We start from the raw sequence: 230,686 nt of genomic DNA, 5'->3' as shown, positions 1-230,686 counted from the left end.
TATAACTTTTGCTGCCGGTATTATACTGTGACCTGGAAGCTGAAGCAGTCGCACGGTCTATCGTGTTCTTGGCAGCGAAGATACCATTACGGGAATTATCCAGGGTCACACCGAAATTAGAACGGAAAGACAATCCTTTGAAAGGCGTCAGTTCCACATAAGCATTTACAAATGTGCGGGTAACACGGGTATTGTTCTCATATGCGTTGGGTTGCTCGTCCACCAGCGGATTGATCATAACACCCTGGTTAGGAAAGATAACCAGGTTACCTGCCTCATCATAAGGTTTGCCCAGGGGAATGATCTTGTTAGCCTGGTTAAGCGGGTCCCGGCGACTGTCCTGGTCATAATACGTCACCTGGCTTTGCATACCCACTTTCAGATAGTTGCTCACTATCTGATCTATATTCAGTCTGCCGGAATAACGGCGAAGACGGTCCAGCTTAAAAAGACCTTTTTCATCAAAATAATCCAGCGAGAGATAGATCTTCGTTTTCTCAGAACCACCAGACACACCAACCTGGTAATCCTGCTGCAAACCGTCATGAATAAGCAGGTCTGCATAGTTTGTCCAGAGATTATTTTGGATAGCCGCTACTTCAGAAGCATTGAAGATCAATGGGTCATCTGCCACACTGCTCCAACGGCCCGTAGTACGGTTAGCTTCCCTCTTCAGGGCAACATATTGCGGACCAGTGGCCATTTCCGGGTAACCCGCCACCTGCGATACGCCAACATATGAGTTAACGAAAACACGGGGCTTGCCGGCAACACCCTTTTTGGTAGTGATGATGATCACCCCGTTAGCGCCACGGGAACCATATACAGCAGTAGAGGAAGCATCTTTCAATACCTCCATGGATTGGATATCATTGGGGTTGATATCCTGTATATTCTCATACTGTACCCCATCCACAATGTAAAGAGGTCCGTTATCTGCGCGGATAGAACGGTTTCCCCTCACAGTCACATTTACTTTTGCTCCGGAAGCACCGCTGCTTTTGGTGATGTCAACACCAGGCAGTTTTCCCTGCACAGATTCAATGACGTTGGTAGAAGGAACTTTCTTCAGCTCATCTCCTTTTACAGAAGTAACAGCCCCTGTAAGGTCACGTTTTTTCACTTCACCATAACCAACAACAACAACTTCATCCAGTTGTTTATTATCTTTTGCCAGTTGTACAGAGATGTTTGTGTTACCATTGATGTTCTGGGTGAATGCCTGGTATCCCAGATAACTGAATGTAAGCACTCCGGCTTGAAGATCGGGAACGGTAAGGGAGAAATTGCCTGCGGCGTCTGTCCTTGCGCCTGTTGTAGTTCCTTTCAGCTGTACATTGACCATTACCAAAGGTTCGCCGGTGGAGGCATCTGTAACCTTCCCTTTAACAACATGGCTCTGTGCCAGTGTGGTGACTGCACAACCTAGCAACAGCCAGTAAAATAACAGCAATTTTTTCATAACGTATGTCTTGTATTTTCTAAACTTGGGCCAATGCTCAATTCTACAGCTATATTCCTTAATACGGAAGGGAATGAAAGGATTTATTTACGCAAACGTTTGCGAAAAAGAAGGTAGAACAGGAAAATTATTCTAATTATTTTTTCACTTGTACCAGTCTGAAAATCTAATAACAAAAAACGCCTTAGCCTGAGGCTAAAGCGCTTTTTTCAATGCTTTTTCTTTGCACTGATTATTCAATCCGGAACCAATCGTAATCCGCAAAGCCCGAGTCGTTGATCTTTTCAGCACGCGTACAGAAGATGCCGGCTTTTGCACCTACCCAACGTCCCGGCTCCGCAGTAAATGGCGTACCGGCATTAATGAATGTATTCCCATCAGTACTGTAAGCAAAATGGCAGATAGCGCCTGGACTTACTCTCACACGAAACCAGCAGGTATTCCCCTGGATGTTGGTCAGCACCTGTTGTTCCTCTTTATTGCCTTTGTCAGCATTCTTACAGCTGGCATACACCAGTTGCAGGTTAGTGCCATTTTTTACGAGTGATAGCGAAGCATAACTTGCCCCGAGAATGATCAGCCCTGTGCGCTCTCCCTCCAGTGAAGGATTAGGTGAGAAAGAACACTTGGTCGTTATCGTGAAACTGTCTGCCGGGAACTTCTGCATCAGGATATTAGGCACATCCCAGGAGTTGCGGAAAGAGTCCGGCAGCTGCGCAGAGAACAATCTCAGGAATCCCCTGGCAGGATAGGTCATGCTCCAGGTAGCTTTCGGGTTGGCCTGCCATTGCCATTGCAATCCCAGGGCGTTTCCCTCAAATTCATCGGATTCCTGCGGAGTACTCTTCTTCTCTCCTGCCAATGGCTTTTTATATGTAAGCACAGGCTCCCCCTTCCCATCTCCGTCTTTATCTGTCCCTATCACTGGCCAGTTGTTGACCCATTGCATAGGCTGCAGATGTACTACCCGGCCATAAGCACCCTTGTCCTGGAAATGCAGGAACCATTGACTATTATCCGGCATCTCCACCCACGCTCCCTGGTGAGGACCATTCACTGGAGACTTACCCTGATCCATCACTATCTTCTCTTCATATGGGCCATAAATATTTTTGGATCTCAATACCAGCTGCCAGCCAGTGCTTACACCACCCGCCGGAGCGAAAATGTAATAATAGCCGTTCCGCTTGTATAATTTCGGTCCCTCCAGCGTCGGATGAGCATTATGACCATCAAATACCAGCACACCTTCATCTGTTACAGCCGAACCTTCTTTATTCATACGGTTAAGGGTGAGAATGCTTTTAATACCCGCACGACTACCAGCCCACGCATGCACCAGGTACACACTACCATCATCATCCCACAACGGACAGGGATCAATAAGCCCTTTCCCCTCCTTAACCATTACCGGGTCAGACCACGGCCCTGCCGCATTCTTTGCTTTGATCATATAGATACCGAAATCCGGGTCCGGATAATAAATATAGAACTCCCCACCATGATATCTGATAGATGGTGCCCATACACCATTGCCATGACGGGGCTTGCTGAAATGCTCAAAAGGAGGTTGCCTTTTAAGCGCATGTCCTATTATCGTCCAGTTCACCAGGTCCTTTGAATGCAGTATGGGCAGGCCCGGCGCTGCATTAAAGCTGGAAGAAACAAGATAAAAATCATTTCCTGCACGGCACACGTCAGGGTCCGAATAATCAGCATTGATAACAGGATTCTTATAACTACCATTACCCAGGTCTGGAACCCAGGACTTCGATACAGATTGTGCAGATGATGCCAGGCTAAAAAGCAGTACAGCTGCCGGGAATAAGATATTTTTCATTTTTAGTGGAATCCGGTATTAAAGTGTTAGACGGACACTAATATAGAGTAAAATAAATATAATGCAAATAAAGGCGTTCATTCTATTTCTCTCCGTTCTCCCGGTTCACTGAAATAAATCCCGACTTTGCTTATATTTACATGAGTGAAACGTTATGAAATTCGAAGCTGCTACTATCAAAGACATTGCCATCGCCCTGGGGTTATCCACCTCAACAGTTTCCCGCGCACTGCGGGATAGCCATGAGATCAGCGTGGCAACCAAACAACTGGTACTGGAATACGCCACCCGCATCAACTACCATCCAAACCCCATCGCCCTCAGCCTGAAAGAAAAACGAAGCCGCTCCATCGGCGTCATCGTAGCAGAAATCGCCAATAGCTTCTTCTCCCAGGCCATCAACGGAATAGAATCCGTTGCCAAAGACAAAGGATACAATGTAATGATCTCCCAGACCCATGAATCCTTCGACAAAGAAGTAATGACCTTACAATATCTCGCCTCCCGTTCCATCGACGGTCTGCTCATCTCCGTATCCAGCGGAACAGAGAACCTGGAACACCTCAAAGCATTACACGACAGAGGATTTCCCATCGTATTCTTTGACAGGATTGTAGAAGATATACAGACACATAAAGTGATGGTAGATAATTTCCGCGGAGCATACAACGCCACACTCCATCTCATCAACAAAGGATATAAACACATCGCCGTCATAGCCGGTCCGGAAAATCTCTCCATCAGCCGGGAACGTGTGGCAGGATACAGGGAAGCACTGGCACAGACAAGGGTCAAACCTGGCAAGGCGCTGATCAAATACAGCCGGTATGCCGGCCTTCACCTCCAGGAAGTAGAACTGGCCGTAAGCCAGCTCCTGAAACTACGCCCCAGGCCAGACGCTATCTTTACAGCTTCAGATAAGCTTACTACCAACTGCATGCGCGTACTCAAAAGCAAAGGTATCCGTATACCGGAAGATATCGCCCTGGTAGGATTCTCCAATTCAGACCTCATCGAATTACTGCACCCACCGTTAACGGTAGTACGCCAGCCGGCATTTGAAATGGGACAAATAGCAACCAGCCTGCTCTTACAACTGATTGAAAGTAAGAAGCCCGTGAAAGAATTTGAACGGAAAATACTGGCAACTAACCTGATCGTACAATCTTCAAGCTGATAATCTTCCGGACAATTTTTCCGCTTTCAGAAAATCTTTTTCCCGAATGTTAAAACCATCCATCTTTCTCTAAGATACTTTTGCACTATTCTTTTTGCAATAGTATATGAAATCTTTACTGTACTCCATCATTTTATTACTCCCCCTGTTCGCTTTTGCAGGGATACCAGACAACGACTTAGGGACAATTAAAGGTAGAATTACCACCAGTGACAATAGAAATGCCGCTTCCGTAACCGTAATAGTGAAAGGCACTAACAAAAACGCCATTACCGCTGAAGACGGTACTTTCACTATCCATCGCATCGCTGCCGGCACCTATCAGCTGGAGGTCTCCCTGATAGGCTACCAGACTCAATCTCAAAGTGTTACCGTAGAAAAAGGTAAAACCACCACCGTCTCCCTGCAACTCCAGCTTTCCGATACACAACTCCGGGAAGTCGAGATCACGAAGAACAAAAACAAATTTGCCGATAAAACGACCGAACAGGTAGCACGCCTTCCCCTGAAAAACCTGGAAAATCCACAGGTATATCAGTCAGTAGGCAAAGCATTGATGCAGGAACAACTGATCACCGAACGTACCGACATTTACCGGAACATCCCCGGCGCCGTTCCCAACTTTGCCGTAGGCGGCTCCCAGGGCATGACCATTCGTGGCTTCTCCAACGCCACAGGTATGCGTAACGGTATGGTCACCAGCGCCATCGTTCCCCTGAACCCAGCCATACTGGAACGGGTAGAAGTGATAAAAGGCCCCTCCGGCACCCTCTTCGGCAGTAACAGGAACATCACCTTCGGAGGCGTTTACAACTACGTCACCAAGAAACCTTACGAACAATTTGGCGGAAATGTAAGCTTTGCAGGAGGTAGTTTCGAATTTGCCCGGTTTACAGCAGATATCAATACTCCCTTAAACCAGGACGGCTCCCTGCTCTTCAGACTGAATACAGCGGCTCAGACAGAAGGCTCTTTCCAGGACCAGGGATACGCTAAAAACTATACGCTCGCTCCCAGCTTCTCCTACCAGGTGACCGACAGGCTGAAATTCCTCGTTGATATTGATTTGACCAGAGGCGATTTTGCTACCGGTACCTATGCAGTCACAGACTTCACCAATGTAAAAGCAAGAAGCTTTAAAGACCTTAACATCGGCTACAAACGCTCCTACATTAACAACGGTGTCGATATCAGCAATGGTATCAACAATATTCAGGCCCGCGTAGAATATAAAATATCCAATGCCTGGACCTCCCAGACCAACTACCTGTTTTCCGAAGGCTTCTATAAACACTTCTACTGGACCAACCTGACCCTGCTCACTGACTCTACCATAGCACGCAGCGTTCGTAACCAGAAACCGGAAACTTTCGGCAATATCCAGCTGCAACAGAATTTTGTGGGCGACTTCCACATCGGCTCATTGAGGAACAGACTGGTTATCGGCATAGACTATAATCATAATTATAATAAGCTGAACAGGGTAACAGTGAACTATGATGTTGTTAACATCAATCAGCCACTGAAAGATCTGAATGCAGATAAGATAGACGCATTATCCTACGAGAAAGGATTTTCCGCTACCCGGACCAAATCAGACAGTTATAGCGTATACGCATCTGATGTACTGAACATCACGCCAACATTAATGGCCATGCTAAGCCTCCGTGCAGACCGTTTCACTACCAGCGGCACTTATACCGTAGCCACCGGTAAAAGCGCGGGCGATTATTCCCAGAACTCCCTGTCGCCCAAACTGGGCCTGATATATCAGGTATGGAAAGATAAAGTATCATTGTTCGCAAACTATATGAACGGATTTATCAACCTGGCGCCATTGGTACAGCCTGATAATACCATCTTAAAACTGAAATCCCAGCAGGGCAACCAATGGGAAGGCGGCGTAAAGGTAGATATCCTGGATAATAAGCTGAGTGGTACTATCAGCTACTATAACATCGATGTTACCAATGCTACCCGCAACGAAATTATCGATGGCAAAACCTTCACCTTCCAGGATGGCGAACAGCAAAGCAAAGGATATGAACTGGAACTGATTGCCAACCCCGTAACAGGTCTTAACATAGTTGCCGGATACGCCCGTAACGAGAATAAATACACGAAGGCTTCTCCGGCTCTGCAGGGTAAACTGGCAACAGGTGCTCCTAAAGATGTTGCCAATATCTGGGCCAGCTATACCCTCACCCGCGGCCGCACAAAAGGCCTGGGCTTTGGCGCCGGCGGGAACTATGTTGGCGATTCCTGGTTTGAAGCTACCAATACTTTCAAACTGCCGGCTTATACCTTACTCAGCGCTACTGTCTTCTATGATCAACCTAAATTCAGACTGGCAATAAAAGGCAATAACCTGCTGGACCAGAAATACTGGGATACAAATGGCATTCCGCAAAAGCCGCTTAATTTCCTCGGCAGTGTAACTTTTAAACTTTAAAAGATAAAGGCTGGCCAAATGGCCAGCCTTTATCTTTCCGGGAACAGATCTCAGGCAGAAACACTATGGGCAACCGCCATCTCTTCCGCCAGTTCTGCAATACGGTTCGAGATCCCCACTTCATTATCATACCAGGACACTACCTTCACCAGGTTCCCGATACAACGGGTCAATGTACCATCTACAACAGAGGAATGCGTATTCCCCAGGATATCTGCAGATACCAGCGGCTCTTCCGTATACTCCAGGATACCCTTCAATGAATTATCCGCATACTCTCTGAACAGGGCATTTATTTCCGCTGCCGATGCAGCCTTCACCAGGTTCAGAGACATGTCCGCAATACTGCCATCAATCACCGGTACCCTGTAAGAGAACCCGTCCATTTTCCCTTTCAGACCAGGCAACACATCTCCGATAGCTTTAGCAGCACCGGTGGTGGTAGGAATGATAGACTGGGTTGCGGCTCTGGCCCTTCTGTAGTCTTTATGCGGACCATCCTGCAGCATCTGGTCCATTGTAAAGGCATGAACAGTGCTCATAAATCCGGAAGCTATGCCATATTCCTTATCAAGCAGGTATAACAGCGGAGCAATACAATTGGTAGTACAGGAAGCAGTAGAAAGAATAGTATCTTCCTCACTGATCTGGTCATTATTAACACCAGCTACGATCGTTTTTACATTACCGGTAGCAGGAGCTGTGATCAGTACCCTCCTGGCGCCGGCATCCAGATGCAGCTGCGCCTTCTCTCTTTGTGTAAAGCGGCCGGTAGATTCTATCACCACATCTACGTCCAGCGCCGCCCATGGCAGCTTCTCCGGAGCTTTTTCACTGAGTAACAGAATAGGATGCCCATTTACTATGATGTAATTGTCTTTCGTTTGTACGGTTCCGGGAAACTTACCGTGAGATGAATCATATTTCAGGAGGTGAGCCAGAAGCTGGATATCTGTAAGATCGTTTACAGCCACCACTTCTACTCCCTTTTTACCCTGGAGTGCCCTTAATGTCATTCTTCCGATACGGCCGAACCCGTTAATAGCTACTTTCATATTGATCAGTTTTAAGTATTATTCATCGTATGTAGTGATGTTCTGAAAGCGCGTCTGTAATCACTGGGCGATACCATCATATGCCGCAGGAACGTACGCCGCATAGACACCAGCCCCCCAAGACCACATTTCTCTGCTATCTGCTCTATACTGAGATCACTGTCTTCCAGGTATTTTCGCGCAATTTCTACACGCATTTTCTCAATAAATTTGGCAGGCGTAACGCCTGTTTCCTTCAGGAACACACGGGCAAAATTACGCGTGCTCATATTGCTTTGCTCCGCCAGGTGCTCAATACTGAGATCGTCTGCCAGGTGATGCATCAGCCACGGATGCAGCTTCCCTGCAATAGAATTTTCCAGGCTATGCATCTGCAACAGAGAGCTGAACTGCGATTGGTGCCCCGGACGCCTCAGGTGCAATACCAGCTTACGCGCAGCCTGCACAGCTATGTCACGCCCATGATCTTCTTCCACCAACGCCAGCGCCAGGTCAGTACCGGAAGATACTCCTCCGGAAGTATATACATTACCATCCTTTGTATAGAACGGATTGGTATCTACCGTCACCTGCGGATAACGTTGCTGGAACTCCAGCGTATATTCCCAATGAGTAGTGGCCTGTTTACCATCCAGTAACCCCGCTTCCGCCAGGGCATAAGCGCCTACGCAAACAGATCCTACCCGGCGGAGCTGCGGATAAATATCCCTCAGCCACTGGAAGAATGGATGCCCTGCAGGCAACTGATGACGGGCAAAACCCGCAATTATCAGCGTATCCACGGGCCGCGCAATGTCCTCGCATAAAACATCACAGTTCAGTTCCAGTCCGCTTTTGGTAGGGATCTTTTTGCTGGCGAAAGGAGACGCAAAGATGATTTCATATCCCTGCCGGTCAAGCAGCATGTCTGCCGCCATAAAAACATCTACCGGTCCGGCAATATCCAGCAGGAATGTACCTGGCATAGGCACCACTACCACTGTCCTTTTCTTTAGCCTTAACATGTTACAAATGTATATAGGATGATTGATGGCGAAAATGCCATATTTTATACAATTTCTGCCACACATTAGTTATATTTATCGTATGAAAAAACTGCTGATCGCTGTAGCTGCAATCTGCCTTTCCTTTACCACAGGCGCAGATAACGAATATTGCAACGCCCGTTTCCAGTACTGTGTAAAATACCCGGCAGGCTTTACCGGCCAGGGAGAATCTGCCAACGGGGACGGACAGACATTCCTTTCGGCAGATAAAGAAGCAAGGATGGCAGCCTGGGGCCGCCTGGTTGTTGAAGAGAAAGAAACCATACAATCACAGTATAATCTCTACACTACCGGGCTGCAGATAACCTATAAGGTCATTAAACCAACCTGGCTGATCATTTCCGGTAAAGACCGGGAAGGAAACATTGTCTATATGAAAATAGTGAAGAAAACCATAGACTACCTGGATTCAGGTAAAAAGGATACAGAAGTGTTCCAGGGCCTGACTATTCACTATCCACCCTCTCAACAGGCAAAATACAAGGACTATTGCGCATATATTGCCAAAAGCCTGCAATAAATCAGCAACCCGTATTACTGCCTGATTTTCATCTCGGGAACAGCGCAAAGTTTTTATTAACTTTAGCGCCTAACAGCAACTCAACTCTTAATTGGACAATACGGAATTAAATAGTGAGCGGGAATTATTAGCGCAGGTAGCCGCCGGAGATGAAGCCGCCTTCCGTACTGTTGTCAGATTCTATCATCCCAGGGTATTCTCTCACGCCCTGGCCTTTACAAAATCCTACCCCGAAGCAGAAGAGATCACACAGGACATCTTTCTAAAAGTATGGCAGCAAAGAGATAAACTCCCTGCCATTGAAAGCTTCAGGAATTTCCTCTATATATCCGGACGCAACCAGATCATCTCCTCTATGCGTAAACAGGTCATGCAAACCGGCCAGACCACTGAAGACCCGCTGGAAGAAAACCTCCTGCCTGACCAGCAATACCAGTACAAGGAAATGTATCACCTCATCCTCAAAGCCATAGAACAACTCCCCCCCCAGCAAAAAGCTGTATTTACCCTCAGCCGGCTGGAACATCTCAGCCACGAACAGATAGCAGAAAAGCTGAATATTTCAAAACATGCAGTCAACTGGCATATCGTACAGGCCTTAGGCAACCTGAGAAACTATCTTGCCAATTACCCGGAAGTCCTCATCCTCCTTATTACCATCGCCCCAATGTATTAGCAAAATAAATATCTGACTTTTTTTTCTTCCCAACCTATTATTCCTCTTTCCGGAAGGCGTCTTTATGCATGATGGAGCATCCGACATTTGAAATATTACTGGAAAAATACCTCACAGGTGGTCTGACTCAGGAAGAGAAAGGTCTTTTTCTGCAGCTGGCTGAAGAACCAGCTAACAGGACAATTCTGGAAGAAGCCCTGAAAGAGGCTATGCTGACAGACAAGTACCTGTTCCCCGTACCTGCCGTCCAGACAGAACGCTTCATAGAACAGTTAACATCGGCCCTGCACGAACAGCAGGCAACCAGGGTGGTTCCCTTCTACCGTCGCTGGCAAACAGCTGCTGCCATAGTCCTTTTGCTGGGAGTTGGAGCTTATTTCTATAGCAGATATAGCTCGCCTTCCCGTCCCTTGAAGGTCGTACAGACCACCCGCCCTGCTCATGACGCTCCCCCCGGACAGAACGGCGCGGTGCTCACCCTGGACGATGGCAGCCAGGTAGTGCTGGACAGTACAGGCAACGGTGTAGTAGCTACCCAGAATGGCGCCAAAGTAATATTGAACAATGGACAATTAAGCTACAACCAGGGAGCCGCCCGCAATGAACGTTCTTATAATACAATGACCACTCCAAAGGGCCGCCAGTTTAAACTGGTACTCCCTGATGGTACCAAAGTATGGCTGAATGCAGCCTCCTCCCTCCGGTATCCCACCGCCTTCAGCGGCAATGAAAGGAAAGTGGAAATTACAGGGGAAGCCTATCTCGAAGTAGCACCGATGGCCAATATGCCTTTTAAGGTTACAGTCAACAACCAGCTCGATGTACTGGTGCTGGGCACCAGCTTCAATATCAACGCCTACCAGGATGAAAAAATGGTCCGGACCACATTATTGTCCGGCAGCGTACAGGTATCCGCACCTGGCGCCAGAACTCCTGTAGTGCTGCAGCCCGGTCATCAGGCCAGCCTCCATCCATCAGGTAAACTGACCGTCAGTTCCGCAGATGAAGAACAGGTACTGGCGTGGAAGAATGGCAACTTTCATTTCGACAGAGCAGATATACAGACCATTATGCGGCAGATAGCCCGCTGGTACGACGTAGAAGTTATATATGAAGATATTCCGGAAAAGAATTTTAGTGGTACCATACCACGTAATGTGAATGTTTCAAAAGTCTTTAAAATACTTGAATTAACAGGGAATGTACATTTCAGCATAGACGGTAACAAAGTAACAGTCAGATCATAAGATCAGAAACCAACCAATTTCTTTTTTTAAATCAGCCACCACAACAGCTTAATTGTTCACTTTTAAAACGATGATTATAGGAGAATTACCAGCACACACCTTAAAAGATTCCCATTAAAAAGTAAACCGGCGATGCGCTAACATCCCGGTTTGTTGGGCGACGAATGTAACGTTGAATCACAATTCCTTCAACCAAAACAAATTTATGTATTTAACTGCTTTGTGCAAAAACAAAGAGCAGGGCAGCGCCTTGCTAACCAAAATCAAGAGGGTCATGAAATTGTCCTTTATTCTAATACTGGCCGGCACCCTGCACGTCTGTGCATCGGTCCATGCACAAAATGTAACGCTGCATGGGAAAAGTATAACACTGGAGAAAGCATTTTCCGAGATCAGGAAACAAACAGGGTATAATTTCTTCTATACCGCCGAAGATCTTGACAAAGCCGGAAAAGTAGATGCCAGCATCAGCAGCCTTCCGCTCAATGATGCAATGACAACATTGCTGAAAGGTAAAGCGCTCAGCTTCTCCATTGTAGATGGTGTGATCATCATCAAACGAAAAGAAATTACCAATACTCCTCTCCCACCCGCAGATATTACCGGTAAAGTGGTGAACGAAAAAGGAGAGCCCATACCAGGTGCTACCGTAATGATAGAAGGTACCAAAATAGGCACACTCACCAACTCTGCCGGGGTATTTACCCTGCACATGGACAACAAGGAGGGCACCCTGGTCATAACAGCCATCGGCTTCAAACGCCAGGCCATGAAGGTAAAGGGAGAAGACGCCATACAGATAGTGCTGCAGCAGGAACCCACTAAACTGAACGACGTAGTGATCTCCACCGGTATGTTCAACCGCAGGAAAGAAAGCTTTACAGGCGCTGTATCCACTTTCACTGCAGAACAGATCAAGACCGTTTCCAACCAGAACGTAGTGAAAGCACTGGCCATACTGGACCCCTCTTTCCAGGTAGTAGAAAACCTGGACATAGGCTCCAACCCAAACCGCCTGCCGGATATACAGCTGCGCGGACAAACAGGCTTCCCTGACATAAGAGGTGTCTATACCACCAATCCCAACCTGCCCCTGTTCATCCTGGACGGCTTCGAAACCACACTGGAAAAAGTGACCGACCTGAACATGAACCTGGTGCAAAGCATCACCATCCTGAAAGACGCTTCTGCAAAAGCTATCTACGGATCAAGAGCTGGTAACGGTGTTGTAGTGATAGAAACCAAACCTCCTACCGCCGGCAAAATGCGACTCTCCTACAATGGAAGCATGGACATCACAGCGCCTGACCTGAGCAGCTATAAGCTGACCAACTCCATGCAGAAAATAGATGCAGAAGTATTATCCGGTAAATATACATCTGCAGATCCCGCCACACAGGCCAGCCTGTTACGCGAGTACAGCACCAACCTCCAGGCAGCACTGGAAGGTGTCAATACATACTGGCTGTCACAACCTTTACGCAACGGCATAGGCCAGCGCCACGCCATTAACCTCGATGGCGGCGACGACGTGCTCCGTTATTCCGTAAACCTGAACTATAACAACATCGCCGGTGTAATGAAAGGCTCCGACAGGAACACCATTTCCGGAGTGATCAACCTCATCTACCGTAAAAACAATTTCCAGTTCAGGAACAACCTGACCATAGACAGAAACAGGTCAAACAACTCTCCCTACGGTAGCTTTGCCAACGTAGCAAGGTTAAATCCTTACTGGAGAATGAAAGATGCAAACGGTAACTATGTCAAAACGTTCAATAACGGCGCTATAGGTAACCCAATGTATGACGGGACGCTCAACTCAAAAGACTTCACAACCTATACCAACATCATAGAAAATTTCTATACCGACTGGGACGCTGCACGTAACCTGCGTTTAACCGCCCGCGTTGGTATCAACGCTCAGAAGAACGATCTGCAGCAATTTACTCCCGCCAATCATTCCTCCTATGCCAATGTATTGCCGGGATCTGATGCTTACCTTGACCGTGGCGAGTATACCATACAAAATGGTAAGATCAGTAATCTCAATGCAGACCTCCTTGCCAACTATTCCTTCCAGTTAAGTAAACACCACTTCTACGTCAACGGTGCATACTCTGTTACACAGAATATCTCCACTACAAACGGCATGACAATGGTAGGTTTCCCTAACGACAAAATGGACGATATTTCCTTTGGTTACAGGTACAAGCCGGGCACCAAAGCAGTAGGTACAGAGAACACCAGCCGCACAATAGCGCTGACCTCTGCCCTGAACTACTCTTATGATGACAGGCTTCTGGCTGATCTCTCCTACAGAGGCAACGCCAGCTCTCAATTTGGTGCTGACAACCGCTGGGGACTGTTCTGGTCCGCAGGTCTGGGCTGGAACCTTCATCGCGAACAATTCATGCGCAGCCTGAGCTTCATCAACCTCTTTAAATTAAGGGCCAGCGTAGGTACCACCGGTACACAGAACTTCAACTCCTACCAGTCCCTCGCTTCCTATAATTATATTACTGACAGGACCTACAATGGCGATATGGGGCTCGACCTCATTGCCCTGCCTAATCCCCGCCTTCAATGGCAACAAGTACAGGACAATAACATAGGCGTAGACCTGACGGTGTTCAACAGGCTGAGCATCCGCTTTGATTATTACATCCGCGATACCAAGAACCTGCTGAGCGATATGATCATAGCTCCCTCCAACGGATTTGATACTTATAAAGAGAACATCGGTGAATCCCGCAACAAAGGCTTCCAGCTGGCCGCCAGCCTCAGGGTATATGAACGCCCTGAATCCCGTACCAATGTAAACGTATTTGTAAACGTAGCAAGAAACACCAACAGGATCAGGAAAGTATCGAACTCGCTTATACAACTGAACAAAGATGCAGATGACGATAAAGGCGATGTTACCACCGGCAACAGCGATAGCCGCAGACCAGCTACCCGCTTTGAACCTGGTCAGTCCATGACAGCTATATGGGTAGTGCCTTCCCTGGGTATCGATCCTGCAAACGGTAGAGAGATCTATGTAAAGAAAGACGGATCATTAACATATGACTGGTCAGCCGCTGATTATGTAGTAGATGGCGATAGCAATCCTGAATACAACGGCACCTTTGGCGCCAACGTACAACACAGGGGGCTCAGCGCCAACTTCGCATTCACATTCAGGTACGGCGGACAACAGTACAATACCACACTGGTGAACAGAGTAGAGAATGCAGACTTCAACTACAACGTTGATATCAGGGCATTGGAACAAAGATGGAGACAACCGGGCGATAGGACCCTGTACAAGAACATTGCAGATAAAACAGATACAAGGCCCAGCTCCCGCTTTGTACAGGACCTGCATGAACTGCTGTTCTCTTCCGTAAGCCTGGGTTATGACTTCAGCCAGTCCCGCTGGTTCAGAAAAGTGAACATGAACCGCATCTACCTGGCAATGAACCTGAATGACCTGGCAAGGATCAGTTCAGTGAAAACAGAAAGAGGTCTGGATTATCCGTTTGCACGGACCATATCTACTTCTTTATCGATCACCTTTTAACTGAGCAATTATGAAACTGAGAAATATCTTCCTGCTGACAGTAATGGTAACGATGGGCAGCTCCTGCAGCAAGTTCCTCGATGTAAAGCCTAAAACACAGATAGATGCAGATGTGGCGTTTGATGATGAACAGGGCTTTATGGACGCGCTGACAGGCGTTTACCTGAAAATGAACGTGAATGCCCTGTACGGTCAGGAATTGAACTTTGGTCTCACCGACGTACTGGGTAAACAGCATACACGCTTTAACAGTACCTTCCATGAGTACTACCAGGCATCTTTATATAACTATACCAACGCTGCTGTCCGTACTAAAATAGATGGTATCTACAAAGGCATGTACAATGCCATCGCCAATGATAACAACCTGATAGCACACCTGAATACTGTAGATCAAAGGATCTTCAGAGACGTGAACTATAGCATTATCAGGGGCGAAGCATATGGCCTCAGGGCATTCCTGCACTTCGACCTGCTGCGTCTCTTCGGCCCTGCCCCGGCTTCCACCGGTGGGAATGCAGCTACTGCCATTCCCTACATGGACCAGCTGACCGTAAATGCACTGCCACGCCTCAAAGTACAGGACGTGATCACACGTATCCTTGCTGACTGCACCACAGCAGAAGAAGCACTGAAAGCGGTAGACCCGATCATACCGGGCAGCACCACTCCTGCTACTACAACCGGCTACCTGAGAGACCGTTACTACAAGTTCAATTACTATGCAGTAAAAGCACTGGAAGCCAGGGTATACCTGTATGCAGGAGATAAAGCCAAAGCACTGGCAGCAGCCGAGGAAGTGATCAATGCGGCGAACACTGTATTTCCATGGACAAGCCAGTCAGCCATAACCGGCGGCAACCACGTATTTACAACAGAGCTGATATTTGCTATGTACAAATCAGATATGCTGCCCTTTACAGACGCATACTTCATTCCTGCCAGCACCAACCTGCTCACCAAAACCAATGACGATGAGTTCCTGAGCATTTATGAAACCACGGCCGATGTTCGCTATACACTCATCACAGAGCTGGATAATACATCTTCCAACATCCGCTACTCTACCAAATACGCACAGCCTGCCGGTACTCTCGCTGTCTACCTGAACAGAATGCCTGTCATCCGTATCTCCGAGATGTATTATATCGCCGCAGAAGCGCTGAAAGAAACAGACCAGGTAAGGGCAACAGAATACCTCAACATAGTCAGAAGGGCCAGGAACGTAACTAACGACCTTTCAGCCACTTTAACTGCAGACCAGTTCCAGAACGAGATCTTTAAAGAATACCAGAAAGAGTTTTTCTGTGAAGGACAATTGTTCTATTACTACAAACGTCTGAACCTGCCTTCCATAGCCTATGCCAACGTAACCGCAGACAACACTATCTACGTACTGCCTCTCCCTGACAATGAGGTAGAATACGGAAACGGTAACTAAGGTTCAATCTAAAAAGACTATTATGAAACACATTATAATATTTGCGTTACTGGGACTTCTCTTCACATCCTGTGAAAAAGATATCAGCGAATATAAGAACGATCCAAGGGTATACTTCTTTGAACGGGCTACTGACCTTACACAGTCCCGCATTACATTCAGATCATTCTCTTTCCTGCTGCTGCCTCTTGAGGTAACCAAAGACACCTTCCTGATCAAAGTAAAGATCATGGGCGAAACAGCACCGTATGACAGGATAGTGCGCGGCCAGCGGATAGACAGCGGCAGCACAGCAAAAGCGGGCCAACACTATGAGTTCATAGACGGTATTATTCCTGCAGATTCCATTACAGGCTACCTGCCCGTAGTACTGTACAGAACAGAAGATATCAAAGATTCTTCCGTTACCCTCAACCTGTCCATCGCAGAAACAAAAGACTTCAAAGTAGGAGTAACTACAGATAATTTCTTTACCCTTTCCTGGAGCGATAACGTTGTAAAGCCCGGCAACTGGGATGGCTTTATCAGCCTTTCTGCCTACTTCGGTACTTATAGTACAGTGAAATGGAGATTCATTATTTCAGTAACAGGTGTAGATAACTTCCCGTTACAGCAAAGTGGCAGGGTACCGCCCAAAGATGGCGAATACACCTTTGCAGCCATGAACGATATCAAAGCAATGGTAAAGGATGCACTGGCAACATACAACAGTACACATGATCCTGACCTGACAGATGAATTCGGACAACTGGTAACCTTTCCATGATCACAAACAATGAACTAACATGCAATCTCCTTTCAGATATATATTAACCGCCCTGGCAGCGCTGACCTTAGGCAGCTCCTGCAAAAAAGACCTGGGCAACTACGATTATAAAACAGTAGGTATGCCCGTGATCGACACTTCCGGCATAGGCAACCCATATTATATTGAACGGTATTCCAACCTGCAGATAGATCCTGCCATCCGTTATGACGGAGGCGATACTAAAGCGCTGAAATATCAATGGCTGCTATATCCATATGTAGTAGGCTCTGTCAGCACTCCCATAGAAGTAAAAACGATCTCTACTCAAAAAACACTGGATATCCCTGTAATTGAAAAAGTAGGCGAATACAGGGTAGAGATGATTGCCACAGATACTACCAACCAGCTCAAGGTAAATATGGTCTTCACCGTAGTGGTCTCTGTAGGTATAGAATATGGCGTACTGGTGCTGCATTCTCAGGCCGATTCTGCTGACGTCGATTTCATTACTACCGCTAATGCTGTACCCGTAGCAGGCATCACTCCCAAATGGCTGAAGAATATTTACTCCTCTTCCACCGGTAGCAGGATGTCCGGCACACCACGGTTCATCGGACAGGAAAGACGTTCCAACACCATACAGAACTGGCTCATGATAGGCAGTAGTGAACACATAGCACGTATGAACGGGACCGATTTCTCATTGATACGTGAAGACAGATCAATGTTCCGCCGCGCTGATGCCGTGATGGATCCGCAGACCTTCATGCTCATGGGCAGCGGCTATTCAGCATTGATCAACAACAAAAAGCTTCATGTCTACACAACTACATATGAAGTAGATGCCCTGTTCAGCGCACCTGTTCCAGGCGATTATGAACTGGCGCCCTACCTGGCCTACGGCACCTCTTCTTCCTTTGTAGCTGCTGTATATGATCAGAAGTATGGCAAGTTTATCCGCCCGGCATCAATAACCGGCTCCATGATCGACTTCCAGGCTCCTGCGGCCGGCACCACACCGGCATTCGATCTCCGCAACATAGGCAAGGACATGCTGTACATGGACCGTGGCTTCACCAGCTACACACATGCCTTCTTCAAAGACAGGACAGGCAGCGGCCACTGGCTGTACATCGCCAACTTCAACACCTTTACAGACGACGGAAGACTGGCCATCAGCGCAAAAGACATGAGTACACTGCCTGAAATAGCTTCAGCGAAATTCTTCCAGTCCAGCGAACTGGGATATATGGACCTCTATGCTACTGACAGGACCATCTATGCGTACGACTACCAGGGCACAAACACCGCTTCTGTAGCATTTAACGGTTTCCCCGCCGGAGAAACCATCACCTGCATGAAGATCTATAAACCCAGACCCAACTTCAACCTCTCTGCTGTAGACGGTACTATTCTGTACGTTGGCACCTGGAACGGCACACAGGGTAAAGTCTATGAGCTTAGCCTGAACGGCATCAGCGGAGCGATAGGCGCAACACCACTAAATGTGTTTGAAGGATTAGGCAGGATCACTGACATAAGCGCTAAAGCAAGAGGCGCCGGAACATACTAAACGGAAACGACGAACAAAACAATTTTATGATGAAACTACTTAAAGTCACAACACTGCTGTTGCTGACTACAAGCTTTGCTTTTGCCCAGAAAGCTTTTCAGGTGCAACCACTACGCCCGGTGGCAGGAGAAACACTGACCGTAGCCTACAATCCCGACAGCACTATACTGAAAGGACTGGCGCCGGTAACCGGTATCATTTACCTCTATAGGAACTTCGACTGGGAAGCACATGACCTGAACATGAAAATGACAGATACCGGATGGACAGCCAGTTACCTGCTGCCTGAAGGCACGATGCTCATATCATGTACATTCAGCGCTGCCGGCCAGACAGACAGAGGCGGCAAAATGACCTATGCCTGGATGCTGACAGCCAAAGATGGCAGGCAACCCGCCGGCGCCTTTGCCGGATGGGCCTTTTTAAGAGCATCTACCATTCATAGCACTGTTCCCGATGTAGCAGACAGCTCAGCCTTTATCTCAGACGATATAGCGCTCTTCTGGATAAACAATGAGCTGAGAGATCACCCTGAAAGCCGCCGCAGGATCTTTTACAATGCAGTTGCTCTCCGCAAACATACAGGTAGTGAAAATGCAGACACCATTGTCAACAGGCAGATTGCCTTCATGATGTCCCTCCCCGATGCAACGGAAGAAGAACTGATGGATGTAGCTAAAGCCTATAGGCACCTGCTGAAAGACTGGAAACAGGCAGACTCTGTAGAAAATATCATAGTACAGCGCTTCCCCAACGGCATCACTTCAAGAGATAAATGGATCTACAAAATGTTCCGTGCAGGACAGGCAGCAGACACCATGTGGAAAGAATTTGTAGTTCGTTTCCCGCTGAAAAAGTTCAGCAACGTGGAAACCGAGACAACAAACATGTATTATGAGAAAGTATACAGGGCCAGGGTATACAGCCACGTCATGAAGAAAAACTACAATATTCTCAATGAAATGCTGGAAGATGCCCCCCTCATCAGCCTGACAGAATTTGAAAGACAACTGGTGGTAAATCAGCTGGGACATAACGCCGTTACTCCTGAGTTCATCCTTCCTTATTCAAAGAAGATCATGGACCAGATAGAAAAGCTGTCACGCCAGAAAACAGGTCCGGAAAGTAAATTCCTCTCTTCCTCCCAATGGGAAGGGTATGTATTGCAAGTGGCAAAAGATGCTTATTTAGGCCATGCTGCACTGCTGAATACCGTAGGGCAGTATAAAGAAGCACTTGTATTTGCAGAGAAAGTGAAAAACATTCACGGCATCAAAAACACCGAATTTAACGGCCTTTACACTGAATTACTTGAAAAGAACGGTCGTCATACAGAAGCTATACAGCTGATAGAAAATGGTGTGAGAGAGAATAAAGTAACTCCTGAGATGATCGCCATGTTAAAAAAAGAGTATATCGCCAAACATAAGAACGACAAAGGCTTTGAGGCTTATTTCGAAAGCATGAAAAGCCGCGAGGTCCTGGCTGCACAGCAGGAACACCTGAGAAGCCAGTTAATAAAACTGCCGGCGCCGGCCTTTAAACTGGAACAGATGAAAGGAGGCTTTGCAGATCTTTCCAGAATGAAAGGTAAAATAGTAGTACTGGACTTCTGGGCCACCTGGTGCGGACCATGTAAAGCAGCATTACCAGGTATGCAGATGGCGGTAGATAAATATAAAACTGATGATAAAGTAGCATTCTGCTTCATTGCCACACAGGAAACCAAACCTGATTACCGCAACGAGATAAAAGCTTTCATTAAAGAAAAGCAGTATAATATCAATGTGCTGTACGATGGCAAAAATCCGCAGACCAGATACCTGGACGATACCTATAGCAAATACGCGAGACTACTGCATATTTCCGGTATCCCCCAGAAACTTATCATAGACCAGAATGGATACATCAGATGGCAGTCTACCGGCTACATGGGCAGCCCCAGCGCATTGGTAGACGAGATCTCTTATGTGATTGAATTACTGAAGAAAGAAAACTGATATGAAGAAATTGATTGCAGCTGTCCTGACTATCCCTATGCTGTTGCCTGGCCTCTTATTTGGCCAGGCAGCGGCCTACCGGAGCGATTCCGTTCATTTCAGCAATGCTGATAAAAGCATCCGCTTCGGAGCTACCCTGACCATCCCCGCAAACAAAAAACGCTTCCCTGCCATTGTACTTGTATCGGGTACAGGAAAACAGGACAGGGACGGTAACATGGCCGGACATCCCATGTTCAAAGTACTGGCAGATTCCCTGACCCGCAGCGGAATTGCCGTATTAAGAATAGATGACAGAGGTACAGGAGAAACAAACGGAACATACGAAACAGCTACTACTAAAGACTTTGCTGACGATGCACTTGCCGCGGTAGCCTTTCTCAAAACAATTCCCGGTATCAGTAAGGTTGGACTGGCCGGACATAGTGAAGGCGGGGCCGCAGCTATAATCGCCGCCGCCTCCTCAAAAGATGTAGCATTCGTGATCACACTCGCAGGACTGGCAGTACGTGGCATTGATGCACTGAAACTACAGAACTATGCTATCACCCGTTCTGCTAAGATCAGTGAATATGACAGGAAAAGGCATGATACCATCAATACACGGATGTTTGATACCGCATATAGATATGCCTTCACACCCGAACTGGAAAGCAGGCTACGCAACACTTACGCAGAATGGAAGAAAGCAGATGACAGCGCCTATAAAAAAGATTTCCCCGACGGCTACGATCACATGCGGTTCTTTATCGAATCTTATGTCAGAAATGCCACAGGCGCCTGGTACCAGTATCATATCACGTTTGACCCTGTACCCTTCCTGCAGAAGGTCCGGGTACCCTTCCTGGCCTTGAATGGCGATAAAGATATTATGGTGACGTACAAAGAGAACCTGGATATGATAGCAAATACACTGAAGCAGGCTGGGAACAAACAGGTAACTACACAGGTATTACCGGGAATTAACCACCTGTTTCAGCACTGTGTCACATGTACCAGGGAAGAGAGCGCTACGCTGAAAGAAGATTTCTCTCCGGAAGCCATAGCCGTAATACGTAAGTGGCTAAAAGAAGTAATACTATAAAGATTGTCTTTTTTGTTAAGATTGATGAATGACAGGCACGGCTACTATTAGCTGTGCCTTCTTTTTAAAAAAACAGGGCCGGTTCAAAGAATTGAGCCGGCCATTATTCATTTTAGCATTCCATCCAGTCTACATCAGGCTTATGGATAACTTAAGGTAATTTCAATGACTCAAAGGTAGCAGAGCCAGTAAGTGTAGGAAATGACAGGCATCACTCCACAAAATGATATACATCAGAACGCCCGGCATACATATGCCGGGCGCTACAGAAAACAGCTATTGATTTAATCACTTTTCAGGCGGACATACCTGCATCAGCTCCACCGCACTACTAGCCTCGTACGATTGCACTATACCTGTAGGACAGGGTATCTTATAATTCCTGTGCATAATGCCCCTTGCAGGATCTCTGTTCCCCCATGCAGTATTGACGTTTTTCCTGATCCAGGGAAGATATTGCTGCTGGTTGGCATCCTTTATCAACGTCATGATATAATGCCCGAAAATCGCCTTTAACACACCTTGCTCATTCCAGTCACCCTCAGCAGGCAGGATACCATCGGCATCGCACATGCTTTGTTTGGTATAATCTGCCGCCTGTCTGGCATCATCCAGGTAAGCCTGCTCACCTGTCTCCTTATAGAGCATAACAGCAGCTCCTATAAACGTCCCCTGGTTATAGGTATAATCTGAGAACCCTTTATTGCCCTTAATGTTATTATCCGCCACGCGGCCCTTCGTATTATCATATAGGTTAGTCCGTCCCCAGCTGTAAAGGTCCTTTGCTTTATTGAGATAAGCAGTATCTTTTGTAATGTTGTACAACGTCATTGCCGCAATGATAGTTGGGAAGTGAATGCAGGAGTTCTTACCTGTATGCTTGAAATCCCACCACATACCACCATTAACAGGGTCGTAAGACTCCTTATACACATACTGAAACCCTTCCATGGCCCTGCTGAGATATTCCGTATTGCCGGTTATCTGGTGTGCGCGGGCCAGAGAAATGATCCACCACATCATGTCGTCATAAATGAACCAGACCACCTTATTGCTCCAGTTATACTTATCATAACGGTTATACCCGCCCTGGTAGAGATCATCTATCATAGCCCGGTGCGCCGCATTGCCAGTGCGCTTATAAGTGTCCATGATCAGGTCCCAGTATACGGCCTGTGTCCAGATAGCCCCGATATCCTTCTTTTCTGTATTGGAATAGTAAAGTTTATCGGCCTTACTATAAAAGTATTCGTTAAACGTATTAAAGGCCGTAGTAGCGTCTTTATCTGTGAAAGACACTCCGGGTAGCACAGGTGGCTCTTCTGGCGTTACCTCCCTGTCTTTGCTTTTGCCGCACGCTGTACCCAGCAGGAGTATGGCAATCGTGAATATGCTACGTAATCTTATCATAATACAGGTATTTCTTGTTATCGATCATTTACCATCCGGGGTTCTGCACCAGTTCTCTGTCATTATTTACATCGTTGGATGGCAGCGGGAAGAAGTAATGACGTTTGTTGAATACCCGCGTTTCTACAGTTACCACTTTCAGGAAATCAGGCAGGTTAGCGCCAATGTTCAGTCCATAAACAGGTCCGCTCTCTGTCTGTTCTGCAATCTTCCACCGGCGCACATCAAAGAACCGGTTATTCTCAAAAGCCAGTTCCACACGGCGTTCCTTACGGATGGCTTCCCGCATTTCATCCTGGCTGGCAGGAGCCGGCAGGTTCTCAGAGCCATACAATGGAATACCTGCTCTTTCGCGGATGAGGTTCAGGTATCTCAACGCATCCGGGTTAGATGGGTCAGCTTCATTTATACATTCAGCATAGCTGAGATATACTTCCGCCAGGCGCAGCAGGACAAGAGTTCTTCCATCAGTATCCCAGCGCCCCAGTCCCATCGCTTTGCGAACAATATAGCCGGTAGTGGAATAATCTCCCCCACCCGTTTGCTTACCGGAATTCCCGGTATTATACAGGCGGGTAATAATATCTCCGAAAGAAGTATTCAGCCACCTGCTGCCATCAAAGGTAATATTTACATAAAAACGCGGCTCACGGTTTACCCACTGATTATAGATATTCCTGGGCTGATTATCATACGGTGTCTGGAAATCTGAATAACCCGTATTTACATAGCCTGACAGCGGATCATTAATGCTTCTGCCATTAGCCATAAAGAACGCATCAACCATATTCTGGGTAGCTCCCAGCCCACCGCTGCCTCTCACATCCCTGGAGCTGGCCCCGTTATGATAAGGGCACAATTCATACTGACGGGGCCCAAGTGAGTTACCCGTACGGGCCAGTATCACTTCCCTGTTCCAGTCTGCCAGAAGCACATCCCTGCAGGATAAATAAGGATCAAAATTACCGCTGGCATTATTCTTCTTAAACAGATCGTAAGTACCGGGAACAAACTCTGCCAGGAAAGCCCTGTACGCTTCAGCCGCCCTCTGCCATTTACCGGCATCATAGGTCTGGCTGATAAGATGTTTACCATCTTTATTGGCAAGCGTTGCCAGCTCTGTATTACCGTTGTACAACGGACTGGCGGCATACATCAACGCATTGGCCCTGAAAGCCATGGCAATACCTTTGGTAATATGACCATTCTCCTGGTCATTGCGTGGTAGTACAGGCAGGTCTTTAGCGGCAGTTTCCAGCTCTGAGACCACATAATCCACACATTCATCGAATGAACTGCGGGGCAGCTGGAGATTGGCATCCACAGCAGGTGTAGTTTCTCCCAGCAGTACCACGGGACCGTATATACGCATCAGGTAGAAATAATACATGGCCCTCAGCGCACGCGCCTCCGCCTTATACTGTGTGATAAGCTGTTCTGAAAGATCTGTGATCTTACCGGCATTCTCCATAAATACACTGGCAGCACGTATACCACGATAGTAATTTCTCCAATAATCCCCCACTACGCCAGAGTTGGCATCCCAGTTACCAATGTTAACGTCATTGGATCTTACAAAGCTCCAAACATAATCCGCTTCATCACAACCACCGGTCCAGAGACCGGCACAGTTATCACCACCGGGATTACGCTGACCAAATTCATCAGGTACACGACGGTAAACATCTGCCAGGAATTTCTGGGCAGTGCCCCAGGTACGGAAAGTCTCTTCTATGGTAAGCCTGTCATCCGGCACCTGGTCCAGGTATTTGGAGCAGGCAGAAAAGCTGATAAGGGCCAGTAATGTATATAGTAATTTCTTCATGATCATTTTCTGTTAAAATTTCAGGTTCATACCCAGTGAAACGGTCCTGATATTAGGATATGCGGAACCATTGTTGGTAGCCAGTTCCGGGTCCCATAACTTGAATTTACTGAACGTGAACAGGTTGATACCCTGCAGATAGATAGCCGCATTACGTATACCGGCCCTATTCAAAAAAGTGGACGGCAGGTTGTATGAAAGCTGTGCTGATTTAAGGCGCAGGAAACTCATGTCTTTGATCCACCAGGAACTTTGCTGGGTATTGTTCTTATTCTCCGCTTCACCATATGCCAGGCGGGGATAGAATACATCCTGGGAGGGGTTCTCTTCCGTCCATCTGTCTGTGGCAATACTATAGGCATTGGTCAATCCGCCGCCGCCATTGAAAGGAATAATGGCAGATCCGCCCAGGTGACGGTCAAAGTCTGACGCACCCTGGAAAAGCACTCCGATATTAAAGCCTTTATAACCCAGGTTGAGCCCAAAACCATAAACAGTAGAAGGAATATCTCCACGGCCTATCCTCGTAATGTCATTACTGTTAATAAGCCCATCATTGTTAAGGTCGCGGTATTTAATATCTCCGGGTTTTACCTGCGATCTGTCGCCCGGTACCGCACTTTTACTGATCTCATCATCACTCGCAAATAAACCATCTGCTACATAACCATATATAGCTCTTACATTATTACCACGGTGCTCCATCCACGGATAGTTCTGCGGCGGACGGTCGTCTTCTATCAGCCTGTCTTTCGTATACGTGATGTTACCACGCACAGCCACATCTACGCTACCTATACGGGTACTGTATTCCAGCGTAGCGTCAAATCCTTTGTTATCTACTATACCCAGGTTGGCATACTGCTGGTTCTGCAATCCCATGAAGTCCACGTTGGAAGCTCTTTGCAGGAAGATGCCTGTACGATGCTCTTTAAAGAGGTCCAGGATAACGGAAAGCTTATCATTCAGTGTCCTGAACTCTATACCCAGGTCCTGCTTGTTGGATTTGGACCAGCGTACGTCTGTTGCATACCTGCTGATGTTGATACCCTGCAGGTCCGTAAAACCTGCCCCGAACTTGTAGGCATGATCATAGGTACTGAGGTTGGTAATATAAAGGAACCTTTCATTGGCGCTGCCAAGACCTGTGTTACCATTAGAGTAACGGAGCTTCAGGAAGTTGATGGCATTTTTCAGCGGAGCAAAGAAAGGTTCCTCAGACACGATCCAGCCTATACCTGCTGCGGGGAAGAAGCCGAAGCGATGCCCGGGTGCAAACAGTTCAGATCCGTTATAACCGAAGTTCAACTCAACGAAATAACGGTCTGTATAAGAGTAAGTCGCCCTTCCTGCATACCCAAGTGATCTTTCAGGGATAGAGCTGATAAAGTCGCCGGCCAGCGCATTGGTCTTGTCACTTGAATAGAACAGGGCCAGTCCGCCCACACGGTGTTTACCAAAACTCCTGTCATAATTGAGAGAAGCCTCAGTATAGAACTTGCGGGATATCTCCCTCTGATTGGCATTGTTGTCAAACCCGAGGTAATCATTTCCGGTGAAGGTCTTTACCAGGTTGAGCGTACCGTCATCATTATAGGGCTTACTCTGGTCAGGAAAATACGTGTCTTCCCTTTTGGAGCGGGTTATATAGTTCTGCGTATAGGTGTCGAATGCAAACATCACAGATGCTTTCAACCCTTTTGTGAGCGCATCCAGGTCCTGGGTACCACGTAGATTGGAATATAGCTGATTTCTGAATTCATTACGGTATCCCCTCCGGGTAAGATCTGCATAAGGGTTCCTGAACCCTCCGTTAGATGACTGCCCGGGCACAAATCCGCCGGGATACATGATCGGGTATGCAACCGGCGCAGCATCCATTGCGCTCTGGAAAATATCTCCCGTCTTGATGCCGGGATAGTTGCCGTTAGAGAAATATCCCTGCAAACCCACATCCAGCTTAGTCGTTTTGGTAACGCGCAGATTCAGGTTACTGGTGAAGTTATAACGATTGTATTTCAGGGAAGAATTATACTTTGCAAGATCATCGGTTTTAAGAAAACCCGTTTCGTTGAAATAGCCCAGTGATACATAATACTGTGCATTCTCCACACCTCCGCTGGCATTGAGATTAGCGCTGCGCGTATGACCGTATTTGTTGAACACCGCATCCATCCAGTCTACATTCGGGTACAACAGCGGATCAGTTCCATTCTTTGTGTTCTCTATATATTCCTGTGTATATTTAGGGTTCTGGTTACGGGTAGTAAGCGCCTCGTTAACCAGGTTCATATACGTAACGCCGTCCAGTAGTTCTGGCCTGCGCACAAAAGTATTCACGCCTTCATTATAATCGAAATAGACCTGCGGCTTACCCACCTTTCCTGATTTCGTCTTCAGTAATATCACCCCGTTGGCGCCACGCACACCATATACAGCAGTACCTGCAGCATCTTTCAGTACTGTGAAAGATTCTATGTCCTCAGGAGAGATATTGTTGATAGAACGCTCCACTCCATCTACCAGTATCAGCGGAGAAGCGCTGTTACCATCCCCGAAAGTGGATATACCGCGTATCCAGATATCGGCCGCGCCCTTACCTGGCTCGCCGGAACGCTGCACACCAACTATGCCGGCAATACGTCCGGCCAGCATAGTAGTAATATCTGCGGCAGGTTGTTTGAACTCGGCAGGTTTAATAGCCGTCTGTGCACCCACAAGGCTCACTTTACGCTGAGTACCGAAACCTACTACCGCCACCTCTCCGAGCGATTTGCTGGCGGGCCTCATGCGGATGTTCAGGCTGCTTTGCGTGCCCACAGGCATCTCTATAGTTTCATAACCAATAAAGCTGAATGCCAGCACCGCCTGTTGCGATTGCACAATAAGCTTAAAATGCCCTGCATCGTCTGTTACGGTCATAGTGCTCATGCCCCGCACAGCAACGCTTACACCCGGCATAGGATTGCCCGCCTCATCCAGTACTATGCCCGATACAACCATGTCTTCACGGACAGTGGTGAGAGCTGTCTGTTGACTTCCATTCGTCTGCCGGCTTATCACAACAACATTGTTAACTTCCGCAAAGCTCAGCTGCTTATATTGCAGAAGCTTCTGCAACACAACATCTAATCTTTCATTAGAGAAAGAACAGTTCTGCACAGGAAATGAACGAAGTAACTGTTTGTCATAGGCAAAAATAACTTTGGTGGACTGATGCAACGCCTGGATAGCCTCTTCCAGGGAGCCGCTTTTTAGATTGATAGTAACGGAGATCTCTTTCAGTATCTGCCCCTTTCCTGCATAGGCGGGCAGGATAAGAGATGCCCCCAACAGGAGGAACAGGATGACTGTTAATCTCCGTCTGAAAGTTCTGGTCAATTTTTTCATACGTAGTTCAGGCGTTAAGAATTTACACCTCAGCAGTACAGTTGCGGTGCTAGTTGATTTTAAAGGTTTGGTTTGTCAGTTTTCTATTTATAGAGCAGCACGTGGCGGCCGTTCGTTCTTATTTTCAAATGGTGGATGGCGGCAAGTATCTCCGCAGCATTGACAGGGTCCATAGTAACAGGCAATTCCGTGGTGTATCTTGTCTCCCTGACATCAGGTTGATCAGCCGTAATGGCGACGCCGAAATTCTTCTGCATCAGTATCACCATTTCACCAAAAGAGGCATCATTCAGTACAAGGTTACCATTCTGCCACTCCAACAGGCTTTCATCCAGCGGATTGACCTTCCCCTTCCCGGTTTTCCTGTCATATACCAGCTCCTGTCCCTTTGTAAGAATGCTGGTATTTACACTGACCTTCCCCGACACAACGCCAACATGAAGACGCTGTACATCTTTATAGGCGATGATATTAAAAGAAGTACCCAGCACCGTAGTAGTAAGCGGACCGCTTTCCACGATAAAGGGCTTGTCCGGACCTTGCTTCACATCGAAAAATACTTCCCCATCATCTATGCTCAGCCTTCTTTCATGACTGAGATCCTTATAGATACGCACTGTTGAACCAGCGTTCATTACCAGCCTGGTGCCATCTTCCATATTGACCGTTTTTCTCTGACCGGTGGCTGTTGTAATTACAGTGAAGGCCGGTGCGGCCGATCGCTGTACAAGGAACCAGGCAAGCCCTGCAGCAGCCAGTAATACGGCGGCAGCAGCGCCTGTCAGTACCGGCCGGAGGAAGAATGTCCTCCGTTCCCGCAACTGCAGACTGATCCTGCCCCAGATCTCCTGCCGGATCATTTCCTCCTCATCCCGGCTAAGCTCAGGTACAGACATGCCGTCAAAAGAACTGTACCAATGGTCTACAGTTCCCGATTCCTTCTCTCCTGCATGACCTAACAGGTATTGCCGGAAAATGCGCTTCAGTTTTTTAGTTTCCACCAGGCATGGTTTTACTACCTTATCCTGGAAAAAAGGATTTGGTACTAGTCAATAGAAAAAAAAATTTCAGCCTTTGCTGATGTGGCAGAAAAGATAGGCAAGCAGGAGCGCCCATTCGCCTGTAGCGTTGGATCGCAATGAGTTACGCAAGCGGCGCAGCGCTTCCGTCAACTGGTTCTTTACGGTTTGTTCGGAGACATTTAACTTCCTGGCAATATCTGCAATAGAGAGATCGTCCTCCCTGCTCATTCTGAAAACCCGTTGCATGCGGGCAGGTAACTGGCTCACGGCTGACTCTATCCGGGCATTGAGTTCCTTGGTTTCCAGCATATTGATGTGCTCCTCGCTGTCCAGTACTTCAAATAGGGCGGCATTCTTAACTTCTGCCGCACTGAAGGCATAATGGCTGATCACCCTGTACTTTATAGCAGTGAACAGGTAACGTACAAACTCCCCCTCTTTAAATGACGGTAGCTCCTGCCTTCTGCGCCAGAGGCTCATCATAACCTCCTGTACCAGGTCTTTGGCATCATCCTTATCTACCCGCTGACAGGCCTTCAGATAAAGGGATTTCCAATAACGGTTGTACAGCATTTCGAAAGCAACAGTATCATCTCTTTTTAAAGATGCCAGTAAGTCCTCGTCGCTGATCTGCTTTTCGAACATTTTAAGATGCGTGTGGCCGTAAAATAAAAGCGAATTAGTTAAGAAAGCAAACAAACAATAAATAAAGTTTGTCCTGCACTACCCGTTGAATAATAATTCCTCCCCTATCTTCAGGATTTTCAATTCCGGGTTTATCTTATGCGCTGCCTCCAGCTGCGCTAATATTCTCAGGGGCTCTCCCATCGGCTCATCTGCAAGATCGAAAGTACCATAGTGCATGGGGATAAACACCCGGGCATTCAGGTCATTAGCAGCCTTTACAGCATGCTGTGGAGAAGAGTGACTCTGTGCCATAAAGAATTCCGGCTTATAGGCCCCAACACCTATCATACAGTAGTCTATCTGCGGAAAAATACGGGCTACATCTTTAAAATGACCACCATAACCGGAATCCCCTCCAAAATAAATAGTCTTACCCGCTCCCTGTATCACAAAGGCGCCCCAGAGTTCTTCATTGAAATCTGTCAGTCCCCGTTTTGCCCAATGCCTGGAAGGGAGATAAAAAACCTTGATGGCAGATGCAGTACCATATTGCTGATACCACCCCGCTACCTGTATCTTGCTGCTGCCCGTAAATTTACGGATCAGCTTATCCATTTTCAACCCTGTAAGATAAGTTGCCTGAGGGTTACCGGCGGCCAGGAGCCTGAGGCTTTTTTCATCACAATGGTCACGATGATTATGAGAGACAAGGATATAGTCCAGCCCCTGAAATTTTGCAGGGTCTACCGGCAAAGGTGTATGTCGTTTGATCACCGCGATGTTAAAAAAGACCGGGTCAATAAGCAATGTCTGCCCCGCCAGGCGTATAAAAAAGGAGGCATGCCCCAGCCATACAATACAATCCTCACCCGAAAAAAGAAAATGGTCCTCCGGTATGATCTCCGGAGTCCAGCGCTCATTTTTCTTCTCCTCCCCCTGCGGATTTTCCTGCAGCCTCCATTTCAGGAAGTCAAGAAAAGAATTGTTATGTACCAGCTCATGGTTCACAAAACGCCCGCGACTATCTACCGGCGTACCTTTCCATTCAAATGGCAGGTCCATATCTTTCAGGCCCGGATTGGAGGTATATTGCATATCCTTCAAAGATAAGTCCTGATCAGCAAACAGGAAGGAGCAGTGACTTTTATTTCTGTACCGGTTTTAGTTAACAGTCCTGTTCTGGCATCCCTCCTGAAAACAACAATATTATTTCCTATCTGGTTGGCCACCAGCAGGAACTTCCCGCTGGGATCTATTGTAAAATTACGGGGATGTTCCCCACCGGTATCCTGGAATCCCTCCGGCTTTAATCTCCCCGTCTTACCGTTAACAGAAAAGATGGCAATATTATTTTCCTCCCCCCTGTTGGAGACATACAGGAAACGGCCATCCGGAGAGAAATGTATATCTGCACTGCTATAAAAAGACAGAGGCTTGCCATCATGTGCCATAATACGCTGAATGCTGTCCAGCTGCCCGTTATGATAACGATAAACAGACACAGCGCCTGCCAGCTCCTCTACATTGTACACAAATTTCCCGTTAGGATGGAAAGCCATATGCCGGGGACCGCTACCGGGAACAGTACTAACGAAACCAGTTATTTTCAACGGTTCGCCATGCTCTGTATCGAAAGCATAAGCCCGTATTTTATCAGCGCCAAGGTCTGGCGAAAAGATATAATCCTGCTGCGGAGAAAAGTTCACAGAATGAATATGCGCACTCTTCTGCTGCACCCTGATGCTGCTGTCTTTAAAAGGTATCACCTGGACTGCAGGCGCTATACTGCCATCGTCAGAAAGATGGTAAACTGAAATACTGCCACCGGTATAATTCCCATTGATCAGCCACTTGCCGCTCCTGTGCACCGTTACATAAACAGGGTTCTCTCCACCGCTATCCTGCTTACTGATAAACCTGACATTTCCTGTTTTGCTGTCAAACGCAAAACTGCTCACACTGCCCATACCGGGAGTACGGGTTTCCGTACAGGCATAAATGTATTTTCCGTCAGGGGAAAGCGTCAGGAACGATGGGTTGAAAACATGATAGGCGCTTACCTTCGAAAGGCTCCCTGTCTCTGTGTCAAACCGGTAAACATAAAGCCCTTCTTTGTCCTTATCGCCATTATAAGAGCCAATAAAAAGATAGGTGCTCTGGGCAAGTGAACAATAGCTGCTCAGCAGAGCAAGGGTCAGCAGGAAGTAGTATTTCTTCAACAACGTAGTAATGGATTGAGGAATAAATATACGGCAATCATTCCGTTTTCAGGTTCTTCACCGGGTTGGTCATCGCAGCTTTGATTGCCTGAAAGCTGATAGTGGCAATTGTGATCAGTACAATAGCTGCAATAGCCAGCAGGAATACACCCGCATCTACAGCAATACGATAGGCAAAATTATCCAGCCACTGCTGCATCAGCCACCACGCCAGCGGCAACGCAATACAAGCAGCAATGAGCACCAGCTGCAGAAAATCCTTTGACAACATAAACACCACATTGGCTGCAGTAGCACCAAGTATCTTACGGATGCTGATCTCCTTACGGCGGCGCTCGGCAGTAAAAGCACTCAGTCCGAACAGTCCCAGGCAGGAGATCAGTATAGCCAGTATGGTAAACCATTCAGACAAGGAAGCCACCAGGTTCTCGGCAGCATACTGCACCTGGTAGTCTCTATCAAGGAAGCTGTAATCAAGCGCGTAACCAGGGTTAAACCGCCTGTAGAAGTCTGCTATCCTGCTGATCGTTGCACTCTCTCCCTCTCTCTCCAGCCTGATCATGACCATCATTGTTTCCGGTGGAGAAAGCCTGAAAATAAACGGCTTTATTTCCTCATGCAGGGAGTTAAAATGGAAATTCTTCGTCACTCCCAGCACATGATAACGGGCAGGCCCTACCTGCACCTCTTTACCTACCGGCGCTGTAAAACCCATTGCTTTTACAGCCGCTTCATTCAGCAAAATACCCATACTGTCTGTTCCATAAGCACGGGAAAAAGAACGGCCCGCTGCCATATGGATATTCAGCGTTTCTATCAGGTCATAATTGACAGGCATCTGGTAAAAACGGATAAGGTCATCTGCATTCTTCCCTTCCCATCTTACACCTCCATAAGGCAGGAAAGCCGGCAGAATAATGTTCTGCTGTATGCTGGAAGCATTAACAACACCCGGAATATTCTTTAGTCCGGTTATAAAGGCTGCACTGCTTGAAGCTACTTTGCCCTGCATCTCAAAATAGATAACATGATCTTTTGTATACCCCGGCTGCCGGGTCTGTACATACCTGACCTGTCTATTAACCACAATTACTGATATAATAAAGATCACCGATACCGTGAACTGGAACACTACCAGCCCCTTTCTTGCCCATAGCACACCACCCATGCCATTGCTGTCCCCTTTGAATAGCATTATCGGGTTAAAACGGGAAAGGTATAACGCCGGGTAACTACCGGCAATAATACCGGTAAAGATGGTGATAGCCAGCAGCGGCAATATAAGTTGCATATTGAATGTCAGCTCAAGCTGCTTGTTCGTGAGATCATTAAATGCCGGCAACAGCAGCTGTATCAGCAATAACGCAATACCCAGGGATAAACCGCTCATCAGCATGGATTCCCCAAGAAACTGCATGATCAGTGTACGGCGGCCTGCACCCAATGTCTTCTTTACCCCCACTTCTTTTATCCTGCCCGTTACCCGGGCAGTGCTCAGGTTCATAAAATTGATACAGGCTATCAGCAGGATAAAGATGGCAATGATAGAGAACAGCTCTATATATTCAATCCTGCCGCCATCCTGCACACCATTCTCATACCTGCCATAGAGATAGTTTTCTCCGTACGGACGGGCAAACAATACCAGGTTATCGATCTTCAGTGCATTATGCAGGTAAACCGAGAGCTTGCGGTTAAACCTGTCCAGGTCCGTTCCTCTCTTCAGCACAAGATAATTGTTGAAAGGCCCGCCGCCGGTGGTGAGCTGTCCTGCCGCAGGCACAATATCATTCCAGGCGTCCAATGAAAGCAGGAAATCGAACTGCTCTGTAGACCCCGCAGGTACATTCTCAAATACCCCGGTCACAATGCATTGCCGGGTAAAGGCATTCCATTTCCACTCCAGCGTTTTACCTACAGCCAGTTCCGTACTGTTAAACAGGCGCCTTGCCAGGGCTTCAGAAATAACGATGCCATGTTTATCAGAAAGCACGCTTTCTTTAGCGCCCTGTATCAATTTATAAGAGAAAACAGTAAAGAAGTCCCTGCTGGCAAAATTACCCTTCGCTCCTACAGTATTATTGCCATAGGTAACGCTGAACTGCCGGAACCAGGTAGACGGAGTTGTAGTGGCAGCATACTCCACTTCAGGCATTTCCCTGAGCAGGGACTGCCCCAGCATGATATCTGTGCCATTGGAAGTATTAAGTACATCGCCATTACGCTCGTTGATCATTACACGAAGAAGGCGGTTGCTATATTGATGGAACCTGTCTGTCTGCCATTCATCATGTATCCAGAGATAGATCAGGATAGTACAGGTCAGGCCGGCGGAGAGACCCAGTAGGTTAAGTGCTGTAAACAGGCGGTCTTTTACCAGATGCCGCCACGCAATCTTTATGTTGTTCGCAAGCATATACAGATGGATGTAATAATCGATCCACCAATAAAATACCAGATCATAATACCATTATTAATCAACTACTTACATTTTATAAGATGTCCGGTTTCGGCACAACGCACGTCCGGTTACAGATCATTGTATCAACCGTATCTCTGCCAGTATATTCACATCGGGATCTGCATTCAGTATAGCCCCGTTATGCAGGCCAAATGTGGCTGTTTTACCTTTCACATCTATCCCGTATACCTTCTTGTTATCCCTGGTATTATACTCCAGTAAAAAATCAAACAGTGGCTCCTGCTGCTGTTCAACCGTTACCTGCTGATCCTCCTTGCCTGTCATAGGCTCAACCCTGATATCAAGTACAGGTATCCCTGCCGTTTGCAGCCATTGCTTAAAAAATCCTTTCAGGTCCTGCCCGCTTACCTGTTCCATCACTTCCCTGAAATTATCGGTGTTGGCATTCTTACCGTTATATGTCGCAAAATACTGCCGGATGCCTTTCCAGAAGATAACGTCAGATAAACGGCGTCTCAGCATATGCAACACCCACGAGCCCTTCTGATAGCTGTTTACATTCAGCAGCTGCATATAATGGTCATTAACGGTAGTATCAACAACAGGCGTATTCCTCTTCTTCCCAAAAGCGATGATCTCCTGCCGGTCCGCTGCCATCCCCTTCTTCAGCGTATCGCTGCCGTACCTGCTCTCCAGGTAAACCCAGGCCATATAGGTAGCAAATCCTTCACTCAGCCAGAGATGCTGCCAGTCTGTTTCTGTAACAGCATCTCCAAACCACTGATGAGCTATTTCATGAGCCATCAGCTCTTCTATTGTCCTTGAACCGACTGACCTCTCCGCATAGAATATAGCCCCGGCATTCTCCATTCCTCCAAAGATGGTTTTAGACTGAATGTTTGCCAGTTTCTCATATGGGTACGGCCCTATCTTCTTTATAAAAAAACGGAGTATATCTGCAGCTTTGGCAAAATCACGGAAGCCCCTGTCCTTGTTCTCCGGGAAAACATAAGTATACACCGGTATCCCTGATACGTCTGCAGGATGATCTATCGCAAAATCGGCTACCCCTATTGCTATTACCTTCGAAGGCAACGGAACTTTCTCCCGATAGCGCGTCCTTTTCAATCGCCCCGGCAGGGACGTTTCCTCCGTTTTAAGACCGTTGGCAACCACCTGGTAATGGTCCGGGGCGATAATGGCAAAACTCACAGCAGCCTTATCCCCGGGGTGATCTATACAGGGAAACCAGTTATGAGCCCTGTTGGGCCAGTTATCAGTAAAGAAAGTACGATTGCCGAACCTGTTGGTAGAAATGATAAGACCATCCGGGGGGATGCCTGCATATGAAATAATATAGGTCCTTACAGCTCCCTCACGGGCATTTACTGAGAGATTGATTCCTGCACTGTCCTGTGTAAATGGAACGGCTACCCCATTCTGTTGTACAGCTGTAACGATCATCCCTGTATCATTGACTGAAGGCCCGGTAAGATCCAGGCGGAAAGAAGCCACATCTTTCAGATAACGTACCGTTATCCCGGTAGTACCGGCAATCCTGTTGGTAGTATCGTTCAGGGTCAGGGAAAGATCATATTGTTGCACATCTGCATCCTGTGCTTTGACAGTTGTGCCTGCCACCAGGATGAACAGAAGCTGGAGTTGATACCATTTCATAAGCAAAAGATGTTTTTATTCTCCCCATGCTGTTAAGATCAGGCTTCGGGGGCCACCATGATCACGATGCTCGCAAAGATAGATGCCTTGCCAGGTGCCCAGCGCCAGCTTCCCGTTACGGATGGGAATCATCACAGAGCTTCCCAGTATAGCAGCTTTCAGATGGGCAGGCATATCGTCCGGACCTTCATCGTCATGCAGGTAGTCCGGGTCATTCTCCGGGACCGCTTTGCTGAAAAACATTTCAAAGTCCTGGCGTACGGTCGGATCCGCATTTTCATTGATAGTAAGAGAAGCAGATGTATGCTGTATAAAAACCTGGCACATACCTGTCTTCAATTCACGTATCTGGGGCAGCGCCTGTTGAACAGCTGCTGTAATAATATGAAATCCTCTTTTCAGCTCTCTCAGCTGTACAGCTTCCTGGAATATTTTCATGCATCTAAAGTATCCAATTTCGCCAATATACAATTCCACCCATTCAAAAAATACTTCATTTATAGATTATTTTACTACCTTATACGCCGTAAAAGGTACAAATACAGGTCTCATGCAAAAAAGAGTGTTTGTTAATAAAAGTAGTTCCCTTACTGATAAACTGCTTGGAGAAGAAGAGAACTTCCCTTTTGAGCATCGTATATTCAATATGATATGCGTTATTACATTGGTCATTCTTCTTGCTTTCCTCTGCATTAATGTATTTATCAGCTCCTGGTCATCCGCTGTACTGCTATCAGTATTGTTCCTGCTCCAGCTGGGGTTCTATGGCTTATCCAGGGTCATGTACCAATATGAAAACATCCTCCCTGCGTATATACTTACCATTTATACAGGCCTGATCGCCAATTACTTTTTCAACGCCGGCATAAACGGGCCTACATTGTTATTCTTCTTCACAACACTACAGCTGGTACTAACTCTCTCTGTCAGGAACAGGTATATCTTCTGGATGACCATCAGCGCTACACTACCCGCCACCCTGATAATTATCGACTACTATTATCCCCACATCATAACCGGGCACTATACAGGTAAAATTCCAAAGATCATTGACCATTTCGGCTGCTATATACTTTCTATCATCTACATTTTCTGCGCAACTGCCAGCTTTAAAAAACATTTGCAGCAACAACGGGAAAAAGAAAGAGACAGCCAGCAGGCGCTGATCCAGTATGGTTTCCGCTTACGCGCTTTCTTTGAAAGCCTGCATGATAGTTTTATACTGCTGGATAAAGAGATGAACATCCTGCATTTTAACAAAAGTGCAGAAGAGCTTTCCGTAAACTTTTATGGCAAGAGAATGCAGGAACAGCAAAATCTGAAAGAGTTCATGCATCACAGCACCAGGGACCGGGTCATGATCTGTTTCAATAAAGCGCTTATGGGAGAAAAAGTGCAGGAGGATTTTAAACGGGACTATGATGGGCATGTAATATGGTGGCAGCTCACCTTTAACCCCGCCAGAGATGACAGTGGAAAAGTCATAGGCGTAACCGTTATCATGAAAGATATTACGGAAGCGCTGCTGTATAAACTGAAAATTGAGAAGAAAAATGCCCAGCTGGAACGTATAGCATTCATACAGGCACATGAGCTGCGCGGCCCCCTTACATCCGTACAAAGTCTGCTGACACTCATCAGGGAAGAATATCGTGATATGGATCTCATTTATACAGCGAAACTGGAAGAAGGACTACTAAAGCTGGATAACAAGATCAAAGAGATAGTAGCCCTTTCTTCTGAACATAATAAGGAATTATAACTACCTGGATGTACAGCTATCGTCCTCTATTATAATTTCTCCGCCAGTGCCCGTAAATAGTTCCCCGTGCTTTCTTCATTATAAGACAGGTACAACATCGGCTCTATCAGCTCCAGTTCCATCAGCGCCAGCTTACCATTCACCATTACACCATCCACACGTGTATACAACGCATCCGGTGCAAAACGCGCTATAAGCGCCTCTCCTTCCCGTATATGCTCAGCAGAAGGGATGACAGCATGAATAGTACTGCCATATTGAGGCTGTACCCGGAAATCCCCTTCCTTAGGTTTTTTAATAATAGCATGACTGAAATGCCCGCCAAAGAAAATAAGCGACCACTCTCCTTCATGTATCTCCGGCATGAAAGGCTGTGCAATAAACGCCTCTTCCTTTAAAAAATCATTCAGGGGATGTTTCCCCAGGTTTGCATCGTTACTATGCAGGATGAACGTGTTCTTGGAACCACCGCTTACACATGGCTTAACAATGATCTTATCTGTTTCAAACTGGTTGAACAGGCCATTCAGCGTAGCTCCCTTTTCCAGGAACACAGAAGGTATGATCCTGAAACCAGCCGCTTCTATCTCCTTCAGGTAATGTTTATCAGCATTCCACACTACCGTCTCATAGCCGTTAAGTAAACGTACGCCCATATCCGATAGCCTTTTCAGCCAGGCTTTAAATTCATCCAGCCGGTTGTGATAATCGTAGGGCGACTTCAGGATCACCGCCTCGTAAGCGGTCCAGTCGGTCTGCGGGTCCTTCCAGTCTTTTACTTCTATTGCCCGGCCGTTGGCAGATAGCTGGGACTGCAGATGTTTATCTTCCTCCCGGGCCATTTCAAAAAGGTTGCCGGGTTGCTCACAGATCAGTGCTATCATAATTTATTCGCTTGTAAGAGTATATGTACCGCCGGCCTTTGTTTTAAGCGCATAAGGATATCCCATGTCAGGGTTCTTAGGTTTTACAGGCCCCAGTTGCGCGTTGCCGCTGGCTTTTAACCGCTGTTTGGATAACAGGAAGCAGGTGCCGTCTTTAGTGGCATGAATAGTAACAGTAGTAAGCTTGCCGTCTTTCCAGCTCATATCTATAGTATGACCGCCATAAGCCAGCAAACCTTTCACCTGGCCATTGGCCCAGGCATCAGGAATAGCAGGCAGCAGGCGTATCATATCTGTCTGGCCGTTCAGCAGCATCTGGGCAATGCCGGAAGTGCCGCCAAAGTTACCATCTATCTGGAATGGCGGGTGAGCGCAGAACAGGTTAGCATAGGTACCACCTGCATTATGCATATCAACACCACCCTGACCGGTAAGCGTCAGCAGCTCACGAAGCAGTTTATACGCATGATTGCCGTCTTCCAGTCTTGCCCAGGTATTGATCTTCCAGGCTTTACTCCAGCCGGTACCGCCATCTCCACGTATCTCCAGCGTGCGTTTCACAGCCTGGGCCAGCTCCGGAGTGGCCGACGGAGATATTTCATTACCGGGAAAAAGCGCATACAGATGCGAAATATGCCTGTGCTGCGGGTCTTCACTGTTCCAGTCCTTATACCATTCCTGCAGGTTACCTTCCTTACCTACCTTATATGGATAAAGACGTTCTATCGTCTTCTTCAGTGTATCATTAAATGCAGCATTCACTCCCAGTACTTCTCCTGCTTTGATGGTATTCCCCAGCACTTCACGGATAATGCTCATATCCATTGTACTGGCAATAGCAACAGATTCCTTCTGCCCGTTTTCTGTTATAAACTTATTCTCCGGCGATGTTGCAGGCGCCGTTACCAGGTAATGTGATTCCGGATCTTCCACCAGCCAGTCCAGGCAGAAAGTAGCGGCAGAACGTAGTATGGGATAAGCCGTATCACGCAGAAATTTCTCATTGCCTGTATACTTATAATGCTGCCAGAGGAACTGGCATAACCAGTTGCCTCCCATCATCCAGTTAGCCCATTGAGGGTCCCCTTTACCCAGGTCTCCCACCGGGTTGGAAATAGCCCATATATCTGTGTTATGATGGGCAACCCATCCACGGGCATTATAAAAGTTCCGTGCAGTATAAGCACCTGTAACACTCAGTTCTTTGATCAGCTGATAAAGCGGTTGCTGCATTTCCATCAGGTTACACACCTCTGCCGGCCAGTAGTTCATCTGGGTATTGATGTTGATGGTATAGTTGGAGCTCCAGGGGGCCCTCAGCTCCTTATTCCAGATACCCTGCAGGTTTGCAGGCGCACCAGGGGTACGGGAACAGGAGATCAGCAGGTAGCGGCCATACTGGAAGTACAATGTCTCCAGCGCAGGGTCCTGCTCTCCGGCAGTATAACGGCGCAGACGTTCATCTGTAGGCAAAGCCTCATTGGCAGCAGGTCCTTTTAATGTGAAGGATACCCGGTTAAAGAACGACTGGTAATCCTGCTTATGCCTTTGCAGCAGGCTTGTATAAGGCAGCTTTGCAGCCTTATTAATATAACCGTTCACCAGGGCGGTTTCATCCTTCCCTTCAGCGTCCGGGCATTTATCAAAACCATTAAAACTGGTGGCGGCGGTGAGCAGTAAGGTTACTTCTGTAGCATTCTTTACTGTAATACCGCTGGTATCCGTCTTTACTATGCCATCCGGGGTAATAGCCCGCAGCCGCACCTCATAACGCATGCCCTTACAGCTGCCTGGCGCTTCGTATTTAACAGGCTCCCTGTTATAGTTCACATAACTGGGGTCTGCCTGTGAAGGGGCTTTCCCCTTCATGGCCAGCTCCTTTGAGCTGATGACAGCATTGCGGTAATGCAGCTGGCTGGAGGTACCGGCAGTGAAATTCAGCTGTCCCTTCTGACTGGCCTTCAGACGTATTACAATCACCTGATCCGGTGCGGAAGCAAAGATCTCCCTGGTATAGGTCACTCCTCCGCTGGTAAAACGTGTAGTAGCAGTGGCAGTGGCAATGTCCAGGTCCCGTGAATATTGACCAGCAGCGGCATCCTTCAGCTGCTGACTGATACGAAGGTCCCCCAGGGGCAGGAAAGACTGCGAATAAGCACCCTGCATTTTACGCGTCAGGCTGTCCGCCTGATGGTAGTTATGCCGGAAAAGCGCTTCCCTGACAGCAGGCAGGTATTTAACCGCTTCAGGATTGATGTTGTTGTTCACTGGTCCGCCAGACCATAATGTAGCTTCATTCAATTGCAGCAGTTCTTCATTCACTCCGCCAAAGACCATAGCGCCAAGACGACCATTACCAACAGGCAGGGCCTGTGTCCATTCCCGGGCGGGTTCTTTGTACCAGAGCTTTTGTGGATTGCCGGGAAGCTGCGCCCGGAGTTGACCTGTAACTAAAGTGAGCAATAAAAGGATTGTTGAGCGCATGTTTCTCATAATTAATGGGAGCCAAAAATAAAAGTAATTATGTTTGGTAGGGAGCTTTTAACCTTCAATCCTTGTAAAAGATTACTCCTCCCTTAATATATAACCCGTACTTCTCCCGCCGGCAGGCTCTTTTATCAGCAAGCCCCGCTCTATCAGGTCCTGTATATCACGGCTCGCAGTATCCTGCGATGTCTTTGTAATAACAGCCCATTTTGAAGAAGTTAATTTACCCCGGAATCCATCCAGCAGTTTATTCAACATCAGCTTCTGCCTGTCATTAACCGTTTGCGACGCAGGATTTTCCCAGAATTTCGCTTTCCTCATAACGGCTGCAAGAGTATAGTCCGTGACAGTTATAGAGCGATTAAGGCATCTTAAAAACCATTCCAGCCACGCTGTTATATCCAGTTCATCTTTTTGCGTTTTCTCCAATATGTCATAGTAATCATTTCTTTCGTTCCTTATCTGCGCAGACATACTGTAAAAACGCCGCTGGCTCTCATCTGCACGTGACAGCTGCATATCTGTGATGGCACGCGCAATACGTCCGTTACCATCATCAAAAGGGTGAATGGTCACAAACCAGAGATGCGCAATAGCCGCCTTTATAATAGGATCTATCTTTTCCTCTGAATTAAACCAGCTCAGAAATTTCTTCATTTCCTTATCAACAACATCAGAATCAGGAGCCTGAAAATGCACCTCCTCACGTCCCATAGCACCAGATACCACCTGCATAGGGTCATCTTTACTGTTATTACGCCAGGCCCCGGTAACTATTTTGTGCATACCGCTACGCCCCGCAGGAAATAATGAAGCATGCCACCCAAAAAGACGTTCATCAGTCAGAGATGCAGTATATCGCTGTGTTGCATCAAGCATCATTTCAACAACACCATCAACATCACGGTCAGACGGCACCAGCCCCGCAATATCCATCCCCAGGCGCCTGGCAATCGAAGAACGTACCTGCTCAGGATTTAATATCTCACCTTCAATTTCACTGGATTTTAAAACATCCATCGTCAGGGTTTGAAGACTGGCTTCTTCCTGTAAAGAAAAACCCAACCCCTCCATACGACCTAATAACCGCCCCTGACGGTGACGTACCTCAGCCAGAAGAAAGCTGAGCTCCTCACTATCCCAATAAAAATCCGGCCAATCCTTTAACTGATGAATATACATCCTGCACAATTTACAACCCGAATATAACTATTCTCCGCAACAAATGCGGAGAATAACCTAATTATTCTCCGCACTCGCTACACACACAATACCAACCACTTATCACCTAAACCAACTTCACTCCCTAAAAGTTTCATTTTTTGCAATCGATTGCCTATCTTAGTCATGATTCCATGTTATGAAAACGATAGTGATAACCCAAGGTCTACCCCCACAGTTAAATAAAGTGCCAATAGTACATATAACAGGACTCATCTTTTGTTTATCAGTGTAGCATTCATAAACATAAAACTATGAGACTCATACTTTTCAGTGCAATCCTTATCGGCATGTCCATAAGACTGCAGGCACAAGCCCCTTCCTCCACGGCCGACAAAGGAGACGAACAGGGACTTTTAATGCAAAAAGGCGCCGAACGCGACCAGGCTGCCATCAATGAAGCCCTGAACGGCTGGTGGAAACACAGCATGGAAAACCATGATACCCGCATAGCCTGGTGGCGGGAAGATAAATTCGGCTGCTTCATCCACTGGGGCGTTTATTCCGCCGCCGGCGGAGAATGGAACGGTCAAAAAGTAGACGGCTACGCAGAACACCTCATGCGCAAAGAAAAAATATCCCGCGCCGTCTACCAGGAAAAATTACTACAACCCTTCAACCCCGAACAGTTCAACGCAGACGCCTGGGTACGGCTAATAAAAGCTGCCGGCATGCGCTACCTCATCATCACTTCAAAACACCACGACGGCGTAGCCATGTATCCCTCCAAAGTCAGCGATCTGAATATCTCAGCCTCCACTTTCAAACGGGACCCCATGCAGGAACTATCCGCGGCCTGCAAAAAATATGGCATCCGGTTCGGGTTCTATTACTCTCACGCCTACGACTGGGAACATCCCGACGCCCCCGGCAACGACTGGGATTATGACAATCCCGGTGGCGACAAACGCCTCTACGGCGGCCTCGATTGGTTTAACGTTCATCCGGAACAACTGCCCAAAGCAATAAAATATGTGAACGAAAAAGCCATCCCGCAAATAGTGGAACTGATCCGCAAATACCACCCGGATATACTATGGTTCGATACCCCCAGCAAATTACCACTAAGCGAAAATATCCGCATCTTAAAAGCCATCCGCGAAGTAGATAACAACGTAGTAGTGAACGGCCGCCTGGCCCGCAATGCCAATATCTCCTTCGGCGATTATAAGAATACATCAGATCGGCCCGCAGAATTTTACCCCGTTACGGGCGACTGGGAAGCCATCCCCACCACAAACGAATCCTACGGCTATTCAAAATATGATAACAGCCACAAACCCGCTGGCTTCTTCATAAAACTACTGGCCAAAGCCGCCTCCAGAGGCGGCAACCTGCTCATGAACATAGGTCCCATGGGTAACGGACTGGTAGACCCGCGCGATACTGTTATACTCCACAGCATCGGCGCCTGGATGCATACAAACGGCGAAAGCATTTACGGCACTACCACTTCCCCATTACCGCTGCAGCCCTGGGGAGAAAGCACACTTAAAGGCAAACGCCTGTACCTGCACGTATTCAACTGGCCGGAAAAAACGCCGTTGTATGTAGGCGGACTAAAAAGCAACATCCGCAAAGCCTGGCTACTGGCAGATCCCCAACAAAAAGACCTTCCCGTAAAACGGGTCAGCAATAAAGATGTAACTATCACCTTACCCGCCACAGCGCCAGATTCCATGAACAGCGTAATAGTACTGGATATGCAGGAAGTAGCGACCGATACAGTACGCGTACTGGATACCCACTCCCTTACCAACGTACTACGGGCCTTTGACGGTGCCCTGCATGGAAATGGTTTTAAATATGGCGATGGAAAAGCGCCCAGGTATTATGTGTTCGACTGGACACAACCCAATCAGTACATCAGCTGGACATTCCGGCTAACCCAGCCAGGACGCTTCCACACAAATATCAAATACGCAGCAGATGCCACTACCGGAGAAAATACTTTTTCAATTGACGTGAACGGGAAAACTCTCAGCGGAAAAACACAGGCCGTATCCTCAAAAGACGAGAAGATTCTGACCCAGCCCTTAAATGACCTGGCATTACCGGCAGGCATACATACGCTGAACATTAAACCGGGAACAATAACCGGTAAAGAATTGATGAAACTATTTGAGATCAACTTAATACCCTACGAATGATATTCAGGAACGTGTAGTAGAATTAAGAGAGTAATACACCCTGGTGATGGCTCCAGAGCATTGCATACACACCATTACGCAACATCAGTTCATCATGCGTGCCCTCCTCCGCCAGCGTACCGTTACGTAACACGGCAATTTTATCCGCATTTACAACCGTACTAAGGCGATGGGCAATCACAATGATGGTCTTCCCGATATTACGAAGCTGCTGCATCAGTTGCTGGATATGCTGGTCAGAGACCGGGTCCAGCGACGATGTAGCTTCATCCATGATGATCACCTGCGGGTCCCGGTAAAGCGCACGGGCAATAGCCAGCCGCTGCCGCTGGCCACCCGAAAGATTAAAGCCATGCTCGCCCAGCATAGTGTTAAAACCATCCGGCAACTGCTCTATAAAACCTATAATATCCAGCAGCCTGGCAATGTGAAGCACTTTCTGCATATCCGGCTCAAACTCCCCTACCGCAATGTTAGACGCTATCGTACCTGCAAACAGATCTATATGCTGCGGCACTACACCAATAAAACGGCGCAGGCTTTCAGGAAGGATATATTTCGTGTCCGTATGACCAATAATAATACTGCCCTCCCTCAGCGGATAGATATTCTGCAAAAGCGCCATAAGCGTAGACTTCCCGGAACCGCTCTCCCCTACTATGGCAGTGATCCTGCCATTCTCTATCTGCAGGTTGAAATGCCTGAATACTTCCACACGGCTCCCATAACTGAAGGAAACATTATTAAAATGAATATCCCCTGTCATAGCCGGCGTCAGCTCCACTTTATTACTTGTATCCTCCTGCTCCAGGTCCATGATCTCAAACAGGCGGTCAGCCGCTATCAACGCATCCTGTACGCTCCTGTTAGCCCCAATAAGGCTCATGGCCGGACCGGTAAAATAACCGATAAGTGCATAGAAAGATAAAAGTCCCCCGGGACTAAGCTGCCGGTCCAGCACCAGTGAAGCGCCCGTCCACAACAATATCACCACAAAAATGCTGGTAATAAGACTGGAAGCGCTGCCCAGGTACATATTGCTGATAGCAGATTCATAAGTGGTTTTCAGCACCTGTATAAACCTGTTCTCAGTTTTCATATTGGCATATTCCTCCAGCGCAAATCTTTTGATAGTCGCCACAGTGTTGAGAGATTCCACCATCTGGCTGCCCAGCTCCGCACTGTCTTCCATCAGCCTGCGCTGCAACCGTTTATTCATATAATTGCTGATCCGGTAGATGACGAAGTATATCGGAAGTATAGCCAGCATGATCAGCGCCAGCTTCCAGTTATAGCTGAACATCAGCGCAAAGGAAAAAATAATGATAAACGCGTTCACGATAAGTGTAATACCTACATCGTTGATGAACGTACGGATCTTAACAGCATCATTGATACGTGAAGTGATCTCGCCCACACGCATGGTATCAAAGAATTGTTGCGGCAGCAGCAGCAGATGCTTATAATATCCGAGAATCAGACGGGCATCCATCTGCTGACCGGTTTTCACCACAAAAATGCTTTTCAGGTTACCTATGAACAGCTGCAGGAAGAGGATGACCAGCATAATAATACTGAGCATATTGAGAAGGTTCCTGTTACCTTCCACCAATACATTATCCACTATTTTCTGTACATAGATAGAGGTCGATAATCCCAGAACAGTAAAGATCATAGCACCGAACATAGCCTGTATAAGCACGCTCCTGTGGGGTCGTAGCAGGTACCAGAAACGTTGCAGATGCGATACTTTACCATTGCCGGGATGAAACTCCTCTCCCGGCAACAGGAGAATAAGCACGCCCGTCCAGATCTTTTTAAAAGCATCATGCGTCATTCTGCGGCAGGCGCCCTCCGCCGGGTCCATCACCTCCACTTCAGTAGCTGTCACTTTGCAGAGCACCATAAAATGTTGCAATGCGCCGTTCACAACCACATGAACAATTGCTGGCTTGGGCACATTACGCAGTGCATCGAACGGGCCTTTTACTCCCTTGGCCTGGAAACCCAGCTTCTGAGCGGCAGTGAGAAGTCCCATAACGTTAGTGCCCAGTTTATCCGTACCTGCATACTGACGAATAAGGGCTACCGGCATCTGCAACCGGTAATAGGCTGCTACAGAAGCCAGGCATGCAGCGCCGCAATCTGTTATATCCCGTTGTTTAACACGGGCACTGCGTTTCAGAGAGGCTGATAAGGATGCGTTCATTGAAAATAGAAAAGATTAATAATTGTTTACAGCCGGGAAATGTATGGGGCCGGACCGTTACGCCTTTTTCCTGTTGGGATTCACCCAGTCGTCTGCTTTATCATACAACAACTGGAAAAGACTACGCCTGGTCAGGATAAACCGGGATTGCAGGGTCATTCCTTTCTTTAGTGAAGCTTTTATTCCTTTAGGCGTTGAGAGCTCAGTACTGACAAAGCTGCATTTCACTTTAAAAACAGGCTCGTTGTTCACCAGGGTAAAATCATTATCAACAGATAATACCTTCCCTTTTACAATCCCCCATTCATTATAATTGAAAGCATCTACCTGGAAGCTGACAGGCATCCCTTTTTCCAGGTAACCAATATCCCGCGGAGAAACATAACATTCCGCCAGTAGACTGGAATCCGGCGATATAACGCCCAGCAGCTCTCCCGCACGTACAAAACCACCCGGGTATTTACCCGTGAACTGCTGCAGCGTACCGCTGACAGGCGCCTTAATAAGGTTCCATTCCTTTTCCTTGGAAAGCTGGTGATTTTCTGCCCGCAGACGATTATCCTCCAACCTGAGCTGGTTCAGCTCATTAGACCATACACTGCGTTGCTGCTGGATGGCAGATTGATAGGCTGCCCTGCTTTTCTCATACTCATATTTCCTGTCCAGGTATTCCTGCCTGGCAACCACCTTTTCGTGAAAAAGCTTTTCGTAAGTATTCATATCTGCCCTCAGCTTATCTACAGTAGCTGCCTGCTCACTCAGGGAAGATATGTATTGAGAATACTGCTGACGGTATTGAGCTGACCGGAGACTGGCGCCCCCACTGCCCGCCGCCAGTAACGAGAGATCATGTATCTGCAGTTCCCGCTGGGATATCTCGAAAGAGTTCTGCACCATTTTACTGTCATTGATATCCTGCCGTAACCGCATCAGTACCTGCCCGCTGCGAATGCTGGCGCCATCAGTGACCAGCACCTCTTCTATCGTACCCGCTACCAGGTTATACAACTCTGTTTTCTCCGCTATCGGTCTTACAAGACCGGAAGCAGAAACCGATACGTCCACATAAATAAACGGCAGGGCTGCCAATGCAATAAGCACAACCAATAGTACAATGATATAGATGACCTGGGTACCGGTTTTAACCCTGGGTAACCAGGTAAACACAGAACGCTCCATGATAGCGGCCGGGAATAACGATGGCATTTATGTCAGATTTAGGCGATAAACACATAAAAAGTTAATGATTCCGGCATAGTACAATCTGTTCATTTTCTGTTGTCGCCCTAAATAAACAGAATGAACGAAACAACTGAAAATGAACAGTAATGGAAGGATGATATATGATAAGGATAGATTAATTTTTACATAGACAGTACTTATGAAGTCGCGTATATACCTATTATCGATTGCATGAATACAGAACAGTAGCATATAAAGTAACCTTGTTATACACCACTTACAATTTCATCACTAATAAAAACCAACAAAATGGAAAATTTCAACCAGTTTGATCAATTCACCCCATTGACTGATACCGAAGCGCTCGCTATTAACGGAGGACTGCTCGACGGTTTACTCGGTAGTCTCGGCATTGGCAACCTGACTGCCGGAGTAGGTTCCGCTGTAGCCAACGTAGGCGCCGGCGCCGCTGTCAGCCTCACTACCCTTTCTTCCAGCGTTGGCGGCTCCGTATTTGCACTGACCCCGGGAGTAAATAGCGTACTGCAGGGCGTAGGTGGCCTGTTATCAGGTCTCGGTAACATTACCGGCCTGCTGGGCGGTCTTACCGGCCGTTAATATCATTAACCCCGGAATTTGCCAAAGCAGTTGTAACTGCATAAAAACGCTTTCCCCCATACCGGCGAAAGCGTTTTTTTGTCACCCGGACACTAACCCGCAAATTGCCTGAACCTTAAAATCCACGCCAGTCGTGTCATCCAGACAATTATGCAAACGATTGCGCAAAAAAAGATGTTAAACCTTTGGTTATCACTCCGGGGGGTATTACATTTGCTTTGTAATTATATTACCTTTAATAGGTGCAGTTGGCTCCAGGCAGAACAGTGACGAAAGATACTATAAGGTAAAATAACCAACAGACAGCATGTAAGAAATCATTATAACTGATCTCATTCATATTTACATAACTTATTATGGGCTAACGCCTTAACTCTTTATGGACCTGAGTACCATAACGTGGAATTTTAGCACAAAGGTCGAATTCTTTCGACCTTTCTCTTTTTTAATCCGATCAGCAGGCCTATATTGTAGCATTAACATTAAAAACCGGCCCGCGTTAATATAAGTGAAGAAGCGTTTTTTTATTCTACTCCTGTTATATTGCCTGCCTGCATTACTGAAGGCACAATCATCACAACCACAGTACCAGTTAACCAGGGTAGACATCTCTCAGGGACTCTCCGCAAACCAGGTAAACTGTATACTCAAAGACAGCCGCGGCTTCATGTGGTTCGGCACCATGTCCGGATTGAACCGTTATGACGGATATAACTTCCGCATCTTCCGGCAGGACCTCCGGGACTCTTCCACCCTCTCAGACAACTTTATCACTAAACTCATGGAAGGCCCGGACGGATTGATCTGGATCACCCACCACAACGGCCAGAACATCTATAACCCGGAAAAAGGCAATTTCTACCGCCACCCGGGCCCAGTATTACAACAATATGGCGTCCCGGCAGACTCCATCGGCAATATCCTCAAAGATAAACAGGGACGATTCTGGTTCATCGTCCCCCGCCAGGGAGCTTACGCCTACCTACCGTCAAATAAAAAACAATTCCGCATCTGTCACACCACAGATAAAGAAAGCCCGGCAGATAACAATATCTCCACCATGGCAGAAGACCCGGCCGGCAATCACTGGCTCCTGCATGGCAACGGACTGCTGGAAAAAATGGACGGCCACAGCCTGAAAATAACTTACCGCTACCAACTACCCGGCGCCACCGCCGATACCAGCCTCCAGAACTATGAAATGCTGGCAGACAGGGACGGAGACCTCTGGATCTTCAACACCAGCAACGTACAGGGCGTCTACTGCTATAAACCTTCCACATCCTCACTGGTCCACTACGATCAGAACAGCACCCCCCTCCGGCTCAATAATAACATCGTCCGGGGAGTGGTACAGGATAACCAGGGCCGCATCTGGATAGGTACCGATCACGGAGGCATCAACATCATCGACAAAAAACAATCTTCCATCAATTACCTCCTGAATAACAGCGAAGACCCCAAAAGCCTGAGCCAGAATAGTATCAATGCCCTGTATTGTGATAATACCGGCATTATATGGATAGGCACATACAAAAAAGGATTCTGCTATTACCATGAGAATATTGTAAAATTTCCCCTGTACCAGCACCTGCCCTTTGCAAAGAACAGCCTGCCCTATGACGACGTAAACCGCTTTGCAGAAGACGCGAACGGCAATCTCTGGATAGGCACCAACGGCGGCGGACTGATCTACTTCGACAGGACAAAGAACACCTATAAACAATACCTCCATGATCCGCATAATCCCAACTCGCCCAGCGGGAATGTAGTAGTAAGCCTGTGGATAGACCACGCACAGAAACTGTGGATAGGTACTTATTACGGCGGACTGGATTGCTTTGACGGAAGACAGTTCACCCATTACCGCCATGACCCGGCCTATTCACAAAGCCTGAGCGACAATAGCGTATGGGAGATATTCGAAGACAGCCGGCAACGGCTCTGGGTAGGTACGCTCAGCGGAGGCCTGAATCAACTGGACCGCAGCACCGGCAAATTTCAACGTTATGTTCCCGGAGCGCCTAACTCTGTGGTCTCTAAATACATCTCAGCCATCCTGGAAGATAAACAGGGAAACGTATGGGTAGGTACTTCAGATGGAGTTGACATCATCAGCAACCAGGGAAAATTCACCCACTACGGAGAATCCGGTATCAGCAACAGGAACGTAGTCTGCATGTTTGAAGACAGCCGCGGGCTCATATGGGTAGGCACCAGGGAAGGCCTGAACCTCTACGATCCCCGCACCAGGAAATTCCGCATCTTCAGAAGAGAAGACGGCCTGGCAGATAATACCGTCCTGAATATCCTGGAAGATAACAGCCACACCCTCTGGTTCAGCACAACCAACGGCTTGTCCAACCTGACCATCAGGAACGGGAAATACCTCTTCAGGAATTACGATGAATCCGATGGCTTGCAGGGCCGTGAATTCAATGAGAACGCCGCCCTGAAAACACGTAAAGGAGAACTGATCTTTGGTGGCGGAAATGGCTTCAACCTCTTTTACCCGCATACCATTGCCGGCAATAACACCGTTCCTCCCATTGTGCTCACAGACTTCCAGATCTTTAACCAGAGCATACTGCCGGGACAAAACGTAAACGGGCGCGTATTGCTGGAACAATCCATTACCCAGACCAGACACATTACCCTTAAATACCGGGAAAACGTATTCTCCATAGACTTTTCCGCCCTGAATTACTTTCACCCGGAAAAGAACCAGTACGCATATATGCTGGAAGGGTTCAACAACGAGTGGCTTACAACAGACGGAAGCCAGCGCAAAGCCACCTATACCAACCTTGACCCGGGCCAGTATACCTTCCGTCTCAAGGCATCCAACAACGACGGCATATGGACCCCGGAACCACTGGAACTGCACATCACCATACTGCCTCCCTTCTGGAGAACTCCTCTGGCCTTTTTCATTTATGTGCTGCTTATTATCGGCGCCCTCATCCTGGCCAGGAAGATCACCCTCGAAAGAGAAAGACTGCGTTCACGTATTGAACAGGAAAGACAGGAAGCACAACGCATGCACGAGCTGGATGCCCTGAAGATCCGTTTCTTCACCAATATCAGCCATGAATTCCGTACACCGCTTAGTCTCATTATCACTCCCCTGGAAAAGATACTCCGCAAAGGCACGGAAAATAACATACAACAGCAACTGGTACTGGTACAACGCAACGCCCGCCGCCTGCTCAACCTGGTAAACCAGCTGCTGGACTTCCGTAAAATGGAAGTCCAGGAGATCCGGCTATATACAGCAGAAGGAGATCTTGTTTCCTACATCCGCGAACTGACCTTCTCCTTCTCCGATCTCTCTGAGAAGAAACAGATCCATCTCGATTTCCACAGCAACATCAGCGAACTGACCATGCTGTACGATCCGGATAAGATAGAAAAGATCATCTTCAACCTGTTGAGTAACGCCTTCAAATTCACACCTGAACAAGGTAATATCTCTGTCGATCTGCAACTGCTCGAAGGCGGCCAGCTGGCCATCATGGTAAAAGATACCGGTATTGGTATCCCGGCAGAACAACAGGAAAAAATATTCGAACGCTTCTTCCAGCATGACATTCCCGGATCGCTGGTCAACCAGGGAAGCGGCATAGGCCTCAGCATCACAAGGGAATTTGTCAAGCTGCACGGAGGCTCCATCAGCGTAGACAGCTCTCCCGGCATGGGCAGCTGCTTTACCATCATCCTCCCCGTAAAAGGCGTCATTACAAAACCGCAGATAACAGATACCATAAAGACTTCCGTAATGGCAGCCTTACCGGCCCCGGAATCGCCGGCTGCTTACAACGGCAAAAAGCCCGTATTGCTGCTGATAGAAGATAGCGAAGATTTCAGGTTCTACCTGAAAGATAACCTGAGTGCTCATTTCCATATCGTTGATGCTCCCAATGGCAGGATCGGCTGGGATATACTACAGCAAACTATGCCCAACCTGGTGGTGAGCGATGTAAATATGCCTGAAATGGATGGACTGGAACTATGCAGAAGAATACGTCAGCAGCCTAAAACGGCTCATCTCCCGGTAATACTGCTCACAGCCAGGGCTTCTGAAGAAGATCAGCTGGAAGCGCTGGATAACGGCGCTACAGATTACATCACAAAGCCGTTCAACTATGAAGTATTGCTCTCACGTATCCGCAACATCATATCCCAGCAGGACTCCCTGAAAAAAACCTTCCGGCAGCATATAGAAGCGCACCCTGAAGAAATTGCCATCTCCTCCCAGGATGAACAGTTTATACAGAGTGCCTTACAGATAGTGGAGAAGAATATCTCCAATCCTGATTTCTCTGTAGAAGAATTAAGCCGTGAACTGCACATGAGCAGGGTTTCCGCTTACAAAAAATTATTGTCCCTCACAGGAAAAACACCTATAGAATTTATCCGGTCCATCCGCCTGAAACGGGCAGCGCAACTGCTTGGTAAAAGTCAGCTGACGGTAGCTGAGGTGGCGTATGAAGTTGGGTTCAATAACCCCAAGTATTTCGCTAAATACTTTAAACTGGAATACGGCGTACTGCCATCAGCCTACAAAAACACTTAAACTGTTTATTCTGATCTCAGGCTTTTAACCGGGTTCATTAATGCTGCTTTGACACTTTGAAAACTGATGGTAAGCAGGGTAATAACAAGTATGCCCATACCGGCTACGCCAAATATCCACCACGAAATAGAAGAGCGGTATTCATAGTTCTGCAGCCAGCTGTGCATGAAATAACTTGCCAGTGGGACCGCTATAAGCAGGGAGATAAATACCAGTACCACAAAATCCTTCGATAACATCTGCCAGATATTGAATACAGATGCCCCCATTACCTTGCGCACTCCTATCTCCTTTGTACGCCGCTCTGCCATATAAGACGCCATACCAAACAGCCCCAGACAACTGATGAAAATAGCAAGGATAGCAAAGAAACCGGCCAGCTTACCAATACGCTCTTCATTCCCGAACTTCTTCGCATATTCTGTATCAACAAAAGTATAATCAAACAACTGGTTGGGATTATACTTTTTAAACACCGGCTCTATCCGTGTCAGCGCTTCCCTGCTGCTGATAGCAGGATTCATCCGCATATTGACAATTGTCATACTATTACTGCTCAGGTGGAAAAGCTGCGGACGAACAGGCTGATAGGGAGATTCCACGATCATGTCTTTAATCACACCAATAATCTCCCTGGCCTTACCATCCCATCTGATAAACTTCCCAACAGGATCTTTCAGCCCCATAAATTTCACCGCTGCTTCATTTATAATGAAGGTATTTGAATCTGAAGCAAGTGCTTTCGAGAAGTCACGCCCTTCTTTAAATTGCCAGCCTACCGTTTTTCCATAGTCTCTGGACACTCCCGTATTAGGGAAATCTACCGCCTGGTCCGGGTCTTTCCCTTCCCATTCAATTCCTCCGTTTGTTCTCCATACTGCTGTAGCCGGAGCATTGGCTTCAGCCATAGCAACTATTGCCCCGTTCCTTATCAGTTCATCCCGCACCGCATCAAAATGGTCCTGAATATTTGATGAAGACATTTCCATGCTGACCAGCCCCTCACGTGAATATCCCACAGGGCGGCTACGTGCAAACTGTATCTGCCGGAAAACCACAATAGTACCTATAATGAGTGTAACAGAAACAGTAAACTGCATTACTACCAGTACCTTACGTGGAAGGGCTGCATTACTGCCTAACCTGAAAGTGCCTTTAAGCACCTTTACAGGCTGGAAAGAAGAGAGATAAAACGCAGGATAGCTGCCCGCAAGCAATCCGGTAAAAAGACTGACACCAATACCTATCAGCCAGAAGATAGGACTGGCCCAGAGGATAGACATCTTTTTATCTGCCACCGTATTGAAGAACGGAAGTATAAGCTGTACCAGGAGAACAGAGGCAATAAACCCGAACAGTACTACCAGCATAGATTCACTGAAGAACTGCCCTATAAGCTGGCTGCGCAATGAACCAATAGCTTTACGTATACCTACCTCCCTGGCCCTCTTTTCAGAACGCGCTGTACTTAGGTTCATAAAATTGATACAGGCCAGTAAAAGCACAAAAAAACCTATCACCCCAAACAACCATACAAAGCTGACACGCCCGCCTGTGTTCACACCATTCTTAAATGACTCATACAAATGCCATTTGCTCATAGGATGCAGGAAGAGTACCGGGTTAAACTTCCTGTCCCCGGCAGGAATATTATTATACTTGACCTTACTGATCTTTGCCGCTACCTTATCCATATCAGCATGTTCCGCCAGCTGCACATAGACAAGGAACGCGTTCATTCCCCATACATCATCCAGTGTTTTGATCCATGCAAAATTGGTATTAATATATGCCTGCCATGGAGCAATAAAACCTACATTCCCAAAAGCCGAATTGTAGGGAAGGTCTTTATAAACCCCTCTGACAATATAGTTTTCCTTATTGTCTATATTCAGGCTTTTCCCGACAGGGTCTTCATCACCGAAAAATGCCTTTGCCACAGATGCTGACAGAAGAATAGTAGAAAGATCATTCAGGTTTCCGCTGCTGCCTTTAATGATCTTTACGTCCATCAGCTCAGCCCCACCCTGCTCCATATACTTACCTATCTTCTTGATCTTTTTATCTCCCACTGAAATAACCCTGTTGAAATCCCAGGAAGACATGACCACATGCTCAAAATCTCCACCATAACCATGACGCAAAGCATCTCCTACAGGATACGGCATCGTCTGCCAGGTATCTTTCTGATTGCCAAAAGTCTGCGTTTGCATGATCTGTGCAATACGGTCATAATTCCTGTTATACTTATTGAATGACAGCTCATCCCATACCCAGAGACCAATAAGCATTGCCACGGCCATCCCTATGGCCAGTCCGCCGATATTAATAAAGGAATAGCCCTTGCTTTTTGTAAGATTGCGCCAGGCAATTTTGAAATAGCTTGAGATCATAGTTGGTGTGGATTATGTCTGGTGCTGCAAGGAAAAACATGCCAGAGAACCAATATAATAATAATCAGTTATTTATGAAATACAAGATTAAGGAGAGTGTCCGGTTTTGATACAGGAAGTTGTCCGGAATAGTTCAGATTTCCGTGTGTATTAAAATTCGTATCGCCTTAAATTATTCAGCATCTCTAATTTTATTCTGTATAAATTAACTTCGAATTAACTCCAATTAAAGAAAACATTTCTTTACTTCGCCAGCCTATCAGCTATACAAACTAATATAGTTTTATTTATCGGGGACTGGAACTACACTTCTTTAGGAGTAATTCACTAATGAAATTCGAACAGTGTTTTTCCTAATCAAAAGAAATATTTAACACCACAATCTTACAATTAGTTCTAATCTAATACTATCTATTAGTGTCCCATATTTGATAACCTCAAATTATATCTACATGACTAAAAGAAATTTGTCTCGTCCAAGTGGTACGACCACCACCATGGTTATGGAAGTTAGCAAAAGTGACCTGGGCTATAAGCCGGTAGTCAAGTCCCTTAATCAAACCGGAGAAGAGCTACTTCTACCAATGGACCACAAGCTGCAGCAAGCCATCTTACAACAACAAAATGGGATGAGTAAGATTGCCACCAGTTCCACCAGCGAGGATGAATTAGCTATTGTCGCTCGCGTAAACGATGAAGAAGCCTGGAATCGCCTTACAGAAGTACGATTACCGACACTAATTACCAGAATCAACCCGGAAGAAACAATAGTTACAGGACGAATACCGATCAAGCGAATTGAATATATTCGTAACCTTCCATTTGTAAAAAGCCTAAAGGCTGCCCGAAAGCTAAATCCAACCGTTCATATTACAGTTCCCGATATCGGTGCCAATAAACACTCAGTAATACTTCCCGATCATAAAGGAGGAGAAAATGTCTTGATTGGTATTATAGATTTCGGGTGTGATTATGCTCACGAAAATTTTCTGACATCAGACGGCAATACAAGACTTATACAGTTCTGGGATCAAACAGCCCAATCAACTAACTCTATGGTTCCGTATGGACGACTTTATCTGTCTGACGAGATCAACAGTGCATTGAAAAGCATTGATCCATATGTTGCACTTTCCTATAAATTAGAAGCTAATGCACATGGAACACATGTTATGGACATTGCAGCAGGAAATGGAAGAGGCTCCGGGGTACCAGGTGTGGCACCAAATTCGGATATTATTTTTGTACAACCCAGTACAAGTTCTATACCATGGCAAGGTCCACAAACTCTGGGAAAAAGCTTTGGAGATTCAGTCACCCTACTTGAAGCAGTGCGTTATATCTTTGATAAAGCTGGTAAAAAACCTTGCGTTATCAATATCAGTCTTGGTACTAATGGCGGTCCTCATGACGGTTCAACGCTTGTTGAAAAAGGAATAGATGGTATGTTACAAGAAGAACCTAATAGAGCCGTCGTTATCGCAGCCTCTAACTCTTATGATGATGGGATCCATGCTTCTGGCCAAATCCTGCCAGGAGGCCATTATGATCTTAGCTGGCTTGCTGCAGACCTTACCGAAAATGAGATCGAAATATGGTATGAAGGGGCTACTGGTCTTGATGTCGAAATTTTCGATCCAATGGGAATCAGCCTTGGTACTGTTCTTCCATCAGAAACAGGCCAGATAAAGAATAAGCAAAATGAATTGCAGCTTGTTATCAGCAACAGATTGGACGATCCCAATAATAATTCCAATGTTATTGGAATATGGCTGAAAGAAGGTAACGCTGGCAAATGGCAGCTGAGATTAAGCAATAAAGGGAGAAAATCTATTAATTTTCATGGGTGGATTGAAAGAGATGACAGGGCGCAATCAAAATTTATTGGCAAACCGGACAATACACATACTTTGGGCTCCATTTCATGTAGTCATAAAGCTATAACGGTTGGAGCTTACGATGCAACAAAACCAGATTTCCCTATCGCCTGGTTCTCCAGCTCAGGCCCTACAAGAGACGGCCGCCATAAACCTGAGATATCGGCGCCAGGCACCAATGTACTTGCAGCTGCATCAAGAACTCAAAAAGATCGCATCTTGAAGTCGGGAACAAGCATGGCTGCTCCAGCTGTTACTGGCGCAATTGCCCTGATATTTTCCGTTGCTTCATCAACAGGCAAATTACTTTCCATAGATCAACTTCGAGACATTATTATACAAAAGGGACGTCTGCATCCACCGGTGGGTGTTTGGGATGCCAGATTTGGATATGGTAGAATTTTTCTTCCTGATATGCTTTCCTTACTGGATTCACTAACAACTACCGGTACTATAGTTCAACGAAATTAATATTTATAATTTAATGTATTAATATGCTTTTCTATATATTACATTTATTCTCATATTTTGATTCAAATTCAAAGTTTTGTATCTTTAAGTATGGAAAAGAGTAAAATAATAAGCTCCAAGATATCAGGAGCTATTAACTCCCAGGATAAGAATACGTTGATGTCTGTCATTATAAACGTAAAGGAAGCTAATTATGTCCCTGATTGGCTTAAAATCCGGAATAAAATCACTTCCTTTATTTTCACATCAGAAGTAAAAAAGGCAGACTTGATCAAGCTTGAAAAAGATCAGCAGATTATCTCTGTTTCTTTGAATCAACGTCTGAATATGATTAAATAAAAAATTATTATAATAATAAAATTATAAAGAAGCTGCTTCAAAATATGAAGCAGCTTCTCTTTTTGCAGGAATTTTTTTTCCTCTCGCCTTAAGCAGACGATACTATTCAATTATTCACAAAACAAAGGATTAAGGGGAGTGTCCGGTTTTGAGACAGGGGGTTGTCCGGAATAGTTCATGTCTCATATGAAGAGAAAGGGCAAAATTTAAGGGATTACTACAATCGTAAAATTGCGGCCGAAGTTAAGCCTCAAAAAATAAAAAAAAGTTAAGACGTTGTTAATGAACCACTTTCCCAGAAGATATTGAATAGTTTATTATCAAATGACAATGTTACCAGTATTCATCTATTTGCAACTTTAGAGATAAAATAGAACCATAGTAGTGACGTGCCAACTATAAGCTCAACTACCTGCCTCATCAAACCGTGCATGCCGATTTACAACACACGACTTTCCTATCAATCTTCTTCAGCGGTTTATATGATTGTGCCGGCTAGCGATACTTTCCAATACGTACTTCGAAGTCTGAGTACACATCCTATATTGATCACAGTGCTAATTGGAAGAGTAACTTACAAACAGTATTAATTTAAAACATACAGAATTATAAAAAGATGAATCTGGATATTTCTTTCACTTTTGGATATATATTACACCAATGGTTCGATAATTTTTCACGATGAACACATAGAAGACAAATGCAGATAAATAGACTGGCATTGCTGTTAAAAGTATTTATTAAGGGGGGCGCCGGCAACTTTCCTATCAGGCTGTTCTGGGCCTGCATCTTTATGATTACTGCTATTATAAGCAGTAAAACAAGGGGCAACATTCTCATAGTTACCAGGGGAAATAGTTAGGAATATAGGTCTTTAGACTCCTGGCAAAATAAGTCTTTAAAAAAGAGGAATAGTTAACCCTTTGTTAACGAAGGAAAATTTCCCGGATCATGCCCTTGTATAAGCCAGATATTTCCCGTAAACTTGTTCTTACACTACGGCTGTTTCCCCTTTAAATCCTTATACCAGATCTTATGTCCCATGAAAATATAAATGTTCAACCTGACAATAGTCTTTCCCGCGCAACCGCACAAAATCAACATTCTTCCGGGCTTTCCCACGCAGCAGTTCAACCATTGCAACGGGAAATCAAAGATGAAAAACCGGACGAAGAAGCTGACTTACCACATAGAGAAGTATCAGCAGAAATACCTCCTTTCCAGTTAAAACTGACTAAATATAAGGATATTGAACAAAGCACCAAGAAAGGGAAATTCAGCTGGGAGAAGCTGAAAACCAGTATGGACGATGACGATGAAACAAATCCGGCAACTGCTGAGGGACTTGGAGTAAAATCATCAGATGGAACGCAGGATTTTACAACCGACATTAAATGGAAGCCCGTTCATGATAGTGCCGGCGAAGGAACCGAAATGGAAGCCAACCTGGGGCCGGATCATATGCTTGGTACAGAACCTCTGAGCGGCGCTGCAAAGCATTGGAATATCAGGACCAGTCTTATGAAAAAGATCTCCGGACAGCCGTACATTGCAGGGCACCTGCTAAATCATAACCTGGGAGGCCCGGGCAATGACGAACGTAACCTGACCGCCATTCCCGGTACAATTAATTCCCTGCAGTCTGCCAATATTGAGGAGGTCCTGAAAAAGAAAGTGAACGACCAGCACCAGTTTTATTATTATAAAGTAGCAGTTACCTATACTGACGATACTTCCGCAAAAGCGAAAAAGGCAAATGGTCAGGACCCAGTGCCATATGCCAGTAAGATTACTTCTTCCTGGAGCCCCATCAGGGCTGACAAAACTAAAATTGGCGCTGTACAGTCAGTCGATATTAATATCCCCTCTCCCTCCTCTTATGATAAAGAGGTAAATACTAATCCCGGGCTCACGCCAATTGTTGCTGGTGATGGCCAACAGGCATTGGTAGATACAACTAACGATGTTATACTCAACAATTCCGGATTTTTAGGTATTGCAACAAAGGCTACTGCTGTAATCAGGAAAGATATGAACGAGCTCAAAGCTAAATACGAAAAAGTGCTGAAAGAGCTGGCTGTACTTAAAGATGATCCTCAGAACCAGGAGAAAATAGATGAGTTGATGGCCGAAGTAACAGTACTGCGAGCCAAAAACGAGGAACTGGAAAAACAGAACTTAAAACTCGCTGAAGAGGTGGCTGCCTTGTCGGAAATCAGTGCAGAACAAAGAGAACAGATTGAAAAATTAAAGGCTGAACTGGAAGTCGAACGTGAAACGATCGGGAAATTAAATGCAGAGATAAAGAATCGGGATGAACAGATCCAGGAACTTAAGAAAGCAATCGTAGACCTTAATGCAGAACATAATAAGCTCAAGGCGGAAAGGAGAAAAAGCCATGACAGGCATGTGCTTGAAGTGGAAGGATTACGGTTAAAGTATACAGCGGCACAGGAAACTATTGAAAGGCTGGAAGCACAAATAGCCGCAATTATAGAAAGGTCTGGCGTTAGAGTTCCGGAAGCAGTAACAGAAGAGGTAGAGGCAGAAGCAGAGGAAAAGAAAAAACAGGATGAGGATAGCGAACCGGAAGCACCTGTACTGACTGAAGAAGAAAAGACACATCATCAGGATGTGTTAGACAGTGAACTACCTTTCAAAGAATATCAAACCTACTATTATAAAACTGAGCTTTATGCCCTGTATAAGAAATTAACCGGAGATAACACGGACATAAAGGATCTGACAATGAATCTCATGTGGAAACGGATAAGGGGCCTTTAAACATTTATGTTACCTTCATGGCTTACAACAACAAATGACACGCACGATCAAAATAAAAACCATCCTGCCATATCCTCCTGAAAAGGTCTGGCGGGCTTTGACAGATGCAGAATTGCTGGGGGGCTGGTTCATGAAAAATGACATTGAACCCGTACCCGGCCATTATTTCACCTTCCGCATGGCCCCACAGAAAGGCTGGGATGGTATAACACATTGCCAGGTAATAGCCCTTGAGCCACAAAAACATATCGCTTACACATATCGTGGCGAAGCTACCGGGGAAAAAGCATTAGCCTGTGCAGGCATCCACTCAGACACGGCAGATAAAATGACGAAAGGCATCTTCACCAGGCTGGACACTGTATTAAGCTTCACTTTAGAACCCACCTGCGGCGGAACGATCCTTTCTATGGAACATTCCGGTTACCGCGGACTGAAACTCGTACTCATCAGCTTCATAATGCAAATGGGCTGGAAAAAACAACTGAAAAAGAAATTACCGAAATTACTGGAACAACTATCACATAAATGAAATGGATTACCCGGGAGCGTCCCAAAATAGATCGTATTGCCTGCCCCTGGCTCATCAGGCGCTTTATTGACCCTGATGCAGAGATCATTTTCGCCCCTGCAGCAGAGGTCTTGCCACAGGCAAAGACGCTGGATGCCATTCCGTTTGACATGCCCGGAGTTGAATACTCCCACTATGACGACCGCTGCACTTTCGATTACTTCCTGAAGAAACACCAGCTGAAAGACGCAGCATTGGAAAGAATAGCCGTTATCGTTCGCGGAGCAGATACCGATCGCCATGATTTCTCCGCACAATCAGCCGGACTGGAAGCCATCTTCTCCGGCCTGGCCTACAATATCAAAAACGATCATGAGCTCCTGGAATTAGGCATGACCATTTACGATGGCCTGTACAGCTGGGCCAGGCACCTGTATCATTTAAAGCATACACAGGCCGGACCGGTTGAACAGATGTTGCTGGAAGTCTTCCATAAATACATACAGAAGAAAGATTCACAACAGGTGCCTGACTGGGCCAATGAACTGAAAGAGATCATCCAGGACCAGATGGATACTAACTTTACTCTTAGCCTGAAAGACATCTCCAAAGATCTGGACATCAACCCTACTTATCTCTCCCGCGAATTCTCCAAATATTTCGACAATCTTTCATATGGTGAGTATATACGTAAAATGAGGATCGAAAAAGCTATTGACCTGCTTAAAAACACTGGATACAGCTTAACAGAGATAGCTTACCTCACCGGGTTCTCAGACCAAAGCCACTTCACACGTGTCTTCAGGCAACAGATGGGTACAACACCCTCTTCCTATAAAAAACAGCTTCTAAAAGGTAAAGAAAATACCAAAAGATAATTATGTTCTATTTCCGGCAGGCATAACCAGCTAGCATTGCAGTAAAAAGCCTCATGGAAAGGAAAATATTACTTCGACTGCTTACATTATTATCTGCAATACTGTTCTTTGTACATACCGCCACCGCACAAACTCCTGCCATTACCTATCCCAGGATAACCGGCTACGTCGCCATTCTGCACCCTATTGTCACTTTCGGAAACGGCGGGGCACATGTCAATTTTAACGGCGCTTACACAGCTGGCTTACCTACCGGCATCAATATATGGAAAAGTCCAACTATTGGGTTTTCAATGGAAATAGTTCCTTTCATACGTGCCGCTGATGGGACCAGTAAAATGAATAACCTCCTCATCCACCCCGGTCTTCTGTTGGGCCTGGGAAAAGGCTTTACCCTCATAAATCGCGCGGCCTTCGAAACCAATGGCAGGTATGGCATTACAACCGTTATTAATAAAGTGATCGTAAAGAAAAAGGATCATAGCTATTTTATTTCAATGCCCATTCCTGCCCGTTTCGGGAATGATCATCCATCTACCATAGGTATTGGCCTTCAATTCGGCATTAGTTTCTAAAGTGTTTATCTTTACACCCACGAATCAAAAACGAAATGAGAGGCAGACCTACCATTTACGACAATAAAGACATTTTAGAAAAAGCCCAGAAAGTATTCTGGACCAAAGGATATACTGCAACTTCCCTGGATGACCTTCTTGTAGCCATGGGTATTGGCAGTGGCAGCTTTTACAATGCCTTCAGAGGAGGGAAAAAAGAATTGTTCACCAAAGCCATTCAACAGCGCAGGGAAGCATTCAACGAGTTTAAAAAAGAACTCAGCAAAACTGATACCCCGGTTGAACTCATAAAAGACTTCTTCCGCAGTATAGCAAAAGCTGATAAAGAAACCCACCTCCAGGGCTGTATCATTGTCAATACCGTGGTAGAGATGACCTTCCTGGATGAAGAACTCCAGCAGGATGCCGTGGCTATATTAAAAGAAGTAGAAAAGATGTTCTCCGGCGCCATCGAAAAAGAACAAAAGAAAGGTACAATTAAAAACCAGGCTGATCCCGTAATACTGGGCCGTTACCTGGTCACACTGTGGGGCGGTATAAATATCTTAAGACGCATGTACCCCGAAAAAAAAGTATTGCTTAAACAGATAGAAATGCAACTGGATATTATCAGTTAAATTTTTTTATCTATTTTTGTACCAATCACTACAAAATATACAATTCAGGATGAACCCCTTCATCCTGTTGCTTTCTCTATTATTGTACTGATCATTACAAAAATAACTATAAACACAACTATGGATCTGCAACTAAGATCAAAGACCGCATTTATAAGCGGGTCAACACAAGGTATCGGGTTTGCTATTGCCAGGGCCTTATTGCTTGAAGGAGCAAAGGTCATTATTAACGGCAGAACAAGGGAGAAGATCAACGATGCCATACAACGGCTCAGACAGGAGGTCCCCACAGCAGAAGTAACCGGTATTGCTGCTAATTTTGCAAAGGTAGACGAGGTAAACAACCTGTTGACTGAACTGCCGGACATAGATATCCTGGTCAATAATATTGGCATTTTTGACCTGAAACAATTCTCAGATATCCGGGACGAAGAATGGCTGCAATTCTTTGAAATCAACGTTTTAAGCGGCATACGCTTATCCAGGGCCTTACTCCCCAAAATGCTGGAGAAAAAACAGGGCAGGATCATCTTCATTAGCAGTGAATCTGGTGTGAACATTCCCGGAAACATGATCCACTACGGAATGACCAAAACGGCCATGTTATCTCTTAGTCGCGGTCTGGCAGAGCTGACCAAAGGCACCAGCGTAACAGTTAATACTATACTGGGCGGCCCCACCTATTCCGAAGGAGTAGCAGCTGCTGTTGAATATCTCTCATCAACCCAGCAACTCAGCGTAAATGAGGTAAAGAAAAACCTGATGACTGTAATAAGCCCTACCTCTCTCTTGCAACGTTTCATCGATCCCTCAGAAATAGCCAGCCTGGCAGTTTACCTTGCCAGCCCATTATCTATAGCTACCAACGGTTCAGCCCTCCGTGCTGATGGGGGGAAACTAAATACCATTCTATAAAGACCAACGCCGTTAACTATAGTTAACGGCGCTTTCTTTTATATTATCAGCTTTCAATCTACTATGGATTTCCGCTCTTAACAATATCCAGTATTTCAACACCAAACACCAATGGTGTATACGGCGGAAAAACCGCATTTCCGTCCCCACCATATGCCAGCGCAGAAGGAAGGATCAGCGTCACCTTTGTACCCTGGGGAAAGTGTAATAACGCTTCATCCACCCCCGGAACAGTTACCTTCTGCCCTGCTACCGCTACAGTAGGAGTATAAGGACGCCTCAGATCAAATATGCCCGCTTTCATGGCAGTATCCTTCATACTGCTGTCAAATATTCTGCCAGTAATATACCTTCCTGTATGGTCGAATTTCACAGTATCTCCCGGCTTAGCCAGCGGCCCGCTCCCCTGCCTGTCAACTATATAATACAAACCCGAAGAAGTTTGCTGCGGAGATAGCTTATGCTCCGCAATATAACGGCTTATCTTACCGGCTTCCGCAGCCTTGCTTCCGGCGGCATCTTCTGCAAGAAAAGCGCGCACCTCCTTATTAAAAACAGAATCGGGTTTGGCTCCTTTGGGTATCACCCTTTCAATCTTAACGGTGAAAAGCAGGTATTTACCTTTTACAGATGGGGGCTTCGGAACATTCAGGATGATCTGCATGGAATCAAAGTTCAGTTTGAATGTAGCGCTGTCGCCCTCACTCAGTAAAGCCAGGCCTGTAAAGATATCTCCTCTGAAAGCAGGCTTACGTTGCGGGAAGATCACAGCATGGTCAAAGTCATAGGAACTGGCCAGTAGTGAGTCATTCTCTGTGCGGTGAATATAATGAAGGCACAGGTAGTCGCCCGGCTTTATCGCAGCCCCGGGCTCATCATGATGAATAAGGTATTGCATATCTGCCGGGCCTTTTTTATAGCCATCATTACAGGCAGCGAATAGGAGAAAGAAGAAGATCAGGTTGTTTTTCATACAGTAACAGGATTAAATAACTAAAACCATCTGCACGGAGATGGTTTTAATCAGAATATACCAGCGGTCAGTTCTTATACGCCATCCCTTTGCATTTCTCCGACAAGGATAGCGTTTCTCTGACCGTTAAGGGTAGTCCATTCACTGTTATAGTTAAGACCATAAGGCCAGAAAGAATGTCCGTCAGCACTCAGCGTTGCATTAGGACCATCTTCAGGAAAAGTACGCAGCATAGCAAGTGTATAAGCGCCGGTGAATTTACCGGAAACAACCAGCTGTGACCAGCGTGTGGTAGTACCTACTCCCTGCGTATGCGCAATCTCATGCTGGGCAGTACATTGGGTCATATAAGTCCGGTTGGAACCAAAACGGATAGTACCGTTCACATTACCATCGGCAGTGGCTACACTGGTATTATATTCCACCCGTAATGTACCACTACAGTAAGGTGTCTGGGCATTGTACATAGCTACAGCAGCATTCATAGCGGCAGTGATCCTGTTATAGGCATCCTGCTGATCGGCAGTGGGATTGGCAACAGTAACAAGATACCAGGTTAGTGTGCCCTGGACCTGGGCTGAAACATCAGCAATTTTCTCTGGTTCAGGAAGTGTCTCCTGTTCTTTCTGGCAACTGAGGATAGCGAAGAATAGGAACAGACCAGCAATACGGGTTGATAGCGCATAAAAGTTCATAAGATTAATTAAGTTTTTCGTGGTTAAGAAGGCTTTTTCACGGGTTACGACAGATTTTGGTAAACAAACTTACTTCTGGTTATTCTGTATGGTAAATCTCAGATTAAAATTCTGTGAAGGTTACTTAAATTTTGGCTGATGCTTAGCGGTTTTTATCCAAATATTATTACCGGAGGCAAAAGCTTTGCCTCCGGTAACCTTGATTACTCCTCTTCTTCTACGTTCCTCAGCTTGGCAAAAAGGAAATAGGCTCCCTTCACCACCACCTTCGTACCCGCAATATCAAACCCCTGCGGCAGGATCACCTCCGTATACCCCAGCTCACTATTCCCCTTTTCTATTGGCACCATTTCATACTGGTATTTACTCTTCGCAATGAAGATACAGGGCTTATCCTCAAACTGGATAATAGCATCATCAGGCAGAGCGTTCACCATGGCATTGCCCGTTTCTATCCATGCAGTAAGATACATGCCAGGCAACAACTCCCTGTCCTCCCTGTCCAGGTGACAATGCACCCTTACCGTACGCTCATCACTGATCTGCCTTCCTATCAGATGTACACTGGCAGTACGCTGCTTTGTTTCATTCGCTAATGTAAAACGCACCCGTTGTTCCAGCTTCAGCTTGGGAATATCCTTTTCAAATACTGTCAGCTCTGCATGCAGATGCTCCGTATTAACGATCTCAAAAAGCTTGTCGCTCGGATTAACGTATGCGCCTATATTCGTATTCACAGCTGTTACATAACCGGTGATAGGGCTGTAAAGATTGATAGTGCTCTGGATATTGCCTGCATCCAGCGCTTTCATATCTATATTCAGCAGTTTCAGCTTCTCCTGCAACCCTTTGATCCTGGCAAGGGCAGTCTGGTAATTGGCTTTAGCCTGCTGGAATACCTTCTGCGCATTCACATTTTCTTTTGCCAGCTCTTCCTGCCGTTTGTATTCTGCTTGCAGGTATTCCTGCTGACTTTTATTCTCCAGGTAATCCTGTTGTAACTGTATCAGGTCAGGATGCTGCAGCGATACCACTATCTGCCCCTTCCTTACAAAAGAGCCCTGCAGCAGTTCTGTGTTTTTGATAAAAGCGCCAAAAGGTGCAGAAACAGATATCAGGCTCTGCGGAGGAACGTCCAGTTTACCATTAGCTTTGATATTACTGCTGATCTGCTTCTTTTCAACATTGCCCAGCACAATGCCGGCCGTCTGGAATTGCGCAGGTGTAAGTGTGGCTATTGTCGACGTCTCAGCCTCCGGTTCCGCTTCTTTAACAGGTTCTTTTTCCGCTTTGCTGCCGCATGAAAATAAAAATAGTATAAGCGCACTATATATGAGATACTTCATAAAATACTTTGTTTAGTGTGTACTGAGCAGTTGAAGCAGCAGTACCGCATTGTTATATTCCCGGATGGTCTGTAAATATGCCTGGCGAATGCTGAATACTTCCTGCAGGCTCAGGATATAAGCCGTATAACTGATATCGCCCTTCTCATATCCCAGCTGCGCCTGTTTCTCTATCAGAACAGCATTAGGCATAGCCGTTTCCGTATAATAATCCAGGCTGCTCTTATAACGGGCAAACTGGGCGCGCGCCTGCTGCCAGCGGCTATTCAACATCACTCCTGCCTGCTGCCAGCTAAGGTCCGCCTGTTTACGCTTTTGCTCTGCCGCCTTTACCCGGGCATTAAAAGGCCCGAACCAGAGAGGCACAGATACACCAACATGCCAGCCCTGGAAGCGATCGTCCGTTTTCGCCAGGGGAGTTCCGCTACTGTTCAGCGCCGTACCCGTCAACGACTGGTTAAAATATCCGATAGAAAGATCAGGCAACAGGCTGCTGGCTTCCAGCTTCTTCTGTTTCTCCTGGATCACTACCTGCTGCCGCTGCCATTGCAAGGCCGGGAATTGCTGAAGTGCCGAAGAATCTATCAGCACAGGAGCATCCAGGGGTAATAACGGCTCTTTCATGACCTGGACAGGGGTCCCCGTCAGGCTTTGCAGCCCGGCCAGCAATACCTGCTCTTCCGATCCGCTCTGCCGGTAAAGATGCTGTATCTCCGCCAGCCGCGTAGCAGCGGAGGTCTTCTCCAGCAATCCCGTTTCCCCGGTGCGGAACTTCAGGTCCGCCGCCTTTGAGAACCGCTGGTAGATACTGTCCTGCTCTAATAACAGCTGCTGATAGGCATAAAGGTACTGCAACTGGTACCAATGCTGCTTCACCTCATATACCAGCTCATGTTTCGTTACAGCCTGTTGCAAACGGCTCCCCTCCAGCTGCGCATCATAAAGAGAAGCCCGCGTACCGAACACCGTAGGAAAAGGTATTTTCTGTGTAACGGTAAGATTATTATCGTTCTTTACATAACTGTTGTATTGCCCGTACATCAGGCTGAGATCTGTCTTGGGCAACTCACCCGCCGTTCTTCTCAGCTGACGGTAATAATCCACCTCCGCTCCTGCCGCCTGCACACTTTTATTCTGCTGCAGGGCCTGTTGTATAACACCTTCCAGCGATAGCGGCTGCTGGGCATAACTACTCATAGAAACGCCTGCCAGCAGAATTGTAATGATCAGTGTTTTAGACATACGATTCCTGAAAGTGATCTTTTCTGAAAGAATATAGATACAGGGCAGTACCAGCAGGGTCAGTAAAGTGGCCGTGATCAGTCCGCCTATCACTACTGTAGCCAGTGGCTTCTGCACTTCCGCCCCGCTGCCCTGCGAAAGCGCCATAGGCAGGAAGCCCAGGGATGCCACAGTAGCCGTCATAATAACAGGGCGCAAACGGGTATAAGTACCTTTCAGCACTATCTCCGTCAGATCGGTCAACCCTTCTTCTTTCCGTAAACGGTTAAATTCCGCTATCAGCACTATACCATTTAACACTGCTACTCCAAATAGGGCAATAAACCCTACTGCCGCCGAAATACTGAAAGGCATTCCTCTTAACCACAATGCAACAATACCTCCCACAGCAGATAGCGGGATGGCGGTATAGATGATAAGCCCCTGCTTAACAGAGCCGAATGAGAAATATAATAATACAAAGATGAGCAGTAAAGCTACAGGAACAGCTATCTTCAACCTTGACCTGGCCTCCTGCAGGTTCTGGAAAGCACCACCATAGGTAACATGATACCCGGGGGCCATCTTCATCTTACGGTCAATCTTCTGCTGCAATTCATTGACCATACTTTCCACATCCCGCCCACGCACGTTAAAGCCAATGGTAATACGGCGTTTGGCATCATCCCGCTGTATCTGGTTAGGGCCCGTCTTCAGGCTCACATCTGCCACCTGTGTAAGCGGCACCTGGTTGCCATTAGGCGCGGTGATATATAACCCTTCCACATCCTCTACCTGCTGCCGGTGCTGCTGGTCCAGCCGTACTACCAGGTCAAAGCGCTTCTCTCCTTCGTATACTATACCTGCCTGCTGACCGGCAAACGCCGTATTGATCACAGTATTGATGTCTTCTATATTCAGGCCGAATTTCGCGATCTGGTCACGGTGATATTGTACAATGATCTGCGGCAAACCTGTCATCTGCTCAATGTACAGGTCACTCGCCCCCTTGATAGTACCAACTATCCCGCCTATACGGTGAGCGTACTCCGCCAGTTTGTCCAGGTCTTCCCCATACACCTTTACCACTACGTCCTGGCGCGCACCTGTCATCAGCTCATTAAAACGCATCTGTATAGGTTGCTGGAAGCCGAAAGTAACCCCGGGAATATCCTCCAGCGCCTTTGTCATCTTCTCCGCCAGTTCATCTTTGTCTGTCGCCTTTGTCCATTCCGAGCGGTCTTTCAGGCTGACAATAAGATCACAGGCTTCTACCGGCATAGGGTCTGTAGGTATCTCACCACTACCTATCTTTCCTACTACTTCCTTTACTTCATCAGGAAACTCCTTCAGCATTATTCCCGCGGCCTTATTGGCAATATCTATCGTTTCACTCAGGCTGCTGCCGGTAAGAAGGCGTGTTTCAACGGCAAAGTCGCCTTCATCGAGCGATGGAATGAACTCCGCTCCCAATGTAGAAAAGAGAAATAACCCACCCGCCAGCAATAATACAGACCCCAGCACCACTGTCCTTTTAAACCGCAAAGCAACATTCAATGCCCTGGCATATATACGGTGTAATACATCCATGATCCTGTCAGACCATGTACGCCGGTGACTCATCTGCTTACTCAGGAACAATGCACTCATCATCGGTACATAAGTAAGCGAAAGAATAAATGCCCCTGAGATGGCAAATGCCACGGTCTGCGCCATCGGGCGGAACATCTTGCCTTCTACCCCGGCAAGGGCCAGAATGGGCAGATAAACGATCAATATGATCATTTCCCCGAAGGCAGCTGAAGTTCTTATACGGCTGGCAGAGGTATATACTTCTTCATCCATTTCTGCCTGTGTAAGCCTGTTACCCGGATTGCGCAACCCCAGGTGATGCATGGTGGCTTCCACAATAATAACGGCGCCATCCACGATCAGGCCAAAGTCAATGGCTCCAAGGCTCATCAGGTTACCTGATACATTGAACAGCCGCATCATACAAACAGCAAAAAGCATGGCCAGCGGAATAACGGAAGCCACTATCAGGCCCGCGCGAAGGTTGCCTAACAATAACACCAGTACAAAGATCACTATCAGCGCACCCTCTGCCAGGTTACGGGTTACCGTCTCCACAGCATTCTTAACCAGCTTGGTCCTGTCCAGGAAAGGCTCTATCAGTACCCCTTCCGGCAACATCCCCTCTATCTGCCGGATACGTTCCTTTACATTCCTTATCACGGCAGATGAATTAGCGCCTTTCAGCATCATCACAATAGCTCCTACCCTTTCCCCTTCTGTATTACGGGTCATTGCACCATAGCGGATAGCATTGCCGAAACCCACTTTACCAATATTGCTGATCAGTACCGGAATGCCATTACTGCCTGTCCTGACAACAATGTTGCCTATATCATCCAGGCTGTTTATAAGCCCCTCACTACGTATAAACCATGCGTTAGGCCTTCTGTCTATATAAGCTCCGCCGGTGTTCTGGTTATTCTTCTCCAGCGCCGTAAATACCTCTGTGATGCTGAGGTTCATACTACGCAGCTTTTCCGGGTCCAGCGCTATTTCATATTGCTTGAGATATCCCCCAAAACTGCTTACATCTGCTACCCCCTCCACTCCCAGTAACTGCCGGCGGATAATCCAGTCCTGGATGCTTCTCAGCTCCATGGCATTGTATTTCTTCTCGTAGCCGGGTTTGGTATGTACCACATACTGGTAGATCTCCCCCAGGCCGGTAGTGACAGGCGCCAGCTCCGGGCCGCCAATACCCGGAGGTATCTGGCCCTTTACGAGTAACAACCGTTCGTTGACCTGCTGCCGGGCCCAGTAAACATCTGTTTCTTCACTGAATACAACAGTGACCACACTCAATCCGAAACGGGAAAAAGAGCGCACCTCAGTGATGCCCGGAATAGTAGCAACAGATTGCTCTACCGGGAAAGTTACCAGCCGCTCTATATCCTGTGCGGCCTGGGATGGTGCAGTAGTAACGATCTGCACCTGGTTGTTCGTGATATCGGGCAACGCGTCTATAGGAAGCCGGGTAACAGACCAGGCCCCCCATCCGATCAGCCCGATGACAAATAAGACTATAATCAGTTTATTCCGGATGGAAAAACGGATAATTTTATCGAGCATGCGGTTGAATTAAATTTAAAATAAAGATTTTCTGATGCCGGATCAGGCTTTGGGAGGGTTCCAGCACGTAGCAGTGTAGCCGGGAAGGTAGGTCTCTATATATTCCCTGTATCGCGGAGATGTTGTTTCTGTCGCTGGCTCTACCTGCACCGTTTTCTCCAGCACCACAGGCACAGAGCAGTTATGACAACTGAAAAACGGAGAGCAGACGCCCTTAGGCTCTTCATGCCTGGATACAGGCTGATCTGCCGCACAGTTATCAAAGCTGCAGCAGGGAATGACTGTTATAAGCAGTACGTAAATGGATAGTATGAAAGTGAATATTTTCATTTACCGGCGTAAAGGTAAAGGATTATGCTTTTTTTTCGAAGGGAAAAGATTGCAACTATGTTCCGGAAAAAATATTTGGTAAATAATACCAATCGGTATATTTTTGTTCTGTCTTAATGAAAGTGTTATGAGCAAGGCAGAAAAGACAAGGCAGTTTATTATAGAGAAGACGGCGCCTATCTTTAATACGAAAGGATACGCCGGCACTTCCCTCACAGACATGACAGAGGCTACCGGCCTGACCAAAGGCAGCATCTACGGTAATTTCAGCAATAAAGATGAAGTGGCGCTGGCCTGTTTTGACTATAACCTGGCCAAACTCAATGCAATAAAGAAGGAACAAATGGATAAGCTCTCTTCCATAAAAGAGAAGCTGAAAGTACGCACCTACATTTTCGACCAGGCAATACTGGCCAAAATGCCCATAGGAGGATGCCCCATTCTCAACACAGCAACAGAAGCAGACGATACCCATCCCCGGTTAAAAGAACGGGTGGCCGATGCTATCGAAAACTGGAAGAAAAAAGTAACAGAGCTCCTGAAAGAAGGCATCCATAACAAAGAGATCTCCGCCAATACTGATCCTGAACAGGTAGCCCTCACACTCATCTCCATGACAGAAGGCGCCATCATGGTCAGCATGGTCACAGGAAAATTCAGCTATGGCAGAAGCGTAATGGAAGCAGCAAGAAAATATATAGACGCATTATAACTATTTTTTTGACCATAAATATACCGATCGGTATAATAATTAAAAACAGAAATAAAATGAAAACAAGTAACAATACTGTCCTGGTAACAGGCGGCAGCGCAGGTATCGGCTACGAAATAGCAAAACAACTCACAGAAAAAGGTAATCATGTCATCATTACCGGCAGGAACACTGAACGTTTACAAAAAGCAGCAGCACAACTGAAAAATGTAACCGCTATAGTATCCGATGTTTCAAAAGAAGAAGATGTACGCTCCCTCGTAGCAACGCTGAATAAAGACTTTCCTTCACTGAATCTGGTCATCAACAACGCAGGGGCCGCAGCCATTCACAACCTGGCAGAAAGGACCGGCGCATTTGAAAAAGCAGCCGGAGAAATACATACAAACTATCTTTCCATCATCAGGCTGAATGAGCTTCTCCTTCCCCTGCTGGAAAAACAGCAGGAAGCCGCTATCGTGAATGTTTCCTCTATCGTATCTTTTGTTCCAAACCACGTACTGCCAGGTTATTCCGCCAGCAAAGCGGCATTACACTCCTACACACAGGCATTACGCTTTACACTCTCCAACACATCCGTGAAAGTATTTGAACTGATGCCCCCACTGGTGAACACAGATTTCTCCCAGGCAATAGGCGGCAGCAAAGGCATCCCGCCATCCGCAGTAGCCGATGAGTTAGTAAACGCTCTGGAAAAAGACCATTACGAAATACATGTAGGAGACACCGCAGCATTCTATCAACTCTTCCTCTCCTCCCCTGCAGACGCCCTGAAAGTTCTTAACACCAACGAATAAGAAGCACTATTTTTTCGATCATTATTATACCGGTCGGTATAATAATGATCGCCTTTTATTTCTCTGTCATGAAAAGAACACTCTTGCTGATAACCGTTATTGCTGCCGCAATAATGGAACTGATCGATACTTCCATCGTCAACGTAGCTCTGTCGCACATGAGCGGTAACCTCGGCGCTACACTGGAAGATACCTCCTGGGTCATCACAGCCTATGCCATTGCCAACGTGATCATCATCCCGCTTACCAGCTTCCTGGCCAATAAACTGGGCCGCCGTAACTACTATATCGGCTCCGTCGTGGCATTCACCTTCTTTTCACTGATGTGCGGACAAGCCACAAACATCTGGACACTGGTAGTCTTCCGCTTCCTGCAGGGCATTGGCGGAGGAGCATTGCTCTCCATCTCCCAGGTCATAGTATTTGAATTATTCCCTAAAGAAAAACAGGCGGCCGCCAGCGCCCTTTTCGGTATTGGCGTATTTGTCGGTCCCACAATAGGCCCCACATTAGGCGGCTTCATCACAGAGAACTACTCCTGGCCCTGGATCTTTTACATCAACGTACCCATCGGCATCATTGTAGCCTTTCTCTGTTACATATTGTTACCGGAACCGGCAGATAAACCAAAGAGCGCCCGGATAGACTGGCCAGGCATCTTCCTGCTGGCAATAGGCATCGGATCCCTGCAAACAGTACTGGAAAGAGGGGAAGCTGACGACTGGTTCGAGGCCGGATACATCGTAGCACTCAGTGTAACAGCCTTCTTTGGCTTACTGCTCTTCATCTGGTGGGAACTGACCACCTCCACCCCGGCCGTAAACCTCCGGGTACTGAAAAACCGGAACCTCAGCCTCGCAGCCATACTTACCTTCGTTTCCGGCGTAGGCCTCTTCAGCTCCGTTTTCCTCACGCCCGTATTTGCACAAAGACTGCTGAACTTCACTCCCACCCAGACAGGATTACTGCTACTACCAGGGGCCATACTGGCCATCGGTGGCCTGATCATCTCCGCCCGCCTCCTGCAACGGGGAGTATCGCCGGTAGTGATCATTACCACAGGTATGCTGCTGTTTGTGCTCTTCAGCTGGCAAATGTCCGGGTACAATCTCGACGCCGGCGCCTCAGACCTGACCACTTCACTGATCTGGAGAGGCGTAGGACTGGCAATGGTAACAGTGCCGCTGACAGCCCTCGGAGTATCCTCCCTCTCTCCCCAGGACATCCCCCAGGGGGCAGCCCTCAACAATATGATGCGGCAGCTGGGTGGCTCTTTCGGCGTAGCTATCGTAAATACCTACCTCGCCCAGCGGAACGCCGTCCACCGCTCAGACCTCGTAGCCAATATCACCCCGGATAATCCCATAGCCACCCGGCGACTGGCAGACTATACCCAGTACTTTGCCGCCAAAGGCGCCACAATACTGGACGCAAAGAAAAAAGCCCTGGGATTGATAGATGCAGGGATAACCCGGCAGTCCAACCTGCTCAGCTTTGACGATGCCTACCTGCTGATAGGGCTTGTCTTCCTCTGCTCCCTCCCCTTACTGCTGCTGGCCTCAAAGGGAAAAGCCGGGAAAGTCCAGGTTATCCTGTCCGACCACTAAAACCGACTTTCTGACCAATGTTGCCGACTTATCAACCTTTGGTATTAACCATAATCAGCTGATCTTTACATTTGTAATCAATCAGGATCAACACTTTAACGCTATATTCAATAAATCTGCTGATCCCGCAAATGATTGTAAGTATGTCTGCGAGAAAAACACAGGGAAAATATTTTAAGCATGAAGATTTCATGCTGATGAAGGAGGTTGATTTGAAACCATCCTTCGAAGGGTTTGCCGTAGGCACAAACATCCAGGTCCTGGAATCCGATGACCTGAAAGACAACTTCCGTAGTGACTTTCTCTGTATTTTACTTGTCATGGAAGGGAATATGGAATTCAGGCTGAATCTGAAAGATTATAACCTCGTAACAAACGACCTCTTATTCATCACAGCACATACACTTAAACAATTTATTTCTGCCAAACCATCCTCCCGTATAGCAGCACTGACCTTCACACCAGATTTCCTGTCCAAACAACGTTTTCCGGACAATTTTATGGAGATCATGGATTATTTCTCCAGCAAGCACTCACCATTATGGTCGCTGAGCCAGAAAGATGCGAAGATGATGGTACAGCTTTTTGCAGAACTGGAAAACAGAACAGATGCAGCAATCGCTCACCCCTTCGGGAAAGAACTTGTTTATCATTCCTTTTACATAGTAATGTATGAACTGGCAGCATTGGCACAACGCTATACAAAACAGGACACACAGCTGTCACCACGTAAGGAATCACTGGTCATCAGTTTCACCAACCTGGTACAACTGCAGTTTACGCACCAACGAAATGTAACCCAGTATGCAGAACAGCTATATGTATCACCCAAATACCTTACAGAAACTGTAAAAGAGATAACAGGAAAAAGCGCCGGTGAAATGATAGATAGCTTTGTCATAGTTGAAGCAAAGCTGCTGCTGGACAATCCCAGGCTAAGCATTGCACAGGTAGCGGAATCCCTGAATTTCAGCGACCAGTCTTTTTTCGGAAAATTCTTTAAAAGACATACAGGACTTTCTCCTAAAGACTACAGGATAAATAATAAGATCATTCCTTAATAATCCATATTCTATAAAAACATTTGTTACTTAACAGTGTAACAGTTGTAGGTTTAACCAATGGGCCGGGCATTCTTGTCGTGGCCTTTTCCCTTTTCATCAAACCGACTTTCTGACCAATTATACCGATTTATCAACCTTCTCCCGCTGCTCAGATACAACCATCTTTGCGCTACCATTTTATGCATTCATTTATTGACAATTTAAATCCTACAAACTTTAAGCTTATGTCAGTGATTTTGAGACCAGCTTCACTTATTTTTCTGATCGCCTTCTGTAGTAGTTGCGGCCATAAAGAAGAAAAGCAAACATCACAGGTCCCCGTAAAAGTCAGCATTTCCACCATACAGCGTAATGACATGCCGCAGATATTCAGTTACTCCGGCACTATCGAACCAGACAACACCGCACAGGTTGGGTTTGCAGTATCCGGCATCATTAACGGAATATATGTTCAGGAAGGACAACTTGTAAAACAAGGTCAACTGCTGGCAACCATAGACGCTACTGAATACAGCAACGCACTGGCTATCGCCAACGCCGGGCTGGAACAGGCGGAAGACCTCTATGCACGCCTCAACGGACTATATGAAAAAGGAAGCCTGCCCGCAAAAGACTATATAGATATAAAGACTAAACTGGCACAGGCAAAGGCCAACAAAAGCATCAACGCAAAACATATTGCAGACAGCCGCCTGTATGCTCCCATTACCGGCATCATCACCGAAAAAAAGATAGAGAAAGGCAGCACAGCCGCTCCCGGTATACCAGCCTTCACCATCATTAAAACAGATCTGGTATATGCACGTATGTCCGTTCCGGAAAGTGAGATCGGCGCATTACAGCCAGGCACTGTGGCCAAAGTATTTGTACCTACCCTCAACGATACTATCACAGGTAAAGTATCTATCATCAACCCACAGGCCGATGCCGTTTCCCGCACATACATCGTAAAAATAAAACTGGATAACAGTACTAACCGCTTGCTGCCAGGTATGCTGACAGATATCAGCATTGTCACCGGCCGCCAGCAGGCAGCCATCGCCATTCCGGCAACTGCCGTAGTAAGAGACGCTGACGATCTCACCTATGTATTTGTAGCCAACGGAGAAAATAAAGCTATACGCAAACGTATCAGCACCGGCAGACTGACAGGCGCCAGCCAGGTAGTGATCACAGAAGGACTGAACGAAGGAGATAAACTGATCACCGCAGGACAGACCCAACTAAAGGACGGCAGCGCCATCAGCTTCTAACTTATTACCTCCACACAACATTGCAATAATGAAAAAAAGAAAAATAAGCTTCATCGAAGCTGCCATGAAGTATAAGCAGGTCACCATTGTTGTTGTGCTGCTGCTCATGCTGCTGGGCTATTACTCGCTACGCAACATGCCCCGGGCAGAGAACCCGAAGATAGATATGCCGGTAGCCATGGTCTATGCCTTCTACCCCGGCGCCGACGAAGTGCAGATGGAAAAACAGGTAACAAATAAAATAGAACAATACCTGTTCTCCTTCGAAGAAGTAGATAAAAAAAAGACCCGCTCGCAAACAAAAGACGGACAGGTATTCATCACCGTTGAACTGCACACCGAAGTAAAAGACCGTAAAAAATTCTGGGCTACCCTGCAGCACGGCCTGAACGCCACCCTGCGCCAGAACATCCCATCAGATGTAATAGGCCCCATCGTGAACAGCAACTTCGGCGACGTAACAGCACAGATCATCACCGTCTCTTCTCCCCAACGCAGCTACGCAGAAATAGAGAAGTACCTGGATAAACTGGAAGACGGACTGAAAGTAATACCGGAGGTATCGAAGATCAACCGCTCCGGCGGACAAAAACAACAGCTCTACGTTACTGTCGACGATCAGAAAATACAACAGTACGGCTTTGATCTCTCCACCATTATACGCACGCTGAAAGCACAGAACATCACCGCCTACTCCGGCGAAATGACCATCAGCTCCAATACCATTCCCGTATTCACCAGCAGCCAGTATAAAACAGAAGCGGAAATAGCATCGCAGATCATCTACACCCGTCCTGACGGTACAGTGGTCAGGCTGAAAGATGTAGCCACTCTCCAGCGCCGCTATGAAGAACCATCGTCCTTCATCCGCATAGGAGAAGACAAAGTAATGATGCTGGGTATCGAAATGCAGCCGGGCAACAACATTGTACACTTCGGCGAGATAGTGGAAAAGAAACTGAAAGAAATAGAAAAAGACTTCCCGGACGATGTAAAGGTGAATATTATCGTAAATCAACCGGAAGTAGTAGATGAAAGCATCCGCCACTTCATGAAGGAATTCGGCCTTGCCATTGCCTCTGTAGTGGTGGTAGTAATGCTGCTCCTCCCCTTCCGCGTAGCAGCCGTAGCATCTGTAGCGGCTCCTATCTCCATCATGATCACCTTTGGCATCATCAATATCATGGGCATAGAACTGCACCAGGTAACACTGGCAGCCCTGATCATCGTGTTAGGTATGGTAGTGGATAATGCCATCGTGGTAGTAGACAACTATATAGAAAAGCTGGATGAAGACATCACTCCGTGGACAGCCGCATGGCAGGCAGCCAAACAGTTATCCCTCCCCATCTTCACCGCTACGCTGGCTATCATCTTTGCCTTTGCACCACTGGCGTTCTTTATGGACGGTATCGCAAAAGACTTTATAGCCGCACTCCCCGTAACCGTAGCCGTAGCGCTTACCGCTTCCATGCTGGTAGCGCTCCTGCTCACACCTTATACCTGTTACCTGTTCATCAAACAGGGACTTAAACATAAGATCAGTGAACGCGGTCAGCGTAAAAGCCTGCTGGACAGGTTACAGAACGTCTTCAACGCAGGTATAGAACTGGCATTCCGTTTTCCTAAAATAACTATAAGCATAGCAGTAGCCGCCATCATACTGGCCGTAGTACTGGCAGGTAAAGTAAGCCAGGAGTTCTTCCCGCTCAGCGAAAGCAAACAGTTCAATGCAGAAGTATGGATGCCTAACGGAACATCACTGGAAGAAACAGAGAAAGTGGTAAAACGCGTGGAAGAAGAGCTGAGAAAGGATAAACGCGTAGTAAATATAGCCAGCTTTGTAGGCACCAGCTCCCCCCGCTTCAATATTACCTACGCACCTGAAATGCCCAGGCGCAATTACGCCCAGATCTTTATCATTACTACCGGCAGCGATGCAACGAATGAACTGGTGGAAAAATACCTGCCCGTCTTCGAACACTTCATCCCCGACGGAAAGATCCGCCTTCGCCAGCTCAGTATGCAGGAAGGCTCTCCTATAGCTATTCGTATAGTAGGAGAAGACCTCAACGCACAGAAAAAAGTAGCAGAACAGATCAGGACCATCCTGCAGAATGCAAAAGGGCCTAACTGGGTACGCACAGACTATGAAGATGATTACCTCGGCGTATCCCTGAAAATAAAAGAAGATGTAGCCGCAAGACTGGGAGTTTCCAACCAGGCCATTACCCAGACACTGGGTGCAGGCCTGAAAGGCTTCTCTGTATCCCAGCTCTGGGAAGGCGATAAACCGGTAGATATCTTCCTCCGTTTCGATACTGCCAGTCGCCGGGACTTCAACGACCTTGGCAACCTCCACCTTAGCAATATGTATGGTGGCAAAGTACAGCTGAAAGAAGTGGCAGATATCGTTCCTTCCTGGCATACCGGGGTAATAGCACACAGGAACGGCCTCCGTACGCTGACCGTACTGTCTGAGGCCCAGATGGGCAGAAGAGCGTCAGAGATCCTGAAAGACGTAAAACCTCAGATCGAAAAGCTCCGGCTGCCACCCGGCATCAGCATCAGTTACGGTGGCGATGAAGAATCATCCAACGATAATGCTCCGGGCATGGGCATAGCACTGGGCACCAGCCTTATACTGATCCTGCTCACATTACTGTTCCAGTTCAGGACATTCGGTAAAACGCTTATCGTACTGTCTACATTCCCGCTTAGTTTGCTGGGCGCTTTCCTCGGCCTTTACCTCACAGGTAACCCAATGGGCATGACTGCGTTCATGGGCATCATCAGCCTGATAGGTATTGTGGTCCGGAACGGTATCATCCTGGTAGACTATGCAGATGAACTTGTGCGTGACCATCATTACACCATCAAGGCAGCAGGACTGGCGGCAGCCAAACGCCGTATGCGTCCGATATTCCTGACCTCAGCAGCAGCAGCTATAGGCGTCGTGCCTATGATCCTGGGCAAATCCCCCCTGTGGGCGCCCCTCGGTAGTGTGCTGGCTTCCGGACTGATCGTGTCTATGATCTTAACACTGTTTGTAGTACCGGTGCTTTACTTCCTGTTTGTACGCCCTGCTCCTCCGGATGTAGTACCGGAAGATGCAGATACCGAGATCCAGTACAAACCGGCTCACGCACATTAGTGCCTCAGACCACCCGATTCTCATTAATAAAGAAAGTATAATGATCGTCAGAAAATATATAACAGCGTTTTTTGTTCTTGCAGCCCTGGTGCTGCAGGGCGCCGCAAAAGCGCAGTCGCCCGTGCTCACCCTGGCGGAATGCCGCCGGCTGGCACTGGAACAGAACAAGAAAATGAAAGCGGCCCAATACAGGATAGATGCTTCCAGAGCTGCATTACAAGCCGCTAACGCCAACGCCTATCCATCTATAGACGCCTCCCTCCTGGGCATTTACCTGGGAAAACCAATAGGCGGCGCATTCAATGGTATGATACCCGATGCTGTGGCCAGTGGCACAGTAACAGCCTCCCAGCCCATCTATGCAGGCGGTAAGATCCGTACAGGCAAAGAAGCTGCCGGAAAAGGAGTAGAGATCCGGGAAGAACAGAAACAGCTCACTGCATCTGAAGTACTGCTCAACGTAGAAAAGGCTTACTGGCAGATAGTACAGGTCAATGAAAAGATCATCCTGGCTAATAAGTACAGGGATATGCTGCAGGCATTGCAACAGGACCTCCAGAATTCCTTTGACGCGGGTATGATCTACAAAAACGATCTCCTGCGCGTGGAAGTTAGCCTGAATGAAGCTAAGCTGAATATCATCAAAGCACAGGACGGACTGGTAATGGCCAGATTAAACCTCGCACAGATCATCGGCAATGCCAATAACACCACATTTGAGCTGGCAGATTCCGTGACCGGCAGCTTCAGCGAGGTACAGGCAGGCAACCTGGCAGAAGCGGCCGAAAAACGCCCGGAAATACGATTGCTGCAAAAGTCTGTCGAAGCAGAAGAACTGCAACGTAAGCTACTTAAAGCAGACAGACTGCCAACAATAGGCCTCAGCGCCAGCGGACTGGCTGCTGCCGGCAAAGGCGCCAATTTCACCAACGGCAAGGACTTCCTGGGCTCCTGGTATGGACTGGCCAGCATATCCGTACCCATCTTCGACTGGGGAAAACGTAACGCAAAAGTACGTGAGCAATCACTTAAAATAGCAGCACAGCAACAACAGCTGGATGAAACAAAAGAAATGATAGGACTGGAAGTACAACAGGCATACCTGCTACTGAACCAGTCCGTCAAAAACATAGAGCTCTCACAGTTATCCCTGCAACAGGCTGATGAAAACCTCAGACTGGCGAACGACAGGTTTAAAGCAGGTACCATCACAGGGAAAGACGTACAGGAAGCTCAGGCAATATGGCAGCAGGCGTATAGCGGGGTAATAGACGCAAAGGTAGCTTATAAGGTGAACGAGGCTGGATATAAGAAGGCGATGGGTAGCTTGTAACAACCTGCCATAGGGGGAACTTCGGTTCCCCCTTTAATTTCATTACTTTAGCGCCAGGTAATGAAAAACAACTACGATAAGATAGCGCCTTATTACGACCGCATGAGCAGGTTGGTGTTCGGCCGTGCCCAGGTCAACGCACAACTGAGCCTGCTGGAACATATAAAACCAGGTAGCACCATACTCATTGCCGGTGGCGGCACAGGATGGATACTGGAAGCACTCGCTGAAAAATACCCGGAAGGTCTGCACATCACCTATATCGAAATATCCGGCGCTATGCTGGACATTTCCCGCAAAAAGAACTACGGCCGTAATAAAGTAGAGTTTATTCACCTGGCCATTGAAGACTTTACTGCCCAACAACTATACAACACCATCATCACTCCCTTCCTCTTTGACAATTTCTCTGCAGAAAGGGCCGCCCAAACCTTTACACTGCTGGATCACCTGTTGCGTAACGGCGGTAACTGGCTGTTCACAGACTTCACATACAACAAAACCGCTCCCTTATGGCAACGGTTATTACTACGGATGATGTACCTCTTCTTCCACGCAGTAAGCCATGTAGAAGCCAGCTCCCTTCCTGATATGGAAACGCTCTTTATAAAACACAGATATATTCCTGCTGCACGGTCTTCCTGGTACGGAGGCTTTATCCAGGCAATAGCATATTATAAAGAGAGCAGGCGCTAACGCCCGCTCTCATCTAAATCCCCTGAATCATGGCCAATAGCATCACGCTCTTTTCTCGACGCGTCATGCTCTGGATAAAAACGGCCCTCGTCAGATGTTGAGGGTTCCATCTTCTTCTTCATGTTCTTCGCATTTGCACTGTCACTCATTAGATTGGCCATATATACATGTTGCTTTGTTTTCCCTCCTGAAATGATCCGGCTCTCACCGCTCATTAAAGCATCGTAGCCATCACGTGCTACTTCTTCAGGGGTTTGCAATTCTTCTTCCCGGTAGGTAACAGTATTTTCTGCATTGGCCTTATGGAAGAAATCAGTATCTGCTGCTCCTGGCAATAATACGGTAACTGTTACCCCACAGTCCTTCAATTCTTCACTAAGTGCTGTACTGAAAGAAAGTACAAAAGCTTTGGTGGCAGCATAGACAGATAACAAAGGCATCGGCACCTTACCCGCCTCGGAGCTCAGCTGCAGTATACGCCCTTCTCCTCTTGCTGCCATCTCTGTTGCAAAGAGCTTGGTAAGCGCTACAAGTGAGCAGATGTTCAACTGGATAATATCCAGGCTGCGTTTCAGGTCTATATCAATAAATCTCCCCCATTCCCCCTGGCCTGCATCATTTACAAGGTAGTTAACAATAATTCCCCTCGCCTTTACTTCATCGTAAATTAACTGGGGAGAAGCCGGGTCAAAAAGATCGCAGGAAACAGGAGTGACTTCAACGCTGTACCGCTGCTTGATCTCGTTCGTCACCTCCTGCAAACGATCTTCCGATCTCGCTACCAGCACAAGACTATAACTATCTGCCGCAAATAATTTTGCCAGCTCATAGCCAAAGCCACTGGTAGCACCGGTGATCAGTGCATACTTATTACGGTTATCTATATTTACAACCGGCATAATAACAGCTTTTATTTATTTTGAATTCTTCAGGCTTTCCGGCGCTTCTTTCAACCCTTCTTTCTCTTTTGTAAGCTCAGGATGTACTTCCTCTACGCCCTTATTGTCCCTTTCCCGCTCTGTCTGTTCTATCGCAGCTTCTGACTGCTCAGCCTTACCTGTCAGATCTTCCTTATGAAATGAGGTCTTACTTTTATTTTCCTTTTCCATGATCACATATTTTAGTTCACAGTTAAAAGAACAAAGAATAAGCCATGCCTGAATACCATTCAAAAAAACAGGGTCAGCAACATTATTGTATCATTACCGGTACAACAGTGTAGAATTAAATGCATTGAACAGACTGGTGAAAAATTCCCAAAAAAAAATTTGGTGAAATTTTCCCTCCCCCCTAACTTTGCAACTATAATTCAGTTGCACTCATTAATATTTTGCTCATTAAGAGGTTATGTGTTAATATCGCAGCCATTAAATGTTAACCAACCTGTCATGAGTAAAATTGAGAAGCTGCTCTCAAGGTTCCAGGATATTCCACGGGACTTTGAATGGAGCGAATTGTTAACCATTCTGAACTATTTCAATTATGAGGAAACTAAAAACGGGAAAACGGGAGGGTCCCGCAGAAAATTCTACAATGAGGAAAACAACAATGTTATCATCTTACACGAGCCTCATCCCAAAAAGGTCATGAAAGAATATGCAATTAAAGAAGTACTCGATCATTTAAAACGTAAAGGACTTATAAGCGATGAATGATATTCTTGAATACAAAGGTTATTATGCAACAGTACGCTTAAGTGCTGCAGACGATGTATTCCACGGCAGGCTCGTGGGCATCAATGATCTCATCACATTTGAAGGCGTATCTGTAAAAGAATTAAAACAAGCTTTCATAGAAGCTGTTGAAGATTATCTCGAAACCTGCAAACAATTGAACAAGGCTCCGGATAAAACTTACAAAGGCAGCTTTAATGTTCGCATTCCAACTTCACTGCACAGGGAAGCAGCTATATTCGCCGCTTCCAGGAAGATCTCTCTCAATGATTTTGTGAAGTTCTCAATTGATTACACACTCAGGCATCGTGAGCATCTGAATATTGAAGATGATGCTATTCTGCCGGTAGGGTAAATAAAAAGAGAAGCCCTCCGGCACAATACCGGAAGGCTTCTCTTTTTTATAACTATACATCTAGCTCATGCTATACACCGGCATCTCCTTTTCCGATTTTTTATTCTCCCTGTCCTTCACATACAATACAGCAATTGCAGCCGCCAGCATAAACCCGCCTCCCATTACAAGCGCATAAATAGCTTTTTCATGGAACAGATGCTTCACTATCAGCCCGCCAAAAATACCATTCACAATCTGCGGAAAAGTGATAAAGAAATTGAAGATCCCCATATATACACCTGTTTTATGCGAAGGGATCACGCTGGACAATATAGCATACGGCGTAGAAAGAATACTTCCCCAGGCCAGCCCTATCCCTATCATCGGCAGGAACAGCAGTTCCGGCGTACGGATAAAATAAATGGAGATAAGTGACAACCCACCTGCGGCCAGGGAAAAGGCATGAGCCGCCTTCCGGCTCGTCTTCCTGGCAATAACAGGCAGTATCAGCGCATATATTGCCGACACAGCACTGTAAATACTAAAGAGAAACCCTACCCTGTTACCTGCATCAGCAAACGTAGCAGAAGAGGTATCGCCCGGCAATACCTTATAAATATGCTGCGCCACTGCAGGTGTGGTGAACACCCACATAGAAAAAAGCGCAAACCATGAACAGAACTGCACTACCCCCAGCTGTTTCATGGCGGCAGGCATAGAAGAAAAGTCCTTCACAATAGCTGCCAGTCCGGCAGAAGACGCTTGCTCAGTATGCTCAGGATTGAAGCGTTCAAATTCCTCCGGAGTATATTCACTGCTTGTAAAAATAGACCAGAGAATAGTAGCCAGTAATACAACAGCTCCTATATAAAAGGAATAGATCACATTGTCAGGCACCACACCAGGGGCCGCCGTTTTGGATACACCACCATAAGTAGCCAGCAGGTAAGGCAGCGAAGAGCCCAGCACCGCCCCTGCTCCTATCAGGAATGTCTGTGCTGAAAAACCCTGGCTGCGCTGCTCATCCGGCAGGTTATCTGCCACCAGCGCACGGAAAGGTTCCATCGCAACATTGATAGAAGCATCCATCAGCGTAAGCATGCCCGCGCCTATCAGCATAGGCGGAAGCAGGTAAGCCAGCATAGATGAATTAGGCAGCAGTATCAGCGCCAGCGCAGTAGCCAGCGCACCGAACAGGAAATAAGGCCTCCTGCGGCCCAGCCGGTTCCACGTACGGTCACTGTAATGCCCTATAACAGGCTGTACTATCATACCCGTCAGCGGGGCCGCCAGCCAGAAGAGTGACAGATGTTCCACCTCCGCACCATAGGTCTGCAGGATACGGGAAGCATTCCCATTCTGCAACGCAAACCCGAATTGTATACCAAAAAAGCCCATGCTCATGTTCCAGATCCTGGCGACTGATAACCGCGGCTTTGCCATTCCTTTCATGGGATAAATATTTTAATTGACCAGATTTCCATGTTTTAACTGCACTGTAGCACCTGCGGCAACCTCACAGGGCTCTCCGTAAATAAGCACCGTAATATCTCCGCCGGAATGATTCTCAATGTTCACTCCATGCTTTCCTGCCTTTACTTTCAGCACATTGCCCCTGAAACGGATGTTAAATGCAAACGACTGCCATTTGCCCGGCAGGAAAGGAGAGAACTGCAATTGCCCTCCACGCACACGCATCCCTGCAAACCCTTCCACAACACTCATCCAGGTACCTGCCATCGAAGTAATATGCAACCCGTCCTCCGTATCATTATTGTAATCATCCAGGTCAAGCCGCGACGTCCGCAGGTAAAACTCATATGCCCGCTGCTCATCCCCCAGCCTGGCGGCAAGAATGGCGTGTACACAGGGCGATAATGAACTTTCATGAACAGTACGTGGTTCATAGAAATCAAAGTTCCTGCGGATAGTATCCTGGTCATAACGGTCTTCCAGGAAATACAACCCCTGCAACACATCTGCCTGTTTAATATAACAGGAACGCAGTATACGGTCCCAGCTCCATTTTTGATTCAGCGGACGCTGTGCCGGGTCCAGGTCTTTCACCAGCGTCTGGTCCTTATCCATATAACCATCCTGCTGCAGGAATATACCCAGCTGCTCATCCTCGGGGTAATACATGTGTTTGATAACATGCTGCCATTGCCCGGTTTCCTTCTTTACATCCAGGGCCGTCTTTTGCAGGATAGCCTCATATCTTTCAGGATTGGTGGCCACCACCTGCTGCAACGCCTCTGTAGCATATTGCAGACACCAGGCGGCCATAGTGTTCGTATACCAGTTATTATTCACATTATTCTCATATTCATTGGGACCCGTTACCCCCAGCATCACATACTGCTCACGTGCATGGCTCCAGTTCACCCGCTGCGCCCAGAAACGGGCTATACCTATCAGCACTTCCAGTCCATATTCAGCAAGATATGCCTCATCTCCGGTATAGCGAATATAATTGAAAATGGCAAAGGCAATGGCAGCATTACGGTGTATCTCTTCAAAGGTTATCTCCCACTCATTATGACATTCCTCACCGTTGATGGTCACCATCGGGTAAAGCGCTGCACCATTGCTAAAGCCCAGTTTAACAGCATTCTCAATTGCCTTTTCAAGATGTTTATAACGGTACACAAGAAGGTTACGCGCCACCTGCTGCCCGGCGGTAGCCAGGTAGAACGGTAAACAGTATGCCTCCGTATCCCAATAGGTAGAACCGCCATACTTCTCACCGGTAAAGCCTTTGGGGCCTATATTCAGACGTGCGTCTTCTCCCGTATAGGTCTGGTTTAGCTGGAAAATGTTAAACCGGATAGCCTGTTGCGCAGCAGCATCTCCCTCAATCACAATATCGCTCTCCTCCCACTTCCTTGCCCAGGCTGCTGCCTGTTCCTTCAGCATGCTCTCAAAACCTTTGGCTGCAGCTCTTTCCAGTACCAGCCGGCAATTACCGGCCAGCGCTTCACGCGCATGATTCTCTGAAGAAAGATTGGCAGCGTATTTAAAGATGATAGTTTCCTGGTTACGGGACAGGACCGCAACAGCGCTGCCCCCCACATACTTCTCCCGTTGTACAGGTTGTATTGACACAGGTTGTCCGTCCTGGAGTATAAACAACTGCTGCCCCGTACAAACATCAAATCCCGTTTTCCTGGTACGCAGTACAAGGTAAGCGCTGTTCCCTTCCGCATGGCTGTAAACACTCTCCCAGAACTTCTCATCGTAGTTGGCATCCTGATTCCTGATATCACCGTCAATATAACCCGTTATCACTGCCTCACTGTCAAAGTTGAGCGGCGTAATACTGTAGCGAATAGCACAGGCCTCATCATCAGCAATACTGCAGAAACGGGTAGCAGTTACACGCACCTCTTTCCCGCTCTTCATTGTCGCGGTAAAAGAACGTTGCAGATATCCCTCTTTCATATTCAGCACCCGGCTAAAGCTGCTTACTTTTGCATGATGCAGGTCCAGTACCTCATCGCCAATACGTATATCAATACCTATCCAGTTGGCGGCATTCAGCACTTTGGCAAAGTACTCCGGGTAACCGTTCTTCCACCAGCCTACACGGGTTTTATCAGGATAGTAAACACCTGCCACATAGTTTCCCTGTAACGTCTCTCCTGAGTAAGCCTCTTCAAAATTGGCCCGCTGTCCCATACGGCCGTTACCCAGGCTGAAAATACTTTCCGATATCTTATTGTAATGTGGTACAAATCCTTCCTCGATAATGTTCCACTCATCTGTCTTTATATATTGCTTCATAATTGCTGTAATGTTTGTATGTTAATCTCTTCCAGGCTGCCAACAACAAGGTCAGCTCCCTGTAATACGGCCTGCTCTCCTACTCCCACCACTTTCATACCTCCTGCTTTTGCGGCCTCTATACCTGCAATGGCATCTTCAAACACTATACATTTTGCCGGAGCAGCATGCAGCGCGGCTGCGCCTTTCAGGAATACTTCAGGATCAGGTTTTGAAGAAGAGACGGAATTACCGTCTACCAGCACATCAAATAAAGGCAGCAATCCTACTTTCTCCAGTATCACGGCCGCATTCTTGCTGGCAGATCCCAGGGCCGTCTTAATACCGGCTGCCCGGATAGATTCCAGCAGCTCTCTGGCGCCGGGAAGGATCTCGTCCGGCGTCATCCGGTTGATCATATCAACATACCAGTCGTTTTTACGGGTGGCCAGTACAGCCTGCTCATCAGCAGTCTTGCTGATCCCACCCCATTCCAGGATCAGCTCCAGTGAACGTACACGGCTGATACCCTTCAGCTTTTCATTCTGCGTTTCCGTAAAGTCAGCGCCCAGCTCATTGGCCAGCCGTTTCCAGGCTTTGTAATGATAAATAGCGGTATCTACGATCACCCCATCCAGGTCAAAAATACATGCTTCAATTCCTTGCATATCGGCGGCTTGTTATTTATTCAGCTCCATAACCTGTGTAGTAACTGCAGGAATATGCAGGCTGTCAGACAGACTATAGGTCTTATTGGTAATAATATCTTGTGCGTTGGCATAACCGTTCGTCCTCTCCGTAAAACGGGCAGGATCTATTACTGCTTCCTGCTCATTCGGGTTAAGGACTATCATAACGGTCTTATCTGCGTTATACCTGAAGTATACATACACATTATTCTGTGGCACATACTGCATCATCTTACCCGTCTGCAGCACCGGGTTGCTTTTCCGGTAAAGGGCCAGCGTGCGTATGTAATTGAATAACTCGTTCTCTTCTTCATTACGGCCGGCAGCAGTGAATTTATCCTGCTTATCGCCAGGCCATCCACCCTTAAAATCTTCCCTTACCAATCCATCCGGAGCACTGAAATTCTTCATCCCAATTTCCGCACCATAGTACAGCTGCGGAATACCACGGGTAGTCAGCAACCAGGCCAGCGCAGCTTTGTACTTCTGCTTGTTCTCATTCACTACAGAATAAAAACGGCTCAGATCATGGTTGTCCAGGAACACCACATTGCGCGTAGGGTCCTGGTACTGGTAGTCTGATGCGAAATTGGCATAGAGCTTCACAGCACCCTCATCCCATCCCGGCTTCTCATTCAGGGCGGCAGTAATAGCCCAGAGCGATTGAAAATCTGTCGTACCGGGTAGTTCTGTATCCAGATGCTGGTTTACAGTCCTTCCCTGCGTAAAGAACACCTGGTCTGGCACTCCTTTCACCCATACTTCCCCGAAGAAGGTAAACCCGGGATAAGCGGCCTTGATGGCTTTTCCCCATTCCGCCATAAAGCCGGTATCATTGTAGGGATAGGTATCCAGGCGGAAAGCATCTACTCCTGCATATTCTATCCACCACAGGTGGCTTTGCGTAAAGTAATTGCGCACATATGGATTAGACTGGTCCATATCAGGCATATGATTGTCAAACCAGCCATCATTCATGATCTTTTTATCTGCCGCTGATCCGTAAGGGTCAAACAACGGCTGGGCACGGAAGCTCGACCGTGTGAAGACCGGCCACTGATGCACCCAGTTCTTCATAGGAAGGTCTTTCATAGTCCAGTGCTGGCTGCCAATATGATTGTGCACCAGGTCCTGTATCAGCTTCATGCCACGCTTATGCAGACTATCTGCCAGCGCCTTATACAACTCATTACTGCCAAAACGCGGATCAATGCGGTAGTTCTCCGTAGCCGCATAACCGTGATAGGAAGCCTGCGGCTGATCGTTGGTAACCAACGGGGTCATCCACAGCGCCGTTACGCCCATATCCTGCAGGTAACCCAGGTGATTGATAATACCCTGTATATCTCCTCCATGACGCTTGTACATAGAGTCCCTGTTCAGGGAAGTTTCCTGCATGCCCTGTATCAGGTCATTACGCACATCTCCATTGGAAAAACGGTCCGGCATAATTAGGTACACAAGATCTCCGGTGTTCACGCCCTGGGCTTTAATACCCGTGTTACGCGGCTTCAGCTCATATTCGAAACGTATCTCTTTCTTCCCTTTCAGCAGGAAACGGATGGGAAATTTCCCGGGGCTGGCTGATGCCGAAATGTTCAGATCAAGAAACAGATAATTGGGATTCTCTGCTTTGTTCACCTTTAACAGGGTCACACCCGGATAGTCCAGCGCTACTTCACGTTCTGATATCTTATCACCATGCACGATAAGCTGCAGGAACAGTTGCTGCATACCCGTCCACCAGAACGCAGGTTCCACCCTTTCCAGCGCAGGCACCTGCGCCATGGCAGGCAGCAGTGATATAAGTAACAGTAGGGTAATTGCCAATCTCTGTTTCATTGATCTTTTGTTTAGATTTAGATATATATTCCCTCAGCCTATAATGCTGTTAATGTATAAACATAGTTACCTGCATTACCCAGGTTCATGGTAACGGTATAAGTACCCGCAGTAGTTATGCTGATTGTACCGGCACTACCGGCTGTCAGTACCCCGTTATTATCATCATCACTCAGTGCAATGGCGTCTGCATTGTTAGCCCTGAAATAGAAGCTGCCGGCGGCAAGGCTCACTGTTGCGCTCCACTCGCCCGTGGTACTGTTATAGGTCATCGCCTTATCAGTACCGGCGGCGCTTCCTGCAATACTCCAGGTAGTAGCTGTGATAGTCCAGGTAAGCGTATTCAGGTTCGCAGTTATCCTGTAGTAACCTGCTGCCGCAGCCTTCATATTGCCGCCACCGGAGGAAAGCGCACCACCTCCGCCATCACCATAGTTCACATCCCAGCTCTTGGCAGTAGTGACCTTAAACTCAGTATTGGCATCAGGGAAATAAACATATCCTTCATAGGTCTTGTCATTGTTAACAGAAGCGAGAGAACCCAGCCTCGGATCATCGAACGACCATCCCTCATACCCCCCCGGCAGGTACACAGAGTTGTACACTTTAGGAACGTAATAAGGAGTAACAGTGAGAGATATGCTGTCTGAGAAGATCTCATCCCCGACAGTATCTACAGCAGCCTTTACACGGATCACCAGCTCATGCTGACGGCCTGCGGCCAACCCCATGTTATTCACGATCTGGTTCAGGGCGGCAACCGTATATTCCTTCTTTAATGTTCCTGCTCCTATGCTTACCTCGGTAGCCCGGGTAAAGCCATTTCCCTTCTCATCTATCTGCAGGGAGTAATTAACCACGGCCTTGTATCCCCAGTCTTCCGATGCTGTCCATGAATAGGTAACAGCGGTTTTTGCTGCATCGGCAGACGTAAAGGCGAATACAGAGTCCGTAGCGCTGAAAGCAGGCTTGGTTCCTGTTTTCACCTGTGTAAAACTGCCCTCTTTCTTACAGGCAAAGAAGCCTGCCATACAAAGGCAAATGATCAGTATTTTATTGAGACCGGCGTTCATGACGGTATAGTATTTTGATTAATAATCGTCGTTCTGTTCCAGGTTAGGATTGGCTACCAGGGCGCTGGTAGGGATGGGATAGATATCGCGGAAAGCTGCCACTGAAGCGCCTGCTGCTACTCCCCCTTTCCAGGGCCACAGGTAAGTACCGCCGGTAAAGCGTCCGTAACGCACCAGGTCCGTTCTGCGATGTCCTTCCCAGTACAGTTCCCTTCCTCTTTCATCCAGAATAAAATCCAGCGTCAGGTTAGCAGCTGTAATATTCCCGCTGGTATTGCCGTATGCCCTTTCACGCAGGGTATTGATATAAGATAAAGCAGTACTTGCATCTCCGCCGGTACCGCCGCGTAACACGGCTTCTGCATAGTTGAGATACATCTCTGCCAGGCGGAATAAGGGGTAGTCTGTATCTACAAAAGTAGAGTTGGAACCATCCGCCCCTGCAGATGTTTTGTTTGTCCATTTGGTGATAGCATAACCATCGGTGAATGTAGCCAGGTCTGCTATCTCGCGGTTTTGTCCGCTGGTATGGAACATAGCGCGCTTGTCAGTTGCCCCCGTAATATCAGTAAAGAGGTCAACGAATGCACTGGTAGTACGTAAACCACCCCAGCCGCTGTTCACACCAAATGCCGCGGCGCTCATATTACCACCAACAGCGGCATGCACCAGGTAAGTAGTTCCCCCATACGTTTGCGTACGGGTACCGTCAAAGTTGGCGGTAAGCAGCAGCTCAGACCTGGAAGTAGCATTATTGTCAGCCATGAACATCCTGGCATATTGTGGCACAAGTGAATAACCTGCGTTGATCACTTTCAGGCTGTAAGTAATAGCGTCTGTATTACGTTCTGTACCGGTATAGGTTTTCGCATTGAGGTAAAGCCTTGATAGCAACGCCCAGGCGCAGGCCTTATCAGCGCGGCCATATTCATTGGCACGTGCATCCATCAGCAACGGATCGATCTCCTTCAGCTCCTTTTCAATATATGCAAACAGGTCCGCACGGGATATCTGGTTAGGATAATAGTAAGCAACCGTATTGGTATCTGTTACAAAAGGCACGTTGCCGAAAAGGTCCATTGCATGATAGTAAGTCAGCGCACGCAGGAAACGGGCCTCTGCCCTGAAGTACTTTGCATCAGTGAGATTATCACCGGTAATACCGTTGCCGCTCAGCTTCTCATCTGTGGTCTGGCGGATAAACTCATTACACTGTGCTATCTGGTAGAACAGGCGGGAGAACATGGCATTGATAAAGTTATCGTCTGCCGTCCAGTCCATCTGGTGAAAGTCCTGCAGGGTACCATCATTCCAGCCTATCACCGCCTCATCTGTAGGCAGCTCCTGCATCTGGAAATATCCGCGGATGTAGCTGGACGTACCTTCATCAATACCACTGATATCCGCACTGCCGGTAGGGCCTACCTGGCCTGTAGTGGAAAATCCTGCATACAGCTTTGCCAGTATGCCTTTATAGTTGCTGAAGTCTTTATATACGCTGGCGGAAGTAGCTTCTGTAATAGGTGTACGGTCCAGGTCTTTGGTACAGGATGCAAGCCCCCATGTAAAAGCTCCCGCCAGTACAACATTATATATGAATTGCTTGGTCATAACGTTTCCTCTTTGTTAATTAAAAATCAAGATTCAAACCCAGGGAATATACACGTGGACGTGGGTAGAACTTATCATCTATACCACTGAACACCTCAGGGTCCTGGCCACTGTATTTAGTGATCACAAATACATTCTGTACGTTCAGGTTCATACGCAGGGCTACTTTATTTCTCAGCAGCCTGCCAAAGTCATATCCCAGGTTGATATAATCCATGCGCAGGAAAGAGCCGTTCTCAACATAGTAATCAGACCAGTACTGCTGCGTGGTAAACCCTGTTTTCAATATACTGGAAGAAAGATTGGCCAGGTAGTTACTGTTCTGGAATGTTTTATACGCGCCGTTATTGGACGCCTGGTTATTATAGATATAATTACCTATGTTGCTGCGTACACTGAAGCCCAGGTTCCATTTCTTATAGTTGAACTGTGAGTTGAAGCTCAGGTATACCACCGGGTTGGAAGATTTATAACGGTATTTATCGCTCGCATTAACAACGCCATCGCCGTTAGTATCTTCATACAACCCTTCAATAGGCTTACCATCCTTATCATAGATCTGCTTGTAAACATAGAAGGAATTGATCTGGTGATCAACAGAATTGATCTGGACATTGTTGCCGGTCCCTCCTGAAATATTACCGGTAGCAATGCCCACAGCTGTATCGTTCTTCGCTTTGGAGAGTGACAGTATCTTGTTCTTGTTATAAGTGATGTTGAACCCTGCATCCCAGCGGAAGTCTTTTGTCTGTACCGGTGTAGCGTTGATAATAAACTCTACGCCCCTGTTTTCCAGGCTGCCTATGTTTGTATAAAGCGTATTGGTCAGGTTGGTACCGGCCGGTGTGGTAACGTCTGCCAGCAGGTCTGTTGTTTTCTTGTAGTAGAAATCTATACTACCGGATATCCTGTTATCCAGGAAACCATAGTCCAGCGCCAGGTTGTAGGTAGCTGTCTGCTCCCACTTGATGTTCTCATCATAACCTGCAGCACGCAGTGTTTTGTAGAAATCATCTCCCAGCATATAGGAAGAGGTAGCGTCACCATAAGTGTAACGGGAAAGTGCAGCATACTCTTTACCTGTGCCGATGTTTTCCTGGCCGGTAACACCATAGCCCAGCCTCAGCTTCAGATCAGAGAAAGTATTGCTGCTCTTCAGGAAAGGTTCTTCCTTCATTCTCCATGCAAAAGCGACGGATGGAAAATTACCCCAGTGCTTACGAAAGCGGGAAGTACCATCGCGGCGCATAGTGAAAGTAAGGAGGTATTTATCGTTGTAGGTATAGTTAAAGCGGCCAAAGAAAGATACCAGCGTATGCTGTGCTTCAGCATAGTTACCGGCGGCAGTGGTGGTATCGCCCGCTTCATCCAGCACGGCAAATGCCGGGGTAGCGGTAATGAAGTCCTGGTAAGAATATCCACCCATTACTTCAACACGGCTGCGTATGTTTTTAAGCTCCTTGTTATAGTTCAGGTAGAAGTCCATCAGTTTGTTCTTCATTTCCTGGGAGTAATGTTTATAGGAACCGCCTTTGCCATTGTAATAAGCCAGGGCTGCATATGCGGGAATATTCACGTCTCCTTCCCCTTTGGAATAGTCATATCCCAGGTTCAGGTTAGCATGCAGCTCCGGCAGAAAATGGAATTTATAGTCGAACTGCACGTTGCCTATGCTTCTCTTAACGGTTGAATTATCATGTTTCTGCTCCAGCATAGCCACCGGGTTTTTCGTACCCAGGTCATAGAGAGAGCCGTTGTAAAGCCATTCATAGTAACCGCCAAATGTTTTATCATCTCCTGAACGTACCGGTTGGGTAGGATCAAATGCAATAGCTGCATTGATAGCTCCCTGGTCTGCAAAACGGTTGTCTGCAATAGAGCCTTTTACGTTCATGTTTATTTTCAGGTGATCGTCAAACAGGCTTGGAGAAAGATTCACAGACGCTGATTTTCTTTCCAGCTTAGACGTTTTGAGGATGCCCTCCTGGTTCAGATAACCCACAGAAATGCGGTAAGGCAGTTTCTTCCACGAGCCGCTCAGGCTAAGGTTATTGTCTGTGCTTAACGCTGACTGGTAGATCTGTTTCTGCCAGTCTGTATTGGCAGTTCCCAGCAATGCCTTCTGTGCGGCAGTGCCATGGTCGTTCACTACCTGGGTGAACTCCGCAGCAGAAAGCACAGGTGAATAACCGGTTACTTTGGAAACGGAATTATTAGTGCTGAAAGAAACATGCAGCTGATCTCCCAGCCTGCCCTTTTTGGTAGTGATGATGATCACACCATTGGAAGCGCGGGAACCATAGATAGCGGTTGCAGATGCGTCTTTCAGTACGTTGAAGGTCTCAATATCGTTCGGGTTGATCAGGCTCAGTGCATTGGAAGTACCGCTTACACTGTTGTTATCTACAGGTACCCCGTCAATGATAATAAGCGGATCGTTGGTAGCATTAAGGGATGCACCACCGCGTACGCGGATAGTACTACCGCTACCCGGAGCGCCTCCATTGGAAGTGATCTGCACCCCAGGCACTTTACCGGTTATCAGCTGTTCCGGAGAAGATAAAGGCCCCTTGTTAAAGTCTTTTGCTGACACAATAGCAATAGAACCGGTAAGGTCACTTTTCTTCTGCGTACCATAACCTACCACCACTACTTCATTCAGCCCCTTTGCATCAGCTTTCAGCTGAAAGGTCACAGTTGCGGCATCATTCCCAACAGTAACCGGCAGCTCCAGGGTTTCATAACCTACTATCCTGGCCACTACGGTAACAGCACCGGGACTGATCCCCTTAATACTGAAATTACCGGCATCATCCGCAACAGCGTTTTTCTGAGTGCCCTTTACAAAAACCGTAGTTCCCGGCAGCGGATCGCCGGCGTCGTCCATTACTTTTCCATTGATACTGCCTGATTGCGCATAGGTGAATAAGGACATGAACACACAACACAGCAGCATCGCTAACCGGGCAAGGCGTGTTTTTTTCATTTAACGTTCAATTAAATTGATAAGGAATTTGTTACGTTTCCAGCCATTACAGATTTTTAAGACAAAAGAGTCCCTGCAGGACCCCCTCCGGGATCCATGGCTAATGACAGTGGTCGCGGACTACTTTACGGGAATAAGTTCAATAGTTGTCCCCCCGTAGGTCCAAAATCAATAATGTTAAGTCGGATTCATGCTTTAGCGTTTGTTTTTCTGTTTCCGGGAACGTTCCCGGAACGTGGAACAAGAAATAGAATGTACCGCTAAAGTAGCGGATTTTTCATTTCGTGAAACATTTTGAAACAATTTTTTTTGAGAAAAAGTTAAAAGACAATCCTTTCAAATGAATCAACTAGCTGAATATCAGTTATTTAAAAACAATACAAACGCTTTCATTTTATTTTTTTTCCTTTCAGCCCTGCAAAAGCTAAACAACAACAGATGACTTCCTCGGAATAAGCTTCGAACTGAGCACAATATGGTCCTTCACCTCCGTCTTCCCCTCCAAAGTCTTAAAAAGCAACTCTGCAGCATTAGTTCCCAGATCATACGCCGGCTGGGTAATAGTAGACAAAGCCGGATTGAGCAGAGAAGCTATCTCCAGGCTGGAAAAGCTAACTATCTTAATATCTTCCGGTATCCTGATCCCCAGATCATGACACACATAGTAACTGGAAATAGCCAGGCGTTCTACAGAAGCAAACAACCCATCCGGCCGCTGCTCCCGCAGCATTTCAGTAAGTATGCCATAGTTCTTGCTATAATCATTACTGCAATCTATCACCAGCCTTTCATCAAAAGGAATTCCCGCATCCTTCAGCGCATCACGATATCCCTGCATACGGATGTTACCTATAGAAAGACTTTTATTTACCACCAGGAAAGCTATCTTCTTACATCCCCCCTCAATAAGGTGAAGCGTTCCGTCAAAGCTGCTTGTATAGTCATCTGTAGTCACTTTCGGTACATCAATATCATCGTATACCCTGTCAAAGAATACCAGGGGAATACTTTTAGCGCCACGCTTATTCAGATAAGCATGATCATTCGCCTCACCGGAAACAGACATGATAATACCATCTACCCTGCCGTTGTACAGCTTCTCAATGAACATGACTTCCTTTTCATATTCATCGTCTGTTACATAGATGAGTGTATAATATCCCTTCTCCCGCGCTACACGCTCAATACCATGAATGGCCTGGGAAAAGAAGTTGTTAGCAAGCTCAGGCACTATAATAGCAATCGTATTGCTCTTCTTATCCCTGAGATTGCTGGCATAATGATTTGGCTGATAGTTAAACTCTTTTGCCATGGAAAGTATCCTGGCCTTTGTTTCGGGATTAATGTCACTATTCCCCCTGAATGCCCTTGAAACAGTAGAGGTAGATAAGTTTAGCTTTTCTGCCAGTCTTTTGATATCAACGCGGTCCATATCTAAAGTTGATTGGGACCAAATTAGAGAAAATAGATGAAACGGACGAAAAATCACTTACCTGTAAACCACTTTAACCCCCGGAACTGACAGGTCTTTCTGCCCCAGCTCCTTGCGGGCCGGCTCCAGCTCTCCTAAAGTAGGAACGCCATTCATAAAATGCTGTACATAATAATTCCCCCTGTAATTCACTGACTGAAGATAATGCACCATAGCTACAAAATCCTTCTCAGGGATCAGCCCTGAATGCACTGTTGTACGCACTTCAAAAGCTACGCCCGAAGAAACAAGATGCAACAGGCTCTCTTCAAATTTTAAAAAAAGATCTGATCGCGTAACCTCCCGGAAACGGGCCTGCAGCGCTTTAAAATCCAGCGCTATATAATCAACCAGCCTGCCCTGTGTCAGCTGTTTTAACAGAACAGGATCTGAGCCATTGGTATCTATCTTCACAGAAAAACCCATAGCCTTTATCTTTTCAATAAAGGGCAAAAGCCCCTTATGCATAGTACATTCTCCCCCACTCAGTACCACACCGTCCAGCAATCCCTTCCTGGAAGACAGGAACTGAAGGGCATCTTCAAAACTCAAACGTCCCTTACCCAGAACGATCTCCGTATTGTAACAATACAGGCAACGCATATTACAGCCTGCAAACCAGAGTATGCAGGCTGTTTTGTCCGGGTAATCCAGTAACGTGAACGGCGTAATACTATAAAGCGACTTTACTGATCTTACATTCATTGAAATACGTCCGTTGACGGTGTTCACTTTTCTTCCCGATGTTAAAACTTTCTACAGGCCTGTGATAGCCCATTACCCTTGTGTAAACGAGGCATTTGCTTCGCTTGTCCTTCAGCTGTTGCAGGACCTCATTCTGCTGTTGCGTGTTCATGATGTATTGTGTTTAGGTGATCTTCATTCAGTAATAACTCATCGCATTTAGGACAGTATTCATGTTCCCCGTTCAGGTAACCGTGAACCGGACATATACTGAACACAGGCGTAACCGTTATATACGGCAGCTTAAAATAAGTGAGCACTTTCCTTACAAAGTTCTTACATGCTTCCGGAGTACTGATCTTCTCCCGCATATACAGGTGCAACACCGTTCCTCCTGTATATTTGCACTGCAGCTCATCCTGCAGCAGCAACGCTTCAAAAGGATCTTCCGTATGATTTACCGGTATCTGTGAACTGTTGGTATAATAGATATCATCTCCTCTCCCGGCCTGGAAAATACCCCTGAACCGCTTCTTATCCTCTTTGGCAAAACGGTACGTAGTCCCCTCTGCCGGCGTAGCTTCCAGGTTATAAAGATTACCTGTCTCCTCCTGGAACTCCTTCATCCGGGAACGGATATGCTCCAGTATCTCCGATGCAAAACGGATCCCCGCAGGCCCTGTAATATCTTCTTTCTTATCAGTAAAGTTCATCAGCATCTCATTCATACCATTTACACCAATAGTGGAAAAATGGTTCCTGTAATGCTTCAGGAACTTCTGCGTATAAGGGTATAATCCCCTGTCATACATTTCCTGTATAAAAGCCCTTTTCTTTTCCAGCGTTGATTTAGCAACCAGCAACAGCTGGTCCAGCCGCTCGTACAGCTTCTCCTTATTTCCTTTATAAAGAAATCCCAGCCTGGCCATGTTGATGGTCACCACACCTATACTTCCCGTCATTTCCGCACTTCCAAACAAACCATTCCCACGTTTGAGCAGCTCCCGAAGGTCCAGCTGCAGGCGGCAGCACATACTACGCACTGCATTAGGTTTGTAGGCATCCGGGTTCTCTATCCTGTTGCCATCTGCATCAAGAATGTACTGGCTGCCTATAAAGTTCTGGAAATAGGATGATCCTATCTTCGCTGTATTCTCAAATAAAAGATCTACGTTCTCACCATTCCAGTCAAAGTCTTCTGTAATGTTCACAGTAGGGATAGGGAAAGTAAATGGCTGTCCGTTGGCATCTCCTTCCGTCATCACCGTATAGTACGCCTTGTTGATAATGTTCATTTCCTTCTGGAAATGCTCATACCTGAGATCTGTCAGTCTCTTCACTCCTCTTTCCTTTGCCAGCAGCAACAGGTAATCATCTTCAATATTGGCAAACAGGTGAGAACTGTTCTTCGTAGGTATCTGCTCTTTCAGATCGGCAGGAACTACCCAGTCAAGTGTAATATTGGTAAAAGGTGATTGTCCCCAGCGGGCCGGTACATTAAGATTATATACAAAGCTGCGCACTGCCTTCAGCACCTCCTTAAAGGTCAGCTGATCTTTAAACACATACGGCGCCAGGTAAGTATCAAAAGAACTGAATGCCTGCGCGCCGGCCCATTCACTCTGAAGAATGCCCAGGAAGTTAGCCATTTGTCCCAGGGCCTCCCTGAAGTGTGAAGGGGCTTTACTTTCCACTCTGCCCCGCACACCGTTAAATCCTTCATCCAGCAATATTCTCAGGCTCCAGCCGGCACAATAGCCTGTCAGACAGTCCAGGTCATGAATATGTATATCCCCGTTCCTGTGCGCATATCCCTCTTCTTTGGAATAGATCTTATCCAGCCAGTAGTTGGCAATGATCTTACCTGCAGTGTTATTCACCAATCCCGCATTGGAATAGGAAGTATTGGCGTTGGCATTGATGCGCCAGTCCGTTTCCCTGATATACTCCTCAATAGTCTGGGTACTGTCTACATAGGTCGTGTCCTCATTAAGATGATTAATATGCTCCCTCTGCAGCTTACGTGTATGACGGTAAATAATAAAAGAACGCATCACCTCAAAATACCCTTTGAAGTACAGCTTCTTCTCTATAAGGTCCTGTATCTCTTCCACCGCCCACACTTCCTTTGTTGAGAGGTCCAGCATCACCCATTCGTATACGCTGGGGTCAAACTTCTCGCTGACACTCTGAAAGGCCCTGGTGATGGCGTCCAGTATCTTGAACTCCTCAAATGGCTTATACTCTCCATTCCGTTTAATAACATAGTTTCCCATACATTAAGGGGTTTTAAGTTGACAAATTAACAGGTTGTACAACAGGGAAACCATGATGCGCGTTAGTAAAGTGACTAATTTCGGTCAGCCTCTCTCTTTTTTAATAGTAAACCATTATTCACAGAAAGTTAGTTGCTTTGTTATCATGAAACCGTACATCATTTGTCATATGCTCTCTTCCATTGACGGAAGAATAAAAACGCAGCACTGGGGCCAGCTCAAAGGGGTTGAATATTACGAAAAGACCGGCAAACAGGAAAAGGCAGACGCCTGGATGTGTGGCCGGGTCACCATGCAGCAGCATTATGCCGTTGAACTGCCGGAACTGACATATACAGGCCCTGCCATAAACAGGGAAGATCATATTGCCGACAATACCGCCCCGTCCTACTCCATTACTATCGATCCCGCCGGAAAACTGGGATGGGAGAAAGCATATATTGACAACGATCATATCATTATCGTACTGGCTGAATCAGTGCCGGACGCTTACCTTGCCTACCTGCAGGAAAAAGGCGTATCCTATATATTTGGCGGTAAAGATGAGCTGGACTTTGCATTGGTGCTGGATAAACTGGGGCAACATTTTAACATCAAAAAAGTGCTGCTGGAAGGTGGTGGTGGTATTAACGGTTCTTTCCATGCCGCCGGGCTGATAGATGAATACAGTATCCTTGTTTTCCCGGTAGCAGATGGCACCAATGGCCCTACCCTGCTGGATACAAATAAAGAAGACGGCAGCATTCCTCCCAGCCAGCTTTCACTCGTACATTACGAACTGCTGGAAGGTAATATCATCTGGGTAAGATATAAAGTGATACGCTAGCAGGTAATATCTCAGCTTTTTTAGCCGGCCGTAGGCCAAATCTCCCAGGGATTGCCCCAAAAGCCGACCTCTACTTTTTCAAATAAACCTGTCAGACCATCTTTACCAATGTCATTGCCCGGAAGAGGTAGTTTCCGTTAACACCCTTCAGCCAGCCTTGCAACGTATAAGAATAGTCAAGACCATACACTAACTGAGCATTACCCAATTCTATTCTTGCCCGCGGACCATGGAGATAATACTGATAGACTATAGATAATCTGTTCCTTGGGATCAATAATAAGCACATCGATGTCCAGGCGATAAACTTGGCTTTATTTAATATAATAAACTTAGGAGCTCTGTCTAGAAGTATTAAGAATTTCACTTATTCTGGATTCACTATAGAAACTACTTTACCTGGACTTATTATTGATGGATTAGCCTGAATTTTATTTCATAAGCTATTTCGACTTCTCATTTTGTATTTTAATATCATTAGATTTCATCAATACATCTCCAATTCTTTTCAGTATTCTTCTTAGATATTTGAGAAACAATGATATTAGGATTTGTAGACTTGGGTGCATATACATTATACCTCTGCTGATATTCTGGAATTAAAGAATTAGCTTTTTAATATCATCTGGCATAAACTTATGTTCAAGAAATTCAGAAATCAGCTTAGTAGACAATTTTGCTTCTTCCAAATTAGTGAATAACAGGGATGCTTGCGCATAGAGGTAAAAGAAGTGACAGTGGATATGGCAGGCAGCTTGAATCGTGTTGTAGATAAGTGTTTTCCACGAGCTTCAAAAGTAATAGTATCGCCAGGGATATAGGTGATGAGGGAAGTAGCCGCTGATATTGCTGCAGCATCCAGGGATGTAACTCTTTTAGTATTGGGACAGATTCTTTTTGACGAATATCTTTGATCTGATTTGTAAGTCTCTCCTAAATCATAACATAGGTGTTGTCTACCGGGACCTTACTTCGAAATGGCATGGTTCGGTAAGAATATCATTAAAAACCAGTTTTGCCTATGAATCACTGCAGGTTTAAATGTCTAACAATTTGTTTAGAGCATTTTCAAGTTGTGCCTTGTTCGGTAGATATAGCTGATATTTAGCCAGCAACACTTTATTCGTTATGCTACTGGTAGCATATTCAACCAATATATGATCCTTATAAGCTCCTAGTAAAATCCCAACCGGTTCGTTGTCTCCTTCAGTAGCTTCCTCTTTCTTGAAATAGTTAAGATACAAATTCATTTGTCCGATGTCACTGTGATCTAGCTCACCCCGTTTTAAATCTATCAGGACAAAACACTTCAATATCCTGTGATAAAACAATAAGTCCAACCGGAAATGTTTTCCGCCAATGCTCATTCGATACTGCCGAGCGATAAAAGCGAATCCCTTTCCCAGTTCCAACAAAAATTGTTGGAGGTTGCTGATTAGCCTTTCCTCCAATTCGCCTTCCAAATATTGATATTTTTCAGGTATATTCAGGAATTCCAAAACAAAAGGGTCCTTCAATAAATCTTCTGGCTGCTGCACCTCATGGCCTTCAGTTGCAAGTTTCAATACCCCCTCCTTATCGGTACTTAACGCCAGCCTATGAAATAGCATACTTTTCATTTGCCGTTTCAATTCCCTCACGCTCCATTTCTCTTTCTCAGACTGCTTAGTATAAAAGCTGATTTCAAGATCAGAATCAGCTTTTAAAATCTCATAATAATGGCTCCAGGTCAATTTGTGGGACAATGTCCCACTGTTTTGAAAGGAAAGATATAATTTCCTCATATAGAACAAGTTAGATCTCCCAAAGCCTTTTCCGTAGGCTTGGGTCAGGTCTGTTGAAAGCCGATCAAATAGCTGGCTTCCGTATTCAGCCTTTTCCTTACCACGCTGCTCAAACTCCACTATATACCTTCCTATTTCCCAATAGGTTTGAACCAAGATACTATTTACCTCCTGGGCAGCTCTTTCCCGGCCAGCTATCAATAATTGCCCAATGCCTTGAATCAGCTTGTTATACTCCTGTTGCTGCAGTTTCATTGAAGAAAATGTTTTGATTTATGATCACAAGCAAAAATAAAACCCGGATTCCTGCGGCTATGCAGAAAACCGGGAACAACGGGGTAAATATAAATTAAAGCATTCGTGCCAGCAAATCTAAACCCTTGTCCAATTGGTTCGACTCATGTACGATACGTTCACTTAGAGAAAAAGCCTTGAAAGTCTTATTGGCTAATGGTCTCTGGTTTCGTTTTTATATATGAGAAATCAAAAACTCAAAAGGGAGAATCAGCATTACCAACTTTGAAGGAATAGTTTAGGTTCATTAACATCTGTAACGTTTACCGATGTGTCATTAACTACCTACAATTTACGATCATAATAAGCAAGCGGAAGATTCGAAAGACTTTTTTAATTCTATTAGGCAAAATATTATATTTGCTTCGACAGGCAGAAACTGTTAAAAGTGTGCGAAACAGGCACACTAACGGGCACGTAAATAGGCTCTTTATTTTTTTGTGACACATTTAAAGAATTAGCTTTTTAATATCATCTGGCATAAACTTATGTTCAAGAAATTCAGAAATCAGCTTAGTAGACAATTTTGCTTCTTCCAAATTAGTGAATAACAGAGATGACTCCCAATATTTAGTAAATTCTAGTGTTTGCAAATAACCATGTTCACAACTTACCGCCATGTCATTAAATATTTTTGTCTCTATATCCAAATAATTGCCTCCGAAATGATATTTCTCAGAATTCAAATCAGAATCAAGTACTATTAACGTTTTAAACTTTTCGATAAATACACTTAAAAACGATACGTTAATTAGTACTATATAACAATAATCAAAAAAAAACATTGTGTCATCCTTCTTGTCAAAATAATGCCCAGGCACTCCAATATTTATATATGGAATAATAAGATTATTATTTCGAAAAATCACATTTTTATACTGAGCTTCAAAGGAATCAATCTCACTTGGTATCACATTAAAAGTATTCATAGTACTATTTTTTCTGTAAAATAATTTCATTGATTTGTCCTGCAACTGGCTTAATTCCATCTGTTTGTTTATATCCAATGTTAGGAACATTTTCAGTCTTTTTTATAATCTCAAATGCCTTCATCCCTGCTGCCTTTTCATTAAAAATAATATTGAAATGACTATTAGACATCCCTCCCCGAATTATTAAGGTGCCACCTTTCATTATTGATGGTGTAACGTCTTCTAAGAACGATGCCCTCGGATTATCAACGATCATTTGTTTAACAGAACTAGGCCCAAAATATAAGCGAAAATCCTTGACAGTTGCTTTAACTCCTTCTTTAGCATTAATATCATAATTAATCCATTCTTTTCCATATCTCGATTTTTCCCCGCCCATCAAATCAACCTTATAAGATGGTGGAACCTGTTTATCACTAGATGATACTAATCCCGCTCGTCTGACTGCCCAGGCAGTTACAAATCCATCTGTAATGATTTGCTCGCGCTGCTTAGCTGCTTCTGCTTGATTTCTTGCGTGTACCTCCTGCCTTGTAGGGACCCCTGCAAAGTACTGATCAAGACTTTGTTCATTCTTTCCTCTTAATTCGTCAACAATAGCTGCTGTTTGTGAAAATCCACTGAATTTTTTCAGCCACTTAGGTTGTTCACTACCAAAATAGTATTCTTTCCCTTTGTAAATCCAATATGGGTTTTCTCCAAACCACGTGTCTTCTTCCTTAATCAAAGCAAACTGGGCTTTGCCAGTTTTTTGACTTATTGATATTAGATAGTATTTATTCTCTCCACCATCTAAGTCTATTGCCTGAATAGGTGTATTGTTTGCAAACTGATACGGCGTTAATTCTGGATATGATTTTGTCAATGGATCTATGCTCTGGAACTTTCCTAACCTCGGATCATACACCCTCATTCCATAGTCCTGCTGGTTCCCATTACCCTTAACCTCTGTATCATTTTCCTTATTGTTGAATCCATAACGATAATTTGCCAATCTCCATTGCCTATCCGGCTGCAACATTCCAAACGGATAATAATCCTGAGCAAGGAACATTTCCGCCTCATAATGATCTACAACACCACCTATCACAGAATCCTTCGCCTTATCTGTAATAACAGCAAGTACATTTCCCAGGTGGTTACTCAGTTCAAACTGCTTATTACCTTTCTGTAACCAACGGCTGCTGATGGTTGCTGCTGAAGATGTGCTTAACAGGTCTGCATTCCAGATGCCCAGACGGCTGGAACCGTAGAGATGTTGTTCTTTCCAGTACAACTGGCTGCCGCCGCTCTTGTTCCCGTATACAGTCAGCACGTTGCCTTGTGCATCTCTGACATACCAGGTGCGGTCATTGATACCATCATGGTTATGCTGCTTGTAAACACGGTTACCGGAAGGGTCATAACGGTATTCAATGCTACTTCCATTGGAGAACTGGATCAGTTTGATCTTACCATATACAGTCCACTGGATACGGGTGATATTGGCCTGCTTATCTTCTGCAAGATTACCAATCTTATCGTAAATATAATTGTTATCTGCCTGATTATGAAGATCTGATACATATTCTTCTGAAGAGATATTGTCTTTTACCTGTAACAGCTTGTTATTTAACAGATTTCCGGAAGCATCCTTCTGATAGCCATAGGTCAGCTGGTCCATAGCCGTTTGCTTGCCGTTGATACCACTGCCGTTACGGAGGTAGGTCAGGATATTACCGTTACCATCGTAGGTGACGTCTTCTTTATAAGCAGTACCTGCCGTAGTAGCATTCCAGCCAGTGGCTCCTACCGTCAACGGATGCTGGCGCATGCCCTTCATTCGGTTCAACTGGTCGTAGCGATATGTGTAGCCAACAGGGCTATCTTCTTTAAGGCGTTTGACAGCCAGGGTACTACGGCTGATATTGCCATTGTACAAGTCTCGTCCGGGTTCTGTACTCTGACCTGAAGTCCAGGACAGGGTAAAGGCATTAACACCGCTGGCAATGGGTTTATAGTCTCCCTTGTAATAGTCCAGCGTATAGCCGTAAGCATCCCGGGCGATGGCGGCACGGGAAGAACCCGTCAGACCATCTTTACCAATATCATTTCCAGGAAGCAGGTAGTTGCCGTTAACACCTTTCAGCCAGCCTTGCAGTGTATAGGCATAGTCCAGACCCTGTACTAATTGAGTATTACCCAGTTCTGTTCTTGCCAGCGGACCGTGGAGATAGTATTGATACGCCGCATCCGTTTGAGGGTTTTCTATCTCCCAACCATCTGAGGACAGGGCATTGACACCACTGACAGCCTTTATAAGACGGTTCTCTGCATCATACTGATAACCATAGAAGAATTTATCTGTCTGGTTGGGTTGATAACGGACTTTATTTACCTTACCACTCACCAGGTCATATTGATAATCTACCTGCTTTATGTCCAGTGACTGTATCTGCTGCCATAATGTTTTCACATTGCCTAACTGGTCATAACTATAGTAGGTTGCCTGCTGAAGGCTATCTGTAGCCGCTTCCCGATATATCACCGCAGATACACGCTTACGGAGATTCTCCTGTGCTAATGGGATCTTCGAGGTAGTGCCCGTAAACGGTGCATCATAGTAAGTACGGGTGATCTGCGCATTTGTACCCCCTGCCAGGAAGCTGTTCACCTCTGTAGAAGAAAGGAACGGTACTGTAGCCGGAGATGTTGCCCCGGTCTTCTCTCCCACCTCTGTAATACGTCCCTGCTCATCATACCTGGTATAACTGTACCTGTTAGACACAAATCCTGCATAATAAGGCGCCAGTTGCTCCGCATTCTGCGAAGTGACCATCCTGCCTAACCTGTCATACCAGAAACGGCTCTTACCTGCATCCGGCGTATTCTGAACAGTTATGCCATTCAGCGACTGGTAAGCATAAGATGTAGCCAGGCCATGTTCTGGATAAACCGGCACCACAGTGGTTTCAGCGGTTGAACCGCTGCCATCCGGAACAGGCGTATTGAAACGGCCCCAATGCTCTAAGGAGCTTTGCAGACCAGTTGCATACACAGGACTGATCGACATACAGATCTCATCAGCATTTGCAGCGATCTCATCTCCCGTCAGCAGCCTGTTGTAAATACGTAACTGCTTCAGGTAGCTGAGGTTCTCAGGATATACCGGGCTGCCGGACATTGCAGAAATATCCCATCCGCAACCACCGGATGCAAAGACTGATGACAATGGCAGTAAAACGCCATTTACATAAACAGCCATATTATCCCTGCTCACACCATTCTTTAAGATAGCTACATGCGTCCATTGCTTTAACGGCAACACAGACTGCATATCAGCTGTTGTATGCCAGCTGGTATCTGCCTCTACACCTTTACCATCGGCTGTTGGTACCAGGGAATAGATATCAATATTTACATAATGGCGGGACAGGCATACATTCAGCAGGTATTTCCTGTTAGCTGTAGTAGCCAGTACCTGGCTGGCAGTCTTATTAGGATCAGCATTATTGATCCACATCTCCAGCGTACTCTTACCCGGTGGATTCAAGGCAGCTGTAATGTATTTAAAGGCGGTATCTTTTGATGTATTATTTGCAGGACCTGTATATGTACAGGAAGCATTCGCCTCATCACGCGCCAGGCCTACCTGCGGCAGCCAGCTGGTATCCAGCAGATGGACGCCCTCCGGAGGAACTGTTCTTGTCAGGTTGCCCGCCTGATCATAATAATACAGCGTATAATGATATTTCTGATAAGGTACTGTCAGTGTAGCTGAGGGCTTATTGGCAGAACAATAAGCAATGTAATCTTTCCGGAAATTCTTTCTCACCTCTTCTATATACTCATTATACAGTACATGGCCGGAAGCAACAGCATCATCTACTACTTCCAGCATACAACCATATGGGTCCTGCTTTACAGCAGAGAAGGCAGGACGGTTACATAACATCAGCGATGCCGACGGGTTCTTTGTAATGGTGTCATTGAACGTTGCGTAATCGTCATAAGCAAGTGTAAAGCCCCAGCGATGGTTCAGGTAAGTTTTGAATACTGTTTCATAATTGGCATCTATAGTATTAAGATTGCCACCCATCTCCTGCTGCAAAGCAGTTACGCCCTGCTGGAACATAGCGGGAGTAACACATCCGTCACCGCCCTGTTGCAGGAAAGAGGGTAACTGTATCTCTTTCGCCAACAAATAACGGCAATTTCCACAACCACTTTCCAGCATAGTTAGTTCTGCTTCGGATAGCGTCATAGCATCCTTATACCTGCCTTTCAGGTAATTATAGAATGTAACTCCCTGTGGCATTGCATTACGCTCACGTGTCAGGATATTGCATATAGCTGCGTTAGTAGAAGAGATGAACACGGATGCTGAAAGCGCCGGTTTCCTGTACTCATAGGGTGCATCCAGCAACCAGGGATTGCAGGTCATGGTGAACTGGCTGATACCTAATACCCGTTTGATGACCTGACGGAATGAAGTGTCACCATCAGCGGTCATTTTGCCTGGAGCGGCGGTACTGGAACCGTTAGGATGGTTCAGATCACCACCCAGTTTACATAATTCGATCAGTTTGGTTCTCAGTTGATTTCTGATGGTTGCATTACCATTAATGCAAGGCTCCAGCTGTGCTATCCAGTTGTCTGCCTGTGCAGTACAGTTGGCAGCAACTTCCGTAGCCAACTGAGTATCTGACATATTTTTTAATACTACAGTATCAGTAGATACAGCAGGCATTGAATAAGAAATATTCCCGGTACGGGACTGCTTGTAACGATAGGCAATATCACAGCCTGGCCGTACATTGATTTCCGGAGCAACTACCGTTTCATTACTGGTTATTCCCGTACAACGGATACCTCCATTTATACCCTGAGGGTCGATATCCCAGTCATGGATCTGTGCACTTGCTGAGAATGAATTACTGAGCGTGGTGCTGTTGAAAATAAAACTTACTGGTGTAGTCGGGGCGCCGGGAGTATTACTATATACGTATTTGATATCCACGTAGATATTAACTCCCGCAGGAATTGGCTCTCCTGTGACCTGGTACACCAGTCTATAGTTATAAGTAGTGCCTGTAACACCTGCCAGCTCAATTCCAAATGAGCCTCTATTAAGCGAGCTACATGAGTAATTGGGTTCTGTGCTGGTATATTCACAGCTACTCCATGCAATGCCTATTGCATTAATATCGATTCCGGCAGGAACACAAATATTGGCTTTCTGTTGTCCGGGCAGAAATGTTACCTGCATGGGCGCGCCCAATGAGAGATATTCATCCGGATAATATAACTGCAGCGTTACTTTCTTTTCTACCCCGGAGCCGGCATATACAATTTGCACCGGTTGTGCACCTGAAGCGGAGCAAGTACTATCTCCCGGCCGGATGTAGAAAGAAGTACGCGCAGGGCAGTTAGCGGGAGTATAAGAAAGAGTATCGCCTGCCACACAGGCGTTATTACAATAGTTGGCGGCACGCAACTGCTGATAATACTTCTCTTTCAGCTCCAGGTACTTATCCCTGTACAATTGCCATTCCTTATCCGGGATACGGCATGCTGCCACCGGGTTACAACTATTCCAGTTACTTGCATTTGCAGCCGTTCTGTTTGTACTGTTTGTCGTAGCAGTTTTATCATTGCAATACAACATATAATCCACGTAGCCGGAAAGGCTTTTGGCAGGAAGACTGTCGCCGGTAATACCCAGGAACTGACGGGTATAATTACCCAGGTCTGACAGGAATGCTGATTTATAAGCTGCACCGGAATTACTAAAGAACGGGTCCTTATCCGCCAGCCAGGCTAAAGTAGTCCTGGAATAAACTGCGCCTCCACTAGCTGCCGGTATTTCACTGACAGTCTGTGCCACCTGACTAAGCCGCTGGTCCCAGCCAAGATAGGCGCTGTTGCCTTGACAGAACTGCAATGCACAATACTCCGGATGATATTTTACAAAACTATCCGCCCATTCCTTCTGCCAGTATTTTACGAGATCGGTAATAGTAAAATCTGCATCATATGGAGATCTTTTAATGCCTTCATGATCTATAAACTGCGCAGCAGTATACTCCGGATCAGAAACCTGCTTTACCGGAAATACATTCCGCCAGTTCAGATACAATACGTTTATGCTTTTCTCAAGGGCAGAGTCACCGTCGAATAAAGCATACTGCCCCCCCGGACTAACATCCGCCTTTAAAGCATTTTCGAGATCTGCACAGGGAGAACCGAGGCAGGAAGCCCTGAGCTGGGCGCAGTTAGCAGCCGCATGATCATAGAGGGAGTCAGCAAAAGCAGTGATCGACGTATTATTGGTAACTACATCCACTCCTCTTGTTGCCAGCCGCTCTTTAAAACGGGCGGTGAAATTTGCTTTGGTGCCCAAGGCATCCTGGCAGGTAGTACATTCATCAAAACAGGCGGTAAAGTCTTTACCATATAATTCATCCAGCACAAAACGCCATTCTGTTTTCAGATTGGTATTGCGCTGAACGAAATCGTTGGTATAATTCCTGATCGCTTCCTCCGTCAGTCCAAGCTCAACATAAATGTGATACTCCCCAATCTGGGAAAACGTAACGTTTGCCGTAACAGGTGTATACCCGTTATCTCCGCAATTGCTGGTGGCACTACCTATAGAAACAGGTGCATCATCTTTAAGCCGGTTGTTACAGTTGTCTGTAATGGTATACTTCAGCTGATAAACACAATTGCTGCAGATAGTAACGTTATTTTCTGTGTATGTCTTTATCAGCTTGCTTACGTTAAATGATAATATGGCAGGGCCGGTTGTTTCCGCCAGGTAAGTAGCCGTTGCCGTGAGCTTCAGCTTTGCAGCATCGAAGGTATAATCTCTTGCCGTAAGTAAATCTAACGCCTGGATTTCAGCTGCCGGTTTGGAAGATAAGCTATCTACGTTAGCCGGCGATGCACCTGCCAGCGCTGTAGCAATGGTTTTGCCGGAGGCATTCTGGTAACTGATACTGATCTGCCCATTACCATCTACCACCATATTCTTAAGATAATGGTTAGCATATCCTACATCATTTCCAAACATCCGGTCCAGCTCTCTCTGGGTAGGCTTACCATAGAAATAACGGGTAGCTTTGCTGGAATCAGTGCCGGGCTGAAACAAGGAACCAACACCGCCCTGTACCAGGACACGACCGGTATTATCCGGTGTATACCGTGTTACGCTGAAGGGGTAACCTTCTGCATCTGGTATATATTTGTTGTGAGGTTTTGTCTCATCAGTTAAAAATGTATTTGCCGGGGAATAGTATTTTGATGCACCTGCCGTAGTAGCTAATAGTGAAGGTTTATTAATGCAGTCAGTACCTGTGCCATAAGCATCTGCATATGTGTACAGCTGGCCATTGGCTTTCAAATGCAACCCGCCATAATAAGTAAGTGAAGAAGCCTCCAAAGGCGCCGGTAGTATACTGATTGCAGGCCGGCCAAATTCATCATATAGACTTTCCTGTGTAATGGCTTTATTGTCTGAGTTATTGACAGTCACCACCTGCCTGTTACGCAAGGTTCCATCAAAGTAAGTCACTACCTCTTTCTTCTTGCCATCTTCTGCATATGTAGCACTGTATTGCCAGTTCATTCCCGGCTGATGCCATGTATTAGTCAGTGTAATAACACCGGGCCCCGTTGTTCCGCCCTGGTCTAACTGGTAATCCCATGGTTGTTCTGTACGGAAACCATTACTATCATAATAGACAACGCGCATACGTACCAACAGGTACTTCGATAAATGCACCAGCGAAATGTCATAATATTCCTGTTGCACCGTTACCCGGGTGGAGTTATTACGGAACATTTTCTTCAGCTGCGCTTCCGTAACTGAAGAACCTTGCTGAGCAAGAAGGCGGCCATTATCTGATTCTTCGTCAATGAAAGTCCACTCAAGGTCATACTCTTCCGCACCAGTGATCTTATTCCATGAAAGCGTTATTTTATTTGCTGTTTGTTCTAATATATTTGGAGCAAGCTGTACGCCTCCATCAAACTCATATGAACGTTCCACAACAACCTGCCCTGTGAGACGAAATGCGGCTGGCAAAGATGTTCCCAGATCTGCACTGGCAATGTCATTTACGGTGATCTTTATCTTATAGCCATTCATAAAACTATAAGAAGCCGCATCCTGGTATGAAACTCCGGCTGCAGGATCATAGGTGATCTTTAGCTTAACATTATCTACAATTACAGGATCTGCCTGGTCAGGTTGAGACCAGTATTCTATCTTAAGCGTCACTTCACAGTTGAATGCCTGTGTAATAACCGCTCCTGAGTCCCTGTAGAGGCCAAACGTGACAATATTGTTCACCGTCTTATTGTGGATCTTTGTCCAGTCAAACGCGTTGTTCAGGAACTTCTCATCCTTTACGATCAGGGTATCTCCTTTCTTTATCTTTCCCTGCAACTGGTTCTGGTAAGATTCGATAGTATTAAAGGCCATTGTGTATGGTATGCCATACAATAATGCCGCGATAACCAATAGTATCTTTAACATTCTGTGCATAGTCCATCAATCTTTTGAGGTTAAAAGTCCTTCAGCCCAATTATCGGCTGCAGTAGTAGATCTCCGGAAAACAAGCCGCTCAAAAGAAAGTAAATCAATACCGGCAACAGGGCTGTTCGCTACTTCCCTGCTGATAGCATCTACTACTGCATTCTTCACTGTCGGCCGGCTGGCAGGTGATTGAACAGACCAATTATGGGGTAAACTGTCAGGTACAGGCTGCTGTATATTCCGCGGGGAAAAAACCGAAGTATATACCCATATTAACAGGCATAATACGACCAGCAGCACCCTCTCGCATATATTTCTCATAGAAACAAAGTTCAGCGTATAAGGATACTCTATAAATAAGAGCACGTTGTTGGGAAGAACTCAAATAAGTATATAGTATTGTCCCGGATTAACGGTTACGTTATGAGTTCTTCGGGAACAGTTGTTGAACATTAATTCATGTAGTAGCGAGGTACAAACAGGAAAAACGGTTATCATTTCAGGGACTCTCAAAAACAGACAACAGATATAAGGTCTTATCCAGATAACAAACGTTTGACTAGTTTTCATTCACTATAGGTATTCTTCGAACAACATAAAGCAAAGAAAAGATATTTTTTTAGAAATGAAGTAGCTTTTTCCTAATGATTAAATTTCATGAAACTTTCCATTTATAAATGAACACTGTGTTGCCATTTCTGTCATGGCATTATCAAGTCAGGTCAGCCCCGTTCCTGCTCACTTATCTGCTAATAAGCAGCAAAAGCCTCCAGGTATTTACTGATAAACTCTTCTTTACGCTTCGCCCTGTATTGCATCACAAACCGCGGATGCTCCAGCGGTATCACCGTTTCAAAGAAACGCTCCTTTTCATTCAGCTGTTTCAGGAAAGCCGCATTCTTCCCTGTACCAAAACAATAACAAACACGGGTATCTATACCAAACTCCAGCTGCTGCCTGATGCTTTTAACCATAAAATCATAAACCGCATTGGTCAGCGTTTTGCTGTCATAATAGTTGTAATTGATCTCCGAACCATCCGGCTGCACAGAAGTAAATCCCAGCGGAGAAACAGACGCAAAATAGAAATCCCTGTAAAACGCCTCAGCTCCGCCATAGGCACCGATCACATCGTATACGAACACAGACGAAGGCTCATGCGTCTTCAATCCCTCAATACTGATCCCCACTACTTCCGTCAGCCTTTTCGTATCTGTAAAAGGAATACCGGTAGCGCCGGAGCCTAAACGCCCGGGATTGATCCCCATGATCATTCGCCGCTGGTGGTGATCGTTATAGTACTTCCTGTAAAACTGCTGCATAATATCCATTACCTGCGGCTGTTCCCGGAAAGGGTTCATGATCCTGATACCCGGAGGCAGGGAACCTGTATAGTGAAGATGACTGTTAAACTCAATAACGTGATCGGCGAATGTCTTTTTCTTCATAATAAAATTTGGCCTATAAAAATACTATCTTACTGCCGACTAATCAATTTAAATGATACAACGTCAAGAAAAAACAGCCACTATCCTGCTGATCTCCTTCCTTATACTGAAGATAGTATTAAGCTATGCCCTGGTAAACGACATGTATGAGCTGCACCGGGATGAGTTCCTCCATCTTGACCAGGCTAATCACCTGGCAGGCGGATATGCATCAGTTCCTCCCCTTACTTCCATTGTCTCCCTCATCATAAAATTCCTGGGTAATACCGAATTCTGGGTAAGGTTCTTTCCCGCTTTATTCGGAGCAGGCGCCATTCTATTTTGCTGGCGGATAGTAGAACTACTGGAAGGCAACCTGTTTGCAAAATGCCTGGTAGCAATAACCTGCCTTTGCTCTGCTTACCTGCGACTGAACACCCTCTATCAACCCAACTCTTTTGACGTACTTTCCTGGGCTGCCGTATTTTATTTCCTGCTGCGGTATTTTAAAACCGGAAAGCCAGGAACGCTTTACTGGATGGCCGTCTGGGCCGGACTGGGCTTCCTGAACAAATACAATATCCTTTTCCTCTTCCTGGGATTATTACCCGCATTGATCATTACTTCAAAACGGAAAATATTTGCTGACAGGCACTTCTATTTTGCCCTGCTGCTTGCTGTTGTCATTATATTACCCAACCTCATCTGGCAGATCAGTCACCATTTTCCTGTATTCAGACATATGAAAGAGCTCCGGGAAACACAACTGGTACATGTAAACCGGCTGGATTTCTTTGTAGAACAACTGCTCTTCTTCATATGTGGCATCTTTGTATTACTGGCCGGTATCACTGGTCTGATCTTCAATAAGCAATTCAGACAGCACCAATGGGTATTATTTACCTACATCGCTACCATCCTGATCTTCAGTTATTTCAATGCCAAAGGATATTATGCACTGGGCCTGTACCCTCCGCTCCTGGCCTTTGGCAGCACATACCTGGCGCAGGTATTGCAACGGCCCCTATTCCGGGCATTACTGCTGATTTTCATTACTGGCACATTTACATATCTTTTACCATTGGTAATGCCGTTATATACGCCTGTACAGATCATTGCCCATCACAATAAATTCCGGAAAGCAGGTTTGCTGAAATGGAACGACGGGAAAGACCATGAATTACCGCAGGATTATGCAGATATGCTGGGCTGGAAAGAGCTGGCAACTATCGTCGATTCTGCCTACCGGATAGTGCCTGATAAAGAACATCTGCTCATTTTATGCGATAACTACGGGCAAGCCGGCGCTATTAATTATTACTCCGCTTTTGGCAATATTCACGCATCATCATTCAACGCTGACTACATGCATTGGATGGACCTGGAAAAACCCATCAGGACTAAAATAAGGATCAGAGAATACTATCCACGGGACGCAGCAGCCAAAGACTCACTGGACTTTGGCAGCATGCAGAAAATAGGGATGGTACAAAACCCATGGTGCCTTGAATATGGCACCACAGTCTATTTATTGAAGGACCCTAAAATCGATGTGAACGCTGAACTGAAAAGCTATATAAAAGAAGACTAAACACCTGTTCCGTTCTCAGGCTTTTGAAAAGTAATACTTCCTTTTAGAAAGTATTGTGGCGCTAAAGTGATACCGCAATACATACACTAAACATGCTTAAGACATGCTTAAGACATGCTTCAAACATGCTTTATCCATACACTATCCATACATCATCCATACTTCAAATGTGGACCTGAGCAGATCTATCCTCAAAAAAAAATCGCTCCTGCCAAAGCCGAAGCGATTCTTTTAACGGGATGTTCCTGGCCTGCGGGCCGGCCAGAAACTTATTCAGCAGGGATTACTGACATTTCTGTCTCAACATTTTCCTTACCCATAGCATTCTGCTCACCCAGGGTAAGATTATCAGTCCGGGTGGTTTCCAGCCAACCGGTCCGGGTACGGCGGAATACCTGTACATACAGTCCAAGGTCCCGGCAAAAATCCGTCTCCACTTCCTCCACTGTCCTGTTATCACTGACATCTACCCAGCCAAAGCTGTGCACCATACGGATCACCTCCACCGGTGTTTCCGGCGATACCCGCGCCCCCAGATCTGAAGGGCCCTGTACCGGATGCGGATACAGGAAAAATTCCAGTTTCAGGTAAGGGTATACTTCCCGGAACCTATCCTGTATGTTACCCAGGATATCTTCTTCACTTATATAAATTTCCATGGCAGTTTAAGTTTATGGGATGAGAGAATATTCATCGTTATTCAGGCCATGCTTCTTTCGTATACTACTAATACAAATACAGAAGAATTATGTTTCAGAAATCCGGTACCGGGGCAGGTGAGTTCCTCCCTGCCCCTGCTATTACCGGAGCGTTCATCACTCAATATCTCAATCATTTAATATAAATAAATGATAATCAATCTGATTTGTACCAGGCGCAGCCATTTAAATCCGTTCCTGTAATGTAAAAGTAGAACAGGTGTTCTCCTTTTTTTATGACAGAAATAAGCACATCGCCTGTTTGATATCACCCCCCGTTTTTCTTAACCTACATTAACAGATTAATCCCCCCACCCGCCGTATATTTGTTGCAACATATAAACAATAACATATCATGGCACGGAGCATATTACATAAAGCAAACACCCGCGGACACGCAGATCACGGATGGCTTGACAGTAGCCATACCTTCAGTTTCGCGAACTACTACAATCCCGAAAGAATGCAGTTCGGCGCACTGAGGGTGTTTAACGACGATACCGTTGCCGCAGGCAGAGGATTTGACAGCCACCCGCATGATAATATGGAGATCATAAGTATTCCGCTGTCCGGAGCACTTGAACATAAAGACAACCTGGGTAACAGGGTCATCACAAAAGCCGGTGAGATCCAGGTAATGAGCACAGGAACAGGCGTATTCCACAGTGAATACAATGCCAGTAAAGAAGAACCAGCCAGCTTCCTCCAGATCTGGATCTATCCGAACAAGCTCAATGTTCCCCCCCGGTATGACCAGGTAAAACTCTCAACCGGAAAGAACCATCTCCAGCAGATCATCTCTCCCTCCACGGAAGATGCAGGCACATGGATCTACCAGGACGCCTGGCTCCACCTGGGCCGCTTTGACAAAGGCGTTCAGACAACCTATCAGCTGAAGAAAGAAGGAAACGGACTATATATTTTTGTGATCAGGGGAAGTTTCAGGATAAACGATGTGCAACTGGAAGAAAGAGATGGCCTCGGACTGGAAGGAAGCACTGAAACAGTACTGACCCCGCTCACAGATGATGCTGAGGTCCTGCTCATAGAAGTACCTTTATTAATACGGTGATTATTACTACGATTAAGATGAAATCGACAACAAAACCGTGATCTATACAATTAACTTTGCTTTACTTAAAAATATAAACTTTACATCATGTCACCGATAAAAATAGCGAGCACACAGCACCCTGTTATTGATCTGATTAAAAACCGCTGGAGCCCGCGCTCTTTTTCAACACAAACTATATCACAGGAAAGCCTGCAAACCATACTGGAAGCCGGTTCATGGGCGCCCAGCGCCAACAACCAGCAACCCTGGCGTTTCATTTACGGTTACCGCGGCACTCCCGGGTTTGACAAGATAGTAGCTGCGCTGGCCCCCGGCAATCAACCCTGGGCAAAGAACGCAGCCGTGCTGGTAGCAGCCGTTGGCGTAAAGGAACTGCCTGACACACAACAGAAGAACCATTACTATATGTACGATACCGGCCTGGCCACCTCTTTCATACTGCTCCAGGCACAAAGCATGGGCATCTATGCTCACGTAATGGGAGGATTCAATAAACAGCATCTGGCAGAAGAAGCAGCCATCCCCTCCAATGAGGAACCTGTAGTAGTAATAGCACTGGGCTATGCAGACGATGCTGAAAAACTGGAAGAGCCTTACAAAACAAGAGAACTGACACCAAGGAACAGGAAACCGCTGGATGTCATCTCTGCCGAACTGGTTTAAACAATATTCAACATGGAAACTACTCAACTGCATATACTGGCAATAGGCCGCAACGAAGAGATCATGGTGGTGATGAACAGGCTGCTGAACGCTCCCAACAATTGGACAGGCGTAACCGTTACTACAGATGACGCAGCCATTGCTGCATTTGAGAAAGAGCATTTTGACATAGTGCTGCTCTGTGCAGGCATTACTCCTGAAGAAGAAGCTGCCTTGACCGCCCGCTTCCGGACAGGCAATCCGCAGCTGATCATCAGACGGCATTACGGAGGCGGCAGCGGCCTGCTGAAGAATGAGATCCTGTACGCGCTGGACAACAGACCAAACCCTTCAAACTGAGCTACTATGAAAAAGAACATCGCGCATATTCTTGCAGGAAAAGAAAAGCATATCACCCCTGAACAAACAGTGTTACAACCACTGCCGCATGCTGATTTCAGGTTTGCCAGCCCGTTTATTGTGCTGCATCACGGCGGACCGGACGCCATCGCTCCGGGCTCTGAGAACCGTATCCACCCGCATCCGCACAGAGGCTTTGCCCCCGTTACCTTCCAGTTACAGGGACAGGCACATCATAAAGACAACACAGGGAATGATCAGCTGCTGAACCCGGGAGATACGCAATGGATGTTTGCCGGCAAAGGAATACTGCACAGTGAAGGGCCCTCTGCTCAATTACACCGTGACGGCGGACAGATAGAGATCATCCAGCTCTGGATCAACGTGCCGGCAGCAAATAAATGGGACGATCCCCGCTACCAGTACATACCAAAAGCTGAAATGCCACATATACTGGAACAGGAAGGCGTTAACCTGCGCCTGATGAGCGGTGAGTTTGACGGTAAAAAAGGGCCGCTCACAATCTCCTATACCCCGGTTATCAGCGCCATAGGCGAGATATCCAAAGGAAAGAGAACAGACTTTACCGTAACAGAAGATTACTGGACATTACTCTATATAGCTCACGGAGGAGTAACTATAGATGATACCCCGGTGCCTGAACACCACCTGGTGGTATTTAACCGGGAAGGCAACACCTTCTCTGTAACAGCAAACGAAGACAGCCAGGTACTTTTCCTCTCCGGCCAGGCAATAGACGAACCGGTAGCAGCAAAAGACAACTTCGTTATGAACACAAAAGAAGAGACGGAACAGGCCATAGAAGACTATAAGAACGGCCTCTTCGGCACACTTGACTATTAAAAAAACTCACGTACTGCTCCGGTCTGTCCGCCGCCGGCGGACAGATAAAAGCGCTGACTGACAAATTAAAAAACTCACATCATGGAAAATAGAATACAGGGCATTCATCACATCACCGCGATAGCTGATAATGCCAAAAGGAACCTCCATTTCTATACGGAAGTACTGGGTGTACGCTTTGTAAAAAAGACCGTCAACTTTGACGATCCCGGCACCTACCACTTCTACTTCGGCAATGAAACCGGCACACCCGGCACCATCCTCACTTTCTTCCCCTGGGAAGGAATTGGCAGAGGCGCCACAGGTACCGGCATGGCCACAGAGATAGGCTATTCCGTTCCCGCCGGCAGCCTGGAATTCTGGAAAGACCGCTTCGCAGCTACCAATACCGTACACGGTGAAATAGCTGAAAGGTTCGGAGAACTGTACCTGCCCTTCGAAGATCCCGACGGACTTAAACTGAACCTGATAGTACCTAAGAATGCAGACGACCGCACTCCATGGGAAACAGCAGAAGTAAAGGCAGCACAGGCCACCAAAGGATTTCACAGCATAGTCCTGAACCTGCGCAGTATCAATCCTACCGCCAACATCCTCACAGAAGTGCTGGGATATAAATTCCTGGAACAGGAAGGCAACCGTCACCGTTTTATCACAGACGCTGTACCCAATGCCTCCATCGTAGACCTGATAGAGTCTCCTAAAGAAGCAGCCGGCAAAGGCGGCGGCGGTACCAACCACCACGTGGCTTTCCGTGTGGCAGATGACAATGTGCTGATGGAATTCAGGGAAAAAGTGCTGAAAAAAGGCTTAAATATCACACCAAAAATTAACCGCGATTATTTCTTCTCCTTATATTTCAGGGAACCAGGCGGTGTACTGTTTGAACTGGCTACAGATAACCCTGGCTTTACCGTGGATGAACCACTGGCTGAACTGGGTCAGCATCTGAAACTGCCTAAACAATACGAAGGCATGCGCGGAGATATTGAAAAAGTTTTACCTCAATTGTAAGATCATGGATGAAGTAGTATTAAGACTCAATCCCAAAAACCACGGCGCATTCTACATCATGCACGATGGTGAGCAGATGGGAGAAATGGTGATAAGCATCGTAGATAATGTACTTACAGCCTATCACACAGAAATAGAGCCCAAAGCAGAAGGCCAGGGGCTGGCAAAAAAACTGCTGGAAGGCATGGTGGCATATGCACGTGAACACCAGCTCAAAGTGCTGCCGCTCTGCGCATATGTACATGCACAGTTCAAAAGGCATCCGGAACAGTATGCCGATATATGGATCAGGCAAAAAGAAGAGGAGTAATTATGCATCACAAAGAGATCGTCAGCGCAGGAAAGGCTGTAACAGCCGCCAGGAAAGCGCTGATCATGATACACGGCCGGGGCGGCAGTGCGGAAGACATTCTGTCCCTGGCTAATTACCTGAACGTCAAAGACTATGCGCTCATAGCGCCACAGGCAACAGGTAATACCTGGTATCCTTATTCATTCATGGCGCCGCCGGCTCAGAATGAACCCTGGCTGTCATCCGCCCTGGATGTGCTCAATGAGACGGTAAACGAGATCATTGCAGGAGGTATCTCCAGGAACAACATCTATTTCCTGGGCTTTTCCCAGGGCGCCTGCCTCACACTGGAATTCGTAACACGCAACGCAGCGCGCTACGGCGGTGTGGCTGCTTTCACCGGCGGCCTGATAGGTGACAGGATATACCAGGAAAACTATAAAGGAACATTTGACGGAACTCCCGTGTTCATCGGCACCAGTAATCCTGACCCGCATGTACCGGTAGAAAGGGTAAAGGCTACAGAGAAGGTCCTGGGCGAAGCAGGTGCAGATATCACTGTGAATATTTACAATAACATGGGTCACACCATCAGCCAGGACGAGATCAACCTCGCCAATAAACTGATATTTATTTAAGCTGCGACAGGCGGCAGGCCTGCTCCCTCAAAAAGCGCAGGCCCACCCTCGAAAAAATGGCTTTCACCAAAGGTGAAAACCATTTTTTCGAGCAATTCCCGCCGCCCCCAAAAAGCCGCTCCCCAAAAAACTACCCCTTCCTATACATCGAACTCCTCACCTTACTCAAAAACTCAGGAGACACCCCTATATACCTCGCAATCTGATGCTGAGGTACCCGCTGCACAACATCCGGATACTTCTCCAGGAAAGCCACATACCTCTCCTCCGCCGTCTGCGTCACCGCTGCGTAGAATCGTTGCTGTAAGGTGATCAGCGCCCGCTGTATCAAATGCCTGAACAACTTCTCAAACTTGGGTATCTTCTCAAAAAGAGCGATCTTATCCTGGTAACTGATAGTCAGCAGTTCACAATCCTCCAGCGTCTCAATGAACATACGCGCCGGTTTCTGCTCGGTAAAACTATCCAGGTCCCCCACCCACCATCCTTCCACAGCAAAAGTCAGTATAGTTTCCGTTCCTTGTTTATCTTCGTAATAGGTACGCACACAGCCCTTCAGTATGTAGGCCTCAAATTCGCAGACCTCCCCTTCTTTCAGCAGGAAATTTTTTTTCTTTACCTTTCTGAACTGTAGCAGGGAATGGAACAGCTCCTGCTCTTCAGGGCTAAGTGTGATATACCTGGATACAAACTGGTCAATCTGTTCAAACATAGTGATGGACGGTGATCTTAATTATTCCTTAAACCTTTATTTTGTCACGCAAAATAAGTAAAGCGCATATTTTTTGAAACTATCTTGCAATAAATCGTTCAGCATGGAGTCTTCATCATTGAAAAAGTATACCCGGATAAAGTGGCTTATTCCAATTCTTGCAGCTGGTGTCATCAGTGCGTTTACCTTTCCCCCGCCGGACGACTGGCAGGACAGGGTACTGAAAGCGCTCGCTACATTCGGCAAAAATTATCCGCAGGAAAAAGTATACCTGCACCTGGACAAGGATTATTACGCAGCCGGGGAAACCATCTGGTACAAAGCATATGTCATGATGCAAAGCCAGCCCTCCCTCACAGCGATGGACGTGTATGTGGAGCTGCTTGACAAAAACGGTATCGTAGTTATGAAAAAACACCTGCCCGCAGGCGGCGCCTCGGCAGCAGGTAACTTCGAACTGCCGGAAACTACCAAACCCGGCCAATACCAGCTCAGGGCCTATACCGCCTGGATGCTGAACTTCGATCCCGCTTTCCTCTGCTACAGGAACATAGAGATCTTTGACCCGGCAAAAAGGAACAACCTTCCGCCAAGAGATACTGTGGCCGTTAAAGACTATGCAGTCCAGTTCTTCCCCGAAGGCGGCAACCTGCTGGAAAACACGGCCAATACCGTTGCCTTCAAAGCTATAGACCAGAATGGCTATCCCATTGCCGTGATCGGCGATGTAAAGGACAGCAAAGGCAAAACCGTAGCCAGCATAAAAACAGTACACGACGGTATGGGGTCTTTCGAACTGACGCCCCTGCCGGGATATAAATACTTCGCAGATGTACAGATAGCCGGCGGGCAACGTAAATCCGTTACCCTTCCTGCCGCTGTTAACACCGGCGCTACCCTGAAACTCTTCAACCGTGGCAGCAGGATCTTCTACCAGGCTACCCTGGCTAACCCGGACGATACCTCCTTCCATGAAATGATGGTGGTAGGGCAGATCCAGCAGCAGCTGGTATATAAAGCCAGCCTGAACGTGGCGGAAGGCAGGATCAGCGGATTCATTCCCACACAATACCTGCCCTCCGGCATTATACAGGTCACCCTGTTCAGTAAAGAAGGGCTTCCTCTCTCCGAAAGACTGGCCTTCATCAAAAAGAATGACCAGCTGGCCATGTACTTCGAAAACCCGGTGATCAGCACCGAGGAAAGAGATAAGAACACTATAGAACTGATCATCCCCGATACATTAAAGACCAGCCTGTCCGTAGCAGTGACCGATGCCGACCAGGTAGTCCAGAGCGATGACCAGGACAATATAGTATCCCACCTGCTGCTCACCTCAGACCTGAAAGGATATATCCATAACCCGGCCTGGTACTTCCGCGACAGCTCACAGGCTGCCACAGACGCGCTGGAACTGGTGATGCTCACCAATGGATGGAGAAGGTTCAGCTGGCAGAAGATCCTCAAAGACTCCATGCCCCAGATCAGGTATCCTTATGAACAGGGCCTGAGCCTGAAAGGTAAGGCCTATACCAAAGGCAGGTTCCCGCTGGCTAATGGCAAGGTAGACCTGATCTTCAAACAGCTGATAGACAGTTCTACCGCATTTACCTCGGTACCTACCAACTCAAAGGGAGAATTTGACCTCGGCCAGGTACAGTTCCTCGATACCGTCCTGGTTTACTATAAAGGGAATGACAAGGAGAAAGCCTGGAAAGATGTGGATGTAGAATTTGACAGCCACTTCTTTGAGAAGAGCGCGCCCGTTACCTTCCCTTACCCGATGCGCCCTCCGGCCCTGCTGGACAACAACGCCCTGCAAAAGTTCCTGACCACCGCCTGGGAAGGCAACAGGGTGAACAGGTCTATTGCCAGCAGGTCTATCCTGCTGAAAGAAGTGAACATCCGTGAAAGACGTATCGCCCCGGCAGAAACGACAGAGAAAAGATATGTTTCCGGCATGTTTGCCACAAGTGACGGGTACACCTTCGACCTGACCAAAGAAACACCTACCTCCTTCAACGTATTCCAGTACCTGCAATCCAAAGTGGCAGGCCTGCAGATCACGGGCGACTACAACAACCCTTCCCTCTCCTGGAGAGGCGGCAGGCCAACATTGTACCTCAATGAAATGCCTGTGGATGTAAGCATGCTCACCACGGTGAACATCAACGATATAGCCATCGTGAAAGTTATGCGTCCTCCCTTCATGGGCGGCTTTGGCGGCGGCGCCAATGGCGCTATTGCAGTTTATACCAAGAAAGGAGGCGATAATGCAGGAGATTCCCAGGTACGTGGTTTTGTGATGAATAAAAAAGTTGGTTACAGCGTCGTGAAACAGTTCTACTCACCTGATTATTCTGTACACAAGGAAACACACTCCCTGCCCGATAAACGCCTGACATTATACTGGAACCCGCATCTGCAGGTAGATTCTGCCTCACATACAGCCAAAATCCAGTTCTATAATAATGACTTCTCAAAACATTTCAGGGTAGTAGTGGAAGGAATAGCGGAAGATGGAAGAATGGGAAGGGTTGAAAAAGTATTCTGAAATTTTAAATAAGTCTGCAACCGCTCTCAGAAAAGGCAGGCCTGCAGCCTGCTCCCTTAAAAAAAGCGCCGCAGGCCCACTCATAGCAAAACGGCTTTCACCAAGGTGAAAGCCGTTTTGCTATGCAATTCCCTCTCTTACATATTAAAAAATAACCTCCCCGATAAAAAGATTACTTTTACACCGTTATGGACTCTCCGAGAACGGCACGCATTTCAATCACAGTCTTCTTCTTCCTCTCCGGCTTCGGCTACGCCACCTGGGCATCCAGGATAGCCGATTTACAACACAGGTTAAACCTGAACGAAGCCCAACTGGGTAGTACCCTGTTTGCTTTGCCCCTTGGCCTCATCCTCACGCTCCCCGTCACCGGGTATTTATTACAACGCTTCAGCAGCCGCAGTATCATGATGGTAGGCGCTTTGGCATTTAATGTGATGCTGGGATGTTTAGGATTTGTCACACAAACCTGGCAACTGGTACTGGTACTTTTCTGCTTCGGATCATCCCGCAACCTGCTCAATATTTCCATAAACGCACAGGCAGTAGCTATTCAGGCATTGTATACCCGGTCAATTATTACTACTTTTCATGGCGTCTGGAGCCTGGCAGGAGCAGCAGGATCAGGATTGGGTTGGCTGATGGTATATCTGAACATATTGCCGGACTGGCACTTCCTGGTGGTAGGCATATTCCTGGTCATAGCCGGTACCCTGGCTTACCCGACCAGCCTTCATCAGAAACCGGCCCCACAGGGGAATGCAAGGAAATTCATATTGCCGGACAGACATCTGCTGAAATTCGGGCTGATCTCCTTCGCCGTAATGGCTTGCGAGGGCACAATGATAGACTGGACCATCGTATATTTTAACAAAGCTGTAAGAGCGCCTGAAAGCATTATAAATGCGGGTTATGTTGCCTATATGGCCGCAATGGCGGCCGGCCGTTTTGCAGGAGATAAAGTAGTGCATAAACTTGGCATCGCCACAATGATCAAATATAGCGGACTGCTTGTTTTCTGTGGATTAATGCTCTCTGCCCTGCTGCCTTATACCATTACAGCCGGATTAGGATTTATGATGACAGGCGTAGGCGTCTCCTGCGTAGTACCACTGGTATTCAGCATGGCAGGAAAAACAAAGAGCATGAGCAGCAGCAGCGCAGTAGCCGCCATATCTACCGTAGGTTATATGGGTTTCCTGATAGTACCTCCCGTAGTTGGTTATATAGCGCAGGTGGCAGGACTGAGATGGGCCTTCGGACTAATGGCCGGATTCGGGCTGCTCATCGTGAATATGATCCTGCGCGCACAAAAAGAAGAACATAATCACATTTAATATGACCCGACCTGGATGTATCATTTTTGATTGCGACGGCGTACTGGTAGACAGTGAAGTGATAGGCGTACGGGTACTCCTGGACATGGTTTCACACTATGGCGTGAACATGGACCTGCAGGAGGCCGTGGAAGAATTCAGTGGCATCCGGCTCAAAGAAGGTATCAAACGGCTGCAGCAGATGACCGCTACTCCATTCCCGGAAGATTTTGAACAACTGTTCCGCGCCCGCTCCTATGAAGTGTTCAAAACAGAAATGCGCCCTGTACATGGCATAGAGCCCCTGCTGGATATGCTGACCATCCCCTATTGCGTAGCTTCCAGCGGACCGTTGGAAAAAATAAAGCTCAACCTCACTATAACAGGATTATTAAAATACTTCGATGATAACCGCATCTTCAGCGGTTACCAGATCAACAGCTGGAAACCAGAGCCGGATATTTTCCTGCATGCAGCTAAACAGATGGGATTCCAGCCTGCTGACTGCGTAGTGATAGAAGATAGCAAAGCCGGCGTGATAGCTGCCCGCAGAGGCGGTTTTAAAGTGTACGGATATGCAAAGCCATTTAATGGGGAGGAACTGGAAAAAGAAGGTGCAATCGTATTTTATAATATGAAAGACCTGCCCGCATTATTGTCTCTCAGCTAACTTATGTACATAAAGCAACACTTCTATGTAAGTACCTCCCCATCTTTTATCAGATCAGTCATGCCCTTCCTGTTTCACAAGCTTGTTATAAATACCAAAGAGAAGGAAAGGAGCCGCCCATTGACCAATGAACAGGCTTACATGCTTTTGTTTCAGGCATTGTAATGCCAGCGAAACCCCCATTGCACCTACAGCAGCCCATAAATAAGCATCCGAGGGGATCTTTGCGGTCTGGTTCTCTATTGTCCTGGCTATTGAGCCTTCTTCATATTCAGGATTTAGTGATGTGTTGTCCATAAAACATTGTTTTAATAAAAAAATGTGGTTTACCATATACAAAGAGCAGGAAAATTATGCCAGCCCCGGGATGGTATTTTTTTTGAACACACTTAATAAAACATTATCCATGAAACAACATACATTCTTAGCCTTCTCAGCTACCATACTCATGGCATGCGGACAATCCAACCAACCGAAGAGCCAGGAAGAAGCCAGCCAGGACAGCACAGCTGCCATGGCGTCAAGCATGGATTATATAGATAACTCTTCGGTAAACTTTGTAACCTCCGTTGCGAATGCCAATCTGAAGGAAATAGAGCTTGGAAAAGTAGCACTGCAGCATGCAGACTACCTCCGTATCAGGAATTACGCACAGAAAATGATAGATACACACACCAAAGCTAACAGGGAATTACAGCAGGCCGGGTATTCTACCGGCATAACATTGCCAACGGCACTTGACAGGTCTGATATGGACGATGTAAAGAAACTTGCTGAAAAGGACGGCAAAGCGTTTGACAGGGCTTACATAAAGGCAATGGTACAATTACATCAACGCAATATGGAACGACTGGATGCGGCAGTAAGCGATATGAAAGACACTGCCTTGCTGCGTTATGCAAAAAATACCTTACCGGTTGTTGAAGCCCACCTGAAAGAAGCCAGGGGGATCCAGGAAGACGTACGTAAAATGTACGATCCCCTGCAGGGAGACGATATTTCTGACTCCCACTGATAAAAATCGTTTATCATAATAAACCGGGCAAGATACGTGATATGCTATTACTGCCATGCAGATACTAATACCATCACTATACCAAACTCACCATATACTTACTTCCCAAGGCTTACCTGCGCGTAATACCTGCCATGATGACTAATAGAAACGGGGATTGTGGAAAATGAGGAGCTGAGCAGATAAGGGATACCGTCCTGGCTTTTCTGTATACCGGCAAAAGCAGTTTCTTCAGTATATACGGTAAGATGCTCAAAAAAGCTGTCGTATTTAACAGCTATGGTATGAATACTATTTTCTGTAAGATGGGAAATGAAAGAATGACGCTGTCCTTCATACCAACAGGTACCGGCAGCTGTAGCGTTATTATATTCCAGTGTAAGACAAACAAATTGTTGCGGGGCATAAAAGCGTGTCAGCGTACGCCTGTTCACTATCTTATATACTGCTTCTTTACAGCTCCACAACAGCCATACCATTGTTTCCGGTACGGCCGCCTGCAGGATCATCTCCCGCTCCTGAACAGTGAAAAGCTTATTGAGGAACCCCTTTCTTTGCCAGCGGGATTCCTGCCCTGCCAGCTGCAGATCTATGATATCATTACCTATCATCCCTGCGCCAGCTTGGCTTCAATGATCTCTATAGCAGACTTTACATTCAGCATACGTTCCATAGATTCATTATCGATCACGATATTGAACTTTTCTTCCACGTCCAGTATCACATCTACCAGGTTGGCAGAGTTGATCTTCAGGTCATTGATGAAATCAGTGTTCTCATCAATATTTGCCAGTGCTTCCTCGTTTTTTGCGTAAGGTTTAATGATCTCTTTTAATTGTGCGATCAGCGTTTCTTTATCCATTATGCTTGTTTATACTTCTTTATAACTACACAGGCGTTCACATCCCCAAAACCAAAACTGGCTTTTGCTATCAAATTTAAATCTTTATAAAGCAACCGCTGCGGTATTTTTTGTGGATCTGCAATAGCTTCAATGTCAGGGTGCAGGTCTTCGCAATTGATGTTGGGAAAGAGAAATCCTTCATACAACTGTATAACAGCTGCCACCAGCTCTATACTGCCGGAACCGCTCAGGCAATGTCCTACCAGGCCTTTCAGGGCATTCAGATAAGGAAAGTCTTTCCCCTTCCGCTGCAGGGCTATGCTCCAGTTCTCCACTTCCAGCGCATCTTTACCGGTAGCCGTGAGATGCCCGTTAATAGCATCTATCTCTTCTGCCCGCACACCGGCATGCTGCAAAGCAGTGCGGATACAGCGTTGCACAGCCTCGCTGTTGGGAGCCGTCATGGTGCCGTCACCCCGTTGTCCGCCGGAATTAATATTTCCTCCCAGTATTTCCGCATAGATCCTGGCTCCCCGTTCCTGCGCGCTCTCTAACGATTCCAGGAGCAACGCCCCCGCTCCGCTGCCCGGAACAAAACCGCTGGCAGAAACGCTCATGGGGCGGGAACCGGCCGTGGGATTATCATTATGCCTGAATGTACATACTTTCAGGCCATCAAAACCACCCCATATATAAGGTCCGCTATCACTCGTACTGCCGGCCAGCATACGTTTTGCCTGCCCGGAACGGATACGCTCAAAGGCCATCAGCACACTTTCCGCGCCAGTGGTACAGGCAGAAGAATTGGTGGTGACCATATTACCCAGTCCCAGCTTCCCGCCAAGCCAGGCGCTGATACCGCTGGCCATGGTCTGCGGCACCACAGTACTGCCTAACCGGCGTACTTCAAGTGCATCTACCTTATAGATAGCCTCCCGCAATTTATCCACTCCGGCAGAACCGGCGCCAAATACAGTACCACTGTCCCAGTCGGGGGCCGCTCCGGGAGCAACAGGCAAACCTGCATCCTTCCAGGCGTCTATACCCGCCACCAGGCCATAGAGTATGCCATTGCTATTGAAATTCCGCAACTCCAGCGGATCAAGGTATTGCAGCTGCAGGCTTTCAGGAATATCCGGCTTACCTGCTATCTGGCAGGAGAAACGCAGATCTGCCAGCTGCTGGTCATAACGTATGCCGGAAACACCAGCTTTCAGCGCCGCCGTAAAAGCGGGAATGCCCGTCCCATTGGGAGCAGCTACGCCTATACCTGTCACAACAACTCTGTTATGCATGATTATTTCCTTATGATCATTCCGGCAATAGTGCCGTTACAAACTTCTTTACCTGCTTCATTGAGCAGGCTGACATTGCATTTAAGCTTTCCGAAACGAAAATAGACCTTTTGGGAAAATACTGTCACCTTCTCTCCCGGAAAAACAGGCAGCAGAAAAGATATATCGGTCTCCGTTAGACCGAATCCCATACCCTGCTCCGGCAGCTCATCCTTCACCAGGTAAATGCCCAGGCAAACAAGCCCTATCTGCGCCATTACCTCTGTTAACAGTACGCCGGGAGTTACCGGATAGCCTTTGAAGTGGCCTTTGTAACAATCCATGTCTTCCCGGAAGGTAAAATGCCCTCTTACAGTCTCACTGTCAATGTGGTCCAGTCCATCCACAAACAGGAAAGGATGGGCGTATGGTAGTTTTTCAAGGATCTCCTGTATAGTCATATACTCCTAGCTGATATGTTCTCCCCCGTTTACCGGTATCACAGCTCCGTTGATCCATGCCGCTTCGTCTTTGCAGAGCAGGTATACGACATTGGCTACATCCTCAGGAGTGGTAAGCCTTTGAAAGGGGTTTCGTTTTTTAGTATGTTCAATCAGTTGCTCACTGCCCGGTATCATCTGCAGGGAACGGGTATCTGTAACGCCGGCCTGTATACAGTTGGCCCTGATACCCGCAGGGGCAAACTCCAGGGCAATACTCCGGCTGATGGCTTCCAGCGCAGCTTTGGCGGCAGATACGGCCGCGTAGTTCTTCCACGCTTTACTGCTGCCTTCACTGGTGAACGATAGTACACGGGCATCGGGGGTAAAAATCCTCTGGCGGTACAGCGCCTGTGTCCAGTCATAAAGACTGATGGCCATATAATCCAGCGTAATATTAAAATCATCTGCCTCCAGGGTATTATCTCCCGTCATTGACTTCAGGTTCCCTTTGGCAATACTGTGCACCAGGCATCTCACTTTTACCTGCTGTGCTTTCAGGGCTTCCAGTACTTCATTCCGCTTCTCACTGTTGCCGGCATCTGCATTGAAGGTTATCAGCTGTACGCCCGTAGCACGAATACCTTCAAAAGCACTGTTCACGGCATCCATGGCGATCCTGGGGTCCCGGTGAATGATACAGATATTCATACCATGCAATGCCAGCTTGCGCGCAGTAGCCAGTCCCAGGCCGCTGCTACCGCCCAGTATGACAGCCCAGTAATTATGTGAAGCAAATTCCTTTACCATTGCAATAATATTCTTTGGGCGGAAAAACCGGGACCAAAACTTAGCATAAGCCCCTTCTGACCTGCCGGTATATCCCTGTCCATAAAACGCTCCAGTACATACAACACCGTAGCGCTGGACATGTTGCCATACAAACGTAAAACTTCTTTGGTATCATCAATATTCTTTCCCATTTCCCCAAACAGCCCCTCTACTGTCTGGATAATCTTTTTACCTCCCGGGTGAAAGATAAAATGATCCAGCTCTTCAACTTTCAGCCCATACTTTGCCAGGAAAGGATGAATGATAGCCGGGAAATGCTCCGCTATCTTTTCCGGCACTTCCACATCCAGCACCATCTGCAACCCGGGATTGGTGAGCCGGAAGCCCATCAGGTGCTCTGCATTGTAGAAGTGGTACATCTCTTCTGCCACTACCTGCGGCCCCTTGTCTGCTTCATGGGAAGAAAGGATCACACAGGCCGCACCATCCCCGAAAATGGCAGCGCTCACAATATTGGCCATAGAATAATCGTCCAGCTGAAAAGTAGCCGTAGGCGATTCTACCGCAATAACGGCCGCCCTTTTGCCCGGATGGGCCTCCAGGAATTTTTTGGCGTAGATCATGCCCGAAACACCTGCAGCACATCCCATCTCGGTAACGGGTAAACGGACAATATCCTGGCGTAACTGCAAGGCATTGATCAGGTATGCGTCCAGCGATGGGATCATAATACCCGTACAGCTGACAGTGATAATATAATCCAGGTCCTGCGGCTGCAGCCCGGCCTTATTCAAGGCATCTGCCAGGCAACGCTCTCCCAGTTTTATCACCTCTCTGACATAGATATCGTTCTTCTCTTCAAAAGATGTTTTAGTAAAGACCTCTTCAGGGCTCATGATAGAATATCTCCTGTCTACTGCTGCATTCTCAAAGATCTTCTTCACCTTCCGGGCAAAACGCTCTTCCTGCCCCGAAAGCCACAGGTCCAGGAAAGGCATGATCTCATCTGTAGTTCTCGTATATTCCGGTAATGCTTTGGCTACGGCCTGAATTCTGATGCTCATACTGTTGAAATGACCCATTGGTAACGGAAAGCCCATTTCCATTTTAGGGTATACTGATTGATATTGAGTTTTTGTGACAGTTGTTCTATTTCTCTTTTCTTAAACCCTCTCAGGATAGATACAGCGCCATCATAACGTGCCATGCTGTTCAGGCCCGCTATCCTTCCAAACAGGTGGAACAGCCTGTAGGCAATTGCATTCCGGTGCAGGTCGTTGACCACAACGCCAATGCCGGCATTCCGGCAAAAGATCTCCATCAGCTGCAATATCCCCTCCTCTTCAAAATGATGCAATGTAAGCGTACAGAGTGCAATATCATATTTAAGCTGCCCGAACACAGGAGACAGGATATCCATGCAATGGTAAGTGATTTCCGGGTACTCTGCTGATAATTCTTTTGCATAGCTGATGGTAAAAGCATTGGCATCTATACCTATGAACCTGAGCCGGCGGCCGGCGCTTCGGGCCTCATCTGCCAGGGCCCGGAGCATATCTCCGTTACCACAGCCTATATCGGCTATCAGCGCCTCCTGCTGCAACGGTATCTTTTTCAACAACGTACGCACCCCGCCGGAGGTAATGCTGTTACCTCCCAGTACCCTGTTGATGCCTGCAATCTGGTTAAGGGTCTCTTTCAGCAGTTCCCCTTCCATCTGCAGATCGTCCATAATCTCCGGGGTTATAGTGCGCCGGCTGGTATCCACGAACATCCGTTATTGCATTTTTAAAGGTTTACCATGTGTTTGCCGGATAATGACCGGTAATAAAGGCGGGAACAACGTAAGGCCGTTCATCACGGCCGTTGCCAGCCGCCGCTGATGGAATACGGCAGACAATAGCCTGCCGGCCTGCATCCTGCCCGCAAAATGCCGCTGCCAGGCCTTTGTATATCCCTTCTCCAGCTGTGGCCGGGATATCTGCCCTGCATTACATGCTATAATATGCTCTGCCGCTATCCGGGCGCTGTGAATAGCCATAGCCATACCATTGCCGCAAAGCGGATGTATCAGCCCGGCGGTATCTCCCGTCATCAGCACATGCTCCTCCACTTTCTTCTTATCAGAAAATGAGATCTGGCTGATGCTGAGCGGCCTTTCAAATAACAGGCGGCTATTCTCAAACACCTGCTTCAGATGCCTGTTCTTATACAACACCTCCTGCTGATGAGCAGTAATATTCTTATACTTTTTGAAACTCTCTGCATTGACCAGGTAACAGATATTGATAATGTCCTTTTCTATTTTTGATACCCCGCAATACCCCCCGTCAAAATTATGCAACGCCACCAGCCCATCAGGAAAATCTCCCTCATAATGCCCCTTCACCGCCATCCACGGAGAACGCTGCCACGCAAAATCCCTGGACAGCTCCAGGTCCAGCGCAGAACGCTTACCATATGCCCCGATTACAAAACGGGCTGTCAGCGGACCATTAGCCACTGTATTGACCCTAAAAATACCGTTACTGCAGGAGATATTGCTCACTGCATCCTGCAATAAGGTACAACCTGCCGCTATGGCCTTCTGCATCAGGAAATTATCCAGGGCGTAACGGCTTATACCAAAACCTCCCAGGGGCAGGACGGCCTCTATTGTCCTTCCGGATATGGCTGAGATACAGACACGGTCAATGGAAGCAGGATGCAAAACGGCCGGATCTGCGTCCAGCCACTGTAAATATGGAAGTACTTCGTTGGAAATATATTCACCGCAGACTTTATGCCTGGGATAAGGGTGCTTTTCTATCACCGTAACGTGCAGACCTGCACGTAAAAGGTGAAGCGCTGCGGTCAGGCCGGCCAGCCCCCCGCCTGCAATAATTACGTCCCTTACCGCATGCATATGTGACAGTATTAGTAAAATTTAAATGTTCACTGTTAAGAGAACAAGTGTACACAATTTCCATAATATGTACAAATAATCTGCCATTTGACCATAGCAGTTCACTCTTTAACTTAATAAATAAAACGGGTTCTGCCAAAGGCAAAACCCGTTTTGGTCCACGTTCGCTCTCTGCATCAAACTATCTTCCATGCCCATTCTCACTTTCTGCATACGAATTCCATTGCGTCTTCCCCTTAGAAGTTGCTGCATTCACTTCCGTACTCCGCAATTCACTAAGTTCCGCATCCAGCTCCTTTACACTCTTCAGCGTTCTTTCCGTGCCCTCCGGCTTCACATCACACAAACCCTGCGTTTCATGCACACACTGCTCCGGGTTATCAATATATTGCCATTCCTCCTGCAACTGTGTGCTCAACCCTTCATTCCACGGGCCACGTACTTTATTCGTATCAGACATGTTAAAGTATTTATTACTGTAGCGCGGATCTCCCTGCAGCACACCCGGCGGGAAGTTAGGCTGAATAGTGGCCAGCGCAGCTTCAAACATCTGGTAGTGCGCTATTTCCCGGGTCATCAGGAATGTCAGCGTCTCCTTTACATAAGGATCGTCCGTAAATTTCATCAGGTATTCATATGTGATCTTTGCTCTCGACTCAGCAGCAATGTCTGAACGAAGATCGACAGACAGATCATTGTTCGCATTAACATAAGCCCCCGTCCACGGCACACCCTGGCAATTGGTCAGCATAGGTCCGCCACCACTGTGCACCAGGAACTCAGGATGCATCATAGCATGATGAATATAATCTTCTTTTGCTGCCTTGCCTTTCAGTGTTTCCATCAGCTCGGAATTATCCGCCGCATTCTTCAGTTCGCCATTAATACCCTGTAATAACAACTGGATAGTGGCGCCTACTATTTCCAGGTGACTGAACTCTTCCGTGGCAATATCCATCAACAGATCATACTTATCAGGATAAGGCCTCCTTGCGCCAAATGCCTGTACAAAATATTGCATAGCCGCTTTCAATTCTCCGTTACCACCGCCAAACTGTTCAAGTAATAATGCCGCAAAACGGGGATCAGGTTCAGATACACGTACATTAAACTGTAGCTCTTTTACGTGATGAAACATAGGATGATTTTTAAATGGTGAATAATCTGGTACGTGAAGAGCGCGCCAATAAATATGCCTGTAAATATTGTTCTCTGAGTACCTGCTGATGTTGTTTCTCTCTGTACATACCAGTGTGGACAATCATTCCCCAAACATGGACAGGTTCAAATAGTATCTCCGGTATAAGCAGGTGGCGTAATCTTTGCGCCCCCAACCTGTAATCATTATCATTCATTACAACTTAAATCAAACGTTATGCAGAAAACCAAAATGAAAGAGAAGGAAACTGCACGGAAGAATGATCCAAGACAGGAAGACATACCGGGACAGGGAGGTCAGTCATCAGAAGATCTGAATGAAAATGAAGAAGACGAAGAAGACGATACAGAAGAAATAGATAATACCCCCGAACTGGACGAAGAAGACCTGGAAGAAAATAACCTGTCTGAAGAAGATGCAGATAAAATCGATTGGGAGCCTCCGAAAACAGGACTGTAAGATGTATAATTCAACAGGATGTGCCTCAGTCGCAGAAATCGCTTTAACCTCCGGCTAAAGCGATTTTTGCGATCTGCTCCCACGAAACTTTTACCTCAAAAAATTCATAGCTCATGTATACACTCGGTATCAATGCCGCTTTTCACGATTCAGCAGCCTGCCTGGTTAAAGACGGACAACTCATTGCGGCAGCAGAAGATGAACGCTTCACCCATATCAAACATGGTAAAAGACCGATCCCCTTCTCCGCTTATGAACTGCCCTTTCATGCAATCGATTATTGCCTGAAAGCAGCCAACATCCATCTCAATGATGTAGACCATATCTCTTACTCCTTCGATCCTTACATACTGCTGGACCCGGAAGACGCCGCCAGGGACCTGATAGATATTCCGCTCAAATGCCCCGATCAGATCAGGGTGCCTGAGAAATGGGTATCCCCCTGGGACCCGCTGTTCCTCTCTTCTATCATCAACGCTCCCGGGCAGCTCACAGATGGCTACCCCCATCACCTGCAGCAACGCTTCCGCGGAGCGAAGTTCAGCAACGAACAATGGCACTTCGTAGAACATCACCTCTGCCATGCCGCCAGTGCATTCCTGCCCTCCCCATATACAGAGGCCGCTGTTATGACTATAGACGGCCGTGGTGAAAAAGCCACCACCACCTTCAGTATCGGATCAGGCAATGATCTCAGGAGGATCAGCCAGGTAAACATGCCGGACTCACTGGGATTACTGTATGAGAAAATAACTACCCACCTCGGATTCCTTCATTCATCAGACGAGTATAAGGTAATGGCGCTGGCATCCTATGGCAAACCAGTGTTTGTAAACGCATTCCGTTCCATGATACACCTCTCCGGCAACGGGCAATACAGCATCAATGATGAAAAGATCACTGACCTTTTAGGCCCCGCCCGTAAAAAAGGAGAAGCATTCACCGCTCATCATTTTAACATCGCACATTCCTTACAGGCTGTACTACAGGAATCCGTACTCCAGCTGAGCGAATGGCTCCATAAGATCACCGACGCTGAAAACCTCTGCTTTGCAGGGGGCGTAGCATTGAACTGCGTACTGAACGCCAGGATCAGGGACGCAGGTATATTCAGGAATATCTGGGTACAACCAGCCTCCGGCGATTCAGGTACTGCCCTCGGCGCAGCCATGTGGACAGACGCTACCATCAGGAACAGCCAGGAAAAGACCTTTAAAATGGATCACGCTTACTGGGGGCCTGAATACAGTGACGATGAAATAAAAGCATTCCTCGACTGGACCAAAACACCCTATCGCCAAATGGAGAACATAGCAGAAGAAACTGCTGCATTGCTGGCCGCCAACAAGGTCATTGGCTGGTTCCAAGGCAGAATGGAATTTGGCCCACGGGCGCTGGGTAGTCGCTCCATACTCGCCTCTCCCATTTCCGGCAGCATGCAGGCAAAACTCAATGAAGTGAAAGACAGGGAAGACTTCCGCCCCGTAGCGCCCGTAGTACTGGAAGAAGTAGCTGCAGAATGGTTTGAAGGCGCTCACTTCTCTCCTTTCATGCTGTTCGTATACGACGTAAAACCTGACAAGAAAGATAAGATCCCCGCAGTAACACATGTGGACGGCACCGCGCGCATACAGACAATAAACCATGAACAGCACAGCCGCTATTATGACCTGCTCCAGGCATTTTACAAAAAGACAGGCGTACCTGTGCTGATCAACACTTCCTTTAATACCCTGGGAAAACCCATCGTATGTACCCCCCGCGATGCAATTGAATGTTTCTGGTCATCCCCGTTCGATGCACTGGTAATAGGCTCTTTTCTGATCGAAAAAAAGTAACGCCCATGAAAAAGAAAATATCTGTTGTTATACCCACTTACCGCCGGCCGGAACTGCTGCCCGGCTGCTTATATGCGCTGGAAGAACAGCTGTTTGACAAAACAGACTTTGAAGTGATAATAGTAAGTGACGGGCCCGATCAGTTCACCCGGCAGGTAGCATGCAGCTGGAAATATGCAGGGCTCATCAACGTAAGATATATCTGCCTGGCCGAAAAAAAAGGACCGGCAGCAGCCCGCAATGCCGGATGGAGAGCAGCTGAAGCCGAACTGATAGCCTTTACAGATGATGATTGTCTTCCCTCTCCGCAATGGCTCCAGGCTATCTGGAACGCCTGGCAGGAAGAACCATACATTGCCTATACAGGACGGGTGACAGTACCTCTTGCAGGTAAACGGCCAACAGACTACGAATGGAATACCGCGCAGCTGGAAAAAGCTGAATTCATTACAGCCAACTGCGCATGTACTAAAAAAGCGCTGGAAATTGTAAATGGTTTTGATGAAGCCTTTGAAACAGCATGGCGGGAAGACAGCGATCTCGAGTTCAGGCTCATACAGGCCGGAGTACCCATACATCATTTACCACAGGCAGAAGTAATACATCCCGCACGCCGTGCCCGCTGGGGAGTGAGTATCAAAGAGCAGCGAAAGAACATATTCAATGCCCTGCTATACAAGAAATTCCCAAAACTTTACAGGACCAGGATCCAGCAACGGCCGGCATGGAACTATTACGTAATGATCATCTGCTTCATTACAGGTATCGGCTGCCTGGCAGCACAACAACCTGTGGCGGCATCTGTTTTGCTGGGCATATGGTTGATGCTGACATTGCTGTTTGCCTGGAAACGCCTGATGCACACAGCACGTACAGCATCACATATCAGCGAAATGATCATTACATCCGCCGCCATCCCGTTTGCAGCTACTTACTGGAGCCTCTACGGTGCATGGCGCTATAAAGTGCTCTATTTATAACTATGAGTAAAGATATCCGCAAGATCGCTATCTTCCGCGCACTGCAGCTGGGAGATATGCTATGTACCGTCCCCGCGCTCCGCGCATTGCGAACAGCATTCCCGGAAGCGCATATCACCCTGCTGGGCCTGCCCTGGGCTGCCACATTTGTACAAAGGTATTCCCATTACCTGGACTCCTTTATACACTTCCCCGGCTATCCAGGCCTGCCCGAACAAAAACCGGACATAGCAAAGTTCCCCATATTCCTTGACGTGGTACAACAGGAACAATATGACCTTGTATTACAAATGCAGGGTAATGGCTCTATTGTAAACCCAATGGTAGCATTGTTTGGCGGAAGGTACACCGCCGGCTTCTGGAGGAAAGAAGACGGTTGCCCCGATGCAGGGCTCTTCCTCGAATACCCGGAAGATGTATCCGAAATTGAAAGACACCTGTTGCTCATGGAATACCTCGACATTCCCAGGCAGGGCACCGAACTGGAGTTTCCCATCACCGCACAGGATATGGCAGACTTTAACCGGATGGGACTGACCATAGACGCCCAGGAATATATCTGTGTACATCCGGGTTCAAGAGGTAGCTGGCGGCAGTGGCCCCCACACCTGTTTGCTGCCATGGCAGACGAGTTTGCAGAAAAAGGCTGGAAAATAGTGCTGACAGGTACGGCAGACGAACGTTCGCTGACAGAAGAAGTGGCAGGGCTTATGCGGCACGAATCAATTAATACCGCCGGACAAACAACATTAGGCAGCCTGGGCGTACTGGTAAAAAATGCCAGGGCATTACTCTCTAACTGTACCGGCGTTTCTCATATCGCCGCAGCTTTACAAACACCCAGTATAGTCATCAGCATGGACGGAGAACCCCTGCGCTGGGCGCCGCTAAACAAGAAATTACATTTTACGGTTGACTGGACCACCGAACCGGATTACGAGATAGTATTAAGACATGGGCTGAGGCTTCTTGAAACGACCTGAAGCCTGTGGCAGTAAAGCTCCTGTTTCCTCCAGTATATTGGCAGGAGAAGCAGGAGGCAGATCACTGCATGCCAGCGAACGGTAAACATACTTCACCACCTCATTCCTGCTTTGTAAAGAAGCCGGCACATCAAAATATAATACACCACTGTTAACCATCCACGGCGTATGCTGCGGATTGGTCATCGCATACAGCACCAGCACCGGTGTCTGTACAGCCGCCGCCAGGTGAACAGTCACAGTGTTGACAGAGATCACCATCACACTATATTTTATCAGCAGTATAAACTCTTCAAGGTCCAGCAATCCTCCCACAGAAAAGGCGCCCTCTCCTATTCCCTCAGCAATGTCCCTGCATTCTGAAATATTATTTTTCCCGGTGATAAGCAGCTGGCAATTATAAGCCGCAGCTATTTTACGGCCTGCAGAGATCCAGGCCTTTACCGGGTATTTCCTCTTCAGTTCAGATACATCCGTATGTAATACCATAAAAGGCTTCTCCGGATCAACACCCGCCTGTTCCAGTTGTTTCAGCATACCGGTACGGCGGTCTTTCTTTATACGTACGTATAACTGTTCCTGCGTGGCAACTGCCCCTACATTCGCCACAAGGTCAAGATCACGTCTTACCTGGTGTTTGATAATGTTGTATGGCTCTTCATCAGGTACCCAGTCCGTAAGCAGGTGATAAGGATTTTCCCGGCAATATGCCAGCCTGCGTGGAATACCCGCCACATACGCCAGCATAACAGAAGGCATAGGATTCTGACTGTACACAGTAAATATAACGGCTGCATCAAAATTCCCCTTCCTCAAACGCGCCGCCATCTTGTTAAAACTATCAGGAACAGGCGTTGTGGACGTCTGCACCCAGGGCGTATCAAAAATTATGGTATCGTCTATCTCCGGCATAAAATCCACAATACCGGCGCCCATAGAAGATACCAGCACAGTAATATGACAGTTGAAAGTTGTTTTCAGCGCCCTGATGGCCGGACCGCTCATCAGCAGGTCTCCCATATTGTCCGGACGTATACAAAGTATACGCCGGCAGTCTTTCCAGTTGGATGCACTCATACTTATAAACTACTTACTTTTAAAACCGGGTTTGTATAAATACGGCGGATAATAAGAGAAGTAGACCTGCCCTTTACCAATGGCAGCAATATCACCTCTCCTCCCAACTTTTCCACAATAGCTGCTTCTGGCAGGGACTCCCTGTTGTAATCTCCCCCTTTGACAAAGAAATGCGGTTTAACTAAGCGGATCAGCGATTCAGGTGTATCATTCTCCTTACTTCCAAAAGCCACAATATGCGTTACCACACCCAGCCCGGCCAGTACCTGCATCCTGTCAGACAGGCTGTTAATAGGCCTTTCCGGCCCTTTTAAACGCCTGATGCTGTCATCCGTATTGATACCCACGATCAGTACATCTCCCAGCTCTCCTGCCCTGTTTAAATAGCTTACATGCCCGCTGTGCAGGATGTCAAAACAGCCGTTGGTGAAAACGATCTTTTTCCCCTGGGCCCTGTACATATCACAAACACATTCCAGCTGCCGGAGATCACTGATGTACTTATCCTTCATAGAAAAATATGCCAGCAGCTCAGCATGTTTACAATATGCCGTATTACTTTTACCTATAGCCACAGCTGCTGCCGCACCTGCAATTTCCGCCGCTGTAGCAGGCGCTGCCCCCGCCAGACAGGCAAGCGTAAAGGCGCTGATATAGGTATCTCCCGCACCGGAAACATTAGGCTGCTTTACCTTCGGGGCCGCCATATGGCATAGCAGTTTATCCCCCGTAAAGATCAATGCCCCGTCTTCATCCAGCGTAAGCGCTGTTATAGCCGCACCTGTAGCAGCAAAAACTGCCGTTCCCTTTTCCTGCAGCTCGTGTACCCTGTTCACCGGCATATTCTCCACCTGCAGGAGCTGCATTATTTCAGGATAGTTAGGCTTTACCAGTGAAGGACGCAATTGCCTGAACTGTCCTAAATGCTTTGCATCTACAGCTATGAATTTCTTATAACGGCTGTTAAGTCTTTCCAGCGCTGAAATAACGGCAGGCGTAATAAGCCCTTTATTATAGTCAGCCACCACAATAGCATCATGCTGTAATACCTCTTCCTCCAGCAATGCGATCAGCTCCTGTTCACAGTTGGCATCCAGCGGCAGCTCCGTTCCTTCATCATAGCGTGTAAGCAGCTGCTGACCGGCAATTACCCTGGTCTTCACAATAGTGGCGCGGGTATTACAAACAATCACCTTATTGCGGATGCCCGCATCTTCCAGCAATGAAGCTGCCAGTTCCCCCGCATGATCACTTCCCATTATACCGGTAAACGTAACGTTTGCTCCCAGCTGCCGGAGATTGGCAGCAGTATTGGCGCCGCCACCCAGTACAGAAACACAGGAACTGATATCTACCACCGGCACCGGCGCCTCCGGGGTAAGCCGGGTACTGGCGCCTTTCAGATAAGTATCTATCATCAGGTCTCCTATCACAAGTACGGAAGACTTAGTAAAATCTTTGATCAGTGTCTGATATATGAGCTCCATACGATCTGTTTTTCCCTGAACAATTAATTATATATTCTGCTGCTTCCAGCATATTACCCGCTATAAATTCGGGCTTACGCAACGGAGAAAGGTCCCACTCCGTTTCATTACCATTATCTACCAGGATAGAACGGCATCCGCTCCTGTTCCCGGCTTCCACATCATTCAGAATGTCTCCCAGCATCCAGGAGCCTTCCAGGCTGATATGTAATTCCTCTGCCGCCCTGATCATCATACCCGGAGCTGGCTTCCTGCAGGAACATGTAATGGCATATCCGCTGACAACCCCCTCCAGGTCATGAGGACAATAAAAAAAACCATCCAGCTGCACCCCCTGCTCTGCCAGCAAAGCATCCACTTTCCTGATCACAGCAGACAACGCGCTTTCCGGGAAATACCCTTTTGCCACTCCCCCCTGGTTGGTAACCACCACCAGCACATAACCGCCATTCTGCAGCAACCGTAATGCTTCTCCCGCATATGGCTCCAGCTGTATATACTCCGGGTCAACATTCCAGGGAACATTCCTGACCAGCGTCCCGTCCTTATCAATAAAGATGGCTTTTCTCATACGGCAATACCTTTTGACGGCCACACACCTTTTCATACACAGCCAGCATCTGGCTTGCTACCAGCTCCCAGGTGAACATACGGTTCACCCGCCTTACAGCATTAACACCCATTTCTTCCAGTTGCTCAGGCGCCCTGAGCACGTTCCTGATAGTATGAGCCAGCATGCCCGGGTTCTTCGGGCTCACCAGTACGCCCGTTTGTCCGTCAGCCACACTGTATTTGATCCCCCCAACCATACTACCTATCACCGGGGTGCCGCATGCCATCGCTTCCAGCGGAGTAATACCGAAAGGTTCATACCACGGCGTGGTAATAAAAAGATCGGCCGCCGCATAGAAGAATTTAAGTTCCGCCCTGCTTTTCTGCCCTGTAAAGACAACCCTGTCTTCCACTTTCAGCCTTATTGCCAGCTCCTTCAGTCTTTCCAGCTCATTTACAGTATCTGTATCCCCGCCTACTATCAGCAATCGCATCTTAGTGGCTTTATGATTAAGCCTGGCAAATGCCTCTATCACATTGTCCACTCCCTTGCGCGGCACCATCCGTCCCAGTTGCAGCAACAGTATCTCATCTTCCGGCAACCCAAGTATCTCACGCGCTGTCCGTTTATTTACAGGATAGAACTCTTCTGTATTCACACCACACGGGATCACTGTGATCTTTTCCTCAGGCGCGTTATAATAATGAATAAGGTCTTCCCTGTCCTGCGGGCATTCGGCAATGATATTATCCGCCTTCCTGCATACGGCTTCTTCTATAGCTATCCTCTCCGGAGGAAAACGGTCGTTATCTCCCTGGTGCAGAAGGCGAATATGTCCCAGGGCATGGAAGGTGACCACGAAGGGGATCTGCAGTATGGCCTTTAGTTCCATCGCCACCAATGCCGACATAAAAAAGTTGGCGTGGATCAGGTCATAACTGATCCGCTGCTCATTCATGAAAGCCAGCATATCTTCCCGGAAAGCCGGCATATATTGAAGAAGTGTTTCCTTTGCAATTACTTTCGGCGGCCCCGCATCTATATGCACAATACGTATGCCTTCCGCCCACTCAATACAACGTTGAAGGTCAGGGTCTTCCCTGCGTGTAAAAAGATCAACGGCATATCCTGCTGCCGCCAGCTGTTTAGCCAGCTCTCCTACATAGACATTCTGTCCGCCGGCATCTGCCCCGCCTAATGCCGCCAAAGGAGAAGCATGCTCACTTATAAAAGCTATCCTCTTTATCATGGTCTTCCATATTAAATTAACGATCATCACTCTATACCTGCCCCTATCGTCGTTTTGCCGGATAGCTGGTCGGTAGTATATGTAAGCTCATTTAAACTCCCATTGCATGCTGCATGAAATAACCGCTCCCACTCCGCTGTGAAACGCTCTATATTAAAGCGTCTCATGGCTGTGCTCCTTGCCTGCTCTCCCATTTTTGCAGCCAGCTCAGGTTCATTGAGAAGAAGTTTCATTTTCTTTATGAGGTAGTTGATGTCAGTATGAATGAACCCATTCCTGCCATTCTCTATCACTGTTACCAGTTCCGTTGTTGCCAGTCCCACAACCGGCATCCCCAGCATCATAGCCTCACATACGGCCAGCGCCAGGCTGGTGTTCCTTACAGGATGAAAGTAAAAGCGGTATTTACTCATGAATGAAGACAACTGCGGATGCAGTACCTCTCCTATCCCGGCCTCTCCATTACCCATACCCGCAAGGTCCAATGGTATAACATCACGCACCTGCCGGAAAATGTCCCACCCCAATGCACGCCCCCGCTGCGCAAGATGATTAATAGCTATAATGCCTTTCGCAAGCTCGCCCGTGTAGGAAGCCTCCGGCATAGTAACCCCATGCTCTATCACTGTAACAGGTGTACGGTTGTTGTCCCACATCAGCCTGTTATAATGTGTAACATGCACCAGGCAAATGCGGCGGTCGTTCACAACATGACGGGTTGTAACCGGGTTCTTCGCAGGTGTGTTATGCTCCAGGTATATCCTCGGAAGCCTGCGCTGAGCAGGCGATAATATCTCGTACTGGTCTACCAGGTAGTCTTTGGTGGACTGGTAAAGAATACAGTCAAAATCAAAATCCTTCACCATCTTCACAGGGATCTCATGTACATTGCTCCCGAACGGGAAAGTCTTACCACGGCCATAATAACCGGGCGTACGTTGCTCATTGACAGGAATGTAGATATCAAAATTGCCTTGTGATAAATAATACAGATAGCTACCGTGTATGTGCCAAGTAAATATCTTCAGCCTGGGCTTGTGTTGCATTGTTGTCATATAAAAAAACGGGATTTACAATAGAAAAAATTCGCTGATCGTTTAGTCATAATATGCTCCTGATCTGATGCCGGCTATTATATGACAAGAAGCAAACCAAACGCCTTTACATCGAATAGGCTGATTTTTAATAAATTATTTGTAGCTACCTCAATCTGATATAAGATGCACAGTAGCAGCGGTTCTTTTAGCGGGCGCTGCTGGCGCGGGTTTCAGAGGAACATAAAATTTACGGTGTAACAAATATGTACACAGGTGAGCAGTCAGTTCTACACTTAATGTATTCTGTTCACATTTCAGTGAGATTATATACGTGCCAGCAAGGCAGTTAAAGCAGTTGCACTCTGTTTATCATATCCATCAATGACTCCAGCAATATCATCCTGCAACGCTGTACTGATAATACCTTCAGACAGACGCCTGAATTTTCCTTCCACATCTCCCCATGTAAGTGGCCGGGTAAAAAAGCCTTTATAATCATCGCATTTCTGTTCGTATTCCTTCCCGTTCTCCAGTGTAACAGTCACTTTTGCCGGCAACCGGTCAGGATACTCCTGGGTGTACGGATCAAGTACGTCCATAAGTTTATGAGGTGTCTTAACCGGTAACACAGTATGGACCTTTACCTTGTCCAGCAGCTCCTGTACGTCAGGCCGGCGTATACGCGCAGTAGCAAATTGTTCCGGCATCACCTCCCCGTCTATCAAAGCCACGGCTAGAATATAAGGCAGGCTGTGGTCCGCCTGTTCTTTTGTCTGCACCCTGTCCCTTGGCCCATATTTTCCTCCCCCCGTAATATGATAGGCAGTGGCAAAAGTAGTAAGGTCTATACTTTTTACTTCCCCGGGCAAAATGTTATGCTGCTGCCGGAGCATAAGCATCGCTTCAATAGCAGATTGTGTATGTACTTCCGCATTATAGCTTTTTAATACACATCTGCTTATCAGGGAAAAGTCTCCCCTCTCCTGGTTAAAAGCAGGCTTCATACCGGTCAGCTCCTTAAAACCTACAGAGCCTTCAAAGTAATTTACAGGACCTGTTACACCCTCTTTGGCCATCAGGAGTATCTGTGTGCAGGAACCCGTAACCAGCGAAGAGGCAAGCCCTTTCCATTCATAGGTATAGGATTGCCTGCTGCCTACAGACGCATTAAAGGTACAGGCCGCAATTCCCAACGCATGGGCCAGTTGTTCCGTATTCAGGGAAAACAGCTTGCCTGCCGCCGCAGTAACAGAACAGGCCAGTAACATAGTATGGTCAATCCCTTTCAGCATAACCGGCATGTCATTCACCAAACGGCATTGCAGCTGGTAAGCTACCGCCATGGCGCCCAGCACATCTCTCCCGCTGGCGCCCGTAACCTGTGCTGCTGCAAGTAAAGCGCCTATATTATCACTGGGGTGACAGGTGGCATCTTTAGCCAGGTAGTTATCCATGAAGTCAGGATACCGGATCAGTTGCGTATACCACTGGGCAGCCCTGTCTGCACCGGTTGTACCCAAAAGAGGCACCAGGCAACGGCCATTCTCCTGCAAAGCCCTATGCTGATGAAAACATTTCAGTATTGTATCCTGGCGTGACGCATAGATCATAGAAGCCACTGCATCCAGCAAATGCTTCTTCAACTGCGCCACTACAGAAGCATCCAGTTGACTGTAGGCAGAAAGTTTTGCAAATTCCGCCATTCTCCCGGTCAGGTGCTTCGCCTCAATATTCTCTTTCATAATATACTTTTAAGGATATGTGATCAACTTACATACCATCCCCCCTCCCCGCCTTTAACAGGCATACTAATTGATCTCATGATCATAGATAATACATTATGTTATGATGGACGATGGATACAATCTGAAAAAGATCAATAGTATTAAAGACGTACTGTTGCAACGCGAGCAAACACTTGCCGTCGCAGAAAGCGTAACGGCAGGACAACTGCAGGTGGCCTTTTCCCTGGCAGATAATGCAACACAGTTCTTCCAGGGTGGTATCACTGTTTATAACCTCGGACAAAAATCCAGGCACCTGCATATAGAACCTATCCAGGCAGAAAACGATAACTGTGTGTCGGAAAAGGTATCCCTGCAAATGGCCGTTCAGGTCTGTGAAATGTTCTCATCAGACTGGGGCATTGCCATTACAGGATACGCTTCTCCCGTACCGGAACTGGGCATTGAAAAACTGTATGCCTGTTATGCTATCTGCTTCAGAGGGGAATGTATTGTTAATGACACAGTACACACCAGACAGGAACACCCGCTCTCTGTCCGCACATTCTTTACAAATCACGTACTGGACCAGCTATATGGCATCTGTATACAACAGGAAGTATAAAAAGGCTGGAATAATGTTTGTGCCTTATAAATTAACTAAATCCCCTTGTTATGAAGCGCATGTCACTCGAAAAAGAAGACGTTCATGTAGACTATACCACAGAGAACATTCCTGACTCTGTTAAGAACTTCCGTCCCACCGTATTCCGGGATGGTGATGAATATTGCTGTATCCTCGGAACTGAAGAGGCCGTAGTCGGGACCGGAAACACCGTGGAAGAAGCAATGAATGACTGGGACCGTGCTTACCAGATGAAAGTACATAAATAGATAAGAGCTGGCCTGCGGCCAGCTCTTATCTATTTATCTCCGCTGACCACAGGCCAGCCTTATCTCCGTTAAATTTTCTTATGGCGTTCCTTCAGTAATATTATCATTATCACCCCCTCCCCTGCTATAAATATTATTCTCCTCATCCTCCGCACCTATATCCTCATTAGCATCATCCAATTCTGCCCCCGGAACATCCAGGTCGCCTCCTGATACATCCTCCCCAAATCCCGCTTCCTCCAGCTCTTCTCCTTCATCATCCCTGTTATCCAACGCAGCCTTCCGCAGGTTCTCCGCATCTTCCCCGGCAGTAACATTAGCACTGGTATCAAGGTCCTGCTGCTCTTCCTCTGATACATTCGTTTCATCGCTTGGTTCATCTGCATCATCCAGCACGCCGGCCCCCTCCTCATCGTCAGAAGAAAGTGTTACGTCCGCCAGCTCTCCCAATGGCGGCACATGTATGTGCTCCTGCCCCGGAATATCCTTTACATCAGGCAGCTCCATTTCAGTTTCTTCAGGACGCATTTTTTCCTCATCCTGCGGACTATCATGCAGGTCCTGTTCCTTTGCGCTGTTGATGCGCGTAAATGCTTTTACCATAATCTGTGAATATTAGTGTCAACGATTTCCTTTGTCTCTTGTTTTAGGCCCTGCCTGGAAAACGACATAAGCCACAGCAATGACTATTACAAAGAATAGCGCTATTAGTGGTACTAACATCTGTTGTAATTTAAACAGTGAGTAATACCATTAAGAGATCAAATAATCTGCCACTAAAAGCTGTTCAGCCGGGTGTAAATCGGATCAGGCGAATTGCAGATCCGAGAAAAGAGTCTTCAGGGTCCTGACAAGGTCTATTACGGTAAGCGTTTTCTGGATACAACCGTTAGCACCTATGCTTAATGCTTCTCTTGTCATAGCGGGATCTATGTAGGTGGAATAAAGAAGTATAGGAACTGTAGCAACGCCGGTTATTTTTTTGAGGCCGCGCATACAACTTATGCCGTTAATTCCAGGCATGTTGTAATCTACAAGGATCAGATCAGGAAGATCGCGTTTTACCATCTCATAGGCATTCTCTGCACCTCTCGCCCATTGGCATCTGCTATCTATTCCCGCCAGTTCAATTGCCTCTGATAAAATACTTATTTCATCCCGGTCGTCATCTACCAATAAAATGTTTCTTTGCATAATAAAACTTTTAAATGGTCCATCAAATCCATAAAGGCTATCAGCTGATGTAAATTATTGCATTCACATAAAGGCCAATCAGTACGAACAGCAAGAGAGGAAATGAGACGAGTAATTCAAAAAGATATATAACTTTGGTTAGTTATGTTTTTATGGTTATTACAACTAAGCTAATTTTTTTTCAGGGAAATAACAAATAAATTATACTAATGTCATTTTCAACCGGATCCACGTCAACCCCTTCTCTTTTACTTCCGGTAAATAGAATATTGCTACAATGCAGGCTGAGCCGTGATTATAATGCAAAACCTGTTTAACATTTTTTGTTATATTAGTGTTTTAACCGGACTAAAACCCAGCCACAAATGAAAGCTGCGTTTACATGCTTATTAATTGACGACGACATAGACGACCAGGAAATCTTCCAGCTGGCATTAGAGGAAGTTAACACACCCGTTACCTGCAATACCGCTTCAAGATGTACAGAAGCACTGGAGCTGTTATCATCGGAAACTATACCTGACTTTATCTTCCTGGACCTGAATATGCCAGGCATGGACGGCAAGGAGTTTCTGAGAGAGATCAAGAAGGATGAAAAATTATCGCAGATCCCCGTTGTGATCTATTCTACCTCTTCTGATCCGAAAGATCTGCGTATTACAAGAGAACTGGGAGCATTTGACTACATTATCAAACAATCCAGTATTGTATCATTGAGAAAAATACTGGAAAGGTTTTTCAACAGGCAGCAGATCAACAATTCCAATTAAATATTAAATAAAACAGACATGACGGGCGAAAACTTTGTGGGTGACATTGACATGTCTGCCAGCTTCACTGACCATAAAAAGGAAGAAGAACAGTTAGCTAAACTGGCGGCTATCGTACAGTCGTCAGAAGATGCCATTGTCAGCAAAACGCTTACAGGTATCGTTACCAGCTGGAATAACGCTGCAGAGAGGATGTTTGGCTATACTGCCGAAGAAATGATAGGTCAGCCTATTACACGTATCATTCCTGCTGAAAGACTTGAAGAAGAACCCATCATCCTTGGGAAAATAGCCAGGGGCGAACGGGTAGAACATTTTGAAACCAAACGGGTACGTAAAGATGGTATATTACTGGACATTTCCCTGACCATCTCTCCTGTAAAAGACCGCTCAGGTAACATCATAGGCGTTTCAAAAATAGCCAGGAACATTACCGAACAAAAGAAAGCCGCCATGCAGATCAGGGAACGGGAAGAACTGTTCCGCATGGCTGTAGAATCCACCCGCCTTGGCAGCTGGGAATATTCCCTTTCTACACAAAGGTTCGTATGGTCTGAAGAAAGCAGGAATATCTGGGGGCTCCCGGCCGATCTTCTCATTGATCGTCACCTCCTGGAAAATATGATACATCCTGAAGACAGGGACCATCTGCTTACTTATATCAGGCAAGCCCTGATCGATGCCGATGGCAGTAATTACATGATAGAATTCCGTATCAGCAGGTTCCTCGACGGGGAGTTATGCTGGATAAAACTGCAGGGAAAGTGTTTTTACGGATCCGGAAATTATGAAAGCCGCTTTATCGGTACTATGCTGGACATCACCGAAGAAAAACAGGCTAAAGAAGAAATGGAAAAAACCATCCGGCAACGTACACAGGAATTACTGAAGATCAATGAACGGCTGGAGAAATCCAACCTTGCACTGGAACAGTTTGCCTACATTGCCAGCCATGACCTGCAGGAGCCGCTCCGTAAGATCCGCACTTTTTCAGAACTGATCAGGGAACATCTTGACGATCCTCAGAAAGTAGAACATTATTTCAGCAAAATATCTGCATCAGCAGAACGAATGTCCCGCCTCATTACCGGCATATTAAATTATTCCCGCTTATCCCAGCTCGATCCCTTTCAGAAAACAGATCTCGGCAACGTTTTAAAAAGTGTGCTGCAGGAATACGACCTGCTCATAGAACAGAAAAATGCAGTCGTGAAGTGCGGACAGCTGCCAGCTATAATGGGTATCCGCTCACAACTGGAACAACTGTTCAGGAACCTTATCGGTAATTCATTGAAGTTCTGTAACAAGGCGCCCGAAATAAATATTACAGCGGCAATAGCCACCCCTGAATCTCTGCCCGCCTCATTACAGCCCTCCAGTCAGAAATTTACAGCCATTACCCTGCAGGATAACGGGATAGGCTTTGAACAACGGTATGCAGAACAGATCTTTCATATCTTTAAGCGGCTGGATACCGGTAGTCAGTATGTTGGTACCGGCATCGGACTGGCATTGTGCAAGAAGATAGTGGAGAATCACATGGGAGCTATTACTGCGCTGGGCAGGAAAGGTGAAGGAGCTATATTTGTCATTTATCTGCCGTGTACATGAAAAAAGGAAAGATAAGTCTGCAAAGAGAGAACAGTCTGCACCACGCCGGCTATTGCATTATCCGGGAAAAACTGCCTGCACTGGCAGACTATATGCCAATGCTTCACCCCGAAGAACAGGCGCACTATAATACTTTCCGTTTCGATAAACGCAGAAGTACCTACCTGCTGGGCCGTATTGCAGCCAAACAGGCTATCCATGCCCTGACCAGCCAGGACAACCTGCACAATATTGCCATCGGCTCAGGCGTATTCCAGTTTCCTGTTGTGAAATACAATCCACAGGGAAACCTGCAGGTCTGCATATCCCATTGCGATGAACTGGGCATCGCCCTCTCCTACCCGGAAGAACATCCGCTGGGCATCGATATAGAAATACCGGACAGCTCCAATGTTACTGCCTTAAAAGAACAGCTCACAGAAGCAGAGATATTGCTGGCCTCAGCACAGACATTACCCGAAGCAACAGGATTTACCATGGCATGGACCATTAAAGAGGCATTGTCTAAAATATTGCGCACCGGGCTCACAATAGATCTCAAACTGCTGGAAATAAAATCCCTTCAAAAACAGGACGGGGTATACGTAAGTGAGTTCAGACACCTTATACAGTATAAAGCCGTTTCCTGTATAGCAGGAGACTATATCTGTACAGTAGTTATGCCAGGCAAGACCACTACAGACCTACGGCAGTTCTGGGAAGATCTGAGAAAAATAGTTTAGAGCTTGATTTTTTTAGCGGATAATTTATTTCGCTCAAATTCATCACAGCCGGCCGCAGGCCCCCACTTAAAAAATAAGGGTTTCGCCTTTGGCAAAACCCTCATTTTTTGAGCTATTTCTTCCCGCTATATCTTAAAACTTATACGCAAGACTAAACTTCAAATTACGACCCGGCTCTGCCTGCCAGTAATAATAAGTACCATACGCAGCACCGCTATAAAGATATTTATCCAGCAAATTGAACATATTCGCATTGATGGTAATACGGTCTTTCTCCCATGACAAACCACCATCCAACCTGAAATAATCCGGCAGATCTTTCTGATTCGCAGCAGCCCATGACCAGGTACTACGATCTCCCTGGAAAGAAAACCCTCCGGAAATACCAAGCCCTTTCAGCACACCCTGCCGGAGACGATAAGTCAGCCAGCCATTCGCAACATGAGTAGCATAACCAGTTACTTTATCACCCTTCTTTCCATTAGTACCCGATTTGGATATCCTTGAATCTGTATAAGCATAGTTAACCACCAGGTTCAGACCATTTACGATCTCGCCACGCGCATCAAACTCCACACCTTCAGTTTTAGTCTGCCCCAGCTGCAGGTAATAAGTACCGGTAGGATCAGAAGGATCGGCAGACAGCTCATTGTTCTTCAGGATACGGTAAACTGATACGGTAGAACTCCATCTGCTGTTAAACAGATCCTTTTTAACACCCACTTCCATATTATTGCCGGTAACAGGTTTTACCTTCTCTCCGCTTCTCAGCAGACCAGTCTGCGGAACAAAGCTCTGATCATACAACGCATAGAAAGAAGTGCCTGGGTCTACAGATACGCTCAGACCTACACGGGGAGTGAACCTCTTGTCTTCCGTACCTGAACCATAAGAAGATTCCTTTACATAAGTATAACGGCCGGCAAGTGTCAGGCGGATCATATCATCCAGGAATCCCAGCTCGTCCTGCAGGTACAGTCCTGTATAGGACTGGCTGAGAACGTTTGAGCCTGCACGCACCCGGAGGCTTTTGCTGCGGTCCCATACCGGCAACCCATTGGCAGGACGGCCATATACAGGATTTACCAGGCTGAAAATACCCCCTTCTGTTGGCAGGTCCAATGCATGGCTCTGCCCCCAGTCTGCCATATATTTTTTATTGCCCAGGTCAAGACCAGCCAGCACACGGTGATGAATAAAACCGGTCTGCTCCTCACCATTCACAAACACCTGCCCGAATTTAGATTCATTGGAAGCATCCCAGATGCTCACCCTGCGCACAACGCCCGTCTTACCTACTGAATCAGGCCACATTGAGCTGCCTTCCTGCGCATAATTGAAGTAAGCCGCCTGTGCGGTCAGCTTCCAGTTAGGATTGAACCTGTGCTGCAGGTTTACCAGTATGCTGTGATCATTGATGTTGGTAGGATCAATACCCGGCTCTGCCAGCGTAAAGTTGCGAGGCAGAGTAGCATATCCGTCTGTGCTGAATACATAATAAGACCCTACGTTAGACATTTTAACATGCTGATAGGTATATTCAGTGGTAAGTGTAGTGTTCTCATCCAGTTTGTAAGTGATCACCGGCGCAATGCTGATACGGTCATTGAACTCATAATCACGGAAAGAATTTTTGGTCTGTCCCATCATGTTCAGGCGGTAGAGCACCTTGCCTGACTGGTCAAGTTTACCATCCAGGTCAACAGCAGCACGGTAAAGATCATAGCTGCCCAGCATAAAGCTTGCCTCCCCTTTGGTAATGCCTGTTGGCTTTTTTGTGACGATGTTAACGATACCGCTTGGCTCACCGTTAGACATCATAAAGCCCGCAGGGCCTTTTACAAATTCAACATGATCTACAACGCCCATGTCTTCAGTCAGCGGCCCCCAGGTAGAAGTGATATTCATACCATTGCGGAAGTTGGCCGCCCTGGAACCTCTCATATTAATACGGGTGTAAATATCGCCCCAGTGCTCCAGGCGGGTAGCGCCGCTCACGTTCCTGATCACACCATCGCTCAGGCTGGTGATCTGCTGATCTGCCATTACCTTCCCGGTTACGATCTGGATGTTCTGTGGTGTGGACAGGATAGGCTCTCCCAGGCGCAGAGAATTGGAAACATCTGTTTGTGTATAGTTATTCTTTTTCGATGTGATATTCACTTCGTTCAGCCCCATGCTCGAAACACTCAGCTGAATGCTCACTTCCAGGGTTTTATCTTCCGTTACCGTAATACTCTGTACCTGCTTCTCATAGCCTACATAAGTGGCTTCCAGCTCATAAGTGCCCGGCTTGATATTCCTGAAGTGGAAGGTGCCGTTTTCCTCGGTGATCGCTTGCTTCTTCAGGCCTTTCAGTTGAACGGATACTCCCGATGCCGGCTTTCCGTCGTTGGTGGTGATAATGCCTTTAATGTGCCCCAGGCCTTTCTCATCAGCAGCAAACAGCATTACTGAGCAAAAGAGCAAAGCAATGAGTTGGCTGAAAAATAACATGTGTTTCCTGCTCATTTTTAGTCTATACAATGTAGGTAAATCAATTTCGCCGCAAATTTATCCCCACCTCGTGAGGATGCGTTACGCATTCGGGAAATTGATTTACGCAAAGCGGAAACTTTAGGCTATAAAAGCAGGATATCTATCCGGTGGGCCTGCACCAGCCCCGCCTGTTCCGACCAGGAAAAAACAGTGAAATACCCGTCCTGTGAAGCCACCAGCGCTATCGCATCTTTCTGATCATGAACAAATTGCGCGGCAGAAAGATGCCGTGTCCCGCCAATGGAAGAGGGATGTATAAGCACCGGCGTACCTCCAACAACAGGTTCCATCATCAGTACCTGTTCTATTTGTGTAGACCAGCTGGCGCGGGTTATTTTAGCGCCAAAAGTAAGCAGTTCGTGTTTGTCGTTTATAACGGTAGCCCCATCTACCGCCGTCAGCCCCGTAATATTCTCCACCTCTCTCCTCAGCGCATTCTGCCAGAATATTTCCGTCACATTCCTGTTATTGCCTTCCTGCCGGATAAGGTCAGCTACCCCGGAAAAAGCAGGATATACCTGGTACTGAAGCGGGTGGATGATAGATTCCTTCCAGTGATTGGTACAGGAAGGCACTACCAGCAGGATACCTCCCCTTTTATGAGAACGCATGGAAACAGCTATCTGGATCAGTACGTTAACAGGATCGTTCCATACAGCTGTAGCGCTGATACCCAGCAGGGAACTGAGTATATCCGGCGTATCCGGCAGCAGCCCGCTGCTTTCGTCCACCATCTTCACCTGGTCCCCCCGCAGCATCGCCACATTGGCAAATTTTCCCAGTCCGATTATCCGGCGGTGCTTCACTACCAGCAATCCCGGCTCCGGCACATCCAGCACAAAACAGTAATTGGGAAGCTTCAGGGTAGTACCCCATATATACAGGTTATCCCCTTCATGCCATACACCTACATGAATACCAGCCCTTTCCACACCGGGAGCCAGCTTGGTAAGGGTACGGGCATCCAGGGGCAGGCGCTGCGCAAACAACAGGGGCTTGCCCGCCTGGCAGGGATGCAGGAATGCCAGTGAGATCCTGATAGGTATCCCCTCTTCCCTGCGGAGGCTGGCCCAGAAAGCTACATCTATGATCTTCTCCACCACTCTCGCATTAGGTGCAGTGGCCAGGTCTTCTTCACCCGCTTCAGACGCAATTTCAAGATGCTTGGAGAAATGAGCTGCTATGCTGTCAGCCACCTTGGCAGCCGCCTGATATGTTGATTCATAAGTTAATTCCATACTAAACAATTAATGCCTTTAACATCACAATTAATACCAGCATCAAAATTAACCTTTTATTCCTTCCGTCGTTTATACCCCATATCCTACCACTTATTCCCTGCATGCTCGTCTTATGCCATTTATGACCATCAGCTATACCACCGATCCGATATTTACATCACAGATTTGGATTATTTAATAGGATATGGCCTCTCATTTCATTCTCCTCAGACCCCAGGTTAGCCCTAAACCTCCAAGGAATGCCTTTCAGACGGGCATTCCTTTTTCTTTCTAACGGAATATCTTAAAAGCCTGTAAAAAAACATCGATGTACCTGCGGCTGAAAAAGAGAGAGCTGCCGTCTTTCAGAAATATCTCATTATTAAAGGTATTGATACGGGTCACTTCCTTCAGGTTTACAATATAGTTCCTGTGCACACGTGAAAACTGGGCAGAAGGCAACTGCCCCTGCAGGTCCTTCAGGGATTGCTGGATCACAAACTTCTCCGAATGGCATACTACTTTACTGTATTTACCATCCACTTCTATATATATAATATCATCTATCCTGATCCGCTGCAACAGGTTCCCCTTTTTAATGAAAAGAGTATCATCGGCAGGAGCAGTCGCTGCAGGCGCTTCCGGCGGCGCCGTCTCCTGCCTGAACCTGGTAAGGGCCAGCTCTATGGCATATTGCAGCTCCAGCGGGTTATAAGGCTTTAGCAGGTAACTGTAAGGCGTGGTCAGCTTGGCCAGGCGGAAAGTAGTGGTATCCGTAGCGCTGGTCAGGAATACAAAAGGTCTTTTCTGTTGCTGGGTATTGATCTCTTCGGCAAAGAGTATCCCCTCCGGCTTATCCCCCAGGTAAATATCAATGATGCAGATGTCCGGAATATCCTCCGTATAGGCGGCAACGGCATGCTCCAGTGTATTGGTAATACGCAGATCCGTACACCCCAGCTTACGCAGCAGCGATTCCAGGAACGTTGCTTCATCAGGACTGTCTTCAAGAATAAGTACCTTCAGGTCCTTCATATTGTTCTTTTACCGGTAAGGAAATCACCACACTGGTCCCCTGTCCGCTTACGCTGCTGATCTGCAGGCTGCCCCCGTTCTTCTCTGACATATTCTTCACAAGCCACAATCCCAGCCCCGTACTCCTGTTTCCTCCCGTATCCTGTTGTATACGCCTGGATTCATTCTGCTGAATGGCTTTGATTATGCGCTCATCCATCCCCATACCCGTATCCTGCACCGTCACCTCGCACATATCGCCTGTAACACGTGCAGAAAAAGTGATCGTTCCGTTCACGTGCGTATATTTGATAGCGTTATCCAGCAGGTTACGGAAAACTATCTTGATGGAATTAATGTCCGCATAAAAATTTATTCCCCCGGGCACCTGGTTAACAATACTGATCCTCTTCAGCGCGGCTATAGAATTGAAATCATAACAAACCTGCTCTATAACAGGCCGCAGGTCCAGCTTCTCCCGGCGCAGGCTCAGCTGCCCGGTTTGGCCGAGCGCCCAGTACAAAAGATTATTCAGTAACGCATATGTATTGTCAGAGATCTTTTCAATGTTCTCCGAAAGAGAAGTAGCTTCACGGATCCTGTTCTGTGAAAGCGATTCTTTCAGATAGGACAGGTTGATCTTCAGATGATGTACCGGCGATCGCAGATCATGGGCCACAATAGAGAACAGCTGGTCTTTCGTCTGGTTCAGCAGCTCCAGCTTATCCTTCTGCTCAGCAATAATACGGTTACGTTTATTCTTCTGCCGGTAAGCAACATAAATAAAACCGGAGAACGAGAAGAACAGTATAGCCAGTATAAGTGACATATTACGTTGCCACTTCCTTTTACTCAGCTCAGCTTCACGTAAACGGTTCTCCTTCTGCAGAAGCTGTACCCGGTACTCCTGCTGCTGTACCGCTATTTTCTTATCCTGTTCCGCCATTGCCCATACATTGTCCCTGTCTGCTATCTCCTTTTCCAGCCGCTCATATGTTTTACGGTATTCCAGCGCTTGCTCCAGCCGGCCATAACGCTCCTCAAAAGAAGCAAGGCTGACATAGACCTTACTCTGGCTTACCAGGTCGCTCGATTTGCTGACCAGGGCAAGCGCCTTCTCAAAATAGTTCCTGGCCTGGGCATACATATCCTGCTCATCATAACGGATAGCCACGTTCAGGTAAGTATTGGTAAGCGCAGTAGTGTCCTTCAGCGCTGCAGCAATGGCAATACTTTTGTCAAAGTAGTCCTCCGCCTCTTTATAACGCTTCAGGTGAATAAGACACACGCCCGTATTGTTAAGTATCTTCCTGCTCACAGATGGTTCATACAGGTGGAAGAAACGGTGCTGTACCGTATCCAGGTAGGCAAGAGCTGTCTTGAAAGCCCCCTGCTCTATATAGATCTCAGCAATGTTGGGATAGATACTGGAAAGGATAGACTGGTTGAGCGAAGATATCCGTATCAGCTTGTAATATTCGGATAACGCCTCGTTATTAAGACTTTTATAATAAAGCACCTTGGCTTTAAGAAAGCGCGTAGTAAGTAATATCGGCGCAAGGGAATTGCTGTCTGCGGCCGCTGTGATGGTTGCCGCATATTTAAAACCTTCATCAAGGTTCCCATTGTTCAATGCCTCATGACAGCGGTGGAAATTTACTGCAAGCTGGCTGTCTGTTCTTTCGGCAGACTGATTGCAAACCAGGCACTGGCTTGCAATCAGTTCGTGAAGGGCGGGCGAAAGATATACCTTCTGAGCCCTTGCCATAAAAAGATGAGTGCTGCCCGTAAAGAACAGCAGAAGTAGTACAAGTTTTCTCATGTAATCAGGTCTTCTCTACGCTGGTAACAGTACCATGCGTGGTTTCCGGGTCACCGATGATATAACGCACCCGTATAGCCGGCAGTTCCCTTCCCTCCACACAATACCTGAAATTGAGAGCCCAGAGCGAATATGCGTATAACTCAGGATGTTCCGCAGGATTATCGTAAGCAATATTGATCTCCCTTACTTCTATCGGACCATTCTCAATATCTATCGTCCCCGCATTGGAAATATCCTGTTCCAGTCTTAAGTTCCTCGCATGGTCCGGCAGGTACATATGGATACTTACATCATAACAGCTGTAAAAATCACTGGACTGACGTAAAGATACCAAAGGCGCTTTAGTTGTCAGTAAACCTCCATCAAGTCCGGAAGAAAGCAGTCTTATGCTCTGTGTTTTGATACGGGCTTCAGATCTGGGTGTTACAGTGATAATTCCCGGAGCGGGCCGGGATAAGGGATTTGTCGTCATGTCTAAGGGATAGTGTTTTTTAGGTTAAGTCTCAAATATAATAATATTTACACACAGATGGCAAAGATTTTGTGCAATAACGGATAACATACCTAACGCATATGGCTTTCATAGATTATTATAAAATACTGGGAGTCGATAAGAAAGCGTCCCAGGAAGACATCAAAAAGGCATACCGGAAGCTGGCCAGGAAACATCACCCGGATATGAACCCTGACGATAAAGAAGCACATCTCAAATTCCAGCAGATCAACGAAGCAAATGAAGTACTGAGCGATCCGGAAAAACGTAAGAAATACGATGAATATGGAGAGCACTGGCAACATGCAGACCAGTTTGAACAAGCCAGGCAACAACGGGGAAATGCCGGCTACGGACCGCAACAGGAGTTTTCAGGCGATTATGGCAATTTCTCTGAAGAACATTTCTCCGACTTCTTTGAATCCCTGTTCGGTAGCCGCAGAGCAGGCCGCAACACAGGTAAGTTCCGCGGACAGGACTATAACGCTGAACTCCATGTAAGCCTGCGGGACGCCGCCCACACGCGGCAGCATACACTGAATATCAATGGCAAACAGGTGCGCATCACTGTACCTGCAGGTATTGCCGACGGCCAGGTTATCAGGCTTACCGGGCACGGAGCCCCGGGCATGAACGGAGGACCTAACGGTGACCTCTATATTACATTTGTTATCAGCGATGACCCCAATTTCACAAGAATGGATAATGACCTCTACGCCAACATGGAAATAGACCTGTATACGGCCGTCCTGGGCGGAGAGGTCATGGCAGACACGCTTGACGGGAAAGTAAAACTGAAGGTAAAACCGGAAACACAGAACGGCACCAAAGTGCGACTGAAAAACAAAGGCTTCCCCGTCTACAAACAGGAAGGCTCCTTCGGCGATCTTATCATCACCTACCAGGTAAAACTACCTTCCGGATTAACCGAAGAACAAAAAGAACTGTTCAGGAAACTGGCTCAATCATCACGTTAAAACCCTTTATATGCAAACAGAACTGATAGCAATCTCACAATATTGCACCATACACGAAATTGATGTATCATTCGTTCACTCCCTGGCAGATGAAGGACTGATAGAAGTAACTGTCGTTGAAGGAGCCCCGTTTATCAGCACAGCACAACTGCAGGAACTGGAAATATATACCCGCTGGCATCATGATATGGGCATCAACACAGAAGGTATAGATGTGATCCGCCAGCTGCTGGATAAAGTGAAACGGATGCAGGCAGAGATAGACATACTACGTAACAGATTGCGGATATACGAATAAATCACCTCCACATCAAACAACATATCGCATATGAACAAATTCTTCCGTTTCCTCATCGCGGCCTACGGCGCAAAGAAATTAGGCGGCGGCTGCCTGGGCACCATCGTGGTATTTATCATTATCTATATGGCGCTGGGGCATTGCAGCTGATCATTTAGCATAATCCACCACCCATATACGGTCCGTTTTATCATCTGTAATGAATAAACGCCCCTGGTTGGATACGGCTATCCCCACAGGTCTGCCGCGTACTTTCCCCGATTCGCTGATCACAAAACCAGTAAGGAAATCTTCCTGCTCTCCCGCCGGCCGGCCATTTTTAAAGGGAATAAAGATCACCTTATAGCCGGACACCGGTTTACGGTTCCAGGAACCATGCTGCGTAATAAAGACCCCATTCCGGTACTTTTCAGGGAACAGGTTCCCTGTATAGAATGCCATTCCCAGCGATGCAGAATGGGCAGCCAGCGGAACATCCGGTACAATCGCCTTGCTCACCAGCTCCGGCGCCGCATCCGGTACACGGGGATCTTTATGCTGCCCGTAATAACTGTAAGGCCATCCGTAAAAACCGCCTTCCTTTACATGGGTCAGGAAATCGGGTACAAGATCATTACCCAGCTTGTCCCTCTCATTTACCACTGTCCACAGATTATTGGTACCAGGCGCCCAACCCATACCAACAGGATTACGCAATCCGGACGCATATACCCGCATGCCGGAACCATCAGGGCTTATTTCCAGGATGTTAGCTCTCATTTCTTCCTTGTCCATCCCCTTTTCGCCATGATCAGTACCACACCCTACAGCAATATATATCTTAGACCCGTCCTTACTGGCTAACAGGTTCCGCGTCCAGTGCTGGTTCACCTTACCCGCAGGCAGATCAGCTATTTTTTCCCCACGGGTAGTAATACTGGTCATACCTTCCTTATAAGGGAAGCGAACTAACGCATCTGTATTCCCTACATAGAAGTAATTGCCTATCAGCACCATCCCGAAGGGCTGGTTCAGGCCAGCCAGGAAAGTGGTACGTATTTCCGGTATACCATTATGGTCCGCATCACGTAGCAGGGTGATGCGGTCAGCGCTATGCCGCAGGTCATTTGATTTACCCGCGCCAACGATCTTCGCGCCTATTTTCTTAAAGAAAGGGAAATTAGTATTGGATTCTGCTACCAGCAGATCACCGTTAGGCAGGACATAAAGCCACCTGGGATGTTGAAAGCCGGCTGCATAAAGGTTCACAGTAAACCCTGCCGGGGCCGCCGGTTTCTCTCCCTCTTTCCAGCCAACAACATTGCTGTAGTTAGTATATGATTTGGTGGAATAAGGCGCAGGCAGATCTGCTCGCTGCTGCGCATATACACACAGGCTACATAAACTTAAAAGTAGCAGCGTAACGTACTTCATAACAGCTTGTTTATTACATAATAACTGTTACAAAAGACATGCCCCGCCCTTCACTATTGAAGAGGTCACTTCTTTAAGAGGTAAGGCTGCAGGGCCTTACGCCATATTTCATACCCCTTTTTATTCATATGCAGCATATCATCCACAAACAGTTCCTTTCTGGGCTGTTTTTCCTTATCCAGCATATCATCGTAGATATTCACGAAAGAAATGTTCTTCTGGTTACCTATATATTCTTTGATCAAAGCATTGGCAGCCCTGGCCACTGAAAAATATTGCGCCCTGCTGGGACTTGGCTTGATGGAGATGTACACGATAGGAATGGTTGGTAACTTGCTCCTGATCAGCGTATATAGCCGGTCAAAACGCAACAGCATGCTGTCTGCCGTAACACCTTTTTCAACAAGGTCGTTCTCTCCCACATAAATAACTATCTCCCGCGGGTTATAAGGGAAGATAATGTCAGGGGCATAACGGATAATATCTGTCGTAACAGCCCCTCCTATTCCCCTGTTCATCGCTACATACTTTGCAAATGTTATTTCCAGGTCATCCCATTTCCGGATAGAAGAACTGCCAATAAAAAGAATAGGATTTTCCGGTGGAGCATACATCTTGTCAAACTTCACAATCGTCTGAACATCATCATAAAACCTTGGTTTATCCTGTGCCTGCAACCCGGTGGTAAGGGCAATCAGCAGACAGAAAATGATCCTGATCTTACTCATAACGTATTTCTGCTTTTTAATAACTTTTCCCCGCTGTTAACCCGGCAAAAATAAATAATCTGCCTTATGAATGTTAAATAATCTCGATATAGTGGCATAAAATGTGGTTTATTTCCACCTCGTAAAGGGGGATTAATTATATTTACAGTATCTGAATATATCAGCATCATGGAAACAAAAGATGGGATCAAAAAAATAGTCATTATTGGAGGAGGTTTTGCCGGGATTAATCTGATACAAAAATTACAGCATGATAAACGCTTTCACATCACGCTGGTAGACAAGAACAATTACAATTTTTTTCCACCGTTAATTTATCAGCTCGCCACCGGCTTCCTGGAAACCTCCAGCATCTGCTACCCTTTCAGGAAATTGCTCAGGGGCAAAAAGAATGTCCGCTTTCACATGGGTGAACTACTGCGTGTGGACCCGGCCACCCGTACCTGCTATCTCAATAACGGAGAGCTCTCTTACGACTACCTGGTCTTTGCCACAGGCACAGAAACCAATTATTTCGGTAATGAAAACATCAGGCGCAACGCTATCCCCATGAAAACGGTGAACGATGCCCTGGAAATGAGGAACACACTGCTGAAACGCCTGGAACTGGCCTGCGTGATCAACGATCCGGCAGAAAGGAAGAAACTGCTGACCATCGTCATTGCAGGAGGCGGCCCCACCGGTGTCGAAATATCCGGAATGCTGGCAGAACTGAGATTGTATATAGCCCGTAAAGACTATCCTGAACTCCAGGGCCACGGCGGCGATATCTACCTCATCAACGGCGGTGACGCCCTGCTCGAACCAATGAGCACCAAATCACAGAAACATACATACGACTCCCTGCGCAGGCTTGGCGTAAAAATAAAACTCAATACACGGGTAAAAGATTTTGTAGACGACCAGGTTATCTTATCAAACGGAGATCCTATCGATACCAAAAACCTCATTTGGGCAACAGGGGTCACAGCCTGTACCTTCGAAGGTATTCCCGCCGCCAGCTTAGGCGTAGGCCGCAGGATGATCACAGACGAATATAATGAGGTGACCGGTGTAGACTACATCTACGCCATCGGCGACTCCAGCCTCCAGACCCATGAGGAAGCCTTCCCCAAAGGACACCCCCAGCTGGCGCAGGTAGCTATGCAGCAGGGCAAGAACCTGGCAAAGAACTTTATAGCCATGGCTAACGGCAGGTCCCTCACCCCCTTCAGATACACGGATAAAGGCTCCATGGCCATTATAGGAAGAAATGACGCCGTAGCTGATATTCCCAGGCCTAAATTCCATGTATCCGGCTTTCTGGCCTGGGCGTTATGGCTCGTCATTCACCTTTACTCTCTTATTAACTATCGTAATAAACTCAAAACAATGTATAACTGGACCGTGGCATACCTTACCATGGACCAGGCACTGCGTATGATCATCAAACCGATCAACAAACCGCCGGACCCAAAACCTGCAGAGCCGAAACCAGCAGAAACCAGGCCGGTAGTACAGGTATAACATCTATATCTTCAGTCTTACTTTCTTCTTTTCCATCCAGCCCACTATCGCTATTACAAGGAAAGCGAAGGCTATTGAACGCAATAACCCCAGCCAACCCTCACTTAACGCTGACGGATACTGAAAATGTACCAGTCCGGAAACAGCCACCACCAGGTAGGGAATAAGGTAACAGGTAAGCGTACTTGTGCCGGCAGGACGTATGGCATTAAACCAGCTCATCTTCCCCTTCACATCTACCAGCCAGATCAGCAGGATAAAAAGCAAAGTAGTGATGCCTGCACAGATCAGCACCCAGGACGGCGTAGCCCTGATCTTCGAGATCCCGTCCGTATAAGGCCGTATAAGAAGCCCTGCAGCAATGGCCAGTACTCCTATAACAATGAAGATACCCGGCTGCTTCCCTCTCTCCTGTAACCAGGAATAAAGGGTAGTAAGCACCGCCCCTCCCATAATAAGCGCAGCAGAAGAAGCATCTCCCAGCACAGGAATACTGAAACGCATCCAGCCCGCATGCGTGGCTATATTAATTCCGAGAAAAACAACCAGGACAAGCACCAGCGCAGACAGCCTCCCTTTTACCAGCAGGTACAGGGTAGCGCTGATAAGATATGCCCAGCCAATAATACCCAGTATCCCCCACCAGGAAGGCTCCATCCAGTGCGTTTGACCAGGCTCGCCCCCCTTATACAGGGCAGCCATTACCAGCAATATCACAATGCCGGTACCCATCAGCAGGTATTTGTTCCTGCTGCTCACCGTATCAGGATAATCCAGCCATACCAGGAAAAAAGCAATAGTAATGAGAAGCAGCCACAGCGCACGGGGCAAAACCGCCTCACTACTGTAACTTTCAAGGTTAACGTGGAAGAAGCCCATCACAATAAGCGCTATGGAACGGATAACAATATGCTTTTCCGTACTGATAAAAGTGGCCCCGCGACTAATACGCCTTCCTATGGCCAGCGGAATGGAAAGCCCCACAATGAAGAGGAAGGCCGGAAATACAGTATCCGCAAAGCCGAGGCCATCTGCACTGGCATCTACATGCTCGATCCAGGAAGGAATATTCCTTACACCACTTACATCGTTAACGAAGATCATAGCAAGCATGGTAAGGGCGCGAAGCGCATCGATTGACAACAGGCGTTGGGATAGTGATTTAAGCATGTTTTAAGATATAAATAATTTTCTGAATTTTCAGCCGGCCACCACCCCCGATCAGACAGATACATACCAGCCCTCTCAGAGTTTGGTTTCTTTCGTAACTTTGTATATCATTTGTCGGATCTGAAACTCAATGCTATGAAGAAAATAAGTAATCAGGACATCATTCGCCTGGCAGAAATAAAGTCTTATTTCCTGGACCCTCCCTACACGTTCAAGATCCACAGCTATGCTATGCCACAGGTGGAAGAAGCCCTGGTCATCCTCAGAAAATATACCTTCATCTCTCCCGTTATCATTACCCAAATGGAAGATCTCCAGGCATTGCTGCTCCAGTCAGAACATGATGCCAATGCCACCAGGGAACAAATGCGATCATTCGCCGTGCTGCTCAACAGGGTGAATCGCTGATTTTGGGGATAAACCCGCCGCCCGGTTTTAATTATATTGCAGCATTTTAACACCTATGCAAACAAATGCTCCCTTATCCCCTGAAGATCAGCAACTGCTCAAACTACTCTTTAAGAAAAGCAGGTTGGAAGCCATTACACCATTGGTGATAGGGCTTATTTTAATTATACCCTCGCTTTTCCCCATCATAATTTTCCCTGCTGATTTCTGGATCGGTAAACTTTTCTTTGCCCTCCTGGTATGTGGCGGCGGCTATGCCATCTATTTCTGGAAAATAAAGAGCAACCGGCTGAAAGAACAGGAGAACAACGTACTAAGCGGACAAAAATACCTTATAAGCGGTATACTCCAGACAGTACAACTTATAGATTATAAATTCCTGCGCTACCAGGTAGGAAGCAACATCGCAGACGCCTATATCCCCCTGCACACCTCCCTTTCTTCCTCTCCTATACATAAGAGGGTCATAAAACAGGCAGAAGCATGGACCGGGCAATACGTAACACTTCACCTCGTGAACCTCGAACCAGGTATGGACCTCCTGTTGCAGGCCAACTACAATAAGACCTTCAATGAAACAATAGTGCCTCTCGAAGAAACAGATAAACAAAAGCAATACCGTCAGCTTCGCAACACCTGGCTTGCAGCTTTCGGCATTTTAGCCGTTCTCTTATTGCTGATGTATTTCCTTATAGGAATGGAAAATGAAGGTCTGGTAGTGTTAGGAGTAATACCAATATTATTGTTCTCTATTCTCTTATGGTACAGCATACCACTTATCAGGGAGATCCGCAACAGCAGCCTGAAAAGCGTTGTCATCACTACTATCACAGAAATAGTAACAGCTGTGGTAAGAAGCGGAAAATCTTCTTCTGAGTATAAATGGTACAGGCTGGGTAACGGCACCTTGCTTCAACAGAGCAATGTGCTGCTTCATATAGGCCAGACCGTAGTAATTGAAAGCATCATCAAACCTGACGGAGAAAAAGGTATGCTGATGGATGTGAGGAAAGTATAAAAAAGACAGCCGGATCACTCCGGCTGCCCCTGTGTATTCAAATCCTGCTTATCTACTCTTTACTATTCAGTTTCAGAGACTGGCTGTTCACCAGCAAAGTATCCTTGTCAACTACCAGCACTTTCATCGCCTTCTTAACAGGCTTCTGCACGTCAAATACAAGGATCTTGTCTTCTGCTGACACAAGACGCAGACCTTCATCTTCAATAAGGAAGTCCAGCAGTTCATTATCCTCTGAAGAATGGGAAATGAAAAGCTGATCTCCTTTCCTTGGTTCAAGGGAAGAATATTGCAGACGGGGATGAGGCAGATGAGCCGTAATATCCATAGTGCGGTTCTTGATAGCCCAGCGGTAATACCATTCTGCCAGCGCATTCAGATCAACTGAATTGTCAGACGCTGAGATTTCCACTACTACGTTATCAGCAACCCAGAACAGGTGCGGTTGCCTCTTATCCTTACTGATAGCAGCATAATGCCCGATTCCTTCCACACGCTCATAAGCAGGCGCTGTTCCCTGGGAGAGACCGCCTGTAGAAAGGAAACGGTTATACGAAAGCTCATTGCCTGCACTGGATACATAGATCTTCATAAAGATATTATGCTCTCCGTTTTTCAGCATCCAGAGCTTTACCACTTCTTCTTCCCCTGGCACTATCTCATCATGGTAAATTGTCCATTTATTATGGAAAGCCGGGTACTCTGCCGGAGAAGGCCATTTACCTACAATACTCCTCTTACCGGTCTCTTTCACGCTCTTCTCAGAAAATCCTACCTCTTTTTTAAATGCAGCAACGTGTGGCAGGTCCGGGACCTGGTGAGCGCTGAACACATTAACGATACTGGTCACACCGGTATAATAACCAATATTGGCAGTTGTACCTCTTGTTACCGCCGGCGGATTAGGATATACGCTATCCGTCGCATTATTCACATATTGAGCTGGCGTTTCATTGCCAATATGAGGGCCCGCACAGGCATCCGAAATACAACCTGTAGAAGGAAGATAGACGAAAGCATGATTGAGAAAAGCAGTACGCGAAGGACTGGTTGAGCTGATCACTGCCGGACCTCCCGTAGCTCCGTAAAACGGATTATTACATTGCCCACGGCCAATGAGATTTGTTAACCGCATATAGCCAAACGGCTGCATAAAACAGTATTTGACAGAATAGCCATAATACTGCAGATTGTATTGCAATACTGCCGCCGCATCATAACAGTTCAGAATAGAGCTCGGATTATTATTGTGCGCGGAGATATAAGCATTATAGTAGAGCGTGATATTGTTCCAGCCATTGCTTAGATTCACAAAATGTGGCGCCCCCTGCCAGATATCATAACGGGGAGGTACATAATTAAATATCATATTTACAATACTTCCCACATCATACAGCTTATTAGCCTTCTTGACCAATTCACTGATCTCATCTCCCGGGAAACGGTGCACCTGCGGAGCAGATTCATATAATTTCTCCAGGGCTTCCACCGGTATGCCCCTCTTAAAGGCGTCCGCCGGCTGATTAGCCAGGTCAATCCAGAAAAGCTGTACCCACGTAGTACCCAACCCGATCACTTCATCTTTACCTGAGGTCAGCTGCCAGTGAAGTGCATTGTTATGCAGCTGCGCAAATGCTTTCGGCGATGCCTGCGCCTGCACAGTTATTGTGCTGTCATTCTTGGCGCCTTTGCCGGAAAATAATACGGCCCCATTATCAGCAAGAGCCTGCAACTGATATTGTGAGCCCAGCGCACCATTTTCGGCTGCAAGATGAACTTCCAGCTCAAAAGGCGTTTTCTGACTGAGATCAAAAGCTACAGGGACAGGTGTCTGACGGGTCCTTTTACTGTTCCAGATAAACTGGTGAGGATTGATAACGCGGTTCCCTTTAGAGAGAACAATACTGTTCAAAGCCCTGATAGATTGCAATCTGACAGCAATGGCTTCGACGGTTTCTTGATGAGTCTTCATCTTTTGAGGTTTTTTGAGTGAACATTCAGTTTTTAAGTGAGGACTATTGTAAATGGCTATTTTGTCAATTTGGGGACTCTTCTCAAATAAATGTAGTGCATTTTTATTATCCACTGAAATAAATAATTCGCTATCAAACAGATAACGTGCAGATTAGATTAAAAGGAATATTTAATATTGATGGAAAATTATATGACAGATTATCAGCAAACTCTTACTGGCACAAAATAAAGATCGCAACCATCACTCCCATCTGCAGCGGGACCAACGGTTGCGATCAGAACGCTGTTATATCTTTATATCTCTCCTTTTTTCAGCTGTGATACAGCATGGTCTACTGCCCTTGCTGTCAGCGCCATATAAGTCAGAGATGGATTCTGTGTAGAAGTAGACGTCATACAAGCCCCATCCGTCACAAAAACATTCTGACAGGCATGCAGCTGATTCCACTTATTAAGCAGGGATGTTTTAGGGTCATTCCCCATACGTACCCCGCCCATCTCGTGAATGTCAAGACCCGGCGCCTGTTTGGAATCACTTGTTTTAATATCGGTAAAACCGGCCCTGGTATACATCTCGGTCATCTGCTCAAAGAAGTCCTTCAGCATCTTCTCATCATTGTCATCATAATCCATATCAACATGCAGTAGAGGCATTCCCCACTCATCCTTTTTCTCCTTATCAAGCGTGATCCGGCTCTTCTCTTTGGGAATGGTCTCTCCCATCATATGAGAACCTACAAACCAGGGGCCTAGCTCTTCATTGAAAAGCTGTTCTTTCAGACTATGACCAAAACCTTCTTTCTTTGTAAAGGAAAACCGCTCCGAAATAAAACCGGCAGCATAACCACGCAGAAAATCAGTTTCCTGCTTCTCCACGTTCCTGAACCGGGGAATATAAGCGCTGGTAGGCCTTCGCCCCTCAGTAGTAAATTCCTTATACCCTTCATACAGCGCAGAAATATGCCCCCGGTAGTTATGGAAGGCAAAATATTTACCAAGCAGCCCGCTGTCATTGCCCAGCCCGTCAGGGAAACGGTGCGAAGTGGAATTAAGCAGGATGAGGTTGGTATTTACAGCAGCCGCATTCACGAAAATGACATTCGCATAAAATTCCGTCATCTGTTTCGTATTGGTGTCTATAACACGTACACCTGTAGCCTTGCCCTTCTGTTCATCATAAATAATGCTATGCACTACAGAGAACGGACGCAGGGTCATATTACCCGTTTTCTCCGCCCAGGGAAGAGTAGAGGAATTACTGCTGAAATAGCCGCCAAAAGGACAGCCACGCTGGCACAGTACCCTTTTCTGACATTGCACCCTGCCCTGTTCTTTATGTATCTGCTGCGGCTCTGAAAGATGAGCGCAACGGCCGTATATAACATGACGGTCCTTATAATTGGCCGCCACAAAATCTTTAAAGTAAGTTTCAACTTTTGTCAGTTCCATAGGAGGCAGGAACTCCCCATCCGGAAGATGGGCAATACCATCTTTATTACCGGAAATACCGGCAAACTTTTCTACATAACTGTACCACGGCGCCAGGTCTTCATAACGGATAGGCCAGTCAACCGCAAAGCCGTCCCGCGCCGGCCCTTCAAAGTCATAGTTGCTCCAGCGCTGGGTCTGCCTGGCCCACATAAGGGACTTACCCCCCACCTGGTATCCTCGTATCCAGTCAAAAGGTTTATCCTGTACATAAGGATGCTCCTTATCCTTTACAAAGAAGTGCATGGCATCTTCCTTATAAGCATAACAACGGCTCACTACAGGGTTCTCTTCCTTAATAGCTTCAGGTATCTGTCCCCGGTGAGGAAACTCCCAGGGATACATATTGGTAGTAGGATAATCCTTCAGATGCTTCACATCCCGTCCTCTCTCCAGCACAAGCGTTTTCAGACCTTTTTCCGTAAACTCCTTTGCAGCCCAGCCTCCGCTGATGCCCGACCCTATCACAATAGCATCGAACGTGCGGTCCTGCGCGCTGTTATTAATATTCGCCATAAATAATAAATAAATTAAGCCGTCCTTCTGTCCGGTTGTTTAACAGGAATACTTCCATGGAATCTTGCAGGTACCAGTTCATATACCTGGACCTTTGTTAAATAATACTCTGAGCTGGTATATCCCTGGATGATTAGCCTCTTTGATGTCTGGTAAAAATAAGCCGCTGCATCAGTATCTGCTTTCGCGGCTTCCAGTGTTGTCAGTAATGATGCCCTTTCGTCAGGGGTGCATTTCTCAAACGCATGGCTGTATTTATCCCGGCATAACTTATCAAACGCCTTCATACCCTCCAGCCATCTCTGCTGATCTTCTTTCTTAAAACAATCGTCCACCATGGTCATCGTAAAATGATGCGCAGAAACATCCTTTGCACCGGGTGTGTTTGTTTTAGGAATAAGAGTATCGGCAAGCGCTGCCAGTACGTTCTCATCATCAGCATCCAGTACAATATTCCTGAGTTTTATGGAAGCTGGTGGCGTTTTTCGGAAGCAGGAAGGTAATAATGCCAATCCGGCCGAGACAAAAAGGACCTGTTTTAACGCGGTTCGTCTACTTACAAGCATGAATAGTTTTTTACATAACCTGGCAATAAGGTAGAAGTTATATTTAATATTTCCAAACTGAAACACCCTCACTGTCCAAAAACGCACATCATTGGATAAAAATGAACAATAACAATGGAGAATCCTGCTCTATAAATTGATTATCAGCGGCTATACTCGTGTCCCTGGTTATTGCCGGAGTAACGATCGCTTATCAGTCTATAAGGGCTGGTCTGGCAAATCCGCTGAAGAGCCTGACAACGGAGTGATATCCCGGTTCTCCCGGGCCATCGTTTCCACATTCCTGGTCTTACGGTAAAGGATATAAATACGGGCTATGGCAACAATGACATAGAGAGCAATAACGATAGTAACCAGGATAAATGGCTTCATAACGTAATAATTATTCCTCAAGTTAGTATATAAAAAGCATCCGCCGGAATGACGAATGCTTTTTTTTGAATGAGGCAAAGATCACTTTCTCTTGTGCTCAACAGACATACTGCCGTCAAATGCCTTCTTCAGACCATTGTTCGGATTCTTGTTAAGATTGATGGTCAGCGTCAGCTTTCCGTTCTCAAACGAACCTTCAAAATCGCCGATCTTAAGCTTGGAAAGTATCACGCTCAGATCTATTTTAAGATCTCCCAGCAATCCCAGGCCATTTTCACTGATCACAACATCTTTTCCTTCTGCCATAACTTCAATCTTTCCAACAACAACAACATCGATCGGAATATCACTACCCTGCCATGTGATCCTTCCATTCATCTTAATTGCAGGACGTACCGTATCTCCCTCTACCCGGAGGTATACCTTTACCTGCTCAAATGTACCGATCGGCACCATAATGCTGCCTAAAGAAACACTGTCCAGGATATTAATGTCCCGGTCAGTTTTAATACTGAGATTGATCTCATCAGGACCACTTACCGCCTGGAAACGAAGTTCCCGGAAACGGAATATTACAGAGTCCCAGGTAAGATCAAACCGTAACGCAGGGAACGATGCAATAGAAGGATCGTTCATAATAGTACTGAGGCGGGCCGCTCCGTCGGCATCAGCGGTAATGGTCCCTGAAGGATTAACAGCTGCAAGATCGTAATTAATGGTAGCAGAACCATCTGGCCTTTCAGTTGTTTCATTTGAGGTCTGTTTAGAGCAACCGGTAAATACAAGCGCTGTGATTGCCAGCAATCCAACGAATCGGAGAGAACATGTTTTCATGAGAGGAATCTGTTTAATAGTTAGTCAATAAGAATAATGGTACATTACAGTCACAATTTCTGTGCTATGCTTTGTAGCACAGTTCGCTTCTTTAAGGTCTGATTTTTGTGACACCAAGCTAAAAATGTTACCCATGGAGAAAACAAGATTCGATTTTTTACTGGAAGGCGTTCCTTACATGGTACATGTTGTGCCTTTTACCTTTAACGCTGAAACCCGCTTCAGGGTGAAGTATAACGATGGTCCTGAACATATCTTCGCCTGGGACGAAGAGACACAACGATTCATAGCATTAGACGAAGATGCTGCCGATATTCCTAATACACTGGAAGAAGAAATCGCCAGAAAATTATATATGCTTATCCCAAGTTTTAAAAGTTGATATAAGTAAGAAGGCCCCAGATCGGGGCCTTCTTACTTATATCAGTATGGCGAAATACATACATTTAAAGTTTAAAGAAAATTTTTCTTTGATATAACCAGTAACACAGGTACCACTCCAGGAACAACGTTACCAAAGCCGCTATAACATGTACGGGTACGAAAATACCCACTACCCCATTCAGCCATTGCGCTCCCAGCGTTTCAAAGAACATGTAAATAAAGATAGCATTCGTACCCACCACCACCGGTATCCAGGTATAACGGGTGTGCCCTTTTATATCCGTCCACCAGTAAAGAAAAGCCATGATCAGCAACACCCAGCCGGCTGAAACCAGCACAAAACCTGCCGTACTGATCCTCTTGATAACAGGCGACAATCCACTGATGTCAGCAGCAAAACCAGCAAATAACAACAGCACTCCCGCTATGATCAGCGTATAGGTCTTCCTGTTACTATCCGCTACAGACATCAGCCACTTACCCGCCGTAACACCCCAGATAGTATGAGCCGCAGTTGGAATAATATTGATAGCCACCCACCCGTCCGGGTTGATCTTTCCCATCAGAAGCGTATCCATATATGCGCCGAAGTTATGATACTCCACAAATGGCTGGTCAAACCCCGGCATAAGTATGCTCCTGTAAAGAATATCATTCAGCAGTATAAGGGCAAAACCTGTAATGATCTGCACAGTATATGAACGGCCTATAACCAGGTACGCAATTATACTGGTCACAGACAACTGCGTAAGCACATTCCACAGCTCCCACACCAGCTTACCACTGTATATACAATGCAAACCGGTACCAAGCAGAAATAACTTCACACTGCGGATGGCAATATGCCTGAAGTTCTTCCGCCAGCTGACTCCCTTCTTCAGCTTACTTTCATAGGATATATACATGGCCGTTCCCGCCATCAGCATGAACGCAGGCTGTACCAGGTCCCAGAAACGCAATCCATGCCAGGGATGATGAAAGAATTGATTAATGATACCATTTTCATGCAATTCCCTGACAGATTCATACACCCTGCAACTCTCTGCCGCAAGTAAGATCATGATCAGGCCACGCATTACATCCAGTGAAAGCAACCGCCCGGACTGTTTCTCCATTTATTCGAAATTAATAAGTATAGAGGGTTTATTCCCATCAGGCATATTACCCAGGGTGGCCGACCAGTCTCCTTTCGTTGCCTGTATACCAATCCTGAACGCCTGTGTAGCCGCCATATTCTTCAGCTTGGAACGGGTAAGACGCATCTCAAATTTCAGCGTTCCACCTTCCTCCACCACAGTGCCTACATTATAGAACTCTGTAACATTGGTAGGCGTAAAAGAAAACGCATTCTGCGCTCCGCTATGATTAAAGGCATCAAACCAGTTATCCAGCACAGCGCCCTCCAGCAGCACATCATACCCTCCGTCCGGGAATGTCCCCGTCAGTAATCCCGTAGTTGCATTGTTATCCGTATCCATGTAAAAATCATAGATATCGCCATTGCTCTTTGAAGATCTTACCTCCAGCAACACATATACATAAGTAGCGTCGTAATCAAATTTGGCGGACTTAAAATAAGTCTCCCCCGCGCCGGAAGTTATTACATAATCAGTCACCCCATCCCAGTCAGACAAGGTATTATCATCCAGCTTCACAGGAGATGTTTTCGCTATATACAACACAGTCGATCCCTCCGTCACCTTCCCCTCAGCAGTAGTGGCATAAAGCGTAGGCACATACTTACCCTTACCCGGATAAGTATGTACCGGGCTCTCCTCAGTAGAAGAAGTACCATCGCCAAAGTCCCATTTGTAGGATACTGCCCCGGTAGTTTGATTGGTAAAGGTCACATCATTACCATTGATGCTTACCTCATAGAAAAGATCTGCATCAGGAGAAACATTATCTTTCTTACAGCCGCCTGTAATGACAGACAACAATATAAAAGCGGATATATACAGAAGTGAGCGCATAGTCATAATCATTAAAGTGAATCAGGGATTTTGCTGACAGAGTTTATTGGTCTGTATCTCATCAATAGGAATATAGTAGATGATCCGGTTATTGTCCGGGGCAATGACCATATTCTGATAACCGGATGGTTTACGGGAAAGATCAATATCCGATTCTTTCAGGCCAGGAAGATGGTATCCCCAGTAAGTACGGTCCATTGACCGCTCATTACGGTATACATCAAACGTCCGGTGCCCTTCAAATGCCAGTTCTATTCTTCTCTCTTTCAGCACTACATCCAGTATGGAAGAACCTGCCGGTACCTGGCCGTTATACAGCGCGCTTTCCAGCCCTCGGTTCTTCCTGATCATATCTACATCATTAAGAGCGGCTGTTACATTCCCGGCTTTCGCTTCTGCCTCTGCTTTGTTCAGATACATTTCAGATAAACGGAACATAACAGGCGAGCTAAGCGTAGGACTACCACCCTGGAACGAGAATTTAGAGATATAATAGATCTCAATGCCATTCTTCTTCTGAATGTTACCATCACTGTCTTTAAGAGGAATAATATAAGACCAGCGCACATCTTCCGGGTGAGCAGACATCGTATCGCGAAGCGATTGTGATGCAAACTCCTCTCCCCAGCCAGAGTTACCATCAGAGTAGATCATGGAAGCAATGGAACCACCCTTGCCATAGTCATCCACTGTAGTAAATGCCACACAGAGAATAGTTTCTTTACTGCCCATAGCATTCGCAAAAAGACTACGGTAACCTGCAGCTGTTTCAATGCCAAACCTGCCGGAGTTGATTACCTTATCACTGTAATAGACAGTACTGTCATTATTCTCCTTATACAGGTAAACCCTGGACAGCAGAGCCCATGCCGCTTCCTGTGACGCATATTGCACACCACGTTGCTGCTGCATCAGGGAGGCCCCTTTTTCAGCATCTGCAATAACAGCATTATACGCCTCCGTTACAGTTGCCCTGGCCTTCTGCGAAGGATCACTGGTAGAAGTGCGCAAAATAATACCATTCCCCGCAGGAGCCTGCGTATATGGCCTTGCATAAAAACGTAGCAGGTTAAAATGGCAGAACGCACGCAGGAAATAACACTCTCCTATCAGCTGCTTCACAGTGGCATCAGGGTTCTCAATACTCTCAGCGGCTTCTATTACCGTATTGACATCGTTGATGATCTTATAGGAGATATACCAGAAATAACGGCTGTTGGTCTGCGTAGGCGTATGATTCAGGGAGAAGCTGTAATACAGCGGGTCTGTAGTGGTCTGTCCGCATACGATATCATCTCCCGCAAAATCACTCATCTGGAAATATTGCCGCAGGTACATATTGTTGGCATCTGTATTCCCGTTAAATTCCACATGATCTTTGAACAACGCATATGCACCGTTGAGAGCGTTCTTAAGCCCCTCGGTGGTCTTTGTGATAGTGCCTGTGGTCAGTGAATCACTGGGCGATATCTCTTTCAGACAGGCTGTCAGCAGCAACGGAAGGACGAGTATAATAAAGAAAAATCTTGTTCTCATGATCTGATTGTTTTACTAAAACCTGATGTTGATGTTAAACAGGAACTGGCGGTTGTTCGGATATTTGAAGTCCGATACCCCAGGCATAACATAACTGCCCGGAGTAATGGTAGTGTTAGGGTCCTGACCCAGGAACTTCGTAAACGTGTATACGTTGTCTGCCGTCAGGGAAAAGCTCACACCATCCATATGCCAGCGGCTGATCAGACCCTTTGGTAATGAATAAGACAAAGCAATGTTACGGATAGAAATAAAGCTGCCGTCTTTCAGATAGCGGGTAGAGGTCTCGGTCGAGTTGGCCGCATTCTGCGGACTTGGCTCCGTTGCATTATCACCCGGTTGCGTCCATATCTTATACCCCGAAGGCAACACTATCTGGTTATAGTAAGGTTCATTGCCATCATTCATAACAAAGCGAAGACTGTTGCTGAATACCTTATTGCCCGACAGGAAATAGGCATTAACGCTCAGGGAGAGATTCCTGTACCTCCATTGAGAATTGATCCCGCCCTGGAATTTCGGCAAAGCAGATCCCACCTCCTGGTAAGTAGCACTGGCATAGTCTGACGTAGCCTCCCTGGAAGTCACTTTCCCATCTGCATCCCTGTTCACTACCTCCCATTGCGGAGCGCCTGTCTCCTTGTTTACCCCCAGCCACTTAGGCATATAGAACTCGTACAGGTTACCATCATTACGGTATATCTGCGAAATACTCCATACAGACTGCGTACGGGTTATCTCACTCGGCAGGTTTTTAAGCTTGTTGGTATTGAAGCTGATGTTGAAATCTGTTACCCATTCAAAATTGTTCGTTTTGATATTGATAGTGTTCAGTCCCAGCTCTATCCCATTATTGATCACACGGCCAACATTCTCCCAGCGTTGCTCAAACCCGACTGACAAAGGCTGAGGCACCTGCAGCAGCAGGTTTTTAGTAACGTTATTATAAGCGTCTATAGTCAGGTTGATCCTGTTAAAGAGACCTATATCCGCTCCTATATTAAGCTGTTGCTTACTTTCCCAGGTAAGATCAGGACTGGGCAGCTGTGAAGGTATGGCCGCCGTGCCGCCATTATATTGTTTATCTAGCGAATAAAGCCCCAGGTAACGGGACGATCCTATATCCTGCGTCCCGGTAACACCATAGCTGGCACGCAGCTTCAGGTTGCTGACAAGCTTATTGCCCAGCAGGAAATCCTCATTGCTTACCTGCCATGCAGCAGATACTGCCGGGAAAGAACCATAGCGGCGACTGGCCGGGAAAGCGGTAGAACCATCCACACGGTAAGACCCCGTCAGGAAGTACTTATCCTTATAACCGTAACTTACCTGCGAAATAAGTGATTGTATAATAGCCTGGTCAGCAGAACCTGTTACCAGCTGATTATTGGAAACAACGTTCAGCACTGAAAGACCCTCCGGCAAACCCTTACCGGAAGCGCCCAGCACCTCTGTTTTGCTGTTCTCTATTGCCACGCCCGCAAGACCACTGATGCTATGATCACCCATCCGGAAGTTAAACTTCAGAAGGTCGTTAGAGATGATACCATAAGAAAGGGTACTGAGCTCATTCAGAAAGCCGGTACCGTTATACTGACCCGCTACTACAGGAGAATAATAATCTGATCCTTTATTATAGCTCACAGCCGCCCTGTTGCTGCTGGAGAAAGAAAGCCAGTCGGTAATGTTTACATTCAGTCCCAGGTCATAGTTCACATCAAAGTTCTTATACGGATGGTTCGAGTTTTTGATGGTGTGGATGGGATTTACTTTATCCCTTGACCACCATTTGAAAGTAACGTTCCCATCTACATATACCGGCTGCCCGTTAGCGTCATAGGGATTATCCCATGGCATGTTCAGATAAGCGTTATAAATATCATCATAGTTATAACTCTTACCCGTAGATCCGCTGATATTAATGTTATTGGAAACACTCACACGCTTCGAAAAATGATAGGTGGAATTAGCACGCAGGTTAATACGCTGATACCCCGTATTCATGAAAGTACCTTTCTCATGATAGTAGGAAAGACCTGCATAATATTCATTCTTTTCAGTACTGCCGCTGGCAGATAAGTAAACATTCTGCATAGGTGCCGTACCAAACATCGTAGTAAGCCAGTTGTAGTTCTGGTCACGCAGCTCCTTCGGACGTTCACTGTAAAATTTAAGGATATCTATTTTATACGAGTTATCTGTAGTGCCGGGAATATAATCGCGGTAATATTCCTTCTGACGGTCATACAGCTGGCTGCCGTTCATCATCTTCATTTTTCCGAAGTCTGGCTTACGGAAACCGGTAGTGACTTTAGCTTCAAAACGGGTCTTTCCCAGCTTTGCTTTCTTGGTGGTGACGATGATCACCCCTGCATTCGCCTGGGAACCATACATAGCGGTAGCGCCGGCATCTTTCAGCACAGTGATATTCTCTACATCGTTCGGGTCATAATTACCTCCTATAATACCATCTACCACAAATAGCGGTGTCTGCGAAGCATTTACAGAAGAGACCCCGCGCAACCTGATCTCTGCAGCAGTACCAGGCACGCCGGAGCTGTTCACGACCTGCAGACCAGCCACTTTACCCTGCAGCATACTCCCCACATCATTGGTGGTAACGTCCTTCAGCTTTTCTGCAGAAACGGTGCTGACAGCACTGGTCAGCTCACTTTTCTTCTTGTCGCTGTATCCCACTACTACAACTTCATTGAAATTGCGGGTATCTTCTTCCAGCTGTATACTGATCTGCCGCGATGCGGTTACCTCCCTGGTAGTAAAGCCAATATTACTGATCAACAATACATCTCCCGGTTTTATATCACGCAGGATAAAAGTGCCGGAAGCATCCGTCTGAGTACCTTTACGGGTGCCTTTCACCAGTACGGTAGCCCCGGGTAGCGGAGTCCCGCCGGGAGCGTTCACTTTACCGGAAACAGTGATCAGCGTATCCGCCTGCAGAGCGGCTATTTCCTTTTTGATCACAAAGCTGTTGCCTTCCTGTGTGTAAAAAACCTGCTGATGACGGATGCAAAGATCAAGTACCTGTGGCACGCTGGCGTCTTTAACCTGGAAGGTAACGGGAGTGGTGTTGGCCAGCACCTTTTCTGAATATACAATAGATACGCCTGTCTGGGTGACAATCTCGGCAAACACCTGCTGCAGAGGCATATCTTTTACCGCTAAAGTGACTTTCTGCGAATAACCCGCTGCACAGACATGCAGACAGGTAACCAGCAGGACAAACACGGTGAGTTTCATAACCAGGCAAATTTTGGTTGATAGCCCGCGCATACAGCGGGCCGGTACATTACAATCGAAATACATACTTTTGTAGTGTTTGGTAGTACTTAAATGGTCTTACAAGCGATTATTTAGGATACCGGATATCATCAGCCGGAGATGTTGCGAGCATCTCCGGCCTTTAACATAGGTATTTTTCATCCCCCCGGCTAAAAGCCTTGATTCTGGTTCTTTTACTGTTTATTGGTTGTATTGCATTCCCTGCCTTCAGGGCAATACGATCAGCTTCCTTCCTTCAAGCCTGAAATGATTGTATCCATTTCCTTCCAGTAGCTTTAATACGTCCTCCAGCTGCAGATTCCTGCTTATTCCTCCGCCATAAAGGTCTACTCCCGGCTTAACGGTGTATACGATCTCAACATCATACCAGCGTGATACTTCCCTCAATATGGCCGGCAGGGTCATGTTATTAAAAACAAAGAGACCGTTCTTCCATGCGGTAACCTTCTTTATATCGGCAGCCTGTACTGTCATGGTCTTCGTTTCAGTGTGCAATACCGCCTGCTGTCCCGGCTGCAGCAATTGCCGGGTGTTGTTACCGGTCACCTGTACCCGGCCGGTAACCAGGGTGGTATTCACTGTATTTTCGTCGGCATAGGCCATGACATCAAAACCGGTGCCCAGCACTTCTATTTTCATACCGCCTGCCTGTACAATGAAAGGCTGTGCGGCGGCGGGCGCCACTTCAAAATATCCTTGCCCCTCCAGCTCTACCTGCCGGGTTGAAGCAGTGAAAGCAGTAGGGTAACGGAGTGTAGAGGTTGAATTAAGCCAGACCTTCGTTCCGTCCGGCAATACTATCCTGAACTGGCCTCCCCGGGGAGTGCTCAGCTTATTATAATGAACAGCCTCTCCCTGGCTGGCAGCATATAACAATTGCCCGTTCTTTTGCTGAATACCATTCTGAATAACCTGGTTGCCTGTACTGTCCAGCGTTACAACAGATCCGTCTCCCAGGGTAAGCGTAGCCTTGCTGCTGCCCGGAACTATTACCGCCGGTATTTCCTGCCTCGCAACAGGCGGCGTTTTTGCCGGCTTGCGACTGTACATGGTCCAGACGGCAATCCCCGCCAGCAACAATACAGAGGCGGCTACAGCCAGCCTGCGCATAGTAAACACCTTTCTGCGGGAGGGTGCCTCCACCGGCATGATCTGTTGCCATACGCCTTCATAATCTATTTCCGGGGTAGGATGATTTCCCTGCCAGGTGTGTTCCAGCAGTTCCTCCAGGGAATGTCGATGCTCATCTTTCCCTATATAGGAAAAGAGTTCTTCCAGCTCTTCCCGGCTGCACGTTTTGTTTACATAACGCGCTAATAAATAAGCGATTCTTTCTTGGTGATCAGGCATATAATTATAAAGACGGAGACAGGAGAAAAGAGGACCGCCAAAAAGGGATATTTTTTTAAATAATCCCTGCGTAATTCAATAACAACACTAATAACACCGAATGTTGAGCCAGATATTGACGGATAAACCTCAACGTTTCCACCAGCACATTCTTCACCCTGCTCCTGGAAAGCCCCAGTTGAGCAGCAATAGTAGCATGGTCCAGCCCCTCCTGCCGGCTAAGACGAAAAATATTCTTCTGCTGCTCCGTAAGCTGCGAAAGCGCCTGGTTGATCAGCGCCTGGCTCTCCCGCGCATCCAGCTGAAGCTCCAAAGCGTCAGCCACACCGGAAATATTCGCCCATATATGGTCCACCAGCCGCTGTTGCTGTGATATTTTCCGCAGATGGTCCAGCGTCTTATTACGGGCAATAATGAAAATGTAATTACCCGGATGAACAATAGCCGGCAACTGCTCCCTGTTGGTCCATAACTTCAGAAAAGTCTCCTGGAGAATATCTTCTGCATCTACGGCAGAATGTGTGAGGTGATAAACAAACGCTGCAACCTGCCTGCTATGACGGTCATATAGCTGCCTGAAGGCCTGTTGACTGCCTTCCCTCAGTTGCTCTAGCAATTCTGTGTCGGTGATTAAATGCAAGCTGCCTTTAAATGTTCTCAGCTAAAAATACAAAAAAAGCTTTTGCCTTGGAAGGCAAAAGCTTTTTTACAGAATTTAGCCGGCTTAATACGCAGTTTCATCAGCCCCTATATCCACTCTCCCGTTCTGCACCCTGGTCTGCTTGTCAATATCCAGCTCCCCCGACGCAGCCACAAACGCAGGATCACCCGCATTCACACAGGTAGAACCAGATGCCAGATGCAGATTCAGTGAAGCCAGGGTAGCATTTACAAACGAAGGATTACCGTATGTACCATGCGCATCCAGTCCGGTGCTGCTCTGTAAAGAGGCCAGATTGTAAGAAGTGCCTGTAAGCCCTCCCCAGTCAAAGATCAGGGAAGATGCAATACCGGAATTACCATAATAACGGTCATAATCCATAGACAGGTTGGTAGATGAATAATTCAGCAGCGCTATCGCCACAATATCACTGGCAGATTGTATAATATTGTTGGAGAACTTCACATTGTCAGTATTCTGCAGACTGATCTCTCCTCCCCAGCCACCATTGGTATAGTTCTTAAACAACGTGTTATTCGTGATATTGGAATAAGTAACCTTACTGTTGGCAGCATTAGCCCCTATCACCAGGCCGGCCTCCTTATTATTATAAATGAAATTGCTCCTGATATTGATACCCGTAGCAGTAAAACCGTTATTCTCACAACCTACAGTGATACCCGCTCCGTTACTGTGACTGATATTACCTTCAATATTGATCCACTGACCGCCATCAACATAAATACCACCACTGGTAGCTACCGGCGATACACAGTTATAAACAATATTGTTCTTTACATTACCCCCACGGGCAAAGTTTACACTATCCGGCGCACCGGTCCACGAATAATGCCCGGTCATATCTATACCTATATTCCTGATATGATGCACAATGTTATTCTCGATCAGGAAATTCTTCACATTACCTGACATGGTCAGACCTTCACTATAACCGGTGTTACAGCTGTATATCTGGTTGCTGCCTATATAGATCTCATTATAGGAATCCGGCATGGAACCCACTATCACAAAAGGATTCGCATTATCAGACGATGTAGGAACAACAGTAGAATCGGCAGACCATCCAATGTTATAGATCTTACAGGAAGTAACCTGCACATCAGTACCCGCGCCTATCATATAGATACCCGCTGCAAAACTCCTGATATTATTAGCAATCTGGATATTGCTGATGCGGATATGGCTTCTGCTGGCAACGCTGATCATAGCGTTCTGCGAACTGTTGGTAGCCCCCACACCGTCCAGTATCACCGTACCTCCGGCATAATTGGTCAACGTAATGGGTTCTGATGCTGAAGCGCCGGAAGTAGGCCACCATAGACGTTCTTTATAGGTGCCAGCGGCAACATAGATAGTGGCGCCGGCCCCGTCAACGGTTTTGTTCAGGGCTGCCTGGATGGTTTTAAGGGCTGATGTGGCTGAGGTACCGGCATTGGCATCATTACCCGATGTACCATTCACATAATAACCGGTAACGCTCAGTAAGGCGGCTTCCTTACTTTCATCCTCAACAATTTCAGATTCTTTCCGGCAGGAAATAATGGTTGCGAGTAACAGACATGCTACAATGGCATTCTTCATAGTGGCATTTTTAAATGTTAGTAAATGAGGGTTTTATAGAAATTTCTTTAAGTTTTTAGAGCTGCTCAGGTATAAAGACGGAACAGCAGAAGTAAAGGACCGGCCCAAACGGTAAATCATTGAAAACAAACAAATAAACAAAAACCACTATTCACATAACACTAATTTCCAGATTATTTATCCCTGTTTAAAGAAATTGGCATAATTTTGTCTACTACTTAATCGGAAATTGATAAAACCTAAAAATTCAGGCTATGAAACAGATAATTCTGACTTTAGCAACAGCAACCATATTATTTGCCTGCAATAGTCAGTCTGCGCAGCAGGAAGCTATAGAAGCTGCGAAACAGGAAACAGTTGATTCCATCAATAACGTAAACGCTGTAAAACAGCAGGTTATTGACTCCATCAACACAGCAAAAAAAGCCCGTGCAGCTGAAAGATCACATGCTGTAAGCAATAATGAAAGTACTGCCAGCAACAGTGAAGGTACTACCACCACTACTACCAAGAAAAAAGGCTGGAGCCATACAGCTAAAGGCGCGGTTGTAGGTGCAGGTACAGGTGCTGTAACCGGTGCTATCCTCAACAAGAATGACAGGCTGAAAGGTGCTGCTATTGGTACAGTAGTAGGCGCCGGCGCAGGTGCAGGTATTGGTGCTATTGTTGACCATGCAAAGAAGAAAAAAGAAGCGAATCAATAATTGCTTTCTGATTTTATATATAGTCCCGGTTACGTTTCGTAGCCGGGATTTTTTTATTATTTATCCGCCGCCCGGTCATTCTTACAACCTACACGGCAGCTCAGCGCCTCCCAACCCGCAGACAGGTTGAACTGCTCCGCCGGCAAATTGCCGCTTGCCTCCCATATCTCTTTTATTTCCAGGAATAACTGACGGTTCTCATTGTCCTCCTCCAGCCAGTTATTTAATGCCCTTTCCTTCTCTTTATTCCCCCGGTCCAAAAGATACTCGATCACTATAGTACTCATAACCATATATCAGTAGGACAATTCAGCTGTCCTGAACTTTGATGCTATTATAAAATTATTTTTGTGATATGGAAAGACAGTTGTTCCTTACGGCAGACGGCTCCCATACCATGATCATTCCTGGCACAGAAATATCCTATCACAGTAAACACGGTGCTATGCAGGAAAGCCGGCATGTTTACATAGGAACAGGACTGCAATATTTTCTGCCACGGAATAACGGAGCTACCGTCAGGGTATTTGAAATGGGCTTCGGCACCGGGCTGAATGCCTTCCTGACCTTGCAGGAAGCTATAAAAAGCAGCAATTCCATATTTTATCAGGCCGTAGAATTACATCCGTTAACACCTGGAGAAGCACGTCTTTTAAATTACAGCAATGATGATGCTTTCCTGGCCTTACATACAGCTGGCTGGGAAAAAGCCGTAGCTATCCACCCCCTCTTCACTTTACATAAACTGCAGGCATCTCTTTTACAGGCCAATACTGAAGATCGTTTTCATGTTATTTATTATGACGCCTTTGCACCGGATATACAGCCGGAACTATGGGAAAAACCCGTTTTTGACCAGTTGTACAGGATGATGGCGCCGGGAGGAGTATTAGTAACTTACTGCGTTAAGGGAAACGTAAAAAGAGCCATGCAGGCATCAGGGTTTACTGTCGAAAAAGTACCGGGGCCTCCCGGCAAAAGGGAGATACTCAGGGCCTTAAAACCAGAAAGGCAAGCCGGCTCCTATCAGCCCCGTTAGCTGTAAGAACCGGTTGCCAGTCTGAATATATTGTAGCTAGTCCTTAAAATAAGCGCTTGCAGTACGCACTTTCTCTACCCATATACCGGAAGAAGCCTGCAACACGTACTCGCTCAAACCTACCTTCTTCGATCCCGGCGCCCAGTCATAGGTATACCCAAGACGGGTCCAGGGATAGTGATAATCATTAGCAGGCTGCAATGGACGGTAATAAGCGTAAATAATATAGTCATTGAACCAGCTGCTGTATTCCGGCGAAACACCGCCGGAAAGTACAGCGCTGCTGGTGGTAGTAGTGATAGACGGATTTCCGGCAGGGCGCATCAGGCGCTCCGGCTTCACCCATACTTCCGCAATATGTGTGTTACTGCGGGCATTGACGGGGGGCAGGCCCAGCAACTGACAGACGCGCATAATGGTATCTGAAGAGGCTGTAAAGCTGCTGCCAATACGTTCTTTCATCTGGGTTGGCGCAAACAGCCAGGAATCTCCCCAGGTGTTGGTAATAGAATCTCCTTCAGGATAACTGCCTGGAAAACGCATAAACGTAGCCATAAGCACATATGACTGCCCGTTGATGGTCTTCCATTTAAGTTTTGCATTGGTATTTGCAATTGGCCAGAGCGTATCGATCACTTCAGAACTGTCAGCCCATATCGCATCCATGATAGATTGGGCATAAAGCTGATCTGCATTGACTTCCGGCGTTACTACATCATCATCTTTACTACAGGACGAGATCGTGGCTATACAAAAGAGGGAAACAATCCATATAAGGACGTGTTTTGAGGGTTTGCTTCTATTCATAATTGTAATTAAATAACTTCCTGAAAATAAGGGTTACATATTGTTTAGCCTATGGTCATTACTGCCCATTTTTATTGGCTCCGTTCATTTTGTTCATTCGGGGCAAACAGGTAAAGGGGTTATAAAACCCCTTTTACCAGTTCAAGAATGGCGGTATGGTATTGAAATGTCTTTTTAACGTCTTCCGGAGCTCTTTCTGTATTGCTCAGCACAACAACACTCGTACCCGATGCTGGGAAATAACAGTCCATAGATACAAACCCCGGCGCAAGCCCTGTTTGTTCCGGCTGCAGCAGCTGTTTATCCGACATACGCTTGTACGTATCCGCAGAAAGCAGTTTCCCGTTATGCAGGCAGGTATTCCATTTTACCAGGTCACCCGTAGTGGAAATGAAAGCGCCTTCAGCCGCAGAGTTTTTAAGGCTTTTATCCTCAGCTACCAGCCTGCCGTTCTTATTTTCAGTATAACCTTTCACCAACTGCTTATATTCATGCACATCCGGGTGAAAAGTATTGAGCATGCCACATTTGCTGAACAATTCTGATGACAATGCAGCGAAGGACCTGCCAGAGGCCTTTTCAGCGATTTTTGACAGCAGAGAGCTCCAGATCAGGTCCATGTTATCTCCACTATAAGTGCGCATCAACAGCTGCTGAACTGTAACGTTCCCTGCCTGTTCCCTTAACTGATCAGGTAGGTACTTACTGATAGGCTCGTCCGGCTTCAGATGCCCCTTTTCTATCTCCCGCAATACTATAACTGCTGTAAACTGCCTGCTGATAGCGCCAATAACAAACTGGCTGCTGGCAGTAAAAGGCGTTTTACGTTCCCTCTCCGCAAACCCTATCCGTTTTGCATACAGGGTCTTGCCCCCCCGCACAACAAGAACAGAGCCATTGAAAGGATCATCTGTTTTCCCGAACAATAAAGAGTCCAGTTTAACAGGAAGAACAGAAAGCTGGGCAGTGCATTGATTAACAACAAAGAAAGCGAGCACCGCTAGGAAGATATGACGGTTCATAGGACAGTTTTTCAATGAATAACTATCTGCAAGTTACTAAAGCACTGCCTTATTTCTTCAGCCGTTCCTCATTATTTATTATCATAAGCATCTTTCAGCTGCTGAATATCAATTTTCGTCATCTTCATCATTGCCGCCGTTACCCTACCGGCTTTTTCCCTGTCTTTGTCCTGCATCAGCTCTCCCAATACCGGCGGAGCGATTTGCCATGACAGGCCAAATTTATCTTTCAGCCATCCGCACTGGCTGGGCTGACCACCACCGGAAGTGAGCTTCTCCCATTTCTCATCTATTTCCTCCTGCGTATCACATTTCACATAGAAAGAAATAGCCTCGGTAAACTTAAAGTGAGGACCGGCATTCAGCGCCGTAAACTCCACCCCATCAAGAATAAAGGTCACAGTCATTACACTGCCTGCCGGCGCCGGTGCACCTTCAGGATAACGAGATACATTTGTTATGCTGGAATTTGCGAAAATAGAAGTGTAGAAATTCGCAGCTTCTTCTGCCTGGTTGTCGAACCACAGGAACGGAGTGATCTTTTGCATATCAGTTTTTGTTTAGGTTTATGTAATCCGTTTGATATTGATAAAGCAAACTTACTGTGTAAGAATTGTTTGGATAGAGTGTAAAAGCGACATTCTGAAGGGGAGGATACGACATAAGGATATTTCCCTACTTTTGCCCCTCAATATGCCGCAGCTGTCTTCTATTATTATCCTTGTATTACTGGGCGCCTTTATGCTGTTATGCGTAAAGAAAGGTAAGCTGACGCCCGCAGGCGGCCTGGCAGCTGGTATTACCGGCCTCCTGGTATTTGCAGGCAGCGGCATTACAGGAGTAATACTGCTCACAGTTTTTTTCCTCCTGGCCACTATAGCCACCTCTCACAGGAAAACACAAAAAGCAGCTGTCAATCCCCATGAAGCACATCCTGAAAAAAGAAATGCCGGACAGGTATTTGCCAACGGCGGCGTAGCCGCTGTAATGGCCTCATTGTCCCTTGCAGATCCTGCACACAGCAACGTATATATACTTATGATAGCCGCCAGCCTCGCATCAGCCACGGCAGACACAATATCTTCCGAACTGGGCATGGTGTACGGACGTAATTTCTATAACATCCTCACCTTTAAAAGAGACACAAAAGGACTGGATGGTGTGGTCAGCCTTGAAGGAACACTTGCCGGCGCTGCCGGCGCATTGATAATAGCCATCGTGTATAGTATCGGATATGGCTTCGACGAACGGTTGATATATATACTGGTTGCCGGAGTGCTGGGCAATCTTATCGATTCAGTACTGGGTGCTTCGCTGGAACGTAAACGTTATATTAATAATGATATTGTAAACTTTCTCAATACCCTCTTTGCAGCACTGATCGCCCTTCTTCTTTTTTACCGGTAAACCTTCATTGCTTTTCCCCGTGAAATAGCGGTCACAGCTATTCTCGACTAAAATTAATCACCGCATTCTGAATAAATTAAGTAAATTCACTTGCCCCTATGTAGCATAGAGAGTAACAACCAAAAAGCAGGCAACCATTTTTATTTTCCATCAACCCTCATTTGTTAATCGATTTAATTACTATCTAAAAGAGTCCGTATGAAAAGAATTCAACTATTGCCATTGGCACTCCCCCTTATGATGCTGATCATGCTCGCTTCCTGCCAGAAGGACGAGAAAACACTCAATGTACGTAATGGTGTTATCAACGGTCCCCAAAAAAAAGACAGAGGTTTTATCATTATCGCTGAAGAAGGCGCAAAATTAAAAGGCATTTCAGAAAGCCTGGCAAACCTGGAAGCAAAGAAACTTAAGATCACTGAAGTGATCGAAGAACTGGGCCTGATACATGTACAGACCCCCGATCCCTCATTTCCTGAAAAGGCACGTAAACTGCCCGGCGTAGAGTCCGTAGCAGTAGACGTTGTTATGAACTGGCGACTGCCCTCACAACACTTCCGTTCAGATATCAGCTACAATTCCAATGCAGCTGCTGCTCCCAATGTCATTGCTAAATCAAGCGCTCCGGCTGCCACTGTAACCGCCGATCCGCTTAGCTACCTGCAATGGGGCCTGAATTCTGTAAAAGCCCAGCAGGCATGGGCAAAAGGCTATTCCGGTAAAGGCGTGAAAGTAGCCGTGCTGGATGGAGGCTTCCTCCTCAGCAATCCTGAAATAGCTCCCAACATCCTGTTAAGCCACAGCTTCATCGATGGCGAAGAAGCACAGTATCATGGCCTGGAAGGCTTCAGCCACGGTTCCCACGTAGCAGGTACTATCGCCGCTGCAAGCAATGCCCGCGGTGTAGTAGGCGTTGCTCCTGACGTAAAGCTGCTGCTCATAAAAGTGATCTCTGACGCCGGCTCCGGCCCATGGAGCAGCCTGATTGACGGTATCTTCTATGCCGTTAACCATGGCGCCAAAGTGATCAACATGAGCCTCGGCGGAGAACTGCCCCGCAAAACCTATACAGACGACAACGGTACTCCTGACGATCCTTCTGACGACTACGTTGTAGAATATGACAGGGACGTAAAAGACCTGGTAAAAGCACTCAACAGGGCTACCCTGTTTGCCACACTCAGAGGTACCACCCTCATCGCTGCCGCCGGTAACGATGCCTATAACTACGACGTAGAGAAAAGGTTCATCACCTATCCCGCCGCCTGCCTGGGCGTACTGTCCATCGCATCCAACGGCCCTGTAGGCTGGGGTATCAACCAGGATACCACCCTGTATGTGCCATCTATCTTCACCAACTACGGCAAATCATTCATTTCCTATGGCGCACCGGGCGGTAACTATACACTTCCTCCCAACACTACCATAGTAACAGTAGGAACAGTGACCAATTACGACTACGTATTCGGTATGGTATTCAACATCGGCTTCTGGGATGAGCCAAGCAATACATACTACTACGGGTGGGCTGCCGGCACAAGTATGGCCGCTCCTCACGCATCCGCTGTGGCCGCACTGCTGTACGGAAAATATTCCTGGATGAATCCCGTATTACTCGACATAATATTTAAAGCATCCTCGAACGACTATGGCGCCCCCGGCAAAGATGCCTATTTCGGCTTTGGTCAGCTAAATGCGGGTAAGGCCGTAAGCCTTTAATGACAGATGGAAAATAAATGCAAAGAGGTTGACTGTTGCTACCAGTCAACCTCTTTTTTTATAGACTTCTCTTAAAAATTAACTACCTCACTATCCTGATATTCGTACGCCTGTTCTCCTCATGCTCAAACTCCGTACATTCCACACCATCCGCACACTTATTCAGCAGTCTGGTCTCACCATATCCCTGCGCTTCAATATTCGCTTTTTTAACACCTCTGTCCGTAAGATACTTAACAACAGCAGCAGCCCTTTGCTGAGATAACTTCAGATTAAAAGCATCATTACCCCTGCTGTCCGTATGCGACTCTATCACCAGCGTAGCATCCGTCAGGTTATTAAACGCCTCAATGATCTTATCCAACGCCAATCTGGAATCAGAACGGATATCAAACTTGTTGAAGTCAAAATAGATCATTGTAGGCTTGTCGTAAATAGGATCTCCCACCTGCGCCATTCTCGGCTTCCCTATCGCTGTAGAAGGCGGAGGAGTATTATCCGGCATTGCTACAGGTACTTCCCTGATAGTATCCTTTTTAGGTGGCAGTGGTGGCGCTGCCACTACCGCTACAGCATAAATATCATCACGGCCTGCACCACCATCCCTGTTGGAAGAAAACCAGGCAACCCCATCGGCGCTAACACTGAAAGCAAAATCGTCCTGCGGAGAATTGATAGGATACCCCAGGTTCCTTACAGCACCATTCTGAGATACACTATAGATATCTAACCCGCCCATTCCTATACGGCCATCACTGGCAAAGAAAAAAGTATTGTTCTTATCTATAGCCGGACTACGGTCGTTACCCGCCGTATTGATCTCCTTCAGGTTAACAGGCGCTCCCCACTCTCCTCCCACTGTCCGGGTACACATATAAATGTCCGTAGCTCCCTGCCCTCCCGGCATATTAGAAGCAAAATAAAGCGTATTTCCATCAGGAGAAATAAATGGATCAGCCACAGAGTATTCACTCACCTTATTGTATGGAAAAGCACGCAAAGCAGACCACTGCCCGCTGGCATCCTTCTTACTGCTGTATATCTCTACATTCACAGTAAAAGGTTCTCCCTTTACATTCTTCACTTTTTCAGGGATACGCGTAAGTGTAAAATACATCTCATTGCCATCTTCGGTAAAAGTAGCAGATCCCACATGATATCCGGTACCTGTATTCAGCGGGAATGCCTGTACTGTATCTGCATTGGCTGCCTTATAGAAGAGGTGCATATAATCATTACCCGTCCAGCCGTTCAGATAAGGATCAGGATTATTCTGTGTATCAAACTTCAGGAAGTACTTTACAGGCTTCTTATGTGCAAAGCTGCTGTTATAACGGTCAGATGTAAATACCAGACCGCCCATATAAGCTACCGGACTCCAGTCTGACTGTGCAGAGTTAAGCGGCTTATAGTTGCTCACCTTTGCGGCAACCGGTTCCTTCATCCAGCTGATAGCAGAATCGCAGGAACTGATCCACGCATTCATCCTTGCTTCCGTAACCTGCTTATCTGCATTGGCATAACTGATATACTGCGTCCTGGCCTCCGCATATCTGGAATTATTCTGCAACGCCTGCGCATAGTACAGTATATTTTCCGTTTTACTTCCCGGCATGGCAACAGCCTTGGCATACCAGGCTTCTGCCTGTACGTAATTATTATTCAGCCGGTAACAATCCGCCAGCCGCTCTGCAGCATGCAACGTTGCCTTCTTTTTATATGCCTCCTCATACAGCTCTATCGCTTTGGCATATTTATAGGATTCATATTGCTTGTCAGCCTCTTTTATGATATACTGGGACTTAGCATTATACGAAGATAACAGCAGGCCCAGGGATATAAAGTAATGCGATCTTTTCATGGATTACTGTTTAGAATACCCGTGGGGTAGCCATTCTGACGTTTGTTTTATTAAATGTAAAACCAAGGGATATTTCATGCGTACCACTGCTGTATCCCTGTAACGGTCCGAGAGAAAAATCATACGCATATCCTACCCGCAGGTTAGGTACCGGAAAAACCTCTATAGCGCCTACTGCCGAGTTCCTGTACATAAGGTTCTTCTGCAGATAGTCTTTATTGTAAAGATTCACCCTGGTGCGGTACGAACCGCCCAGCCAGATAATATCCTTATACAGCAGGAAAGCATTCAGGTCAAGACTCGTAGGACCGCCAAGATCATCCTTCAGCAGGAAAGAAGGCTTCAGCTGAAAATCCTCATTGACAGGCACCAGCATACCTGCTGTCAGGTAGTAATGCATCTCTGTCTCAGGAACATAGTTACGTTTCCTGCTCTCCATGTATTGTGCAATGAGGTTGTCGAATGAAAGGCCGGCATAAAACTTACTGTCTGAATAAAAGATACCGGCGCGCGCATCAGGCACAAGGTTCTTCTGTAAACCACCAGGCATATCATCTTCCGGATCATTTGGGGTCAATCCGGCGCCATCTATGCCATTCTGCATCAATCCGGCGCTCAGGCCCAGCGCCAGGCGGGCGCTGCCATCTGCATTCATGCGGATACGGTAAGCATAACTGGCATAAACAGCCGATCTGCTCTGAGCGCCTATCTTATCGTTAGAGACCTGTAACGCCAGGCCAACATTCCCCTCATTCGCAATAGCGTCCACTGCCAGGGAAAAGGTCTTCGGCGCTCCCTCCACTCCTGTCCACTGCGTACGGTAGAAGGCATGAAGGTTCAGCTGCTCTTTATATCCTGCATAAGCAGGGTTAATGTAAATACCGTTAAACATATACTGGCTGTACTGGGCATCCTGCTGCGCCTGCACCTGTAGCCCCGCCGCTGTAAAAAGCCCCGCCAGTAAGAATATCTTTTTCATAGTATAGTACTTTATTTTGGCCAGTCCGCCTCGGCAGACAAAAACACTATTTATTTTTTGAACGCTCTTACCAGTGTGATATACCCTTTAACAACCTCCCACTCCGCATTGGCGCTACGCCTGATACGCAGCAGGTAGAAGTAGGTACCCTCATTCAGCCCATGACCGTTCCATGTATTCTGATACCCCCTCTGCCGGTATACTTCATTCCCCCAGCGATTCACAATAGTCAGCTCATTCTCATAGTACTGGTTCAGTCCGCGTATCTCAAACACATCGTTCTTTCCATCCCCGTTTGGCGTGAAGAGGTTAGGCACAGTAACAGAAACAAAACTGGTATTGATAGTTACAGATGCTGCATTGGAATAAGTGCCCGCCGCATCTTTTACACGATAAGTAAAGAGATCTGCACCATTATAGCCATTAGCCGGTGTATAGGTGATAGTGCCATCTTCATTCACTACTACAGTACCATGGTCCGGCTGAGTCACTATCTCAACAGAACCGGCGTCTAATGCAGATCCGTTGGCATTATCATTATCCAGCACCCTGACCACTACCGGCGTATTCGTTTTTGTGTCCTCCCTGTCATCTGTAGCAACAGGCGCAACAGGAGTGGTTACTGTATTTACAGTAATGTAAACCGTTACAGTAGTAGTAGCGCCATTACTGTCACTGATAGTGATGGTAAAGCTGTCAGTACCGGTATAACCAGCCGCCGGCGTATAAGTATAAGTACCATCAGGATTCACAGTTACAGTGCCATTGGCAGGATCTGTACCCTTGGTGAAGGTCAGCAGATCGCCATCTGCATCGGTAGCTGTAACCACCCCGTTCACAGGAGTATCCTGGTTAGTGGTCTTGCTATCACCGGTGCCTACCGGTGTACTGTTGGTGGCATTTACGTTGATGCTTACGCTCACCGTTGTGCTACCGCCATTACCATCGCTGATATTGATAGTGAAGTTATCAGTGCCGGTATAACCATTAGCAGGCGTATAAGTATAAGTTCCATCCGGGTTGACTGTCACAGTACCGTGCAATGGGTCGGTGCCTTTGCTGAAGGTCAGCGGATCGCCATCTTTATCATTACCGGTTACAGCACCACTTACCGGGGTATTCTTACCGGTAGAACGGTTATCCCCTGTTCCGGTAGGCACATCATTAACAGGCGCTACAGTGATATTTACCGTAACAGTAACTGTACCGCCATTACCATCATTGATCTCTATATTAAAATTGTCAGGACCGTTGTAATCAGCGTCAGGCGTATACGCATAAGATCCGCTTGCATAAACAATAACAGTACCATGAGCCGGCTCTGAAGCCTTGAGGAACGTCAATACATCTCCATCCGGGTCAGTACCGCTTACAGTCCCTGTTACAGGAGTATCTTCATTTGTAGTTTTTGTATCGCCTGTACCTGTAGGCGCCTGGTTGGCAACAACAGTAATTGTAACGGGAACAGTTACAGAACCGCCATTACCATCCTCTATCAGTATAGTAAAGCTGTCAGGACCGCTATAACCGGCTAAAGGCACATAGGTATAGGAACCATCAGGATTGATTCCAGCAGAGCCATGCAACGGACCAGTGCCGGGAGAGAACGTCAGCGCATCCCCATCTGCATCAGCGCCTGTCACCATACCTGATACAGGAGTATTCTCTCTCGTGGTCTTTGTATCGCCGGTACCTGTAGGTATATCATTTACCGGCTGAATGTTGATGGTCATTGTTGCCGGCGTAGTAGCATAGGAAGTACCATCAGAACCTGTCCAGGAGAAGCTCGTAGTACCATTCCAGTTAGCTGCCGGGATAAAGCTGATATTGCCCAGGCTGGCTGCAGGTATCTCATCGCCTGTATTAATCGCAACACCGCTTAACATGAAGCTGCCATCAGCAGGTAAGCTGAGTATCCTTATCTTATCCAGCGCAGTTCCATCAGCATCTGTATAGTTGGCGGTGAAATTGGCCGCCGTAAAGTTCAGGGTATTGTCTTCAGTACCATTTACTGTACTGTTGCTCACAACAGGCAGGTTATTGACAATGGCTGAAACCACAAAAGTATAGCTGGACCTTCCTGCATCCGGATCGTCATTAACAATAGTAATAGTAGCAGTATAAATACCCACGGTATGCGCTGACGGATTGAATGTGACTACAAAATCCGTGCTGTTACCGCTGGCAAGCGCTGTGCTGGAAACCGGCGTAGTGATAGAAAAGCCCGGATCACCGCTTACTGACACAGAAGTGATATTAACAGTACCCGTACCAATATTCTTCACTGAGAATGTATGCGGTACAGCACTGCCACTACCGGTATTTGCACCATAATCCGTCCCGTCAGGCACGTTTGTAGTGGTAGTTCCATCAGCTATGGAAACACTGTTACCCATCACATCAATATGCGGATTGGTGAGAATTGTAATGCTTGTAGTGGAAGCCGGGCCGTTCTCCGTTCCGTCATTCAACACAGTAGTGATAGTACGTATTGTAGTATTAGGCGTACCATTGGTATTCATGTACTCTATCATCCTGATAGCAGCAATATAATCTGCCATCGAAGCCGTTCCGCTCAGAGTGATCACACTGGTGCCCGCGCCGGAAATAGTAATGCCGGCCGGCAAGGTGCCATTCAGGATAAGGCTTTCATTACCTGTATCCAGTACATTTGTCAACGTAATAGTGGCAGATTGCAGGTTGCCTCCATCCGGATCAATAACAGCCAGGTCAGCGTCAGCAATCTTAGCGCCGGTAGTACTGCCCGCAGTAAAATTGTTCTGGTAACTGTAAGCGCCGGCAGAACCTGAACTCTTGTCAGGGTCCAGGTCAGCTACCGGACAGTTATTTACATTGATGGTCTGAGAGATCAGGTTATTATCATAATAACATTCTTTATACAGCGGGTTCTGATTGGCCAGAGACGCTAAAGTAAATGGCGTCCCAACAGCATTACCTACACCTCCCGGTACAAAAGAACCATTATCATTGATAATGATGGTAAGATCAATATTCAGATCGCTGAAAGAACTAAGATCTATATCAAAACTAAAGCTCTTGCAATCTCCCATGGCAATAGCTTCATTGAAAGTACTGGTATACAGGAGCTTTGCAGCAGGGTCTGTAGTAGGATTGCCGGCATAGAAAGCAACCGGCATCCCCCCGTTATTGTTACCGGAACCCGGGTTACAGACATTCATAGTTGCTTTAACAATCTTACAGGACGCTCCCTTCGCAAAGGAAATACCGGATGTATTGAAAGCAATATCAGGTCTGGAACCATAAAAGTCAGCCGATAACAGGAACTGGTAATCAGGATTTGCCAGGCCGGTCTTGTTGATAACTGTCAGCTCACTTTTATCGGCCGACAAGCTAAAGGATATATCGTAAGGGGTAAGAGGAGGAGCAGGAGTAGTCTTATAGCCTACAGTATTGGCATGTGAGCGGGTACTGGTATTATTCAGCGGAACACCTTTAAAGGCATAGTTATCATCCCGCCTTGTAGTACTACTTAATCCCACCTGCTGATAAAAATATCCGGTTGCAGTTTCGGAAGCCAGGTCTATATAAGCATAAGCTGCCAGGGAGTTCTCATTACTCTCATTATTGGAATTGACAGCATTCCCCGTCTCGTTAAAGTAAATAAAGTTGGTACCGGAAGGAATCTTAAATGTTCTTGAAACACCGGTAGAGGAGCTGACACCTCTGGCAATATCACTGATGTCAGAACCAATAAACTCTGCACTCATGCCCAATCCCACACGGTCATAAAACTCTATTACATACGCATCGTCAAAATCCCTTGCATAATTAGCATCCCTTTTAATGATCAGGTTACTACCGGATACATAGATCTGCGGATTATAAATACCTACTGCACCGGCCGTAGTCAGCTTAGCGCTGTAATCGCCCGTAATAACCCCTGAGCTCAGCATATTGTTGGTAGCAGTGGTGCTGAGGTCATTGATCACGTAGGTAGATCTTCTATCTACAGTACCACCATTAGCCAATGTAACAAAACCATCAGTCAGGCCGGCTGTCAGGTCAAGGGTAAAACGCAGGTTGGAATACCCCTCTTCCGTACCGCTGGCAGAAACCAGGTCAGTACTGCTGGAGTTGGTACCTTTTGCTGAAATAATTATCAGGTCAGTACCCGTTGGAACAGGAACAGTAAGGTCTGTATTGGCAGCCCCCGTACCATGCAGCAATGCTCTCACCTGCGGGTCCAGCGGATTCAGGGAGTTGCTGTTGGGCGACAGGTACTCTACATAATAAGAAGTATGTGTGGAAGTAGTGCTTTCAGTAATGGTAAGCGTAGAACCTGAAATGGAAAAGTTCACGTTGTTCAGGTTGGCCGGTGTGGCATCCCCCACTTTACTGCCGGCAGGGATGAATGCACCCAGCGCTACATTCCTCCATCCATATACATTCGTGCCGCTGCCATCCGTATTGGTGTTCTTTGCATAGTTCACATAACCGGAAGAGGTGGCAGATGCAATATCAATAATAGCATTGATAGTGATAAAATCTTCATCCCCTGCAGGGTTCTCCCCCCCGGCAGTAATACCGGTCTCTGAAGAAGTGAATACTACAATTGATTTTGTGCCCGCCGGAATAGTGAATGTCGGAGCAACACCGCCGGGCGCCCTGTACTTTGTTTCAACACCCAGTACGTCGGCTCTTTTACCTCCGCTGGGGCTACAGGGACTAAAGGGTAACTGACTGAATGCCAGGAATGGAAAGAGCATTAAGCTGATGCCTAGTGCACCTTTAATGAAATTTGCTTTCATAGGTAAGATTAGATATCGAGGGTATACGTGACAGCAAAGAAATCCTTCGCCTCAAAAAAGTTCGCAATTATCTACAGCTGAACAATGCTGAAATAACACCCGGTTAAGTTCAGGTCACAAATATAGATCAATCAATAATATATAAAATGTAGTAATAATTCGACAAACAAAAATATTTACTACTTAAATAAGTACAAAACAAAGGGGGCGCTCAACATTGAACGCCCCTCCTATTTTAAAACCACAGCAACAATAAAGTCAGAATTTATAGCCAACAGAAACACCAAATGAAGTATTCCTTATCTTGAAGTCCTTTTTATCAGCAATATTCACCAGGCCAAGGTCAGAATGTATTCCCACATAAAGATTGCTCTTCAGCTCATACCCCGCAACAACACCAAGACCGGCATCCAGGCGCTTCAGTTTTCCATCTCCGGCTTCATCTTTAAACGCATTCAGCTTTCCTTTAACCTCGCCATCATCTATCTTATACTTTCCTTTCAGACCATAAGCAATATAAGGACCTGCGCCTAATACCAGGTGTCCGCTACCCAGCTGAGGTTTATACATGAAGTTAACCGGAACCTGCAAATAGGAAAGGGTAAGTTTGGTTTTGTCACTACCCTTTGCATTACTGCCTTTGCCGGCAAACAAAAGACCTGTACCAATATAAAATTCATTCACCAGGTGCAGATCTGCTGTAATACCTGCCCTTACACCAGCCAGCAGGTCTGCAGTCTCGCTGCTTTCTCCCTTCTCTTTCGTTGTAATAGATGATAAGTTAAGCCCGCCTACCACACCATATCTTACTTGTCCAAAAGAAATTCCTGCAACGAGCAACGCTGCAATCGATAATGCTACTTTTTTCATGATAGATTGTATAATGCAAAGTTTCCTACAGGCGTGAGGGATACCTTACGGTTTATAAGATTGTTGCCTTTAAAAGTACCGCCTGTCGTACCTTTTATCAGACCTACACTTAATAAACGCCCCTGTTAAAACAAACCCCTATACAGGAATAATTTTTTTCTTCGCAGATAAAAAGAGGGTGCCTCTTCGCTTTTGAAACACCCTCTCTATTTCTAATTACCCACAAAGGCTATCGATGCCGTTTTAGGTATTTAGTTAACCACCGGAAAATTTCCTCCGTCAATAACAAGATTCGCACCGGTGATATAAGAAGCAGCGGGCGAAACAAGGAAGTAGATCAGTTCAGCAGTTTCTTCCGGAGCGGCCATTCTTCCCAACGGTACGCCGCCAACTCTTTCGAAAAGCTTTTCAGTCATTTCCTCTACAGTAATATCTGCCTGTTTAGCATAATCCTCCAGAAACGTAGTCATAGCCTCGGTTTTAGTTAAACCAGGAGATACGGTTACTACTCTTATGCCTTTACCAGATACCTCTGCAGCCAATGCTTTGCTATAGGTGTTCAATGCTGATTTTGCGGCGCTGTAAGCCATGGTAGACTCCCAAAGGGGAAACTGACTACTGGTAGAGGATATATGAATGATCACACCGCTTTTCTGCTCCAGCATTTTTGGTAGTAAGGCCCTATCCAGGCGAACAGAAGAAAGTAGGTTGACCTGCAGGGCCTGGCTCCAATGTTCGTCAGTGAGCGTGCTAAATCCTCCACCTGGAAATGTGTTTGCTCCCATGTTATTGATCAGGATGTCTATGTGCCCGAATTGCTCATGAATGAAATTGGCTACTTTGCTCACTTCTTCAGCCCGTGATAGGTCAGCAGCAATGAAGGTATATGTAGCATCCTGTTTATCCGGCAGGTTTCGGGCCGTGACAATAACAGTTGCACCTGCCTGCTCCAATCTTTTAACAATAGCTTTACCAATTCCCTTTGTTCCCCCCGTTACCAGGGCAATTTTACCTTGTAATACCCCATTGGTTGTTTGTTTACTTTCCATGCCAGATGTTTTTTAATTGCGTGATGTTCGTTTACCGAAAAAATAGATTTACTTTAGTTTCATAAAGTAACTAAAACTGTTGCGTGTAATTATTCTCACACCACTAATTGGCAGTAACGTTTATGTAACTAAAAGTCAACTAGTGGTAACATTCATGTAACCAATGAAGAAATTCAAAGAACATACGTCCACCTGCCCGATCGTACATACGATGACCTATATTGGCGGGAAATGGAAACCCATTATCCTGGGACGACTGGTAAACGGGGCTGTTCGGTTTGGAAAGCTGGCGGTACAAATACCGGATATATCGCGTAAGATATTAACCGAACAACTGAAGGAGTTAGAGGAGGATGGATTGATTATCCGGCATAGTTATAATGAGAAGCCACCACGTGTTGAATATGAATTAAGCGGGATCGGTCAAACGGTTATCCCTGTTTTGATGGCTATGACAGAGTTGGGGGCGCAGATGCACGATGCTATAACCAAACATAAGCGCAGTGTTCCAGGTAAAGACCACTCAATTCATTGACTACCTGGCAATCAATAATAATAGTAAATACGGAAAATGAGAAGAAATAAATAATTAACTCAATACTTTAATGCTGATGTTCTCTCTTCCATTGTTCAGAAAAATACGCACCCCACTCCTTTATATACTTCTGGTACTCATACTCCGTTTCAAAATTCATCAGCTGCTCATAAGTAGGTCTGTACTCTATCATAAAAGTATCCAGCGCAGGTGGCTGTAATTTGGTGAGCCGGCCTACCAGCACCCTGTTAAAACGGTGAGTGACATATTTCTCCCGCTCCTGCTCTTCCAGCTGTTTTCTGAAATGTTCCATCCTTTTCATTTTGCGGATGTTGAAAAGAAGGTCAAGGTTAAAACCTACTGCAGGCCCTACATTACCCGAAGAAAAATACTCCCGCTCATAATCAAATACTTTTCTGTATTCATTCCTGTTCTCTATTGAATCCAGCCGGTAACTTTTTTCCTTTACATCTACCAGCGGCAGCACATGAACATCTACATGCAGACGCATGTCAAATTCATAACCCCGGCGTATCTCTCTTACTGGAAATTTCTGGGTGAACTTACCCTGATAGGAAAAACTGATAGAATCACTCAAAGGCAGCCATATGCTGTAATGCCCAAGAGAATCCGTTACAGCACCGGCTCCTGATGTGCTCCTCACACTCACTCCTGCCATTCCGAAACTACCCGTACGCTCATAAATAGTTCCCTGTATACGCACTTGAGCAGTAACAGCCAGGTGAAATAATACACAGGTTGCAAGCAGTAACAGTTTTTGTTGAAGGCCGGAAATTCTCATCTTGACCGAAACTAAGACAGGATGGAAAGATAAGCAAGAAAGGCTTAAATATTAACATTTTTTTGGGACTGTAATCTCTCAGGACTATCACTACTACAGACACAAAAGAAAAGAGACTTCCATAGCCGAAAGCCTCTTTGATATTTAATGGGTAAGTAAGTCTGTAATTGCGATACTAAATTAAGTATTTCAGTAAATATGTTGTATATGCAGGACCGTATTTATTTTCATAATTTTTAAAATTCACTGTTCTTCCCTATGCCATACATACGGTTTACGGAAACACCTGTAACATATATATCTTCTTAACGGCAATACACCCAGAAAATATTTGACGAAAAATCCTCTCGGAACTCTTTCTTCAAGTGGCGATTTGCAACGGGGGCAACGATGCGCCTTCCGGGACATCATGTTTTGTGGAAGAGCATCTTCCTGGTTCTGATTCATAGTTACGGTTAGTTATATGGTTCTGGAGCTATAACGAAATTCAGTAATGGTCTTCTAAATGGCTTAATTCTTCTGGAAAGCTGGTAATAGATCAAGCAAGTTGCACTGTTACACCAAAAATACTACTATCGCAGAATAATTCCGTAAACTGTATGTTATAATTAAGTAATTACTCCTACTTCATGACCAATCCGCCCTTTTTTCCTTTTCTAACGGATAACATTATCCAATTTCATCCCTCCCATACAAAACATAAAGCCTTTAACATTTCATTATCAATAAATTGAACAATTACACGAAATTAAACAGGATAAAATTATCCGATTTAAATTTTTAGTATGTACCTTTATTCCACAAACACATGAGATGTTATCAAAAGCCTGCGAATATGGAATAAAAGCAACCGTCTTTCTGGCACAGCAGTCAAAGAACGATCTGCTTTCCAATGTCAATGAAATTGCCGGCGCAGGCAACTCTCCCGTAGCCTTTACTGCCAAGATATTACAGCAACTGGCAAGATCTGGTATCGTAGCCTCCGTAAAAGGAGCACAGGGAGGATTCTACATTGAAAAGAACGTACTCAGAAAACTAAACCTCCTTCAGATAGTTACCGCCATCGACGGAGACGCTATTACAACAGAATGTGTACTCGGACTCTCACATTGCTCGGAAATCAATCCATGTCCCATGCACTCAAAATATAAGGTCATAAAAGCTGAGATCGTAAATATGCTGCACACCACCCTCGTATCCGAACTCGCTGACGACCTTGATCAGAAACTCACCTTTTTAAAGAACTGATTTTTTTTATACTAAAACAGGACTAATTAGTCCTATTTAAAATTATCCTTAGAACCACTGATGAAACTATGCAATCATGAAACAGACATGTATCCTGAAAAAAACTTTCCTCTTCGCATTCCTGGCAGCAGGATTTGCCTACAGCTGCCAGAACGCAGATAAAAAAACAGACACTCCTTCTGTTGAAATGAAAACCACCGGTAAAATAACGGCCGAATTAACATCTCCTCCCCTGGTACCTGAACCCGTCGGTGAAAGACCTCCCGCTAAACTGACCGTTAGTATGGAAATACTTGAAAAAGAAGGCGAGATGGCCGACGGAGTAAAATATATGTACTGGACCTTTGGCGGAACAGTACCTGGAAGCTTCATCCGCACAAGAGTAGGCGACGAAGTCGAATTTCATTTGAAGAACCACCCGGACAATAAACTACCACATAATATTGACCTGCACGCTGTAACCGGACCAGGCGGAGGCGCCGCATCCTCTTTCGTAGCACCCGGACATGAAGTTACCTTCTCCTTTAAAGTGCTCAATCCAGGTCTCTACGTTTATCACTGCGCCACCGCTCCCGTAGCCATGCACATAGCCAACGGCATGTACGGACTGATACTGGTAGAACCGGAAGGCGGTCTACCGGCTGTAGACAGGGAGTATTACGTCATGCAGGGCGACTTCTACACCAAAGGTAAGAACGGCGAACAGGGACTACAGGCCTTCGATATGCAGAAAGCGATCGACGAACACCCCGATTACATCGTATTCAACGGTAACATAGGCGCGCTGACCGGCAATAAAGCCATCACCGCAAACGTAGGAGAAACAGTACGCCTGTATATCGGTAACGGCGGACCAAACATGCTCTCCTCCTTCCATATCATAGGTGAGATCTTTGACAAAGTATATGTTGAAGGCGGCCAGCTCATTAACAGAAATGTACAGACAACGCTCATACCTGCAGGAGGAGCAGCTATAGTGGAATTTAAAGCGGAAGTGCCGGGCACATATACCCTGGTAGATCACTCCCTCACCCGGGCATTTAATAAAGGCGCCCTGGGACTCTTAACAGTAACGGGTGATGGTAACAAGACAATTTACTCCGGCAAACAGACAGAAGGTATCTATCAGCCGGAAGGCAGTACGGTACAGGTAATGCCAGGCTCCGGAAACGCCGCAGATGAAGGGCCAAAAGCTGCCAACCTCAGCGAAAGGGTCAAAATGGGTAAAACCGTTTATGCAAGGACATGCATCGCCTGCCACCAGGAAAACGGAAAAGGGATTCCCAACGCCTTCCCTCCCCTGGCAGGATCAGATTTCCTGAATGCGGACGTAAACCGGGCTATAGATATCATCCTTCATGGCAAAACCGGCAAAATAACAGTGAACGGCAAAGACTTTGACGGCGTTATGCCTGCACAGATACTGAGCGATGAAGAAATAGCCAACGTATTATCCTATGTATATGACAACTGGGGCAACAAAAAACAGGAAGTAACTCCTGCCATGGTATCTCAAAAAAGGAAATAGTAACGTATGAATGCCAGGGCAATTATAAGCATGCTGCTTCTCATTTCATTTACCTGCTGCACAGAACAGATTGAAATGGTACACGAAGCTCCCATTCCACCAGCTACTTCATTCACAGACACAGTCAGCATGGCAATGATCGGCAAAGGCAGTTATCAGCCCTTATACGGCAAGGCAAATGCTCCTGTTTTAGTAGATAGCTTCCTGATGGATATTTATCCCGTTACCAACAGCCGCTACCAGGATTTTGTAAAACATCATCCCGAATGGCAGCGCTCAAAAGTTAAACATGTCTATGCTGACAATGGCTACCTGGCAGACTGGACCACCGATACCACATTTAATGCCAGCAAAGACCCACAGGCTCCCGTTACCAACGTCTCATGGTTTGCCGCCAAAGCCTATTGCAGCTGCCTTGGCAAACAACTGCCCACGGTAGATCAATGGGAATATGCTGCCATGGCAGATCAACATACAGCAGATGCCAGGAAGAAAGAGTCCTACAACACATATATCCTCAGCTGGTACGGACAACCCGGAGCATATACCAAAGCTGTTGGCCAGACCATAAAGAACTACTGGGGCATATGGGACATGCATGGCCTGGTATGGGAATGGACCAAAGACTTTAATAGCATAATGATAACCGGCGAATCCCGGCGCGATGTCTCAAACGATAATAACATGTTCTGCGCAGCAGGAGCGCTCAGCGCAACTGACAGGATGAACTATGCCGCTTTTATGAGATATGCCTTCAGAGGCAGTTTAAAAGCAGATTACACCGTCAGGAACCAGGGGTTCCGCTGTGTAGCAAAAATAAAATGATATGAGAAGAGCTTATTTACCCATGATATTGTTAAGCCTGTTGCTGTCATGCCATCAGCAGGCCAGGAATACTGATATCCCTATACCTGATGAATCTGTCTTCAACCTTACTTCCAGCTGGCATACAGAAGAAGGCAAAGAAATAAAACTAAAAGACCTGAAAGGAAAAGTACTGGTAGTTGTCATGATCTATACCACCTGCAAAGTAGCCTGTCCCCGGCTGGTGGCAGATATGAAAGGCATTCATGACAAAGTGCCTGCTGCATTGCAGAATAAGGTACAATACGTACTCGTAAGTATTGACCCGGCACATGACACTCCTGACAAACTGAAATCCTTTGCTCAAAGCCGCGAAATGGATAGTGAAGAATGGACCTTCTTACAAGGTAGCACCGAATCTGTAAGGGAGTTTGCAAACGTGCTTGCTGTAAAGTATAAAGAGATCTCCCCGATGGATTTCTCACACTCCAATATTATCAGCGTTTTTGATCCGCAGGGCAACCTGCTGTATCAGCAGGAAGGATTAGGAATAGATAATGCCGGGACTGTGGCATCCATCACAGCTGCTGCTCAGTAGTAAAATAAAGAGGCTGCATCAAAGTAAAAGCAATGGGGCCTGAGGCCCCATTTTAAAAGCTTAAACTAAAAATACTTTTATAATTTATAGAACGTCATTATCTGGCTCACGCCCTGAAAAGCAGGCATCTTAATACTGGCATCTCCCACGTTATAAGTTCCGTTGGATTTTATATCATAACTTCCATAGCTGATCTTAACACCAATATTACCTTTGGAATAAACCCCCTCCTTCTTATCTCCAACAGGTTTAAATCCCTCCTTCTTCATCTCCTCCAGCAAGGGCTCATAATATTTTGAATTACGCATCGTATAGATAATGGTCTCCCCCGGTGCAAACTCCAGTGTCAGGTCTTCACTTCCATTCACCAGGAAGTAAGGATAATTATCTATCCTGATCCAACGGTAACTCACAGTGTTTGCATAACGTTGAAGGCTATCTGCTTTCATATCCAGCATCGCAGTAAGGTCTGACAATGAAAGGACCCTGTTCTTCATTCCTGTAAATCTTTCTATCACATCATCCCCTATCAGTATCTGCGTTGCAGAAGGATATTTGGTACAATGCAATACCTCTACTGGCATGTCCTTCTTGGCCGCATCAAACTGCTCGGATGTAATCCTGAACTTTTTCTCCACATCATTACCTTTAGGCGTAGTATATGCCACTGTAATATAACTGTTGCTTTCAGTACCTCCGCTGGTTGAACGGCCATTCTTAATAATGCCCTCTACCCTTTTCCCGTATTTCAGGATGATCTTGTCTTCCAGCCCGCTATAATGCACATTCAGCACAATAATAAAAACGATCACTGATGGAATACACACCAGGCCCAGCTTATGCTGCAATGTCTGAAGCTCCTTCACCTCGTCAAAGTCACGGTAATCTGCAACAAACTGGATAAGGAAAACAGCACAGAGAACACCCCCGAGAAATGCCATAAAACCCGATGCAGACATCAGGATATCTTCAGACAGCAGGCTGTAAAACAAAATGAATGTAAGGACAAGTAACAGTCCGTAAATGATTCTTCTTTTCATAGGTTATAGGCAGGTTAAGATACAAATATACATTTTCAATCATATCTCCATCCTTTCATGATAAGAAGTCATTAACATTTCCCCTCCGGCACCATAGCCATCTTCTTAGTTATCAGGCAGTAAAAGTTAATATCGTTAACAAGTCATTAACACTTTTCTGGGATTACCTGCCTACCTTTAAACAGACAATACAAGCAAAATAACCTGGAAATGTTCAACCCTGAAATGCCGGACATTCCATTGTAACAGATATAAGAGACTATTCGAGATCCTATAACCGTAAACTTTAGCATTATGAAGCATCTAAGCTGCTTAGGGCTCTTTATTGCTCTATGCCCCACAGCATTTTGTAACATTTACCCATCCTCCCTACCCTTAACTGAAGAAAGTAAAGTAACGCCATGGACAGATTATTACAACCTCAAAGGCAAACTTGTAAAACACGTAGAGGATGGACTGACAGACAGACATATTCTGCAGACCCGGAAATCCAGGCAAAGTGTAATAGATGACTATATCAGCAAAAAATATTACCTGGTCAACCCCGCTGAAGACCTTGTAATCGCCATTACCGAAGCCTACGAAAAGACCGAAGCTACCAATAGTGAACACTATTTCGCCATCGGAACAAAAGGTACCGTTTCCAGCGTTACCAGCGGCAGCTTTGGCGCAGTCACCACTTCCGCATCCAACCAGGCAAGAAGAGACCTGGTAGATAAAGGCGACCTCTACGCCCAGGACGCCCACTCACATAACAATGTATATGATGAAAATGGCGAGATCGTAAAATACGGTAAAGCACTCCCCTCCACTCCCGACGAAACACATGCGCCTGAAAGCGATATGACAGACCCCAGCCTGGATCAGCGGGTCAGGATCATCCTCGGATGGAGGGAAGGCGGAAGCATACCCTCATCTGTCAACACAGTAGGCAACAGCGAAATAAAAAGGAGCCGGTACAGATCTATAGGCTTTTACAATAAAAGCGGCAAAATAGCAACAATAGATGCTGACCAGCTGATGAAGGTCATCCGCAAATTACCCCCCATCAGGAAAAACCAGTTAGAGAACATTCAGCCTCAGTCAATTCCTTTTAACTTTTTTGCCAGCCACAAGCCAGTCATCCTTTAAAAATTCAGTTTAACCGGTCGGGGACCGGTTAAACTTCCCCCCTGAAAAGAACTAATACTCTCCCACTCCGGTTAAACAACCAATAGGCCTTTTCAACGCTCAAATTGTCCGTTTCACAGTGTTTAACTATGCCGGCTAGCACAGATAACGCATCTTTGCCCACGTAAGGGTGTTACTTTTTTACAAACAGTATAACAACAGTTGTAGGTTTAATTAAGCCGGGATATTTCTATCCCGGCAATCTTATTTACAGGGAAAAAGCTACCTTTGCACGGAATTTAAATAACCCATCATCAATGTGATAGATAATTTCTTTCAGGAAAATAAACAGCGCTGACATAGACAGCTGTAACTATTTACTTTCTAAAGAAGGAAATTATGCTTATTCTTCAAGGCGTTACATACGCCCATCCCAACAGGGACATACTGTTCTCCGATATAAATTTCATACTCAACAAACAGGATAAAGTAGCCATTAAAGGAAACAATGGCTCCGGCAAAACCACCCTGATAAAAATGCTCCTGGGCCAGCTCCGGCCAACATCAGGCACGCTCACCCGCGCTGATGTAAAAGCTATTTACATTGATCAGGATTACTCTCTCATCAGCAATCAGCTCAATGTATATGAACAGGCGCAACAGTTTAATTCAGGAGCTTTACAGGAACATGAAATAAAGACCCGCTTAAACCGCTTCCTGTTTACAAAGGAACATTGGGACAAACCCTGTGAAAATCTCAGCGGTGGCGAAAAAATGCGGTTAACACTTTGCTCTTTAACAATTGGTCATCAGGCGCCGGACATCATTATACTGGACGAACCTACCAACAACCTGGATATTCAGAATATTGACATCCTTACTGCAGCAGTAAATGAATATGAAGGCACACTACTGGTAGTATCTCATGATGAGGTCTTTCTCAAACAGATCCATGTGGAAGATATGATCTCTGTGGAATAAGCCACAGAGATCATATGTTATACAACTCATTTTTAAACCTCTTGGCCAGCAGGCCCGTAGCCTTGCTGAGATCAATATCAGCAACAAGCACACCTGCTTTTCCATAGCTCTCATGCGCAACACAACTGCCATCAGGAGCAATCACAGCGCTCGCTGAATCAGGGTATTCGGAAGCATAATTCACACTTGCAAAATAAATAGTATTTTCAAGCGCACGCATCATCATCGCCTTTTCATAATAGGGATTGTCTTTATGACCAAATTCCGTTGGCCTCACCCCTTCTGTATTACTGCCTCCAAAATGCGGATGAAATACAACATGCGCACCACGTTGTGCTGCCCATCTCACAGATTCCGGGTAACGGAATCCCTCATGACAGATGGTAATTCCGAATTTCATTCCATTTACTTCGAAAAGCGTACGCTCCTTTCCCGGCACCCAAAGATTATCTTCCGTCGGGTCAAGCTGGTTCTTCGTCTGGTACCCCAGTACATCCCCATTACTCCCAATAACATAAGCAACATTATATAATGTATCACCTGAATACCAGTCCATAGGAATAATTATAGCAATGCTATTCTCCGCCGCTATCTGCCTCACCCGCAGAAGCGCTTTCTCCAGGTATTCTGCAGAACGCTCCTCTTTCGGATATCCCATCCCCGGGTATCCCGGAATGAAGGACTCAGGAAAACATATTATTGCTGCTTTTTGCTCAGATGCCTTTCCGGCCAGCTGTTCAACTGAAACTAAACCATCAGCTATAGATGCCGGAAATGAAGGAGATGCCAGTGCTATTTTCATTGTACTGATATAAAATAAGGCGCAAAATTAACACGTTAAATTGAAATGATCATAAAGTCTTTCATCATGACATCAATAAAAGTGACTTTTTGCAGCTTTTTTATTGAAAAGTATCAATTAATAATCATGTTGCTACACCTAACTTTGCACCAAGGGCCCAAAACGCCCGGTGGAGGCTACTTTAACAGATATGGATAATATTACATCAAAGCCAACATGGTATACAAGTGATGCAGCATTTGATTGGCTATACCCTGAGAGGATACAAAGATTGTCTAAACAACACTGGACCCCTATGGAAGTGGCGAAAAAATCCGCCAGGTTTCTGGCCACCGGAACAAAAAAAAGGATCCTGGATATTGGCTGTGGCGTCGGTAAATTTTGCCTTATAGGAGGGCACTTTTTCCCCGAAGCTCAATTTTCCGGCGTAGAGCAAAGAAAAGAGCTGTTCCATTTTGCACAGGCAGCTAAAGAACGCACCAATACACAAAATGTAAACTTCATTAATAATAACTTTACAAAGATCGATTTTGACGACTTCGATCACTTCTATTTTTACAATGCCTTTTTCGAAAACCTTGCGGAAGAAGGACAGATTGATCAGGGTATAGAGTATTCTGTCAGCCTTTATAACTACTACTCACGCTACATGTACAAATGCCTGGAAAATAAGCCCGCTGGTACCAGGTTAGTAACATTTCACAGTCTTGAAGATGAAGTCCCTCCAAGTTATCAGTTAGTTGATGCAACGGTAGACTTCCTTTTAAAAATGTGGGTTAAAAGATAATATTCTAATCAGAAAAAATGAGCACAGAAAAATATTCGTCATCGGTGATCAGGAAACTGGAAGTAGCTGTCAATCATAACCAGGTGGAAAACATCCTTTCATCTGCCATTACAGATATCACCCTGGAAGGAGATGCCGGTATGATCAGATCTTTCCTCTCACAATTACAGGCACAGATAGAAGAACTGTCTCCTCTCGATTGGAACAGCACTCAATGGGGTTGCTTCCGCTATGCCTTAATATATCTGCGGAAACACGCTGTAACGCAACCCGCATAACCTGTTTTCCTTATTGTTTCTCTTCAGTAAATCTTCAATGGAGATATAAATGCTTCGTCATATCGGAAGAAAACGGAATTACAAACACAATCTGAGATTAGCAGTACTTTTATGCTTCACAGCAGGCATGGTCAATGCCGCCGGATTTTTCGCCTTTTCCGTACTGACAACCAATGTGACCGGCCACGCTGCATTGCTTGCCTATAAACTGGCAACAGGCAACCTGAGAGCCGCAAGGATGGTAAGTCTATGGTTGTTGCTTTTCCTGCTCGGAGCCTTTTTCCCGGGCTTCTTCGTAGAAAAGGAAGCAAAGAACCAAAAACGGGGATATACCATACCCATTATCCTGGAAATAATCATACTTGTCTTGGTCGGCAGTTTTGGGTATACATTTGATCACTCCATTATCAAAACCGAATACTTTGCAGGTAGCCTTCTCTTTGCTATGGGAATGCAAAATGCACTGGTATCAACTATTTCAGGCTCCGTTGTCAGAACTACTCACCTGACCGGCATGTTCACAGATCTGGGCATAGACCTCTGTACCCTGGTCTCCGCCTCACAAAAAAATACAGTTACCGTAAGAAAGAAAATTACCCTCCGCCTTGTGATCATATTCTTTTTTCTGACCGGTTGCATAGCAGGTGGCTATATATTCCTCCAGTGCAGATATTTTACTTTCTACCTTCCTGCAGCAGTATTGGTGTTTACACTGTTCTATGATATTTTCCGTATCAGGTTTTCCAAAATGATGCACCGCATAAAACTGGAAAAAACCACAACTGTAGCAGAAAACAGGTAGTTATTAAATTACTTGTGGTCCGCTATTTTGATCAACGCATTAACATCCTTAATAATAATCTTCCTGCCTCTCGTTTCCAGTATCCCGTCACCCTTAAACTCGGCTAATATTCTCACTATACTTTCCCTGGCAGTACCTACCAGGCTGGCCAGGTCCTCACGGCTGATGCTGATTTCAATTGGCATTCCTTCCACATAGTTCTCTTTGTATTTTTCCCGGATAATAACCAGTTGCAGAGCCAGCCTTTCTCTTACTGTCTTCTGCGCAAAAAAGGTCAGGTTATTTGCCAGCACAGCAAATTCATGGCTTAGGGTCTTCAGCAATCTGTAATTCAGTACCGGAGAATAATCCAGCGTTTTAAGAAAATCTTCTTTGGGAATAAAAACAATAACACTGTCTTCTATCGCTGCAGCAGAATCCGGGTACCTGTCATCAGACAAAATAGCATGATATCCTATAAGCTGCCCGGGGCCGGCCAGGTAGATGATCTGTTCCTTTCCTTCATTATCAACTTTATATTTCTTTATCTTTCCTTTAACGATATAGAAAATACCGGACGGAAAGGAGCCCTCCCTGAAAAGGATATCATTCTTTCTGAATACCAGCTCGCTCTTATGAGCTATAAGCAACTCATAAACATCTTCCGGCAGATCTGCAAGTATAGACTCGCTCTTGAAATCCCATTTATCTATCGGGAAGATATCTCTAATACTCATAATACCGGATTTATCGTAAAACTATGCTAAAATCCGGACTCGGACCGTTTCTGAAAAAAAAGGAGTGCAAATGCACCCCTTGCTTAATAATGGTCAATTCCAATATAGCAAGATCGTCCGCTTACTATATCTTCCTTGTCTAACTTTCAAATATGCGAGTACTAAAAAAATTTAAGATGGTTGGTTTCTGCTTGCTATGACAGCTTACTGGTCATTTCTGCCCGTATAACCCTCTGGTAACTTTCCGGCGAGAGAAGCGGCTCTTGGTTATAGAATTTCAAAGGGGTAACAAAAAATAACCATCCCTTATCCTGCGGACTTTCCAGTATCAGATTCAGATTCCCGGACAGCTTCTGGTTTTGTCCCAGGTATTTACAGCTTACAGGAGCCAGCAAGGGGATGATCTGGTCTGATGTATGGATCTCTGCAATAACAGTACCTTTGTCAACTATTCCCTTCGGATTATACCATTTTATAGTAGTAATACTCTCTATCCCTCTCAGTCTGTATGCAGAAATGCCAACAAATCCTACTGATCCGTTAAAATCGATCCACTCATGATTAGGGGTAAAACTGATCCTCGGACGGGAAACTGGCAATATTTTCATCTTACAAAGATAACTTTGAGGGTCCTTGATTAAACTGATACTTTTCAATTTTAAAATTGAAAAAAATCACAATTCTTAATAATTTGGTCCCATTATGAGTTTAGCAGGCCTGTTTCCGATTGATAAATGGAATTTTAAAACTCAGTCAATTTTAAATAACCTGCCGGAGAATGAATCTGCCGGCCTGCTTCCTTATATGCAGGAACAACGCTATGGCAAAGGGGAAATTATATTCCGGGAGGGAACAAGAGCTTCTGGCATTTACTTCATTAAAAAAGGAAAAGTAAAAAAGTATCAGGTTGATCAGGCGGGAAAAGAACAGATAATATATGTCGCCAATACAGGTGAACTGATCGGGTACCATGCAATCCTGGCGGAAGAGCCCTATCCCGATTCTGCCGCTACTTTAGAGGAGAGCTTTATTGCATTCATTCCCAAAGAGAACTTTCTGAATGTGCTGGAAAACTCTACAGAACTACCCCGCAGACTGCTTAAAACACTTAGTCATGAATTCACCGTATTAACCAATAGCATCTCTGTATTTGCACATCGCTCAGTCAGGGAAAGACTGGCCATTTCACTTATAGTCCTCCGGGAAAAGTTTAAAGCGGAAACACCGGAAGGAAAAGATATCTTCATCAACCTCTCCCGTAGTGACCTGGCTAATATCGTAGGGACCGGTCATGAGAATATAGTCAGGTTCTTAAGCGAATTTAAAGCCGCCGGTATCATTACAACACATGGAAGAAAGATCTGTGTAAAAGATATCAGGCAGCTGGTTAAAATTTCCGGGTACGGCAATGTATGATACCTTGCTGCCTGAATGCCCAGGCTCCTTATTTTAAATTTCCTTGTCTCCCATAAATAGGCGCCTTTGAGAACCTTCCCCATGCTATAAATACCCCCAGGGCGGCAAAAACGATATTCATACCTATCAGATGCGCTTCATTTCTCATAATATGAAAAACCGCTCCGGCCAGTATAATGGCAGTGCAGCCTATCGCTGCAACAGGCGTCAGCTGAGGTTTAATACGGAACAAAGCAGGCAGTAACAAGCCTAAGCCACCCAGAACATCAAAAGATCCTGTAAACCTTACCAGGAAAGGATGCTCTGCCGCCCACGGCAGTATTCCCAATTGCTCAATAGGCAGGAACAATTTCATCCCGCCAAATACAACCAAAGGAAGAGCTAATACAAACTGAGCTATCCACAATAAAACGTTCAATGTTTTCATGATAATATATTCCGATATTTTGTAGCCTCAAAAATAGTCCTCATCTCCTGCAGAAGATAAGTACTATATAAAAGGAAAGCGCTCACCTTTAGGTAAGTGGTAGCCCCTCAGAATATATATGTCACAACTAAAAACACCTATCTTTATCTCCGAAAATCATATAGTATGAAGATAATACCCAGTCAGATACCAATAATTACCGGCGACGGATGCCCTGCCCGTATAAGCGCCATAGCCGATGCCATATACGCTATTGGCGGTAAATGGAAACTACCCATCGTTCTTGCATTGGCCGGAGGGAATCAGCGTTTTAACGATCTGCACCGCCTGGTACAGGGCATCTCCCCCAAAGTTCTTTCTTCAGAACTCAAAGAACTGGAACTGAATGGCCTGATCGAAAGAAAAGTATCCATGGCTGGCACACAGATGATGGTCGATTACGAATTGACTGAATACTGCGTAACGCTTCATAAAGTATTGGATGCCTTAAGTGAATGGGGCATGATGCACAAAGAAAAGATCAAACAGGGCTTCAGGGAAAAAAGACAGGAGGCGGCAACCAATAACTAAACCCGCCCCCCTGATGCTATTTATGTTTCAAACACTCAATTTCCGCAGCCATCTTCTCAATTTGCTTTTGTTGCTCAATCAAATGAAGTGTCAGCTCTTCTACCTTCTGAAGCAGTATTTTATTCATTTCACCAACATCAATACCTTTCTCTTTTACTTCAGTTTCCGAAGGAACTCCAGGTAAATGCTTGTTCTCTCTGACATATTTATCCAGTTCTTTTAATGAAGGCAGCTTATATTCCGGGTTAAACACAAAGTCGGCCCAGGTATCCTGGGTAACTCTTACCCTACGTGCTCCTATAGCACCTTCAACCGTCAATTTATAGTTTCCGGTAGCTGTAGTTCCAATTCCTACATTCCCTCCTGGATCAATCCGCATTTGCTCTGTTCCATTATACGTTGAAAAAGTAATAAACCCTCCCAGGGTGCTGTTCCCCCTGTAAAAATTTATCGCACTGTTTAATACACTATAAAACCTATGCTCTATTGCAAACGATTTAGTAAATAACCCATCTGCAGAATAATTCTGCACACCCAGGTACGTCCCTGTACCCATTCCGCCGGACTCGCCATTACCTGCAGCTAATCTGCCAAAAACAGTAGAAGTAACATTGTCTCCCGCTCTTGCCACATCCAGGAAAGCACGGGGTTCATCAATACCTATGCCAACATATCCTTTTGAGGTTATCTGCATTTTTATGGAAGGAATAGCGTTTTCCGCGGTTGCAAAGTACAGGTTGCCACTGGCATTGGTAGTAGCATCCTGTATGGTTCTGGCGCTTATATATGCCACACCCTTATTCCCTGTTGAATTAGGCGTCATCCAGGATAACGTGCCGGCTGAGCCATAATTTGATGTAGCTCCTGTACTCAGGATCAGGTGAGCCTGGCTGTTTGCTACCGTGTTTGAATTATATATCTCCAGTCCCATATTGTCTCCTCCATAATAATAAAATTGAGGTGTTGTCGTTCCAAGTCCTACAGAACGGCCATAATCTTTCATATTAGTAGATTGCGCACAAACTGTCAGGGAACCTAACATAGGTAAAAGGGTCAAAGCTGCTCTCATAAGTTTTACTTTAGTCTATTATTCTGAAAAATAAAGAAATCTTTGAAATTCTCCGGCACTCTATATAAAGAATTATCTTCAGCTCCTAAACAAATTGAAATGCCAGCAAACAATCATAAACTGGACAATCCCGTTTGGTTTTCACTCTCGGAAACCCACCAGGATTTTGCCCTGAGCTATGACAACTTAAAATGCTACGACCCGGACTACTGCTTATTTGGAGGACATATATCAAACCTAAGTATCACCGACGCAATTACCCGGTATTCCGGCCTAACTGATAATTTTTTTATTATTGGCGATAAACCGGCATATCCTTCACACCTTACGCTAAAAAACGAATTAGTCTGCAACCAGATGGTTATCCAGGATAAAATTGACCTGGATATCGCGGAGAACATCATACAACTCACAACCCAACACTCACAGGAACTGTTCCAGCTGGTAACCCTGGTTCAACCAGGCTATTTCAAAAACAGAACAAGAGAACTGGGAAATTACTTCGGAATATTCAGAAATGATAAACTGGTTGCTGTTGCAGGTGAAAGAATGAAGATGAACGGCTACACAGAGGTAAGCGCAGTAGTAACACATCCCGCTCACACAGGAAAAGGATACGCCAGGCAATTAGTCGCTCATACAGTAAACAGTATCTTTGATCAGAATAAAATACCCTATCTCCATGTGGCAGAATCAAACACCCGCGCCATAGCCTTATATGAGCAACTGGGTTTCACCCTCCGCAGAAAGATCAGCTTCTGGCACTTTGTACAGGAAAAATAAATGGCCATAGTAATAGTTACCATAGCCATTCACTTTTAACAAAATAAGAATTTCTTATTACTTCCCTGCCGCATTCACTTTCCGGGAAAATTGCTCCTGCACATCTTCCAGGTCTTCATCATACCCTTTTCTATCCATAAACACAGCCGGATTATAAGCATCCCCCGGTTTATGCTTTTCATGAAGCCCAAACTGACTGGCATGCGAAGCTACCCAAAGGTCAAAACTGAGCTTTTTCATGGCATCTAACGTATACGCATAATCATCCGCTATTCCGGGATATGCGGGGATGTCGGAAAAGTTCCTGTCCGTAATAATAGTCGGTATATTTGCTATCAGCACTTTATAACTGCGTTTCTCATCCTTTACGTCAAACAGGAAGCTGCAGGAGCCTTTTGTATGACCAGGATGATGCAGCATAACGATCTGCACATCCCCAAGCTTGATCACATCCTTATCATGCAGGATACGGTCAATTCTCACAGGCTCAAACAGCATGTCCTTTCCTCCCATCTCATAGTCAGAACTACCACCATCTGTCACTACAGCAGAATCCCCCGCATCTACCATCATCCTGGCGCCCGTCATTTTCTTTATGGCAGCCATAGCTCCCATATGATCAAAGTGAGCCTGTGTAGTCAGAAGTATCTTAGTATCCTTAAGCCTGAAACCAAGCGCTTCAATATTGGCTTTGATCATAGGCCCCGACGTAGCAAGACCAGTGTTAATAAGGATATTTCCCTTACTGGTAGTAATAAGATAACTGGCAAGATCATATGTTCCCACATAGTACAGGTTCCCCGCAATACGGAACGGTTGATACGGCCGGGACCATTCAGGCTTATCTAATGTGGGTTCCTTCACCTGCTGGGCATAACCTGCCAGACAGACAAGAGAGAAGAGGGCAGTCAGAAAAGTATTTCTCATTTAAATAAAAATTGTAGCTGAGTAGTAGCAAAAAGTATGCGAATTACGGAAAAAAATTTGCAAATACGACAAACTACGAATACCTTCGTAGTAAACAAAGTCAATATCATGCCTACCTTCCTCAGCATCATCTTACTGATGCTTTCAGGCCTTTGCATGCCCCAAGCATGGCGACAATGCCTTCAGCGATCCCATGATCGCCTATTTCGAGATCCTTGATCAGACCCTGAATTATATAAAAAACCCTTAAACGGGCATAGTATAAAATCCACCTTCAAAGTAATAGATTTCACCATATACACACCACTGACAACAATAAAAACTTACTGCATTGATACCACCAACCGTCCCAGCTGTTTCAGCTTCTGCTCAACCTCCTCTGTCCACGGCAATCCAATAGAAAGCCGCATACAATTCTCAAACTGGTCCTGCAAAGTAAACATCCTTCCCGGGGCAATACTTATTTTCTGCTTAACAGCCCTGTCAAACAACTCCGAAGCATTCACCGACTTATTAAGCTCTACCCATAACGCAAGCCCGCCCTGCGGCCGGCTTGTCTTCGTCCCTTCCGGAAAATACTCCGCTATAGCCTGTATATAATGCTGATAATTGCTATGCAGGGTCTGCCGCAACTTCCGGAGATGACTTTCATACCGGCCGTTTTTGAGGAAATTAGCTACTGCCTCCTGCGTAATGGTAGAAGAAGATATCGTATGGACCAGCTTCAGCTTCAATATCTTCTCTTTATACTTACCTGGTACTACCCACCCCACCCGGTAGCCTGGCGCCAGGTTCTTCGACACAGAGCTGCACAATAACACAGTGCCATCTTCATCAAACGCCTTACAGCATTTTGGCCGTTGAGCGCCAAAGTAAAGATCGCCATATATATCATCTTCTATCAACGGAATACCACGCTCCGACAAAAGCCTTACCACTTCTTTCTTATGTTCATCAGGCATACAACTGCCCAGAGGCGTATTGAAATTTGGTACCAGCAAACAAAGATTGATCCTGGGAAGTACTTTCTTCAAGGCATCTATCTCAATTCCCGTAGTAGGATGCGTAGGCAGCTCAAGCACCTTTAACCCCAGACTCCCGGCCAGTTGCAGGATGCCCGGATAACAGGGGCTTTCCATAGCAATGGTGTCTCCCGGCTTACTCAAAGCCATCATACAAAAAGATAAAGCATTCATCCCGCCAGCTGTCGTCACCAGGTCATCCTCATGAAGACTTCCTCCCCAATACATCGAGCGGGCAGCAATCATCCTCCTCAGCTTTTCATTCCCCTGCAACGGTTCATATTCAGTACCACTATCCTTTAGCTCACGGGTAGCACGCATCATTTCCTTATTCAGCTTTACCAGGGGCAATAATTCACCTGAAGGCGCCCCGACCGAAAAAAGCGTAAAATCAGCCTTCCCCATATTGGCATAAACCTTTCGGATCAGCTCCTCCGGCTCCTCATTACTGCTGACCGGCAACGGCCTGCTTACTTCCGGCAACGGAAGCCTCTGATAAGATAACCGGCTCACAAAATACCCCGACTGTGGCCTGGATTCTATGAGCGACTGCGCCTCCAGCTCCAGGAATACCCTCTTCGCAGTATTCATGCTGATACCATGCTCCTGGCATAATAGCCTGACAGAAGGCAAACGGTCCCCCGGCTTTAAAACCTCACTTCTGATCAGCTTCGCTATATTATTAGACAACTCGGCATATAGAAAATCATCTTTCATACAATAAAGGTAACTGTGTCCATAAAAATAACAAAAACTGAGACTGTATCCATACATCCCTTCTTTCTACTTTTGCAGAAACAATAAACAACTATGTCTGAAGTAATTATTAAGACCGGCAAAGAGAACATGGATATTAAGGTGATACACCGCTTCCTGGCAGAAGATTCCTATTGGGCGAAAGGTATCCCCTACGCGATGGTAAACCATTCCCTGGACCATTCATTCTGCACCGGCGCCTTTATAAACGGCGAACAGGTTGCCTTCGGAAGAGTGATCACCGACTATTATACCTTCGCATGGTTTGCCGATTTCTTTGTATTACCAGCTTACCGCAAACAAGGCATTTCCAAACAAATACTATCTTACATACTGGAACAACCCTGGTCTAAACGCCTGAGAAGAAAAATGCTCAACACCAGTGATGCCCACGGTTTATATCGCCGGTTTGAGTTTAAAGAACCTGCAAACCCTTCCGGCCTCCTGGAAGTATATAATCCCGGTATTCATTTACAGTATAAAGAATCACTCTGATAAAACAACATTTCATGTACATACCTAATGCCTTCAGATTCGAAGATATCGCAGAAAAGATCGCCTTCATGAAGCGGTACAGCTTTGCTACTATCATCACCTGCAAAGACCAACTTCCATTAGCAACCCAACTGCCATTCATTGTAGATGACAGTGAGGGAAGCTTAAAATTAACCGCTCACTTCTCTGCCGTCAACGAACAGGCAAAATATATCGAAGCAAACACCTCTCTCATCATATTCACCGAGCCGCACGCTTACATATCTCCCAAACACTATGACAAACGGGAAAGCGTCCCCACCTGGGATTATATTGCCATACACGCCTACGGAAAAGCCAGGATCATCGAAGATGAAGCTTCCAAACAAAAGATGCTGGAACAGATGATCAATTTCTATGAAAAGGATTACATGGAACAATGGCAGGGCCTTTCCGATAAGTACAAAAAAGGCATGATGCAGGGCATCATCGCTTTTGAACTGGAAGTAACAGACCTGCAGGGCCAGCAGAAGCTAAGCCAGAACAAAACAAGGGAAGAACGCGAAAGGATCGTTCAACACCTGGAGAATAGCACTGATAACATGGAAAAAGAGCTCGCCCCTTTCATCCGGAAGTTACAGGAATAGCATTACTATCTGCCTCCCTCCAAACGGCTTTCTTCTGACTGTATACCGCTCTTATAGCTACGCGCCTTCCAGGTTTTACCTATCTTGTAAGTGAAGGTGACATTTATCAACCTGGTATCAAACCTATTTGAAAAATAGACCTCTGCATGCCGGATATAAAGGTCCCTTCTTACATTCCAGCTATAGAATATATCGCGGACAGCCAGGTTAATGGTAGCTTTATCTTTCAGCAGCTTCTTTTGTACAGCCATGTGCATCTGCCATACTGGCTTCAATATAGCCTGTCCCAGTATCATGCCTGAACGGTACAAACCGCTTATTTCACCTCCCCAGCCTTTACCGAACTGTAGCTGATTGTTACCTGAAAGCCTGAATGTAGTATAGGAATTATCCAGGTATTCATCTGTAAATATCTGCCCCTGGTAACGGGTGCTTGTCAGTTCACTGTACAGGTTAACTGTCCACCAGTCTGCAACAGGAAGGGATGTACTGATATTAACGCCTATGCCGGTTATCCGGTCAATATTCATGGAATTGGCAATAAAGGATGTATTTTCCTGCCGGTATACCTGCGTAATTCCTCCTGATGTACGGGAATAGCTGATACCGGTAGAAAAGGCATTCCCATGGTTGTACGCAAGCTCCAGGTTAGTGGCATACCCTGGCCGCAATACGGCATTCCCCGTTACAGACGTATACCTGTCATAGAAAAAAACGGAAGGATTAAGGTCCTGGTAGTTGGGCCTGGTGATCCTTCTGCCGGCCGAAAAAACAAGTGTCCTTCCTGTAGTACTATCCAGGTCATATGACAGGTAAATAGTAGGAAAAAGGTTGGTATAATCCATTCTGAATGACGAATCCGGCCGCTGATAAATGTCATACTGCCTGGCTTTGGCCTGCGTATTCTCCATTCGCAGCCCCGCCTGTAACGCAAGCCTGTTCACCCGCTTCTGGAAACTTACATACAGGGAATTTATATTTTCATCATACCTGAACCTGTTGTTCAGCTGCAATAAAGGATACAGTTCATTATCCAGCTCCTGCTCATAATTACCGCTGCTGTTCCGGCGCGAGTAGAGCACCTGCACACCGGCACTCATCTTAATCCCACCCGGCACAGGCATCACAATATCCGCCTTCCCGCTATAGATCTTCGCTTTGAAAGGATTGTCACTCCATAACGCAAAACGGCTGCTCAGGGTACTGTCCTGCACATAAGTGTCATTCACAGAGTATTGACCGGAAGTTGTATGATAATCCAGGTAATCCAATCCAATGTTCCACTCACGCTCTCCGTTTTCCTGCTGATGATGCAACACAATACTCAACGCATTGTTCCTGGTCTGCTCCTTCAGCCTGCTGGCCACATACATGACAGAATCCGGGCTGCTGCCGGGTAAACCGAAGGTATTAACATACCTCCCTCTTTCTTTATAAGGACTGCTAAACCCATTCAATACCAGGCCAATACTCGTTTTTTTATCAATATCATAGTCCACACCAAACTTATAGTTCGTAGTATTCTTATTACTTTTCTCAAAGTAAGATTGCTGCAACAGGTAATCAGGTGCTGCATTGGTATGACTATACAACCGCCTCCTGTCAGAATCAAAAAAATTATTCAGTAGTGTATAACCCACACTGCCATAAACATTCAGACGATTATTCCTGTAATTGACACTAACAGCATTATTCGATCTCAGGTAAACACCCTGACCATAGTTCAGCGAAATATTGCCATTAATTCCCTTTGTCTTTATCTTCCGTGTCCTGATATTAATAATACCTCCATTCCCATCAGCATTGTAACGCGCCGGCGGATTAGACATGATCTCCACCTTCTCTATCATATCTGCCGGTAATGACTTCAGATAACCTGCCAGCTCCTTGCCCGTCATAAATGTTTGCCTGCCATCAATGAATACAGTAACACCGGATTTACCTTTCAGGCTGATTCCCCCCTCTTCATTAATGGTAACAGCGGGCGCATTATTCAGTACATCCATCACATTCCCCCCTCTGGCAGAGATCAGCGCATCTACATTGATCACCGTCTTATCTATCTGCTGCTCCGCAAATACCTTCTTATCCCTGATCTCCACCTCTTTCAGCATCCGGTCTTCATTCATCGTAACCATAATAACCGGCAGATCTTTGGGAACACCACCCCTGATCACAACAGGCGCTTCACTCATATACTTCCTGACACCCAGGTAAGTAACGATCAGCATGTACTGCCCATCAGGCAAATTATCAAATAAAAAACGGCCATTTTCATTGCTGATAGCAGTATGATAGAGGGAGTCACTAACCCTCTTCAGCAGCACACTGGCGCCCTCCATTTTTTTCCCATTGTCCTTTATCTCAATAGTTCCGGTGATCCGGCCTTTGACGGGCGACTGCCCACGTGCGGCTGCAATCAGTAACAAACAGCAGAGTAACACTCCCGTACAGAGTTTTTTTATCCTCATTAAATGATCCGTTAAGCATTAAGTAATTCCGACAGGTACCGGCCTACACTATGGCCGCTTATCTTCAACATTGACCGGTGTGTACCCGGTACCGCATAGCTTATCACCTCACTGAAACAGGTACGCCAGCCAAAGTCCTCTTCAGACCGCGCCGCCGTAAGTGGTTCATCAGCTGCTTTGATAAGATGTAATACGGAAGTATTCCCTGCGGGTGTTAACACTACCGGCATAATGGCGTTTGCCACCTGCAACCGGAACAAACTGATCAACGGGTCTAACACTTCACGCTGCGCCGGAATATGCGCAGTAATAAAATCAATGAAATAGGCTTTCATGCTGTCTAATGTATTGAGGTCCTGCAACCCGGCTTCAAGCACCTTCAATTCTTCCTGCAACGAGGGGTCTCTGAATCTGTAATGGTTAAATATGTTCCCGGCAATATACAGGATTAAATCTATTTTACCTTTCAGGGTATCAATACTTTTTCTCACCGGCCTGGCTTCCACATCGAGTATCACTGTACATACCGGCCCTTCTCCCATCCTTTCCAGTTTACCTGCCACCTCACAGGCAATGAATCCGCCGAAAGAATGGCCAACAATCCTGTAAGGGCCTACAGGCTGTACCTCCTTCATCCACGCAATATATTGCAATGCCAGGGCATCTATGGTAGTGAACGGGGCTTCACCGGCATACACCCCCGGCATCTGGATACCATATACCTCGTATTCAATATCAATGTCCGCCGCCAGCTCATCATAACCATCTGCAATCCCTCCTTCCCCGGGGAATATAAACACCGGGTTCCCCGGCTTACCTGGCTTTAACAATAACAAGTGCTCATTTCCAGGTGCCGTCCTTTTCCCATCAGACAAACGGCGTTCCGCTATCAACGCCGCCTGTTCCCTGATGGTCTGATGGATATAGAGATCTTTCAGTGAAAGCGATTCCCCCCGCAACAGGTGTAACAACCTTACCAGCAGGAGAGAATTCCCCCCGGATGTAAAGAAATTAGCATCTGCCCCCGGCTTGCAGATGCCCAGCAGGTCCTGCCACAACACAGCTATCTCTTCTTCCAGTTGTCCCATAGGCACTGCCGTACTTTCCTGCTTATCTTCATTTATTTCAGCCAGTAACTTCCTGTCTGTCTTACCATTGGAAGTGAGAGGCAATACATCTAAAGGGATCAGCTGCGCAGGTAACATATAGACCGGCAACCGCTGTAACAGGCCTTCCCTGATGTCAGCGGCAGTTATATCGCCATTGCTTACATAATAGGCTACCAGGTAGGGACTACCACTTCTATCCTTCTTCACAATAACACAGGCGGCCGTAATAAAGTCTAATCCACTAAGTACATGTTCTATCTCTCCGGGTTCTATCCGGTATCCATTAATTTTAACCTGGTCATCTATACGTCCCAGGTATTCAATGTTACCATCCGGCAACCACCGCGCAAGATCTCCCGTCCGGTAAACACGGGCGCCCGGCAGGAATGGGTCCTCCAGGAATTTACTGCTGGTCAGTTCATCCATATTCAGATACCCTCTTGCCACCTGCACGCCTCCTATCAGTATCTCACCAGATACCCCAACAGGAACAGGTTCCACCTCACTGTTCACAATATAGATCCGCACATTGCCCAGGGGCCTGCCAATAGGTATATTGCCCGATGGTACCGCTTGTGAGGTATCCATACTGTATACACAACATCCTACAGCAGCTTCTGTAGGGCCATACTCATTGATCACTTCCAGGCCTCCCAGTTCCCTCAGCTGGCTTCCGTATAAAGCTTCTCCTCCCAACACCAGCCGGGACGTAGAAGATATGCCATTCTGCTTCCTTGCCACAGCCTGCAACAAAGGCAGATGCGCAGGGGTCAGTTTGATGAAATCATACCGGTTGGACAGGAAGATCTCTTCACTGAAAACATCTGTCGATGCAGGTGGAGCAAGCGCCACAGCCTTTCCCGCCAGCAAAGGAAGGAACAGGGCCGTCAGCGACGCATCAAAAGTATAGGCCAGATGCGCCAGGCTTCCCACGCTGTTGTCATTTTCAATATACAGGGACAAACAGTTCAACAGGTAATTCAACAGGCTGCGATGTTCCACCATCACACCCTTTGGCTTTCCGGAAGAACCGGATGTATAGATCACATAAGCCAGGTCTTCCGGGCCGGGACGGAACTGCAGGTCAGTTACCGGCGCATCAGCAGACCAGATCATCTTTTCAATGTTTAACACTGCCGCCTCCGGGGCCACTTGATGAATGCCTGCATAACTGTCACTATCAGTTATGATCATATCCGGAGCAGCATCTGCCAGTATATACGCTATTCTATCCTGCGGGTAGTCCGGCATAACAGGCACATATGCTGCGCCAGCCTTCAGAATACCGCAAAGGGCAATGATCATTTCTGGAGAACGTTTCATACAAACAGCCACAAACCTCCCTCCATATATCTTCCTGTCACGGAGATAATGAGCCAGGCGATTAACCCGCTCATTAAACGTACTGTAATCCATACTGCCACCACTATATAACAATGCTGCTCTTTCCGGTACAGCAGCAACCTGGCGCTCAAACTGTTCTACCCAGGTGCCGGAAGCCGTCCAGGAAACAGGAGATACAGGAAAATCCTCCAGCAACATCTTCCGTTCTGCAACAGACAACATCTCCAGCCGGCCAACTGCCACATGAGGATGCTCAGCAATAGCAACCAGCAGGTTGTTATAATGCACGATCAGCTTTTGTACAGTGGCGGCATTGTATAATGAAGTAGCATATTCAGCATGTATCCGTATACCATCATCTGTCTCCCTCAGGCTGAAAGTAAGCTCAAACTTCGCCGTAATATTCTCCTGTGCCATAGGAGTGATCGTCAAACCTGGCAGGGTTACCGCTTCTGCCTCCGGAGTGTTCTGCAACACAAACATCACCTGGAACAGGGGTGAATGGCTCATATCCCGTTCAACAGCCAGCAATTCCACTATTTTCTCGAAAGGAGTATCCTGGTGTTCAAATGCTTCCAGGCAGGTGCGTCTCATTTGTTGCAGCAGCTCATTAAATGGCAGACTATCCGGCACCTGGCTTCTCAGCGCAAGCGTATTGACAAAAAAGCCTATCAGCGACTCCACCGCTTTCTGTTCCCTGTTGGCAACAGGCGTTCCAACACAAATGTCTTCCTGCCCTGTATACCTGTGCAACAGAACTTTAAATGCTGCCAGCAATGTCATATACAACGTCACACCTTCCCTGGCCGATAACTGTCTCAGCAGATCTGCCACGGCCAACGGCACTAAACCCGTTTCAAAGCTGCCCGCCGCATCAGCTACCTGCACACGGGGGTGGTCTGTTGGCATAGCCAGCGTACTCACACCTTCCAGCTTATCTTTCCAGTAAACCAGCTTGTTCTCCAATACCTGCTCCTGCAAATAACTGCGCTGCCATAACGCATAATCTGCATACTGTACCGGCAGTATCGGCAATGTTGCCGTTTGCCCCTGCACAAAGGCCTTATAAAGCGATACCAGTTCGTTGATCAGTAACGATGCCGACCATCCATCAAAAGCAATATGATGCAGGCGTATCAACAATACATGTTCCTTGTCAGAAATGCAGAACAACGTTACATTCAACATCCAGTCGGCCTGCAGATCAAAAGGCCTGGCAGATAACCTGCTGATAGATTTGTTCAGCTGTTCTCCCTCAATATCCTGTAAAACAGACATCTGCCAGTCATCCGGCAACAATATATGCTGATACCCGCTACCTGCTGTTTCACGGATGACGGTCCTCAGTACTTCATGTCTTTCAAGTATTACCTTAAACGCCCTTTCCAGGGCCGGAATATCCAGCTGTCCTTCCAGCCGGAATATCCATGGCATATGATACTGCTGACTACCCTGCAAACGGTGAATGAACCACAGCCGTTCCTGGGCAAACGACAGTGGCAGCATAGAAGGCCGCCCTCCAGCCGTCAACGGATAACGCTGCAGATGTTCACTCCTGTGTTCCTGCAGATATCGGCTGATCCCCTCAACCGTAGGATGCGCAAAGAAACGGTTGATACTGATATCTGCCTTCAACTCTTCCCTGATAGCAGTAATGGTCCGCACTACAAGCAACGAGTGCCCGCCTGCCTCAAAAAAATTATCATTGACGCCTATGCCGGGATGTTTCAGGATACGTCTCCAGATGCCCAGCAACGAAGCTTCCAGCTCATTACGCGGAGCGGTAGTTACTACTCCCTCTGTCTGTTCAACAGGAGGTAATGCCCTGCGGTCAACTTTGCCATTTAATGTCAGCGGCATACTATCCAGGCTCACAATAAATGCCGGTATCATGAAATGCGGTAACCTGTTCTTTAATCGGGCAAGCAGTTGTTCCCTGTCAAACATATCGCCAGGCACTACATACGCTATCAGCTGGTTATTGCCATCAATATCTTTCCGGGCTATTACGGTACATTGCTCCACTCCTCCCTGTTGCAGCACTGCCTGCGCAATTTCTCCCGGCTCAACCCTGTAACCACGTACTTTCACCTGGTCGTCCGTACGGCCAATATATTCTATATTACCATCAGGCAGCCACCTCACCAGGTCTCCTGTCCGGTACATTCTCTGCCCGGGAAGAAAAGGATCTGCTATAAATTTCTCTGCTGACAAAACAGGATCATTGAGATATCCTCTTGCTACCTGCACCCCGCCAACATATAGCTCTCCTGCAACACCCTCCGGCACAGGTTCTCCTGATTTATTCAGAACATACAGCACCGTATTTGAAACAGGTTTTCCGATGGGCACTGTAACGTAACTCTGCTCAGCAGAACATCGATACTGTGCAACTGATACAGCCGCCTCTGTAGGCCCATATTTATTATAAAAATCACAGATCGCTGTCCATTGAGCAGCTAATCCCGGACTACATACATCACCGGCAGAGATCACCCTTTTCAGGGTGCTATAGCTGCCTGCCGGTAGTGTAGATAATAAACCCGGCGTAGCATGCAGGTGTGTAATTCCCTGCATGTTAATGAACTGTTCCAGCAACAAAGCATCCGGCAATATGCCGGAAGGCAGCAACACCAAAGTAGCTCCCGCCAGTAACGCCGTAAACACCTGTTCCACAGAAGGATCAAAACAGTAATTGGTAAGCTGTAATATCCTTTCATCCGCAGTAATGCCTAACGCCTGTTGCTGGTGCAACAGGAAGTTGACAATGCTGCCATGTTCTACCAGCACGCCTTTAGGACGTCCGGTAGAACCGGAGGTATAGATCACATATGCCAGGTCGGAACGCAAAACGCCGAAAAATATATTATGTCCTTCCGCAGGAATATCCTCCGGCACCATCACGGTAACATCCGGCGCAAGCTGCGTAATAAGGTCGCTGTATGAACTGTCTGCCAGTACAATAACAGCGCCGGTATCTTTGAGAATATAAGCCAGCCGTTCAGAAGGATATGAAGGGTCCATAGGAACATATGCCCCACCAGCTTTCAATACCCCCAGTATGCTGACTATCATTGAATGGCTTCTGTCCATACAAAGTGGGATAAGCTGCCCCCTTGTAACACTCTGCAACTGCAGGAAGCCTGCTAGTCTGTCTGCCTGCCTGCGTAGCTCCGCATAAGAGATTTGCTTCTCACCATCAACAAGAGCAACTGCATCAGGGCTTTTCTCCGCCTGCCGGTCAAACAGACTGACTATAGTTTCCTCTCCAACAGGCAGATACGTCCCTTTTCCATAACGGTGAAATACATTCTCCCTTTCTTCTTCGGCCATAATACTCCCGGGAGACATAACGGAGGTATCGTCATGCAGGTAGCGTTGCAACACAGCATCAAAGAGAAAATGCAATTCCCTTAACTCCTTTCCTGACCGGAGCGCCTTACGCAAAGTATAACTAATGGTCAGCCCCCGTGCAGATATATTGGGAGAACAATTGAAATACGTATTTGTCAGAAAATGCCCGGCATATTCATCACCGGCATATTCTTCCCCAGGCATTACATCAGTGCCCTGCCCTGCCTCCAGGCTGTTCAGGATGTGAAAATTGGTAAAGTTAAACAGCGTATCAAAGAACGGATTTCCATTGGCAGCCACCTCTCCCGTCATACGGGTAATGTCTGCCAGGGTAGTCCTGTCCCTTTGCTTCATCTCCTTCAGCTCGCCCTCCAGTATGTCAAAGTATGCCTTCCATGTCAGCGGCCCTCTTTCGGCTGTATACCTGAACGGCAGGGTATTTAAAAAACAACCCAGCAACTTGTCTCCATCCTCCGTCATTGGTCTCGTATTACTCACCAGCCCTACCGTCAGCTCATTCTCCGCTGTCAGCATTTTCAACATGTACAGGTAAGCGCCAAAGAGAACTGTTTTGACAGACAACCCATCGGCGGCCGTTTTCTTCTCAAGCTGCTGCAGAAAGCCGGTACTGTAACGATGAGTATACAGGCAGGGCTGCTCCAGATCTGTAAAAATATCCAGCCGTACATACCCCTCCAGCTTTTCCTGCCAGAAAACCTCATTAACGGCCTTTTTCTTTTCCGCCAGGCTCTCTGTAATAAAATCCCTGATCGTGCACTTTAGAGGCGCTAAAGCGCCTTTACCGGGATGCCGGCGCAGGTCAAGGTAAAGATTGTTCAGCTCCGTTGTAAAAGATGCCACACTCCACCCGTCAAAAACAGCATGATGGAATTCAAACAACAGCAGGGAAGTGTCATGAAACCGGCAGAAAGTTATCCGCCACGCCGGCGCTTTTGCCGGCTCAAAGGGCATGGAACGCTTATCTGCCAGGTATTGCTGTATACCCCGTTCGTCCTGCAGGTCTGCATATGTCAGCGGCAAACGTATTTTTTTCAGCACAATCTGCACACCCTCAGCCACCAGCGTAGTATCCAGCAAGGTGCGCAGCATGGCATGCTTTTCTATCATCAGCTCCAGCGCACTTTCCAGTAAAACGCTGTCCAGCAGGATACCCGGCCCGTATACCACCTGGTCATGATAAATGGCCAGCTCCGGGTGAATATTGGACGTATAGATCATCCCCTGCTGTATATCGCTCATCGGGTATACATCCTCTACATTTGAGGTATCCTCCAGTTTTGACAACACATCCTGCTTCAGCGCCATGATCTCCCGCTCCACCTCCGGCAGATAACTGTCTTCCTGCCTGGCTTTTGCCATGCTATTATCTATAAGCAACGCCAGCTCAGCCAGATTGGCGGTCTGGTATACATCAAAGATCTGCAGCTCACAGGCAAACTGCTTGCGCAACTTACTTAACAGGCTGATGATCCTGATAGAATCACCACCCAGCCGGAAGAAATTATCATTCAGCCCCACCTGCTCCACTTCCAGCAGGTCCTTCCATATACGGGCTACATGCTTCTCAGTATCTGACAGCGGCACCTCAAACTGATCCGCAGATGGAACTTCCGGGTCCGGCAATGCTTTCTTGTTAACTTTCCCATTAACGGTAAGCGGTATATGGTCCAGCGTTATGATCGCTGCCGGCACCATATATTCAGGCAGCTGCCGTTGTAACCGGGCCATGATACTTTCAACAGAATGCCCTTCCCCGGCAACTATGTAAGCTACCAGCTTTTTATTGCTGCCCTCATAGTCCCGTACTATTACCACCGCTTGTTTTACCATAGCATCACCCAGCAAGACCGCTGCTATCTCCCCAGGCTCAATACGGAAGCCCCGTATTTTCACCTGCTCATCCATCCTTCCCAGGTACATTACATTACCATCAGGAAGCCAGGTGGCACGGTCCCCTGTTCTGTATAATCTTGCCCCC

184 protein-coding genes (2 of these 184 cut by a window edge) are annotated in these 230,686 nt (G+C 46.4%); 80 read left to right on the top strand and 104 right to left on the bottom strand.

Annotation, left to right across the window (positions count from 1 at the left end):
- Window positions 1–1,462, bottom strand: the 5' portion of a protein-coding gene (locus GO493_RS10070; RefSeq protein WP_157306022.1) for a SusC/RagA family TonB-linked outer membrane protein. The gene continues 1,499 nt to the left of window position 1, outside the view; the window shows 1,462 of its 2,961 coding nt (coding positions 1–1,462); it begins with the start codon at window positions 1,460–1,462; its stop codon lies beyond the left edge, outside the window.
- Between the two features lie 232 nt (window positions 1,463–1,694).
- A complete protein-coding gene (locus tag GO493_RS10065) occupies window positions 1,695–3,302 on the bottom strand; it encodes a glycoside hydrolase family 43 protein (protein WP_157306021.1) in 1,608 nt (535 codons plus the stop codon).
- Between the two features lie 154 nt (window positions 3,303–3,456).
- On the opposite strand from GO493_RS10065, the gene GO493_RS10060 reads away from it, so the two are divergent.
- Window positions 3,457–4,479, top strand: coding sequence for a LacI family DNA-binding transcriptional regulator (locus GO493_RS10060; protein ID WP_157306020.1), 1,023 nt, complete (start codon window positions 3,457–3,459; stop codon window positions 4,477–4,479).
- 106 nt (window positions 4,480–4,585) lie between these two features.
- The gene (locus GO493_RS10055; RefSeq protein ID WP_157306019.1) at window positions 4,586–6,931 is read left to right on the top strand and encodes a TonB-dependent receptor; all 2,346 of its coding nucleotides are present in this window, start codon (window positions 4,586–4,588) and stop codon (window positions 6,929–6,931) included.
- A gap of 50 nt (window positions 6,932–6,981) precedes the next feature.
- On the opposite strand, the gene gap is transcribed toward GO493_RS10055, so the two are convergent.
- The gene (gap, locus tag GO493_RS10050; protein WP_157306018.1) at window positions 6,982–7,986 is read right to left on the bottom strand and encodes a type I glyceraldehyde-3-phosphate dehydrogenase; all 1,005 of its coding nucleotides are present in this window, start codon (window positions 7,984–7,986) and stop codon (window positions 6,982–6,984) included.
- 11 nt (window positions 7,987–7,997) lie between these two features.
- Window positions 7,998–8,990, bottom strand: coding sequence for a GlxA family transcriptional regulator (locus GO493_RS10045; protein ID WP_157306017.1), 993 nt, complete (start codon window positions 8,988–8,990; stop codon window positions 7,998–8,000).
- An 82-nt stretch (window positions 8,991–9,072) separates the two neighbouring features.
- Here GO493_RS10045 and GO493_RS10040 point away from each other — a divergent pair, with 82 nt between their 5' ends.
- The 9 genes from GO493_RS10040 (at window position 9,073) to GO493_RS10000 (ending at window position 21,886) form a co-directional block, all read left to right on the top strand.
- Complete coding sequence (locus GO493_RS10040; protein ID WP_157306016.1) at window positions 9,073–9,552, top strand: hypothetical protein; 480 nt, start codon at window positions 9,073–9,075, stop codon at window positions 9,550–9,552.
- A gap of 91 nt (window positions 9,553–9,643) precedes the next feature.
- Entirely contained in the window at window positions 9,644–10,228 is a 585-nt protein-coding gene (locus GO493_RS10035) for an RNA polymerase sigma factor (RefSeq protein ID WP_157306015.1), read from the top strand.
- Window positions 10,229–10,296: 68 nt separating this feature from the next.
- Window positions 10,297–11,475: a FecR domain-containing protein gene (locus GO493_RS10030; RefSeq protein WP_157306014.1), complete on the top strand. Its 1,179-nt coding sequence runs from the start codon at window positions 10,297–10,299 to the stop codon at window positions 11,473–11,475.
- A gap of 274 nt (window positions 11,476–11,749) precedes the next feature.
- A complete protein-coding gene (locus GO493_RS10025) occupies window positions 11,750–15,040 on the top strand; it encodes a SusC/RagA family TonB-linked outer membrane protein (protein WP_198315669.1) in 3,291 nt (1,096 codons plus the stop codon).
- 10 nt (window positions 15,041–15,050) lie between these two features.
- Window positions 15,051–16,481 (top strand): RagB/SusD family nutrient uptake outer membrane protein, encoded by a 1,431-nt coding sequence (locus GO493_RS10020; RefSeq protein WP_157306012.1) that lies wholly within the window; start codon window positions 15,051–15,053, stop codon window positions 16,479–16,481.
- Between the two features lie 22 nt (window positions 16,482–16,503).
- Window positions 16,504–17,247 (top strand): DUF4843 domain-containing protein, encoded by a 744-nt coding sequence (locus GO493_RS10015; protein ID WP_157306011.1) that lies wholly within the window; start codon window positions 16,504–16,506, stop codon window positions 17,245–17,247.
- Between the two features lie 19 nt (window positions 17,248–17,266).
- Window positions 17,267–18,802, top strand: a complete 1,536-nt coding sequence (locus GO493_RS10010; protein WP_157306010.1) for a PKD-like family lipoprotein — start codon at window positions 17,267–17,269, stop codon at window positions 18,800–18,802.
- A gap of 26 nt (window positions 18,803–18,828) precedes the next feature.
- Window positions 18,829–20,802, top strand: a complete 1,974-nt coding sequence (locus GO493_RS10005; RefSeq protein WP_157306009.1) for a TlpA family protein disulfide reductase — start codon at window positions 18,829–18,831, stop codon at window positions 20,800–20,802.
- A gap of 1 nt (window position 20,803) precedes the next feature.
- Window positions 20,804–21,886: an alpha/beta hydrolase family protein gene (locus GO493_RS10000; RefSeq protein ID WP_157306008.1), complete on the top strand. Its 1,083-nt coding sequence runs from the start codon at window positions 20,804–20,806 to the stop codon at window positions 21,884–21,886.
- Between the two features lie 288 nt (window positions 21,887–22,174).
- Here the strand turns inward: GO493_RS10000 and GO493_RS09995 are convergent, their stop codons facing one another.
- The 10 genes from GO493_RS09995 to GO493_RS09950 all read right to left on the bottom strand — a co-directional run bounded on the left by GO493_RS09995 (window position 22,175) and on the right by GO493_RS09950 (window position 36,916).
- Complete coding sequence (locus GO493_RS09995; protein WP_157306007.1) at window positions 22,175–23,296, bottom strand: glycoside hydrolase family 76 protein; 1,122 nt, start codon at window positions 23,294–23,296, stop codon at window positions 22,175–22,177.
- Window positions 23,297–23,324: 28 nt separating this feature from the next.
- Complete coding sequence (locus GO493_RS09990; RefSeq protein WP_157306006.1) at window positions 23,325–25,121, bottom strand: RagB/SusD family nutrient uptake outer membrane protein; 1,797 nt, start codon at window positions 25,119–25,121, stop codon at window positions 23,325–23,327.
- A gap of 12 nt (window positions 25,122–25,133) precedes the next feature.
- Window positions 25,134–28,511 (bottom strand): SusC/RagA family TonB-linked outer membrane protein, encoded by a 3,378-nt coding sequence (locus GO493_RS09985; protein WP_157306005.1) that lies wholly within the window; start codon window positions 28,509–28,511, stop codon window positions 25,134–25,136.
- An 83-nt stretch (window positions 28,512–28,594) separates the two neighbouring features.
- Complete coding sequence (locus GO493_RS31050; RefSeq protein WP_157306004.1) at window positions 28,595–29,512, bottom strand: FecR family protein; 918 nt, start codon at window positions 29,510–29,512, stop codon at window positions 28,595–28,597.
- 66 nt (window positions 29,513–29,578) lie between these two features.
- Window positions 29,579–30,178 carry a sigma-70 family RNA polymerase sigma factor gene (locus tag GO493_RS09975; protein ID WP_157306003.1) on the bottom strand — a complete coding sequence of 200 codons (600 nt, stop codon included), beginning with the start codon at window positions 30,176–30,178 and terminating at the stop codon, window positions 29,579–29,581.
- Between the two features lie 78 nt (window positions 30,179–30,256).
- Window positions 30,257–31,255: an MBL fold metallo-hydrolase gene (locus tag GO493_RS09970; RefSeq protein ID WP_157306002.1), complete on the bottom strand. Its 999-nt coding sequence runs from the start codon at window positions 31,253–31,255 to the stop codon at window positions 30,257–30,259.
- Between the two features lie 5 nt (window positions 31,256–31,260).
- Window positions 31,261–32,379 carry a lactonase family protein gene (locus GO493_RS09965; protein WP_232538799.1) on the bottom strand — a complete coding sequence of 373 codons (1,119 nt, stop codon included), beginning with the start codon at window positions 32,377–32,379 and terminating at the stop codon, window positions 31,261–31,263.
- A gap of 37 nt (window positions 32,380–32,416) precedes the next feature.
- Window positions 32,417–34,795, bottom strand: a complete 2,379-nt coding sequence (locus GO493_RS09960) for an ABC transporter permease (protein WP_157306000.1) — start codon at window positions 34,793–34,795, stop codon at window positions 32,417–32,419.
- 120 nt (window positions 34,796–34,915) lie between these two features.
- Window positions 34,916–36,478, bottom strand: coding sequence for a M1 family metallopeptidase (locus GO493_RS09955; protein ID WP_157305999.1), 1,563 nt, complete (start codon window positions 36,476–36,478; stop codon window positions 34,916–34,918).
- Between the two features lie 15 nt (window positions 36,479–36,493).
- The gene (locus tag GO493_RS09950) at window positions 36,494–36,916 is read right to left on the bottom strand and encodes a secondary thiamine-phosphate synthase enzyme YjbQ (RefSeq protein ID WP_157305998.1); all 423 of its coding nucleotides are present in this window, start codon (window positions 36,914–36,916) and stop codon (window positions 36,494–36,496) included.
- Window positions 36,917–37,028: 112 nt separating this feature from the next.
- On the opposite strand from GO493_RS09950, the gene GO493_RS09945 reads away from it, so the two are divergent.
- Window positions 37,029–38,240, top strand: a complete 1,212-nt coding sequence (locus GO493_RS09945; RefSeq protein WP_157305997.1) for a PAS domain S-box protein — start codon at window positions 37,029–37,031, stop codon at window positions 38,238–38,240.
- A 29-nt stretch (window positions 38,241–38,269) separates the two neighbouring features.
- Here the strand turns inward: GO493_RS09945 and GO493_RS09940 are convergent, their stop codons facing one another.
- The 3 genes from GO493_RS09940 to GO493_RS09930 form a co-directional block, all read right to left on the bottom strand.
- Entirely contained in the window at window positions 38,270–39,124 is an 855-nt protein-coding gene (locus GO493_RS09940) for an ATP-grasp domain-containing protein (RefSeq protein ID WP_157305996.1), read from the bottom strand.
- Between the two features lie 3 nt (window positions 39,125–39,127).
- Window positions 39,128–41,608, bottom strand: coding sequence for a glycoside hydrolase family 95 protein (locus GO493_RS09935; protein WP_232538798.1), 2,481 nt, complete (start codon window positions 41,606–41,608; stop codon window positions 39,128–39,130).
- An 81-nt stretch (window positions 41,609–41,689) separates the two neighbouring features.
- Window positions 41,690–42,793 carry a Fic family protein gene (locus GO493_RS09930; RefSeq protein WP_157305994.1) on the bottom strand — a complete coding sequence of 368 codons (1,104 nt, stop codon included), beginning with the start codon at window positions 42,791–42,793 and terminating at the stop codon, window positions 41,690–41,692.
- 293 nt (window positions 42,794–43,086) lie between these two features.
- Here GO493_RS09930 and GO493_RS09925 point away from each other — a divergent pair, with 293 nt between their 5' ends.
- Window positions 43,087–44,982: an alpha-L-fucosidase gene (locus tag GO493_RS09925; RefSeq protein WP_157305993.1), complete on the top strand. Its 1,896-nt coding sequence runs from the start codon at window positions 43,087–43,089 to the stop codon at window positions 44,980–44,982.
- Window positions 44,983–45,004: 22 nt separating this feature from the next.
- Here GO493_RS09925 and GO493_RS09920 read toward each other — a convergent pair whose 3' ends face one another.
- Entirely contained in the window at window positions 45,005–47,191 is a 2,187-nt protein-coding gene (locus tag GO493_RS09920; protein WP_157305992.1) for a peptidase domain-containing ABC transporter, read from the bottom strand.
- A gap of 57 nt (window positions 47,192–47,248) precedes the next feature.
- The gene (locus GO493_RS09915) at window positions 47,249–48,397 is read right to left on the bottom strand and encodes an HlyD family secretion protein (protein WP_157305991.1); all 1,149 of its coding nucleotides are present in this window, start codon (window positions 48,395–48,397) and stop codon (window positions 47,249–47,251) included.
- A gap of 285 nt (window positions 48,398–48,682) precedes the next feature.
- On the opposite strand from GO493_RS09915, the gene GO493_RS09910 reads away from it, so the two are divergent.
- Entirely contained in the window at window positions 48,683–48,991 is a 309-nt protein-coding gene (locus GO493_RS09910; protein WP_157305990.1) for a hypothetical protein, read from the top strand.
- 508 nt (window positions 48,992–49,499) lie between these two features.
- Window positions 49,500–53,567, top strand: a complete 4,068-nt coding sequence (locus tag GO493_RS09905; RefSeq protein WP_198315668.1) for a hybrid sensor histidine kinase/response regulator transcription factor — start codon at window positions 49,500–49,502, stop codon at window positions 53,565–53,567.
- Between the two features lie 5 nt (window positions 53,568–53,572).
- Here GO493_RS09905 and GO493_RS09900 read toward each other — a convergent pair whose 3' ends face one another.
- On the bottom strand, window positions 53,573–55,960 hold the full coding sequence (locus GO493_RS09900) for an ABC transporter permease (RefSeq protein ID WP_157305989.1): 2,388 nt from the start codon (window positions 55,958–55,960) through the stop codon (window positions 53,573–53,575).
- A gap of 452 nt (window positions 55,961–56,412) precedes the next feature.
- On the opposite strand from GO493_RS09900, the gene GO493_RS09895 reads away from it, so the two are divergent.
- The 8 genes from GO493_RS09895 (at window position 56,413) to GO493_RS09860 (ending at window position 64,927) form a co-directional block, all read left to right on the top strand.
- Complete coding sequence (locus GO493_RS09895; RefSeq protein ID WP_198315667.1) at window positions 56,413–58,308, top strand: S8 family peptidase; 1,896 nt, start codon at window positions 56,413–56,415, stop codon at window positions 58,306–58,308.
- Between the two features lie 90 nt (window positions 58,309–58,398).
- A complete protein-coding gene (locus GO493_RS09890) occupies window positions 58,399–58,647 on the top strand; it encodes a hypothetical protein (protein WP_157305988.1) in 249 nt (82 codons plus the stop codon).
- Between the two features lie 1,035 nt (window positions 58,648–59,682).
- Window positions 59,683–61,431: a DNA/RNA non-specific endonuclease gene (locus tag GO493_RS09885; protein ID WP_157305987.1), complete on the top strand. Its 1,749-nt coding sequence runs from the start codon at window positions 59,683–59,685 to the stop codon at window positions 61,429–61,431.
- Between the two features lie 34 nt (window positions 61,432–61,465).
- A complete protein-coding gene (locus tag GO493_RS09880) occupies window positions 61,466–61,963 on the top strand; it encodes an SRPBCC family protein (protein WP_157305986.1) in 498 nt (165 codons plus the stop codon).
- Entirely contained in the window at window positions 61,960–62,820 is an 861-nt protein-coding gene (locus GO493_RS09875; RefSeq protein ID WP_157305985.1) for a chromate resistance protein ChrB domain-containing protein, read from the top strand. Before GO493_RS09880 ends, GO493_RS09875 begins: the two co-directional genes overlap by 4 nt.
- 53 nt (window positions 62,821–62,873) lie before the next feature.
- On the top strand, window positions 62,874–63,395 hold the full coding sequence (locus tag GO493_RS09870) for a hypothetical protein (RefSeq protein WP_157305984.1): 522 nt from the start codon (window positions 62,874–62,876) through the stop codon (window positions 63,393–63,395).
- A 35-nt stretch (window positions 63,396–63,430) separates the two neighbouring features.
- Window positions 63,431–64,012 (top strand): TetR/AcrR family transcriptional regulator, encoded by a 582-nt coding sequence (locus GO493_RS09865; RefSeq protein WP_157305983.1) that lies wholly within the window; start codon window positions 63,431–63,433, stop codon window positions 64,010–64,012.
- Between the two features lie 120 nt (window positions 64,013–64,132).
- Window positions 64,133–64,927 (top strand): SDR family NAD(P)-dependent oxidoreductase, encoded by a 795-nt coding sequence (locus GO493_RS09860; protein ID WP_157305982.1) that lies wholly within the window; start codon window positions 64,133–64,135, stop codon window positions 64,925–64,927.
- 61 nt (window positions 64,928–64,988) lie between these two features.
- On the opposite strand, the gene GO493_RS09855 is transcribed toward GO493_RS09860, so the two are convergent.
- The 5 genes from GO493_RS09855 to GO493_RS09835 all read right to left on the bottom strand — a co-directional run bounded on the left by GO493_RS09855 (window position 64,989) and on the right by GO493_RS09835 (window position 72,636).
- Window positions 64,989–65,900 (bottom strand): FKBP-type peptidyl-prolyl cis-trans isomerase, encoded by a 912-nt coding sequence (locus tag GO493_RS09855; protein WP_157305981.1) that lies wholly within the window; start codon window positions 65,898–65,900, stop codon window positions 64,989–64,991.
- A gap of 74 nt (window positions 65,901–65,974) precedes the next feature.
- Window positions 65,975–66,595 (bottom strand): hypothetical protein, encoded by a 621-nt coding sequence (locus GO493_RS09850; RefSeq protein ID WP_198315666.1) that lies wholly within the window; start codon window positions 66,593–66,595, stop codon window positions 65,975–65,977.
- Window positions 66,596–66,798: 203 nt separating this feature from the next.
- Entirely contained in the window at window positions 66,799–67,941 is a 1,143-nt protein-coding gene (locus GO493_RS09845) for an efflux RND transporter periplasmic adaptor subunit (protein ID WP_157305980.1), read from the bottom strand.
- A 12-nt stretch (window positions 67,942–67,953) separates the two neighbouring features.
- Window positions 67,954–72,306 carry a CusA/CzcA family heavy metal efflux RND transporter gene (locus GO493_RS09840; RefSeq protein WP_157305979.1) on the bottom strand — a complete coding sequence of 1,451 codons (4,353 nt, stop codon included), beginning with the start codon at window positions 72,304–72,306 and terminating at the stop codon, window positions 67,954–67,956.
- Window positions 72,307–72,348: 42 nt separating this feature from the next.
- Window positions 72,349–72,636, bottom strand: coding sequence for a DUF6660 family protein (locus GO493_RS09835; RefSeq protein ID WP_157305978.1), 288 nt, complete (start codon window positions 72,634–72,636; stop codon window positions 72,349–72,351).
- 127 nt (window positions 72,637–72,763) lie between these two features.
- Here GO493_RS09835 and GO493_RS09830 point away from each other — a divergent pair, with 127 nt between their 5' ends.
- The 8 genes from GO493_RS09830 to GO493_RS09795 all read left to right on the top strand — a co-directional run bounded on the left by GO493_RS09830 (window position 72,764) and on the right by GO493_RS09795 (window position 83,252).
- Complete coding sequence (locus GO493_RS09830; RefSeq protein ID WP_157305977.1) at window positions 72,764–73,348, top strand: TetR/AcrR family transcriptional regulator; 585 nt, start codon at window positions 72,764–72,766, stop codon at window positions 73,346–73,348.
- Window positions 73,349–73,404: 56 nt separating this feature from the next.
- Window positions 73,405–74,145 (top strand): SDR family oxidoreductase, encoded by a 741-nt coding sequence (locus GO493_RS09825; protein ID WP_157305976.1) that lies wholly within the window; start codon window positions 73,405–73,407, stop codon window positions 74,143–74,145.
- A gap of 68 nt (window positions 74,146–74,213) precedes the next feature.
- Window positions 74,214–75,752, top strand: coding sequence for a DHA2 family efflux MFS transporter permease subunit (locus tag GO493_RS09820; RefSeq protein WP_157305975.1), 1,539 nt, complete (start codon window positions 74,214–74,216; stop codon window positions 75,750–75,752).
- A gap of 143 nt (window positions 75,753–75,895) precedes the next feature.
- Window positions 75,896–76,813 (top strand): AraC family transcriptional regulator, encoded by a 918-nt coding sequence (locus tag GO493_RS09815; RefSeq protein ID WP_157305974.1) that lies wholly within the window; start codon window positions 75,896–75,898, stop codon window positions 76,811–76,813.
- 227 nt (window positions 76,814–77,040) lie between these two features.
- A complete protein-coding gene (locus GO493_RS09810) occupies window positions 77,041–78,069 on the top strand; it encodes an efflux RND transporter periplasmic adaptor subunit (RefSeq protein ID WP_157305973.1) in 1,029 nt (342 codons plus the stop codon).
- A gap of 28 nt (window positions 78,070–78,097) precedes the next feature.
- Window positions 78,098–81,223 (top strand): efflux RND transporter permease subunit, encoded by a 3,126-nt coding sequence (locus tag GO493_RS09805; protein WP_198315665.1) that lies wholly within the window; start codon window positions 78,098–78,100, stop codon window positions 81,221–81,223.
- A gap of 40 nt (window positions 81,224–81,263) precedes the next feature.
- Window positions 81,264–82,556 (top strand): TolC family protein, encoded by a 1,293-nt coding sequence (locus GO493_RS09800; protein WP_198315664.1) that lies wholly within the window; start codon window positions 81,264–81,266, stop codon window positions 82,554–82,556.
- Window positions 82,557–82,616: 60 nt separating this feature from the next.
- Complete coding sequence (locus GO493_RS09795; RefSeq protein WP_157305971.1) at window positions 82,617–83,252, top strand: class I SAM-dependent methyltransferase; 636 nt, start codon at window positions 82,617–82,619, stop codon at window positions 83,250–83,252.
- Here the strand turns inward: GO493_RS09795 and GO493_RS09790 are convergent.
- Window positions 83,249–84,151 carry an SDR family NAD(P)-dependent oxidoreductase gene (locus tag GO493_RS09790; RefSeq protein WP_157305970.1) on the bottom strand — a complete coding sequence of 301 codons (903 nt, stop codon included), beginning with the start codon at window positions 84,149–84,151 and terminating at the stop codon, window positions 83,249–83,251. The two genes, GO493_RS09795 and GO493_RS09790, sit on opposite strands and share 4 nt — an antisense overlap.
- Window positions 84,152–84,166: 15 nt before the next feature.
- Window positions 84,167–84,361: a hypothetical protein gene (locus tag GO493_RS09785; protein ID WP_157305969.1), complete on the bottom strand. Its 195-nt coding sequence runs from the start codon at window positions 84,359–84,361 to the stop codon at window positions 84,167–84,169.
- 279 nt (window positions 84,362–84,640) lie between these two features.
- On the opposite strand from GO493_RS09785, the gene GO493_RS09780 reads away from it, so the two are divergent.
- Complete coding sequence (locus GO493_RS09780) at window positions 84,641–84,907, top strand: type II toxin-antitoxin system HicA family toxin (protein ID WP_157305968.1); 267 nt, start codon at window positions 84,641–84,643, stop codon at window positions 84,905–84,907.
- A complete protein-coding gene (locus tag GO493_RS09775; RefSeq protein WP_157305967.1) occupies window positions 84,900–85,280 on the top strand; it encodes a type II toxin-antitoxin system HicB family antitoxin in 381 nt (126 codons plus the stop codon). Before GO493_RS09780 ends, GO493_RS09775 begins: the two co-directional genes overlap by 8 nt.
- 60 nt (window positions 85,281–85,340) lie before the next feature.
- On the opposite strand, the gene GO493_RS09770 is transcribed toward GO493_RS09775, so the two are convergent.
- From GO493_RS09770 to GO493_RS09720, 11 genes are all read right to left on the bottom strand, one after another.
- The gene (locus GO493_RS09770; RefSeq protein ID WP_157305966.1) at window positions 85,341–86,714 is read right to left on the bottom strand and encodes an MFS transporter; all 1,374 of its coding nucleotides are present in this window, start codon (window positions 86,712–86,714) and stop codon (window positions 85,341–85,343) included.
- Window positions 86,715–86,726: 12 nt separating this feature from the next.
- Window positions 86,727–89,045, bottom strand: a complete 2,319-nt coding sequence (locus GO493_RS09765) for a glycoside hydrolase family 65 protein (RefSeq protein ID WP_157305965.1) — start codon at window positions 89,043–89,045, stop codon at window positions 86,727–86,729.
- Window positions 89,042–89,692, bottom strand: a complete 651-nt coding sequence (gene pgmB / locus GO493_RS09760) for a beta-phosphoglucomutase (protein ID WP_157305964.1) — start codon at window positions 89,690–89,692, stop codon at window positions 89,042–89,044. Before pgmB ends, GO493_RS09765 begins: the two co-directional genes overlap by 4 nt.
- A 12-nt stretch (window positions 89,693–89,704) precedes the next feature.
- Complete coding sequence (locus GO493_RS09755; RefSeq protein WP_157305963.1) at window positions 89,705–91,555, bottom strand: glycoside hydrolase family 13 protein; 1,851 nt, start codon at window positions 91,553–91,555, stop codon at window positions 89,705–89,707.
- 38 nt (window positions 91,556–91,593) lie between these two features.
- Window positions 91,594–92,628 (bottom strand): SusE domain-containing protein, encoded by a 1,035-nt coding sequence (locus GO493_RS09750; protein ID WP_157305962.1) that lies wholly within the window; start codon window positions 92,626–92,628, stop codon window positions 91,594–91,596.
- An 18-nt stretch (window positions 92,629–92,646) separates the two neighbouring features.
- The gene (locus GO493_RS09745; RefSeq protein ID WP_157305961.1) at window positions 92,647–94,239 is read right to left on the bottom strand and encodes a RagB/SusD family nutrient uptake outer membrane protein; all 1,593 of its coding nucleotides are present in this window, start codon (window positions 94,237–94,239) and stop codon (window positions 92,647–92,649) included.
- A gap of 19 nt (window positions 94,240–94,258) precedes the next feature.
- Entirely contained in the window at window positions 94,259–97,225 is a 2,967-nt protein-coding gene (locus GO493_RS09740; RefSeq protein ID WP_157305960.1) for a SusC/RagA family TonB-linked outer membrane protein, read from the bottom strand.
- 424 nt (window positions 97,226–97,649) lie between these two features.
- Window positions 97,650–98,657, bottom strand: coding sequence for a LacI family DNA-binding transcriptional regulator (locus GO493_RS09735; RefSeq protein ID WP_157305959.1), 1,008 nt, complete (start codon window positions 98,655–98,657; stop codon window positions 97,650–97,652).
- A 57-nt stretch (window positions 98,658–98,714) separates the two neighbouring features.
- A complete protein-coding gene (locus GO493_RS09730; RefSeq protein ID WP_157305958.1) occupies window positions 98,715–99,401 on the bottom strand; it encodes an anaerobic ribonucleoside-triphosphate reductase activating protein in 687 nt (228 codons plus the stop codon).
- Window positions 99,370–99,552, bottom strand: coding sequence for an anaerobic ribonucleoside-triphosphate reductase (gene nrdD / locus GO493_RS31230; RefSeq protein WP_157305957.1), 183 nt, complete (start codon window positions 99,550–99,552; stop codon window positions 99,370–99,372). The genes GO493_RS09730 and nrdD overlap by 32 nt, the downstream gene beginning before the upstream one ends.
- On the bottom strand, window positions 99,530–101,656 hold the full coding sequence (locus GO493_RS09720) for a ribonucleoside triphosphate reductase (RefSeq protein ID WP_157305956.1): 2,127 nt from the start codon (window positions 101,654–101,656) through the stop codon (window positions 99,530–99,532). Before GO493_RS09720 ends, nrdD begins: the two co-directional genes overlap by 23 nt.
- A 145-nt stretch (window positions 101,657–101,801) precedes the next feature.
- On the opposite strand from GO493_RS09720, the gene GO493_RS09715 reads away from it, so the two are divergent.
- Window positions 101,802–102,482 carry a dihydrofolate reductase family protein gene (locus GO493_RS09715; protein WP_157305955.1) on the top strand — a complete coding sequence of 227 codons (681 nt, stop codon included), beginning with the start codon at window positions 101,802–101,804 and terminating at the stop codon, window positions 102,480–102,482.
- A gap of 1,037 nt (window positions 102,483–103,519) precedes the next feature.
- On the opposite strand, the gene GO493_RS09710 is transcribed toward GO493_RS09715, so the two are convergent.
- From GO493_RS09710 to GO493_RS09690, 5 genes are all read right to left on the bottom strand, one after another.
- Window positions 103,520–104,521, bottom strand: a complete 1,002-nt coding sequence (locus tag GO493_RS09710) for a PDDEXK nuclease domain-containing protein (protein ID WP_157305954.1) — start codon at window positions 104,519–104,521, stop codon at window positions 103,520–103,522.
- 488 nt (window positions 104,522–105,009) lie between these two features.
- Window positions 105,010–105,489 carry a hypothetical protein gene (locus GO493_RS09705; protein WP_157305953.1) on the bottom strand — a complete coding sequence of 160 codons (480 nt, stop codon included), beginning with the start codon at window positions 105,487–105,489 and terminating at the stop codon, window positions 105,010–105,012.
- A 4-nt stretch (window positions 105,490–105,493) separates the two neighbouring features.
- The gene (locus GO493_RS09700) at window positions 105,494–114,022 is read right to left on the bottom strand and encodes an RHS repeat-associated core domain-containing protein (RefSeq protein WP_157305952.1); all 8,529 of its coding nucleotides are present in this window, start codon (window positions 114,020–114,022) and stop codon (window positions 105,494–105,496) included.
- Between the two features lie 6 nt (window positions 114,023–114,028).
- On the bottom strand, window positions 114,029–114,334 hold the full coding sequence (locus tag GO493_RS09695; RefSeq protein ID WP_157305951.1) for a hypothetical protein: 306 nt from the start codon (window positions 114,332–114,334) through the stop codon (window positions 114,029–114,031).
- A gap of 428 nt (window positions 114,335–114,762) precedes the next feature.
- Window positions 114,763–115,461 (bottom strand): SMUG2 DNA glycosylase family protein, encoded by a 699-nt coding sequence (locus GO493_RS09690; RefSeq protein WP_157305950.1) that lies wholly within the window; start codon window positions 115,459–115,461, stop codon window positions 114,763–114,765.
- A gap of 52 nt (window positions 115,462–115,513) precedes the next feature.
- Here GO493_RS09690 and GO493_RS09685 point away from each other — a divergent pair, with 52 nt between their 5' ends.
- Complete coding sequence (locus tag GO493_RS09685) at window positions 115,514–117,031, top strand: ArnT family glycosyltransferase (protein WP_157305949.1); 1,518 nt, start codon at window positions 115,514–115,516, stop codon at window positions 117,029–117,031.
- A gap of 269 nt (window positions 117,032–117,300) precedes the next feature.
- Here GO493_RS09685 and GO493_RS09680 read toward each other — a convergent pair whose 3' ends face one another.
- Both GO493_RS09680 and GO493_RS31225 read right to left on the bottom strand, forming a co-directional pair.
- A complete protein-coding gene (locus GO493_RS09680) occupies window positions 117,301–117,690 on the bottom strand; it encodes a hypothetical protein (RefSeq protein WP_157305948.1) in 390 nt (129 codons plus the stop codon).
- 41 nt (window positions 117,691–117,731) lie between these two features.
- Window positions 117,732–117,866 (bottom strand): hypothetical protein, encoded by a 135-nt coding sequence (locus tag GO493_RS31225; protein ID WP_262885957.1) that lies wholly within the window; start codon window positions 117,864–117,866, stop codon window positions 117,732–117,734.
- A 218-nt stretch (window positions 117,867–118,084) separates the two neighbouring features.
- On the opposite strand from GO493_RS31225, the gene GO493_RS09675 reads away from it, so the two are divergent.
- The 7 genes from GO493_RS09675 (at window position 118,085) to GO493_RS09645 (ending at window position 122,614) form a co-directional block, all read left to right on the top strand.
- Window positions 118,085–118,801 carry a pirin family protein gene (locus tag GO493_RS09675; RefSeq protein ID WP_157305947.1) on the top strand — a complete coding sequence of 239 codons (717 nt, stop codon included), beginning with the start codon at window positions 118,085–118,087 and terminating at the stop codon, window positions 118,799–118,801.
- An 87-nt stretch (window positions 118,802–118,888) separates the two neighbouring features.
- Window positions 118,889–119,467 (top strand): nitroreductase family protein, encoded by a 579-nt coding sequence (locus tag GO493_RS09670; protein WP_157305946.1) that lies wholly within the window; start codon window positions 118,889–118,891, stop codon window positions 119,465–119,467.
- 12 nt (window positions 119,468–119,479) lie between these two features.
- Entirely contained in the window at window positions 119,480–119,806 is a 327-nt protein-coding gene (locus GO493_RS09665; RefSeq protein ID WP_157305945.1) for a hypothetical protein, read from the top strand.
- Window positions 119,807–119,812: 6 nt separating this feature from the next.
- Entirely contained in the window at window positions 119,813–120,670 is an 858-nt protein-coding gene (locus GO493_RS09660; RefSeq protein WP_157305944.1) for a pirin family protein, read from the top strand.
- A gap of 81 nt (window positions 120,671–120,751) precedes the next feature.
- Window positions 120,752–121,684 (top strand): ring-cleaving dioxygenase, encoded by a 933-nt coding sequence (locus GO493_RS09655; protein WP_157305943.1) that lies wholly within the window; start codon window positions 120,752–120,754, stop codon window positions 121,682–121,684.
- A 4-nt stretch (window positions 121,685–121,688) separates the two neighbouring features.
- Entirely contained in the window at window positions 121,689–121,994 is a 306-nt protein-coding gene (locus tag GO493_RS09650) for a GNAT family N-acetyltransferase (RefSeq protein WP_157305942.1), read from the top strand.
- Between the two features lie 2 nt (window positions 121,995–121,996).
- Window positions 121,997–122,614: an alpha/beta hydrolase gene (locus GO493_RS09645; RefSeq protein ID WP_157305941.1), complete on the top strand. Its 618-nt coding sequence runs from the start codon at window positions 121,997–121,999 to the stop codon at window positions 122,612–122,614.
- A gap of 130 nt (window positions 122,615–122,744) precedes the next feature.
- Here the strand turns inward: GO493_RS09645 and GO493_RS09640 are convergent, their stop codons facing one another.
- Entirely contained in the window at window positions 122,745–123,326 is a 582-nt protein-coding gene (locus GO493_RS09640) for a Crp/Fnr family transcriptional regulator (RefSeq protein ID WP_157305940.1), read from the bottom strand.
- A gap of 103 nt (window positions 123,327–123,429) precedes the next feature.
- Between GO493_RS09640 and GO493_RS09635 the strand changes: the two genes are divergently transcribed.
- The 3 genes from GO493_RS09635 (at window position 123,430) to GO493_RS09625 (ending at window position 127,866) form a co-directional block, all read left to right on the top strand.
- Complete coding sequence (locus tag GO493_RS09635; RefSeq protein WP_157305939.1) at window positions 123,430–125,880, top strand: MG2 domain-containing protein; 2,451 nt, start codon at window positions 123,430–123,432, stop codon at window positions 125,878–125,880.
- Between the two features lie 188 nt (window positions 125,881–126,068).
- Complete coding sequence (locus GO493_RS09630; protein WP_157305938.1) at window positions 126,069–127,217, top strand: MFS transporter; 1,149 nt, start codon at window positions 126,069–126,071, stop codon at window positions 127,215–127,217.
- Between the two features lies 1 nt (window position 127,218).
- Window positions 127,219–127,866: an HAD family hydrolase gene (locus GO493_RS09625; protein WP_157305937.1), complete on the top strand. Its 648-nt coding sequence runs from the start codon at window positions 127,219–127,221 to the stop codon at window positions 127,864–127,866.
- 54 nt (window positions 127,867–127,920) lie between these two features.
- Here GO493_RS09625 and GO493_RS09620 read toward each other — a convergent pair whose 3' ends face one another.
- On the bottom strand, window positions 127,921–128,163 hold the full coding sequence (locus GO493_RS09620) for a hypothetical protein (RefSeq protein WP_157305936.1): 243 nt from the start codon (window positions 128,161–128,163) through the stop codon (window positions 127,921–127,923).
- A 109-nt stretch (window positions 128,164–128,272) separates the two neighbouring features.
- On the opposite strand from GO493_RS09620, the gene GO493_RS09615 reads away from it, so the two are divergent.
- A complete protein-coding gene (locus GO493_RS09615) occupies window positions 128,273–128,881 on the top strand; it encodes a DUF4142 domain-containing protein (RefSeq protein ID WP_157305935.1) in 609 nt (202 codons plus the stop codon).
- A gap of 98 nt (window positions 128,882–128,979) precedes the next feature.
- On the opposite strand, the gene GO493_RS09610 is transcribed toward GO493_RS09615, so the two are convergent.
- From GO493_RS09610 to GO493_RS09570, 9 genes are all read right to left on the bottom strand, one after another.
- Complete coding sequence (locus GO493_RS09610; RefSeq protein WP_157305934.1) at window positions 128,980–129,492, bottom strand: 4'-phosphopantetheinyl transferase family protein; 513 nt, start codon at window positions 129,490–129,492, stop codon at window positions 128,980–128,982.
- On the bottom strand, window positions 129,489–129,743 hold the full coding sequence (locus GO493_RS09605; RefSeq protein ID WP_157305933.1) for an acyl carrier protein: 255 nt from the start codon (window positions 129,741–129,743) through the stop codon (window positions 129,489–129,491). Before GO493_RS09605 ends, GO493_RS09610 begins: the two co-directional genes overlap by 4 nt.
- The gene (locus tag GO493_RS09600) at window positions 129,743–131,020 is read right to left on the bottom strand and encodes a beta-ketoacyl-[acyl-carrier-protein] synthase family protein (RefSeq protein ID WP_157305932.1); all 1,278 of its coding nucleotides are present in this window, start codon (window positions 131,018–131,020) and stop codon (window positions 129,743–129,745) included. Before GO493_RS09600 ends, GO493_RS09605 begins: the two co-directional genes overlap by 1 nt.
- Before the next feature lie 2 nt (window positions 131,021–131,022).
- Complete coding sequence (locus tag GO493_RS09595) at window positions 131,023–131,460, bottom strand: 3-hydroxyacyl-ACP dehydratase FabZ family protein (protein WP_157305931.1); 438 nt, start codon at window positions 131,458–131,460, stop codon at window positions 131,023–131,025.
- Between the two features lie 6 nt (window positions 131,461–131,466).
- Window positions 131,467–132,249, bottom strand: a complete 783-nt coding sequence (locus tag GO493_RS09590) for an SDR family oxidoreductase (protein WP_157305930.1) — start codon at window positions 132,247–132,249, stop codon at window positions 131,467–131,469.
- A complete protein-coding gene (locus GO493_RS09585; protein WP_157305929.1) occupies window positions 132,243–133,295 on the bottom strand; it encodes a type III polyketide synthase in 1,053 nt (350 codons plus the stop codon). Before GO493_RS09585 ends, GO493_RS09590 begins: the two co-directional genes overlap by 7 nt.
- Entirely contained in the window at window positions 133,292–134,005 is a 714-nt protein-coding gene (locus GO493_RS09580) for a methyltransferase domain-containing protein (RefSeq protein ID WP_157305928.1), read from the bottom strand. Before GO493_RS09580 ends, GO493_RS09585 begins: the two co-directional genes overlap by 4 nt.
- A 3-nt stretch (window positions 134,006–134,008) precedes the next feature.
- Complete coding sequence (locus tag GO493_RS09575; protein ID WP_157305927.1) at window positions 134,009–135,136, bottom strand: NAD(P)/FAD-dependent oxidoreductase; 1,128 nt, start codon at window positions 135,134–135,136, stop codon at window positions 134,009–134,011.
- Window positions 135,137–135,317: 181 nt separating this feature from the next.
- Window positions 135,318–136,274, bottom strand: a complete 957-nt coding sequence (locus GO493_RS09570; RefSeq protein WP_157305926.1) for a manganese catalase family protein — start codon at window positions 136,272–136,274, stop codon at window positions 135,318–135,320.
- 237 nt (window positions 136,275–136,511) lie between these two features.
- Here GO493_RS09570 and GO493_RS09565 point away from each other — a divergent pair, with 237 nt between their 5' ends.
- The 4 genes from GO493_RS09565 (at window position 136,512) to GO493_RS09550 (ending at window position 140,555) form a co-directional block, all read left to right on the top strand.
- Window positions 136,512–136,754: a hypothetical protein gene (locus GO493_RS09565; RefSeq protein ID WP_157305925.1), complete on the top strand. Its 243-nt coding sequence runs from the start codon at window positions 136,512–136,514 to the stop codon at window positions 136,752–136,754.
- Window positions 136,755–136,867: 113 nt separating this feature from the next.
- Entirely contained in the window at window positions 136,868–138,592 is a 1,725-nt protein-coding gene (locus GO493_RS09560; protein ID WP_157305924.1) for a carbamoyltransferase family protein, read from the top strand.
- 5 nt (window positions 138,593–138,597) lie between these two features.
- Window positions 138,598–139,572 carry a glycosyltransferase family 2 protein gene (locus tag GO493_RS09555; protein WP_157305923.1) on the top strand — a complete coding sequence of 325 codons (975 nt, stop codon included), beginning with the start codon at window positions 138,598–138,600 and terminating at the stop codon, window positions 139,570–139,572.
- Window positions 139,573–139,574: 2 nt separating this feature from the next.
- Window positions 139,575–140,555, top strand: a complete 981-nt coding sequence (locus tag GO493_RS09550) for a glycosyltransferase family 9 protein (protein WP_157305922.1) — start codon at window positions 139,575–139,577, stop codon at window positions 140,553–140,555.
- Here the strand turns inward: GO493_RS09550 and GO493_RS09545 are convergent.
- From GO493_RS09545 to GO493_RS09520, 6 genes are all read right to left on the bottom strand, one after another.
- Window positions 140,520–141,632 carry a glycosyltransferase family 9 protein gene (locus tag GO493_RS09545; RefSeq protein ID WP_157305921.1) on the bottom strand — a complete coding sequence of 371 codons (1,113 nt, stop codon included), beginning with the start codon at window positions 141,630–141,632 and terminating at the stop codon, window positions 140,520–140,522. The genes GO493_RS09550 and GO493_RS09545 overlap by 36 nt on opposite strands.
- Before the next feature lie 2 nt (window positions 141,633–141,634).
- Window positions 141,635–143,119 carry a D-glycero-beta-D-manno-heptose 1-phosphate adenylyltransferase gene (rfaE2, locus tag GO493_RS09540; RefSeq protein ID WP_157305920.1) on the bottom strand — a complete coding sequence of 495 codons (1,485 nt, stop codon included), beginning with the start codon at window positions 143,117–143,119 and terminating at the stop codon, window positions 141,635–141,637.
- Window positions 143,079–143,690 (bottom strand): D-glycero-alpha-D-manno-heptose-1,7-bisphosphate 7-phosphatase, encoded by a 612-nt coding sequence (locus GO493_RS09535; protein ID WP_157305919.1) that lies wholly within the window; start codon window positions 143,688–143,690, stop codon window positions 143,079–143,081. Before GO493_RS09535 ends, rfaE2 begins: the two co-directional genes overlap by 41 nt.
- Window positions 143,668–144,921, bottom strand: coding sequence for a glycosyltransferase (locus GO493_RS09530; protein WP_157305918.1), 1,254 nt, complete (start codon window positions 144,919–144,921; stop codon window positions 143,668–143,670). Before GO493_RS09530 ends, GO493_RS09535 begins: the two co-directional genes overlap by 23 nt.
- 26 nt (window positions 144,922–144,947) lie before the next feature.
- The gene (locus GO493_RS09525) at window positions 144,948–145,976 is read right to left on the bottom strand and encodes a glycosyltransferase (protein ID WP_157305917.1); all 1,029 of its coding nucleotides are present in this window, start codon (window positions 145,974–145,976) and stop codon (window positions 144,948–144,950) included.
- Between the two features lie 305 nt (window positions 145,977–146,281).
- Complete coding sequence (locus GO493_RS09520) at window positions 146,282–147,700, bottom strand: MmgE/PrpD family protein (RefSeq protein ID WP_157305916.1); 1,419 nt, start codon at window positions 147,698–147,700, stop codon at window positions 146,282–146,284.
- A 103-nt stretch (window positions 147,701–147,803) separates the two neighbouring features.
- Here GO493_RS09520 and GO493_RS09515 point away from each other — a divergent pair, with 103 nt between their 5' ends.
- Both GO493_RS09515 and GO493_RS09510 read left to right on the top strand, forming a co-directional pair.
- Window positions 147,804–148,307 (top strand): CinA family protein, encoded by a 504-nt coding sequence (locus GO493_RS09515; RefSeq protein ID WP_157305915.1) that lies wholly within the window; start codon window positions 147,804–147,806, stop codon window positions 148,305–148,307.
- A gap of 50 nt (window positions 148,308–148,357) precedes the next feature.
- Window positions 148,358–148,576: a hypothetical protein gene (locus GO493_RS09510; protein ID WP_157305914.1), complete on the top strand. Its 219-nt coding sequence runs from the start codon at window positions 148,358–148,360 to the stop codon at window positions 148,574–148,576.
- 78 nt (window positions 148,577–148,654) lie between these two features.
- Here GO493_RS09510 and GO493_RS09505 read toward each other — a convergent pair whose 3' ends face one another.
- Window positions 148,655–149,179, bottom strand: a complete 525-nt coding sequence (locus GO493_RS09505) for a hypothetical protein (protein WP_157305913.1) — start codon at window positions 149,177–149,179, stop codon at window positions 148,655–148,657.
- 204 nt (window positions 149,180–149,383) lie between these two features.
- Window positions 149,384–149,770: a response regulator gene (locus GO493_RS09500; RefSeq protein WP_157305912.1), complete on the bottom strand. Its 387-nt coding sequence runs from the start codon at window positions 149,768–149,770 to the stop codon at window positions 149,384–149,386.
- Between the two features lie 365 nt (window positions 149,771–150,135).
- On the opposite strand from GO493_RS09500, the gene GO493_RS09495 reads away from it, so the two are divergent.
- The 3 genes from GO493_RS09495 to GO493_RS09485 are packed head-to-tail and all read left to right on the top strand — an operon-like array spanning window position 150,136 to window position 152,873.
- Window positions 150,136–150,540 carry a response regulator gene (locus GO493_RS09495; protein WP_157305911.1) on the top strand — a complete coding sequence of 135 codons (405 nt, stop codon included), beginning with the start codon at window positions 150,136–150,138 and terminating at the stop codon, window positions 150,538–150,540.
- An 18-nt stretch (window positions 150,541–150,558) separates the two neighbouring features.
- Window positions 150,559–152,151 carry a sensor histidine kinase gene (locus GO493_RS09490; protein ID WP_157305910.1) on the top strand — a complete coding sequence of 531 codons (1,593 nt, stop codon included), beginning with the start codon at window positions 150,559–150,561 and terminating at the stop codon, window positions 152,149–152,151.
- Entirely contained in the window at window positions 152,148–152,873 is a 726-nt protein-coding gene (locus GO493_RS09485) for a 4'-phosphopantetheinyl transferase family protein (protein ID WP_157305909.1), read from the top strand. The genes GO493_RS09490 and GO493_RS09485 overlap by 4 nt, the downstream gene beginning before the upstream one ends.
- 132 nt (window positions 152,874–153,005) lie before the next feature.
- Here the strand turns inward: GO493_RS09485 and GO493_RS09480 are convergent, their stop codons facing one another.
- From GO493_RS09480 to GO493_RS09460, 5 genes are all read right to left on the bottom strand, one after another.
- Window positions 153,006–155,369 (bottom strand): TonB-dependent siderophore receptor, encoded by a 2,364-nt coding sequence (locus GO493_RS09480; RefSeq protein ID WP_157305908.1) that lies wholly within the window; start codon window positions 155,367–155,369, stop codon window positions 153,006–153,008.
- Window positions 155,370–155,494: 125 nt separating this feature from the next.
- Window positions 155,495–156,649: a putative sensor domain DACNV-containing protein gene (locus GO493_RS09475; RefSeq protein WP_157305907.1), complete on the bottom strand. Its 1,155-nt coding sequence runs from the start codon at window positions 156,647–156,649 to the stop codon at window positions 155,495–155,497.
- A 273-nt stretch (window positions 156,650–156,922) separates the two neighbouring features.
- Window positions 156,923–157,666 (bottom strand): LytR/AlgR family response regulator transcription factor, encoded by a 744-nt coding sequence (locus tag GO493_RS09470; RefSeq protein WP_157305906.1) that lies wholly within the window; start codon window positions 157,664–157,666, stop codon window positions 156,923–156,925.
- Window positions 157,638–159,467 (bottom strand): ATP-binding protein, encoded by a 1,830-nt coding sequence (locus GO493_RS09465; RefSeq protein ID WP_157305905.1) that lies wholly within the window; start codon window positions 159,465–159,467, stop codon window positions 157,638–157,640. Before GO493_RS09465 ends, GO493_RS09470 begins: the two co-directional genes overlap by 29 nt.
- Before the next feature lie 4 nt (window positions 159,468–159,471).
- Window positions 159,472–159,942 carry a hypothetical protein gene (locus GO493_RS09460; RefSeq protein ID WP_157305904.1) on the bottom strand — a complete coding sequence of 157 codons (471 nt, stop codon included), beginning with the start codon at window positions 159,940–159,942 and terminating at the stop codon, window positions 159,472–159,474.
- A gap of 101 nt (window positions 159,943–160,043) precedes the next feature.
- On the opposite strand from GO493_RS09460, the gene GO493_RS09455 reads away from it, so the two are divergent.
- Both GO493_RS09455 and GO493_RS09450 read left to right on the top strand, forming a co-directional pair.
- Window positions 160,044–160,940 (top strand): DnaJ C-terminal domain-containing protein, encoded by an 897-nt coding sequence (locus GO493_RS09455; protein WP_157305903.1) that lies wholly within the window; start codon window positions 160,044–160,046, stop codon window positions 160,938–160,940.
- 10 nt (window positions 160,941–160,950) lie between these two features.
- A complete protein-coding gene (locus GO493_RS09450) occupies window positions 160,951–161,238 on the top strand; it encodes a chaperone modulator CbpM (RefSeq protein WP_157305902.1) in 288 nt (95 codons plus the stop codon).
- Window positions 161,239–161,388: 150 nt separating this feature from the next.
- Here the strand turns inward: GO493_RS09450 and GO493_RS09445 are convergent, their stop codons facing one another.
- Window positions 161,389–162,651 carry a PQQ-dependent sugar dehydrogenase gene (locus GO493_RS09445; RefSeq protein ID WP_157305901.1) on the bottom strand — a complete coding sequence of 421 codons (1,263 nt, stop codon included), beginning with the start codon at window positions 162,649–162,651 and terminating at the stop codon, window positions 161,389–161,391.
- A gap of 65 nt (window positions 162,652–162,716) precedes the next feature.
- Window positions 162,717–163,379 (bottom strand): GDSL-type esterase/lipase family protein, encoded by a 663-nt coding sequence (locus GO493_RS09440; RefSeq protein WP_157305900.1) that lies wholly within the window; start codon window positions 163,377–163,379, stop codon window positions 162,717–162,719.
- A 168-nt stretch (window positions 163,380–163,547) separates the two neighbouring features.
- Here GO493_RS09440 and GO493_RS09435 point away from each other — a divergent pair, with 168 nt between their 5' ends.
- Window positions 163,548–164,885 (top strand): NAD(P)/FAD-dependent oxidoreductase, encoded by a 1,338-nt coding sequence (locus GO493_RS09435; RefSeq protein WP_157305899.1) that lies wholly within the window; start codon window positions 163,548–163,550, stop codon window positions 164,883–164,885.
- Window positions 164,886–164,888: 3 nt separating this feature from the next.
- Here the strand turns inward: GO493_RS09435 and GO493_RS09430 are convergent, their stop codons facing one another.
- Window positions 164,889–166,055 carry a DUF5009 domain-containing protein gene (locus tag GO493_RS09430; protein ID WP_157305898.1) on the bottom strand — a complete coding sequence of 389 codons (1,167 nt, stop codon included), beginning with the start codon at window positions 166,053–166,055 and terminating at the stop codon, window positions 164,889–164,891.
- A 135-nt stretch (window positions 166,056–166,190) separates the two neighbouring features.
- Here GO493_RS09430 and GO493_RS09425 point away from each other — a divergent pair, with 135 nt between their 5' ends.
- Together GO493_RS09425 and GO493_RS09420 are read left to right on the top strand one after the other, a co-directional pair.
- Window positions 166,191–166,463 (top strand): hypothetical protein, encoded by a 273-nt coding sequence (locus GO493_RS09425; protein ID WP_157305897.1) that lies wholly within the window; start codon window positions 166,191–166,193, stop codon window positions 166,461–166,463.
- Window positions 166,464–166,518: 55 nt separating this feature from the next.
- A complete protein-coding gene (locus GO493_RS09420; RefSeq protein WP_157305896.1) occupies window positions 166,519–167,481 on the top strand; it encodes a hypothetical protein in 963 nt (320 codons plus the stop codon).
- Window positions 167,482–167,533: 52 nt separating this feature from the next.
- On the opposite strand, the gene GO493_RS09415 is transcribed toward GO493_RS09420, so the two are convergent.
- The 5 genes from GO493_RS09415 to GO493_RS09395 all read right to left on the bottom strand — a co-directional run bounded on the left by GO493_RS09415 (window position 167,534) and on the right by GO493_RS09395 (window position 173,231).
- Window positions 167,534–169,453 (bottom strand): hypothetical protein, encoded by a 1,920-nt coding sequence (locus GO493_RS09415; protein ID WP_157305895.1) that lies wholly within the window; start codon window positions 169,451–169,453, stop codon window positions 167,534–167,536.
- 296 nt (window positions 169,454–169,749) lie between these two features.
- Window positions 169,750–171,459: a GMC oxidoreductase gene (locus tag GO493_RS09410; RefSeq protein ID WP_157305894.1), complete on the bottom strand. Its 1,710-nt coding sequence runs from the start codon at window positions 171,457–171,459 to the stop codon at window positions 169,750–169,752.
- Between the two features lie 14 nt (window positions 171,460–171,473).
- Entirely contained in the window at window positions 171,474–172,025 is a 552-nt protein-coding gene (locus GO493_RS09405) for a gluconate 2-dehydrogenase subunit 3 family protein (RefSeq protein ID WP_157305893.1), read from the bottom strand.
- Window positions 172,026–172,223: 198 nt separating this feature from the next.
- Window positions 172,224–172,397: a hypothetical protein gene (locus GO493_RS09400; protein ID WP_157305892.1), complete on the bottom strand. Its 174-nt coding sequence runs from the start codon at window positions 172,395–172,397 to the stop codon at window positions 172,224–172,226.
- A gap of 81 nt (window positions 172,398–172,478) precedes the next feature.
- Entirely contained in the window at window positions 172,479–173,231 is a 753-nt protein-coding gene (locus GO493_RS09395) for a hypothetical protein (protein ID WP_157305891.1), read from the bottom strand.
- Window positions 173,232–173,364: 133 nt separating this feature from the next.
- Here GO493_RS09395 and GO493_RS09390 point away from each other — a divergent pair, with 133 nt between their 5' ends.
- Complete coding sequence (locus GO493_RS09390; protein WP_157305890.1) at window positions 173,365–173,613, top strand: hypothetical protein; 249 nt, start codon at window positions 173,365–173,367, stop codon at window positions 173,611–173,613.
- A gap of 64 nt (window positions 173,614–173,677) precedes the next feature.
- Here GO493_RS09390 and GO493_RS09385 read toward each other — a convergent pair whose 3' ends face one another.
- The 7 genes from GO493_RS09385 to GO493_RS09355 all read right to left on the bottom strand — a co-directional run bounded on the left by GO493_RS09385 (window position 173,678) and on the right by GO493_RS09355 (window position 184,040).
- Complete coding sequence (locus tag GO493_RS09385; protein WP_157305889.1) at window positions 173,678–174,730, bottom strand: acyltransferase family protein; 1,053 nt, start codon at window positions 174,728–174,730, stop codon at window positions 173,678–173,680.
- Complete coding sequence (locus tag GO493_RS09380) at window positions 174,731–175,588, bottom strand: PKD domain-containing protein (protein WP_198315663.1); 858 nt, start codon at window positions 175,586–175,588, stop codon at window positions 174,731–174,733.
- A gap of 21 nt (window positions 175,589–175,609) precedes the next feature.
- Window positions 175,610–177,124: a RagB/SusD family nutrient uptake outer membrane protein gene (locus GO493_RS09375; RefSeq protein ID WP_157305887.1), complete on the bottom strand. Its 1,515-nt coding sequence runs from the start codon at window positions 177,122–177,124 to the stop codon at window positions 175,610–175,612.
- A gap of 15 nt (window positions 177,125–177,139) precedes the next feature.
- Window positions 177,140–180,385, bottom strand: a complete 3,246-nt coding sequence (locus tag GO493_RS09370) for a SusC/RagA family TonB-linked outer membrane protein (protein ID WP_157305886.1) — start codon at window positions 180,383–180,385, stop codon at window positions 177,140–177,142.
- Between the two features lie 249 nt (window positions 180,386–180,634).
- Complete coding sequence (locus GO493_RS09365) at window positions 180,635–181,777, bottom strand: FecR family protein (protein WP_157305885.1); 1,143 nt, start codon at window positions 181,775–181,777, stop codon at window positions 180,635–180,637.
- Window positions 181,778–181,832: 55 nt separating this feature from the next.
- Window positions 181,833–182,393, bottom strand: a complete 561-nt coding sequence (locus tag GO493_RS09360; protein WP_157305884.1) for an RNA polymerase sigma factor — start codon at window positions 182,391–182,393, stop codon at window positions 181,833–181,835.
- Window positions 182,394–182,501: 108 nt separating this feature from the next.
- A complete protein-coding gene (locus GO493_RS09355) occupies window positions 182,502–184,040 on the bottom strand; it encodes a right-handed parallel beta-helix repeat-containing protein (RefSeq protein WP_157305883.1) in 1,539 nt (512 codons plus the stop codon).
- Between the two features lie 254 nt (window positions 184,041–184,294).
- Between GO493_RS09355 and GO493_RS09350 the strand changes: the two genes are divergently transcribed.
- Window positions 184,295–184,744, top strand: coding sequence for a YMGG-like glycine zipper-containing protein (locus tag GO493_RS09350; protein WP_157305882.1), 450 nt, complete (start codon window positions 184,295–184,297; stop codon window positions 184,742–184,744).
- A gap of 56 nt (window positions 184,745–184,800) precedes the next feature.
- Here GO493_RS09350 and GO493_RS09345 read toward each other — a convergent pair whose 3' ends face one another.
- Window positions 184,801–185,031, bottom strand: a complete 231-nt coding sequence (locus tag GO493_RS09345) for a hypothetical protein (protein ID WP_157305881.1) — start codon at window positions 185,029–185,031, stop codon at window positions 184,801–184,803.
- Window positions 185,032–185,099: 68 nt separating this feature from the next.
- Between GO493_RS09345 and mnmD the strand changes: the two genes are divergently transcribed.
- A complete protein-coding gene (gene mnmD / locus GO493_RS09340; protein WP_157305880.1) occupies window positions 185,100–185,783 on the top strand; it encodes a tRNA (5-methylaminomethyl-2-thiouridine)(34)-methyltransferase MnmD in 684 nt (227 codons plus the stop codon).
- A gap of 36 nt (window positions 185,784–185,819) precedes the next feature.
- Here the strand turns inward: mnmD and GO493_RS09335 are convergent, their stop codons facing one another.
- The 3 genes from GO493_RS09335 to GO493_RS09325 form a co-directional block, all read right to left on the bottom strand.
- The gene (locus GO493_RS09335) at window positions 185,820–186,590 is read right to left on the bottom strand and encodes a hypothetical protein (protein ID WP_157305879.1); all 771 of its coding nucleotides are present in this window, start codon (window positions 186,588–186,590) and stop codon (window positions 185,820–185,822) included.
- 119 nt (window positions 186,591–186,709) lie between these two features.
- Entirely contained in the window at window positions 186,710–187,612 is a 903-nt protein-coding gene (locus GO493_RS09330; RefSeq protein ID WP_157305878.1) for a serine hydrolase domain-containing protein, read from the bottom strand.
- Window positions 187,613–187,683: 71 nt separating this feature from the next.
- Entirely contained in the window at window positions 187,684–188,160 is a 477-nt protein-coding gene (locus tag GO493_RS09325) for a VOC family protein (protein ID WP_157305877.1), read from the bottom strand.
- Between the two features lie 145 nt (window positions 188,161–188,305).
- Here GO493_RS09325 and GO493_RS09320 point away from each other — a divergent pair, with 145 nt between their 5' ends.
- Both GO493_RS09320 and GO493_RS09315 read left to right on the top strand, forming a co-directional pair.
- Complete coding sequence (locus tag GO493_RS09320) at window positions 188,306–189,019, top strand: DUF92 domain-containing protein (RefSeq protein ID WP_157305876.1); 714 nt, start codon at window positions 188,306–188,308, stop codon at window positions 189,017–189,019.
- Window positions 189,020–189,217: 198 nt separating this feature from the next.
- On the top strand, window positions 189,218–190,738 hold the full coding sequence (locus GO493_RS09315) for a S8 family peptidase (RefSeq protein ID WP_157305875.1): 1,521 nt from the start codon (window positions 189,218–189,220) through the stop codon (window positions 190,736–190,738).
- 82 nt (window positions 190,739–190,820) lie between these two features.
- Here GO493_RS09315 and GO493_RS09310 read toward each other — a convergent pair whose 3' ends face one another.
- The 5 genes from GO493_RS09310 to GO493_RS09290 form a co-directional block, all read right to left on the bottom strand.
- Window positions 190,821–192,599, bottom strand: a complete 1,779-nt coding sequence (locus tag GO493_RS09310) for an OmpA family protein (protein ID WP_157305874.1) — start codon at window positions 192,597–192,599, stop codon at window positions 190,821–190,823.
- 10 nt (window positions 192,600–192,609) lie between these two features.
- Entirely contained in the window at window positions 192,610–193,578 is a 969-nt protein-coding gene (locus tag GO493_RS09305) for a PorP/SprF family type IX secretion system membrane protein (RefSeq protein ID WP_157305873.1), read from the bottom strand.
- Window positions 193,579–193,628: 50 nt separating this feature from the next.
- Window positions 193,629–198,368 (bottom strand): Ig-like domain-containing protein, encoded by a 4,740-nt coding sequence (locus GO493_RS09300; RefSeq protein WP_157305872.1) that lies wholly within the window; start codon window positions 198,366–198,368, stop codon window positions 193,629–193,631.
- A 258-nt stretch (window positions 198,369–198,626) separates the two neighbouring features.
- Window positions 198,627–199,238 carry a porin family protein gene (locus GO493_RS09295; protein ID WP_157305871.1) on the bottom strand — a complete coding sequence of 204 codons (612 nt, stop codon included), beginning with the start codon at window positions 199,236–199,238 and terminating at the stop codon, window positions 198,627–198,629.
- 251 nt (window positions 199,239–199,489) lie between these two features.
- A complete protein-coding gene (locus GO493_RS09290; protein WP_157305870.1) occupies window positions 199,490–200,287 on the bottom strand; it encodes an SDR family oxidoreductase in 798 nt (265 codons plus the stop codon).
- Window positions 200,288–200,450: 163 nt separating this feature from the next.
- Between GO493_RS09290 and GO493_RS09285 the strand changes: the two genes are divergently transcribed.
- A complete protein-coding gene (locus GO493_RS09285) occupies window positions 200,451–200,822 on the top strand; it encodes a winged helix-turn-helix transcriptional regulator (protein ID WP_157305869.1) in 372 nt (123 codons plus the stop codon).
- A gap of 67 nt (window positions 200,823–200,889) precedes the next feature.
- Here the strand turns inward: GO493_RS09285 and GO493_RS09280 are convergent, their stop codons facing one another.
- The gene (locus tag GO493_RS09280) at window positions 200,890–201,624 is read right to left on the bottom strand and encodes a peptidase associated/transthyretin-like domain-containing protein (protein WP_157305868.1); all 735 of its coding nucleotides are present in this window, start codon (window positions 201,622–201,624) and stop codon (window positions 200,890–200,892) included.
- A gap of 813 nt (window positions 201,625–202,437) precedes the next feature.
- Here GO493_RS09280 and GO493_RS09275 point away from each other — a divergent pair.
- The 4 genes from GO493_RS09275 to GO493_RS09260 all read left to right on the top strand — a co-directional run bounded on the left by GO493_RS09275 (window position 202,438) and on the right by GO493_RS09260 (window position 205,802).
- On the top strand, window positions 202,438–202,872 hold the full coding sequence (locus GO493_RS09275; RefSeq protein WP_157305867.1) for an RrF2 family transcriptional regulator: 435 nt from the start codon (window positions 202,438–202,440) through the stop codon (window positions 202,870–202,872).
- A 76-nt stretch (window positions 202,873–202,948) separates the two neighbouring features.
- Complete coding sequence (gene nirK / locus GO493_RS09270) at window positions 202,949–204,400, top strand: copper-containing nitrite reductase (protein WP_157305866.1); 1,452 nt, start codon at window positions 202,949–202,951, stop codon at window positions 204,398–204,400.
- Window positions 204,401–204,406: 6 nt separating this feature from the next.
- On the top strand, window positions 204,407–205,225 hold the full coding sequence (locus GO493_RS09265; protein ID WP_198315659.1) for a formylglycine-generating enzyme family protein: 819 nt from the start codon (window positions 204,407–204,409) through the stop codon (window positions 205,223–205,225).
- A 1-nt stretch (window position 205,226) separates the two neighbouring features.
- Window positions 205,227–205,802, top strand: a complete 576-nt coding sequence (locus GO493_RS09260; protein WP_157305865.1) for an SCO family protein — start codon at window positions 205,227–205,229, stop codon at window positions 205,800–205,802.
- Window positions 205,803–205,879: 77 nt separating this feature from the next.
- Here the strand turns inward: GO493_RS09260 and GO493_RS09255 are convergent, their stop codons facing one another.
- On the bottom strand, window positions 205,880–206,842 hold the full coding sequence (locus tag GO493_RS09255; protein ID WP_157305864.1) for a hypothetical protein: 963 nt from the start codon (window positions 206,840–206,842) through the stop codon (window positions 205,880–205,882).
- Between the two features lie 294 nt (window positions 206,843–207,136).
- Here GO493_RS09255 and GO493_RS09250 point away from each other — a divergent pair, with 294 nt between their 5' ends.
- A complete protein-coding gene (locus GO493_RS09250; protein ID WP_157305863.1) occupies window positions 207,137–207,973 on the top strand; it encodes a hypothetical protein in 837 nt (278 codons plus the stop codon).
- Between the two features lie 378 nt (window positions 207,974–208,351).
- Window positions 208,352–208,933 carry an ATP-binding cassette domain-containing protein gene (locus GO493_RS09245; RefSeq protein WP_157305862.1) on the top strand — a complete coding sequence of 194 codons (582 nt, stop codon included), beginning with the start codon at window positions 208,352–208,354 and terminating at the stop codon, window positions 208,931–208,933.
- Between the two features lie 10 nt (window positions 208,934–208,943).
- On the opposite strand, the gene GO493_RS09240 is transcribed toward GO493_RS09245, so the two are convergent.
- Entirely contained in the window at window positions 208,944–209,735 is a 792-nt protein-coding gene (locus tag GO493_RS09240; protein WP_157305861.1) for a carbon-nitrogen hydrolase family protein, read from the bottom strand.
- A 295-nt stretch (window positions 209,736–210,030) separates the two neighbouring features.
- Here GO493_RS09240 and GO493_RS09235 point away from each other — a divergent pair, with 295 nt between their 5' ends.
- The 3 genes from GO493_RS09235 to GO493_RS09225 are packed head-to-tail and all read left to right on the top strand — an operon-like array spanning window position 210,031 to window position 211,602.
- Window positions 210,031–210,522 carry a class I SAM-dependent methyltransferase gene (locus GO493_RS09235; protein ID WP_157305860.1) on the top strand — a complete coding sequence of 164 codons (492 nt, stop codon included), beginning with the start codon at window positions 210,031–210,033 and terminating at the stop codon, window positions 210,520–210,522.
- Between the two features lie 17 nt (window positions 210,523–210,539).
- Window positions 210,540–210,800: a hypothetical protein gene (locus GO493_RS09230; protein ID WP_157305859.1), complete on the top strand. Its 261-nt coding sequence runs from the start codon at window positions 210,540–210,542 to the stop codon at window positions 210,798–210,800.
- Window positions 210,801–210,849: 49 nt separating this feature from the next.
- A complete protein-coding gene (locus GO493_RS09225; RefSeq protein ID WP_157305858.1) occupies window positions 210,850–211,602 on the top strand; it encodes a YoaK family protein in 753 nt (250 codons plus the stop codon).
- Between the two features lie 8 nt (window positions 211,603–211,610).
- Here GO493_RS09225 and GO493_RS09220 read toward each other — a convergent pair whose 3' ends face one another.
- Together GO493_RS09220 and GO493_RS09215 are read right to left on the bottom strand one after the other, a co-directional pair.
- On the bottom strand, window positions 211,611–212,318 hold the full coding sequence (locus GO493_RS09220) for a Crp/Fnr family transcriptional regulator (RefSeq protein ID WP_157305857.1): 708 nt from the start codon (window positions 212,316–212,318) through the stop codon (window positions 211,611–211,613).
- 194 nt (window positions 212,319–212,512) lie between these two features.
- On the bottom strand, window positions 212,513–212,926 hold the full coding sequence (locus GO493_RS09215; RefSeq protein WP_157305856.1) for a glycine cleavage system protein H: 414 nt from the start codon (window positions 212,924–212,926) through the stop codon (window positions 212,513–212,515).
- 94 nt (window positions 212,927–213,020) lie between these two features.
- Between GO493_RS09215 and GO493_RS09210 the strand changes: the two genes are divergently transcribed.
- Window positions 213,021–213,734, top strand: a complete 714-nt coding sequence (locus tag GO493_RS09210) for a Crp/Fnr family transcriptional regulator (protein WP_157305855.1) — start codon at window positions 213,021–213,023, stop codon at window positions 213,732–213,734.
- 28 nt (window positions 213,735–213,762) lie between these two features.
- Here the strand turns inward: GO493_RS09210 and GO493_RS09205 are convergent, their stop codons facing one another.
- Window positions 213,763–214,161: a DoxX family protein gene (locus GO493_RS09205; protein ID WP_157305854.1), complete on the bottom strand. Its 399-nt coding sequence runs from the start codon at window positions 214,159–214,161 to the stop codon at window positions 213,763–213,765.
- Between the two features lie 165 nt (window positions 214,162–214,326).
- Here GO493_RS09205 and GO493_RS09200 point away from each other — a divergent pair, with 165 nt between their 5' ends.
- Window positions 214,327–214,731: a winged helix-turn-helix transcriptional regulator gene (locus GO493_RS09200; protein ID WP_157305853.1), complete on the top strand. Its 405-nt coding sequence runs from the start codon at window positions 214,327–214,329 to the stop codon at window positions 214,729–214,731.
- A gap of 16 nt (window positions 214,732–214,747) precedes the next feature.
- Here GO493_RS09200 and GO493_RS09195 read toward each other — a convergent pair whose 3' ends face one another.
- Window positions 214,748–215,800, bottom strand: coding sequence for a hypothetical protein (locus tag GO493_RS09195; protein WP_157305852.1), 1,053 nt, complete (start codon window positions 215,798–215,800; stop codon window positions 214,748–214,750).
- A gap of 99 nt (window positions 215,801–215,899) precedes the next feature.
- Between GO493_RS09195 and GO493_RS09190 the strand changes: the two genes are divergently transcribed.
- Window positions 215,900–216,583, top strand: a complete 684-nt coding sequence (locus tag GO493_RS09190) for a GNAT family N-acetyltransferase (RefSeq protein ID WP_157305851.1) — start codon at window positions 215,900–215,902, stop codon at window positions 216,581–216,583.
- A gap of 57 nt (window positions 216,584–216,640) precedes the next feature.
- Here the strand turns inward: GO493_RS09190 and bla are convergent, their stop codons facing one another.
- The gene (gene bla, locus GO493_RS09185; RefSeq protein WP_157305850.1) at window positions 216,641–217,510 is read right to left on the bottom strand and encodes a subclass B3 metallo-beta-lactamase; all 870 of its coding nucleotides are present in this window, start codon (window positions 217,508–217,510) and stop codon (window positions 216,641–216,643) included.
- A gap of 323 nt (window positions 217,511–217,833) precedes the next feature.
- The gene (locus GO493_RS09180) at window positions 217,834–219,249 is read right to left on the bottom strand and encodes an aminotransferase-like domain-containing protein (protein WP_157305849.1); all 1,416 of its coding nucleotides are present in this window, start codon (window positions 219,247–219,249) and stop codon (window positions 217,834–217,836) included.
- A gap of 93 nt (window positions 219,250–219,342) precedes the next feature.
- Here GO493_RS09180 and GO493_RS09175 point away from each other — a divergent pair, with 93 nt between their 5' ends.
- Together GO493_RS09175 and GO493_RS09170 are read left to right on the top strand one after the other, a co-directional pair.
- A complete protein-coding gene (locus GO493_RS09175) occupies window positions 219,343–219,783 on the top strand; it encodes a GNAT family N-acetyltransferase (protein WP_157305848.1) in 441 nt (146 codons plus the stop codon).
- 14 nt (window positions 219,784–219,797) lie between these two features.
- Window positions 219,798–220,409: an FMN-binding negative transcriptional regulator gene (locus tag GO493_RS09170; RefSeq protein WP_157305847.1), complete on the top strand. Its 612-nt coding sequence runs from the start codon at window positions 219,798–219,800 to the stop codon at window positions 220,407–220,409.
- Window positions 220,410–220,414: 5 nt separating this feature from the next.
- Here the strand turns inward: GO493_RS09170 and GO493_RS09165 are convergent, their stop codons facing one another.
- A complete protein-coding gene (locus GO493_RS09165; RefSeq protein WP_157305846.1) occupies window positions 220,415–222,880 on the bottom strand; it encodes an outer membrane beta-barrel family protein in 2,466 nt (821 codons plus the stop codon).
- An 11-nt stretch (window positions 222,881–222,891) separates the two neighbouring features.
- On the bottom strand, window positions 222,892–230,686 hold the 3' portion of the coding sequence (locus tag GO493_RS09160) for a non-ribosomal peptide synthetase (RefSeq protein ID WP_157305845.1). It continues 5,843 nt past the right edge of the window; the window shows 7,795 of its 13,638 coding nt (coding positions 5,844–13,638); its start codon lies beyond the right edge, outside the window; its stop codon occupies window positions 222,892–222,894.

The sequence above is a fragment of the Chitinophaga tropicalis genome (assembly GCF_009758205.1).
Classification (GTDB): Bacteria; Bacteroidota; Bacteroidia; order Chitinophagales; family Chitinophagaceae; genus Chitinophaga; species Chitinophaga tropicalis.
This window is presented reverse-complemented; position numbering and strand designations above follow the sequence as displayed.

What these genes read in the sequence shown, in the direction of transcription:
- GO493_RS10065 (WP_157306021.1), bottom strand. Translation starts at nt 3,302, where the DNA reads ATGAAAAATATCTTATTCCCGGCAGCTGTACTGCTTTTTAGCCTGGCA.
- GO493_RS10060 (WP_157306020.1), top strand. Translation starts at nt 3,457, where the DNA reads ATGAAATTCGAAGCTGCTACTATCAAAGACATTGCCATCGCCCTGGGG.
- GO493_RS10055 (WP_157306019.1), top strand. Translation starts at nt 4,586, where the DNA reads ATGAAATCTTTACTGTACTCCATCATTTTATTACTCCCCCTGTTCGCT.
- gap (WP_157306018.1), bottom strand. Translation starts at nt 7,986, where the DNA reads ATGAAAGTAGCTATTAACGGGTTCGGCCGTATCGGAAGAATGACATTA.
- GO493_RS10045 (WP_157306017.1), bottom strand. Translation starts at nt 8,990, where the DNA reads ATGTTAAGGCTAAAGAAAAGGACAGTGGTAGTGGTGCCTATGCCAGGT.
- GO493_RS10040 (WP_157306016.1), top strand. Translation starts at nt 9,073, where the DNA reads ATGAAAAAACTGCTGATCGCTGTAGCTGCAATCTGCCTTTCCTTTACC.
- GO493_RS10030 (WP_157306014.1), top strand. Translation starts at nt 10,297, where the DNA reads ATGATGGAGCATCCGACATTTGAAATATTACTGGAAAAATACCTCACA.
- GO493_RS10025 (WP_198315669.1), top strand. Translation starts at nt 11,750, where the DNA reads ATGAAATTGTCCTTTATTCTAATACTGGCCGGCACCCTGCACGTCTGT.
- GO493_RS10020 (WP_157306012.1), top strand. Translation starts at nt 15,051, where the DNA reads ATGAAACTGAGAAATATCTTCCTGCTGACAGTAATGGTAACGATGGGC.
- GO493_RS10015 (WP_157306011.1), top strand. Translation starts at nt 16,504, where the DNA reads ATGAAACACATTATAATATTTGCGTTACTGGGACTTCTCTTCACATCC.
- GO493_RS10010 (WP_157306010.1), top strand. Translation starts at nt 17,267, where the DNA reads ATGCAATCTCCTTTCAGATATATATTAACCGCCCTGGCAGCGCTGACC.
- GO493_RS10005 (WP_157306009.1), top strand. Translation starts at nt 18,829, where the DNA reads ATGATGAAACTACTTAAAGTCACAACACTGCTGTTGCTGACTACAAGC.
- GO493_RS10000 (WP_157306008.1), top strand. Translation starts at nt 20,804, where the DNA reads ATGAAGAAATTGATTGCAGCTGTCCTGACTATCCCTATGCTGTTGCCT.
- GO493_RS09995 (WP_157306007.1), bottom strand. Translation starts at nt 23,296, where the DNA reads ATGATAAGATTACGTAGCATATTCACGATTGCCATACTCCTGCTGGGT.
- GO493_RS09990 (WP_157306006.1), bottom strand. Translation starts at nt 25,121, where the DNA reads ATGAAGAAATTACTATATACATTACTGGCCCTTATCAGCTTTTCTGCC.
- GO493_RS09985 (WP_157306005.1), bottom strand. Translation starts at nt 28,511, where the DNA reads ATGAAAAAATTGACCAGAACTTTCAGACGGAGATTAACAGTCATCCTG.
- GO493_RS09975 (WP_157306003.1), bottom strand. Translation starts at nt 30,178, where the DNA reads ATGTTCGAAAAGCAGATCAGCGACGAGGACTTACTGGCATCTTTAAAA.
- GO493_RS09970 (WP_157306002.1), bottom strand. Translation starts at nt 31,255, where the DNA reads ATGCAATATACCTCCAATCCGGGCCTGAAAGATATGGACCTGCCATTT.
- GO493_RS09960 (WP_157306000.1), bottom strand. Translation starts at nt 34,795, where the DNA reads ATGCTTGCGAACAACATAAAGATTGCGTGGCGGCATCTGGTAAAAGAC.
- GO493_RS09955 (WP_157305999.1), bottom strand. Translation starts at nt 36,478, where the DNA reads ATGAAATGGTATCAACTCCAGCTTCTGTTCATCCTGGTGGCAGGCACA.
- GO493_RS09950 (WP_157305998.1), bottom strand. Translation starts at nt 36,916, where the DNA reads ATGAAAATATTCCAGGAAGCTGTACAGCTGAGAGAGCTGAAAAGAGGA.
- GO493_RS09945 (WP_157305997.1), top strand. Translation starts at nt 37,029, where the DNA reads ATGCAAAAAAGAGTGTTTGTTAATAAAAGTAGTTCCCTTACTGATAAA.
- GO493_RS09940 (WP_157305996.1), bottom strand. Translation starts at nt 39,124, where the DNA reads ATGATAGCACTGATCTGTGAGCAACCCGGCAACCTTTTTGAAATGGCC.
- GO493_RS09935 (WP_232538798.1), bottom strand. Translation starts at nt 41,608, where the DNA reads ATGCGCTCAACAATCCTTTTATTGCTCACTTTAGTTACAGGTCAACTC.
- GO493_RS09930 (WP_157305994.1), bottom strand. Translation starts at nt 42,793, where the DNA reads ATGTATATTCATCAGTTAAAGGATTGGCCGGATTTTTATTGGGATAGT.
- GO493_RS09925 (WP_157305993.1), top strand. Translation starts at nt 43,087, where the DNA reads ATGAGACTCATACTTTTCAGTGCAATCCTTATCGGCATGTCCATAAGA.
- GO493_RS09920 (WP_157305992.1), bottom strand. Translation starts at nt 47,191, where the DNA reads ATGAACGCATCCTTATCAGCCTCTCTGAAACGCAGTGCCCGTGTTAAA.
- GO493_RS09915 (WP_157305991.1), bottom strand. Translation starts at nt 48,397, where the DNA reads ATGCCATCGTTATTCCCGGCCGCTATCATGGAGCGTTCTGTGTTTACC.
- GO493_RS09910 (WP_157305990.1), top strand. Translation starts at nt 48,683, where the DNA reads ATGGAAAATTTCAACCAGTTTGATCAATTCACCCCATTGACTGATACC.
- GO493_RS09900 (WP_157305989.1), bottom strand. Translation starts at nt 55,960, where the DNA reads ATGATCTCAAGCTATTTCAAAATTGCCTGGCGCAATCTTACAAAAAGC.
- GO493_RS09895 (WP_198315667.1), top strand. Translation starts at nt 56,413, where the DNA reads ATGACTAAAAGAAATTTGTCTCGTCCAAGTGGTACGACCACCACCATG.
- GO493_RS09890 (WP_157305988.1), top strand. Translation starts at nt 58,399, where the DNA reads ATGGAAAAGAGTAAAATAATAAGCTCCAAGATATCAGGAGCTATTAAC.
- GO493_RS09885 (WP_157305987.1), top strand. Translation starts at nt 59,683, where the DNA reads ATGTCCCATGAAAATATAAATGTTCAACCTGACAATAGTCTTTCCCGC.
- GO493_RS09880 (WP_157305986.1), top strand. Translation starts at nt 61,466, where the DNA reads ATGACACGCACGATCAAAATAAAAACCATCCTGCCATATCCTCCTGAA.
- GO493_RS09875 (WP_157305985.1), top strand. Translation starts at nt 61,960, where the DNA reads ATGAAATGGATTACCCGGGAGCGTCCCAAAATAGATCGTATTGCCTGC.
- GO493_RS09870 (WP_157305984.1), top strand. Translation starts at nt 62,874, where the DNA reads ATGGAAAGGAAAATATTACTTCGACTGCTTACATTATTATCTGCAATA.
- GO493_RS09865 (WP_157305983.1), top strand. Translation starts at nt 63,431, where the DNA reads ATGAGAGGCAGACCTACCATTTACGACAATAAAGACATTTTAGAAAAA.
- GO493_RS09860 (WP_157305982.1), top strand. Translation starts at nt 64,133, where the DNA reads ATGGATCTGCAACTAAGATCAAAGACCGCATTTATAAGCGGGTCAACA.
- GO493_RS09855 (WP_157305981.1), bottom strand. Translation starts at nt 65,900, where the DNA reads ATGAAAAACAACCTGATCTTCTTCTTTCTCCTATTCGCTGCCTGTAAT.
- GO493_RS09850 (WP_198315666.1), bottom strand. Translation starts at nt 66,595, where the DNA reads ATGAACTTTTATGCGCTATCAACCCGTATTGCTGGTCTGTTCCTATTC.
- GO493_RS09845 (WP_157305980.1), bottom strand. Translation starts at nt 67,941, where the DNA reads ATGAAGTATCTCATATATAGTGCGCTTATACTATTTTTATTTTCATGC.
- GO493_RS09840 (WP_157305979.1), bottom strand. Translation starts at nt 72,306, where the DNA reads ATGCTCGATAAAATTATCCGTTTTTCCATCCGGAATAAACTGATTATA.
- GO493_RS09835 (WP_157305978.1), bottom strand. Translation starts at nt 72,636, where the DNA reads ATGAAAATATTCACTTTCATACTATCCATTTACGTACTGCTTATAACA.
- GO493_RS09830 (WP_157305977.1), top strand. Translation starts at nt 72,764, where the DNA reads ATGAGCAAGGCAGAAAAGACAAGGCAGTTTATTATAGAGAAGACGGCG.
- GO493_RS09825 (WP_157305976.1), top strand. Translation starts at nt 73,405, where the DNA reads ATGAAAACAAGTAACAATACTGTCCTGGTAACAGGCGGCAGCGCAGGT.
- GO493_RS09820 (WP_157305975.1), top strand. Translation starts at nt 74,214, where the DNA reads ATGAAAAGAACACTCTTGCTGATAACCGTTATTGCTGCCGCAATAATG.
- GO493_RS09815 (WP_157305974.1), top strand. Translation starts at nt 75,896, where the DNA reads ATGTCTGCGAGAAAAACACAGGGAAAATATTTTAAGCATGAAGATTTC.
- GO493_RS09810 (WP_157305973.1), top strand. Translation starts at nt 77,041, where the DNA reads ATGTCAGTGATTTTGAGACCAGCTTCACTTATTTTTCTGATCGCCTTC.
- GO493_RS09805 (WP_198315665.1), top strand. Translation starts at nt 78,098, where the DNA reads ATGAAAAAAAGAAAAATAAGCTTCATCGAAGCTGCCATGAAGTATAAG.
- GO493_RS09800 (WP_198315664.1), top strand. Translation starts at nt 81,264, where the DNA reads ATGATCGTCAGAAAATATATAACAGCGTTTTTTGTTCTTGCAGCCCTG.
- GO493_RS09795 (WP_157305971.1), top strand. Translation starts at nt 82,617, where the DNA reads ATGAAAAACAACTACGATAAGATAGCGCCTTATTACGACCGCATGAGC.
- GO493_RS09790 (WP_157305970.1), bottom strand. Translation starts at nt 84,151, where the DNA reads ATGCCGGTTGTAAATATAGATAACCGTAATAAGTATGCACTGATCACC.
- GO493_RS09785 (WP_157305969.1), bottom strand. Translation starts at nt 84,361, where the DNA reads ATGGAAAAGGAAAATAAAAGTAAGACCTCATTTCATAAGGAAGATCTG.
- GO493_RS09780 (WP_157305968.1), top strand. Translation starts at nt 84,641, where the DNA reads ATGAGTAAAATTGAGAAGCTGCTCTCAAGGTTCCAGGATATTCCACGG.
- GO493_RS09775 (WP_157305967.1), top strand. Translation starts at nt 84,900, where the DNA reads ATGAATGATATTCTTGAATACAAAGGTTATTATGCAACAGTACGCTTA.
- GO493_RS09770 (WP_157305966.1), bottom strand. Translation starts at nt 86,714, where the DNA reads ATGAAAGGAATGGCAAAGCCGCGGTTATCAGTCGCCAGGATCTGGAAC.
- GO493_RS09765 (WP_157305965.1), bottom strand. Translation starts at nt 89,045, where the DNA reads ATGAAGCAATATATAAAGACAGATGAGTGGAACATTATCGAGGAAGGA.
- pgmB (WP_157305964.1), bottom strand. Translation starts at nt 89,692, where the DNA reads ATGCAAGGAATTGAAGCATGTATTTTTGACCTGGATGGGGTGATCGTA.
- GO493_RS09755 (WP_157305963.1), bottom strand. Translation starts at nt 91,555, where the DNA reads ATGAAACAGAGATTGGCAATTACCCTACTGTTACTTATATCACTGCTG.
- GO493_RS09750 (WP_157305962.1), bottom strand. Translation starts at nt 92,628, where the DNA reads ATGAACGCCGGTCTCAATAAAATACTGATCATTTGCCTTTGTATGGCA.
- GO493_RS09745 (WP_157305961.1), bottom strand. Translation starts at nt 94,239, where the DNA reads ATGACCAAGCAATTCATATATAATGTTGTACTGGCGGGAGCTTTTACA.
- GO493_RS09740 (WP_157305960.1), bottom strand. Translation starts at nt 97,225, where the DNA reads ATGAAAAAAACACGCCTTGCCCGGTTAGCGATGCTGCTGTGTTGTGTG.
- GO493_RS09735 (WP_157305959.1), bottom strand. Translation starts at nt 98,657, where the DNA reads ATGGACCGCGTTGATATCAAAAGACTGGCAGAAAAGCTAAACTTATCT.
- GO493_RS09730 (WP_157305958.1), bottom strand. Translation starts at nt 99,401, where the DNA reads ATGAATGTAAGATCAGTAAAGTCGCTTTATAGTATTACGCCGTTCACG.
- nrdD (WP_157305957.1), bottom strand. Translation starts at nt 99,552, where the DNA reads ATGAACACGCAACAGCAGAATGAGGTCCTGCAACAGCTGAAGGACAAG.
- GO493_RS09720 (WP_157305956.1), bottom strand. Translation starts at nt 101,656, where the DNA reads ATGGGAAACTATGTTATTAAACGGAATGGAGAGTATAAGCCATTTGAG.
- GO493_RS09715 (WP_157305955.1), top strand. Translation starts at nt 101,802, where the DNA reads ATGAAACCGTACATCATTTGTCATATGCTCTCTTCCATTGACGGAAGA.
- GO493_RS09710 (WP_157305954.1), bottom strand. Translation starts at nt 104,521, where the DNA reads ATGAAACTGCAGCAACAGGAGTATAACAAGCTGATTCAAGGCATTGGG.
- GO493_RS09705 (WP_157305953.1), bottom strand. Translation starts at nt 105,489, where the DNA reads ATGAATACTTTTAATGTGATACCAAGTGAGATTGATTCCTTTGAAGCT.
- GO493_RS09700 (WP_157305952.1), bottom strand. Translation starts at nt 114,022, where the DNA reads ATGCACAGAATGTTAAAGATACTATTGGTTATCGCGGCATTATTGTAT.
- GO493_RS09695 (WP_157305951.1), bottom strand. Translation starts at nt 114,334, where the DNA reads ATGAGAAATATATGCGAGAGGGTGCTGCTGGTCGTATTATGCCTGTTA.
- GO493_RS09690 (WP_157305950.1), bottom strand. Translation starts at nt 115,461, where the DNA reads ATGAAGAAAAAGACATTCGCCGATCACGTTATTGAGTTTAACAGTCAT.
- GO493_RS09685 (WP_157305949.1), top strand. Translation starts at nt 115,514, where the DNA reads ATGATACAACGTCAAGAAAAAACAGCCACTATCCTGCTGATCTCCTTC.
- GO493_RS09680 (WP_157305948.1), bottom strand. Translation starts at nt 117,690, where the DNA reads ATGGAAATTTATATAAGTGAAGAAGATATCCTGGGTAACATACAGGAT.
- GO493_RS31225 (WP_262885957.1), bottom strand. Translation starts at nt 117,866, where the DNA reads ATGATTGAGATATTGAGTGATGAACGCTCCGGTAATAGCAGGGGCAGG.
- GO493_RS09675 (WP_157305947.1), top strand. Translation starts at nt 118,085, where the DNA reads ATGGCACGGAGCATATTACATAAAGCAAACACCCGCGGACACGCAGAT.
- GO493_RS09670 (WP_157305946.1), top strand. Translation starts at nt 118,889, where the DNA reads ATGTCACCGATAAAAATAGCGAGCACACAGCACCCTGTTATTGATCTG.
- GO493_RS09665 (WP_157305945.1), top strand. Translation starts at nt 119,480, where the DNA reads ATGGAAACTACTCAACTGCATATACTGGCAATAGGCCGCAACGAAGAG.
- GO493_RS09660 (WP_157305944.1), top strand. Translation starts at nt 119,813, where the DNA reads ATGAAAAAGAACATCGCGCATATTCTTGCAGGAAAAGAAAAGCATATC.
- GO493_RS09655 (WP_157305943.1), top strand. Translation starts at nt 120,752, where the DNA reads ATGGAAAATAGAATACAGGGCATTCATCACATCACCGCGATAGCTGAT.
- GO493_RS09650 (WP_157305942.1), top strand. Translation starts at nt 121,689, where the DNA reads ATGGATGAAGTAGTATTAAGACTCAATCCCAAAAACCACGGCGCATTC.
- GO493_RS09645 (WP_157305941.1), top strand. Translation starts at nt 121,997, where the DNA reads ATGCATCACAAAGAGATCGTCAGCGCAGGAAAGGCTGTAACAGCCGCC.
- GO493_RS09640 (WP_157305940.1), bottom strand. Translation starts at nt 123,326, where the DNA reads ATGTTTGAACAGATTGACCAGTTTGTATCCAGGTATATCACACTTAGC.
- GO493_RS09635 (WP_157305939.1), top strand. Translation starts at nt 123,430, where the DNA reads ATGGAGTCTTCATCATTGAAAAAGTATACCCGGATAAAGTGGCTTATT.
- GO493_RS09630 (WP_157305938.1), top strand. Translation starts at nt 126,069, where the DNA reads ATGGACTCTCCGAGAACGGCACGCATTTCAATCACAGTCTTCTTCTTC.
- GO493_RS09625 (WP_157305937.1), top strand. Translation starts at nt 127,219, where the DNA reads ATGACCCGACCTGGATGTATCATTTTTGATTGCGACGGCGTACTGGTA.
- GO493_RS09620 (WP_157305936.1), bottom strand. Translation starts at nt 128,163, where the DNA reads ATGGACAACACATCACTAAATCCTGAATATGAAGAAGGCTCAATAGCC.
- GO493_RS09615 (WP_157305935.1), top strand. Translation starts at nt 128,273, where the DNA reads ATGAAACAACATACATTCTTAGCCTTCTCAGCTACCATACTCATGGCA.
- GO493_RS09610 (WP_157305934.1), bottom strand. Translation starts at nt 129,492, where the DNA reads ATGATAGGTAATGATATCATAGATCTGCAGCTGGCAGGGCAGGAATCC.
- GO493_RS09605 (WP_157305933.1), bottom strand. Translation starts at nt 129,743, where the DNA reads ATGGATAAAGAAACGCTGATCGCACAATTAAAAGAGATCATTAAACCT.
- GO493_RS09600 (WP_157305932.1), bottom strand. Translation starts at nt 131,020, where the DNA reads ATGCATAACAGAGTTGTTGTGACAGGTATAGGCGTAGCTGCTCCCAAT.
- GO493_RS09595 (WP_157305931.1), bottom strand. Translation starts at nt 131,460, where the DNA reads ATGACTATACAGGAGATCCTTGAAAAACTACCATACGCCCATCCTTTC.
- GO493_RS09590 (WP_157305930.1), bottom strand. Translation starts at nt 132,249, where the DNA reads ATGGTAAAGGAATTTGCTTCACATAATTACTGGGCTGTCATACTGGGC.
- GO493_RS09585 (WP_157305929.1), bottom strand. Translation starts at nt 133,295, where the DNA reads ATGAGCATCAGAATTCAGGCCGTAGCCAAAGCATTACCGGAATATACG.
- GO493_RS09580 (WP_157305928.1), bottom strand. Translation starts at nt 134,005, where the DNA reads ATGTTCGTGGATACCAGCCGGCGCACTATAACCCCGGAGATTATGGAC.
- GO493_RS09575 (WP_157305927.1), bottom strand. Translation starts at nt 135,136, where the DNA reads ATGCATGCGGTAAGGGACGTAATTATTGCAGGCGGGGGGCTGGCCGGC.
- GO493_RS09570 (WP_157305926.1), bottom strand. Translation starts at nt 136,274, where the DNA reads ATGTTTCATCACGTAAAAGAGCTACAGTTTAATGTACGTGTATCTGAA.
- GO493_RS09565 (WP_157305925.1), top strand. Translation starts at nt 136,512, where the DNA reads ATGCAGAAAACCAAAATGAAAGAGAAGGAAACTGCACGGAAGAATGAT.
- GO493_RS09560 (WP_157305924.1), top strand. Translation starts at nt 136,868, where the DNA reads ATGTATACACTCGGTATCAATGCCGCTTTTCACGATTCAGCAGCCTGC.
- GO493_RS09555 (WP_157305923.1), top strand. Translation starts at nt 138,598, where the DNA reads ATGAAAAAGAAAATATCTGTTGTTATACCCACTTACCGCCGGCCGGAA.
- GO493_RS09550 (WP_157305922.1), top strand. Translation starts at nt 139,575, where the DNA reads ATGAGTAAAGATATCCGCAAGATCGCTATCTTCCGCGCACTGCAGCTG.
- GO493_RS09545 (WP_157305921.1), bottom strand. Translation starts at nt 141,632, where the DNA reads ATGAGTGCATCCAACTGGAAAGACTGCCGGCGTATACTTTGTATACGT.
- rfaE2 (WP_157305920.1), bottom strand. Translation starts at nt 143,119, where the DNA reads ATGGAGCTCATATATCAGACACTGATCAAAGATTTTACTAAGTCTTCC.
- GO493_RS09535 (WP_157305919.1), bottom strand. Translation starts at nt 143,690, where the DNA reads ATGAGAAAAGCCATCTTTATTGATAAGGACGGGACGCTGGTCAGGAAT.
- GO493_RS09530 (WP_157305918.1), bottom strand. Translation starts at nt 144,921, where the DNA reads ATGATAAAGAGGATAGCTTTTATAAGTGAGCATGCTTCTCCTTTGGCG.
- GO493_RS09525 (WP_157305917.1), bottom strand. Translation starts at nt 145,976, where the DNA reads ATGACAACAATGCAACACAAGCCCAGGCTGAAGATATTTACTTGGCAC.
- GO493_RS09520 (WP_157305916.1), bottom strand. Translation starts at nt 147,700, where the DNA reads ATGAAAGAGAATATTGAGGCGAAGCACCTGACCGGGAGAATGGCGGAA.
- GO493_RS09515 (WP_157305915.1), top strand. Translation starts at nt 147,804, where the DNA reads ATGATGGACGATGGATACAATCTGAAAAAGATCAATAGTATTAAAGAC.
- GO493_RS09510 (WP_157305914.1), top strand. Translation starts at nt 148,358, where the DNA reads ATGAAGCGCATGTCACTCGAAAAAGAAGACGTTCATGTAGACTATACC.
- GO493_RS09505 (WP_157305913.1), bottom strand. Translation starts at nt 149,179, where the DNA reads ATGGTAAAAGCATTTACGCGCATCAACAGCGCAAAGGAACAGGACCTG.
- GO493_RS09500 (WP_157305912.1), bottom strand. Translation starts at nt 149,770, where the DNA reads ATGCAAAGAAACATTTTATTGGTAGATGACGACCGGGATGAAATAAGT.
- GO493_RS09495 (WP_157305911.1), top strand. Translation starts at nt 150,136, where the DNA reads ATGAAAGCTGCGTTTACATGCTTATTAATTGACGACGACATAGACGAC.
- GO493_RS09490 (WP_157305910.1), top strand. Translation starts at nt 150,559, where the DNA reads ATGACGGGCGAAAACTTTGTGGGTGACATTGACATGTCTGCCAGCTTC.
- GO493_RS09485 (WP_157305909.1), top strand. Translation starts at nt 152,148, where the DNA reads ATGAAAAAAGGAAAGATAAGTCTGCAAAGAGAGAACAGTCTGCACCAC.
- GO493_RS09480 (WP_157305908.1), bottom strand. Translation starts at nt 155,369, where the DNA reads ATGTTATTTTTCAGCCAACTCATTGCTTTGCTCTTTTGCTCAGTAATG.
- GO493_RS09475 (WP_157305907.1), bottom strand. Translation starts at nt 156,649, where the DNA reads ATGGAATTAACTTATGAATCAACATATCAGGCGGCTGCCAAGGTGGCT.
- GO493_RS09470 (WP_157305906.1), bottom strand. Translation starts at nt 157,666, where the DNA reads ATGAAGGACCTGAAGGTACTTATTCTTGAAGACAGTCCTGATGAAGCA.
- GO493_RS09465 (WP_157305905.1), bottom strand. Translation starts at nt 159,467, where the DNA reads ATGAGAAAACTTGTACTACTTCTGCTGTTCTTTACGGGCAGCACTCAT.
- GO493_RS09460 (WP_157305904.1), bottom strand. Translation starts at nt 159,942, where the DNA reads ATGACGACAAATCCCTTATCCCGGCCCGCTCCGGGAATTATCACTGTA.
- GO493_RS09455 (WP_157305903.1), top strand. Translation starts at nt 160,044, where the DNA reads ATGGCTTTCATAGATTATTATAAAATACTGGGAGTCGATAAGAAAGCG.
- GO493_RS09450 (WP_157305902.1), top strand. Translation starts at nt 160,951, where the DNA reads ATGCAAACAGAACTGATAGCAATCTCACAATATTGCACCATACACGAA.
- GO493_RS09445 (WP_157305901.1), bottom strand. Translation starts at nt 162,651, where the DNA reads ATGAAGTACGTTACGCTGCTACTTTTAAGTTTATGTAGCCTGTGTGTA.
- GO493_RS09440 (WP_157305900.1), bottom strand. Translation starts at nt 163,379, where the DNA reads ATGAGTAAGATCAGGATCATTTTCTGTCTGCTGATTGCCCTTACCACC.
- GO493_RS09435 (WP_157305899.1), top strand. Translation starts at nt 163,548, where the DNA reads ATGGAAACAAAAGATGGGATCAAAAAAATAGTCATTATTGGAGGAGGT.
- GO493_RS09430 (WP_157305898.1), bottom strand. Translation starts at nt 166,055, where the DNA reads ATGCTTAAATCACTATCCCAACGCCTGTTGTCAATCGATGCGCTTCGC.
- GO493_RS09425 (WP_157305897.1), top strand. Translation starts at nt 166,191, where the DNA reads ATGAAGAAAATAAGTAATCAGGACATCATTCGCCTGGCAGAAATAAAG.
- GO493_RS09420 (WP_157305896.1), top strand. Translation starts at nt 166,519, where the DNA reads ATGCAAACAAATGCTCCCTTATCCCCTGAAGATCAGCAACTGCTCAAA.
- GO493_RS09415 (WP_157305895.1), bottom strand. Translation starts at nt 169,453, where the DNA reads ATGAAGACTCATCAAGAAACCGTCGAAGCCATTGCTGTCAGATTGCAA.
- GO493_RS09410 (WP_157305894.1), bottom strand. Translation starts at nt 171,459, where the DNA reads ATGGCGAATATTAATAACAGCGCGCAGGACCGCACGTTCGATGCTATT.
- GO493_RS09405 (WP_157305893.1), bottom strand. Translation starts at nt 172,025, where the DNA reads ATGCTTGTAAGTAGACGAACCGCGTTAAAACAGGTCCTTTTTGTCTCG.
- GO493_RS09400 (WP_157305892.1), bottom strand. Translation starts at nt 172,397, where the DNA reads ATGAAGCCATTTATCCTGGTTACTATCGTTATTGCTCTCTATGTCATT.
- GO493_RS09395 (WP_157305891.1), bottom strand. Translation starts at nt 173,231, where the DNA reads ATGAAAACATGTTCTCTCCGATTCGTTGGATTGCTGGCAATCACAGCG.
- GO493_RS09390 (WP_157305890.1), top strand. Translation starts at nt 173,365, where the DNA reads ATGGAGAAAACAAGATTCGATTTTTTACTGGAAGGCGTTCCTTACATG.
- GO493_RS09385 (WP_157305889.1), bottom strand. Translation starts at nt 174,730, where the DNA reads ATGGAGAAACAGTCCGGGCGGTTGCTTTCACTGGATGTAATGCGTGGC.
- GO493_RS09380 (WP_198315663.1), bottom strand. Translation starts at nt 175,588, where the DNA reads ATGCGCTCACTTCTGTATATATCCGCTTTTATATTGTTGTCTGTCATT.
- GO493_RS09375 (WP_157305887.1), bottom strand. Translation starts at nt 177,124, where the DNA reads ATGAGAACAAGATTTTTCTTTATTATACTCGTCCTTCCGTTGCTGCTG.
- GO493_RS09370 (WP_157305886.1), bottom strand. Translation starts at nt 180,385, where the DNA reads ATGAAACTCACCGTGTTTGTCCTGCTGGTTACCTGTCTGCATGTCTGT.
- GO493_RS09365 (WP_157305885.1), bottom strand. Translation starts at nt 181,777, where the DNA reads ATGCCTGATCACCAAGAAAGAATCGCTTATTTATTAGCGCGTTATGTA.
- GO493_RS09355 (WP_157305883.1), bottom strand. Translation starts at nt 184,040, where the DNA reads ATGAAGAATGCCATTGTAGCATGTCTGTTACTCGCAACCATTATTTCC.
- GO493_RS09350 (WP_157305882.1), top strand. Translation starts at nt 184,295, where the DNA reads ATGAAACAGATAATTCTGACTTTAGCAACAGCAACCATATTATTTGCC.
- GO493_RS09345 (WP_157305881.1), bottom strand. Translation starts at nt 185,031, where the DNA reads ATGAGTACTATAGTGATCGAGTATCTTTTGGACCGGGGGAATAAAGAG.
- mnmD (WP_157305880.1), top strand. Translation starts at nt 185,100, where the DNA reads ATGGAAAGACAGTTGTTCCTTACGGCAGACGGCTCCCATACCATGATC.
- GO493_RS09335 (WP_157305879.1), bottom strand. Translation starts at nt 186,590, where the DNA reads ATGAATAGAAGCAAACCCTCAAAACACGTCCTTATATGGATTGTTTCC.
- GO493_RS09330 (WP_157305878.1), bottom strand. Translation starts at nt 187,612, where the DNA reads ATGAACCGTCATATCTTCCTAGCGGTGCTCGCTTTCTTTGTTGTTAAT.
- GO493_RS09325 (WP_157305877.1), bottom strand. Translation starts at nt 188,160, where the DNA reads ATGCAAAAGATCACTCCGTTCCTGTGGTTCGACAACCAGGCAGAAGAA.
- GO493_RS09320 (WP_157305876.1), top strand. Translation starts at nt 188,306, where the DNA reads ATGCCGCAGCTGTCTTCTATTATTATCCTTGTATTACTGGGCGCCTTT.
- GO493_RS09315 (WP_157305875.1), top strand. Translation starts at nt 189,218, where the DNA reads ATGAAAAGAATTCAACTATTGCCATTGGCACTCCCCCTTATGATGCTG.
- GO493_RS09310 (WP_157305874.1), bottom strand. Translation starts at nt 192,599, where the DNA reads ATGAAAAGATCGCATTACTTTATATCCCTGGGCCTGCTGTTATCTTCG.
- GO493_RS09305 (WP_157305873.1), bottom strand. Translation starts at nt 193,578, where the DNA reads ATGAAAAAGATATTCTTACTGGCGGGGCTTTTTACAGCGGCGGGGCTA.
- GO493_RS09300 (WP_157305872.1), bottom strand. Translation starts at nt 198,368, where the DNA reads ATGAAAGCAAATTTCATTAAAGGTGCACTAGGCATCAGCTTAATGCTC.
- GO493_RS09295 (WP_157305871.1), bottom strand. Translation starts at nt 199,238, where the DNA reads ATGAAAAAAGTAGCATTATCGATTGCAGCGTTGCTCGTTGCAGGAATT.
- GO493_RS09290 (WP_157305870.1), bottom strand. Translation starts at nt 200,287, where the DNA reads ATGGAAAGTAAACAAACAACCAATGGGGTATTACAAGGTAAAATTGCC.
- GO493_RS09285 (WP_157305869.1), top strand. Translation starts at nt 200,451, where the DNA reads ATGAAGAAATTCAAAGAACATACGTCCACCTGCCCGATCGTACATACG.
- GO493_RS09280 (WP_157305868.1), bottom strand. Translation starts at nt 201,624, where the DNA reads ATGAGAATTTCCGGCCTTCAACAAAAACTGTTACTGCTTGCAACCTGT.
- GO493_RS09275 (WP_157305867.1), top strand. Translation starts at nt 202,438, where the DNA reads ATGTTATCAAAAGCCTGCGAATATGGAATAAAAGCAACCGTCTTTCTG.
- nirK (WP_157305866.1), top strand. Translation starts at nt 202,949, where the DNA reads ATGAAACAGACATGTATCCTGAAAAAAACTTTCCTCTTCGCATTCCTG.
- GO493_RS09265 (WP_198315659.1), top strand. Translation starts at nt 204,407, where the DNA reads ATGAATGCCAGGGCAATTATAAGCATGCTGCTTCTCATTTCATTTACC.
- GO493_RS09260 (WP_157305865.1), top strand. Translation starts at nt 205,227, where the DNA reads ATGAGAAGAGCTTATTTACCCATGATATTGTTAAGCCTGTTGCTGTCA.
- GO493_RS09255 (WP_157305864.1), bottom strand. Translation starts at nt 206,842, where the DNA reads ATGAAAAGAAGAATCATTTACGGACTGTTACTTGTCCTTACATTCATT.
- GO493_RS09250 (WP_157305863.1), top strand. Translation starts at nt 207,137, where the DNA reads ATGAAGCATCTAAGCTGCTTAGGGCTCTTTATTGCTCTATGCCCCACA.
- GO493_RS09245 (WP_157305862.1), top strand. Translation starts at nt 208,352, where the DNA reads ATGCTTATTCTTCAAGGCGTTACATACGCCCATCCCAACAGGGACATA.
- GO493_RS09240 (WP_157305861.1), bottom strand. Translation starts at nt 209,735, where the DNA reads ATGAAAATAGCACTGGCATCTCCTTCATTTCCGGCATCTATAGCTGAT.
- GO493_RS09235 (WP_157305860.1), top strand. Translation starts at nt 210,031, where the DNA reads ATGGAAGTGGCGAAAAAATCCGCCAGGTTTCTGGCCACCGGAACAAAA.
- GO493_RS09230 (WP_157305859.1), top strand. Translation starts at nt 210,540, where the DNA reads ATGAGCACAGAAAAATATTCGTCATCGGTGATCAGGAAACTGGAAGTA.
- GO493_RS09225 (WP_157305858.1), top strand. Translation starts at nt 210,850, where the DNA reads ATGCTTCGTCATATCGGAAGAAAACGGAATTACAAACACAATCTGAGA.
- GO493_RS09220 (WP_157305857.1), bottom strand. Translation starts at nt 212,318, where the DNA reads ATGAGTATTAGAGATATCTTCCCGATAGATAAATGGGATTTCAAGAGC.
- GO493_RS09215 (WP_157305856.1), bottom strand. Translation starts at nt 212,926, where the DNA reads ATGAAAATATTGCCAGTTTCCCGTCCGAGGATCAGTTTTACCCCTAAT.
- GO493_RS09210 (WP_157305855.1), top strand. Translation starts at nt 213,021, where the DNA reads ATGAGTTTAGCAGGCCTGTTTCCGATTGATAAATGGAATTTTAAAACT.
- GO493_RS09205 (WP_157305854.1), bottom strand. Translation starts at nt 214,161, where the DNA reads ATGAAAACATTGAACGTTTTATTGTGGATAGCTCAGTTTGTATTAGCT.
- GO493_RS09200 (WP_157305853.1), top strand. Translation starts at nt 214,327, where the DNA reads ATGAAGATAATACCCAGTCAGATACCAATAATTACCGGCGACGGATGC.
- GO493_RS09195 (WP_157305852.1), bottom strand. Translation starts at nt 215,800, where the DNA reads ATGAGAGCAGCTTTGACCCTTTTACCTATGTTAGGTTCCCTGACAGTT.
- GO493_RS09190 (WP_157305851.1), top strand. Translation starts at nt 215,900, where the DNA reads ATGCCAGCAAACAATCATAAACTGGACAATCCCGTTTGGTTTTCACTC.
- bla (WP_157305850.1), bottom strand. Translation starts at nt 217,510, where the DNA reads ATGAGAAATACTTTTCTGACTGCCCTCTTCTCTCTTGTCTGTCTGGCA.
- GO493_RS09180 (WP_157305849.1), bottom strand. Translation starts at nt 219,249, where the DNA reads ATGAAAGATGATTTTCTATATGCCGAGTTGTCTAATAATATAGCGAAG.
- GO493_RS09175 (WP_157305848.1), top strand. Translation starts at nt 219,343, where the DNA reads ATGTCTGAAGTAATTATTAAGACCGGCAAAGAGAACATGGATATTAAG.
- GO493_RS09170 (WP_157305847.1), top strand. Translation starts at nt 219,798, where the DNA reads ATGTACATACCTAATGCCTTCAGATTCGAAGATATCGCAGAAAAGATC.
- GO493_RS09165 (WP_157305846.1), bottom strand. Translation starts at nt 222,880, where the DNA reads ATGAGGATAAAAAAACTCTGTACGGGAGTGTTACTCTGCTGTTTGTTA.